The organism is Mesorhizobium sophorae (assembly GCF_002270415.1).
GTDB classification, from domain to species: domain Bacteria; phylum Pseudomonadota; class Alphaproteobacteria; order Rhizobiales; family Rhizobiaceae; genus Mesorhizobium; species Mesorhizobium sophorae.
In genome coordinates, this window is record NZ_NNRI01000001.1 from 230,686 (window position 1) to 461,371 (window position 230,686).

Below are 230,686 nucleotides of genomic sequence, written 5' to 3' on the forward strand. Positions count from 1 at the left end.
ACCCCGAATTGCGCGATCAGTTCTTGCTCGGTCGGCAGTTTCTCGCCACTGGTCAGATGACCGGCGCGTATTTCGCGCGCAAACCAGTCGGCCACCTGCGCGGTGCGGCTGATCTGAGGGGGAAGGCCAAAGGAACGTTTCATCGCCACCAAGCAATAAACGAACCGCTGTTCTTGGCAACCGATTATTTATATGGTGATATGACGACATTGTTGGGCGCTTGAAGCGCCCAACAGCCGTTCGCCTTGCCGAGCCGGCACGAACATCTCTCCGGATTTCCCTATCATGAAAGGACAGGGATTGGCTCTCTCCGACAAACCGGTGCTGCTGACCGGGGCATCCGGCACGATTGGACGCCTGCTTTCGGTCAGGCTGGCAGAACTGGGCTGGACCTTGCGGCTGACCGATGTCGCGCCCTTGCCATTCCCGCTGCCGCAAAACGCAAGTTTCGATCGTGTCGATCTCGAGGACCAGCAGGCGGTGAACGATCTTACCCAAGGCTGCGGGCTGATCCTGCATTTCGGCGGCATATCCACCGAGCAGTCCTTCGAGACGGTGCTCGGCCCCAATCTGCGCGGCAGCTACCACATCTACGAGGCGGCGCGCGGCCAGAAGGCACGCGTGGTGTTCCCGTCCTCCGTGCACGCGGTCGGCCTCTATGAGCGGACCGAGATTCTCGACCAGGACTGCCTGTTGCGCCCGGATGGCTATTACGGCCTGTCGAAGGCCTATGGCGAAATGCTGGCGCGGCTTTACTGGGACAAGCATGCGGTCGAAAGCGTGCTGATCCGCATCGGCTCGGTGCTGCCGGAAGTTCCCGACGAACGGATCCTGTCGACCTGGATATCCCACGGCGATTTCGTCAGCCTGATCGAGCGCTGCGCGGAGGCCCAGCATGTCGGCTGCTCGGTGATCTGGGGACAGTCCAACAACAGCCGCGGTTTCTGGCGGCATGATGCCAGGCAAAAGATTGGCTGGACCCCGCTGGACAGTTCCGACAGCCAGGCCGAGCGCGTGCGTGGCAAGGTGACGGACAACCCGGTCGTGGAGCGATACCAGGGCGGCAAGTTCATCGTCGTCGACTACAGCCGCGCCGACTTCCCGCCGCGTTCGATGTTCCCGGACGAGTGAGCTGCTTACGCCGGCAACCGGGCTCGCCCGGCGATCATGTCGGCGGCCTTTTCGGCGATCATGATCACTGCGGCGTTGGTGTTTGACGACACGATGCTTGGCATGACCGAGCTGTCGCAGACGCGCAGGCCCTGAAGCCCGCGCACGCGAAGCTCGGGATCGACGACGCTTTGCGCATCGCCGCCCATCCGGCAGGAGCCGACCGGATGGTAGGCGCTGCGGCCATGTTCGCGGGCGAAGGCTTCCAGTGCCGCGCGTCCCTTGGTTGCGGCACCCGGAAGGTGCTCCCGGCTGATGTATTTGGCGAAGGCCGGCTGGGACAGGATCTCGCGGCTGATCTCGATGCCGTCGACGGCGCGCTCCAGGTCGTAGCGTTCGGCAAAAGGGTTGGGATCGATGATTGGCGGATCGCGCGGATCCGCTGACCGCAGCGTGACGCTGCCGCGCGAGCGGGGGCGGACATGGTAGGAATTCAGTGTGCAGCCATTGCCGCCGGGAACCGAGCCGATGCCTTCCTCGACGCCGGCGCCGGGCAGGAAATGGAACTGGATGTCAGGCGTCTTCTCCGCACGGTCGCCCCACCAGAAGCCGCCGGCTTCGACGATGTTGGAGGCCACCGGTCCCTTGCCGAACAGCGCGTATTCGAGGCCGGCGACCGCCTGCCAGCGCTTCTTCTTGTAGCGGTCGATACCGTGCGGCCCGTTAAGTTCGGCGACGACATCGACATCCATGTGATCGTGAAGGTTCTGGCCGACACCGGCGAGGTCGTGGATCACCTCGATGCCATGCGTGCCGAGGTGCTTGACCGGGCCGATGCCGGACAGCATCAGAAGTTTGGGCGAGCCGATGGCGCCGGCGGTGACGATCACCTCGCGCCCGGCGCGCAACAGCTCGGTTCTGCCGTTGGCGACGATCTCGACGCCGATGGCGCGGCCGTTCTCGACAACGATGCGGCTGACCGTGGCGTCGGTGCGCAAAGTCAGGTTCCTGCGGCCAAGCGCCGGCCTGAGATAGGCGACTGCCGTGCTGCTGCGTTTCCCCCGACGCGTCGTCGTCTGGTAGAATCCGGTGCCTTCCTGCTGGCCGGCGTTGAAATCGGCCCTGAAGGGAAGACCCGCCTGCTGCGCCGCCTTGACGAAGACCCGGGTCAGCGGATGCGGCGCGCCGCTCGAAACGCCGAGCGGGCCATCGGTGCCGTGCTGCGGGCCGGCGAAGGTGTCGTTGCCCTCGGAGCGCCGGAAATAGGGCAGCACGTCGGCGTAGCTCCAGCCGGCGCAGCCATCGTCGACAGCCCATCCGTCGTAATCCTGCGGGCAACCGCGGGTGAACACCTGGGCGTTGATCGAAGAGCCGCCGCCGAGCACGCGCGCCTGCGGATAGACCATGGTGCGGCCCTCGATCGCCTTGCCGGGCGCCGTGTCATAGCCCCAGATCAGCGGCCCGGCCGTCATCTTGAAGAAGCCGACCGGCAGATGGATGTAGCGATCGGTGTCCGGCGGGCCGGCCTCCAGCAGGACGACGGACAGGCCGGGATCCTCGCTCAGCCTGGTTGCCAGAATGCAGCCGGCCGAGCCGCCGCCGACGATGATGTAATCCGGCATTCTCGCTCCCTCATGTGGGCACAATCGGCGCCCCCTCGTGTGCGCGACGATCTCAAGTCCCTTGTGCCGCGTCAAGAGAAAGGGTATGGTTGCCGTGTTGAAGGGTTGTCATACAAGTGAGGAGCTTGGCAACCCGTCGATCGGAGGCCCGGCCGCGCTCCCCGCGCATGCCGCCGGGCGGGAAACAGGATTCAATCGGGAGGTTCGATACATGAAGGACAGGACAGGTTTAACGCTTTCCGGCGCGGTCAGCCGCCGGACGCTGATGATGGGCGCCACCGCCGGCATGGCGGCGCTCGCCATGCCAAAGGTTTTGCGCGCGCAGGAAAAGCCGACATTGGTGACGTCGATCCGCTCGTTGTCCAACCCCTACCACGCGGTGTGGAAGACCGGCGCCGAGGCCTACGCCAAATGGGCCGGTCTCGAACACGTCACGCTGGTTTCGGAAGGCAACAGCGAGAAAGGCATTGCCGACATCAAGGCGATGCTGGCCAAGACCGGCGGCAACATGGTGCTCAATTCCGATCCCAACGACACCCCTGATGCGCGCCCAATCGTCGAGGCCTGTGCCAAGGCCGGCGCCTATGTCGTGACGCAATGGAACAAGCCGGCGGATTTGCACCCGAAGGACTTCAACCCGAACTATGTTTCCCACATCGAGTTCGACGGCATCGCAAGCGGCAAGACCATCGCCGAGATCCTGTTCAAGACCATCGGCGGCAAGGGCGGCATCGTCGCCCTCGGCGGCCTGATCTCGACCACGGCGGCGATCGAGCGCAAGAAGGGCCTCGACGCCGCGCTCGCCGCCAATCCCGACATCAAGCTGCTCGACTTCCAGGTCGCCAACTGGAAATCGACCGAAGCCTTCGACCTGATGGGCAATCTGCTCACCCGCTTCGGCGACGACATCAAGGGCATCTGGGCCGCCAATGACGACATGGGCTCCGGCGCACTCGAGGCGCTGCGCGCCGAAAACCTCGCCGGCAAGGTGCCGATCGTCGGTGTCGACGGCATCAAGACGGCGGTCGACGCGGTGCGCACCGGCGAGTTCGCCTGCACCGTCACCTCGGATCCGTTCTGGCAGGGCGGCATGGGTCTGGCCATCGGCTACAACGCCAAGATCGGCAAGTTCGACCCGGTCAAGGAACCGCCGGAGCACCGCGAATTCTACGGCAAGGCGGTGCTGATCTCGCACGACAATGTCGAGGAATATTACAAGACCAATGTCGACGCCAAGCCGGAGATCGACTGGAACGATCTTTGGGGTCGGGTGACCGGAGCCATCCGGACCTGACCACCGGGGCGGGCTGCTGCTCCCTGGCGGCCCGCTCCCCTTTACAGTTCGTCGTGCATCGTACCCGCCCGGCGACGGTCATCAGCAGACGGGAAGCGGTTTCTTGACAATCCATACAGAACCCCTGAAGTCCGTTTCGGACATCGAGCGGACGACGCTTATGACATTTCTCCCCGGCCGCATCGCCACCATGTTCGGCGGCAGGCGCTGGCGCAGCCTGGCGCCGCTGGCGGTGCTGGTCGTGCTCTGCCTGCTGATCGCCATCGCCAATCCCAATTTCATCGAGCTGCGCAACCTGGTGCGCCTCGCCAACTCCGCCGCCGTGCCGCTGACGCTGGCGATGGGGCTGACTTTCATCATCCTGATGGGCAGCATCGACCTCTCGGTCGAGGGCACGCTGTCGGTGTCGGCGATGGTGGTGGTGCTGCTCGCCGCCAATGACAGCAACGGCAACGACTATGGCTGGTGGGCGGTGCTGGCCGCCATCGTCGCCGGCACCGCCATGGGTTTCGTCAGCGGCCTCGTCCAGACCATGCTGCGCATCCCGTCCTTCATGGCGACGCTCGGCATGTGGTTCATCGGCCTTGGCCTGTCGGTCTATATGCTCGGCGGCTCGGCGATCCGGCTCAACGACGCCTCGATCCGCGAGCTGGCATTGGCCCGTTTCCTCGGCCTGCCGCTGGCGGTGTGGGTCGCCACCGGGGCGTTCCTGCTCGCCGCCGTTATCCAGTATCACACCAAGCTCGGACGCCACATCCTGGCCATCGGCGGTGACGAGGACGTCGCCAAGCTCTCCGGCGTCAACGTTGTCCGCGTGCGCGTCACCGCCTTCGCGCTCGCCGGTTTCTTCTTCGGCATTGCCGGCGTGCTTGCCGCGGCACAACTTGGCCAGTCGCATGCCGTCATCGGCGACGGCCGGCTGTTTGCCGCGGTCACCGCCGTCGTCGTCGGCGGCACGGCGCTGACCGGCGGCGAAGGCGGCGTCGTCAACACGCTGATCGGCGTGCTGATCGTCACCGTGCTTGCCAACGGCATGATCCTGCTCGGCATTTCGCCCTACATCCAGCAGACGGTGCAGGGCCTGATGATCATCGCCGCGGTGGCGCTGTCGCTCGACCGCGTCCGCCTCAGGATAGTCAAGTGACCGCCATGCTGAGCGCTTCCGGCATCATCAAGAATTTCCCTGGCGTCCAGGCTCTGCGCGACGTTTCGATCGAGGTCCGGCCGAACGAGGTGGTCGGGCTGATCGGCGAGAACGGCGCCGGCAAGTCGACGCTGATGCGGGTGCTGGCGGGAAGCTACCGGCCGGACGGCGGCAGCCTCACCCTCGACGGCGAGCAATTGCGCATGCGCAGTCCGCGCGACGCGGCACGGCATGGCATCGGCATGGTGTTCCAGGAACAGTCGCTGGTGCTCAATCTGACGGTCGCCGAAAACATATATCTCGGCGAGGAAGACCGCTTCACCCGCTTCGGCATCGTCAACTGGCGCGCCATGAACGCGGCGGCGCGCCGGCAACTGGCCAAGATCGGCATCGACATCGACGTCACGGCGCGCACCTCCGAGCTGACCTTCGCCGCGCGCCAGATGGTCGAGCTGGCCAAGGCGCTGACGCTTGAGGAAGTGGTCGAGCGGCAGCTGCTCATCCTGCTCGACGAGCCGACCTCGGTGCTCAACGCCGCCGATATCGAGGTGCTGTTCGCGCGCGTGCGCTCGCTCAAATCCCGCGCCAGCTTCGTCTTCGTCTCGCACCGTCTCGACGAGGTGCTTGCGACCTCAGACCGTGTCTACACGATGAAGGACGGTGCGGTCGTCGCCGAGCATCGCGCGGCCGATGTCACCGCGCCGGAGCTGCACGAAATCATGGTCGGGCGCGGGCTGCAGGCGGAATATTACCGCGAGGCCCGCCAGCAGGCGCCGCGCGGGACGGTGATGGTCGAGGCAAAGGGCTTGGGGGCAAACGGCGCCTATCACGGCGTCGATCTCAAGATCAGGGCCGGTGAGATCGTCGGCATCGCCGGCGTCGTCGGCTCCGGCCGCGAGGAGGTGACGCGCACCATCGGCGGCTTCCTCCAGCACGATGCCGGCGAAATGAAAATCGCCGGCGACGCGGTGCGTTTCGCCTCGCCGGAACCCGCGGTGCGCAGGGGTATCGGCTATGTGCCGCGCGAGCGCAGGCTCGAAGGGCTGGTGATGTTCCTGTCGATCGCGGAGAATATTTCGCTGGCCGACCTGTCGAGCGTCATGCGCCATGGTGCGATCGACTATGGCAAGGAGCGCCGGCTCGCCGCCGACTGGATCAAGCGGCTGCGCATCAAGGCGCCCGGGCCCGACGCCGCCTGCCGCAAGCTCAGCGGCGGCAACCAGCAAAAGGTGGTGCTGGCGCGCTGGATGACGGCGGGCTCGCGCATCCTCGTGCTCGACCATCCGACGCGCGGCCTCGATGTCGGCGCCAAGGAGGAGGTCTACGAACTGGTCCGCGACCTCTCCGCGCAAGGCGTGGCGATCCTTTTGATTTCCGACACGCTGGAGGAGACCATCGGCCTGTCGCACCAGGTGCTGGTGATGCGCGACGGCGAGATTACCGCGCGTTTCGACGCCAGCCCGGGCAACAAGCCGAACCAGGTCGAACTGTTGCGGGCGATGGTATGAGAGACCGTTTGGAAACTCTGCTCTGGCGGCCATCTGAAGGCGTTTTCTGCGCTTCCGGTGCTCACGGACCAACGTCCGCTGCGCTCCGGTTCTCGAAACCACCATCATATGACTCGCCAGAGCGAGTTTCGAAACAGTCTCTGAGGCAGGCCGATGAATGAAGCTTTTTCGCTGCGGCGCATCTTCGAAGGCAAGTGGACGCAAGGCGCCATTCCGCTGGTCCTGCTTGTCGCCCTGCTTTTGATCATCGAGATCGCCGCGCCCGGCTTTCTCACCGGCGAGACCGTGGCGCTTTTGTTCGCCAACACCGCCGTGCTGTTCATCCTGGCGACCGGCGTCACCTTCGCCATCCTGCTTGGCGGCATCGACCTGTCGATCCAGGCGGTCGCCTCGCTGGCCAGCGTCATCCTGGCGCAGCTGCTGCCTTCGCTCGGCCTTGCCGCCTTTCCGGTGGCGATCCTGTCCGGGTTCGCCTTCGGTACCTTGAGCGGCATCGTCCACGTCAAGCTGCGCGTTCCGTCCTTCGTGGCGACGCTCGCCACCGGCGGCGTGGTCACCGGCATCGCGTTGTGGGTGTCGGACGGCCGCGCCATCACCATCGAGGAAGGCGGCCGCGAAAACACCGCCTGGATCAACGCCACCGTCGCCGGCCTGCCGGTGGTGGTGCTGATTTCGGCGGTCATCGGCATCGCCAGTTTTCTCGCGCTGCGCTACACGCGCTTTGGCCGCCAGGCGATCGCCGTCGGCGCCGGCGAGCCGGCCGCCTGGGCGGCGGGCATCAATGTCGACCGCACCAAGATCATCGCCTTCGCCGCCTCCGGCATGCTGGCCGCAATCGCCGGCGTGGTCTTGGCGGCGCGACTGTCGAGCGGCTCGCCGGTCCTTGCCAACCAGCTGCTGCTGCCGGCGATTGCCGCCGTCATTGTCGGCGGCACCGCCATCACCGGCGGGCTGGGCGGCGTCGCGCGCACGGCGGTCGGCGCGCTGATCATCTCGATCGTGCGCATCGGCATGACCTTCGTCGGCGTCAACATCTTCCTGGAAAACATGGTGTTCGGCGCGGTGCTCATCGCTGCCGTCGCCATCACCATCGACCGCAGCAAGATCGCGGTCATCAAGTGACAGATCCATCCGCACCGCCTCCCAAGCAAACGCGGACCGGACGGGGTCGCATCAAAGGCGCGATGCGGCCCCGCCTGCTCAGGTCATTGCATGGTGTCGAGACCGATCAGCTCGATCTTGTAGCCGTCCGGATCCTCGACGAAAGCGATGTGGGTGGTGCCGTGCTGCATCGGCCCGGGCTTGCGCGGAATCTTGGCGCCGCGCTTTTCCAGTTCGGCGCAGACGGCGTAGATGTCGTTGACGCCGAGCGCCAGGTGGCCGAAGCCAGTGCCGATCTCGTAGGGCTCTTCGCGCCCCCAGTTCAGCGTCAGCTCGACCACGGCTTCCTTGTCCTCCGGCCCATAGCCGACAAAGGCGTTGGTGAACTTGCCGCCGGGATAGTCCTCCCGGCGCAGCAAGGTCATGCCGAGGACCTCGGTGTAGAAGGCGATCGACTTGTCGAGGTCGAGCACCCTGATCATGGTGTGCATATAGCGAAAGCCCGGGGCGTCGCTCATTGGGAAAGTCCTCCGTGTCGGGTGATTGGCTGGTCTGACCGTCCACATCAAACAGCTGGCGGGAGCATGGCCTCGCTTGATGTTCTAAATCAGGGTTGTATGATAACACGACAAGCAAGGTGGTTGTCCAGTCGTTTTCCCAGAGGGTCCAGAGCCAGGTCATGAATGTCGTGCCGCCCATTTCCGCATCGCTGCTATCGGCCCTGGCCGGCGTGCTGCCGGATGCCGGCTTGCTGACCAGCGACGAAGACCTGGCGCGCTACAGCCGCGACTGGTCCGGAGATCATTTCGGCCGCCCGCTGGCGGTCGCCCGTCCGGCCTCGGTCGAGGAGATGTCGGCGCTGATGCGGCACTGCCATGCGGAGCGCATCCCGGTCGTGCCGCAAGGCGGCCTGACCGGCCTCGTGGGTGCGGCGGTAGCCGCCGATGGCGGCGAGATCGTCATCTCGCTGGAGCGCATGAACCGGATTCGCTCGATCAGCCCGATCGACTTCGCCATGGTGGTCGAGGCCGGCTGCATCCTCGAGGACGCCAAGCGTGCCGCCGCGGAGTGCGACTGCCTGCTGCCGATCACCTTCGGGGCGCAGGGAAGCTGCCGCATCGGCGGCAACGTCGCCACCAATGCCGGCGGCTTCAACGTGCTGCGCTACGGCATGACGCGCGACCTGGTGCTCGGCCTCGAAGTGGTGCTGGCCGATGGCCGGATCTGGAACGGGCTGAAGGTGCTGCGCAAGGACAATCGCGGCTACGACCTCAAGCAGATATTCATCGGCTCGGAAGGCACGCTCGGCATCGTCACCGCAGCCGCGCTGAAACTCTTTCCCAAGCCGACGCAGATCGAGACGGCGCTGGTCGGCCTGCGCTCGGTCGAGGACGCCATGGCGCTCTATGCGCGGGCGCGGCGCGACTGCAGCGACCTGCTCACCGCCTTCGAACTGATCCTGCGCCAGGGCATCGAGATCACCATGCGCGAGGGCGCGGATTTTGCCGATCCGCTGGCAAAAGCTTACCCGGCCTATGTGTTGATCGAGGTTTCCTCCGGCGGGCTGATCGATCTGTCGGCCATGCTCCTGGGTTTTCTCGGCGGCGTCGCCGACATCGTCGAGGACGGCATCGTCGCATCGACACGGGCGCAGGCCGAGCGGCTGTGGCTCTATCGCGAGATCATGGTCGAGCGGCAGGGCAGGGGTGGCCGCTATCTGCGCACCGACGTCTCGGTGCCGATCTCCAAACTCGCCGATTTCGTCACCGATGCGCTCTTCGAATTGCAGCGCGCCCGGCCCGACGCGCTCGCCGTCACGTATGGCCATGTCGGCGACGGCAACATCCATTTGAACGTCGTGCCGCCGGAAGGCATGGACCCGCAAGCGGTGGAGCAACTGTTCGAGGAGGCGGAGGCCGAGATCTTTGCCGTCGTCGACCGCTATGGCGGCTCGATCAGCGCCGAGCACGGCATCGGCCGGGTCAAGCAGAAGGCATTCCTCGACCGCATCGATCCGGTGACACTTGATCTGGCGGCAGGCATCAAGCAAGCCTTCGATCCGCGCCATCTTCTGAGCAATGGCCGCATTCTGGCAAGCAAGGCCAATCATGGTCTATAGGTGAGCGATGACGCTGAAGCTCGACAAGGTCAATCGCGGTCCGCACCTCTCCACTTTGGTTGCGAGTTCGATCTCGCGCGAGATCGCGCAGGGGCGGCTGAAGCCCGGCGACCAGCTGCCGACCGAGCAGGCGCTGGCGACCACCTTCGGCGTCAGCCGCAACGTCGTGCGCGAGGCGATCGCCCGCCTGCGCTCGGAAGGCCGCATCTGGTCGCAGCAGGGGCGCGGCGCCTTCGTGGTGGAGAGCACCAACCCGACGGTGCTGACCATCGACTACGAGGCGCTGCAGCGCGCCGACTCCTTCCGCAACCTGTTCGAGCTGCGCGGCATCCTCGAAGTGCAGGCCGCCGCCCTTGCCGCAAGGCGGCGCACCGAAGCCGATCTCACCGCGATGGGCGATGCGCTGGCCGGCATGCGTGCCGCCCCCTATGGCAGCGTCGCCTGGCTGCGCAGCGACCTCGAGTTCCACCGCACCGTCGCCGAGGCGACGCGCAACGCCTATATGGGCCAGTTCCTGGTCTTCGTGTCCGAGCGGGTGCGCGAGAGCATCCTTGCCGCCGGCAACCAGCAGAAATCGGACGACATGGCCCGCATCACGCTCGGCGAGCACGAGCGCATCCTGGCCGCCATCCGTGCCTGCGACGCCGAGGCGGCGCAGACAGCCATGCGCGACCACCTGGCGGGCGCGGCGCTGCGGGTTGGGTTGGATGATGGTGAGGCGGAGGCAGCGCCAACACCTCCGGTGCGGCACTCGAGGCTGAGGAAGGCTATCCGCAAGCAGGCTGCGGGATGACAGCATCGCCCACGGCGACGCCCCACGATAGGAAGTCGCCGACAAACGAGAAAGCTGATTCAAAAACGAGGGATGTGAAGGCGAAGTCCATCAAGTCATTGACACCATAGCCACTGGCAACACAGGATGCGATCGCTTGTGGAGGGGAACGGCAATGTTCAACGCAATCCGAATTGCTGTCTTCGCTTCAATCATTCTTAGCTCTTCTGCCAACGCACAGGAAGATGGCCCGTCCATTATACCGGAGCGTCTTCAGAAGATTGCCTTGACTACCCCGTTGGCCGAAAGACTGCACATAAAGTGGGATTCCGTCGCCCCTGAGAATATTGGCCAATATATGGGGCTTTTGGCGGCCGTGAACCAAGTAGCGGTTGCGGTTGCTTCGAAGAATGGCCGCGACACTCCGTCGGATGAGGACTATTTAGCTGGGCTCGCTGCGTGGTGTCTGTTTCCAAATAAGCCGCCAATAGCAGAGCCCTATTGGCCAAAGGCAAGCGAAAAGATTAGGTCGGAAATTCGCGCAGCTGTTGGACCCTTGGCAGCACAGTTTCCGGCCTTCATTGCTAAAGGCGAGGCCCAACAGGAAATTGATGCGAATTGGCCAAAGGATTCCAAAATGTATTTAGTGGCGTCCTAGACCTTGGAAGTTTGAGCGATGTCAAATAGCAATCTGCCCGTGCCTGATATCGGGTTGCTCGCAGTATGGCTACTCTGTTTAAATTGGTATTGGATAGGTTATAGAAAAGACGAAACTAGAGAGAACGCCGAAGAGCGATCTCTCGGTGCAGCTGTTATTATGGGTCAACTGGGGTCAATTATCACATGATCTTCAGTTATCCTAGCTGGAATAGGTGCATTTGTTGCGTTGGCAAAGACACCTCTTGCAGAGTCGGCAAAATATCACGTGTTCTATGCCGCTTGCTGGGCAGTTCTTGCACTAGTCGTATCCATTTATACGATGGGCATCCTCCCAGCCCACGCACCAAAGACAAATTTCGTCAGACTCCGGGGCATCGCTTTGTTAAGCTCAATGTCACTATTTTGCTGTCTCGCAGCAGGCGTTCGATTTCTATTGGCAGTACAGGGAATTTTATTTTCCTGATCGCTTGCGGCAGCGTTTGAATGCCGCCGCCTTCTGCTTAGGCGAGACCGGCTTCACCAATCCGCCAAGCCTTATCGGTCGTGTCTCGCTGGCCAGCGAGACACCGCTCAGGCCCGCAATAATATCCGACAGCGCCTGCACGAACTTCCCGCCATTGCCGGTTGCGACCGCGGTGGCAAAGCCGTTGCGCACCGCCGCGCCGATTTCGACTAGTCGCAGGACAGCTCTCACGGCAGAGTGCGGCCATGTGCAACCTCTACAACATCACCACGTCGCAGGAAGCCGTCCGCCAGTGGACCCGGACTTTGCGGGACATCCTGGGCAACCTTGAGCCGTCCATCGACATCTATCCCAACCAACCCGGTCCGGTGGTGCGCAATGCACTGGACGGACAGCGCGAGCTTGCCAACCTTCTGTGGGGCATGCCGACACCCATTGAGCGGATGAAGGGCAAGGCCGACTACGGCACCACCAACATACGCAATCCCCAGTATGGCCATTGGCAGCAATATGTCGGCGTCGAGAACCGCTGTGTGGTGCCGGTGACGAGCTTTGCGGAGCCGAGCCCGACGCCCGGCGACAAGGACCCCGAGACGGGCATCCAGCGAAACTATTGGTTCGCACTCAATGAGGACCGCCCGCTGTTCTTCTTCGCCGGCCTCTGGACGCCATGGCAGGGGGTGCGCAAGGTCAAGGACGGTCCCGGCGACTTCGAGCTTTACGGTTTCATGACGACCGCGCCGAACGCCCTCATCAAGCCCATCCACGAAAAGGCCATGCCGGTCATCCTGAGGACGCAGGAGGAAACCGAAACCTGGATGACAGCGCCATGGTCGGAGGCCAAACGGCTACAGCGCACGGCCCCGGAGGATGCTTTGGTGATTGTCGAGAAGCCAGCCACACAGATCAAGTTTCCGGAGCAGGTACCGCAGGCACCGGCTCAGGGCTCACTGTTCTAGGGACTGAAAAATGCACGCAATTATTTGGTTTGGCGTCGGCTTTATCATTCTTGGATGTTTCCTTTTCGCCATCGCCGGCATGATTGACATGCGAACGAACTACCAGCGACACAATGACAGCGTCCTAAGAGCGTCTAGAGAAGGTGGTCGAACAGGGGTAGATCTCTCAAATCCAAAAGCTCGATGGTGGGCTATATCCGGCATTGCCGTGATCATTTTCGGTTTTATGATTATGGTGTTCGGCTAGAAAAAGCGTTTTTCTTAGCCCTCATCCTTCCATATCACCCGGCGCACCATGCGGATTTCGACAAGCCGCCTGACGCGTATCTTCATGCCCTCCAACGCACTTGGCAGCAGGATATCCACGTCGAGCTCGCGGCGTTTGCACCGCTCGCAACGCATGTACCGAGCCACGTCCCAAAACGGAATGTCCCCGACGAGCTTGGCGAGGTCCCCCGGCAGGTAGTGGCGGGTGATGTTGCAGTTGATGCACCGGACGCGGATCAGCTGCCCGACCTCATGCGCTCGGCACAAGGTCTGCACAAGGCGGCGCGGTCGTCTGCTCTGTTCCGGCATGGCCAAAAATAGGAACCTATTCCTCGCCGAGTCAATTCGCTCTTGACAATTTCGTTCCCTTTTTGTTCACTACGGCCATGCAGCGTTTGGAGGAATTGCCGTGGATCGCATTGTCACACTCAACTCTCGTCAAGAGGCCGCCCTCCATGCCCACGCCGAGGACTTCATCGCAGTCTACAAGGGCGATGTGATGAAGGCGCTCAAGGAAATGATCGTGCTCAACGGGCACCTTCAAGAGCGGCTCGACGCGCTCTCGGCCCCGCGCAGAGCAAGCCGCTAGGGGAGGGACCGCAAATGGCCACGGCGATGTTCGGCTCGTGGACTCGGCCAGCCGTCGCTCGTACAATCCCGGTTCTGCTGCGCTTGAAGGACAATCTCGCGAATGGCCGAGGGACGCGTCCAACGCCGTCTTGCCGCAATCCTGGCCGCTGACGTGGTGGGTTATACGCGCCTGATGGGCCGCGACGAGGCCGGCACACTTGGCGAACTGAAGACGATACGAGCCGACCTTATCGACCCCAAGATGGCCGAGCACCAAGGCCGCATCTTCAAGACGACTGGCGATGGCGTCCTTGCCGAGTTTCCGAGCGTCGTCAACGCCGTGGCGTGTGCGGTCGATATCCAGCGGGCCATGTCGGACCGAAACGGAGCCATCCCCGAGGCCCGGGCAATACAATACCGGATCGGGATCAACGTCGGAGACGTAATCATCGAGGGTGATGATGTGTTCGGTGATGGGGTGAATATTGCGGCCAGGCTTGAAGGCATAGCTCCGGCGGGCGGTGTCACCGTCTCGGGCGCGGTACGAGACCATCTTGGAAGTCGCCTCGATCTTCAGTTCGATGACATTGGCGACCAGACACTCAGGAACGTCGAGCGGCCTGTTCGAGCCTATGCAGTGCGCCTGGATGTGCCTGGTGAAGTCCCTATCGCGCAGCATTCGGACAAGCCCTCCATCGCGTTGCTGCCGTTCGTCAATATGAGCGACGACCGTCAGCAGGACTACTTTGCGGATGGGATCACAGAGAACGTCATCACCGGATTGTCCCGGTTTCGCGATCTTTTCGTCATCGCGAGCAATTCGACGTTCGCCTACAAGGGCAAAGCCACGAAGATACAGGATGCCAGCCGAGAGCTGGGTGCCCGCTATATCCTGGAGGGCAGCGTACAAAGGTCGAAGGACCGCGTCCGGATTACGGCCCAGCTCATCGACGGCAAGACCGGGCGGCACCTTTGGGCAGAGCGCTACGACCGGGGCGTCGACGATATCTTTGCCGTGCAGGACGATGTCACCGAAAGAATAATTGGTAGTTTAGCCACAGCGTACGGAGGCCGACTGTTAAAGGCGTGGCAAGAGCGCCCTGAAGTCGCGGGCACACGGAACTTTGAGGCCCTGGACTATTTCGTGCGCGGCATGGAGTCTCTCAACCGTTACACAAAAGAGGACAACTTGCATGCTCGCGAACTCTTTGAGAAGGCGGGTGAACTCGATCCGAAGTTCGGAAAAGCGTTTGCGAAGCTCGCTTGGACGCACATGATCGACGCAAACGACGGTTGGAGCGAGAATCCCGAGGCCTCACTGGCAAATGGCCTGAAATACGCCAATTTGGCGATCGAACGCGACGACGCCGAGGCATGGGGGCACTATGCGCTCGCAGGGCACTGCCTATTTTGCGGACAATACGAACGCGCTATCATTGAGTATCAACGCGCCCTTGAGCTCAATCCAAATGATGCCGACGTGCTGTTGGATTTTGGTTCCTGCCTAAGCTATTGCGGGAGGGCACAGGAAGGCCTTGAGACGGCGCAAAAAGCCATCCGTCTCAACCCTCACTACCCCGAGTGGTACATTCTACAGATTGGCCAGATTTACTACGACGTTCGCAGATATCATGAAGCGATCGCGGCATTGGAAGGTCTACGAACCCTCGACACCGTATACCAACACTTATACCTGGCAGCGAGCTACGCGGCTTTAGGGAGCGAAGACGAAGCGCAGCAGGTCATCGAGCACATTTTGCAGCTGGAGCCACGAGCCACAATCACGATGAGAACGACCTCGGACATGGCGCCATACAAGAATTCAAGTGACTTGGAACATTTTCGCGAGAACCTGCGCAAGGCAGGCCTGCGGGAATGAGACGAAACGCTGGCGCTTTGCCACCGGCGTACCCGGTGAGGGTAGGCTCCTATCCAGTGTCTTCGTCAGCCTTTCGCCGACCTATGTTCCGCCGTTCACGCAGAGCGGGCTTGCCCGTATGCGGTGCTGGCAGCCATGCCAAATCGCAAGATCGGTGGAGCGCGACATGTCCCGGAGGGCGTAGCTGGTGTCGCCACGGAGGAAGAGACGGTGAAGGCGGCACTTGAAAACTACCATGCCCGAATGCAGCGGGTGCTGGACCACATAGACCGGCATCTCGACGACGATCTCGGCCTGGATGCGTTGAGCGGCGTCGCGGCGTTCTCGAAATACCATTTCCACCGGCAGTTCATGTCCACCTTCGGGTTGTCCGTGCATCGCTATGTCCAGCTCGCCCGCATGAAGCGCGCTTCGTACCGGCTGGCCTACACCGATGCCCAAAGCGTCACGGACATAGCGATGGATGCCGGTTATGACGCACCCGATGCCTTCGCCCGCGCCTTTCGGCAACGGGTCGGGCAATCGCCGTCGTCGTTCCGGAAGTCTCCCGAATGGGAGCCGTGGCTTGCGGCCTTCGGGCCTCTCGACAACGCCAGGAGCAAGCTCATGCAGAAGATTTTTACCGCCGACGACGTAACGATCCGCGATGTGGCCCCGACGCCGGTGGCGATCATGGAGCATCGGGGCGACCCGGCGATGCTCGGCGCCACCATCCAGCGGTTCATCGCCTGGCGCAAGGCCGCCGGCCTGCACCCCAGGACAAGTCCGACCTTCAATGTCTGGCGTTCCGAGCGGCGTCCAGCGTCGCCTGCCGATTACAGCGTAGACCTTTGTGTCGGGACCGGCCAACCGATCGAGGCGAACGACCAACACATGAAGGCCGGCGTGATCCCCGGCGGACGCTGCGCGGTGCTGCGTGTCGTCGGCAACACCCACAACCTGGAGCCTGCCGCGCTCTACCTCTATCGCGACTGGCTGCCGGCCAGCGGCGAGGAAGCACGCGACTTCCCGATCTATTGCCAGCGCCTGAGCTTCGTCCCGGAAGTGCCGGAGCATGAGACCGTCGCGGAGCTGTTCCTGCCGCTGAAATAGAACCGCTCCCACCCCGTCACATCTCCGGCGGCTCCACCAGCGAAACCCCGTTCAGGCCGGCGATGATATCGGACAGCGCCGGCACGAACTTCTCGCCATGGCCGGTCGCGACCGCGGTGGCAAAGCCGTTGCGCACCGCCGCACCGATCGGGTTGGCGACATCGGCGGCTTGAGCGAAAGAGGCGAGATAGGTCATGTCCTTGAGCGCATTGACGATGGCGAAACGCTGGGCGTTCTCGTTGCGGGTCAGCACGAAATCGAAGAAGGCCTGGTAAAAGCCGCAATCCATGCGGCTGCCAGAGATGACGCTGTTGAACACCTGCGGCGTCAGCCCGGCCTTGACGCCGAGCGTCAGCGCCTCCGAATAGATCGCCGAATAGCCCATCGAGACGAAATTGTTGAGCAGCTTCATGGTGTGGCCGCTGCCGGTCGGGCCGGTGTGGATGACGCGCGCGGCAAACGCCTCGAGCACCGGCCGCGCGCGGGCGACGGCGTCGGCCGGGCCGCCGACCATGACGTCGAGCTTGCCCTCGGCCGCTTCCTTGGGCGTGCGCGCCAGCGGTGCATCGATCAGCGTCACGCCAAGTGCCGCGAGGTCAGCGGCAAGCGCTGTCGTCGAGGACGGGTTGGAGGTCGAGCAGTCGATGACCAGCAGCGGCTTGCCCGCCGCGCCCAGGCCATCCGGTCCCTTGACCAGCATTTCGACCTCGCGCGAACCGGTGACGCACAGGATGACGACATCGCAGGCGGCGGCGAGCGCGCGCGGGCTTGCCGCTTCGGTGGCGCCGGCTGCGATCAGCCGGTCGGCGGCGGTGCGGCTGCGATGCACACACACCGCCAGCGGCCAGCCCTTGCGCAGCAGATTGTCGGCCATGCCGGCGCCCATGCTGCCCAGACCGATGAAGCCTATGCGTTCTTTCATGCAATCCTCCAAATGGCCCACGTTGGCGGGCCGCATTTCGTCACCTTGCGGCGGGCACCTGTCGATGCAATCCTTTGAAGAAGAATCGGCCTTTGCCGAAGAATCGGACCGGAGGCCGTATCCCCCGATGGCGGAGCCCATGCTTTTCGATGCCATACCGCAAGCGCCCAATCTGCGGACCGGGCTCGTCAACACGCTGATCGCGCAAATCGAATCCGGCGATCTGGCGCCGGGCCAGCGGCTGCCGACCGAGCAGGAGATCGTCGCCGCCACCGGCGTCAGCCGCACCGTCGTGCGCGAGGCGCTCGCCGCACTGCGTGCCCGTGGCCTGATCACCACGCGCCAGGGCCTCGGCGCTTTCGTCGCCAAGGATCCGCTGCCGAGGACCTTTTCCATCCTGCCGGACGATCTTGAATCGATCGACGAGGTGCTGCGCGTGCTCGAACTGCGCATGGGCATCGAGGTCGAGGCGACCGGCCTTGCCGCCGAGCGGCGCAGCGACGCGGCGCTCGAGCAGATGGGTTCGCGGCTGGACGCGCTGGAGGCGGCGGTGCGCGCCGGCGGGTCGGGCTCGGAAGAGGATTTCGGCTTCCATCGCGCCATTCTCGCGGCGACGCAGAACGCCAATTTCACCCGGCTGTTCGACACCTTCGGCAGCGCCATGATCCCGCGCCAATGGATACGGCTCGACCGGATGACCCTGCCGGAGCGGGAGAAGTACCTGGCCCGCATGCAGCGCGAGCACCGCGCTATTCTCGCCGCAATCGAGGCCAGGGATGCCAACGCGGCACGGCGCGCCATGCGCAGCCATCTGACCAAGAGCTATTCCCGCTTCGAAGAGTTGCGCGACAGGGCAAGCCACGACTGAGCGCTTGCTCATGCCGTGGCTCCCGCCACGCCGCCGAGATAGAGTTCGCGCATCAGCGACATGTCGCGCAATTCGGCGATCGGCCCGGAGACGACGATGCGGCCGTTCTGCATGAGATAGCCGCGCGACGCGACGGAGAGCGCCAGGCCGGCATTCTGCTCGACCAGCAGCACCGAAGCGCCGAAGCGCTCGCCGATGCCGAGGATGATCGCCTTGATCTCCTTGACCAGCAGCGGCGACAGGCCGAGCGACGGCTCGTCGAGCAACAGCACGCGCGGCCGCGTCATCAGCCCGCGCGCAATGGCCAGCATCTGCTGCTGGCCGCCGCTCAGCGAGCCGCCCTTGTCGCGCCGCTTGGTGGCAAGGATCGGGAAGAAGGCCAGCATGGTTGCGAAATCGGCCTCCACGGCGGCATCGTCGCGGCGTGCATAGGCGCCGAGGCGCAAATTCTCCTCGACGCTCATCTCGACGAAGATCTTGCGCCCTTCCGGCACCAGCACGACGCCGCGCCTGGCCATGACATCGGCGGCAAGCCCGGTCACCTCGGCACCGTCGAACGAAATGCTGCCGGCGCGCGGCCGGATCAGCCCGGCGATCGCCTTGAGCAGCGTCGACTTGCCGGCGCCGTTGGGGCCGAGGATGGTGACGATCTCGCCCGCCCCGAGCGTCAGCGAGACGCCGCGGTTGACGATGGTCGGCCCGTAGCCGGTGACGACATCGGAAACGGCGAGCAGGTTCACAGATCGCCTCCCAGATAGACTTCCAGCACCTTGGGATCGGCAAGCACCGTCTCGGTCGGCCCATCGGCGATCTTGGAGCCGAAGTCGAGCACGGCAAGGCGCCGGCACAGCATCTGCATCAGCTTCATGTCATGGTCGATGACGCAGACGGATATGCCGTGGCCGGGAAGCTGACGGACGAGTCCAACCAGGGCAGTGGTCTCGCGGTCGTTGAGCCCGGCGGCGGGTTCGTCGAGCAGGAGCAGCGACGGCCGCGTGGCGAGCGCCAGCGCAAGGCCGAGCAGGCGCAGGGAGCCGAACGGCAGCACGCCGGCCTTCTCATTGGTAACCGCGCTCAGTCCGACGAAATCGAGCAGCGCCTGCGGCGTCGGCCACGGGTTGGCGGTGCCGCCCGTCCCGACATGCTCACCGGCGATCCGGACATTCTCCAGCACGCCAAGGCCTGCAAAGGCCATTGCCTGCTGGAAGGTGTAGCCGATGCCGGCCCGCGATATGGCATGCGGCTTGAGACCGGTGATGTCGTGCCCGCGAAACAGCACGGTGCCGCCGCTCGGCCTGTGCACGCCGGTGACGACATTGAACAGCGTCGTCTTGCCTGAACCGTTCGGACCGACGACGCCGAGGATTTCTCCCTCTTCGATGGTGAGGTCGACGCCGGCCAGAGCCGTGACGCCGCCGAACTGCTTGCTCAGGCCGCTGATCGCCAGGATCGGGCTCATCGCCGCGCCTCCGCCGCGTTGCGCTGTTCCGTCTCCTGTTTCGGCTTGCCCGACAACACTGCACGAAGCGCCCGCACGATGCCACCGATCAGGCCGTCGGGCAAAAGCATGATCACCGCGATCAGGCAGACGCCGTAGACGATGCGCGACTGGACCGGGTCGAGGTTGAGCACTTCCGGCAGGAAGGCGACAAGGATGCCGCCGGCGAGCGGTCCCTCGATCAGGCGGGCGCCGCCGATCATGACCATCAGCGCCAGGTAGATGCTGGGGAAGGAGGAAAACTGCGACGGCGAGATGTGGCCGAGGAAATAGGCCAGCAGCACGCCGGAGATGCCGGCAAAGACGCCGCTGACGACGAAGGCGCCGATCTTGTGCCGGCCGACATTGATGCCGAGCGAGGCGGCAAGCTTCTCGTTCTCCCGGATGGCGCGCAGCGTGCGGCCATAGGACGAGTTGATGATCGCCCAACTCGCAACCGCCGCGGCCGTCACGAAGGCCACCACCATCAGATAATAGCGCGTCAGATCGCTCATATCGGCGCCGAACAGAGTGACCGGGCCGGCCAGGTCGAGCCCTGTCGCCGCACCCGTATAATCGCCGCCATTGGTGAGGACGATGGCGAGCAACTGCCCGAAGGCAAAGGTCATGATGACAAAGTGATGGCCGCCGACGCGCAGCGACGGAATGCCGACGATCATCGCGAACGCAGCACTTGCCAGAGCCGCCGCCGGCAGTGCTGCCCAAAACCCCACGCCAAAGTCCCGCGCCAGGATCGCCGCCGCATAGGCGCCGACGCCGACCAGCGCCGCGTGCCCCATCGACAGGATGCCGGTCTGGCCGAACAGAACCGACAGCCCGTAGAGCGCGATCACGTTGATGCCGGCCGAGATCGCCAGCGACAGGAAGCGGTTGCTCGGCGAGAACAACGGCACCAGCGCGATCAATGCCAGGATGACCAGCACCGGCAGCAGCGATCGCAACGCCTTGAAGGTGGAACCGGCGCGATCCTGGTGGAGGCCATCCTTCATGACGCCATCCTGGGTCCGCTGGTGCCGCCGAACAGGCCGTGCGGGCGGACGATCAGCACCAGGATCATCAGGGCGAAGGAGTAGGCGTCGGTCCATTGCGAAAAGCCGTAGCCGGCGCTGAAGCCTTCGACGATGCCGAGGATGAGCCCGGCGGCGACGGCGCCGTAGATGTTGCCGAGCCCGCCGATCAGCGCCACGGCAAAACCCTTCATCACCATGGTGCCGCCGGTGAACGGGGTGATCGGAAACAGCGCGATCAGCAGCGCCCCGCCGAGCCCGGCCAACGCACTGCCGAGCACGAACACGCCGGTGATGTAGCGGCGCACCGGAATGCCCATCAGGGCCGCCGTATCGCGGTCCTCGACGCTCGCCCGCAAGGCCCGGCCGTAGCGGCTGGCCGTGATCATGCGGAAGCTGAGTGCCACCACGGCAATGGTGATCGCGATGACCATGACCCGCACCGAGGCGATGCGCACGCCGCCGACCTCCCAGACCGTGGTCAGCGGGCGCGGGATGCTCTTCTGGTTGGGGTTCCAGAACAGCACGACGACATGCTGCAAGACGACGATGAGGCCGAGCGAAACGATGAAGCCGTTGGTCGGCCGCTCCAGCGTGAAGCGGAAAAGGCCGCGCTCGAGGATGTAGCCCATCAGCCCGACCGCCAGGATCGCCAGCACCACCGCCAGCGGGAAGCCGAGGCCGGCGCTGACGGCAAGCCAGGTGACGATGCCGCCGATCATCAGGAATTCGCCATGGGCAAAGTTGATGATGCCGGTCAGGCCGAAGATCAGGGTGACGCCGATGGCGATCAGCGTGATGACGCTGGCGATCGAAAGCCCGTTGAGGATCTGCTGGATGAAGATGTCCACGGCTCGCATTCTCTGTCGAAGTGATGGCGCTTTTCACGTGGTGGCCGGCTTTCAAGCCCCTGCCTGCATTTCTGAGAAGGAGAGGTTGGCGGCGTGTGTGACGCCGCCAACTCAAGGGTGCGGTTCGCCAGATCAGCTCTTCGGCGCTTCAGCCGGCGGCTGTTGCATCGAGCAGGAGATGGCGCCGCCGGGTGCCGCGGCGCAGACCTCGGTGGCATGGGTGACCTGATGGGTTGGATTGAAGGTCAGGTCGTCCGAGACCACGCCCTGATGGTGCAGCGTCAATAGCGCCTCGACCGTCTTGTCCGGATCGAAGCTGCCGGCCTTCTCCCAGGCTTCGGCGAGGAAGTGGACATAGTCGTGGTAAAGCAGCGACACCGACGAGGTCACGCCGTGCGGCGCGCCGGCGGCGAAGTAGGCGTCGAAATAGGCCCTGGCCTTCGGGTTGGACGACTCGCCCCAGCACACCGGAACGCAGCTCATCGCCACCGGCACGTCGGCCGAAAGCTGTTTTTCCTTCCAGATGCCGGGGTCGACGCCGAACAGGAAGTAGCTCTTGGCGGCTCCCAGTTCGAGCGCCTGCGGCAGCGCTGTCAGCGTTGAATCGCCATTGTACCAGAAGTGGATGATATCCGGATTGAGGCTCTTGGCGCGGGTCAGGAACGGCGAGAAGTCGGTCGTGTCAGGCGGATAGAAGATGATGTCGGGAACGTCCTGCCCCTCGGCCTTCAGCGCCTTGAAATAGTAGGACGACAGGAACTGGCCTGTGGCGTCGTTGCCGACGATCATGACCGATTTCTTCGGCTTATAACCAAGCAGCGGCTCGAGCAGCGTCAGCACGCCGCGCGCGGTCGATCCGGACCGCTGGAACTCCTGCGGCTCGGACTGGAAAAGATAGTGATCCTCGCCGCCCGGCTTGACCGAGTCCGGTGTCAGGATTTTCGCCAGCGTCGAATTGCCGGCGAAATGGATGATCTTGGCCGGCTGCGTGATCTTGGCCATGGCCAGCGTGAAGTCATGCGTTTCGGATCCGAAGATCGCCTGCACCTTGACGTCGCGCACCAGTTCCTGGGTGGCGGCGATTGCGGTCGCGATATCCGTGCGGTCGTCGCGTTTGACCATTTCCAGTTTGTAGTTCTTGCCGCCGACATTGATACCGCCGGCATCGTTGATCTGTTTCACGGCAAGTCCGACGCCCGCCGGCAAGGTATGTCCGGCGGAAACGAATGAGCCCGACTCCGCCGCGACGACGCCGATCTTGACGATGTTGTCCTCGGCGAATGCCGGATGAGCAAGCACGCCAAGGCACAAGGCCGCCGACGCGCCCATTTTCAGAACCGTTTTCAACTTGAGATCCTCCCGACTCCAAAATCATTGCAGTCTTACCGGGTTGTCATACAACCCTGTTATCTGGTAAATCTAACGAACGGGGATGTCAATCGCGTTGCCATGCGATAAAAGGCGGCCCGCAGATCAGCAATCACCACCAAGCCGCAGTTAGGAACAGGACATGCAGTCACGGAAATTCGGCCGTACCGGCCGCGACGTCAGCGAGATCGGCTTTGGCTCATGGGCGATCGGCGCCGCCTGGGGCGAGGTCAATGACGACGATGCGGTGGCCGCCCTGCATGCCGCCCTCGACGCCGGCGTCACCTTCATCGACACCGCCGACGTCTATGGCGACGGCCGTTCCGAAAAACTCATTGCCAGGGTGATGAAGGAGCGCGGCGGCGAGCGTCCGTTCATCGCCACCAAGGCCGGAAAGCGCCTGCCGGAGCAAACGGTCGAGGGGTTCAGCCAGAAGAACCTGACCGACTGGATCGACCGCAGCCTGAGATATCTCGAGGCCGACACGCTCGATCTGGTGCAACTGCATTGCCCGCTGACCGACCTCTACTACCACCCGGAAGTGTTCGAGCGGCTCGACCGTCTCGTCGAGCAGGGCAAGATCCGCAACTACGGCGTCAGCGTCGAGCGCGTTGAGGAGGCGCTGAAGGCGATGCAGTATCCCGGCGTCGTCACCGTCCAGATCATTTTCAACGCCTTCCGCCAGCGGCCGGCGGAACTGTTCTTCGACCTGGCGAAAAAGAACGATGTGGCGATCATTGCTCGCGTCCCGCTGGCCAGCGGCTTGCTGTCGGGCAAGTTCAAGGCTGACACCAAATTCGAAGACAGCGACCACCGCAAATTCAACCGCCATGGCGAGGCCTTCGACGTCGGCGAGACCTTCTCGGGCGTGCCCTATGAGGTCGGGCTGGCAGCGGTCGAGCGCATCCGGCCGCTGGTTTCCGGCGACACGACGATGGCCAAATTCGCCCTGCGCTGGATCCTGATGTTCGACGCGGTCACGGTGGTCATCCCGGGCGCCCGCAATCCGGCGCAGGCGATATCCAATGCCGAAGCGGCGGACCTTCCCCCGCTGTCGGATCAACTCATGGGCAAGATCCGGGATATCTACGACCAGGACATCAAGCCCCATGTGCATCAGCGCTGGTGATCGAAGGCCCGCAAGCCCTCGTCAGTTCACGGCGCGGCGAACCTGATGGCTGGGGCAAGCGTGTCCGCCCTCCATCAGTTTCCCTGGCCCAGCCTACTTCGCTAGCTGAGCTACCCGGCGGCTTGCGAGATGAGCTGGGCGATCTCGTGCGGGTGAGAGATCAGCGACAAATGGCTTGCCTTCACCTCGATGGTCTTTGCGTTCATGCGCTTTGCCATGAAGCGCTCGAGATCCGGGTTGATCGTGCGATCCTCGGTCGAAACCGCATACCAGCTTGGCTTCGAGCGCCATGCCGCTTGCATCGTCTTTCCGGTGAAAAGCTTGTCCGAGATCGGCCCCTGGACGGCATAGAGGATGCGCGCCTTCTCGTGAGCAATGTCGCCGGCGAAATCCCGCAGGAAGGCCTCCTCGCTGAGCTTGCCATAGCCTTCGGACCAGACAAGGCCGGCGGAGGCAGGCGGCGCCGCAAAGGTCTTGGCGAGCGCCGTGTAGTCTTCGCCCGCGTCCGGAGCGCGCGCCGCGACATAGACGAGCGAGGAAACCTTGGGATCCATGCCTGCCTCGGTGATGATCATGCCGGCAAAGGAATGTGCGACAAGTATCGTCGGTCCATCCTGGAGCGCGATCGCTCGCCGCGTTGCATCGACGCCCGCCTCCAGCGTGGTCAGCGGGTGCTGGACGACGGTTGCCCTGAAGGCGGCCTGCTGCAGGATGCCAACCACTTCCGACCAGCACGAGCCATCCGCATAAGCGCCATGGACCAGCACGACATTGCGGGCCTTGGGGCCTGTCTGCGCTTGCGTCTTGTGGGAGCCGGCCAACAAGCCCGTCGCCACCCCGGTGACAAGTGCGGTGGAGAAAGTACGCCGATTTATCATGATCGTGAATTCCTTGGGCGGTTGGCAGATGGGGATCTGGTTTGTGCCGAAACCTCGGCCGAGACGAGTCGCAAGCGCTTTGTGCGGCGCTCACGTCCAATCTTCGCAGCCCACTGCGCCTTCATTACAGCCGTCACCGCTTCGTGATCGCCTGCCACGGGCTGCGTCCTTCAGCAATGCATTGTCCCCGCGACTATCCACAGGTTCGCCCGGCTATTTCGATGCGTGGGGCGGTGGCGTAGAATGACATGCAATTCGGCGGGTCTGTAGCCCGCCAATGGCTTGGGAACGAGGCGGAGAGCTTGAATGCGGAACACGATGCTGGGCTTCACGGCACTTATCCTGGCCGCGTGCCAATCGGCTCCTGAAGCGCCGCAATCGGCCGCTCCCGAACCTGCGGCCATTGCTCCCCTATCTACCTTGGATCCGGCCGCTGCTGCTCCTGGTTCGGCCACAATGGATCAATCCACAACGATCACCCCGCCAGCGAAGGGCGTTCCCGCAAAATACGCCGCGTTCTCGGGCATGTGGGCTGGACGGTTGGAGGGGACGTCCGAAGCCAAAGTCGCTGTGCAGACGATTTCTCCCAGAGGCGATGTGACGGCCACCGTTGCGTGGGGGAATCTGGGCGACAACAGTCCCGGAGAGGCAGCCGGCGCTGGAAGAATTTCGGGGAATACATTGAAGCTCAAGCGCCTCCCGAATGGCGCGGACGTCAGTCTTGTGATGCTGCCCGAAGGAACCTTGGCCGGGACCGTTGCGCTTGCCGGCCAGACCTACACGGGCCCGTTCATCAAGCAATGATCACAGAACCATCCAACTGGCCGCATTGATTGCGCATCGCCTTCCGGTTCCTCGCGAACGGTTCAAGCGTTCCGATGGCCACCGTTAGGGGCGCAACAGACGCCATCGTCGTGTCACATGCCTTCATCCCGCGGCTTGATTGGAGCGGCCCGGCATCCCTTCTGTTGGGATGAGCTAGGACACCGGGCCTAACCGACAGGATGCCTGTGAGGAACAATGCCGCCGGCTGGATAGTTTATGCGCCTCCGCTAATGTAAAGTGAAGCCATCCGAACGAGGGAACACAGCGGTCCGGTGACAACCGGCAAACCGGTGACGACCTGCATCGTGAGCGTGTTCGAGAAGCCTAGCTGGCCTACCGTTTGACGACGAAGGACAAGGCGAAAGGCCTTTGATCTCGCCAGGGAGATCGGAGACGAGGTGCGGACCGAAGAGATCACGCCAAGAAGCGAAAACTGAAAATGGCCGGCGCCTGTTGGGCGGGGGGCCTGGTTGGGGTGAAGGCGCCGGCCAAGCGGAACAGGTCCGCCACCCGAACAATCTAACAGACGGACCGCTGGCGCCTATGGTGTTATCGCGGAAGCAGGGCCGGACACCGGTGGACCCGCAATGGGATGCCGCCGACATACATGGCGGTTTGGTGCACGCTATCCCTGACACATGATTTCTCGACGGGAGGGGACCAGGCGTCGTATGCCGATACGACCTAGCTTTCGATATATTCGTGCTCGAATCCAGCAAACTTCGTCAGGCCCGGTTGATCGAGCACGCGCACCTGGCCTTGGCGGAATTCGAGAAACTTGCGCTCGCGCAGTTCCCGCAGCATTCGATTGACATGAATCGGAGTGAGGCCGAGAGCGTCCGCGAGATCGTACTGGGTGAGAGGGCATTCAAAGCTGTTCTGGGTAACAGAGCCGGTCCGTTCCAGGCGCGCCTTCAGTTCGAGGAAGAGATGCGCTGTCCGCGCCAATGCGCTGCGTCGTCCTACATTGGTGAGATGTTGAGCGATAACCGCCCCATTGTGCACGAGGGTTTCGAGAACAAGGGAGAAGAGATGGGGCGACTGCATGGCGGCAAGGGTAAATGTCTTGGTAGAAGCCACCAGCACCGTAAGTTCGGTTTGAGCCACGAACGTTTCAAGAGCGCTGCCCGAGTACGATTGAGGCAGGACGATATCGCCTCTCAGTGCAAAATCCAGGATCTGTCGCTGCCCGCCGGCGAGTTCATGGGATCTACAGCCCCAGCCCGACTCGACTATGAACATGCGATCGCTGTCCTCGCCCTGATTGACGATGACCGTCTCCGCCAGATAGCGCTTCGGCGTGAATCCCAACGTCTTGATAAGCGCCGCATCGTCGTCGTTAAGTCCGACATACGATGGACGATTTTCATTCCCGCGCGAAAAAGGATGTGAAGCGTACGTCATCTATAGCCCCGCCCAATGCCCCAAAGTACCTCCCTCTGATGGAATGTACATCAAATTTGATGTGATGAGTATCCGTTGATGGCAAACTATTGATCGGTGTAGCGACGGCGCTTTTCGATGAAAATGCGCAGGTTCCACCGGCTCGCCACCGGCACGCTTCGAAATTGGCACGTGGCGGCAGGATTAGGTTTTGTTTCTCTTGAAACTTTCCCGCATGGAGTCGACGATTTCGCTGGCAATGAGGCAGCTGCGATTGTCGACCTGATCGGCGGCATTTCGTAACGTCGTCGACGCGTCCTTCAGCAATCCTCTGATCTCGGCCGCTGACAATAGCTCGGATGCTTCGAGTTCCAGCAGCACGGATTCACTCACGTGCAGCGCGGCAAGCGCCACCGCTCTCGGCCTGGTAGCAAGCAGTTTTAGGAGGTCACCGCTGGCCCTGGCACGCGCTTTTTTTTTTGCCATAGTTGCGTCTCAACCGTTCGGACATGAAGGTTCATAGGCTCAAAATTACAACGCCTCGACGAGTTTGCCGCAACTCCAAGATCGGAAGAGGTCGCTCAATGCCTCTCTTTGAGGCATCCTGTAAGCATACTATCCCGGTTTGCAGCCACGACACAGAGGCACGGGATACCGAATTAGCCGTAGTTACTACCTCCCTACCACCTCTGGGCTACCGTGGTTACAAGCCGACGCAGGAGAAAGCATAGCTGCTCGTAGCCTCTTTGGATTGGCGTCGCTCAGGTTCGCCGTATACGACCACAGTGGCACGAACATCGTATCCCAGGATCGGCGCATTAGCGGCGGCTGAGGACCTGCTTCAGACCTGTCTTGCCCACATCCAAAGCTGGAAGCGGGAAAGGTTCGACCTGTCCACCGGTCTTGTCCAGATACTGCATCAACGCCGTCACCAGATGGTAGAAGATGCTTGCCGGGACTTCCGTCGCCACGGATCTTCCGCGCTCGTCGATCCTGTCGACCCATAAGCCAAGCGGTGCGGGATCGATATGCCACCTGAACAGGCGCGCGACGCGAGCTTCGATCTCGGGTTTCAGATCAGGCCCGCCAATGCCGTCCAGGGCGGCGGCTGCCTTGACGGCTTCGCATTGCGGCCAGCTGCGGGAGAACCGGTCGAGAGGCATTCCCTGCCGCGATACGGCTGCGTAAGCCAGACCTGTGGCTCGGTTCAATCCACTGGCGACCGCCGATGAATAGAGCTTTCTGGCGTAGGCGACCAGGTCTTTTTGCCCGCTCGCCCGCGCGAACTCGACAAGGAGCGAGGCCCATTCGAAATGATGCCCTGGTTCGGTCCATTGTCCTTTGTCTCCCGGCAAGGGCAGCCAATCGGCGTCGAAATATTCCCCAAGCGTCCAGCTTTCCTGGTCGAAGAAATGGCACCGGAAGAGATCGATGACGCGTGCCGCCCGTCGCAGATAGGCACGGTCGCCGGTGACGCCGTACCAGGCAAGAAAGGATTCCAGCATGTGCATGTGCGGGTTCGAAGACCGAGCCCCGTTGGAGCCGGGGCTCTCGAGGAACCCGGTCAGGCTTTCGTCCTCGAGATGGGTGTCGACGAAATGAAATGTCTGTTGTGCAAGCCTCAGGGCGTCCTGATGGCCGCATCGATGAGCATGAGCTAGCGCCAGGAGCACGCAGGAATGATCGTAGGCGTCCTCGGTCGGGTCAGCGACGCTGCCGTTGGCATTGAGCGTGCGCACCCAGCCGCCACGGTCGGTGCGGCCGTATTTTGCGATGAAGTCGATACCGTGGTCGATGAGTTTGTCGGCCGGTCCAGTCCAGCCGCGTTCCTTGGCCACCGCGAAAGCATAGATCTGGCGAGCCATCGTCCGCATGCGCTTGGGTTTGCCCAATGGCCTTGCATCGAAGCCGAGAGCCTCGTGGAAGCCGCCATATACATCGTCGACACCGGCAGTGGACCACAATGGCAGGGTTTCTTCGAAGAGCCAGTGTTCGACACGCTTGCGCCATGAGCCGCTGATGATGACCCGGTCTTCCGATGCGGTGAATTTCGTTTCGAGGCGTCCGCTCTTCTCCAGCTGTTCGACGACCTTCTTCACGTGCTGGCTGTGGCTGACGGGGGCGACGAACACCGCGTCCGGCGTCGCAACTATCGCTACATCCTTCATTCCGACTACGGTCAGCAGCCTGCCCTGGCTTCTGAGGTAGGAGTTGCCACAATCCATGGCGACGATGTCACCCATGACGACGTTGCCGTCGCCGTCGGTTGGGCTGGCTTCCAGCAGCGATTGCCAAGATCCAAGGTCGTTCCAGCGGAAGGAAGCCGTGACCATCGCGATGTCGCCCGCATGCTCCATGATCGCGTAGTCGATCGATGTCGAGGGGACAGCGAGGTAGAAGCCCTGTGGCAGGTACAGACCCGAGACCTCGGTCCGCGCTGTCTTGTAGGCCCGTTCCGCAGTCTCCCAGATGTCCGGCTGGAAATCGAGAAAGGCCTGCCGCATGGCGTCGGCACGGAAAAGGAAGATGCCGGCGTTCCAGTAGAATCGTCCCGAAGCCAGGTATTGGCGGGCCGTCTCGGCGTCTGGCTTTTCGACAAAGCGTGAAACCAAGGCTACTCGGTCACCATTTGCCGTGGCCTCGATGTAGCCATATCCGGTTTCGGGATGCGTCGGCTTGATGCCGAACACGATGATACTTCCTGCATCGGCGGCAGGCACGCCCGCCTCGACGGTTTCCCAGAATTGCGCTTCGGTCGATATCTGATGGTCGGACGGGACCACGAGCACCAGCGCGTCGGCGCCATGTTCGGAGATCGTTTGCAGGGTGGCAATGGCGACCGCGGCGGCGGTATTGCGGCCGACCGGCTCGAAGATCGGTCTGCCGCCGTTCAGGCCGAGCGGAGCAATGTCCGAGATGACGCGGTCGGCATGCCGTTCGGACGCTATCAAATAGATCGGCGTCTCACCGTCCGGCCGCGCCTTGAGGCGTCGAACAGTCTTCGCAAGCATGGAGCCGTCGCCCGAAAGGTCGTGGAATTGCTTGGGATTGTCTTCGCGCGAAAGCGGCCACAGCCGTGAGCCGACGCCCCCGCTCATGACGAAACTTACGATCCGGTCCGGCATGGTCCAATTCCTCTTCAGCCAATTCCCGTCAGAACGTCTGGTTGTAGGCTCCGACCTCTGGATTGCGGCGCAGCACGGCATCGAGAGCCTCGAACATCTCGCGGCGTCGTTCCGACGAGACGGGGCTTTCCACCACGACGACAATCTCCGGTTTGTTCGACGAAGCCCTGACCAGGCCCCATGTGCCGTCCTGGGCAACCACACGCACCCCATTCACGGTGACGAGATTGGCCAGCGGCTGGCCAGCGAACTCGATCCCGTCCCCCTTCATTTTCGTGAATTCCCCGACAACTTTCGCGACCACGCCGTATTTCACCTCGTCCGGGCAGTGGGGCGACATGGTCGGGGTGCCGAAGGTCAGCGGCAGATCGCGGTAAAGGTCGGCAAGTGTCTTACCCTGGTTGCGGTCGAGCATCTCGCAGACGGCGATCGCGGTCAGCAGCCCGTCGTCGTAGCCGCGTCCAATCGGCGGGTTGAAGAAGAAATGCCCCGACTTCTCGAAACCAGCGATGGCATTGAGTTCGGCAACGCGCCTCTTGATGTAGGAGTGCCCGGTCTTCCAGTAATCCGTCCTTGCACCGTTCCGCAGGAGGACGGGATCAGTCATGAAAAGGCCCGTCGACTTGACGTCCACGACGAAGGCGGATTTCGGGTACAGGCCGGAGATGTCTCGCGCCAGCATGACGCCGACCTTGTCCGCGAAAATCTCGTTGCCTTCGTTGTCGACCACGCCGCAGCGGTCGCCGTCGCCGTCGAAGCCGAGCCCGACATCGGCACCTGTCTCCAGAACCTTGTCCCGGATCGCGTGCAACATCTGCATGTCTTCGGGATTGGGATTGTAATGCGGAAACGTGTGGTCGAGCTCAACATCCAGCGGGATGACCTCGCAGCCGATGCATTCCAGCACCTGCGGGGCAAAAGCGCCGGCGGTTCCGTTGCCGCAGGCCGCCACCACCTTCAGCTTTCGGCCGAGGTTCCTTCCGGCAGTCAGGTCTTCGATGTATCTCTCGCGAAATCCGGACACGAATTCATAGCTTCCACCGCCTATGAGATCGAAATCGCCGTCCAGCACGAGCGCTTTCAAAGCGGTCATCTCATCAGGCCCGAATGTCAGAGGCCTTTGCGCTCCCATCTTCACGCCGGTCCAGCCGTTCTCGTTGTGGGAGGCCGTCACCATGGCCACCGACGGAGCGTCGAGCGCGAACTGGGCGAAATAGGCCGTGGGAGAAAGTGCCAGGCCGATGTCCTTGACGCGCGCGCCGGCCGCCATCAGGCCGGAGACCAGCGCCATCTTGATCGCCATGGAATAGCTGCGGAAATCATGGCCGGTGACGATGTCCGGGCCAACACCCATTCGGCGGATCAGGGTGCCGAGCCCCATGCCGATCGCCTGCACGCCCATCAGATTGAGTTCGGGTTCTTTGTCCGAGCCTGGCTGCCCGAACCACCAGCGCGCATCGTATTCCCGGAAGCCAGTGGCTTTGACCAGGGCACTGGTTTCGAAGGCGAACGTGTTTGGCCTGGCTTGGCCGACTATGGTCACGGTCACGGTTTCCGCTCAGCAGTTACAGGCGAATAGTCCTAGCACGCTGCCGGACGCAGCCCCCTTCATGAATTCGAGTAGCCCTAACGCGCTGGTTTGCACCCCCTCATCCAATAGGAGCATGACCGCCGATGGCCGAAAGGATGTCTCGTCCAGGCAATGGGGTCTTGTATTCTATAAGGTGCGTCCTGCTCGGGCGCCGACGAGAAAGGTGGGCTGCAAGATGCCGCTGACCGCATTCAAGTACCCGTTCCGCGAGGATGTCGACGAAAGGCGGTTCGGTCGCCTGGCTCGGCTTCTCGAGCTCATTCAAGTGGAAATCGAAAGGGAATCCGCGGCACTGCGTCCGTCCGTGGAAAGGATGACGGACTGCGCCGCGTTCGCTTTGGAGGCCATGGAAAATGGCGAGAGCCCCGAACGCATATCCGAGCGGATCGATTCCCTCGCGCGGAACCTGGCACTCAGCCGAGGACGGCAGGCCTTGCTGGAACAGCAGTTGTCTTTTGTCGACAGGACGAGAGCAGGGCTGCCGGCCATTCTCCCTTCCCATAGGGCGTAGGTCCCTACGCCAATTGGCGGCGTTTAACCTTCCCTGACGCGGGCGTAATCTTTTCGCGGCAGTCTGGGATCGAGGGGCCTCAGCTTTCAATGAAAACATCGGCTGAATGTCATCGACCGCCAGCATGGGGACCGCCTGCCTGCGTGGGGACGGCGTGCGCGCAGGATTTCCCGCACGCCTGCAGGAGAATTTGAATGAACCGTATGTTTCCCAATCAATGGCCTCCGGCAGCGGACCAGCAGGCTTCCGTCGGTCAGGAGTTTATTGGCCTGTCCGACATAACCGAATTTCTGCGGCACTACGTTGGAACCATCTTCGCCTGCCTTGTTGCGGCTCTGTTGGTGGCCGGGTTCTACAATTCGACCACCGACCCAACGTTCATCGCCAGCGCGCAGATTCTGATCGAGCCGAAATTGCCACAACACCTGCAGGAGGGTGGCGAAGTAGATCTGTCGTTGGACACCGCCCAGGTGGAAAGCCAGATAGCAGTGATGCAGTCGGAAAAGATCGCCGCGATGGTCCTCGAACAGTTGAAACTCGTCGACGACCCCCAATTCAACCGTCCGCAGGCTCCGACCTTGCGGGAGAGATTTAAGAAGATAGGAACAGTCCTGCTCGATGCTTCCGAGCTTAGGAAGAGCGCCTGGCTGACGTCGCTTGCGCAGCATTTCGGCCAAGGCGTGCCTGAAACACCCGTGACGCTGACCGATTACCAGAAGTCCCGGCGCAGCATGTTGATTTTCCGCAACGGCCTCGACGTCCGCAGAGTGGGCGTTTCCTACGCGATTGACATATCCTTCACCTCTCTCGATGCCGAAGGTGCAGCCAAGGTTGCGAACGCCACGGCCGATGCCTTCGTGCGTGAGCAGATCGAAACCAAGGCCGACGCGGCAAGGGAAGGCGGCGCGTGGCTCGAGATGCGCCTTAAACAACTGCGCACCCAGATGAACGAGGCCATGGCGAAGGCGCAAGAGTTCCGGTCACGGCACGACTACAGCGTCGGCGGTGAAGCCACCGACGAAGGTGGGGCGAACGCTGTGCCGACGCTCGAAGAACTCGAGGTGACTGCTGAAACCTACCAGAAGATGTACGAGAGCTTCCTGCAGGCCTACACCAACTCGGTAAGCCAGCAGTCGTACCCGGTCGCCGACGCAAGGGTGATCACAGCTGCGACGGCGCCGCTCTATCCGAGCACTCCAAGGCCGAAGCTGATGCTGGCCTTCGCGGCGGTTGCCGGGCTCATTTTCGGCATCGGACTTTCATTTGTGAGGCATACGTTCGACTGGACCATCAGGTCAGCACGACTCATCCGGGAGAATTTGGGTGTCGAATGCGTCGGAGAGCTGCCGCCCACCACCAGGAGAAGGGAATCCGGCCACCTCGACGAAGTCGCAAGATATCCGCACTCCAGATACAGCCACAGTCTCAGGAAAGTGCGAACCGAAATCAGCCTTGCGGAAACCAGCCGCCCGATCAAGTTGCTTGGGTTGACGGCTGTATCCAATGACAGTTCGAAGAGTTCGGTCGCCAGCAATCTTGCCACGCTGTATTCGATGTCCGGGCTGAAGACGCTGGTAATTGACGCCGACATCAGGCGACCGACACTGACCACGCGGCTGCTCGGCCCGTCGGGCGCCCTCGACAAACCGTGCCAGGACCCTGTCCGGCTTAATATCGTCCGCGCTCCTGGGCGGCCGTTCGACTTGCTTCCAAGTTCGGTGGTGGACGCCGGGCATCTGCTGTCACCAAGCAACATGGAGGCGTTCCTCCTGGATCTGACCGCTCGCGACCTTGCCGCCTACGAACTTGCCGCCTACGACATTGTCATCCTGGACCTGCCGACGCTTGCCTCGGGAGCCGACGAACTGATTGTCGGATCCGTACTGGATGGCGTCGTCGTCGTTGCCCAGTGGGGCAAGACACATGTCCAAACGCTGCGGGAACTCGTCAGGACGCTGCAGGCCAGCAGGACGCCCATCCTGGGCGTGCTCCTGACGAAGGCCCGCGCGATGAAGTCCAAGCCCCGCATGAAACTGGTGCCGAGACATTCCTCCCTCGGAGGTCGCAAAAGCGTGTAGGGGGATCATTCCTTGGGATTAGGGGGTAGCCCTGGAGCGTCACGCTACCTCCTTTGCCTTTCTTGCCGACAAGCCCCGACCTTGGAAGAGTGATCGGAACAATTCGAACAGCAACCGTCCCATGTCAACAAACACCTTCGAGTCGCATCAGGGAACCCCGATCTGGGTTCAGCCGCCTCTTCCCGTGGCGGCTGACAGCCGAACGGCAGTCCTGCACGTTGTTCCTGCGCCCGACCACAACAGTGCAGGGGCAGTATTGACAGACCTGTCGCCCGCCATCAGGACGGGAACGACGAACCCTCCCATCGGAGGTCTCCTGAAGCGGCTCATGGATCTGGTCATAGCGGGCACGGCGCTTGTCATGGCTGCGCCTGTGATGATCGTCGTTGCCCTGCTGATCAGGATCACGGCAGGAGGCCCGGCAGTGTTCTCGCACAGCCGTATCGGGTTCGGCGGAAAGCCATTCGATTGCTATAAGTTCCGCTCGATGGTTGCCAATTCGGAAGAAGTTCTGAAAGCATATCTCGAAGCCAACCCTCATGTCTGCAAGGAGTGGGAAGAGACCCACAAGATCAGGAACGACCCCCGCGTCACGCTGCTTGGGTGGATGCTGCGCAAGTCGAGCCTCGACGAACTCCCCCAGCTCTTCAACATCATCCGTGGCGACATGAGCTGCGTGGGCCCAAGGCCCATCGTAAAGGACGAACTCATACGCTACGGCGACCACCTGGGCGAATACCTTCGGACAAGGCCGGGACTCACCGGTCTCTGGCAGGTGAGCGGAAGGAGCAGCATGGACTACGCCAACCGCGTGGCGCTCGACAGCCAGTATGTGCGGAACTGGTCGATCTGGCTCGACATCGTGATCTTGTTCAGGACGGTTTTCGCAGTGATGCGCTTCGACAGGGCTGCCTGAAGTCCCGACCGCTCACCCTTCCGTCCGCTTCCAGTGGACGGACAGCGACAGGCCGACGATGTAGGCGCAAGCCAATACGAATGCCAGGATCAGGAATTTGGTGACGGTCACATGGCCGGGCAACCCAAGGCCATTCCAGGCAAAGCTTCCGATCACAAGCAGCGCGGTAGCCGCGATCAGGGCGGGAGCCTTGAACCGCAGTCCCAACAGAACGCCCCCCGCCGATACAGCCACGACACTCATGAGCACCGAAATCTCCAGTGATACCCGCAGCACAGATCGACTCACTGCGGCAGGGAAGGTTTCGTCAGCGTGTGCTCACTGATATGCGGCCTCAAAGTGCATGGCAAGTGCCAGGGTATTGCGCAGACGATCCGGTTAGGCATAGCCCCCAGTTTTCTTGCGCCCTTGTTCTTCGTGCTTCCAGGCGGCTTCCAGCCGCAATTTCAGCTTCCGAAGCCCACGCCAATGGGTGCGACGGGTGAGGACCTCACTGAACCATGCAAGTTTGATCAGTTGGTGCCCTGAATCGGGAGCGTCTCTGCCTGCACGCTGCCGCCTGCAGGTAGGGCAGCCAAGCCGGACGGGGGCGGGGGGATATCGATCTTCACGGTATCGCCTGGCTCGATCGGCGTGGTTTCCTCAGCCGTGAGCTCTTGCGAGCCGCTGTCCGTCATCCTCACGATCTTGAAGATCGGCTTGGCCCGTTCGCCGCGCTCTCTAAGGGCGAGCAGAGCAGGTGCCGTGACCTCGGTATCGTGCAGCAACTGCACTGCGGTGTTGGCCTTGCTGGTCACTTCGTTGAGCTGCAGCTGCGTCTCGCGCAAGGAAGCGGCGACTTCGCTGGCTTGGCTATTGGCGAGGTTGAGGATCTCGATGTCGGTCTTGCTTATCTCCTGCCTGACTCGCAAAAGCGAGGTCTCGGCAACCAACCTGTCGCTCTGCATCTGTGCGACCGTTCCCTGTAGAGAGAGTTCCCGCGGTGCAACCGCCAACCCCTTCTGGACAAGGGCCGAAACACCCGCGAGTTCCTTCTGGATGAGTTCGATCTGTTGGTCGTGGAAGGCCATCTGCTGGCCGAGCGAGGTCAGTTCCTTTTCGAGGAAATCCTTGAGTTCGCGGAGCGCACGGAGTTGCGTCGCCATGGCGTCCTTGCGGACAGCGAAGATCTTGCGCTCCTGCTCCATCGCAACCGCGACCGTCTCGTTCGAAGCCCTGTCCATCAGTTGCGCAGGGAAGGCGATGTCGTCGCTGCCAGCCAGTTCCGATTCCAGCCGCGCTTTGCGGGCGAGCAGACTGACGTTGCTCAGCGCCAGCAGACCCACGTCGCCCTGGCCCGCGATGACTTCACGCTCGAGCCTCGACATGTCCTCCTCGCGTGTTCGCAAGCCGCCGGCGATTCCCATCGCCTGCAAGACCGTCAGTCCGGGTCTGAAGGGAAACTCGCCGGGCTGCGTGACGTAGCCGACGATGTAGAACGGCCTGTACTGGACAATCTCGACGGCGACATCCGGCTGGCGGCCGAGTCCCATCTGCTGCATCAGGCGGTCGCCGATCGCACGGGCGAGGTCGCCGGGGGCGGTGCCTTGCGCTCGTATCTGGCCGACGAATGGAAGGAAGAGCGTGCCGTCGGCACCGACAACGAAGCTGTCGTTGAGAGCCGTCCATTCGAAGATCACGTCGCGTGATGCGCGCCATTCGTAAACCTTGAGCCTGACCTTGTCCTGGGGGCCGAGGAGATACTCGGCAGCCATCGTCGGCAATGGGCAGGCAGCTGCTGCCGCCAATGAAGCCGCCGCCACCGTCAAAAGCCATTTCCGCATTGTCTTTCCCGCCGTCAGATTTTCAGGATGTATTCGGGTTCGATTCGTCCCATGGCGATGTGCAGGATCGCCAGCATGTTGCCCCTGAGCCTGCCCCTGCGATCGATATACGGCTCGGGCCGCAGGCTCTTTGCGAGGTTGGCCGCAATATTCCTGAACATTAGGGGAAGCGCGAAAGAGGCCGGAACGGAGCCCTTCCTGATCAGGTAGATCGCATTCGCAACCTGGGAATAGCCGAACCGCTTTCCGCTGACCCGGCCTGACTTGATACCGAGGTGGACGCCCGTGATTGCAGTGACGCAGACCACGCGACCTTTGGATCTCATTTGGCTGGTGAAGTCGATGTCTTCCTGCCAGCCGTACAGGACCAGGCGCTCGTCGAAGCGCAAATCTCCGACAAAGGAGGACCGGAAAGACATGTTGCATCCATACGCACCGACATGATCGACCACCGGTGGCCCATCATGTTTTTTGCCCTGGGCTTCCCGCAAGGCGGCTTCGGCATCTTCCCAGGTGAGGCCGGCATTCGTGGCGCCGTCCCTGACGACCATGCCCATCACCACCGCCCATCCGTCATTTTCCACGAAAGCTTTCTCGACCTGCGCCAGGTATTCGGTGGACGGAACGAAATCGTCGTCGAAGAATGTGATGATGTCGAAGCGCGCCAGGGAAGGTACGAGAGCCGTGTTCCGCTGGGCAGACGATCCCATCGGTCCGAAAACGAGCGACAAGGGGAAAGGACAATCTTCCGGCAGTTCGACATGCGTGGCGTCGGGCGCCGATACGATGACCTCGTCAGGAAGTCTCGTCTGGTCACCCAAATACCGAAGCAGGCGCGCGACCTGTCCGCGGCGGCCAAGGGTCGGGATGATCACTGCCAGTCTCATGCTCGATCCAGTTTCGGTTCCCGCCGAAGCTAGACCGACGAGGGGACCGAAACAGCCTGCATAAAAGGTGACGGAAGCAGCTTGGCCTACCCCCGGACACAGGCTTTCGGAGTATCCCTGTAAACGACCCACAGCCATAAGTATTAGATAGGCATGCGTCCGGAACAGCCTGTAACCGATCGTACAACTTGCCGGGGCAACAAGATGGAATGGAGACTGCTGGCCTGACGAGGCTAGGGGGAACCATGCTCCACGAACGCTCTTCCGATTTGGCGGTCGCGGCCAAGGTCGATGTGCCCATCGAGGAGTTCCCGGCCGCGCCGGGGCTCGGCGTCGACAGGTATGCGAGGATAGCGGTCGTTCATGACTGGTGTCCGAATTTCCGGGGAGGGGAACGGGTTCTGGCGCAAATCTGCAAGCAGTTCCCCAATGCCGAAGTCTTCACGCTTTTCGATTTCCTGCCGCCGGAGGTGAAGGAGCAATATTTCCACGACGTGGAATTCCACACCTCCGCGGCCAACCGGATCCCGATGGTCCAGAAATTCTATCGATCGCTCTTCTTCGTTTGTCCCTTCCTGATCGAACAGTTCGACGTGACAGGCTACGATGCGGTGATCTCGTCTTCGGCCGCATTTTCGCGCGGCGTGATCACCAGGCCGGACCAGCCGCATCTATGCTATGTGCACAGCCCCGTCCGCTACGCCTGGGACGAGCAGTTTTCCTACCTTCAGCAAGGGCGGCTTGGCTTCGGGCCCAAGGGAATGCTCTATCGATACATGCTCCATCGCCTGAGGACGTGGGACACGAGAACAGCGCACGGTCCGGACCTGATGCTGGCGAATTCGAATTATGTCCGCTCCCGGATCCAGCATATTTACGGGCGCGAGGCGCGCGTCGTTTTCCCGCCGGTCTCATTGAAAGAACTGCCCTGTGTGGAGGACAAGGACGATTACTACGTTTCGGCGTCCTTCCTCGCCCCTTACAAGCGCACCGACCTCGTCATCCGGGCCTTCAACGAGATGCCATCGCGGCGACTGGTCATCGTTGGCGAAGGACAGCAATCAGCCAGCTTGCGGGCGCTTGCTGGTCCCAACATCACCTTCTCGGGTTACCTGCCCCGGAAAGACTATGTGGACACCCTGGCGCGGGCGAAGGCGATGGTCTTTGCGGGCTGCGAGGATTTCGGCATAGCGCTGGCCGAGGCGCAGGCCTGTGGGACGCCGTTGGTCGCCTTCGGCCGCGGCGGGGCCGTCGACATCGTACAGCGCCTGGGATCATCCCCGGAGCCGACAGGGGTGCTGTTCAAGGCTCAGACCGTCGAGCACCTCAAGGAGGCCGTCGAACGGTTCGAAGCGAACAGCTATGCCATCACGCCCCGCGCTTGCGCCAGGAATGCCGGACGCTTTTCCGAGGAGAACTTCGACCGCGCGATCCTGGAATCACTCGGGGCCGTCCAGGCACTTCACGAGATCATGTGAATTCGCGAGCCCTGACGATCTTCGCTTCTGCGTCGACGCCGTCCGCGGCCGCCATCGCCTTGAGATAACGCAAGGCCGTCGCCCTCCAGCTGTATGCCGAGGCTCTCGCCCTTCCCTTGCCTATCATCTGCAGTCGCAAGGCCTGGGAGCCGCGAAGCTGCGCGAAACTGTCGAACCATGCGTTCGGGTCGTCGGGAGGTGCAAACAGGGCTGCGCCGCCGCAGACTTCAGGCAGGCTGGCGCGGTCGGAAACCACCACGGGGCAGCCGACGGCCATCGCCTCGAGGGCCGGGAGACCGAAGCCCTCCGTGAGCGAGGGGAAAGCCAGGCATAGCGAGTCCCTGAGCAGGGCCGCCAATTCGCCATCGGAAACGCGGCCTAGCCAGTGGATGTTTCGAGCTTCGGTCCTGGCCGTCCCTGACCTGAAGACGCGCGAATCCGACATGCCGACGATCGCTATTCTGAGTCCGGCCTCGCCAAGACGATCAGACATGTTCAGCAGGAGATCCACATTCTTGTGGGGTGCGGCACTGCCGATCAGAACAATTGTTTCCCGCGAGGCCGCCAGCCGTGTCTGTGCCGAGTGTTCAGGCTTCCATCGCAAGGCATGCTCATGGCCGTTCGGCGCGACGAAAGCCCGTTCTGCCGGGAAGACGCCGCGGCGAACCAGTTCATCCAGGGAGTAGTTGGAAACGGTCGAAATTCCGCACGCCGTCTTGCCGAGGCCGGGCAACAGGTTCCTGTAGAGTAGCTTGAAGGCAGGGGAGTAGCTCTGCGGGGCGTTCCAGACATTTGCATCATGGATGCAGACGATATGCTTGCGGGAAAGCAGCGGCCCAGTGTTGCAGAGGCTGAGCAGTCCGCTGCCATCGAGGGACGAGGGGAGTTGCACCTGCTCCCAGACATGCCCGCTTGTGCGGCCGATCTCGCGACGTTCGATGAAAGCCAGCGGGATGTCCCCGGACCCGGGCGGACAGTGCAGACTGAGTTCGAGGCCGCGGGCGAGCGGCTCCTGTTCCGCGATCAAGGCGTCGAGAGAGTGAACGACCTCGCGCGCATAACGCTGGACACCTGTTGTCGGCTGGGAAAGAAAACGCCCATTGATGGTCCAACGCCGCGCCATGTCGTCCCCCTTTCGAACCATCAATGTGGAGCCGGAAAGACGCCAGGTCACCATGGCCATCGGGTCATCCGGCTAAGCGGCAATCATCCGGATAGGCGAGGTCGGACAGCGTGCCTACCTCAAACGTTTGAGGGCCTTGGTGCTCCCGGGGATGCTAGTCTGGCTCAAGGTGCGGGAAGGACCGGGGAAGGGGGACATGGGCAAACTCGAGTTCGACACGACGGAGTCGCCGCCACCAAGACGGGCCAGACGGGTGAATGGACACCGAGCCGACGCACCCCTGGCCAGATCTGCTGCTGACGGCGCCGAATTCCTGATCGGGCATTCGGCTGGGGTGTGCGTGGACCCTGAAGCGCCGAGACGACGCTGGACGATAAACGGAGACTTCACGACGCTTCGGCCGACCGGAGTGGCCCGCTACGCCCGCGAGGTCACCTTGGCTCTCGACGCCCTCATTTCGGAAGGGCATCCCCTCGGTCGCGACCTGGAAATCGATCTCGTGGTGCCGCGCCCGCTTTCCGAACCTCTCCGCCTCGATGCCATCTCCGTGCGTGTCGTTCCCGAATTCAACAGGCCGCGACTTCCCCAATTCTGGGTGCAGGCGCAGTTGCCCTGGCATGTGCCCGGAGGATTGCTGAGCTTCTGCAACCTGGCTCCGGTCGTGCTGAGGCGCCAGATCGCGTGCATCCACGACATGCACACCAGGCTCATGCCGTCGAGCTACGCGCGGGGGTTCCGGTGGGCGCACCGCCTGATCCTGCCGGCACTCGGCAGGCGGGCCGCCCGCATCACCACGGTCTCGCAACTCTCGCGCAGCCATCTGGTCGATTTCGGGATCGCGCCACAGCAAAACATCGTCGTCACCTACAACGGCAGCGACCATGCGAAGAGATGGGATGCAGCGAGATCGTCTCTGGTCGTCGACCGGGGCAGGCCGTATGTCCTTTGCCTTGGCAGGCGGGACCAGGAATACAAGAACATGGGGCTGCTCGCCAGGCTGGCCCCACTCCTCGACGGGATGGGTCTCGACCTCTGGATGCCAGGCGATGTCGACGAGACCACGGTCCTGAGGTACGTCCCGGAAATGCCCGGAAACATCGTCCTCCCTGGCCGCATAGGGGATGACGACTTCAAGAAGGCGCTCGAAGGCGCCCTGTGCTTCCTGTTCCCGTCACGGATCGAAGGCTTCGGGCTGCCCGCTGTCGAGGCGATGGCTTCGGGCTGCCCGGTCGTGGCCTCGACCTCGCCGTGTCTTCCCGAAATCTGCGGGGATTCGGCCCTCTATGCCGATCCCGACGACGTCCAGTCATGGGCCGAAGCCATCCGCCTGCTGATGCTTTCCCCGGACTTGCGGCAACGGCTGGTCACCAAGGGGCACGTGAGGGCGAGCAGTTATTCCTGGCGGTGGATAGCGTGGAAATACCTCGAACTCATGGTTCAGGTCGACGCCGATTTCGGGGAGTACGGCAGTTGACCGGCAGCCAGTGCAAGGATTGATCTCCAGGAGAGCACGATGAACGAGCGGCCCGACCCGCACGACCTACGCGTCGCAAGCAGACAGGCATCCGCCAGCTTGCTGCTTTTCGACAACTCCCTGTCGATCCTGAACAGGACTGGCGCCTACCACATTGCCAAGGACCTCACCGGGGAATTTGTCCCGAGCCAGGCCAGGGTCCGCTACTGGCGGCTCGGTTCCTTCGCGCCCGAGGGTCTTGCCCGCAAGATAGTCGCCCGGCTGATGATGCTGGAGATCAACTGGCTCCGCGACAGCGAGTTTCTCCTCATCCGTGACGGCATCGAAGAGCGTGGCTTCCGGCTGTTTCTGGATCCGCTCTACGTCCTGAGGTCACGCCTGACCGAGAATGATATCGTCCTGTGCCACGATGTCGGTCCGCTGACGCACAAAGAACTCTACAGCGAACGGACTTGCGCCAACTACCACCTCGCTTACGAGAAGATCCGGCGCATCAAGCCGGGGGTCGTCTTCGTCAGCAATTTCTCTTCGAAGCAATTCAAGTCTCTTTTTGGCTCAGGTTTCCGGTTCCTGACGACAATCCCGCTGTATCTGCGCACCGAACTGTTTGACGGCCCGGCGGAAGCAATCTCCGGCTTGAGCGGTCGGTATTTTCTTACCGTGGGCGCGTTCGAAACCCGCAAGAACCAGATCGCCGCCCTGAAGGCGTATCGGGACGGTGGATTCCATCGCGAGGGAATAGAATACGTCTTGTGTGGGTCGCGTGGCGATGGTCATGCAGAGACCGCGGAGCTTGCGGGATCCATCGCCGGAGTAAGGCTCATGGGCTACGTGCCCGATGCACAGTTGCGCTGGCTCTATGCAAACGCCGAGGCATTCGTGCTGCCGAGCCTTCTCGAGGGTTTCGGGATGCCTGCACTGGAGGCCGCTTACATGGGATTGCTGCCGATAGTGTCCGCGGACAGTGCGCTCGTGGAGGCGGTGGGAGGCCAATGCTTGCAGGTGCCGCCGAACGATCCCGCGGCCATCGCGGACGCGATGCGAAAAGCGCTTTCCCGAAGCCCCGCGGAGAAGGCGGAAACAAGCCGCTCGCTGCGCAACACGGCGTCAGCTGCAACCAAGGATCGGTTTCTCCAGCAATGGAGGGATTTGCTGATCGCAGACTCAGCCAGACGTGCAGGTTTGCGCAACCTGTAAGCAACAAAGCTCATTGCCGAAATGCGCGGCTAGCCCGTTACCTTGCACGGGCTCGCACTGTGCTGACGGATTTTGCGGCGATGGTATCGCGCAGCGGGAGGGTCAACCGGCTTTTCGGCGCAGATCAGCCTCATAAGATGCGCCGCCGGACAAAGCTTCGATTGCCGGACGCCCGGCCACCCGCGGGCGCTGACACACCCAAAAAGAGGTGTTCTTCAGCCCATAGGTTGAGGCGAAGAAACGGACAGGTGGTTCTATAGTGCACTGCACTCACTCACTCACTCACTCACTTGAAAGCTACGGGTTCTTATGCAGTCCCAAAAAACGCAAACTGAAACCGTGCTTGAGCCTCAGCTCCGATCGCATCGATGGATCAATGGCTACGACCACGCGCATGCTGTGCCAGGCACCAAGCGAATTCGGATTGGCTTGATCGGGCAGTTTGGCGTCGGCAACTTCGGCAATGACGGCTCACTCGAGGCAATGATCGACACGCTCAGGCGGATTTGCCCCGAGGCCGAACTTTCCGTGATTTGCACATGGCCCGAATCCGTCGAGAAAGCCTTCGGCGTGGAGACCATCAGATTGACGCGGCCGGCTATCAAGTCGCGTTGGCTCGACTTGGCGAACCGCATGCTTGGTCGAGTGCCCTACAAGATGTGGGGACCGATCCGCGCCTTCGTCAAACTTCGTGGCTTTGATGCTGTCATACTGCCTGGAACTGGTGCGTTCGATGATTTTGGCGATACTCCGTTTGGAATGCCCTACGTTTTCCTCAAGTGGTTTCTGATGGCGCGGCTAAGGGGCTGTGTCGTCGCATTTGCGAGCATCGGCGCCGGGCCTGCTTACCACCCCCTCAGTCGCGTGTTCTTCGCCTGGACTGCCCGCTGCGCGTCATATCGTTCGTTTCGCGACAGGATTTCACGCGAATTCGTCGGGAGCCTCGGGGTTGATGTTGCGAACGACCGGGTTTTTCCCGATCTTGCTTTCGGACTACCAATCCTGACCGCCGAGCGTGAGGTCTGTGAGACCACTGTTGTTGGTGTGGGCGTGATGAACTACCGCGGTCGCACGGGTGGAAATGACTCAATCTATCAGACGTACATTGCCAAGCTCGCGGAGTTTGTCGCACGCACTGTGACACGAGGCTTCGACATTCGACTTATCCTGGGCCAGGACAATGACGAGGTTGCGGTGGTCGATCTCATCGAGCGACTCCGCGGCCGGCTTTCCGACGCTGATTTGGCCCGGGTCATTTTCAGTCGGTCTGCATCGCTGCACGACGTCATGGCGCAAATGCAGACGACTGACGTCGTGGTCGCCACCCGATTTCACAATGTTGTTTGCGCCCTGCGGGTGGGGCTCCCTGTCATATCTCTCGGATACCTCGAAAAGCACGACGCACTTGCTGCCGACACCGGTCTATCGGCCTTTTGCACCAGCGTCGAAACCTTCAGCGTCGAATGGCTGGAGTCGCGGCTGGACGCACTCCTTGCCGAGCGGGAATTGCGAGCGCGGGAAGTTCGCGAAACGGTTTCGCGATACCGGCAACAACTTTTGGACCAGGAGGTTCTTCTTCGAACACAAGTTTTCGCCCATGCGGTGTCTCGTCCGATCTTGTCGTGAAGCTGAGAGCGGCGGGCATGGACGACGCAAGAATCCATGAAAGCGACACCGAAGGTCGGATCGCCGTCTTGGTGAAACAGATGAGCAGATGCTCCCACGTTCAACAAATTCGTGAAGGTTGATCAATGCCACTAATCGACGTTGTGATTCCAAATTACTGCTACGGGCGCTACTTGCCTCAGTCCGTCCAGAGCATCGTGCGCCAGCAAGTAGAAGACATCAGGATTCTGATCGTTGACAATGCGTCAACCGACGACAGTGTCGATGTTGCAAATGAACTGGCAAGCCATGACAGGCGGATCACGGTTATCGCCCGTAAAAAAAATCTCGGGTTGCACGCATCCTGCAATGAGGGCATCGATTGGGCCGTCTCGAAGTATTTTGTGATACTTTGTGCCGACGATCTACTCGTCGAGGGTTGTTTTAAACGTGCCCTGTCGGTTCTTGAGCGGGAACCCGATGTTTCCTTTGCGTGTGGAGGCGAACTGGTTTGGCATGAGGACCGGCCCTTCCCGGCCGTGGAGAATTCAGACGCACATGACTGGCGATTTCTGTCCATGGAATCGTTCGCCCTGGAACGGTCGCTTCCCAGCAAAGTGTTGTTTGGAGGCGGCGCAGCGGTGATGAGAACCGCCGACCTCAAACGGGTTGGCCATTTCAGGCCGGAGATATCGTTCAGCGAGGACTTGGAAATGTTCCTGCGGCTGTCACTGGGCCGCAGAGCGGCGCTGACAAAGGCGATTCACGGAATACGCCGCGTGCACGGCGCGAATCTATCCGCCATATTCTGGCAGGACTTCAAGCGGGACATGATCGAGAAGAAACTCACCTTCGATAGTTTTTTCTCGCACGAGGCAGCCTCCGTGCCCGGGGTGGAACGGTTGCGCAGGGGCGTTTACCGAAACCTCGGAAAGCGCGCATACTGGTCCGGCCTTTCACACATCGCGCGCGGTGAGCGAGCAGCCGGTCTTGATCTGCTTAAATTTGCGGCTCAGCTCTCGCCAAGCTTGGCCTACATTCCGCCTGTCGACTACCTAGCCCATATGCCCAATCCGCTAGGCCACATCCGCACGCGCCTGGCGGAGGCCTGGAGCCGGCATTGAGAAACGATGTTACCGGCCATGTGGCTGCCATTACGCTGGTTCAGCCTCGGATCGGATGCCGTCCGCGTAGAGGATAACGCATGACCGAAAAGCGCATCGGGGTCGTTTACCTGACCGACGGCAAGCGTGATGACCTGACCTATGCCAGCGCGGTGGCGTTGGGATTAAATCATGCACGGGGGATAGACATCCACATCGTCCAATCGGGGTTCAGCTCGGCCCCCCCGCCGACGGTGCTCAGGATCCTCCAGGCGAAGGGTCATCGGCTGGCGACCCACAGCCTTCCGACGGTCGACCGGGGTCTACCCGGTCATGGCCACATAACATCGACTGCCTATGAAAAAACCGCAGCGATCGCCGCCGTCTCGGGCGATCACGATGTCGTCTGTTACCTCGACAACGATACACTGGCCGTGCGGCCTCTCGATCTTGCAGCTGCCGCCCCGACGACGCGACCTCTCGCCGCCGTGCCCGACCTTTCCATCTGCACAGGTCTCGACAACCGCGCATTCTTTGAGAATTGCGACAAGCATGGTCTCGAACGGCGTTACTTCAATTCCGGCTTTATGGCTATCGACGTGTCTCGATGGATTGGGTCGGGAATTCCCGAACGGTTCTCTTCCGCTCTAAAGTCGCACGCGTACTTCTGTCCCTATTGGGACGGCTCATGCACCCATATCGACCAATGCGCCTTCAACATCGCCGCCCAAGGTGCATGGGAGACGCTTCCCGTGGAATTCAACGTGCAGAAGTCGGCATTCCAGACCAGCTATTGGGATCGGGCGTTGATCCGCCACTATACGGGGCCGGAGAAGTTCCTGCCGGCGGTGGCACATCGCATCGACAGCCAGGAACGGTCTGTACTCGGCCGCATATCTTGCAACTGCGGGGAACTCGGTCTGAATATTCCTCCTGCGTATCTGGGGTTAACCTACAAGGTCAACAGATTGCGCAGGAGAGCGTATCGGATCAGAATTTCGAGGCTCATTGGACAGCTTCCGGGCCCCTCCGTCTGAGCAGTCCTCCCGTCGACTTGCCGCGAGTTGGTGGCGCGGGATCTCGGATAAGTTTCGGTATCAACCTACCGAAACCCGTACCCGCCGGAGTCCCGGGAAAATCTTGATGATCTCATCGAGCAGGGGATGCCGGGTGATGATCAATCCAGCCGACCATCCCCCGAACGCCAACAGTCCCGCCGCAATGGCTTCCATATTGGAGAGGTTGAAACCGGAACCGGAAATCCCCACGGCTGCGAGGGGAGGCACCGCGCTCGCGAAGGCAACGACAGCACTTTTGCCAAGCGCCGCGGCGATCTCCATGCGTCCAAGTCCCAGGCTGCGCCGGACGAAGCTCAGGGCAATATATGCCTGGAAGGGAACAGTCACTAGCATGCACCAGGCGGCTGCCTGCAATCCGCCGAAGACAATGGCTGCGGCGAGGAGAATGCCCGAAATTGGGAAGGCGATCAGCGCGCGGATGTACAAGTCGCGGATCGCCCCCATCGCAACCATTACGGGGTAATTGAGTTCGAAACTGAAGGAGAACAGCAACGCGATTGCGACGATTTGCACGAGCGGTGCGACCTCGGTCCACTGGTGGCCGAGCACGATGTTCACGGTCGGGTACGCCAAAACCGACAGCACGAGGAGCGCCGGCCAGTGGAGCGCGGTGATGAGGGAAAGTGCGGATAGATAGGGACGTTTCAAATCCCTGCCTTGCCTGACCTCGGCCGAGAAGGCGGGCAGCACGACCGCCATGGCGCCTCCGATAACCAGCTTGTCAGGGATCTGGCCGATCCAGAGCGTCCTGCTGAACAAGGCTGCAGCATTCGGCGATATGAAGCGGCCGAGCAGGAGTAGGGGCAGCGCATCAAAGATGCGGAAAAGAATGGCGATGGCGCCGTTGTATCCGCCGAACAAAACCATTCCTCGCCAGTTGGCGAGGGACGGTTTGAACATCCAGAAATGGGGCCATAGGGCGAAGGCGAGGCCTGCGGCAAGACCGCTGCCGATCAACCACGCCCAGACGAAGCTCATGTAGCTGAAGCCCGCCAATGCCAGAATGATCGTGGCCGCGGAATTCGTGACCGCTGCCACTATGTCGATGGCCGCAACCTTGCCGAAGGACATTTCCCTCCGCAGCAGAGCGGTTATCAGCGTCAAAGAGGTGTCGAGAAAGAGACAGGCCGCGACAACCCTGAAGTAGGGGATGAGGGTCGGCTCGCTGTAGAACGAGGCCAGAAGAGGGGAAACGACGACGAGAGCGACGGCGATGACCCCGGTGAGGATGAACATTACCGTAGAGGCGCCGCGGATATCTTCACGGCTGAGTTCCTCGCGCTGGATGAGGAAGCTCGCACTGGAGAACTCCCTTAGGGACAGGGCCATCGCCATGATGGCCATGGCGATCACCGACACCCCGATCTCCTTGGGCGTCAATATCCGGGAAACCAAGGCTGCAGTGGCAAAGTTCGTCACGAGCAGCACGTAGCGTTCGCCCACGCTCATCAGCAATGCGCGTTTTACCGAAAGCATGCGTGTACCTTCCCGACCGAGGCGACCCGCCGCCTGCGTCGCGACGGATAGTCGGACAAACCCAGTCGAAAGTCATGGCGTCCAATAGGCGAGGAATACAGCCGCCTAAAGCGGTAGCGCAAACCCAAGTGCTCCGTCTGCGCCTCAGCCGGCCCGCCAGCGGCTGAAGTCGCCGGGGCGGTCGGTTGGCGGAATATTTGCCGAACGAGCAAGCAGGGATCATTCGTCGGACGTAGTAGGGCCACGTCGGAGGGATGCCTTGTATTAAGGCCGGTTAGACGTAGGGTCAGTGACCCCTCTTTCTCATAGGACCGGATGGGATGGACCAGCAGGATCGCGAACTGTATGGACTGCAAATGCTCCGTGCGATCGCAGCCTCGGGCGTCGTCATTCGCCACACCCTCGACATGTCCGATGGATCGGAAGCTGGGCGGTTCAGCCCGGTTTGGATGGCGACCTTCGGTGCGGCAGGCGTAGATCTTTTCTTCGTAATTAGCGGTTTCATCATGGTGTACGTGAGCTTTCCGCCTGGTCGGGCTGCGGATACACCTGGGCGTTTCATGATCAAACGGGCGAGAAGAATATTTCCGCTGTATTGGATCTGCAGCGCCGGAATACTGGCAATATCGTTGGTTGGGTTTTTGAAGCACAAAAACATAGGCGCGTTTTCAATATTTAATTCTATATTTTTGCTTCCAGGGGACAAATTGATATTTGTCGCATGGACGCTTTCATATGAGATGTATTTTTATGTTGCCTTCGCGATATGTCTCATTTTCGGCAAGCTTATTCAAACGTCCATCTCGACAGTTTTGCTTATGATCTGCGGAATTGTGTTGGGGCGTTGGATTCAGGATTCGAGTTTTTCTGATTTTATCTCTAGTCCTATCGTGCTTGAGTTTTGCTTCGGTATCGCCATAGCGCTATTGTTTATCTCAAGAAGTAAATGGGAATATCCGCCGGCGCTCGGCGCGCTCGGGTTTTTCTTGATAATTGTCGCTCCAATCTTCGTTAGCCATCCCGGCGATACAGCCATATTGCGGGTCATCGCATGGGGCCTTCCAGCAACTTTGATAGTGGGGGCCTTCCTCAAGACCAAGCGACCGCGATCGAAGGCCGGCCGGGCAGTGATCCTGCTTGGGGATGCATCTTATGCCATCTACCTGACCCACATCTTTGTCATGCTGGGGTATGGTTGGCTAATCAAGGCGACATTCGTTGGGGGAGTATCACAGGTTTCCTTCGCTCCTATGATCATATGCTTGTGCCTTGTTGTCGGTGTTCTGACGCATCTCTATGTGGAAAAGCCAATTCTGGAGCTGGTACGGAAGGTCACAATACTTCAGCGGAGGCCGCCGCCGCTGGAGGCTGGCAGTTTGCCAAGGTAGTCCAACCGGCGGCTGTCCATTGACGACGCGGGCCTAAGGAGCCGTCTCCGAAAGGGGTAGTGCAAGTACCCTGTTCACCCGTATGAGCAAATTGCTTCCCCCGATCACATGCCGGACAATCCGGGCTGAATTTGAAATCGGGCAGCGGAGGCTGTTGCCATGTCCTTTCGTTTCGCAACCGCTGCGGCCTGCCTGCTGGTGACCGTTGCGCCTGCTTCCGCAGATGTCCTCTGGGGCGTCAACGGCCATCCGATAACCGCCTATCCGGGCATCCCGGTTGAGTTGCAGCTCGACTTTGTCAAGAATCTCGGCCTGAAATCATACAGGGTCAACATAACCAGCGAAGACAACGCAGATACGCTTGCCGCCCTTGTCGACGCCGGAAAGACCAGGGGGATCGAGATCCTGCCTTTGATCACTCCCGCGGGCATCGACCTGGACAAGGATAGCCCGGAAGAGCTCTACGGGAAGACCCGGAAACTGGCGATCGCTCTTGGCACCAGGTTCAAGAGCGATATCCGCGTTTGGGAACTTGGCAACGAGATGGAGAACTACGCCATCATCAAGCCCTGCGAGAAACGCGACGACGGCTCGCAATATCCATGTGCATGGGGACCTGCAGGAGGAAACGGAGCACTCGATTACTACGGCCCGCGCTGGGCTAAGGTGAGCGCCGTCCTCAAAGGTCTGTCCGACGGCATGACAGAGGTCGATCCGAGCATCAGGAAGGCGATTGGCACCGCCGGATGGGGCCACACCGGCGCATTCGCGCGGATGAAGCACGACGGGATCGCCTGGGACATCTCGGTCTGGCACATGTACGGCGACGACCCGGAATGGGCTTTCCGCGAAATCTCGGCATACGGCAAGCCGATCTGGGTGACCGAATTCAACAGTCCCAATGGAAGTCAGCGCGGCGAGCGGCAGCAGGCCGATGGTATCAAGCAGACAATGACGCGGCTTCGCGAGCTCAACGAGAAGTACAAGGTCGAGGCCGCGCAAATCTACGAACTGTTCGATGAGACCTACTGGGCCCCCGGCTTCGAAGCCAATATGGGGCTGGTGAGGCTCACCCCTGCATCCGATGGCAAATGGAGGGTCGGCGAGCCGAAGCCCGCCTACAAGACGGTGCGTGACTTCACCCGCGGCCCGCAGCCGCTGCCCAAGCCGCATCGGGAGTGCGACCCAGAGGCGACGGCCGCGAACAAGTCCGTATATGTGAGGCAGGCGAGCCTCGCCTACTGCCTCGTGCTTGGGCATGAGGGCGACACCGAAAGCGTGGATCAGTGGTCGGCTGCTCTTGAAAGCGGGGACAGGACGATCGGTGGAATGGCCGTGGAACTCATGCGCTCGGACGAATTCCAGACCAGCTATGCTACGATCGGCCTTACGGACCGCGCCTACATCGGTTTCCTTTACATGCTGTTTCTCAACCGTCCCGCTGACGATTATGGGATAGAAACCTATTCCCGGCAGCTGCGAGCGGGGACCATGACACGCGAGGACCTGGCCTTCGGCATCATCGATTCATCGGAATTCAGATCCCAACACGCTGCCACCCGCGAAGTGTCCGCAGCGCCGCCCCCCGGGTGAGCAAGAGGAGCGTCAAGGCAGTGCGCCTCCAATCTGTTCTGATGGCCGGCGCCCTTTTGGCGGCTATGGCGACCGGAAGCTTGGCCTGTGAGCGTTCTGGCGGGACAAAGTTCCCTCTGCGGATCGAATCCGGAAAGAACTACCCCGTCGACAGGGAAGGTCATCCGTTCTTCATGCACGGAGACTCGCCCTGGTCGCTGATCGGCGACCTGACGGACGAGGACGCTTACCTCTACCTTGAAGACCGCAAGGCTCGCGGGTTCAACACCGTGCTGGTCAACCTCATCGAGCACCGATTTTCCCGCAACGCGCCTGCAAACGCGTATGGCGACAGACCATTCGCCGACAACCAAGATTTCGTTGTTCCCAACGAGGCATATTTCGCCCATGCCGATCGCATCCTGCAGAGGGCTTGCGATCTTGGTTTCCTGGTGCTGCTCGCTCCGGCATATCTCGGATATGGCGGTGGCGGTGACGGCTGGTATCAGGAAATGGCGGCTGCAGGGGCAGGGGACCTTGCCGCCTACGGCCATTTTGTTGGACGTCGCTACCGACGCTTCGATAACATCATGTGGGTCAACGGCGGCGACTACAATCCTGCGGACAAGGATCTGGTCAGGGCTCTCGCCAAAGGCATCATGGACGAGGACCCCGATGCTCTCAGCACTTTCCATGGCCATTCCGATACGGCGCCGCTCGATTTCTGGGGTCAGGAAACCTGGCTGAAGGTGAACAACGTCTTCACCTATGGCCCGGTCTATACGGCAGCGATCAGGGAGTACGATCTCGCCAGGGGTATGCCTTTCTTCCTGATCGAGACTGCCTACGAATTCGAATACGATGCCGACGAGTACCGGATCCGCGTCCAGGCTTACCAGGCGATCCTCTCGGGCGCATTCGGGCATCTCTATGGCAACAACCCGATCTGGCATTTCGACGGGCCCGGCCTCCATCGGCAGAACATGGAGTGGAAGGAGGCTCTCGACAGTCCCGGCGCAAAGAGCATGGAGGTGCTCATCGCCTTCATCTCGTCGATAAAATGGTGGCTGCTCGAACCCGACAGCAAGAACAGATTACTTGTCGATGGCATGGGCAAGGACATGGGGAGGGCGGTCGCCGCGATGGCCAACGACGGCTCCTACGCCGTCGTCTACATGCCCAGCAATGAGGCCGTCACCGTCGACCTCGCGCAGCTTTCGGAGACTATTGTCCACGCCCGCTGGCGCGATCCCACCAGCGGCGAATTGACGGATGTCGAAGGTTCCCCTTTCAAGGCGGAGCGCACAGCTTTCAAGCCGCCAGAACTCAACAGTCGCGGCTACCCGGACTGGATTCTGGAACTCACGCCTTAGGGTCCTAAGGAGCAAGGCCAACGCCGTGCACAAGCTGCGCGCAGTCAGCGAAGGCCAAGTGTGCGCCAAGACAGCAAGGCGAGGCAGCGGCGTTCGCCGACTGGGGTGTGGATCCGGCCCATGCCGATCCAAAAGGATTAGGCGCGCACCATCCGAAAGAGGTAGCGCGCGGCAAGGCTTCGTCCAACGGGCCATCCTGATCGCCTATTGGCGTTCTCCCTCACTGTTTTCAGCCCAAGTAGCCTCTGCGCGATCATATCCGTTGGGGAAAGGTGTGCGATGAAAGTCATGGTAACGGGCCATCAAGGCTATATCGGCTCGGTGATGGTGCCTATGCTGCTCCGCGCGGGGCATTCGGTGACGGGTTACGACAGCGATCTCTACCGGCGCTGCACCTTTGCTTCGGGCGGAGAGCAGGCTTCCGTTCCCTCCATCCAAAAGGACGTCAGGGACGTGCAAGCGCGCGACCTCGAAGGGGTCGATGCCGTCATCCACCTGGCGGCTCTTTCCAACGACCCGCTGTCCGACCTCGATCCGGACATCACCTACGAGATCAACCACAAGGGCAGCGTTCGTTTCGCGAAGGCGGCCAAGGAGGCCGGCGTGTCGCGCTTCCTCTTCGCCTCGTCGTGTAGCAATTACGGCCAGGCGGGCGAGGGGATGGTCGATGAAACGGGCGAGCTGAACCCGGTCACGCCCTACGGCTGGTCCAAGGTGCTTTCGGAGCGGGATATCTCGGAATTGGCCGACAGCAGCTTCTCTCCGACCTATTTCCGGCCCGCCACCGCCTACGGCGTGTCACCCCGGCTCCGCTTCGATATCGTGCTGAACAATCTGGTCGCCTGGGCCGTCACCAAAGGTGTGATCCTCCTGAAGTCGGACGGGACACCGTGGCGGCCGATCGTCCACATCGAGGACATTTCCAGGGCGTTCATCGCCGGCCTGGAAGCGCCGCGCGAGGTCGTCCATAACGAGGCCTTCAATGTGGGACAAACGGACCACAATTACAGGATCCGCGACATAGCCGAGATTGTAGCCAAAGTCGTGCCGGGCTGCCGGCTTGAATTCGCGTCGGATGCTGGACCCGATAAGCGGTCCTACCGCGTCGACTTCCGCAAGATCGCGCGCTCCCTTCCTGCCTTCAAGCCGCAGTGGGATGCGCGCAAGGGCGCCGAGCAACTTTACCAGGCCTACGGCAAGTCCAATGTCACTCTCGAGGAATTCGAAGGACCGCGCTTCCAGCGTATCGGCCACATCCGGTATCTTCTGGCCAACCGGCTTCTGGATGACCGGATGCGGGTCACTGAACCCTCGCGAAAGCTGGAGGCAGCGGCAAGCTAACCGGAATGGAACACTTAACCCCCGAGGGACTCGGCGCGCCGCCGTCTCCCACCGACCTCGGCCAGGAAATCTATGCCTTGGCGGAACGTCTGTTTCCGATTTGCAGGAGCATCACCGGGGACGGTGTGCGGGAGACGCTGGATATCCTGTCGGGGCACGTCGACCTGGAACGGCATGAGGTGCCGACCGGCACGCAGGTGTTCGACTGGACTGTTCCAAAGGAATGGAACGTCAGCTCGGCCAGCATCATTGGCCCGGACGGGCAAACGATCGTGGATTTTGCCGACTCCAACCTGCACGTCGTCAACTACAGCGTACCCTTCAAGGGGATCCTACCGCTCGACGCGTTGATGTCGCATATCCATACGCTGCCGGACCAGCCGGGAGTGATCCCCTACCGCACCAGCTACTACGCCCCGACATGGGGCTTCTGCGTGGCTTACGACCGTGTCGCCAAAATGCCCGACGGTCTCTACCGGGTGGAGATCGATGCCGAGCTCAAGGACGGCAGCCTCACTTACGGCGAATACCTGCATCGCGGGCAGACCGAACGGGAATTCCTTCTTTCGGCGCACATCTGCCATCCCTCATTGGCCAACGACAACTGTTCGGGCCTCGCCCTGCTGGCAACCCTTGCGAAAAACATGAAGGCAAGAAAAACACGATACAGCTACCGCTTCCTGTTCGCTCCGGGCACGATCGGGTCGATCACGTGGCTGTCTCGCAACGAGGGCCGGACACATCTCATCGACCACGGTCTGGTGCTGTCATGCGTGGGGGACGCGGGACGTCCTGCATACAAACGCAGCCGTCGTGGCAATGCCGTCATTGATCGCGCCATGGCTCACGTGCTGGGGCGTGAAGCCGGAGCAAAGTTGATGGATTTCTCCCCCTACGGCTATGACGAGAGGCAATATTGTTCGCCGGGCTTCAATCTTCCGGTCGGCATGTTCCAGCGCAGTGTCCACGGCACCTTCCCCGAATACCACACGTCGGCGGACAATCTCGACTTCATCAAGCCAGAGTACCTGGAGGATTCCTTCCGTATCCTGACGGACGTGATCGACATCGTCGAAGGGGATTGGACGCCGTTGAACCTCTGCCCCAAGGGCGAACCACAACTCGGCAGGCGCGGCCTCTACGCCGCCCTGGGCGGGCAGGCGTCTTCGGGAGCAACCTCGATGTCCCTGCTTTGGGTGCTCAATCTCGCCGACGGCCAGCATTCGCTTCTCGCGATGGCGGAGCGCTCGGGTCTGCCGTTCAGGGAACTGGCCGCCGCCGCCAGAATGCTGTCGGATCACGGTCTGCTGGCCGCTCCGTCATAAGGCTCCAGCCGCCGTTCTTTGCTTGAGCAACGGCCACGCCTTATCCCTTTCCGACATCGCCGTCGGCATCAAAGGCCAGGCTATCGAAAAGACAGGGTCGTTGTAGCGGACGCCCGTCGACGCATGGGGCGTATAGAATTGCGATATGAGATACGAGACCTCGGCATCGTCCGTAAGGGTCTGCAGCCCGTGGGCGAACCCGGCTGGTATGTAGACCTGCCTCATGTTCTGGGGCGTCAGCTCGAAGCCCAGCCAGTTGTAGCGTGTCGGCGAGTTCGGGCGCAGGTCCACCACGACATCGAAAATCGCGCCGTGGACACAGGAGACGAGTTTCACCTCGGCGTACGGGTCGTCCTGGAAATGCAGGCCCCGGAGTGTTCCCTTTTTGACCGAATGTGCGCGGCTGTGTTGGACAAAGCGCGTCGCCAGCCCGCAATCGGCCATCTCCTTTTCACAGAATGTGCGGGTGAAGGAACCGCGATCGTCAACCACCGGTGTCGGCTCGATCAGCCAGACACCCTTCAGCTCCGTTTCGGTAAACCGCATGTCTGCCTAAATCCCTAGTAGCCGGGCTCAGTTAGCCGGGCTAGCACCGCCGTCGGATTGTCGGCACCGCCTGCCTGGGCTGGAAGAGCTACCTAAGCCTTAGGTGGCTTCTCCGATCGCGGTATGCCGGGCCGACCGCATTACCCCGTTCGGAGGTCCTTGCGCAGTCATTGCCCCCGCCGTTTCCCTATAAGGATTAAGGCACCCAACGGATTGGCAAATCGAACTCGCGGGGCGCCCCGTCCTAACCTGCGTTGAAAAGATGCACTCCCTGCGGAGCGCGGCGGGCACAGGTTCATTGTCAGGCCACCGCGTCTCCGTTTTTTCAAACCAGGGCGACAGAGGGGTACGGAATGAATATTCAGGCTGTCGAAATTGCTCGCGACCAGAACACGGCACGCCGCAATGTCAGCTGCAGGCTGTGCGGATCGCGCCTGCGCCACAGTCTGGTCGACCTGGGCATGTCGCCACCTTGCGAGAGCTTCCTGCAGGCCGACCAGCTTGACCAGATGGAACTGTATTATCCACTCAATGTCCTGGTCTGTGAGCGCTGCTACCTGGTGCAGCTCAAGGAGTATGTGAGCCCCGAGACCATTTTCAACGAATATGCCTACTTCTCTTCCTTCTCGACAAGTTGGGTGGCCCACTCGAAAGCCTATTGCGAAGCGATCACGAAGCGACTTGGGCTTGGCGCCGACAGCTTCGCGGTAGAACTCGCAAGCAATGACGGCTACCTGCTGCAGCACTTCCTGCCGCTCGGCGTTCCCGTGCTTGGCATCGAGCCGGCGGCCAACGTTGCGCGCGCTGCGGTCGAGAAGGGCGTGCCCACCCGGGTGGACTTCTTCGGGGTGCGGCTGGCACTTCAGATGGTGGCCGAGGGACTCCGCGCCGATCTGATCATCGGCAACAACGTCCTGGCGCAAGTGCCAGACCTCAACGACTTCGTCGCGGGAATAAAGATCCTGCTCAAACCGGAGGGCGTGGTCACTCTCGAGTTCCCGCACATCGAGCGGCTGATGATGGAGAACCAGTTCGACACCATCTATCATGAGCATTTTTCATATTTCTCACTGCTGACGATCGACCTGATGGCGGCCCGCCACGGGCTGCGGTTGATCGACGTCGAGGAACTGCCCACCCATGGCGGATCGTTGCGTGTTTATCTCGCCAACGAGGGCAGCAGCCGGCCCACGGATGACAGTGTCGCCGAACTCCTCGAGCGCGAAAAAAGACATGGGCTTACGGAAATGACGACCTACGCCTCTTTCGGCTACAAGGCGCAGCGCGCGAAGCGCGATCTCCTGGCGTTCCTGGTTTCGGTCAAAAACGAGGGCAAGACGATTTGCGGTTACGGCGCGCCTGGCAAGGGCAACACGCTGCTCAACTACTGCGCCATAGGCACCGATTTCCTCGACTTCACGGTGGACCGCAATCCTTACAAGCACGGCCGCTTCACGCCGGGCATGCACATCCCGATCAAGCCCATCGACGCGATCGACGAGGCCAAGCCAGACTACATCCTGATCCTTCCCTGGAACCTGAAGGACGAGATCATTCAGCAGATGCACCACGTCGCCGCCTGGGGCGCGAAATTCGTCGTGCCAATTCCTTTTGTGACAGTGATCGATCTATCGGAGTTACGGAGATGAAAGTCGTCCTTTTCTGCGGCGGCCGCGGGACCCGGATCCGCGACTATTCCGAAAGCATACCAAAGCCGATGATTCCGCTCGGCCACCAGCCGATCCTGCGCCACGTCATGCAGTGGTACAGCGATTACGGGCATGACGAATTCGTGCTGTGCCTGGGCTACAAGGCCAACGTCATCAAGGATTTTTTCCTGAACACCCGGCCACAGACCTTTTCCGATTGCGTGGTTACGCACGGTGGCCAGGATGTGAAGCTGCTGGGCGACACGGTCAAGGACTGGAGCATCACCCTGCTCGATACGGGCATCTGGCGCAACATCGGAGAACGCCTCTGGGCTGCGAAGGATCACGTCAAGAACGAGAAGATGTTTCTGGCCAACTACTCCGATGGCCTGACCAATGTAGACCTCGACGATGTGATCGCGAAGTTCGAGGCCAGCGGCAAGATCGCCTGCTTCCTCGCCGTGCGCGCGCCGCTGACATACCATTTGGCCGACATCGCTGAAGACGGTCGCGTGCGCGAGTTCCGCACGACGGAGACGTCCGAGATCTGGATCAATGGCGGCTACTTCGTGTTCCGTCCCGAAATCTTCGACTACATGCGTGACGGCGAGGAACTCGTTATCGAACCTTTCAAGCGATTGATCGATGACAACATGCTGATGGCGTACAAGCACGACGGGTTCTGGCGTTCGATGGACACGCTGCGTGATTGGCAATCGCTCGAAGACATGGTCGAAAAGGGGGACATGCCCTGGAATAGGAGGGTCACCGCAGAGAAAATCAGGCGCAGCATGGTGATGGCCGCATCATGAGGGGACTTGGCCTCGCACGTCGCGGGGAGAAACTCTCGATCCTCTGCCTTGGTGCCCATTCCGACGACATAGAGATCGGTGCGGGAGGTACGATCCTCGGGCTGATCGCGTCGGGGGTCGAACTGGATGTCGATTGGTGCGTGCTGAGCGCCGGCGGCCAGCGGTCTGCCGAAGCCAGGGCTTCGGCCGAGGCCTTTCTCCAGGGATCGCACTCGTCCACAGTCCACGTCGCCGATTTCGAAGACAGCTACTTTCCGACCCATAGTCGATCCATCAAGCAGTGGCTGGTGGATCTAAGATCGCGGGTTCATCCCGACGTGGTGTTGACCCACGCCAGGTTCGACGCCCATCAGGACCACCGGGAGGTCAACCAACTGACCTGGAACGTCTTCCGCGACCACCTGGTGCTCGAATACGAGATTCCGAAATGGGACGGTGATCTTTGCCAACCCAATGCCTACGTGCCGCTTACGGCCGACGTGCTCGAACGCAAGATCGAACTCCTTCACGAGCACTTCGGGACGCAGCGCTCCAAGGACTGGTTCGACCGCGAAACATTCGCCGGCCTTGCCAGGTTGCGCGGGATGGAATGTCGGGCACCCGAGCATTTCGCCGAGGCGTTCACGCTTCGAAAGGTCAAGATTTTTTAGCGGCTTTTCACATATATTTTCGCCGAGAAGAGAATGGTGGATGACCGAATGAAACGGGTGAAAAGGGGGTTGAACTGACCGGACGATCTGTTACTTAAATCGCTACCACTGGGTTAAAAATACAACAGAAGCTGGCCATCGGTCCTATGGCTTACCTTCTGTCTTTTTCTGCCTTCCATTTTGAAATTGAAGGGATTTTTATCAAAATGGGCAATGCAATCATTGCGCCGGGATACTCTTTCAGCGAAGCTCGCATCGGAACGGTCGAGGGCGGAGAATCCGGGGTTCTGGTGTGGAAATCCGACCAACTGGTCGCCGTCCTTACCCAGATCGACGAGGAAGCCTACTGCACGAAAGGCAAGTGGTTCCTAGAGACAGGCTTCGGCCTGCTGAGCGGGCTGCACAAGAACTTCGATACGATCGAGGAAGCCGTTAAATGGGTGGGGGTATACACCTTCCCCGAGCCTGTTCCTGCAGTAGATTGATCGGCGGATTCCGCGGCAGCAAGGCGCCTGTGCAAGCCAGCGATGGCTTCGGCCCGTGTCCTGTGCCGACCTCGCCTGAAGGGCCCCGACAGCCCGCACCTTGCTGCTTCCGCAGCCGAAGTGAGATCCTGTCCCATCCCCTCATGCGGAAACAATGCGGGATTGCCGCATAAGGGTCCTTAGTCCAAGAGAACGAGAAAGCAACGCCTTCGTGGCGTCAAGATGTTACCGCGAGCCGGGCTTCAGATTGCCCCATGGTCGCATTGTTCGCGGCTGGAGTGCTCTCTGGAGTCGTCATTTCATCTCGGCTGTCACCATTGTTATAACGGCGGAAGACAACCTGCGTGGGGCGGCCTACCAAGAAACGGCTCGTTCCCGATTCCAGGGCCTGCGCATAGACCGCCAGGGCGCCGTCGACGGCCTCTATCGTCTTCATGACGGCCGCGTCGTCGTGGGTGTAGCTGACGACGAGAGACGGCATGAGCACGCCACGCCTGATCGTCTCCTGCAGGAACAGCGAGCGGTATGCCTGTGACGGCTTGCCGTTAGGGTCGAGCGTGGCATAGGCCAGGCAGCAGGGACGGCCGACAACCTTGAAGTGGCCATCCACCCCATGCCGTCTGGCGGCCTCTGCGATCCCGGCCCTCAGTTTCGTCCCCTGACGGTGCAGGTGTTCGATCACGGACTCGTTCTGGTAAGTCCGCATGGTCGCGATCGCCGCCGCAAGCGCATGGGTCTCGGCGCCATGCGTGGTCGACAGCAGAAACACCCTTGGGCGGTCCGTATGCTCGAGGCCGCCGAGCCGCATGTATTCGCGTTTGCCGGCCAGGGCCGAGACCGAAAACCCATTGCCAAGCGCCTTGCCGAATGTCGACAAGTCCGGTTCTATGCCATAGAGCTTCTGTGCCCCGGACGCATGCCATCTGAACCCAGTGATCATCTCGTCGAGAATGAGCAGTGCGCCCTTTTCCCTGCAGAGACGCTGGACTTCATGCAGGAATCCGTCCACCGGATCGTCGCCGCGGGAAGGCTCGAGGATCAGGGCGGCCAGCTTGCCGGGGTGCCTGTCGAACAAATCCCTTACGCTGGCAATGTCGTTGTACCGGAAAGTGACTGTGAGCTTTCGGACCGCCTCCGGAATTCCGGCATTCATCGGTGTGGTCCCGATGAACCAATCGTCTGTCGAAAAGAAGGGATGGTCGGCGCAGCAGGCAACGAGATCGCGACCCGTGTAGGCGCGGGCAAGGCGAACGGCTCCCGAAGTCGCATCCGATCCGTCCTTGCAGAACTTCACCATCTGCGCGCCGATGAGCTCCAGGAACGTCTCGGCGCAGTCGACCTCGATCCTGGCCGGCCGCGTGAAATTGGATCCACCTTGGAGGGCTGTCTCCACGGCTCTGACCACGGTCGGGTAGGCGTGTCCCAGCCCGACGGAACGGTTGCCCATGCCGTATTCGATGTACTCGTTCCCGTCGACGTCCCAGACATGGCATCCCAAACCACGCTCGATGAAGCCCGGCGCGAGGACGGGATACTGATCTTCGCCTTTTGCGTAGGTGTGGCTACCGCCCGGGATCAGTTCACGACCGCGTTCCTGCAGGCGGACGGATTTGCGAAAACGAAGGCTTTGCTCAGACATGCCGACCACTCCATTCCGGCAGCAAGTCTACATGCTGGGCTCAGGATTTCGCGTTCTCCATAAGGTCAGCGGTTAGCACTTATGGTGGATACACAACGCGGGCACCGACTGATACCGAGCAAATGGAACAGTTTTTCAGGGTGCTACGGAACCAGATCATCGCTAGGGATCCAGGCGTTTCGGAGCACTCCGCAAATGTCCACCTGCGGCACACTGTCGGGAGTTAGGGGCAACGATCCGCGTTGGAGCGCGACCGATCACACGGCTCCCGACGCCATTCAAGGCTACGGAAATCCATCGGCCGTCATTGAATGAATCTGTAGTGCGGTACAAATACGACCCGCCAAGGTTCACCCAAGGCGGGTCGTCTTATTAGTTTGCAATCACTCTTCGGCCAGAGCTCCCTCTGCGAAGAGATCATTGACCTTGTAGGCCACTTCCGTGCGGTTGCTGGCCTTCAATTTCTTCATGATGTTTCGGATGTGGACCTTCACGGTGCTTTCGCGCAGGTTCAGCTCGTAGGCGATGATCTTGTTCGCCTTGCCGCGCCGAAGCGCCTGGGCGACCTCTGCCTGCCTCAGCGTGAACATGCCCGTCAAAGGCTGCGTGTCGCGGCTACCTGTACCTATAAGGTGCCGCATGGAAAGGACACTGCTCGCCGGGACGAAGATGCCTCCCGCTGCCGCAAGGTTGATCGCCTCGACACAGACGTCGATCCCGACCGAGGTCGGAATGTAGCCGCGTGCGCCGCATTCGAGAGCCGTCAGTATCTGTCCAAGGTCTTCGGTGTCAGCCAGGATGACCACGGGGACCGACTTGAACTCGGACGAAATATGCCTGATCTCGTCGGCGATGCCATGATCGGTGACCTTCCGGCCGCCAAGGTTGAAGAGGATAGCTGCAAGTGGAGGGGCTGCCCCCTTCTTCATGCGCCATTCTTCGATCGAGCCCATGGCGACGACCGCCATGCCGAGTTCGTGATCCTCGAGGGCCGATGCAAGACACTCGCGGTCTAGTGCCCTTCCGTCCAGCATGAGAAGGTATTGCTTGCCTACCTGCTCGTGGACATTTTCTATTCCGCCAGACGGAACACCCGATTGATTTGTCGAAGTGTAGTTATGCAGTCCTACTGTGGAACCCATACTTATACCCACCCTTTCCCCAACGAAAGCCGCTTAGCGGCGCCCAACAAAGCCCCTCATCTCTTGAATTGAAAGTTTGATACCCAACCCATTTTAAAGCTTCAGGCCGTTACCCCAACCTGGAGCCTTGAGCAGTTCTTGGCTGCCGACATGTACAGCAGCTTGGGCAGTCTATGGGCTATCCATAAGCAGTCTCTAACTTAGGTTAATTTTCGGTAAAATTTTTAAGTCTGTGTATGAAACGTACACAGTGGGTCCCGAGCGCTGCGAGACCTTGGATGGGACGGCCCGGCCATTCCCAGTGCGCAACTCCGCGCGGCGAACCCGCCGTCAAGCCAGGTCCCAAGAGGTTGATTTGGAACGGCAGGCAGAATCCGCCTGCGGGCAGGCTGACATGGGAGAAATGAAGTCCTTCACTATATAGCTTCACAGACCCCAAGACGAGGCCTGGTCTCAGGCGTTTCCCTGGGGATTGGCCTCGCTGAGCCACTTCACATCCAGAACCGTCCCGTCAACGTGGATCACGGTTTCGAAGGCCTCTATAAGCCTTTTGGCGGCTTTGCTGGCAATGTGGGACTCGGGATAATTTGCCTCCACTACCCGCGCCCGCTCGTAAACTTCCTTGAGTTTCGTGACCTGCTTGGGACCGAATACGCTCTGTACAACCTGAGTGGTCATACCGCTTCTCCTCCTGGTGCTGGAACTCAAACAACCCGCCCTTTGCCCAGCGCTCCCACAATTTCATCATTAACACAGGATTTTGCAACTGAAAGCAAAAACAAGCCTGCAACCGTACTGTAAGATTACTATTTTCTTTGGTCGAGGCGTTCTTTAGTAGGCGTTCGCGGACCGAGGGTTAGCCGTTTGCAGGAGGCGTAGGCCGGACTGCCATCGCGAAACAAAGAAGCCCACCGACCTGCTGGTCACCCCTCGCTCGAAAACGAAAAGGCACTCTTTTCATATCCTCCGATCTGCCGCCGTGAATTTTACAACGCAGCAGCCGTGACCGGGACATTCAGCTATTCAACCTTTAAGCGTACGCCGGGCGGACGATCACGCTTCTGCACCCACCGCGGGGAGGAGCACCTGCACGTCCTGCGGATGCGGATGTCAGGCTACGTCCTTTGGCTCTCTTGCCCGCGATATCCATCTGCCGAAAGATGGGCGGTCGGACGGCTTCCTGCGTCCGCAGAGTCTAGGGCCAAACCAAGCGGGAGGCTCGATCAACAATGCAGGTCTCTTTGGTCGGGCTGCTGGTGTGCGCGGCGATTTTGGCCGTTGCCCGCTATTCCAGGGGAATGCTGATCATCGGGCTGATCGCGTCCCAGGCGTTCGGTGCGACCGCCATCGTGACGCTTACCTTTCTAGGAGGGTCGTCCCCACTGATCTACACCATGTTTGCGGCCCTGCTCGTCATGGCCGTCACAGTCAGGCGTCGCATCTGGTTCGATCTTGGAAGTGTGTTCGGGAGCATCCGCCCGGTCTGGGTTCTCACAAGCCTCATGGCTTACGCAATCATCGGGGCATGGCTGTTTCCAAGATTCTTCGCGGGACAGACCGCCGTCTTCGTGCAGTCGAAAACCCGAGGCGCTGTCGTAGAAGCGTCCTTGGCCCCGGTTTCGGCCAACACCTCACAGACGGGCTACTTCATTCTTGGCGGGCTCACCGCCATCGCGCTTTGTGTGCTGCTGCTCCACTCCCAAAGGATCGACCAAGTCCGCCGCGGCTTCTTCTTGTGGTGCGGTCTGCACACGGGCATGGGGCTGGTCGATTTTATCGGCAAGAATGCAGGATTGGGAGACTTGCTGGCCCCGATCAGAACCGCCAATTACGCACTCATAACGGAAGCGGTCGAGCAAGGATTCGTACGGATCACGGGACCTTTTGCGGAGGCCTCTTCGTTCGCCAGCGTTTCCCTCGCCTGCCTGGCATTCTGCTACACCTACTGGCGAAAGACCAAGTCACGCCTTGCCCAGTGGCTGGCGGGCATCCTGCTCTTCCTGACCATTCTGTCGACTTCATCGACCGCTTACGTCGGTCTTACTCTCCTGTGCCTTCCGGTCGCCTTCTCGATGTTGGTTTCAGTCCTCAGGGGGCGGGTTGAACGCGAGGACATAATGGTAACCGCTCTGATGGCGATTGGCGTGGTCGCCATCATGGGCATCAGCCTCTACCATGCCGGAGCCTTGGAGCCTTTCGTCAGGCTGATCAACAGCACCATCATCAACAAAGCGGATTCTGCCTCAGGCCATGAGCGCACCTATTGGAACATGAAGAGCCTGCAGTCCTTCCTGGACACCAGCGGCCTTGGTGTCGGTTTCGGCAGTTCCAGGGCATCGAGCTGGCCGATCGCAGTCCTTTCCCAACTTGGCCTGTTCGGATCGCTGATGATGGCGATCCTGCTCGGCGTCCTGGTCGGCGGATTGGGACGGATGCGGGAATGGGTGGACCCGGAAACCGAAGCGGTCGTGACGAGCGTCAGGAATGCTTCCCTCGCCGGCATAATTGCCAGCTCACTGTCGGGTGGCAGCGCCGATCCGGGCATCCTCTTCTTCATCGCACTTGCCGTGGTTTGCGCCACGAAGGTCCATGCTCGACGTACGTTGACTGCGTTTGAGCGAACCGCCTGGCATCAGACAGCGGCAGAGGCAGCATGAACGGTCTCGCCGTCTGGCACGCTGCAATCATGACGTAGCAACGGCGGCGGCTCCGCTCCACGGGATCGCCTCGTCGGCTGAGGAACGGACGGTCCCGCCAGCCTAGTTGGTCTTCAGCTTGCCGACCCGGTTTTCGGCGATCCAGCGGGCGGCCAACACCAACGCGCCCATACTGAAATCCTTGCCATGCCTGGCGACCATCTCTTCCGACAGCTTGGCCAGCCGTTCGAAAAATTCGTCCTTGCTCTCGTCCTCTGCGGTGAGTTCGGCCTGCATGTCATCCTCCTGTTTCATGTGGACTGTGTCCGCTATTTGAACATCTGCGCGGGAAAGGTGACGATCGCGGCGGTGCCGTCGACGGTGCCCATCGCCAGGTGTCGCCCGTCGCCGGACCAGGCGAGAGCGGTGACAGCGCTGCCCAGGGGCCTGACGAGAAGCTCGTCGCGTGACCCGATCTGGGCGACGATGATACGGCCGTTGGCGTAACCCGCGGCAATCAGCTTCTTCTCGGGGTGCGCCGCCACCGCTTCGACCAGAACCAGCCCGGCGCGACCCGTCTCCAATGCGCCCGAGGTTTCGCCGCCAAATGGTGGGGCGGTCATCGACCAGCCGGCGATCCGGAACGCGCCCGAGGCAAACAGCGCATTTGCCGGCGCGCTCCAGCACACCGTCCGAACGGGCGATGGAAATCCCGCGACGATATCGGCTCGGCCATCGGCCAGGCTGATCAGCGCAAAGCCGCCGGTCTCCAGCCCGCAGGCCAACCAACGCCCGTCGCCGCTCCAGCGGATCGATACCGGGCGCGATGAAAGAGAAACGTCTCGCATCAAGGCAGCGTCGCCTTCGACCGACCAGATCGACAGCCCCTCATCGAGGCCGCACGCGAGGCGTCTCCCGCCAGGTGAGAACGCAAGGGCGTCGATTGACGATGTCGTGACACGATTCAGCTTCACCGCATCGCCTTGGCCACTCGACAGGAAGACATCTTTTCCATTGCTGACGGCTGTCAGCGTCGCCCGGGCGCTGTAATCCATGGCCAAGATCGGCCCATCAACCTTGACGAAGGGGTCCGCGACTTCACAACCGGCGGTCAGATGCAACGCTTCGCCGCTGGCCGCGCCGACCAGAAAGCTTGAATGCGCATGGGCGCAGAGCGGCACGTCGCCATCTCCGAATGCCGCCGTGGCGATCAATGGCACTGGTGGCTTTTCCCTGGGGCGGATCGTCGTCTGGCCGAGATCGTTGCTCACCCTGATCCGCGACTCCGGCGGCTCGTGATCCGCGACCGCGGCGATGGCGACGGTTCCGTCGACGGAGGTAAAGGCGACAGCCGAACCGTCGGCACTGAAGCACAGATCGGCGATCGCCGACGGCCGCTGCCAGCTGCGGGCCAGAAGGTCGAACAAGGTCAGGTTCTGCATCGTCTGCTGGTTCATGCCATCTCTCCCGTCAGTTCTCGTTCGCTGTTGCGGCAAGCCGGCGATCAACGTCCTCGATGTCGCCTTCGGCCGCGACGATGCGGTCCTCGCAAGCCGTGCATGCCTGCATGATCGCCGCAGCACTTCGCTCTGCCTCATGCAAATCCTGCACCAGTTGCGCGTTGGCGCCGCTTCTGCCGATTTCCAGCTCCAGGCGCAGTACGTCCATTTCGATGCCGGCGCGTTTCTGATTGAGCCGCATCGCTTCGGCGGTGAGGGCGGAGACGCCGGCGACGAGATCAAGCCGGCGGGCAAGCAGCGCGTCACGCCTGGCAATATCGGGTCCGCCGGTCATTTCTCGCTCCCCAAAGGCCCGGGTGGCTTTTCGAAAGCCGACAGCAATTTCGGCAACGTGCCGGCCTGCGAATGGAACTGTTTTTCGGCCGTCTCGATGTGACTCTTGAGCTGGTCCCAGATATCGACGCGGATCATCGATGTCGTGTCGCCGGTCAGCCGCTCGATCTCGTCGACGCGGAACTGGCGTGTCAGCGAAACGCCGGAAAACACGAAGTCGCGCAGCAGGATCGCATGGTTTTCGATGAACAGATGGATCATCGGATGCGTCTCCGTGGTGACGCCGCCGGCGGCAAGCTCGGCCCGGATGAAGTCTTGGAAATGGCTTTGCAGGCGGTGCTGGCTCTCGCCCATGAAGCGCATGACAAAGACCAGATCGCGGGGCATCAGCTTGACAAGATCGCCGGTGACGCCGTCGGCATGGCTGGACATCGGTCGAGGCGGCCCGCTCCTGTCCTTATCGTTCGGCATGGTCTCTCTCCAGCGCCAGGCCCGCACATGGGCCGTTGGCATCAAATAGTAGAGAAGGACGAAGAATTAAATAGTGACCTGAGCTTTTTGGTATTTGTTGCAGCTGCTAACTAGATATATTGCAGTTGCGAATATATGATTAATATTACAGTCGTAAGTTACATCTGTAAAATAACGTTACAGTTTGCTGTCCGCTCATACGCCGAAAAGATGGCGATCTTGTTTTAGGCGCTGGCCGCCGACCTCGTTTTCAAACTGGCACGACGCTTGCTTTGATTATTTTCACAAGAAGCCCATCGCGCTTGGCGCGGTGCCAAAAGAACGAAGGAACGGAGGAAGCAGCGTTTCGATACGCCCATCGCAAATGCGGTTGGCGTCGCGGGTCTCTGCCAAAACGCCTCGAAACCTTTGCCGCGATCCACTTGAATGGCCGGACCATGAGTCGCGCCTGAATGCGCAACCCTTTGCCATGCCGTTCGCACTCTCACTGGCGGTGCTTTGTGCCGCTTCATGCCGGGGTCAAGGGACCCACGGCCCAAACCTGGTGGAGGCTTATGACCATGACGTCTCTGACGCTCAACAAGATTACCTCGCAACGCGGAATTTCCGTCGGCGAGGCGACCAAGAAGATTGCCGATCTCGGCTGGAATCCTTCCTACGTGCAGGAAGCGATGACATTTCCGACCGACTACAAGATCAACAAGACGCCGCGCGATCCGATGAAGCAGGTCCTGCGGTCCTACTTCCCGATGCAGGAAGAGAAGGACAACCGCGTCTATGGCGCGCTCGATGCGGCATTGCGCGGCGACATGTTCCGCAACGTCGAACCGCGCTGGGTCGAGTGGATGAAGCTCTTCCTGGCCATCATTCCGTTCCCGGAAATCTCCGCCGCCCGCTCGATGGCGATGGTCGCCCGTATCGCACCCGGCGAGGAACTCCGAACCGGCTTCACCATGCAGATGATCGACGAGTTCCGTCACTCGACGATCCAGATGAACCTGAAGAAATGGTACATGGAGAACTACATCGATCCGGCCGGCTTCGACATCACCGAAGAAGCTTTCGGAAAGTGCTACGCCACCACCATCGGCCGCCAGTTCGCCGAAGGCTTCATCACCGGCGACACGATGACCGCCGCCTGCATGTACCTGACCGTGGTGGCCGAAACCGCCTTCACCAACACGCTGTTCGTTGCCATGCCTTCGGAAGCCGCCCGCAACGGTGACTATGCGCTGCCGACCGTCTTCCTGTCGGTGCAATCGGACGAGAGCCGGCATATCGGCAACGGCCATTCGCTGCTGATGGCGGCGCTCAAGGAACCGGAAAACCACCTGCTGCTCGAGCGCGACCTGCGCTACGCCTTTTGGCAGAACCACGCGATCGTCGATGCCGCCATCGGCACCTTCATCGAATACGGCACCACCAACCGCGACAAGAACAAGGAGTCTTACGCGGAAATGTGGCACCGCTGGATCTATGAGGACTACTACCGCACCTACATGCTGCCGCTCGAGAAATACGGCATCAAGGTCCATCACGACGACGTCCAGGCGGCCTGGGAACGCATCACCAAGAAGAACTATGTCCACAAGGTCGGGCAGTTCTTCGCGGTCGGCTGGCCGGTCAATTTCTGGCGCATCGAAGCCCAGACCGACAAGGACTTCGAGTGGTTCGAGCACAAATATCCGGGCTGGTACGCCGAGTTCGGCGACTTCTGGAAATGGTACGCCAAGCTCAGCCACAAGGGCGAGAAGGTGCTGCTGTTCAACAGCGACGTCGGCTACGTCTATCCGCACCGCTGCTGGTCCTGCCTGGTTCCCTGCCTGATCCGCGAGGACATGGTGGTCGGCGAGATCAATGGCGAACTCTACACCTTCGCCCACGAACTCGATCGCTGGACCGCCACGGTCGCCTTCGCCGACGAGTATGAGGGCCGTCCGACGCCTGCGATGGGCCGCTTCAGCGGCAAGCGCGAGTGGGAGACGCTCTATGACGGCTGGGATCTGGCCGATGCCATCAAGGACCTGAACTTCGTCCGCTCCGACGGCAAGACGTTGGTTCCGCAGCCGCATCTGCGTTTCGACGACAAGGAGATGTGGACGCTCGACGATGTGCGCGGCAACACGCTCGGATCGCCGCTCAACGCGCTGCGTGCCATGTCGCCCGCTGACCGTGAGAAGCACCTGGCGGAATACCGGGCCGGCTTCACGATCAATCCCTGCAACTGATCAGGCCAAAGGGGGGCGGGTTCGTCCCGCCCCTACCTTTCACTGGAGGTCCGTATGTCGGAAACCCACACGGTCAGGCTCAGCCCAGTCGACGTCGAATTCGAGGTCGAGAATGGCGAAACGGTGCTCAACGCCGCATTCCGCCAGGGCATCGCCCTGCCGCACGGCTGCAAGGAAGGGCAATGCTCGGCCTGCAAAAGCGTGTTGCTCGAAGGCGAGGTCGACATGCTGAAATACTCGACCTTCGCACTGAACGACATGGAGAAGGAGAGCGGGCACGTCCTGTTGTGCCGCTGCATCGCCTACTCCGACCTGGAAGTCGAGCTTCTCAACTACGACGAGGAGATTCTGGCGAAAGCGATCGCCGTGAAAACGTACAAGGGCCGGATTGCTCGCATCGAGCAGCTGACCCACGACATTCGCGGCATCGAAATCGAACTCGGCTCCCCGATGAAGTTTTGGGCGGGGCAATATGTCGACATCACGGTTACCACGCAAAAAGGGGAGACGATTACGCGCTCGTTCTCCATGGCAAATACGCCGGACCAAACCCAAAAACTCTCCTTCATCATCAAAAAATACCCTGAGGGAAAGTTTTCGGGAGAACTCGATTCCGGAGGCATCAGGGCCGGAGCCGAAGTCACCGTCGTCGGACCCTACGGAACCTGTTTCCGCCGCGACGAACGGCAAGGACCCCTGATCCTGGTCGGCGCAGGATCGGGCATGTCGCCGATCTGGTCGATCCTCAACGACCACCTGAAGAGCGGCGAGAAACGTCCGGTCTATTTCTTCTACGGCGCCCGCACCCGCAACGACCTGTTCTATCTCGACAGGATCGCCGAGCTGGTCGGCAATCATTCCGACGTCACCTTCATTCCCGTGCTTTCGCACGCGAACGACGACGCCGAATGGCAGGGCGAACGCGGCTTCGTGCACCAGAGCGTCGACGCCAAGCTCAAGCAACTGGCGGTCGACGGGCAGGGCGATGTCCATGCCTGTGGCCCGCCGCCGATGATCGATGCGCTGCAGCCGGTCCTGTTCATGAACGGGTTCGAAACGGAGCGGATCTTCTTCGACAAGTTCACCACATCGGCAGGTGCAACGCCGGCCCATTGAGGGCGGCCGTGCCAAGCCAACCACAACTGCAACAAGGGAGAGAGACTATGCCTGCAACCTCGAGTTCAGTCGGATCCGGAGCCGCCGGCGCGGCGATCTTCGCCGATTCAGATAGCCGGAAATACCGGTATTTCGACCCGAAAGGCCAGCGCGCCACCCACTACGAGGACATGACGGTCGACGTTCAGCCCGATCCGGAGCGCTACCTGATCCAGGACTGGATCATCTCCTTCGCCGACGGCAAGGGCGCCTATGTCAAGCAGAACACTGCCGCGCAGAGTTCCAACTGGCATGCCTTCCGCGCCCCCGACCAGGAATGGGAGCGCACGCATTATCAGCGTCAGTCGAAGATCGAGACGATGGTGCAGAGCGTCATCAACAATGCCCGCAAATCGGGCGCCCCGAAGACCTTCGACAAGGCCTGGGTCAAGATCCTGCAGACGCAACTCGGCGCCTGGAAGCACGCCGAATTCGGGCTCGGCACCTCGCTGATGCAGGCGCAGCGCTACGGCTACACCCAGATGATCAACAACGCGACGCTGACCAACTCGTCCTACAAGCTCAGGCTTGCCCAGGACATCACGCTCTACCTTGCCGAGATCGGCATGGACCTTCCCGGCTGGGACGACGAACTCGGCAAGAAGGCCTGGCTCGAGGACAAGAACTGGCAAGGCACGCGCGAAGCGGTCGAGACCATCATGGGCGCGACCGACTATCTCGAACAGTATTTCGCCATCAACATCGTCTTCGAGCCGCTGGTGGGCGAAGTGTTCCGCTCCGGCTTCCTGATGCAGATCGCCGCCGCCAACCACGACTTCATCACGCCGGCGGTGATTTCGGCGGCCGAGGCCGACTACGAGCGCAACCTCGCCAACACAATCGACCTCATCCACATGCTCGCCAACGACGAGAAGCATGGCGCGGCGAACAAGAAACTCTTCCAGGGCTGGGTCAAGAAACACGGCGCGCTCGCCGACAAGGCAGCCACCGGCCTGCAGCCGATCTGGTCGATGCCGCATTCCAAGCCGGTTGCGTTCGCGGATGTCCGCGCCAAATCCGAGGAGCGGATTGGCCAGATCCTCGGCGAACTCGGCCTCAAGCGCTGAAACAGGAGAACTTGTCATGTCACTAGCAGCACGCGACGCAACCCATTCCAACATCTTCAAGTCGATGAAGGACATTACCTTCGAGCAGACGATTTCGCATCAGTGCGGCGTCACCATGAACGACTCGGTCGAGGCTCGCGCCATCGCCGAATTCATGGGCCAGAAGCCGGGGGTAACCATCACCTACCAACCGGCGCTGATCCGCATCGACGGCGACGGCAAGCTGATCTTCAAGATGGACGCGATCGGCGAATATCTCGGCCGCGAGATTTCGGCCGAGACCTTCGAGGTCAACACCTCCACCCACTACGGCCGCATGGTTCGCGTCGACGACAACACCGTGATCCTGTTCGGCAACATGGACGAGATGTTCGAATACATCGAATAGCCGCCACGAAAATCCGGCGCGCCGCCGGAGCGGCGCGCCGAACCGATCAACGCGATTGCTGCGGAGGCAACAATGTACAGGACACCGGAAGGCAAGGACATTTTCGTGGTCGACGGCCACACTCATTTCTGGGACGGCAGCCCGGAGAACCAGAAGAATATCCACGGCAAGCAGTTCATCGAGTGTTTCTATGCCTATCACACAGGCTTGAGCCCGAAGGACCAGCTGTGGGAGAAGAGCAAGTTCGAGAAGTACAGCGCCGACGATCTCTATCGCGACCTGTTCATCGACGGTCCCGACGATGTGGCGATCGTCCAGTCGACCTATCTCAAGGACTTCTACAAGAACGGCTTCAACACGATCGAGCGCAACGCCGAGGTGGCCAAGCGCTATCCCGAGCGTTTCATCGTCAACGGCGCCTTCGATCCGCGCGACGGCGAGAAGGCGCTTGAGTACATCCACTTCCTCAAGGAGACCTACGACGTCAAGGGCGTGAAGATGTACACGGCCGAATGGAACGGCGCGTCCAAGGGCTGGAAGCTCACCGATCCCGATGCCTACAAATGCTTCGAACTCTGCGACAAGCTCGGCATCAGGAACATCCACGTCCACAAGGGCCCGACGATCATCCCGCTCTCGAAGGACGCCTTCGACGTCCATGACGTCGACCATGCGGCGACGGATTTCCAGAACCTCAACTGGATTGTCGAGCACTGCGGCCTGCCGCGCCTCGACGATTTCTGCTGGATCGCGACGCAGGAGACCAACGTCTATGGCGGCTTGGCGGTTGCGTTGCCGTTCATCCATGCGCGCCCGCGCTATTTCGGCGAGGTCATTGCCGAGCTCTTGTTCTGGCTCGGGCCAGAGAAGATCCTGTTCGGTTCCGACTACGCGATCTGGACGCCGCGCTGGCTGGTCGACAAATTCTGGGCCTATCAGATCCCGCAGGACATCGCCGCCGAACGGGGTGTGCAGCTGACCGACGAGATCAAGGAGAAGATCCTCGGCCTCAACGCCGCGCGTCTTTACAACATCGACGTCGAAGCCAAGAAGAAGGCGCTGGCCAGCACGCCCTTCAGCATCGCTGCGGAGTAGGGGCCATGGCAACCGCCAGCGTTTCCGGCAGCCGCGAGAAGGAACTCTGGCGGCGCCTTGATGAGGTCAACGACCCGGAACTCGACGAAGCCATCACCGAGATGGGCTTCGTCGAGCGGGCAGAGGTGATGGGCGACGGCAGCGCCGAGGTCGACTTCCGCCTGCCGACCTACTGGTGTTCGCCCAACTTCGCGTTCCTGATGCTGGACGGCGTCCGCAAGGCGCTCGACCAGCTCTCCTGGGCGCCTTCCTATCGCGTCAAGCTGCACGACCACATGTTCGCGGAGGAGGTCAATCGCGGCATGGAAGCCGGCAAGACATTCGGCGACATCTTTGCCGTGCTTGCCGAGGACCAGGATCTCGGCGCCTTGCGCGAGACCTTCAGGATGAAGGCCTTCAAGCGACGCCAGGAGGCGGTTTTGCGCGGCCTGCGGCTGCACGGCCTGACTGATCTGGAAATCCTCGGCATGGACCTGCCGGCATACGACGTCGCGCGGTTCGAGCCGGGCGAGGCGATCAAGCAGAAGCCGAGATACAGGGCGGCCCTGCTCGAGCGGTTTCCCGATCGCCGGGCGGACGATCCCGTCTTCGTGACCTGGGAAGGGCAGCCCATACCGCCTGGCGCACTCGGTGCTCATCTCGCCGAGCTGCGCGGTGTGCGCATCAACATGGAGTTCAACGGCGCGCTGTGCCGGGGGCTCAAGCAGACGAGATACAAGGAACTGGATGTGGTCGACGGCGAACCGACGCTGGTCGATTTCATTCTGGATCGCGTGCCGGCCAGGACCGCACCGACCGCCTGAAGCAGAGCTGACAGCAACGGCCTCCCTCGCACGAGGCCCCTAACCAACAACCCGCCCGTAAGGCGGAAGGAGGAATCATGCCCAAGATAATGCTTCACAATTCCGAGGCCCGCCGTGCTCTCGCCCGTGGCGTCTTTCGGCTCGCCGCCGCCGTCGAGCCGACGCTCGGCCCCAAAGGCATGAACGCCATGATCGACCGGCCGATCGGCACGCCGATGGTGACCCGCGACGGTGTCAGCATCGCCTCCGAGATCGAACTGCACGACCGTTTCGAAAACATGGGTGCGCAGGTCGTCCGCGAAGTGTCGATGCAGACCAACGAGATCGCCGGCGATGGCACCACGACGGCCATCGTGCTCGCCAACGCGCTCATCCAGGGCGGTGTCGAGGCGAATGAGCGCGGCGTGAAATCCGTCGATTTGTGCAAGGGCATCGACCTTGCCGTGGCGTCGGTGGTGGCGGCGCTCAAGGCTTCCGCCAAGCCGGCAAAGGGCAACGGCATCCTGGCCTCGGTCGCCAACATCGCGGCGACCAACACCAAGCTTGGCGCGCTGGTGGCGGAAGCCCATCAGCGGGTGGGCGCCGAAGGCGTCATCACCACTGATTTCAGCGTTACCACCGAGACCACGCTTGATGTCGTCGAGGGCATGTCCTTCGAACGCGGCTACCTCTCGCATCACATGGTGACCGACCAGGAGAAGATGGAGGCCGTGCTCGAACGGCCCTACATCCTGATGACCGACCTCAAGATCAAGGAGCCCGGGCAGCTCGATGCGGTGCGCCGCATTGCCGACGCGGATGGCCGGCCGCTGCTGGTCGTGTCCGAGGAAATGTCGCCGGAAGTGGTGGTGACGCTGCTCGGCAAGCAGGGACCGGGACGGTACCTGGTCGTCCATCCGCCGGAATACGGCCATTGGCGCAAGGCGATGATGGAGGATCTGGCCATTATCACCGGCGGCAAGGTGATCGCACGCGATCTCGGCGGCCGGCTCGAGGACGTCACCGCCGAGGATCTCGGGACGGCCGACCGGGTGAAGACCAGTTCGTCCTACACCTCGATCATTCGCGGCGGCGGCGACCCCGGCGCAATCGCTTCGCGCCGTGCCCAGGTGCAGCGTCAGTATGAAGCCTCGCAGCCCAACATCGACCAGGACAAGCTGCGCGAACGCCTGGCCAAGCTCTCCGGCGGCACCGCGATCCTCTACGCCGGCGGTGTCACGCCGGTCGAGCAGAAGCGGACCATCCAGCTGATCGAGGATTCCTTGAATGCGGTGCGCGCCGCGTCCGAGGAGGGGGTGGTCGCCGGCGGTGGTTCGGCACTCGCGCAGATCGCGCCGCTGCTCGACAAGGTCGCGGCCGGCGTCGATGGCGATGTCGCCGAGGGCGTGCGCCTGGTGCGCTCGGTCCTGTCGCGGCCGCTGTGGCGCATCGCCGCCAATGCCGGCGCCGATCCCGAAGCGGTGGTGGTCGAGGTCACCCGCATCAATGGCGGCTATGGCTACAACGCCTCGACCGGCGCGTATCAGAATATGTTCGAGGCAGGCATCATCGATCCGGTCCGCGTCACCTACACCGCGCTCGCCAACGCTGCTTCCGTGGCGACGCTGATCCTGACCACCGAAACGCTGATTGGCGATCTCGCCGAGGATGAGGATCCGACGGCCGGTCCGGCGCGTGGCGGCGGCTCGGAAAAACTCGGCCGCGCCTGAAGCAACATTGCAACGCAACGATTTCGACGTTGAAAGGACACGACGATGAAAGCTGCCAGACTCTACGAATACGACCCGAAGATGAATGTTCGGCTCAAGATCGAGGAGGTCAAGGCGCCGACGATCACCGCGCCCGACGAGGTGATCGTGCGGGTCGGCGCCGCGGGCCTCTGCCGCACCGATTTGCACATCATCGAAGGGGTGTGGAAGCCAACGATGGACCCTGAAGGCACGCTGTTGCCCTATATCATGGGTCACGAAAATGCCGGCTGGGTCGAGGAGGTCGGCAGCGGCGTCCGATCGGTCAAGCGCGGCGATGCGGTGATCTGCCACCCCTTCCGTTCCTGCGGCATCTGCCTCAACTGCCGCCATGGCGAGGACATGTATTGCGACAACGGCCAGTTCCCCGGCCTTGGCATGAATGGCGGTTTCGCCGAATATTTCATTACCAGCGAACGCTCGCTGATCAAGCTGAATGCCAACATCACGCCGATCGAGGTGGCGCCGCTGGCCGATGCCGGTATCACCGCCTACCGCGCCGCCAAGCGCGCCGCCAAGCTCCTGCGGCCGGGGAGTTACTGCGTGCTCCTCGGCATTGGCGGGCTTGGCCATATCGCTCTGCAATCGCTGCACGCGATTTCGGGTTGCCGCATCATCGCCGTCGATCGCGAACCTGCAGCGCGGGTGCTGGCCAAGGACCTTGGCGCCGACTTCGTCCTCGATGGCGGCCCAAACATTGTCGAGGAAGTCAGCCAGATCACCGGCGGCGGCGCGCATGTGGTGATCGATTTCGTCGGTGAACTCGGTGTCGAGAACATCTGCTGGAAGATGGTGCGCAAAGGCGGGCAACTGTTCGTCGTCGGCTATGGCGGCAACATCAACGTACCGACCGCGCATCTCGTCATCGAGGAGATCAACATCGGCGGCAGCCTGGTCGGCAATTTCACCGAGCTTGTCGAACTGATGGAGCTCAACGCCGACGGCAAGGTGAAGATGCACTACACCGAATACAATCTCGCCAGCATCAACACCGCGCTCGACGATTTCAAGAACCGCCGGTTCACCGGCCGTGGTGTCATCGTTCCCTGAAGGCGATTTCGGTCGCCGAACTTTCCCCGACCCGCGGCGCGAATGCCGCGGGTTTTTTGCCGATGATTGGATCTAGTGCATGTCGCCCAGAAGTGACCCGCGACGCGCTTTAGAGGAAACCGCGCCGGATGCCGTATTGGCCGAGTTTGCGATAAAGCGTCGGCCGCGAAATGCCGAGCCTCAGCGCGACCTTGCTGAGATTGCCGCCCTCCGCGACAAGCGCATTCTTGATCGCCTGGCGTTCTCCATCCTCGAATGTACACACGGGTGCTTCAAGCATGGTCGTGGGATGGTCGCTGTGCATGGCCATTGCGTTGCGGTTGCCCGCACTGATTTCTTCGGGAAGGTCCCGGAGTCCGATCATGCCGTCGCGCGCCAGTATGTGCAGGCGCTCGACCAGGTTCTTCAATTCGCGCACATTTCCAGGCCAGCGATAGGCCAGCAGCGCGTCGAGTGCCTCGTTTGAGAACTCCAGGGGATCAGTGCCCGCCAGTTTTGCGATCTGACGATTGAAGTGCTCGACCAGCAAGAGCACGTCGTCGCCGCGCTCACGCAGGGCCGGCACATGAATCGAGACCGCGCCGATGCGGTAATAGAGATCGCTGCGGAAGCGTCCGGCCGCGACTTCCTGCTTGAGATCGCGATTGGTCGAGGCGACCAGTCGCACGTCCACCGGCCGGCCCCTCGAATCGCCGATGCGGTGAACCACGCGCTCCTCCAGGACACGCAACAGGAACGGCTGGATTTCGAGCGGCAACTCGCCGATTTCGTCAAGGCTGAGCACACCGCCATTGGCGAGTTCGAAGATGCCCGGCTTGCCGTCCCGCGAAGCTCCGGTAAAGGCTCCGCCCACGTGACCGAACAATTCGCTGCCGAACAGCTCCTTGGTGATTGCGCCACAGTTCATGGCGATGAACGGGTCGTTTTCGGTGCGCCGGCTGCCGGCATGGACAAGCCGCGCAAACAGCTCTTTGCCGACACCGGTTTCGCCTTCTATCAGCAGCGAGGTGACACCGTTCGATCCGGCCACCCGGGAAGCGACATCGACGGCGGCCAGCAATTTTTCGCTTTCGCCGATGATCATCGCCGCGGCTGCACGCAGGTGTTTGTCCCCCTCCCGACGCATCACCGTCATGCTCGAGACGGCCGGTACGGAGGGAAACACCAGAGCCGCGCCACGAAGGTCGCCATCCAGCTTCAGCGGCGTGACATGGCAGGATCGCAGGTGCGCCGGCAGCGCGTTGGCAAGATCGGTCTCCGAGCCGGAGGCCGGCAGGTTCATGAGCCAACGTCCGCGGCCCGGCTCCATCGGGCCGTCCATCATCTCCGTCGCGTCGCCGTTGGGCACGTTGTTGCAGAAGATCGCGCGGCCACGATGATCGACGATCACCAACCCGTCTTTCCGGCGGTAGCTGGGTGCCGAGGAAATAAAGGCTTCGAGCAGGCGTGTGCGCTGCTCCTGCTGCTGTTCGGCGAGAGCCTTTTCGATTTGCCTGGCGGTGGCGGCGACGAGCGCCGTGTTATGCGGCCGGAAGATCGGCGAATAGCCCGACAGGTCGACAACGCCGATGATCTTGCCATCCAGGGGATCGCGGATCGGCGCGCCGGCGCAGGTCCAGGATTTGATGCCGGCACAGAAATGTTCGGCCGCGTGAACAAAAATCGGTTCCCCGGTCCACAGCGCGGTCCCAATGCCGTTGGTTCCGACGGCATCTTCGTTCCATTTGCCGCCGACGGCCAGATGGATGTCCATGCCGTCATGCAGTGTCTTCTTGTCGCCGATGGCGTCGATCAGCACGCCATCGCTGTCGGCAAGCACCAGCATCGCTCCCGTTCCGTCCAGCAACTGGCCAAGCGACGCGAATGACCGCCGCGCCGCCGAGAGCAGTTCGGCATTGGCGCGGGTCAGATATTCGATCTCGTTCCGATCGCTGTTCAGCGGCGCTTCGATGCCCTGCGCATTGATGCCGCCGGTGGCGCTGCGGTACCAGGAATCGTGGATCAGCGAGCGGACGTGGACCGGATCGCGGGCGCATGTCGGCTCGTCGGAGAGAAAACTCTCCCAGGCGCGCATGGTGGCGCGCTCGTCATAGTCGATGTTGTCCAGGATCAATTGTCCGGTGGCCATTGAAGCGCGCGCCGGAAGAGCATCGGTCTTCATCTGATCGGGGCCGTTCGCGTGTCTCATTCAGCCATCACAGTACCTTTGAGGTATGCCATTTCTGTATGCTGTCGCGGATTGGACGTGCAGGGGACGCCCGAACGCCGGTCGTCAGTCGATGCCGAGTTTGGCACCGATGTCGGCGGCAAGCTGGTCTTCGGAATAGGTCGTGGTCACCCTGGATCCATCCAGATCGGCAAGGGCCTGCGCGATGGTTTCGTCGACCGGCGAGAAAAAGCCGTTCTGCTTCGTTGCCAGGACGAAGATCTGGTCTCCGTCCCGGTTGCGGATGTCGCCGATATGATGAAGCTGGCGACCGGTGTTCTGATCCTTGGAGATCACGCGGCCGTTCATGGTGACACGGATGGACGGGCTCGCTTCGGAGGCGGTTGCCGCACTGCCGCCGACATGGATGATCAGGCCTTCAGCCTTGGGTTGCTGGCGTGGCTGCCTGGAAGCCGAATAGCCGCCGCCGCTGATCTGGTCGGCAAGGCGAACGATGGTCGAGCGGTTCTGCTCGATCAGCCTTTTGACCTGGACGTCCTCGCGCCGCGGGCCATCCCGCTTGGAGATGATCTCAACCATGAATCCTCCCAGATTCGCTCGGGCTTGGCCGGGGGTACGGCTCACTTCTTGTTCTTTTGAGGTGAGCCTACACCGCCTCGGTGAGGTTCGCCATCGATAACATATAGCACCAGAGTTCCGGGCGCTGGTAGCAGGTGGCTGCTACACATTTGGAAGCGGACGACAAACGATAGATGACTTCAGGGTCGCCTGTGGGAGGTCCGTGCGGCCGCACTGATCGATGTTGGCTGCCGATCCCTCAGGTGGGTACGAGCCCGTAGGCAAGGCCCATCTTCGTCCTTGCCATGGTGGTTGATGAAGCGTCCACCAGGAGGCGTTTGCCCCAGCTTTCGTCCCGATCGATTTGAAAGCCGACGTCGCGCAACATGGCAAACAGGCATTCCCTGTTGGGGACCCAGAAATTGGTGATGTCGCCGGCAAGTGTCCCTGCTTCGTAGTACTGCGCGACCGCGACGCCGGGCATCAGCTCCGGTTCGAACTGCGTTTCAACAAGCAGGCGGCTCCGACAAAGCTGCGCAACGATGTTCAGCGCGCGCATCATGTCGGGCAGATGGTAAAGAACACCCAGAAACAGCACGATATCGAACTCACCAATATCGGAGCCGGGGATGTCGTACAGGTTCATCTGCCTGTAATCGAATTCCAAACCGGTAAGTTGCTCCATGGCTTCGAATCCATGGCCATTCTTGGCCCGATAATCGACCACCGTTACCTGTGCTCCGCGGCGAGCCATGTTCATCGAAAAAAAGCCGTCCGACGGGCCTATGTCCAACACCTGCAGGCCGGTCATATCTTTAGGCAATCGCAGTTTTTCGAGTAGGAACTGGGGATCGTAGGAGCCCGGCGTGACCACGCCGGGGTACACTTCAAATTTGTGGTGCCAATGCGGCACCTTTGAAACGATCGCCCGGGCTCTGTCTTGGTCACCGGAGGTCACTGGTGCTCTGGAGTGCATCTCTCTAATCTCCAATCCAAGTCCTGCTTCTATCAGGAGACAAAAATTTGCCCCGAACATCACATGCCGGTTATGTGCGCCAGGCGGCGACTATGCATGCGGGGTCCATCGTTGCCAACAGTTCAACTGATGTCCCCGACGGCAATCGGGAGCACATGGCGCCGTCCCTCCGTAGGGTTCGATCGCCTTTAGGTGCCGGACGCGTATCCTTGGAACTCTTATGACCAGCAGAACCGCCATAGTTGTCGTCGGGATGCACCGCAGCGGCACATCCGCGCTGGCGCGCATGCTCAGCCTTCTCGGTGCCTCCCTGCCGCGCAACCTCAATCCAGCGGGACTGGGCAACGAGATCGGCCATTGGGAGCCGGAAGCCGCCGTGCGCCTCAACGACCAGATCCTGGACCTGGCGGAATCGCCCGTAAACGATGTCCAGGGACCGTACGGCGAATGGCTGCAACGGCCCGCGGCACAAGCCTTCATCGACAGGTTGAAAGATCTGATCGTCGATGAATATGGCGACGACCCGCTCTTCGTGCTGAAGGATCCGCGGATCTCGCTGCTGTTTCCCTTGTGGCGCGCCGCCCTGGCCAAACTGGGAATACGGTGCGTCGCGGTCGTCATCTCGCGCAATCCAATGGAAGTCGCGCTTTCGCTGGCGAAGCGACAGTGCCTGGCGGGTGACTGGCAATCCTGGCCTCTGGATCGGGGGGGCCTGCTGTGGTTGCGGTACAATCTGGCCGCCGAAGAACACACGCGCGACCTCGACAGGGCGTTCTGCGACTATTCGACGTTGCTGGACGACTGGAGCTCGGTCGCCCGCCGCCTCGGCGATGAACTCGAGATCGCGTGGCCGAAATCCATCCCGGATGCCGCTGCCGAGATCGACGGCTTTCTGTCGCGGGAGCTGCGGCACCATCAAGAACCGGAGGATCTGGATTGCCGTCAGGGCGTGTGGTCTGCATGGATCGCGCCGATCTTTTCCGAACTGCGTGGCGCTGCCGAAGGCCGCGAGCCTGATCCGGCCGTTTTCGGCGCGGTGAAGCAGTCATTCGACGATGTCTATGCCGGCATTCAGCATCCGCCTGCGCCGCCGCGATCGTCAGGCCGCCTACGCGTCATGCGTCGGGGCGCGGGCCAGCGAAAAATATGCCTTGTCGGCGACCTGTTTTGGAAGCCTGTCCAGGGTGACGGAGCGGCGAGAGCCGCGGTTGACGCCGCCATAGCCGCCGGCATCGACGTTTCCATCGTCGACATCGGCGCGTTTACCGAGGCGGACGAGAATGCCTTCGCGGCCTTTGCCGAAAACCATTCCTTCGACATCGAACATCTCGACGCAGACGGCCCGCTGGACCAGCCGCCCTTTCTGGCTTCAACGATCCAGTTGTTGAAAAACCTCCGCGCCAAGCATTTCGACGCCATTCTTTTTCAGGACCGGGATGGCCTTGGCCATGCCAGCGCCGTGGCAAAGCAGACCGGACTGACTTTCGACGGTGTGTCTCTGGCAATTGTGGCCGTGGGAAGCGCCGAATGGATCAGGCGGCAGAACGGCGAATTTCCATCAAGCCTGGTGACGATTGGCATCGAGCACCTGGAAAAAATGGAACTCGAGCGAAGCACCGCCCAGGCGATCATCGCCGCCAACAGCAACGCTGTGAAGGGCGAGGTCGGTCGATATGTACACAGCTTGCAGGTCGTCCTGGAAGAGCGATCGAAAGATGCCAGGGAGGCTGCGCGTTACGCGAACTCCCTGGAAGACACATTGGCCCAGTTGCGGAAGGCGAACGAGGCCGCGGTCGAATACGCCAAAAGCCTCGAACAGTCCCGGGCCCAGGCCGAGGAGGCCGCCGGCGGCGATGCCCTGAAGGGCGAGGTTGGCCGATATGTGCACAGCTTGCAGGTCGCCTTGGAAGAGCGGTCGAAAAATGCCGAGGAGGCGGCGCGTTACGCGAGATCCCTGGAAGAGACGGTGGCTCAACTGCGGGAGGCGAATGACGCCACGACCGAATACGCCAGAAGCCTTGAACAGTCGCGGGCTCAGACCGAGGAGGCGGCGCGTTACACGAGCTCCTTGGAAGACACAGTGGCCCAGTTGCGGGAGGCGAACAAAGCCGCGACCGAATATGCGAGAAGCCTCGAACAGTCGCGGGCTGAGACCCAGGAATATGCCACGACGCTTGCGGCAGAACTGGAGAAAATCAACTCGGCTGCCGAAAGCGGACGGTAAAAAGCTCACCATTTGCGGCGCATGTTTTGGTTTGCGCCGCCGTCGGTGGTTCAGGAAAAGAGCCGGAAGCGGGCGAGATACCAGATTGCCTTGACGCCATCGCGCCATCCGATTTTCTTGCCTTCCTCGTAGGTGCGGCCGAAATAGCTGATGCCGATCTCGTAGATCCGCCAGCGGCCGGCAAGCGCGATCTGGGCGCTGAGCTGAATTTCACAACCAAAGTCGTTGCAGGTCAGACGAAGCCGGCTCATGACGTCTCGCGTGAACATCTTGTAGCAGCACTCGATGTCCGTCAGCGTCTGGTTGTAGAGAAGATTGAACACCAGGGAGATGAAGCGATTGGCCAGATAATGGTGGAAATAGAGCGAGCGATGAGGCCGGCCGTAGAAGCGTGAGCCGTAGACGACATCTGCAACTTTTCGCCTGACGATAAGGTCATACATAACGGTCCAATCCGCAGGATCGTATTCAAGGTCCGCGTCCTGGATGACGATGACGTCGCCCTCAACGGCCGCCAGCCCGGTCTGCAGCGCGGCACCTTTTCCGCTGTTTCTGTTGTGATGGAACACGCGCACGGTGACCCGGGCAATCTCCGGTTCCTCGGTGAAGACCAGACCTCCGTCGATGTCGACGGTCAGGGACGTGGCGCAGCGAGAACCGGTCGGAAAATTGGCCTTGAGCCACTCACGGGTGCCGTCGGAGGAGCCGTCATCCACGATGATGATTTCCTTCGTCACGGCGGGAAGTGCTGTACTCACCATCGCCAACACGTGCGGCAATGTGACTGCTTCGTTGAAGACCGGTACGATTACGGAAAGCATGGAACCTCGAGGCCGGAAAGTCGCCTGTTGTGTGGAACCCGACACTGCCGGCTAGGACAAAGCGACCATCGAGATCATAACGATGCCGATGGTGGCGAAGAGCGCACGGTAACACCGTTGCAGTCGATAGAGGCTCTCGGACGTCAGGCCGGCCAGCATGGCGCGGCGCGAAGCCCACAGATGTACCGGAATGAATGCGGCGGCAAAGACGAGGGCGAACGGAACCAATCCGAGCACGGCCAGCGCGACCATGAGCGCATATGCCGAGATAAAAAGCACGAGGCCTGCGACAAAACTCCTGGTCTTGCCAAACGCCACGGCGTTCGTCCGTATGCCGTTGAGCAAGTCGACGTCATAGTCGCGCGCCTCATGCGTGAAATGACCGGCGGTGAATACCAGCCCAAAGAAACAACTGACGACGAGGCCCTGTGCGTTGATCGCGCCAAAAGCCGCATAGCCGATCAGGAAATGCATGCAACCGCCGACAAAATGCAGAGCCGAGCTGAAGAGCGGCGCACCCTTCAGATGCAGGGTCGGGCTGGAATACAAGGCGCTTAGCCCTGCCACCGTTATTGCAACAACGAGTGCCCTCGTATTTATCAGCCCAAACAGGAGCAGACTGATCGCCAGCAATGAGCCGGCAAGATAGCCGACTTCCCTGCGTGTCAGACCTTTTGCCGCGAATGTTCGGCTGGCTCGGTCCGGATCTTTGAGATCTCCGTCGATTCCCGACCAGTCGTTGAGGACAAACACGTGAGCCATCAGGCACAGGTTGCCGGCTATCAAAATGGCTACGGTCAGCGCATGGCTCGCTGACAGCGCTCCGATCGAAAGGACCGCACCGATGATCGGAGTGGCCTGAAGCGCGGCGACTTCATCGAAACGGATGCAAGAAAGCCAACGGGACAGCTGTGTCGCCCGGGGGCGAGTTTGATCGACTGTGTCGCTCGCGATTTGCGTCACTTCTCACCACATTTTCGTTCCGGGCCGCCGGAACCACAAGGAAGCTTTGATAGCATACGTTCGTTCTCGAAATAGAGCCGCAACCACAGCGCATATCCGAAATCTTGCGACCAATAGAATCGTTTCACGGTCGCTGTAAGGTCATTGTGATACAGCAGCGGAGGCGTATCGCTCATCAAGGAAAAGTCATCCGCAGCAATATCGGTCAGCAGTTCGGCCGTGCGTTGATAGGCAGCATATGAGCCGGCATGGCTGTCCATTTGCCGAAGCTGGTCGGCGGCGCGCAGCCAGATCTCTTGGCCGGGAATGTCGGTCCGCAATTGCGCCTGTGGGAACTGCGGCAAGCAGCCAGCTTTTTCCAGGTCCGCCAACCGCAGATTTATCATGAGCGGCGCACCGGCATAGTAGACCCAGATATCGTCGTCGCCAGCTTTTTTCGAGAGCGCTTCGCACAGCGAACGCGCGGCCGGTTTGTCCACTTGTTCGAGAAACAGGAATATGTGCATCTGGATTCCGACATCCGCCGGATTGGCGTCGCGTCCGGGATCGAGGCATTGGTATTTGTCCCGTGGCGCAAGCCAGGTCTTGTAGAGCCCGTCAGGCCGTCTGAACTGCGTTATCGTGGCAAGCGCGGGTTGCAGCAGTTCGCTCTTTTCGCTCGGTGCGACACGCCATGCCAGGGCGGTGTCATCGGAGTCGGGCGTGATGGCGCAGCCAAGAGTGCCGATCGTCGGCGCATCTGGTCGACCGTGATATCGAACGAGACCGCTCGGCTCGATCTGAGCGGCGAGGAACTGGCGCGCCCTTGCAAGCATGTCGCTTGCGCCGGCGGTTTCGGCCACGGGGCCGGCGACATCAAGGATGACGGCGTTGAGATAGGTGTTCATTTCCTGGCGCGGCTGCTCAAATCGCGTCGCACTCGTAAAAGAGGTCAGCCAATAGCCGCCGGCCTGCTGGTGGCTTGCGAGCATCTGCCGGGCGCGCCGCGCCGCACTTGGCAGATCCGTCACATGCTCAAGCGCCTCGTTGTCCCGCGCCAGGACGAAAGAGGTCTGCTTCATGAGACGCGGCTCGCCGCCCTCCGTGGCGCGCACCAGCACCGCCAACAGATGCTCACCCGGGCCTACCTGGTCGATTGGAATGGTAACGCGCCAGCCAGCCGGGCTCGCCTGGCCCATCGCCATCTCGACATCGGTCCTGGCAAAGAATTCCCGCGTTGCGGCGCCCCATTGGCCATCGATCAGCACGGCGACGTCGCTGGGGGAGTGGTTGTTGGTGAGCGCCCATCCGAGGACCTCAAGCTGTCTACCTGCTTCGCCGCCGGTACTTTGATCGGCAGGCAGGACATTCACCGCATCGATGTTGCCATGCAGATCGACGATCAGGTCGGCCTGGACATGCGGGTGACGGAGTTCGGCGACAAACGCTGCGTTGTGGACGTCCCAGGCAGGTTGCATTCTGCCCGGTCCGTGAGCGGTGACGATGGGCGTGTCGGCGATGCCGGTATACCAGAAGGCGCCGATCGTCTGGATCGAGATCGCCACGAGCGATGCAAGTCCGAATGCCACACGCCCGTTCCGGGACAGGGCCTTCACGACAGGTGGCAGCATCCACATCAGCATGGGCAGCATGTCGGTGAGCCACCGGGGGCCCCAAGAGATGCCCTGCCGCCAATCGATCATGGCGTAGAACGACACTTGCACGATCATGGCGCAGCCGATGGCTATCGTCAGCCCTCGTCCTGAGCGCTCGAGCACGACGCGACGACAAAAAATGGGAACGAACAGCAGGAACGGGGAGAAGACGAAGAGCCCTCGGGTCGGACTGACAAGAAGGCCTGCGATGCCGCCCACTATGTCGTGGTTGAAATCGCCGGGCCGAACATGCAGCGCGTAGGCCCCCGCGATATTGCCGACGATCATGAGATTATAGGCCAGGGTCAAAGCGACCGGGACCATGCCCGACAAGACGAAAAACGGTCTCATCCGGCCAGCCCACCACAGGCCATAAATACCCAGACCTGCCGCCAATATGGCATCGGGCTGGCGGTTGGCCGCGATAAGCCCACAAAGCAGTCCTGCGAGAACGATCGGCAATGCCGTGGCTGGTCCGGTGAGCAAAAGCATGGTGGCCACGACCAGCAGCTGGGCGAGCCCATGCATCCAGAGGGCTTGGCTGCTGATGACCCATGTCGTCGTGCCAAATGCGTAAAGCAGGCTCAGAATGGCGGCCAACCCTTCATCGGTCCGCCGCCGCAGGAGCAAATAGAGCAAACCGACAGACACCGCCGCCAGCGAAGAAGCGCAGAGCTTTTCCATGATCCGGGCGACTTGGTCGAACAGCAGCGGATCGGCATCATGGTGGTCCAGATAAATGACTGCCGGCAGATAGAATGGGGAGAGGATGACAGGAACGACAATGGGAAATTTCGATACATATCGGTCTCCCCCAACCTTCAGGATCCAATGAGCAGTGCCATCCTTCTCTGGCGTTGCCGGAGGCTTTCGTCCTTGAGCCACCGTGGTTAGAATTGGATTCAAGGTCAGGCTGTGATTCTGCCAGATTGAAAAGGGCAGGTAGCGCGCCGCATAGCTGTCCGCCGCTGTGATCGACCGCATATTTGCGTTGTAGACCAACAGGGAGAGGAGCCCAAGCAGCAGCGCCATTGCGACATCGCGAGCGCGAATGCGCCGGAAAGCCGGCGTCGAAATTGCCTGGCTATGGACGTGGGCCGTAATTGCCGCGGTCACCAATAATTTTCCCCATCAGACTTTCCATCGAAGCTCATAGTGGCGCGCGCGGTGCTCGACAATGATCGCCATGGCGCGTCAACAGGAACATTAGGAATGTTGAAGCCAAGCCTGGTCGCCGGCGTTCCCGGGAGGCAAGATTGCCAGCGTTGAAGACGCCCACGTCGGGGCGGGCAAACCTGATTGGTATCGGCGCGCCGCGCACTGCCACCAGCAGCCTTGCAAGGATGCTCGGCGCCACGCGAGACGTCTTTGTCCCCGAGGAGAAGGAGATCAACGGCTTCGGTATCGACGATGACGTAACCGAGGCCCGATACGATACGCACTTCGCTGAGGCGGCGGTCGACCACCGCTATCTCGCCGACATTTCGCCCGTCTATCTCTCAAGCGCGCAGGTGGCGGAGCGCATAAGATCTTACAATCCGCAAGCAAAGATCATAGCGACTCTGAGAGAGCCGGTCAGCCGTGTGATCTCGCAGTACCGGCACATGAAGGGAAAGATCGACGCATCGCTGGGGCCGGAACTAAGCCTGGACATAAATTCGTATATCAGGAATGGCTTGATTGGGTTCGCCAGTCATAGAGCGCAGGATAATTCCTGGTATTCTGCGTCCATGAACATCGAACATTCTTTCTACGGCAGGCATCTGCGCCGCTATTATCAATCCTTTCCGCGCAACCAAATACTGGTCTTGATCTATGAGGACCTGATCCGCCCGCACCCGGTCCGCGAGAAGGGGGCATGGGAGCAGCAATTGCAGCAGTTTCTCGGCGTCAGGGTGAGCCAGAAGTACTGGGACAATCGCGCGGAAGGCTTCGAAACGGAAATCGCCGGCGACGTCGCAGGCGATCTGAAAAAGCTGTTCGCGACCGAAGTTTCCATGGCCAGCGACCTGACCGGTCGCGATCTGGTTGGGCTATGGGGGTACTAGAGCGTCCCCCGGTCTCCTAAAACCCGGAAACGTGGTTCGAGGAGACCCGATGCATATCGACCTCCACCATCTCGGCGACCAGATCCTCCAGTCCAACCGTGGGACTCCAGTCCAGAACTTCTTTCGCAAGAGAAGGGTCGCCGACAAGAAGGTCGACTTCCGAGGGTCTGTAGAAAGCCGGATCGACGGATACAACGACGTTCCCGGTGGCTCGGTCGATGGCCATCTCGTTGTGCCCCGTTCCTTGCCAGTCCAGGGAGATGCCGCAGGCGCTCGCGGCCATTTCGACAAAATCACGAACGGTGTGCGTTCTTCCGGTCGCCACCACGAAATCCATCACAGTCGTCGTTTGCAGCATCCTCCACATCGCGTCGACGTAGTCCCTGGCGTGGCCCCAATCTCTTTTCGCCTCCAGATTTCCGACCCGCAGCGGCCCTTCGCCCCTCAATGCGTATTTGGCCATGCCAAGCGTCACTTTCCGAGGGAGAAACTCCACGCCCCTTAAGGGCGACTCGTGATTGAAGAGGATGCCGCTGCAGCAATGCAGCCCGTATGCTTCCCGGTAGTTCACGACAGTCCAATGTGCGAACAGTTTGGCGATGCCGTAGGGACTGCGCGGATAGAAAGCGGTTTTTTCGGACTGCGGAACCTGTTGCACTTTTCCGAACATTTCGGACGTTGAAGCCTGATAGAATTTCGCCGTGGGGACAACGGTCCTGACGCCTTCAAGCAATCTCAATGCACCGATCCCGGTGACCTGGGTTGTGTAGATGGGCTGTGTAAAGGAATCGCCCACAAAGCTTTGAGCCGCGAGATTGTAAATTTCGTCGGGCTTGATCTTCTCCAGCACCGCACGCACGTTTGAATCTTCGGTCAGTTCCATCGATGCGAATTCGATATCGTCCAGAATCTGCAGATCTTGCAGGCGCCATGTGCCGATGCCGGACGTACGGCGCATGGAGCCGACCACACGGTATCCCTTGTCAAGCAGCAGCTTTGACAGGTAGGCGCCATCCTGCCCGGTGATGCCCGTTATCAACGCAGTCTTATTTGCCACAGCCTGTCCCTTGCGATTGTGGATTGCCCTTGACGTGCGCTATGGCAACGTTTTGACGCGAAGGCAAAGGAAGATTCGGGCTAAGCATGAGGAATGCGTTTTTTACGATTTCGTCCTGGAATTATCTCCACTATTCCCGGGCGCTTGCGTCTTCGTTTGCTCGCCACCATCCAGACTTTTCATGCATACTTGCCATCGCTGACACACGCCGGCAAGACTTGGAAAAGGACGCCTTTCCCGAGTTCGACGCTCATGTTTTCTTCGACGATCTCGATCTGCCCGATCGTCGCGCCTTCAGTTTTCGTTACGACGTCATGGAGCTCAACACGGCGATCAAGCCGACTGTATTCCGGCGGCTTTTCGCCGAGGGTTTTGACCGCGTCATTTACCTGGATCCGGACATCCTTGCCTATCGCCGTTTCGACGAGATCTTGCAGGCGTTCGATGAGGGGGCGACGTCCGTCCTGACGCCGCATGCGCTGGCTCCCAACCTCCATCCCGAAGGCCCAAACGACCTGACCTTCATGCAAGCCGGGATTTACAATCTGGGATTTCTGGCCCTGGCCAGGACGGACGAGACGTCAGCCTTGCTGGAATGGTGGGAGACGCGCCTGCGAAACGAGTGTGTCGCCAATCGCCTGAGCGACGGGATTTTCGTCGACCAGAAGTTCATGGACCTGTGGCCGGCCTATTGCTCGGGCACGCACATCTTGCGCGATCCAGCCTACAACGTGGCGTACTGGAACCTCGATACCCGCACGATCAAAAAGACGAGTGAACGATACGAGGTCAACGGCTCGCCACTCGCCTTCTTTCATTTCAGCGGGATCACTCCCGGCGATCAGAGTGTCCTGTCAAAGCACCAGCAGCGGTGGAAGCCAACGTCGACCAAGGAGTTGGAAAACCTGTTGGCCGATTATCATGACCAGTTGGAGGCCTATGGGGCAAGCAGGTTTTCGGCGGTGCCTTATGGCTTCGGGACGTTTTCCGACGGCACCGATATTCCGAGCCTGGCGCGAATTGTCTATCGCGAGAAGCTCGAACCTTTCGAGGGCGATCCCTTCGCCTTGATGCCCGACAATCTCGACCGTCCAGCTGACATCAGGCCCAACCCCGGTGGCGTGGTCACGCAGCTTGCGCACGCACTGTGGACGACGAGGCGCGATCTGCAATCTTACTTCCCCCTCCAGGAGGGGCGATCCCAGATAAACTATGCCGACTGGTATATGTCCGGCGGCGCATCGTCGGCCGGGATTCCTTCCAGGTTCACGAAAACGGTCGCCGAAAGAATGAGCCAACTTGGATCTGCGAAGACCGGCCCAAACGCAGTGGCGGACGTTTCCGCCAAACAGGCCTCGATGATCGCGGCGCGTGTCGCGCGTCGTGCTTATCGAACTCTCGTAAGAGCCCAACCTCACATTCGCTGGCTCTACAGAATGGTGCCGCCGGCCAGGCGAAAACAATTTCTCGATGCGATGTTCAGGCGTGCCTGGCCCACGAATTTCGATACGACAACCCAGGCTACGCTAGCGCCTGGTCTATCCCTCATCGGCTACCCTTTTTCAGAGACGGGCGTCGGTGAAGCCATGCGTTCGCTTGCCCGGTCGATTGAGAGCGCGGGCATCAATTACGATGTCACGAATTTTGACGAGCAGGTTCTTTCGTCGCACAGGGACCGAGCCCTGACGCACCGCATCGCTGCGCGCCCATCCAAAATGGTGAACGTCTTCTGCGTAAACGCCGACATGCTGGGGTCAACCATTCAGGGCGTCGGCGTCGGCGTTCTGCACAACAGATACAATATCGTCCGGCCTTTCTGGGAACTGCCTCTGATCCACCCGCAATGGCTGACCAGCTTGCAGCATGTGGACGAGATTTGGGCTCCGACGGCCTTCGTCCGCGACGCCTTCATAGCCGGCACGGACCGTCCCGTCGTGCACGTTCCAGTGGCCATATCCGTTCCGCCCAACATCGAGGCGAACCGGGAGCGCTTCCAGATTCCAAAAGATTCCACGGCATTCTTGTTTGCATTCGATTTTTCGTCCTACCCAGATCGAAAGAACCCGGATGCCGTTTTGCAGGCCCATCTTCGCGCGTTCGGACAGGACCGCGATCGGCGGGTTTCCTTGATCATCAAGACAATGGGCAATAGCCCGCACAAACGAGCAATTCTGAATTCAATTCGGGGCCTAGCGCAAACAGACAAGCGGGTTGTCTTGATTGACGAGGTTCTGACTAGAGCCGAAACCTATTGCCTGACGAAATCATGCGATGTCTTCATTTCGTTGCATCGCTCGGAGGGTTTTGGATTGGGAATTGCCGAAGCCATGGCCATGGGCAAAGCGGTCATCGCAACGGACTTTTCCGGAAGCAAGGACTTCGTCAGCACGCAGACTGGTTTTCCAATTCCATACCGTTTGATCGGCGTGGAGCCCGATCAATACCCGTATTTCATCGAGGGGCAGAAATGGGCCGATCCAGACATAGACGAGGCCGCTCGGGTCATGGCGCAACTTGCGGACAATATTGAGGCCGTCACCGCGGTCGGCGAGCGCGCCCGGACCTACATGGCTCAAGTGCACAGCCCGGAGGCGGTCGGCAAGGTGATCGCAAATCGCCTTCAAGACGTCCAAGGATACAGGAATTCCATCCTGAATACCTAGAGCAGGCGAGGGCGCCGTCCCGAGACGCGTGGGGTGACCCACGGACGCGGCAACTCGATCCGGCGGGCAGGATTTTTATGGGTTTGAGATGGTGATCGGGCGTTTGCGGAACAGCAGCGAGCTGGCGTTAAGCTTTCGGTAACCCTCCTAAGTCGAAGACCAAAAAAGACATTGGCTTCTCGTACCCTCCATAGATGCTGGGGCTGGCATCGAGTCGAGGAGCAAGACCACAATGACCACCGTCCTGAACGCCTACGGCGTTGCACTCCCCTACAGCGGATCCTCGACAAAATGGTACTCGGCGACGAATTCCGGCCCGGCGCTTTATGGCAGCATCTACAACGACTCGCTCTATGGCGACGGCAACGTCAGTGTCACGATGTATGGCGGCAAGGGCGATGATATCTACTATCTGTATTCTACGAAGAACAAGGCGGTCGAGCTGGCCAATGAGGGTGTCGACACCATCTCGACCTGGATGAACTACAGGCTCCCGGCGCATTTCGAAAACCTGACGGTCACGGGCGACAAGCAATATGCTTTCGGAAACGAGCTGAACAACATCATCACCGGCGGCTCCGGCCAACAGACGCTCGACGGCTTGAAGGGCGACGATGTTCTCAAGGGCGGCTCCGGGGCGGACATTTTCGTCGTCGCCCCCGGCAACGGCAGTGACCTGATCCTGGACTTCAGCGCCGACGATACGGTGCGCGTCGGGAGCTACGGCTTCACCTCCTTCGACCAGGTGCACGCCAATATGGTCCAGTCGGGAGCGAATGTCCGACTTGATCTATCCGGCAACGAGTTTCTTGTCTTCGCCAACAAGACGATCGACCAGTTCGCCGCAAGCCAGTTCGATCTGGCCTTGGACAGGTCGCATCTGCAACTCACCTTCGCGGACGAGTTCAACACACTGAACCTGCGGAATGGCTCGAGCGGCACCTGGAACACGAACTTCTGGTGGGGAGGCGCGAACGGCAGCTCGCTAACCGGCAACGGCGAGCTTCAATGGTATATCGATGCCAACTATGCCCCGACGAGTTCCGTCAAGCCGTTCAATATCCAGAACGGTGTTCTCACGATTACCGCCGCCAAGGCCCCAGACGCTATCAAACCCTACATAAACAACTACCAATACACGTCAGGTTTGCTCACGACGCACGACTCCTTCGCGCAGACCTACGGCTATTTCGAAATTCGGGCCGACATGCCCGAAAAACAGGGCGCATGGCCGGCCTTCTGGCTTCTGCCGGCAGACGGCTCCTGGCCACCGGAGCTGGACGCCATAGAGATGACCGGTCAGGATCCAAACAAGCTCCTTTTGACAAGCCACACGAACGAGACGGGAACGCATACAACAGTATCCTCCACGCCCTATGTCGCGGACACCGGAGGGTTCCACAAATACGGGGTGCTGTGGACGGAAAACGAACTCGTCTGGTATTTCGACAACGTCGAAGTGGCCCATGCCGCAACGCCTGCCGACATGCACGAGCCGATGTATATGCTGGTCGATCTCGCGGTTGGCGGCATCGCGGGAACGCCCGCCGACGGGCTTGCGACACCTGCGGAGATGCAGATCGACTACATCCATGCCTACTCGTTGCACGATTGGATTGTCTAGGCGCACCTGATGGTGGATGGTGGGTCGGTCAGGAAATCAAGGGCGGCAACGATGCGCGCCTGACCGCCAATATCCCTAGAACACGCCACCAATGCCTATGCCCGCACCAATGTCCGGCGGGGGCGCTGCTGGGCGTTGCGGGGCGGCCTGCGAGCGTTTCGCAGTCTTGCGGCCGGAGCTGGTTTGGGAGAGGCCGGCATCCGACGCAACTTTAGCCGGCTTGGCCTTTACGATGACCGGCTGCTTGCAGATTCTGCCGGAGCGCAGGAAGAGATCGCCGAGCAAGCCGACGGTCGGCTCGGTCGTCGATGCGACCTGTTTGGTGTTTCTGTAGTAGTCGGTAAGGGCGCGAATGGAGCCGGTGCCCCAATCGCCGTCAACCTGCATCCGGTAGCAGCCCAGGCGACGAAGTTCCGTCTGGATGCTGCGCGCAAGATCGCCAGCCTTGTCCTTTTCCGCTTCGCCCGGCGATGCGCCGACAATGAGGGTTTCGAGGCCGGAGACGACGTTTTGGCGAGCATCTTCAACGCTTTCAGTTGGCGACAGATTGGCGACCTGAGTGCCGACCGGCTCGGGTGCACCGGTTGACGGTGCCGGAATCTCGACCGATCGCAACGTCTGCCCGACGACGAGCACGGCAGTTTGCAGGTCGCTGGAGGCAAGCTCGACCTGCAATCTCTTCTTGGCGATGGGGTCGGCCAGAATTCGCGAAAGGCTTGCGCTCAACTGTGCCGGATCGAGTGCCTGCTGCTCCGTGAAATAGAACTGCTCGCGCAGGTTCGATTGATCCCACGGCACCTGACGGCCAACCGTCAATGCCTCGGTTTCGTTGCGGACGCGGATCATCATGTCGGAGACGCTCAGTCCGGGGATCTCGAGATTCTTCAGCAACGCGACGGTGAACGGGCTGTTCTCGCCGCCGCCATCGGCCGTGACATTGCCGGGCTGCGTCGCAAAGGCAACGAACGTGTTCTCACCGACGTCAACTTGCGCCAGACCATTGCCGGCACCGGCGCCGGGACCGAGCGGATTGTTGCGGCACGCGTCCAGGAATATGAATGTCTGGCGGTCCCGGCGCGCGTACCTGGCGATGACGTCATTCAGCTTGATGGCGCTGGCCACCAGTTTTTCCAGGCTTTCGGGGTCGGGCGTATCGACCGGGAGCAGGTAGTTTTCACCATTCAACTGCACGCCATGGCCGGCATAGAAAATCAAGACTGCGCTGGCGGTCGGCAACTTTGCATCGGCGTCTCGAAGCAGTTTGGTGAAACCCTCGGTCGAGAGATCGGTTCCCGTCAGGACTTCGAAATTCAGCCGTTTCAGGCTCTCCGAAAGTCGTGTGGCATCGTTTGCCGCATTGGGGAGATGCTCTAGCCGGGTGCTTTGATAGTTCGAATTGCCGATGACGATCGCCAGCCGGTTGCGCGGCTGCGGCGACGGGTTCTGCTCGACCGCGGCGCGAGCGCCAGCCGAGCCAAGAAGCACGAGAAGCAGAAGCAGCGGGATGCGAAGCAGGAGTTTGTGGCAATGGGTCATATCAGTATGCCCGTTCCGGTCTGCGTCAATCCTGGTCTTGCAACCTTCGAAGCGCACCCCACGCAAATACAGTCATGCCAGAGCGTATGGACCCCGTGCCGCCAAAGGCCTGCAAAAATTTATACCAAGAATCATGTCAAAGATAGGGAAAACGGGTTTGTATGCTCTCAGATGGACTGAGGAGGACGCGATGCCGATCAAGATCAACCTTGCGCTGCCGGTTTATGGAGCAGCCTACAAAAGCGTGTTCGTTCGTAGCCTCTTCGCGGCCCTGACCCACAAGAGCCTGTCCAGCTACGCCTTCGCGCTGTCGGAAATCGAGTACACGGATATCCCGTTTTCCCGGAACTATCTGCTGACGAATTTCTACCACAACAAGCCGGATTGCAGCCACATCCTGATGATCGACAGCGACATGGGCTTTGCGCCTGAACTCATCGCGGCGATGCTGGCGTTGGACAAGCCGGTGGTCGGCACTTTGTATCCCCGGCGCCTGGTCGATCTTCGCAAACTCCACTCACTGTCGAAACTGCCCTTCGACAAGGCCTTTGCGCGGAGTCTGGAGTTCCTCGGAACCATCATCGAACCCCGGGAAGAGATGGGCGGCTTTGTCCGGGTATCGCTATGTGGCACAGGCATCTTTTTGGTTTCCCGCGACTGCGTGACGACGATAATCGAGAAACTGCCCGAAACGGTGAACCGGTCGCGCTACAGAAACAACAAATACACCGCACAGTTCGAGAGCTTTCTGACGCCGTTTTCAAAGATCGTGACGCCGGACGTGGATTTGCCCACCGATTTTTCTTTCTGTCACCGCTGGGCGCAGCAGTGTGGCGGCGAAATATGGGCAAGCTACAATCGCAAGGTTGCTCATGCGGGAGACCTGACCGTTTCCGCGGCCTATTCTGATCTCTAAGATGTGCCCTTTGAACTGTGAACATGGGTGTAAACAGCTCGCTTCGAGCTTTTCTATAGTGACCTTCTCGCCACAGATGGCCTTATAGTGGTCCGAGGGCGAACGTCTAACCATTGCCGCAGAGCAGCCCGCCACGTACACTCAAGGTCAAGCAAGTCGACGAGCCCCATCAGATGGGTCGGGGACCTATCTTAATTGCCTTAATTTGTGACGGTATCGATTTCTCGTAAGGTGGAGTCGAATGAGAGTGCCGCGCGAGGCCTATCAGTTGGCAGGTGTTTCGCTGCTCGCGTTGGCGGCAGCATCTACTTTCCAAATATCTGGCGCGGCAGCCTGCTCCGCTGCCGCGAGCGGCACCGCGACAACGGTCGGCTCAGGCATCTCGGCCGTGACGACGTTCGAAACGACGTCGGTCACGGTCAAGTGCACAACAACCGGAAATGTCCAGGACATCAACGGCGCATTCACGACAGGGTTCAAGGGTTACCAAGGGCAAGACAACAGCTCGTCGACTGTCATCGTCAACAATTATGACGGCAATGGCGACGACATTGTAAACATCGTTGGCGGCATCCTGGACAACATTACGGCTACGCCCGACGTAAGTGGCCTGCCGCCGATAACGTCGGAGGTAACGACCACCTTGGAGCCGGGAGCGGGAACCGTCCAACTCCTTGGCGGCAACGACCAGTTTGAGATGTCATATGGGGATTTCGACGGCGAGCCATTCGGCCCCAACGTCATGGCCAATCTCAATACCGGGGCGGGCGATGACAAGGTCGTCATCCAGGCCGGCAGCATTCAGGACATCGACCTTGGCGAAGGCAATAATTCGCTGGAGATGACTGGCGGTGAAATCCACGGTTCGGTCTTCGGCGGAGGTGGCATCGACACCATCACCATTGGCAGCGATACAAGCGTCGTCGATGGCGCCGGCGGCGTTGTCACCGGATCTGTTTTCACCAATGGCGGCGCCGATATCGTCACCATCAAGAACGGCGCCATAGTTTACGGCGACTCGGAAGGAGGAGGTTCTATCGGGCTTGGCGACGGCGACGACCATTTCACCATAACCGGTGGCATCCTCGAAGGTAGTCTGAGCGGCGACGGTGGCAACGACACGCTGGCAATCAGCGGTGGCGCGATCCACAGCTACGTGACCGGAAACGCAGGCGACGACCAGATCACGATCAACGGCAATGCCGCGGTCGATCTCTACGTTGATGGAGATATCGGAAACGACACGATAACGGTCGGCGGCAGAGCCACCATCGGCGGCAGCATATTCGGCAACGAAGGCAACGACACCGTCAACATCAACGGCGGCACCATCGGGACGACCGCGGCTCCGGGCATCGTCGACCTCGGCGACGGCGCCGATATTTTCACCATGACCGCGGGCCGTGTGACCGGTTCGGTTTTCGGCGGCGGCGGCGGCAACACCTATGACGTGAGCGGTGGTAGGATTGACGGTTCGATTTTCGCCGGCAGCCAGAACGACAAGGTCACGATTTCGGGCAACGCCAGTATTGGGATCGATCTTGGTGAGGGTGGGGACGGCGTCGATTCTGTCGGCCTGGAAGATGGCAACGACCGCTTCCTGATGACCGGCGGCACGCTCGGCGGCGCCGTGAGCGGCGGCGCGGGCAATGATATGATCGATCTGCGCGGCGGCACGATAAACAGTTTCATCGAAGGCAATGATGGCAACGACCGGATTTTTGTATCCGGCGGCGCAGTAACCGGTGAAATCATCGGTGATCTCGGCAACGATACAATCACCATCAGCGGCGGAACCATCGCTGGGTCGGTTTCCGGGAATGACGGCGATGACCATATCAGCATCTCGGGCGGCACCATCGGCAGTTCGGTCAACGGCGGCACCGGCAACGATACGCTAAGCCTCTTCTCAGGTTCGATTGGCGGCAATTTCAACGGCGATGCAGGTAACGACGTCATGTCTGTTGCGGGCGGCGCCATCACCGGCAATGTTGTCGGCGGGGCGGGCGACGATACGATGACCGTCACCGGCGGCGTCATCTCTGGGAACGTAACGGGCGACGATGGCGATGATACCGTAGCCGTCTCCGGCGGAACCATCCACGGCAGTGTCAGCGGCGGTGCCGGATTCGACCAGGTTTCAGTTTCCGGCGGCACCATCGAGGGTGGCATCGACGCGGATCACGTCCATCTCTCCGGCGGCACGATCGGCGGCAACATCACCGGAATCGGCGCCAACACGCTGATCATCGATAATGTGGGCACGGTCGATCCGCTCAACCTTGCCGACGGGGTCCTGTTCAGCGGCACGGGCGCCAACGGCACCGTCACCGGCACCGACCTCGCTGCCGGCGGCAAGAGCCAGAACTTCACCGGCTTCGACAATTTCTCGGCCAACGCCTCAACGCTCCGCTTCAGCGGCGGCACGCAAGGCATCAACCAGCTCAATCTTGGCAACGGCTCGACGCTGTTCATCAACGGCAACGTCAACATGCCAGGTTCGATCGTCGCGACGAATTCGCTGATCAACATGACGGACGGTGCAGCCAACGACGTGTTGACGCTCGGCGGCCTCACCCTCAACGGCGCCAGTATCAGCCTCGACATCAACCAGCAGACGTTGCAGTCGGATCAACTCGTTGCCAGCGCGTTTTCGGCCACCGGCGCCAACACCATCATCGTCAATCTGCTGGGCACGCCGCAATTCGCCCAGGCGACCGATATCCCGCTCATCGTCTCGACCGGCGCGCCGATTGCCGGAACCTTCAGCGTCGTAGGCATTCCCGGCACGCCGGGTTCGCTTTTCACCTATGAGGTCGTAACTGGCCCGAATGGCGGCTTGTTCCTGCGTGCCACGCCGGCCAATTTCGGTATTGCCGCGGCGCCCACCAGCGCCACCAACGCCGGCGCGGTCACGGTGGCGATCGACGCCCTCTACGGCATAAACCGTGATGCGCTCGATGCTGACCTCAACCTCTCGCCCGCAACCGGGGGTGCAATGGTGCCGGTTTCGTCCAGCTTCGGCGTCTTCGCCTCCGGCCAGTTCGCCCATACCGAGCATGACGGCTACGACATCAGTGGCGGTGGTTTGAATGGCCCCGGCCCGAGCTTCGATGCCAATGATTTTTCGGCCGCAGTCAGCCTGGATTTCAACGCCGCCAAACACTTCCAGTTCGACAATGAGTATGGCCTGAACATCGGTATTTTCGCCGGCTATGCGTCGACCGATGTCAACCTCGGCGCGTTCCGGGGATTTGACGCCATCGGCGAAGGCACCAACAAGGCCGGCATGTTCGGCGGCTACGCGCTGTTTCGCAAGAACTACAACTACGCGCTGGTCTCCGCCTCCGGCTTCATCGGCGGAAGCGATGTGACGAGCGGCGTGCTCGGCACCACCGGCAGCTATGACACCGAGGGCTATGCGGTTACGGCATCGGTCGGCCACATCTTCAAGCTGGGCGAGCGCACCCGTTTCGATCTGCGCGGCGGCCTGCTTGGCGTTTCGTTCCGTGGCGATCCCTACACCGACAGCGGCGGCAACGAGTTCGGCAAGAGCCGGCTTTCTTTTGGCGCGATCAAGTTCGAGCCCGGCATCTATGGCGATTACACGCTGAGCAACGGCATGGTGATCAGCCCCTATGCGCGGGGCGAATTGCAGCAGCGTTTCGGCTACAAGAACACGACCGAAATCGACACCAGGGAGATCGACTTCGACGATGCCGATTTTTCCGCCGCGCTGTCGACCGGCTTCAACCTGAAGGTGTCGGAGTTGACCACCGTCAACGGCGAAGTCCGTGGCAAGGCTTCGTCCGACAGTTCCACCGTCGGCGCCAAACTCGGGATGAAAATCGCCTTCTAGCTAATGCATGTCGCCCAAAAGTGGCTCCGGTTTTGGGAGAACGACATGCGTAACAGACCTAAGAGCGTCGTCTGAATCATTCAGACGCGACGCGCTTTGGTGTGGCGGATCCGAAATTCGTGTCACCTGGAAATGGCGCACCGCGCAATCAGCAGATGCTCGCCAAGCGAGAGCAAGTGTTCTATGCTCTCCATCGACACCGCATGGTCGTGATGTCGATACGGAAGTCTGTTGTCATAGGCAGGGGGGTTCCATGTTCGAAGTCGTCGGATTCTGGTGGAAGTCACGGTCAAGAAGCTGGCTCGCCATAGAGACACTTGGCTTGATCGTTGCGCTTTCCGTGTTGCTTTTGCCCGGACTGGGAAGCGCGAACGCGCAGCCGAACTGGACGCTCGATCCGACCGCTTCGGTACTCACCTATCAGTCGGTCAAGAAGAACACGATCGTCGAAACCAACAAGATCAGGAATATTTCCGGCAGCCTCAGTTCGGCGGGTGATGCCAAAGTCAGCTTCGACCTCAATTCGGTCGATACGGGGGTCGACCTTCGCAATGTCCGCATGCGGTTCCTTTTCTTCGAGACATTCAAGTTTCCGACCGCTGAATTGACCGCAAAGGTGGATCCCGCGGCATTTGCCGACCTAGCGACCAAGCGGCGCGTGAAAGCGGTTCTTCCATTCCGTCTCAACATGCACGGCGTCGACAAGGATCTCGAGGCCAACATCGTGGTCACCATGATCAGCGACAACATGGTGTCGGTGGCGTCAGAGGCTCCTGTTGCCGTGCATGTCGAAGATTTCGGGCTGCTGCCGAACGTCGACAAGCTCCAGCAGGCCGCCAATGTGACCAATATTGTTCCGACGGCATCGGTGTCGTTCGATTTCGTGTTCACCGCAGACGGCAGCAAGCCGGCCGCTGTCCAAACCGTCGCGGCGAGCGCCGCCGATGTCGGCCCTGTCACCACCGATGCGGCGAAGACCAACTTCAGCGACGAGGAGTGCCTCAACAGGTTCGCGGTGCTGTCGCGCACCGGAGCTATCTATTTTCGAACGGCGAGCGCGCGGCTCGACAGCCAAAGCCGCCCGCTGCTTACCGAGGTCGTCGGTGTCGTTGGCAAGTGCCCGGGCCTGAAGGTCGAGGTTTCCGGACATACCGATTCCGATGGGTCGCCTGTCGAGAACAAGCTCTTGTCGGAGCGCAGGGCCCAAGCGGTTGCCAACGCCATTGTCGCCGCGGGCATTCCTCGCGCGCAGATCACGGCGACCGGCTACGGCGAGGATCATCCGGTTGCCGCCAACGACACGCCGAAGAACAAGGCGCTCAATCGGCGCATCGAGTTTTCCGCCACCAAACTCGTCAACTGAGGAAGGATCTGTTGTCCCGGTGAGTTTCGATCTGATTGCCCGTTGCGGTCGCCTTATGCGCGGCATCGGGCTTGTCGCGCTGGCACTGCTTTTCACGTTGTCGGCTGCCAGTGCCGAACGCCGTGTTGCGCTGGTCCTTGGCAATTCCCAGTATCAGCATGCCCCGGCGCTGACCAATCCGGTACGCGACGCCCAGGCCATGGCCGAACGCCTGAAGAGCCTGGACTTTGAAGTCGTTTCCGGCTTCGACCTGACCAAATTGCAGACCCAGACGACGATCGCACAGTTCGCAAAGCAGGTTCGCGGCGCCGACATCGCCCTTTTCTTCTATGCCGGCCACGGGTTGCAGGTTTCAGGCAGCAACTACCTTCTCCCGGTCGATGCAGCGCTTGAGGACGAGACCTCCCTCGACTTCGAGGCGGTGCCGGTGGATTTCGTTCTGCGGCAGATGTCGCGCGAGACCAGCATAAGGCTGATTTTTCTCGATGCCTGTCGTGACAACCCGCTTGCCGAGGTGTTGGCAAAGACCGCCGGCGTCAAGGGAGCAAAAAGCGGCCTTGCCGAAATCCCGATCGAGAACGGTGGCGCCGGCACGCTTGTCGCGTTCGCCACCAGTCCTAGCCAGGTGGCCTATGACGGGTCGGGCGAACATTCGCCGTTCGCTTCGGCGCTGCTCGCGCATATGGGCGAAGCCAATGTTTCCATCACCGAAGCGATGAACCGCGTCACCGCCGATGTCTTCAAGGCAACCGCCGGCAAGCAGCGTCCCTGGATCAATGTCTCGCTGACCACCGAGGTCGTCCTGCACAAGATCGATCTCAATGCGCCGCTGATCGTCGGCGAGGCGACCGCTCCGCAACCGGAAGGCGGCTCGGAGGTGCGCAACGCCACGGCAAATCCGTCGGGCTCCGCTGACGACGCCCAGCTGGCACTCAATGTGCTGCGTCAGAAAATCCCGAAGCTTGCCTCGGACGACCCCATTTTTTTCAACCACCCTATCGATTTCGGTGATCCGGTAATCGACGGCAAGAGCATTGCCGAGCTCATCAAGAGCAAACCGCGCTTCAGCCCGGTGGAGGGGCTCGATAAATCAGTGTGGGAAGGCAAGCACTGCGACGGCTGCCATCAATGGAACGAGGCGCGGCTGTGCGAACAGGCGAAGAATTTCGCCGCCAACGATGTCTCTGTCTTGCGCCTGCAGCATCCGCTTGGAACGCGCTTCAAGGTGGCGCTGGCCAAATGGGCTCAAGGTGGCTGCAAGTAAGGCAGGACGGTGCCGGACCCTCTAATATGCATCCGCTGATTGGCGCAGCGCCTCGATCTCGGCCATCTGGATGCCCATCTCGACAAATGCCGAAAGAACGGAAAGCCGGTCCGCGAGCGCGACACGTGCCAGTCCGGCCAGAATCCCGGCATTGACTGCATGGGCGGCAGGAAAGGGTGGCAAGGCCGATGCCATCGTCGCGGCCCTGGCCGAACCATTGTCGCGCCATCCCGCGGCCAGGGCAATCCAGCCGACCGGCGTTGTTGGCGATGTCGCCGCGGCCGTGCTGACGGCTGCCCGAAGGCGGGGACTGTCCGGTTCACCCACCCAGTCGCGGACAAGAGCGAGCAATTCGTGATCGCTCTCATCAAACAGGTCGGTCAGGTGGCTCAGGCATTCATGGGCCCACCAGACCGCGGCCCGCTCGGGAAGCAGGTAGGCACAGAATGTAATCGCTTCCTCGGGAACGCGTCCGGCGAGGAGGCCGCGGCAAAACTCGATCGGTTGCTGTTCGGTTGGAGGGGTTCTCATGTCCCGGGCAATAGCGGGACAAGCCGTGAAAAGATCCCGTGCCGTTTTGAATCGGAGCCCATTGGCCATGACCGCCGCGCTTTCATCGAGGAACTCCGGCCACTCAAGCCCCAGGCGCGGCGCGGGTCAAGTCTCAACCCGTGACACGGCAACAACTCTCGGCATTGTCGTGCCCGCAGCGTTTGTCGACAGACAATTGCCTGGGAATTTGGTATGATCGCAGCCGCTCGAAATCTGGTGCTCAAACAGGAGGAGCCGCTATGCAGTGGAGCAGTTCAGCCTTTGTGTTGGCGGTCGTGTTTTGCTCGACCCACGCTTTCGCCGACCCCGTTCAGAAATCAGAAGACATTGTGAAGTTTTTTGCCGGTGCGGCCGATCTCGGCAAGTCGAGAGGAATTTGTGTCGGCTCCGAGGAGGAGTGCAAAAGCAAGAGCAAGGCAGGTGACGCGCCGGGAGAAAAAACCGGCCTCGACATGATGATCAATTTCGGCCTGGATTCGGCCGAACTCAACCCGACTGCGCGCGCTGAACTCGACGAGTTCGCCAAGGCCCTGAAGGACAACCGGTTGAGCAAGTTCAACTTCGTCGTCGAAGGCTACACCGACGCCACTGGCACGGTGCACTACAATGAGGGCCTGTCACAACGACGAGCGCAATCGGTGGCAGCATTCCTGACGGCCAGCGGCATCGACACAGCACGCCTCAACGCGATCGGCATGGGCGAAAAGAATCCGCGCAGCCCCAATCCGTACGATCCGGTGAACCGCCGCGTGGAAATGCGGATAAAGACGCAATAGCCGCCCAAAACCACGGCGGTCCTTCGAATGTCGGCTGTCAGTTCTTGAGCACGCCGCCCACGACCACACCGGTGCCGAAGATCAGCGCCTTGGTGAGGAAGTCGTTGTTGTCCTGGCGCGGCGGAAGATAATGCTCTCGCGCTACGGTCTCACGGTTGCGCCGCTTCTGAACAACCTTCTGTTGTTTGCGAGGTTTCTGTGCCACCGGCCGCGACGTGCTGACCTTCTGCACCATCTGCTTTTTCGGCTGCGCCGCACGGTCTTGATCGGCGGCGTATCTGGCGCGCACGCCTTCCATCATCGGATCTGTCTGGATCACGAGGAACGCAAGTTGCTCGCGCGTCAGATAGCTGGTCTGCGGGAGACCGTTCTTCGCTTGCCAGATGCCGATCGCCTGACGGGTCTGAGGGCCCATGTTTCCGTCGATGCGCCCAAGCTCATTGCCCAACGCTTCGATACGCAATTGCAGGTCGATGCGCCCCTGGCGATCGAGGCCGAGCGCACTTTCCGTGAACTCGGTGCCCGGTGTCTGCTCCATCGCGTCCGGAACCCCGACCGAGGTGCGCACGGTCGAACCGGAACTGGCGTTCGCCTGGTCCGTATCGAGTGCCGCGACCTGCCGGTTTTGGGCCTTCGGGTCGTTCAATTCGTTGATGCTCAACCGCGCCACAGTGGCGAAGCGACCGTTCGGAAACTGGTCGAGATAGGCCTCGTAGAACGGAATGGAACTGCGCTTGGAAGCCTCGTCCCAAAGGCGTTGCTCGACTTCCCACGAAGGAGGATCACTGGCAGCAGGGACAGGAGCGGATGTCGCCGCGGCGCTCGATGCGCCGGCCACGGGATTTGCAGCAGGCGCCGCTGGCGCGACGGGTTTTCCCAGGAAGACCTCGCGTCCGAGCGATGCGTTGTGCCAGGGCCTCTGGCGACCTTGCGTGGTTTCGGTCACTTCGCCGCGCACGCGCGTCAGCGCGCCCTGGATTTCGACGCCGGGTTCTGTCAGATGCCTGGCGAGCGCCGTCGAGTAAGGACTGTCGGCCCCGTTGCCGTCGAAAGCGATGGCGCCGGGATCCGTTGCATAGGCAATCAGGAGGCCGCCGGTTCCGATGCCGTCCGATTTTGCTTCGACCGGCGCCAGACCGGTACCCAACGAAGTGGAACGGCTCTTCGGCATCGAGGCGGCCAGCGTTCTTGCCAGCGGATTGTCGCGGCATGCATCGAGGATGATGACGCCAACCGCCGGGTCGGGCGGCAACGCAGCCATGAAGTCGTCGATCTGAATGGTGCGGGTCTTGAGATAGGCCGGCGACGTCAATTCGGCGTCGACCGGTATCAGGTAGTTCTTGCCGTCGACCTGCATGCCGTGACCGGCATAGAAAATGACCGCGAGGTCCGCATCATAGGATTGTTCGGTAAACCGGCTGATCAGGCTGTGCATACCTTGATTGTCCTGGTCGACCCCTTCGATCACCTCGAACCCGGCATTGCGCAGCGTCGATGCGATGAGATGGGCATCGTTGGCGGGGTTGGGCAAGGTAACCGCATGGACATAATTGCTGTTGCCGATCACCAGCGCGACGCGCTTGGCGTTGGGCGCGGCAGCCTCGGCGCCGGCGGCAGCCTGGGCGCCGAATGCGGCAAGGAAAAGCAGGATAATCCCGCTCAGATTGACGGCGAACGCTTTCATGGATCAGCCCTCCGCCCACCGGGGCACGCTGTTGATGTCTGCACATGCTAGGTTTCGTCCGCGACAGAGTCGCCTGTGCCAAAAATGGCTCCTGGGCATATGTGATCTTGACCGCAGTCCTGGTTCACAAACGGCCCGAAAAAAATGTCCATGGTATCAATTGGCAGCACGAACACCTGAGAGGCTCGTGCCGCGCCGGCAGGTTCAAAGCGTATTCTGTGCCGAGCTTATGAGGGCCGTGATGGCCTGCTTGTATTTTTCGAACTCCGGCGATGTCTGGCGGATCTCCGTGGTCGTTGTCTGTGGGCCGGCGTCGGTGGCCACGCGGCTCAGCCTTTGGCCCATTTTCCTTTCGGCCCAGTCCACCACGTAACTGGCTGTCTTGCCGGTGAGGAACGGGTTGGCCTGGATGACGGCTGATCCGAGCACAGCGCTCAGCTGCGCCGAACCCGTCGCCGACAGCACCTGATGCGCGCCTTCCATGCCCAGGAAATGACAGAGATACAGCCGGCCGGCGGTGATCTGGTGACCGCGCGCCCGAAGATAGGCCTCGCCTTCGCGCGCCAGATTGCGCACCATCTCACGCGAGATCGTGGCGTCGTAGCGCAGAGCGAGCAGGTCGGCGGTCGACAGCGTGCGCGCCAGTTCCGGGCGGTAGGTATTCATCATCCTGATCCAGGTCTTGGTTATGAACTGGCCGGCGCCGGTCGCTGAAGAATTTGGATTCTTGGCGCGAGCGCTGCCACCACTTTCGACATGCACGATACGGTCGGTGAGCGTTTCGACGGCGGAATCGTCCGACGCGATCGCGGTAACCGTGCCCAGGGGGTCGATGGCCTCGCCGTTCTGATAAAGTTCGAAATGCAGGTGAGGCCCGGTCGAGAGGCCGGTGGTGCCGATGTAGCCAATGATGTCGCCGGCTTTCACCTTGGTGCCGACACCGGCCGCGACGGCAAATTTCTGCATGTGCGCATAGCGCGTCTCGCGCCCGTTTCCATGCGAGATCTTCACCAGATTGCCATAGCTGCCGCCATCGCCCTGGAAAGTGATCTCGCCATCGAAGGCCGCTTCGATCGGCGTGCCGACGGGCGCCGCCCAGTCGACGCCCTTGTGGATGCGAACGGTCCCGAGGATTGGGTGCTTGCGTGGCCCGAAGGTGGAGGTCATGACCCCGTTGACCGGCGTGACCATGCCGTTGGTGACTGTCAGCGAACGAACCAGATCGTCACCCGTGACGCACGCGAACTGGCCGTCGCTCTGCTGGAAGACGAAACAGTCCAGGCTCTTTTCGGTGCCCTGGACGCCCACATACAGCACTCGCCCGGCACCTTCCTCCTTGCCGCGCGGCGTCTGCGAATAGATCAGCACAAGACGCTGGTCCTCGCTTGCAAAGGCGTCCAGGTCCTGTCCTCTCGAGAGATACATGATCGCTTCGCCGATCACCCCGGTCGGAACACTGTTGCGGGCTGCTGTCGAGTAGATCGCGTCAAGCAGACGGTACTGCCTTTTGTGCGTGCCTTCCGCCTGTGCGCCCGAATAGTTGAACAGATCCTCGCGGACCCAGGGATCGACGCCAGACACGAACGCGCCCGCGGCATTGCGCGTCAGCGTGCCGACAAACACGTTCTTGGCATAGATCGAAACCTGCATGAGGGACATCGTGGTCGTCTCGCGCGTCGGCCTGAAACCGCGCATGGCAACGACATAACCCGGTTCCAGACCGTCCCGGTTGAAAAGCGCCTTTAAGGCCTCGCCTGCGAGCTTGGCATCGTCGACGGAGAAATGTGCATCGAGCGCTACGCTGTCCAGGCTGCGGTCGTTGAGGATCTTCACGAACGTGTCTTCGGTCGCCTCGAACCGTTGATACTCATTGGTGACGACTGCGACGCTGGTGTTGTTTTCGATCTGGGTCTTCTGGAATGCGGGAAGGGCGGCGTCGCCCGCATCGATCGTTTCACCCCAGCCGGCTTCGGGATCGTCGGCATCCGCCTTCTGGTCCGAAGAAGGCGCGGGTTCCCCCGCCGCGGGCGATGGCTCAAGATCGTTCTGCAGATCGCCGGTTGGCGCGGCAGTGGTCTTTCGCTGCGCCTGGAAGAAGGCAAAATCCTCCTGCGTCGACGGTATCGTCGTCATGAATTTTTCGCTGGCGCTAAGCATGACGTCGGACAGGATTTCGATCTGGGGCGAAACGTCGGCTTGATCGAGTTCCGCCGGGCGCGGGATCACGCGGCCCTTCGTTGCGGCGCCGGCATCGGGCGCCAAGGTGATCCACATCGGGTCCCCGGCCAGGTCGATAATGGCGGGCACATAGACGGACGCATCGGCCGGCACATCGTCCACGCCTTCGACCGCGTGCAACTCCTCGTCTTCGTCGCCGAACGACCAATAGTCCGCGGTGAGATAGAAACCGCCGGCGATCGAAAGCAGGACAACCACTGCGAGGCCGGCCAGGAGCCTGCGCCAAAGCGTGCGCCTGCGAAGGGCAGCGCGCGCCTGCTTTTTCTGCTTGAAGCTCGTGTCGATATTGTGCGTCACGGATTGCTTCCGGTCAGGAAGAAGGTCCACCGCACCTGTTCAAGCGTGTCGACTTCGAGAAATTGTGCCGCGATGTGGCCGCGCTGCCAGCATTCGTCGATCCCGCGTATCGAGAAACGCCGCCGCTCGATGCACATTTCGGTCGATCCGGTGAGGATCGCATGGCCGAACACGTCCGTTGCATAGATGTAGATGTAGCGGTTCGTCAGTTCCTCGCGGATGACGTTCACGCATTGATTTGCGCCGATGGTCCACCAGCCGTCGGTCTGGTCCGCATTGTCGACCTTCTGGCCGACGGCGAGATTGACGACGTCAAGCGTCTGGTTGCAGACCGTGAATTCGGCGCGCGCCTCGCCGGACGACAGCACGGCCAGCAGTGCGGCGCCTGACAAGACCGCAAGCCTCATGCGGCCCGTCAGGGCGAGCAGGGCGGCTCGAATCGGACCACGCTGCTTTATCGGCAGGTCGGCAGACGATTGCGGCAAACATGAGCGGGGTTCCATCGGGCGCCCATGCTATCCGCCGAGCCGGAAATACTTGGCGGTGGCTGAGAACTGAGATCCGTCGGTCTCGATTTCTTCGAGAATCTTGGGGAGCAGCACCGAGGCTGGTGTGGGCGTGGAGAACGCAGCCGCCCGAATATCCTTGGGGCCGGTGATCACCATTATGATCTGCGGCACCGCCTTTCCGGCGGCCTGGTCGGCGGCGCCGAGACCGATCGGGATTCTGAAGGTGACCTTGTCCGGCTTTACGACGACGCGCTCGTCGAGATTGAACACCATGCCTTTGTGATCGATCAGCAGCACGCTGGAAATGAGCCCGCCACGCGTCACCAGCGTGCCGCTGATCGGCGTACCGTTCGGCACCGATGTCCGATCGAGAACAAGCTGCGGCTTGTCGGCCGCGGTCTGCCCCAGAAAGCGCAGAAAGTTGGTGACTTCGCATTGGCTTGGTTCAATGAGGCGGACGCTGATATCCGGCTCGACATGGAATCTTGCCTGGAAATCGCCAAGCATCCGCTCGAATGGCTGAACCTCCGTTCCAAATCCTTCGATCGCGGCGGCCTTGTCGGTTGCCGACGTCATGGTGGCATAAAAACAGTCGCCGCCGCCGAAGTCGCGAACCCAGGAGACTCGTTGCGCGATGTCATCGACGATCGGAGGAACCTCCGGCTTGGGCACGTTCAACCCGACGACAGGCTGGTCAGGCTGTTTGGCTACCGGTGGCGCAGGTTTTTGGCTCTCGGTGTTCGCGACATCCGGCTGGCTTGCCGTGGGCTTGGGCGCCGGCACGGTCGCCTCGGGTGCCGGCACGGTCGCCTCTGGCGCCGGAACGGTCGCCTTGGGCGCTGCCGGCTGGCTGATCTGTGGCTCGGGCTTTTGGCTCTCGACAACCTCTGGCAGGGCCGGCGGCGGCGTCGAGACCTTCTCGGCTGCTGGCGGGGCTGGAGCGGTCGAGACCGGCGGCGGAGCCGACGTTTGACTGTCGCTGGCCATCGTATCGGGCTGGACTGCCGGCGACACCTTTTCAGGTGGCGGCTGCGCCGCCGTTGCGGATGGCTTCGGGGGTTCTTCGGTCTGCGAGGGGACTTCGGCGGGCTTGGCCGGCTGCGGCTTTTGGGCGGCCGCAGCATCTTGCTGGTTTTCAGCCGGTGGTGCGCTGGCCTCCGGCTGTACGGGCGGAACTGGCTTTGCCGGCTCAGGGGCGTTCGCGGCATTGTCCGTGGCAGCCGGCTTTGACGTTTCTGGTGCAGGCTTTGATGGCTCTGGTGCGGAAAGCGATGGCTTGCTGGCCGTCGGCATCGCAGGCGTCATGAAGCCGCTGAGATACAGGCCCGCGCCGGAGGCGACAGCCAGCGTCGCCAAGGCAGCGATCGCGATGGTTCGGGTCTTTGTGGATTTTCCAGGGACATTAGCCGTGACCGGACGTGGTGAGCCGGCGAGCACCGGAGACCGGGGTTGGGACAAATGCGCGGGCCGCACATGCGGGACGAAGGGCTGCCCACCTGAACCTGTTGCCGTTTCGGTGTCGTGCCTCTCGACGTGGGATGGCCGGCCCTGGGTCTTGGTGTCGGGCGAAAGGGTTTCCCCGGTTCGCGGCAAAGCCGGCCGATCGCGGGGTGTGATCGAAGTCGGCGGCGTTGTCTCCTCACTGTCGTCACGGGTCATCCTGGCGATTTCCGCCATGCTGATCGGCCGGTCTTGCGGATCCGGTTGCAGCATGGCTTCGACGATGTCGCGAAAATCATCGTCGATGTCCGAGAGATCAGGCACGGTCCGACGCTTTTCGATGACCTCGAACTGCGACCCGCTCATGTCGATCGGTTTGCCGCGCAAGGCGGCCACCAGCACCAACCCCAAGCTGTAGATGTCGGACTGCTCGCTGACGTCGCCGCTGTAGAGCCCGAGCTGTTCAGGTGAAACGTAGTTGTACTTTCCCGCGAATTTTCCGCCGATCAAGGTCTCGCCGCCCACGGTCGCCGATCGTGCGATACCGAAATCGATGATCTTTGCGCGGTCGACCCGGCCCCCCGGCAGGATGATGTTGTCAGGAGACAGGTCGCGGTGTATCGCGCCCGCCTGGTGCACCGCGCTCAGGCCGGACGCGAGGCGATGGCAGAGCTTGCGCACCTCTGCCGTCGGCATCGCGCCACGTCGCATGATGTCGAACAGCGACTCGCCGTCGACGAATTCCATGGCAAGGTAGGGACGGCCGATCCCGGGATCGATCGTGAAGACGTGATACCGCACGACCGCATCATGCGACAGGCGATTGAGGATCAATGCCTCCTTGCGGAACAGGGAAAGGATCGTCTGGTCACGGGCGAACTCGGGCAGGACGATCTTGATCGCGACGTGGTCGCCGGTCTGGATGTTATGACCGCGGTAGACCTCCCCCATGCCACCGAATGCGATCCGCTCATCAAGCTCGTAGATGCCGCTGAGTTGCGTGCCAACGGCGGTGTTCGCCATGCCCCCCGATATTCGCGTCTTGTCGTCGGCGCTCATCGGCCTCAACCCCCCGCTTTGTAGAGATCTGGACGTGGCGATTGCCCATCGCGCCCGTCGCCGATCTTCACAAGCACGATCGTCACATTGTCTGTGCCGCCACGCGCCAGCACCGTTTCCAACAGTTTTTCGCAGGCCGCCTGAGGTGTCGCGGACACGGTCGCCGCCTCGATCTCGGCGTCGGTGACATGCGCCGTCAGCCCATCGGTGTTCAGCACAAAAATGTCCCCCGGCATGATTTCGCCTTGCTGGAAATCGATGACGATCTCGTCGCTGACGCCGACCGCATGCGTGATGACATTGCGGCGCGGCCAGGTGCGCGCTTCGCTTTCGCTGATCATGCCTCTGTCCACGAGCTCCTGAACTTCGGTATGATCCTTCGAGATCTGCGAGATCGAGGCGTTGCGGATCAGATAGACGCGGCTGTCACCCGCCCACAGGCAGGCAAACCGCCCATCCATCGCCAGCAGGGCGGCAACAGTCGAGCCGATGGTTATGCCGCGAGATTCGGATATCCCGCGGATCTCGGCATTGGCCCTGCTCAGCCTGTCCTCGAAGCGCGCCCGAAGATCAGGTGCGGAGCTGGCAATGCCGATCGTTGCCAGATGATCGACGATACTGGCCGAAGCAACCTCTCCCGCGTCATGTCCACCCATTCCGTCGGCTACCACCCAGAGACCAGTTTGTGGCTCGACCAGATAGTTGTCTTCATTGAGCTCACGGACACAGCCTTTGTGGCTTACCCCGAAGCTCTCAAAGGGAAGGGCGACAGTGTTCACTTTGCCACCAAGCGCTTCTCAAGCGTCCTCTGCGGCGCGCTTTCAGGCGCTCGCTCGTGTTACTTTGCCACAGGCTCGAACATTAAAGTATCGAAAACTAAGGTCTCTGCGTGGTCTGCGGATCCCCATCTCAAAACGCTTTCGGACAGCTGAACCCGGAAAGCGCGGGGAGCAAGAAGGGGTTGGTGCCGGAGCCTGCCTGGATCGTATAGGTAACGTCGCGGCCGCCGATCACGAAGCGTGCCTGCATATTGCTGTCGCTGCCGATGACGGCAGCCTTGTCCAGAAGCCGCTTCAGCGCCCACGGCCCTTCGAACTTGATGGCGGATTCGCGGCCTGGCATTTCCGGCGTCAGGCTTAGACTGGCGGACGCGGACGATGTACCGATCGGCCAGGTCACGGTGCTTGGCGCGTTACCTGTCTGGTTGCTCTGGACGATCTGACCATCGACATCGAGTATCGCCGTATCGGCGTCGCCATGCAGCGAGAATGGGGTGAAGGTGACGCTGACCAAGGGCACTGAACCGCCCGATGGAAAGAAGGCGCTGCGGATGTCCGCCGCCAGCTGGAAGTCTTTCAGGGTCGATTTCGACAGGTCGCGTCCAAAGCGCGCATCCTGTTTCCAGCTCCAGTCCTGGCCGGTCATGTCGATGAGCGATGCGAGGTTTTGTGCGAAGAACCGGTCCATCAGCCCGCCCGGCGCGAACAGTTTCGCGAAATCCGCCATGGCAACATCCTCGGTGCCGTCGCCGGCGAAGGGATACCGGCCGTTGATCGCCGCCTCACAGGGAGCCGTCACCGTCTGGTCGAGCATCTGGTTCAAGTTTGCCACCGAGGTTTCGGCGACGTTGCCTTCAAACTCATCCGCCGTTGCGTTGACCATCCGGCCAAGTTGCTTGGGCAGACGCGAGACATTGGCGCGAAGGGTGGCTATCTGCAGCTGCAGGTTCGTATTGACGCGCTCCGTCTGCGAAGGAACTTCAGCCGCCAGTTGCAGGCTCTGATAGATATCGCTGAAGTTCTGGGTCAGGGCATCGATTGGGCGGTGTCCGGCAGGGCCGTTCACCAGGGCCTGGAAGGGTCTGAACTGCGCTTCAATGTTCGCACCTGGATTCGGGTTCTGTGTGTCGGCCGCCCTTGTGCCGGCGCGACTTTGCGATTTGCCGGTCGCGATTTGTATGCCGATGCGGGCCAGACCCTTGCCCAGATCTGCGGCGTGCCCCGGCTGGTTTTGGGCCGTACCTGCTTCTTCGGCGCCAGGACCGTTGCCGTCACCAGGGTCTCGCGTCAGCGCTGTTTCGTTGGCGATCGCCGCAAAGAGCTGGTTTATCGGCGAGGTCGGGGAGGCAGCGGCAGAAAGCGCGATGTAGTGCGGCTTGTCCGTCAGCATCGCTTTGAACTTCAACTGGTCGAGGACGCTGTTCCACGCGGCTGCGAACTCCTTCCCGTAGCGATCGAGAAGTTCGGGGCCGAGCTTGAGCAATTGCTGATCGATGTCGCCTTGCTCACCGCCTCCGCCGAGAACCCATTGCTCGTCGACAAGCATCTGGGCAATGCGCGAAAGTTGCGGGAGATAGAAGGTGTGGAAGGCGGCATAGGTGTAGATACCGGGAACACGAAGGCCTGACAGATCGCTGCCGTTGATGCGCTCGAACAGCACTTGCGCTTCCGGGCCACCTTTCAGGGAAACAGAAAAATCGTCCAGTGCTGCCGCGTATATCGCCGACCTGATCAATGCGGAAGCTCGATCGGCAAGGCTCATGCGCCCGAGAGAACGTTGAGCGGCTTCGACAAGCGGCTGGTTGAGTTCGAAAACCGGATCATAGGCGTCGTCCAATGCCAGCATGGCGCGCAGGTGCTTTTCGAGTTGCTCCCGTCCTTCTCGGTTGTTTTCGCCTGGATATCGGTTCTGCTCCCAATCCTGCTTCATCCAGGAAACGATCAACGCGTCATCGACCTTCGGCGCTTTGCCACCAAGCATCAGATAGATTTTCAACGGTTCGTAGAGCGCGACGGGATCAGCCATTTTGGCCTGGATCGTCCGCTCAGCCTGGATCAGCAGGCGCGATCGGAACATTCGTTCCAGCCCTTGCCGATAAGCCGTTTTGGATGCCGAAAGAAGTCTCTCCCGCTGACTGAGGCCGAACGTCTCCTCGATCGGAGTCGGCAAGTCACCGGTTTCGAACCCGGCCGGCAGATCGCGCAACTGGTCGAGCGGCCCGATGACGTTTTCGAGGTCGACATCGGTGACCGTCGTGCTTTCGAGCAAAGGTGCCGCCGTTTGGCGGTACTGGCCCATGGCCAGACTTGTGGAGGCGATCAGCGACCGGTTGGCCGCGACGCTCAGGCCGAGCGTACCCAGTGCAGCAGCAGCGACCAAAGCTATTGCGGCGAGGCCGCCAAATCTGGCGATCGCTGCGCGCCCTGCAGCCGCTTTGTCGTACGAAACCCATCCGGATTCGGCAAAAATGACGTTCGTCAGCAGATCATGCAGAAAGAAGCTTTTGCCGGTCCCGGAAAGGTGAGGGCGGGAGTTGCTGCCGAAATCGCGGCCGATTGCGCCCAGCACCTGATCGATCGGCGTTCCCTCTTGCGTGCCTGACGAAAAATAGAGTCCACGCAGGCTGACATTCACCTGGCTGCGCGCCGGATCGAACAGGCCGGCGACAAAACTGGTAATTCGCCCCCGCAGCGCGCCGAACTGCGCCGGAAAGCCAAAGATGGAGATGCGCGTGAGCGGATCGGCCTCGTCCTGGAGGCGGTCGGCCATCTCGTCTGCCAGTCGGTTTGCCAGCACGTCGAATTCGGCAGGAGCCTCGGCGGCCATGTTCCTGTCGCGCTCCGCCGTCTGGAACGTCGCGCCCCACACTTTTCGCCTGCGCGGTTCGTCGAAATCGCCGAAGTAATCCATGAACCCGGAAACAAGATCGGCCTTGGTGAAAAGCAGGTAGACTGGAAACTGGATTTTCAGCGTCTCGTGGATTTCCCTCAGGCGGCTGCGTATCTCGACGATGTGGGCGTCGAGCTGCTGATCGTCGAAGCTCATAAGATCGGCAAGGCTGATGGCCAGGATGACGCCGTTTATCGGTTGTCTGGTGCGATATCGCTTGAGCAGCGACAAGAAGGCGAGCCAGCTTTTCCTGTCGCTCTCGGCATGGGAGTCCTGCGTCGTGTAGCGTCCGGCGGTGTCGATCAGCACAGCCTGGTCGGTAAACCACCAGTCGCAGGAGCGTGTTCCGCCAACGCCAGCCACCGGCTGGGCCTCCCCCGAACCGGCAAGCGGAAAGTTCAGACCCGAATTGACCAGGGCCGTTGTCTTGCCGGCACCCGGCGGGCCTATGACGACGTACCAGGGGATCTCATAGAGGAAGTTGCGCTTGCCGCTTGACCGTTTGAGCGCTGCCACGGCCTCATTCATGCGAGCTTCGAGCACCCGCGAATCGTCATCGCGGTCATCATTGTGAGCGACGACGGTCTCGAGTGCCTTTTGCGCCTTTCTCGCTTGCCAGAAGCGCAGCCCGTAGAACAGCGCCAGCGCCGCCACGATCACGCCAATGATGGTTGCGCGCAGCCAGGCAGGTCCCAGCGGGCGGGTATCGGCGAAGCGGATCAATGGCCCGCCAAACCACACTGCCGCCGCAAAGCCGGCCAGCGCGATAACGCTGAACATCCGCAGCAGCCAACGCGTCATGGGCGCTTCCAACAGGCCGTGCTCACAATGTTTCCTCCCTGGGGATCATCACATCGACACGGCGGTTCTTGGCGCGGCCTTCCGGCGTCGCATTGTCGGCGATCGGTTCGTCCTCGCCTTTGCCATCAACCGTCAGTCGCGAGGGATCGCTGAATTTCGGTGCCATCATCGTTTCCACAGCTTTGGCCCGGGCGACCGAAAGGTCGAAGTTGGATTTGAACGGGCTCGACTTTCGCGGTTTCACATTGTCCGTATGGCCGACGATCCGGATTTGCCCGGGCTCGGGTTGCAGCGCCGCGGCGATGTCGGTGGCAATGGGCTGGAACTCCGGCTTCGCCTCGGCCCTGCCGGACTGGAACAGCAGGACATTGTTGATTTCCACCACGATGAAGTTGCCCTTCGTGCCGATGGTCAGCCCGCCGCCTTCGACTTCCTTGGCCAGTGCCGAACGAATGCGATCAATCTGCGCGGTGGCCGCAGGTGGGGTGGCTTTCACCGGCTCGGCCAACGGCGCCACGCTGGCGCGCTCGATGGCGACTGGTGTCGACGGGTTGAGTGCCAGCAATTCACCGGCGGCGGCGTCGCCCTCATTGGTGATGAAGACGCGCAATGCGAAGAACGCCGCTGTCAGCAGCGCCGTCGTCGCTGCCGCAACGACCCAGAGCGGCAGGCGGGACGACGGCTGCGCCATCGTCGCCGCCAGGCCCTGCCAGCGCGGCGAGATGTCCTCGCCTGCACGCGCCCTGAAATAGCGAAGCGTCTCGTAGACGTCGCGTCGAACGCGTTCGAGATTGTTGTCTTCGCGCCTGACGCCTCGGTACTGGCCTTCGAAACCCAGCGACAGGCAGGCATGCATCAGTTCGAGCAGATCGTAGTGCGTCTCGGGATTGGCCAGTATCGTGTTCAGGGCTTCGTAGAAGCCTGTGCCGGTGATCTCGGTGTGAAAGAACTGGCGCAGCATGCCGTTTTGCGCCCAGTCGTCGCTCTTGGGCCAAGGCAGGTTGCCTATGAGATCGTCGGCGGTTTCGCACAGAGCAAATTTCGCGATCCGAGCATCCTCTTCGGGAACGCCGGTCTTCTCCATCGTTCGGTCGAATTTTTCGATCGCGTCGGCGACATGTTGCGCCAGTGGCTCCGCTTGTCTTTCGACGGGCATGATCCTGAGCTGCCCGAACAGGATCAGCAAAGGTGCCGCCGCCGCGAGAATGGGGTTTGCTGCGGCGTATTTGACCGTGTCCGCGGCGTCGAACAGGATCGCCTGCTCGACCGCCCGGGCCGGCGCGGCGGCGGAAGAGGCAGCACCGGCCGCGGCGCCCAAAGCCGCACCTTGATAAATCACGGTTCCGGATGCCCAGCCCGGCGGTGTATGCCGCCCGACCCCAGGATCGAACACCGTTGAATCCTTGACCGGAGAGGGTTGGCCTCCGTCAGCGGCAGGTAGCTCAGGAACTGGTGGCGATTTTTTCTCGCGCCGTGGACTTGCGCGAATGACGGTCTTGCCCGCCAGGCCGAAGGGGTCGTCCTTCGAGCTCATCGCCGACCGTCCGTGCAGGCGGTGTGGCCGCGATCGGGCGAGATGGGCGCAAAACGGTTGCTGGTCGGGGAATGGAAATACGACCCCCGCCGGCCGTGGCAGTGTCCGGAGGACGATCGACTGGAAAACGCTATCCCGCCGTCACATGACATTTGCCGCAGACCCCCAGCTCAATGAGTCTTACCCGCTTGGCGAACTGTCGTACGTGATCGTAATCTCAGAAATCGTCGATTGGAACCGGATGCCGGGCGTCGAAGGGACTTTTCTTCGCCGACTGCTGTACCATGCGTTACTTGGTCATGCGTTTCCTGGCCACGCGTTTCTTGGGATCGCCTATTTTTGCTTGTCGGCTTTGGCGTAGGCCTCGCTGAAATAGGCCAGGAATATGTCCAGCATGCCGTTCTCGTGTGCTTCCTCCATGGTCCGCCATGTCGCGACATAGGCGTCCCAGGCCTGGCTCTTCTTCGACGTAAACGACGTAGGCGGGAGTTTCCTGCTGATCGCCTCGGGCGACAGGTCGTCAAGCAGCCGGGAGAGCGCGGTTTGCATGGCTGCATAGGTGGCAAATTCGTGCGTCTTGAGATCGCGGAATGCATCTTCGATGCTGCGCCTGGCATCAAGATAGCCGGCCCTGCGACGGGCGAACATGATTTCGAGGATGTCGTCGGTCCCCGGAACGAACTTCAGCGGATTGTTGTCTGCGGCGCTGATCATCGTCCGTTGTGTGCTCTTTGCCAACGTTTTCGCGGCCGCGCGGGCTTTCAGCAGCAAGGTCAGTTCTTCGACCACCGCCCGCAGGACCGCGCCGATTTCGGCGGCAACTTCATGCGGGTCGCGCAATTGAAGCAGTTCCGGCGAAATGCCGGCTCCGATTGCGATCTCCCGCAGCACCTCGTCCCTGGTCGAGGGCAGCGGTGTCGGGGTCGACGAGGACGCCGACGCTGGAATGCGCTGCCCGGACCGTTGCTGCGCAGGCTCGAAGAAAGCCCCGCCTCCGAATTCCAGCGGCCGGCCCGTCGCGACCGGCATTTCCCGCGGTGTCGAATTTTGGTTGGCTTGAGGATAGCCTGCTGTGTCGCGCTCCTCGTCGATCGACACGACGATGACATAACGGCCGATCAGCATCCTGTCGCCATGGCCCAGCCGATGCGGCCCGGTCATGCGCTGGCTCGATCCGTTGATGAAGGTCCCATTGCGCGAGACATCGTGCAGCCAGAACGCGCCTGCCTCGTATCGAACCTCGCAGTGCCGGCCCGAGATGAACTTGTCGGGATCTGGCAAGGTCCAGTCACAAGCATCGCGTCCGATTTCGAAGCCGCGATCGCGCGCTGCGTAGCCGGTCGGGATGCCGGCGGGCAGCGCGTCGACATTGCTGATTTGCAGACTGATGTACATCCAGGATCGCCGCGGATCGTTGATCGATACTGCACCATTCTAGCAGTTTGCGCGTAGAACAGCACAGCCGCGTTCCAAGCCGGTGCTTCGACAGGGCAAGTTTCAGGCGCCACCGGGCCTCTTTGGTCCGCAGGGCAACATGTGGTAGGCTCCAGATGGCCTGGTGCGGCGGGTCGAAAAAGTTCCTCAACAGAGTGCGGGAACTTCAATCCTTCGCGCCGGCGGCCGCGTCCAGGAGGGGCACGACCCATGCCGAACGAACGTGCCACGGTTGTGCAGACACCGGTTGGCGCCGACCTGTTGACCTTCACGCATCTCATCGGGCGCGATGAGATCAGCCGTTGTTTCGCCTATACGGCCGGGTTCGTAAGCACGGACCCCAACATCGATCCGCTCAAGATGCTGGGTGGTCCGGTTTCGGTCGAAGGTGAATCAGATCCGAAACGATGGTTCAGCGGCATCGTGTCCGAGTTCCGGCTCACCCGCATCGAGGACCGGCTGGCCTACTACGAAGCGGTCGTCAGGCCGTGGCTCTGGTTTCTCGGCAACACCACCGATTGCCGTATTTTCCAGAACAAGAGCGTCGTCGACATCGTCAAGGACATCTTCAAGAAATACAGCGTGGCGGAATTCGATCTGCGACTGCAGGGATCCTACCCGCCGCGCGAATACTGCGTGCAGTATGACGAGACCGATCTGGATTTCGTGCAGCGACTGCTCGAGCATGAAGGCATCCTGTATTTCTTCGAGCATGACGAGGGCAAGCACACGCTTGTCCTGGTCGATGCGATGAGCAAGCTGAAGCCTGCGCCGGGCTACGAGAAAGTGCCCTATCATTTTGAAGGTCAGGGTTCCCGGCGCGATGTCGAATACATCACCGAATGGATACCGGGCAGTTCGGTGCGCCCGGGCGCCTACGCTCATACCGATTATGATTTCAAGAAGCCGGGCGCCGACCTGATGGCCAAGTCGGCCCAGGCGTTCAGCCACAAGCTGGCGGCGGGCGAGAACTACCGCCAGCCCGGTGCGCATCTCGAAGTGGGCCGGGGCGACAGCCTGGCCGCGATCCGCCGCGAGGAAGTCCAGGCCGTGCACCAGCGCATCGCCGCTGTCGGCACCGTGCGCGGCCTCTATTCGGGCTGCACGTTCACGCTGAACGGTTTTCCACGCGAGGACCAGAACCAGGAGTATCTGGTGGTCAGCGCCGAATACAGGTTGTTCGACCCGGGCTACAGAGCCCTTGCCGACGTCGACAGCGAGAACTTCCAGGTGATCCTCGGCGTGGCGCCGACCGCCGTGCCCTATCGCCCGCCACGGATCACGCCACGGCCAATCATGCGCGGGCCGCAGACCGCGACGGTGGTCGGTCCATCCGGCGAGGAAATATTCACCGACAAATATGCCCGCGTGAAGGTCCAGTTCCATTGGGATCGTCTGGGCAAGAAGGATGAGAACAGTTCCTGCTTCGTGCGCGTGTCGCAGACCTGGGCCGGCAGCGGCTGGGGGTTCATCCAGATACCGCGCATCGGCCAGGAGGTGATCGTCGATTTCATCGAGGGTGACCCGGACCTGCCGATCATCACCGGCAGGGTCTACAACGCCTCCCAGATGCCGCCCTACGGTCTGCCGGGCAGCGCCACGCAATCCGGCTGGAAGTCGGACTCCTCCAAAGGCGGCGGCGGCTACAATGAGCTGATGTTCGAGGACAAGGCCGGCTCGGAACTAGTAAATTTCCAGGCGCAGAAGGACCACAACCTTCTGATCAAGCACGACCGCACCAAGCTGGTCCAGCACGACCAGTCCGACCGCATCGACCACGATGCCAAGCACTCCGTCGGCCACAACCTCGACGAGGACGTCGGCAATAACAAGACGGTCAAGGTCGGCGTCGACCAGACCACCAACATCGGCTCGAACGACACCGAGACGGTGGGCGCCAACCGTTCGCTGACGGTCATGGCCAACGAGACCATCCATGTCGTGTCGAACTCGACGGAGAACATCGACGCCAACCATTCCCAGACGGTGGGGATTGTCCAGACCATCACGGTGGGCGCAGCACGCATCGACACGGTCGGCGCCGCCGAGACGCGAACAGTCGGCGCGGCACAGATGAACACCATCGGTGCCATACGGTCGGTCACTGTCGGTGCAGCGCAGAGCCACGATATCGGCGCGTCGGACGATTGGAACATAGCGGCCGCGCAAAGCGTCAATATTGGCGCCGACCAGAGTTTCGTTGTCGGCGGGGCACAGTCGTCCGAGATCGGCAAGGCACGAACAGCCAAGATCGGCGCGGACGACGCCACTGACGTCGGTGGCGCGCATGCGCTCCAGGTCGGTAAAGGCAGCGGCATTCAGATCAAAGAGGATAGTTCGATCAATGTCGGCAAGAACCTGATGATCGAAGCTGGCGACTCGATCACGCTCAAATGCGGCGACGCGTCGATCACCATGAAAAAGGACGGCACCATTGTCGCCGACGGCAAGGATATTACGATCAAGGGCAGCGGCAAGATCAACATCAAGGCCGATGGCGACGTGGTCGTCAAGGGAAGCAACATCCACAACAATTGAGGGCGTCATCATGCAAGTGCTGGATCGTATTGACGGCGTCGTGATCGGTCTGCTCATCGGTTTCGAAGACGGAGCGCCGCTTGTGGTTTTCGTAGGCAACCCGCGCGAGACGGCGATTGCAGCGCGCAGTCTGACGGAACTCGACACTTCGTCGATTGGGTCGGAACTGGCGTTGCTTTTCGAAGGTGGCGACCCGATGCGGCCGCTGGTCGTCGGACGCATCGTCGATCCAGCTCACAAGGAGAGGAAACTGTCAGTTGTCCGCGAAGGCGACCGTGTTGTCATCAGCGGAGAAGAACGCATTGAACTGCGCTGCGGCCTGGCATCGATCATCCTGGAGAAGGATGGGCGCATCACAATTCGCGGCAACCAGCTGACGAGCCACGCCAGCGGCACCAACCGCATCCGTGGCGGAGCCATCCATCTCAACTGAGGCGTTCACGATGCAGCGGATCGCGTCTATCGCTGCCATGGTGGACCAGCACGCCAGCGAGGCGGCTTTCCTCTGGTTCCGTCGCCGACGTGAAATCGATGGCCCGATCCTGGGCGAAACCGATATCGGCCGTATCGACCAGCGCCTGAATGCAAATCTCGAAGGGCTGATGGCTTCCGGAAAGGCCGGCTGGGAGGCGGCTCAGGCGCATTTCGCCGACTACGCCGAGCCCGGCGAGCTTTTCGTGCTCGGCGTGCTGGCGCTGCACTGGGGCGAGGCCGAAACCGTTGCCTCGGCGGTCGACGCCGCGACAACGCTGGGCGAGGCTGGCGCGTCGGGCCTGTCCGGTGCGATAGCGCGCACGCCGCGCGAGTATCTGAGTCCGTTCGTTGCGGAATGGCTGGACGCGCGCGATGCGCGGCTGCGCGGCCTCGGCTTAGCGGCACTCTGGCATCATCGCGTCGATCCCGGTACCCGCCTCGGCGATTTGCTGAGCAATCCGGACTCGGATGTTCGCAGGCGTGCATTTCGGCTTGCCGGCGGGCTCAAACGGCGCGACCTCCTTCCGACGGTGCTGGACGGACTTGACGGCGACACGTCGAAGGAACGCCTGACAGCCGCACATGCGGCCTGCCTTCTTGGTGAAGCGCGCTCGGCTCACCCGGTGCTTGACCAGATCGTGCTGGCAGAGCCGGGCCTCGCGCCTGCAGCGATCGAGATGCGCCTTTTGACGACACCCCTGAAGGCCGGCAAGGGCTGGTTGCAGGACCGTCTGAAGCAGCCTGCCTTGCGCGCCACCGCGACAGCGGCAATCGGCCTCCTTGGCGACCGGTCGGTCATGCCGTGGCTGATCGCGAAGATGCGTGAGCCAGAGCTTGTCTTCGCCGCCGGGCTGGCGTTGCGCGATCTGTTCGAGGTGGATCTCAATGATACCGACCTGTTCACGACAGACCCGGCCGCGCTCGGCAAGGAATTTAAATCCCTGACCGCCAGCCCGCTTCCGGTCGCCGATCGCGTGACGGCATGGTGGGACGAGGGGCGCGGCGGGGGCAATCACGAGACCTTCCATTCGATGCGCAGGCTTCGGCTGGACGCAATACGCGCCGCACTCGCCAAACCGGATGCGCCGCTGACCGATTGGCGCAGGACGCGCCGGTTCCCCGCCTGGATGTGAGTTCAGCGCAGGGTCTAGCGGTGGGCCATGCCAGCCATTACCGCGGCAGCGCGCAGACCGCCTCCAGAAGCCACCTCGCAGATGGCGGTCGGCCTGTCAGCCGCCAGCATGAGGGCCATCGCCCCTCCCGCCTTGCCGACGGTCTTCTGGTTGATCCCGTGGCGCTTGCCAGTGCCCTCAGGCTCTCTTGACTATGCTGCATCGCTCGACGGCCCGCCTCTGTCGTTGTGGCGCTCCTATGCAGAATGTGGCCCATAGCAGCACATCCTTTGACTAAGGATGCCCATCACAGCCTGGGATCAAACATATAGCTGCTCATTCGGGCGCGTACCGGACGGTCCTCCTCAGGTATGCAGGGGGAGCAAGTGATGGCACCGATTCTGGAACAATAATTCACCCTTCGCGCCAAAATTTGTTATGATTGTTATGATAAAGGCCCTCTAGGCGGTGTTGAGGGACATGACCGGCTCTTTTCCATTGGTGCGCGCTGCGGAAGTCGAGGATGTGGCGGCGCTGGATCGCACGGTCTTTGCCGGCGGCTGTTCCGAGTATGCCGAGACTTCGGCCGCCGCGTTGTCGAAAAATGTACTGAAGCTCTATTACGAGGACTTCATCGCGCAGTGGGACAGTTTCCTGCGCGACGTCAAGCTGGCCCGGTTGACCGACCTTTCGGCTGCCAGCGAAAACTTTAAGTACCTGTTGAGCGCAGACTCCGCCGTCAGGTGGTCGGTGACGGCAATCGTGTGCAAAACCGAACTGACGCGCTCCGATGACAGCCTGCGGCTGGGGGCAGTAGGCTATTGCGCGGACTTGACGTTCAATGCGTCAAGCGTCGATAACCCCTACAATTTGCAAATGTTCAAGAAGTTCTCCTGTCCGGCGCAGATATGACGACAGGTTTTTTCGGCAAGATACCCTCGACAGGCGACTTTATCACCTGGAATCTGCCGCGCGTCCTCACCGACCGCTGGGACCGCTGGATGTCGATTGAACTGCGTGACAGGCCCGATACAGGCGAGCTCAATCCGCGCATATGGCGCTTCTCGGTGCGCGCGGGCATCTTCGGCGACCAGCCAAATGCGGGCGTCTGGCGCATGAGCGAAGACAGGGTCGGCCGGCGCTATCCGTTCGCTATAGTTCGACTCGGCCCTCCGCCGGAGGCTACCGACCCATGGTTCGATGAAATGGCGCGGCTGATCGCGGGATGCATCGACGATTTCTGGCCGCCGTCGCGGATACAGCAGCGCGTCGTGGAACTGCCGCCGCCGGGCAATGGCGCGTCGCCGGAACGCATAGCCTTCTGGACGGACGACTGGGAAGTGAGGGAACTGGCTTTTGCCGACATCTACGACCTCGCCGACAATGGTCTGATCGCCATGCGTCAGGCGTCCACGCCAGCCGAGGCCTAAGCCATGCCCTGCACGGTGTTCGCGGAAAACATGGGGTGGTTCCACAAGGGCAGCAACGGCCAGGCGATCGCGCCGGGTGACGTCTGCTTGACGCCGCCCCCGCCACCCGCGGGGCCGGTTCCGGTGCCTTATGTCAACATGGCGTTCGCCAAGGACCTGATCAAGGGAAGCAAGAGCGTCAAGGCGGATGGCGGCAATCCGACGGCGCTGGAAAACGTTTCAGAGTGCTCGATGTCCACCGGCAATGAACCGGCGACGCCAGGTCTCGGCGCGGGCGTGGTGACGCACAAGATCAAAGGCAAGGCCAGTTTCACACTGTGGTCGTTCACGGTGAAAGTAGAAGGCAAGGGCGTTTGCCGGCACGGCGATCCTGTGCTGCAGAACACCATGTGCACTCCGCCGAATTGCACGACCCTCGGCGCATTAACGACGCTCAGGGCCGAGTTGGGTGACCTGTACAACAAGCCTTGCCCGAAGAGCAAACCCTACAGTCAGGCCTGCCGGCCGGGCCGCTCGGCCGAGCAGCGCGACGCGGTTAATGGAAAGCCTTGCTGGGAATGCAAGGGCAAGAGGGCAACCGGCACCGCCCCATTCCATAGGGAAAAGAGGGGGAGGAGGAAGAGCAAGCAGCAATGGACCAAGAATGAGGACGGCTCATGGGAAAAGAAGGAGTATCGCACCCACGACCACCAGCCCCCGCTGAACGAGGCATGGGACAAGGGCGGCTGCCATCTCGGCGTTGAAAAATTCAAGGAGATGATGCGCAAGGCGAAGTTCGCCCGGCCGCATTGTGAAGAGCACTACATGAGCCAAGGCTCGAAGGTTAAGGCGAAGGTAGCCAGGGGCAGGAGATGAGAGGTACGATCGATGAACGCGCGATACGACGATCTCCAGGCTGAATATGTCGCCGATCTCCGCAAGGTTCTGCCGCCAGTGATGGCCTGGTGGAAGGAACACGCAGGGCGCGGTCCTGAAAAAATGCAGGACGCAAAATCCCTCAACTCGTTCGAACAACGATGGCCGATGGGTCCCGTTGCGCATCCCAGAGTGCTTGAGGTCGTCCGAATCTATTACCTGCGCATCCTCGAACTGAACCGCGAGAACGAAACGAACAAGCAGCCGGACGCTGCGCCGGAGGAAGGTGATTGGGGGTCCGACGACGACTCAGATGACGTCGACTTTGCGCTTCCGGTCGATTTGCTGGTCAACGACCTCAAGACCGCGGCTCCTGATCTCTTTGAGATCATGACCTTTCTCGTCTTCGTTCCGGTCGGCCTGTCTCCAGGCGGGGAGTATTGCTGACATGGCGTTCAAGGTCGTCCACAACATCGAAAACGGCGTAAGGCAGCTTTTGAACGCGCCCGACGATCTCGCGGGCCAGGTGCCGGGCCAGGGCAAAGCCAAACCGATTGCCGAAGCGACCGAGCAGCACAGGGAAATCTACGCAGAGTACATCGCCAACTTCGAGGTTGCGTACAAGGTCGCGGACAACTGGTGGCAGGGCAATGTGCAGGCTTTCGTTGAGGAAGGTTATGACCACGACGAGGCGGTCGACCTGGCATTCGACAGGCGTCTGGCCGGTCCAGCATCGGCGCCCGAAGTCGTCTGGTTCTTTCGCAACTACTGGCTCGAATTCGACGAGGTCAACCGCTCGTTGCCCGCGGCCGATCGCGTGCCCCCGCAGGTCGCGATGCTGCAATGGCTGGTCGACGAGAAGTACGAGGATTATGTGCAATTGATAACGTGCATGCCGTACTGGCCGATCGGTCTTGACGAGAACGGCAACTGGACCTGAACCATGTCGTTCGACGTCGAGGTCGAGAACCGGACACCATTCAGCGCCGTGACCCACGTCCAGCATGACGCGGACGGCCAGGAGGTGCTCGTCGCGATGTTTTCGGCGAGCTTCGAGGCGCCAGAACGGGACGGCAGGCTGGACATTGCGGCGGCTCAGTTGCCTGTGGTCCTCGGAGATGTGCCGCGTGGCGTGCCCGGCGTATCGTCAAACCGCTATGACGCCGACATCGCACCGCGAAAGCCGGCGTCCGAGATCGTCGTCAACGGCACCGCCTACACGCCGAAGGACAGGCCGGCGCGTGAGATGCAGGTCGGCTTTCGCGTCAACGGCCTGCAGAAGGTGCTACATGTGGTCGGGGACCGTATCTACGACGCGGGCGCTTACAGTGAGCCGCTCCCCTTCCGCACAATGCCGATCATTTATGAACGCGCCTTTGGCGGCATGACCGCCGCCGCAGCTGATGCCGAAAACCCAGTCGGCGTCGGCTTTCGCCATGCCGTCTCGGCCGACCCCTCCGTCAGAACACATGCGCCCAACATCACCTATCCGGACCAGATGTTCCGCGGCCCGCAGGACCGGCCGAGGGCCGCAGGCTTCGGCCCGATTGGCAGGAATTGGCGGCAGCGCCTCCAGTATGCGGGCACCTACGACCAGGCCTGGATCGACAACCAGTGGCCGTTGCCGCCCAAGGATTTCGATCCGCGGCACCATATGAGCACGCCCCCCGACCAGCACCTGCCGCGCATCGTCGGCGGCGAAGACGTGCGGCTCATCGGTCTGACGCCGTCCGGCTGCTGGGATTTCCGGATGCCGCGTGTCATCGCGCCGATCCGCCTGCTCTTCGCCGACAGGGTCGAGGAGCGCGATTTTGTGGCCGACACGGCCATCATCGAGCCGGACCTCTGGCGCGTCACCCTGAAATCGCGCATCGCGCTCGTCACCCGCCGCAACGCGCCCGCCCTGCGTGCAATCGTTTTCGGACAAGTCACGCCCGCGCTGCTCGTGGCGAAGCGCAAGCGCAAGCAGTATTTCAGCCACTATGGAGGCGACGGGACATTGCGTGACCGGCCGATGTGGCAACCGTGAAGGCCCCGGTCTACCTCGCGGGCGCGGGCGCGGTCACTGCCGCCGGGTTGGACGCGCGCCAGACGCTGGCGGCCATTCGCGCCGGCCTGTCGGCATTCAATGAAATCGTGGTCGAGCCGTTCCCCTCTACCCAGATCGCCGCGCGTGTACCGACGACCTGGAAACTGCGCAAAACCGATGGCGAGTGGCTGGTGAACATGGCCGTTCGGGCCATCATGGAAGCACTTCGCTCGGGGCCGTTCGCGGCGGCGGCGACGGCGCTAGTCATTTCGCCGCCCGAGAGCTTCCGCAGGCATCCGGCCTTTGCGACCGTACCATTTGTCGAGTTTCTGCCTGCCGTCATGCTCGGTTGCGGCGGCAGCTTCCATCCGGCGTCGATCGCGGTGGATGGCGGCGCGGCGGCCAATGTCGGTCTGCTTGAACGCGCGGCAGACTTGTTCAGCCGGCCAGGTGTCGAACAGATCATCCTGGGCGGGGTCGACAGTTTCCTCAACGACGTCGACCTGGACCGACTGCGGCAAAGCGGGCGCCTGAAGTCGTCGGACGGCGCTCAGGGTCTGGTCCCCGGCGAAGCGGCGGTCTTCGTCAGGCTGACGAGCGCGCCGGAGGGTAATGGCGCGGTCGCTCCCGCTGTCGTCAATATCGGCGTCGCGCGCGAGGAAGACAGTGTCCTCTCCGACCGTTTCAGTCAGGGCCGCGCCATGCTGAGCGCGTTGCGCGCGGCGGTTGCGAGCAACGGGCCGAAGGAACCTGACATTTCGTTTGTCGTCAGCAATTCCAACGGCGAGCGTCATCGCGCACTCGAGCAACTGGTTGTGCACCCGCGCTTCTATCGCACGCTGCGAGAATTGACCCCGACGGCGTATCCGGCGATGACCGTCGGCGAGATTGGTGCTGCGGCAGGTGCGCTGGCGTTGATGCTGGCGGCGGATGGCATGCGGCAAAACTATGCGCCGGGACCTGCAGCGATGCTTGAGATAGCGTCCGAAACAGGCCTGAGGACGGCGGCGGTGGTCACGGGAATGCGCCGGCGTTGAGTTGATCGGCTTCAGGCTGGAAAGGGGCGTGCGCGCCGTCGTTGGCAGAGGAGGGCTGAGACAGACTTCGCCTGGCGCAATGCCCTTGCCACCACTGCCCTTGTGAAAGAAGCCCATGCTCTGAAGACAGTAAGGCCCATCGTCAGATATCCTCGATTGCGGGCTTGGTGGCGCGCAGCTTCGGCAGGGCGTTGTCAGCGAGGTCGTGGATATCAGCGAAGCAAAACTCGGTGACGCCGAAGTCATCGCACCAGAACGTTAAGGCGGAAGCGTCGCCCGTGCTCGTCTCTCTCAGCAAGGCCACCGTCTCTGCTAGTTTGGTGGTTGACCAGTTACCTTCCACAGCGCCATTAAGGCATGCGGCGATTTCGTCAAACCATCTGGCGGTTGGCTCCGGCGGCGGTCCAAGCCTTACAATGGCAAAGGGGTATCGGCGCCCTACGCGGTCGTAGCTCATGCGCCATGCCCCGGCACAGGGCTGGTCGCCGAAGATGCCGGCCGGCACGGTGAAGCGCCATACGCGCGAGTCAAGTTCCCCCTCATCGGGTCGCGCCAGCAATTCCATCGACATCCAGCGGTCCCAGCGGTCGATGAAAGCCCGCGGCAGGTTCCAGGCGACGAAATCTCCGGTCGCCGGGATCTTTCCGAAGAAGCCGGTGCTTATATCTGCGGTGGACATGAGAATTTCTTGAACATTTCCAGATTGTACGGGTTTTCGACGCTGGCGGCCTTGAGCTCGAAATCGGCGTACATGCCTTTCGTGCCCAGGCGCAGGCTGTAGACATCGGACAGCGAAGTGCCGGCGAAGCGGCCGCTGCGCAGCATCCTCAGCCATGCCCAGCTGCCGGTCTCGTTGAGCAGGACTTCGGGCGATCCGTCGATCGGCTGGAAGGCGAGCGTAATGACCCCGGTGCCATCCTTGCCGGGCCAGGTCATCGGCTGCGGCCGCGTCGCGTTGTTGTAGTAGACGAGGCTCTGGCCATCGAGATTGAGCGTGACGCGCGTGACGTTGGGAGACAGATCCTTCGGCTCGAGCGTGAAGCTCATCACCGGTCCGGTACCACCGGGAAAGAGATCGTCGCGGATATGCCTGGCCTGCTCGAACGCCGGCAGCGCCGCAGGATCGAGGCCGAAATCGGCGCGCCACTTCCATGGCTGGCTGGTCGTGTCCACATAGTTGATCAGGTGGTCGTTGATGAAACCGTCGATCAGCCCGGCCGGTCCGAACAGGCGGGCGAAATCACGCACATTGACGTCCACAGCGCTCTCGGCGCTGAAGGGATAGCGGTCGTTCAGCGCGGCCTGGCAGAAAGGCAGTATGTCGGCCCGCCAGATGGCGTTGAGCTCCGAAGTGACCGCTTTCTGAGTCAAATTGCTGGTATCGCCGGCAATCCCGCCCAGCCAGGTGTTGATGGGGTCGGGCAGGATCTGTGCCTGCCTGGCGACCGCGCCCGTCAGTTCGGCAAGGCCGCCCTGCTTCTTGATGGCGTCCTGCGGATTGGGGTTCGCGGTGACCGTCTGCAGCACGTTCGAAAGCGCGGTCAGCGCGACAACCGCGGCATCCAGTGCCGGCGGCTGGCCGTCGACCTCGGCGATGGTGCTCTTGAGCGGTTTGAAATGTTCGGCCACCAGATTGCCGGTCAGGTCCACCTCGCTGGCCGATCCGGCGCGGGGAAGCAGTTTCGCGCCGCTTGTCGCCAGCTTGCCGAGCTTGCCAAGCTTGCCGAGCAGTTTCGAAGCGCCCTTGGCCGCCGCCTTGTTGTCGGCGGGCGCGTCATCCTCGGAGCGCGTCAACTCGGTCTCCTGAACGACCGCCGTAAGCAGCCGCTTCAGCGCCGAGTCTGCACTCGACAGGTCCTTCAGATTTTCGCCGGCGACATTGAGATCGGTCAATGGCGCCAGCCTCATGTCGCGCAGGAAGCTATCCCATTGCGCGATATAGTCGTCATAGTAGAGCTTCAGAATATCCTCCGACAGCGCCGAGACCGAAGTTTCTGAGTTTTCCGAGCAGCCGCCGGCGAAAACGGCGCGATCGAGCGCCGCTTGGGCGGCGACATCGTCGATGCGGTCGAGAATGACATCGTGGAAGCCGGTATAGGTGAAGGCTCCCGAAATCCCGACGCGAAGTGTCTTGGCGGATCGCCGTGCAAACACCTTGCCACCGTTGGGGCCGGCGAAATTGGCCGGGATCCACTCCTTGAGCCCGGCCACTGCCGGATCGGCCAGCAACTGCTTGTAGGCACGCGCCGGCAGTGAAATCGTGCACACCGTCTTCAACGCTTCGGCAACCAGGGCCTGGTCGGGCGCAATATAGCTTTCGTCGACCGTCATGCGGCGGATGGCGGCAAGCTGGTGTTCTTCGGCATCGGCTGTCGGAAATGGTGCCGCGGCGGCGAATTCGGGCAGGCTGTTGACCCACCAGTTCTGGGCGAAATCGGGATCCATCTGCGACAGCCCGGTCATCATCCGATAGGTCTTCAGCGCCCCGAGCATGAAATCCGGATCGCGGATCTGCCGCCACATGGTCGCCTCGAGCAGTGCGACCATGCGTGGCTCGAGGACGTTGCGCAGGGCGTGGTCGTAGGTGTCTGTCTGTGCCCGCACCAGTTCCGCCGAGGCCGATGGCCCCAGCAGGTCCTGGGCGGCGCCCGGCGGTTCTATCCGGGCACTTGCGACCGCGTCCATCGCACCGAGCGCGCCGTCCATGGCAGGCTGTTCCACCGATGCAGGGGTTGCGGCAACAGAGGTCAGCGGAGATTGCAGCGCTTCGAACTGGCCTGCCTGGGCCGAGATGGCATTGCGGTTGTCGTAGTAGGACCAGGTGAACACCGCACTGGCCAACAAACCCGCCACGGCACATGCAGCCGCGGCACCGCGCCAGATCCAGGCGCGGCGGCGTTGCGCCAGCGGGTCGAACGTACCGAGGCCGGCTTCCTTGAAGATGACTTCGGTGAGCAGGTTCTTGAGGAAGAAGCTGCGTTTCTCGACCCGTGGTGCGGGGAGGGCCCGGCGTGGCGGTAGGCCGAAGGAAGAAGACAGCGCCGCGGTCAGCCGGTCGATGGGCGCCCCTTCCTGCGTCGCCGATGTCAGGTAGAGCCCGCGCAGCCAGGCGACCTCTTCATACCGGCTTTCGCCGAACATCGCCTCGACCAGCACCTGGATCGGTTCGGACAGGCTTGCGAGTTGGGCGGGAAACCGGAAGATCTCGGCACGGGCGGCGAGTTTGTCCTCATCCTCCAGGCGCGGCACCAGCCGCCGCTCGAGTTCCGTCGCCAACGTCGAAATCTCTCGTTCGATGGTCTTGGCATCCACACGCGCATCCAGCGCGAAGGTCGTTCCCCATACCTGCTCGCGCGAGGCAGTGGACAAGCCGCCGAAGAAAGCCTCGAAACCCTTGATCAGATCGGCCTTGGTCAGCATCAGATAGACCGGAAGGCGGATTTCGAGGCGGTTGTTGAGCTCGGCCAACCGGCGGCGGATCTTGCGGCCGTGCGCCTTGATGGCGTCGTCGCCTTCCGAAAGCACGTCGATCGAAAGCGCGACGATCACGCCGTTGAGCGCGCGGCGGCCCCGGTGCTTCTTCAACAGGTCGAGGAAGCCCAGCCATTCCGCCGCGTCCACATCGGGCTGGCTCTCCTGCTGGACATAGCGGCCGGCGGTGTCGATCAGAACCGCGTTTTCGGAAAAGAACCAGTCGCAGTTGCGCGTGCCGCCGACCCCCTGCAGGTCGTCTGTGAGGTCGATCGGAAAATTCAGTCCGGACTGCCGCAAGGCAGTGGTCTTGCCGGTGGCCGGCGGCCCGACGATCACATACCATGGCATTTCGCGCAGAAACTTGCGTCCGCCCAGCTTGCGGCGCTTCAGTTCGGCCATCACCTCGGCGAACTTGGCGCCCACGGCTGCGACATTCTCTTCGCCGGGGCTGAGCGGCTTTTCCACTGCTGGTGCGGCAATCTCGGCGACGAACATGCGGTTGGCGCGGATCGCCCGGCGCTGGGCGACGATCAGCCAGATCAGCCAGAAGATGACCAGCAGCGCGATGATGACGATGCGCACATTTTCAGAGGCGAACGGTTCGTAGGGACCGACCCTGACGATCGGACCGAACACCCAGATGACCAGGGAAAGCAGCGTGATGCCGATCAGCGTCCACAGCCAGCGTGATGTCAGAACTGCCCACAGGAAGCGCAGGATGAACATCTCACAGCCTCTTTTCGACGAGCACCTCGACGCGGCGGTTCAAGGCCCGCCCCTCGCGCGTGCTGTCGGTGGCCACTGGATCGGTGGCTGCGCGGCCCTCGGAACGGACGCGATCCTGCGGCACTCCGTTCTGGACCAGCATGTCGGCAATCGTCTGGGCGCGAGCCTCGGACAGTCGCTGGTTGGTCGACAGCGGATTGGTCTTCTGCAGCGGAACGCTGTCCGTATGACCGATCACCGTGATCTTTCCGATGAGCTCCTGATTGGCGAGGATCACCTTGGCGATCGACCCGATCAGGGGCTCGAAGCCCTCGGTCAGTTGTGGCCGCGACGACTGGAACAGTTCGGGGTTGGAGGCCTGGATGATCAGCTTGGCCACCGAAACGCTTTCGGTACCGCTGAGGGCGGATTTCAACTCGGCCGGCGCCCCGGCCTGAAATTCCGGCAACAGCGCAAAATCCACTTTCTCCGGCGGCGGTGCATCGACCTTGGGCGATGCCCGGGTGATGTCGCCACGTGCAGGCGGCGGCAACGCGCGAACAAGCGCGGAAAGCTCGACCGCCTGGCTGCTCAGTCCCGTCGAGAGCCCGACATGGACTGCCGTGGCGATGACCGCCGCACCGAGCGCCATGACCCAGATCGGAACGATGAAGCGCTGCGGCTCGTCGGATGCGATCACGCCCTTCCAGTTTGGCGACAAGGGCGCGCCTTCGGCATCGACATCGCGCAAGAAGCGTGCCGCCGCCACGCGAACGGCATTGATCGAGCGGTCGCCTGACCGGTTTGCCACACGATATTTGCCACGGAAGCCAAGCGCCAGGCAGTGATACTGCAGCTCCAGCAATTCGCGATCCCGGTTCGGATGGCGCTCGAGCTCGTCGAGACGTGTGAAGAACTGCGTTCCGGCATCGACATCGCCGCGCAGCATGACCACGAGCGGCTGCCGCGGCCAGGCGCTGGCCCCGCCCCATGGCGTGTTCAGGGCCAGGTCGTCGAGCAGCGCCGCCACGACCCATGCTGCCTGGTCGGCCCGCTCCATTGAGGATCCCGCCGTCATTGCCGTGTCGCGGGCCCGCACCAGTTCTTCGAGCAACCGGGTACGCAGTGCTTCCGGATTGTCCGGCGCCAGCGCGCTTTCAAGTTCGGGAGCGAACTCGAGCAAAGGCGCGAATGCGTTGACGAGCGCGTTCGGGTGGGTGCGGGATCGCTTGACCACCGCGCCCGGCAAGAGTGGCGCCATGGGCCGCGGCATCGGCGCGCCGGTCAATCGAATACGAGTGCGTTCGCGATCCTCCGACAGTCCGAAAGGATCATCGCGGCTCATCATCTCACCTGTTCACCGAATAGCAGTCCACCTGCGGCTCGCTTGGCAACACGCCCGAAACGCCGATGACGAAGCCGGGAGCATCGAGCAGCGACGCCCAGTACTCGCTCTTCTGGTCCAGCTCGAGGCATAGCCGATCGCCATCGTAAGGGATTTCGCGCGGCTGCGAATGAAGCGGTTTAAGCGGAATGCCGGGCAAGCGCGATTTCCACAGGCCCTCGAACTGGTCGGCCGAGCCGACGGTCGCCTGGTTGACGAATATCTTGCGCAGCGCGTCCTCCGACAGCTCCGAACCGACCCGGATGACGATCCGGCTGGCCACCAGCAGCTTCGGGTTGTCGATGCGGATTTTCCAGACATTGGTCGAATGCCTCATGACCGGCAGCGCACGCGATTTCGGCTCGATGTAACGCAGGCTGAGGATGAGCGAGCGCAGCGCATCCGCCAGCGCCGAATAGGCGGGGCCAGGGGCCATGTGATCGTAGGCCGGCAACTCGCCCAGCCGCCGCGCGCTCGATCCGTAGGTGGCCATCGAACCGGCAAGCCCGGCTAGCTCCAGGTAAAGCTCGGCCGGATGGAAGACATCTTGGGCCAGTATGTGGGCCAGCCGCGGGCGCGCCGCATTGGCGAGATTGAGCATCAGCAGATCTTCGACGCTGCGCCCAGGCCCACCCATGACCATCTTGCCATGCGCCTCGGCGATCTGGTCGAGACCGGTGACAACTTCCAGCAGCAATTGCCGATACCAGGCCACCGCGCCGGTAATCAGTGTCGGTGGCAGGAAGGTCTCGTCCAGGGAGACGCCGCCATCGGCTCGAACGCCCTTGAGGTCGGCTATCGGCAAGGCCGTGTAGCCACCGACCGACTTGCCGGGTGCAAGCAGCAGCGCCTGCGGGCGGGCGATTTCGATTTCTTCAGGGTCTGAACCGCCCTGGACGGCGTCACGCACCGAAACGATCCGTCCATGATATCGGGCTCCCGAGGCTGCGGCGTGCGCCGGATCGAAGCCGACACCGCCGGCAGGCTCCAGCGGCAAGGCGACCAGCACCGGTCCGGCGCCCGTGTCCGGGGTCACCGGCAGCGGTCTCGGCGCGTCCATCATGTCTGGGATGGAAAAAGGCGTTCCATCCGGGAAGATGCCCCGTGCGGACAGGATCGAAATCTGGCCGGCGTCCAGCAATGCCTGGTCCAGCGTCAGCTGTTGAAAGCCGAAGGTATGCAGTTGCCCGGCCTGCAACGCGCCGCGCACCGTCGCCTCGAAGAAGCGATCCTGCTGCTGGAAATGCTGGGTCCGCAGGAAAAGCCCCTCGGACCATAGCACCCTGTTTGCATCGCTCATGCCGCTGCTCTCTGCATTGAGCTCCCCTTGCCTTGGCTGCTAGGCGGAAATGCCGCCGCTGCCAAGCGTGACGTTGATCGTGAATTTCGATCCCGGCGATACCGACTTGGTTGTCCGCCAGTTCCTGCCGCCAGGCTCGCGGATCAGTGCTACGAAGCCCAGCGCCGTCGCGTCCGGCTCGACGGTGATGGTTTTGGATGCGGATTTCCCCGGCCCGACAGCGATCTGGTCGGACCCGATAAGATCGCCTGCCAGCGCCGTGCCGGCATCCCCCTGTAGTGCAAAATAGTCGGCGGAATTGAATTTGCCGGCGCTTTTCAGCCGCATCACGAGAACCGTCACCGGCCGATCGCCGCCACCTGGTCCTGCGTTCATGCCGGCCCCGCCGGTCACGTTGACGGTGATCACCGATGGCTTTGGCGGACCACTCTGGCAGGCCGCAAGCAACCCCGTCGCGCCCAGGGCAACGACAAATTCACGTCGATCGATCATCTCTCACTCCTCCTCGTAAGCATCCCGAAAATCAGCGCCGATTTCGCCAAGGAAGCTTTTTTCCGCGCTCTCGGCGATTTCACGATGGCGTTTCTGATAAAGCTCCCACAGCTTGGCGCCGCGCCCGCCCGAAAGCAGGGTGCCGATTGCCGAATTCGATTTCAGCTCTTCCTCGATCTCGGCCGGGTCAAAACGGTCGATCATCCGCCGCAAGGCGGCCTGTATGCCGCGCCAGGCGCGCACGTGATGTTGCGCGAGATCGCGGACCGCGTCGGCGATTGCCGCTTCGCCGGCGAGAAATCCCGGGCTGCGCTCGGCGATAAGCGTGACGATGGCATCATCGACCGTTGGCAGAAACTTGAGCGGATTGACCTCGGAGGCTCCGACCATGGTTTGCGCGACGCGGGCGTTTCCCTTTTCCTCGGCCCGTTTGCGCAGAAGCTGCATCAGGCCTTCCATCATCAGCCGATACTCGCGGCCAAACTTCTCCATTTCCGCGATGCTGTCGCGTCCGGGGAAATCGGCTTCCTCGACGCCCATCCCGTGCAGGAATGCCGAGCGAAGCGCCGACTCCCCCGGCTGCGGCGCGGCGGGCGGGCGGGCGGGTTTGGCAGCAGCGACCGCACGTGGTGGGGGAGGGGTATCCGCCGCTTGCACGGGCAAATCCCAGGGATTGGCGGATTGGGGTCGTTGGGCGGCGCGCTCGCGCTGTCCGGTCGAGCCGGCGCCGTTTGCCGAACTGGGCACTGCCGCCGGTCCGAAACCAAAATCATCATTGAAATCGGGTGGCTTTCCGGCAGTTGGTTCGGCTCCACGGCTTGGGGATGGCGCCGGCTCGAGGCTGAATGGGTCCGCCAGGTTCGCAGCACCGCTCGGCTCGAGAAAAGGGGCGGCGTTTCTCGACACAGGCGTTGCAACCGGATCGAGGCTGAACGGGTCATCGAAAGCAGGTGAGTTGCGCTGGGATGCGGCACGCTCGAACGCGCCCGGAGCCGGCTGCTCGAACGGGTTCGGCAGGTCGGCCGGACGTGGCCGTCGCGGCTCTTCTTCGACCTTGGCGGAAAAGAAGTCATCGCGGCCGATACTCACCGGTGCCCGAGATGGCTGCGGTACGCGTTCGGGAACCGGCTGGCCGGCTGCGGGTGCTTGAGCGACCGGCGTTTGCAGGTCGACATAGACGATGTAGTCGCCCAGCCTCAGCCGCATGCCGCTTTGCAGGCGCGCCGACTTGCCGGCGCCGAGCGGGCTGTCAGAGCCGTTTATGAACAATCCGCTGCTCGACGTGTCGGTGACGAAATATCCGTCTCGCCCGCCAGAAATCTTGCAGTGAGCCCGCGAAACGAACATGTCGGGATCGTCGATCTGCCAGCCCGCATCGGCGCTGCGGCCGATCACCAGCTCACCCTCGTCCAGCCGGGTCTGCCGTACCGCCTGGGTGCGTGGCCCTTGCTCCAGCGTCAGCAGCAGACTCATGCCGCGACCCCCGCGATTTCCGGCCGCCATCCGACGATTGTCCGCAGCCGCATGTCGTCAGCATCGCCCCTTTCGGCGGGCCGCGCAAGCCAGGTGGTTCGGCCGAGCTGTGCCGATCCGATACGCGGCGGCGGCACTGCTTCGCACGCAAGCACGATGCGCAGGTCGACGTCGAGCGATTCCCCGATCATGTCGCGAACGGCCTGTTTGAACAGTTTGAGTCGCTGGCCGCCAGGCAGGAAGGCCTTGAAGTCCTCGTACCCCAGCGGGCCGACGCGCAGTTCGATCCTGCTCTGGCGGTTGAAAACCCGCGGGCCGATCGTCGCCCCCCGGCCGAGCCCCGCATAGGCCTTTGCAAGGCGGGTCTGGAGGCCGGTCGGCACGGTTATCCAGGCAGCGATGAACTCCCTGATCTGCACGGGCACCTTGAATGCTTCCGCCAGGAACAGTGTCAGCCGTTCCGGGCCGTCGACCTGGCTGGCGAGCGAAGCCGCCTGGCGAAGCTTTACCGTATCGAGATCGGCGTCCTGGGTGCCGGGAAGTCCGATCCCAGCCATCGCTTCCAGCATAGCGCGAACACGTCCGCCGACCGCGCGTTCGACCTGTACGGCCGGATGCGCGTCCGCCCACGCCCGGTAGTAGAGGGCAATCATGCGGTGCTGCAGAATGTTGACGAAGTCCACGAACGTCGTGTCGCTGGTCAGCTGTGCGTCGGTGCCGGCGAACCAGCGCTGCGACAGGCGGTCGAGCACCCAGCGCGTCAGATGCAGCGGCATGGGACCCTCGGGTCCCAGCAGGCCAAGATTTGCAACCGTGACCCGGGCTGGCGTCTCGCCATCGGCTTCGCGGAACTGAACCAGGTCCCGCGCCGAAAAGGCGAGGCGCACATGCTGGCCGAGCCGTGCCGGCTCACGGTCGGGGCGGCCGGAATGGCCGAACAGACCGCTCCGCTGTTCGAGACGGCGCAGCAGTTCGAAGAAGTCGAACGTCTCGGACAGACCTTCGACCCGGTTCGGGCTGGGCTGGTCTAGATCAGGTAGCGATTGCCGGGCGTCATCGGCCATGGCACATCCTCCTGCTTCTGCAGCAGCCGCGTGCGGGTTCGCACGAAGCCGTTTATTCCGGCGTGGCGGGCAAACAGCCGCGCCAGCAAGGCCGAAAGCAGCAAGGTGCTTTGGCCGGCCAGGACCGATTGATCAACGTGCAACGTCACTTCGGTGCCGCGTCCGAAGCACATCGGCCCATCGATCTGCAGCCGTTCGATGACCGGCTGCGAGTCGATACGCACGATCGAATGCACATTGCGCGCAAGGCTCGGATCGCCGCGATCGGCATAGAGGTCGAGCAGAGCATGCAGAGGGTCGATGCCGCGGCCTTCCTTGGCAAGGCTGAGGAAGTTGAGCGCGAGCTGCGCCACCAGCCTCCAGGCAAGATCGTCGGCCCGCGATTCACCGTCGGCCCCAGCCGGCAGTGCCGCGGGGATGGCCGGCTGTGGTGGACGCAGCGCGCCAAGCAGCCTGACAGTTTCGACCGGGTCGCCGGCCTCCAACGTCAATGTCGGATTGTCATCGAGGATCGGCAGGTCACGATTGGTGCAAAGCGCCATGACGTCGAGACGCTTGAGCGGCCGGTTCGCCGGGCTTGCGAGCGGCCGGGATATGGCCAGGAAAACGTCATCCCCGGTGTATGACGTTCGGGTCAGTCCGTCGCGCCGCTCCTCCTCCGTCGCCCGGCGTGGGCGCCGCTCAGTTGAATAGACCCAGCCACTGCCGCGGTTCTGCCCCAGGCTGAAGAGTTCGGGGATTTCGGCGTCGTTGCCTTCTGTGTCGGCATCCTCCACGCGGATGACCCGGTAGATTTCGAAGTCGCGCGCCCGCGTTCGGTCTGCATGCAACACCTGCCGCGTCCGGCGCGCATCGACCTCGATGACGTTGCACTCACGCTCGAACAGATTGATGATCGGCGTTGCGAAAAGTTCGAAGTCCGCCGGTGTCAGGTCGGCAAGTTCGGGCACCGCACGTCTGAACAAGAAGATGATCTCGAGCCCGGCGGCGCATCGGCGCACGACGGGCTGAAGCCCGGAAACCCGCGCATAGTGAAAGCGCTCGGGCATCATGAAATATTCGCGCAGCAGACGGTACCCCTCGAATGTCGGACGGGTACGAGGCATCAGGGCCTCGTCGTCGCTGATGCCGACCATTTCGGGTGCCGGCAGGGGCGACAACGGGTTGGTCTTGCCTTCCGGGCGTGCGCCAACGGCCGAGCAGGCGCCGAAAATCGCATCGAACAGGAGCGGCGCCTTGGTGCGTCCAGCAAAATAGAGGTCGAGCCGGTCGAGCGCCAGTTCGTCGAGCCTGCCTTTTCCGGTTCGGGCCAGTACGATGCGGAGCGCCGCCGCGCCGCCGCCGCCGCCGATCGGCCCTATGCCGGCCATGGCCAGCGCGCTGCGATCCTGGAAATAGCTGACCGAAGTGACCGCTATCGGCCATAGGGTCATTTCTTGCGCGGTGGAGAACGTGCAGCGCGTCGACAGGCCTGGCTGCAGGCTGGAAACCAGCCGCGTGTTACGCTTGACGACGTGGCCGGCGAGCATGGTCTGGACCTGCTGGCCGGGTTTCAGCACCGCCATCGCCGTTGCCGGCGCCGGCGTGACCAGATCGGGATAGAGAACCTCGAGCACGCTGCGTGAAAATCGCGAGCGCTCGGCATCGACCTTCAGCCGGGTGCGCGCGGCAAGGAAGGCGACGCCGTCCAGCAGTCGCTCGACATACGGGTCCGGACATGGGACCGTATCGAGGGAGAGGTTGCGCGCCACCGCCGGATGCATATCGGCAAATTCCGCCGCGAGGCCACGGATATGGGTCAGTTCCTCCTCGTAATATTCGACGAAGACCCGATCCATCTCAGGCGTCCCTAATTTCGGTCCGCGCCAAGCCGTTATCGAGATTGATCGTGGTGCGCAGGCGCATGCGTTCCGGCGTCGGCGTCATGATCAGCACGGCGTCTATCTCGATCTTCAGGCCAACGGTCTTGTCGCCAAGGGTGACCGTAACCGTTGTTGCTCTCTCCCTGAGGCGAGGCTCGAAGGTGGCGAGCACCGCGCGGATCTCACGCGCCAGCACGTCGCGATCAAAGTCGCGGGACGACCGGCCCGAGAAGGAAGGCACGCCGTAATTGACCACGCTTCGACGCACCTCTGGAAAATCGGCGAGCGAAGGTGGATTGTCCGACACCTGTTCGTTTTCCAGATCGGAAAGCAACGGTGTGGCCTCGAAGCGCTCGGTGTTGAAGAGCGCCTCGATGTCACGCCGCACCGCTTCCCTGAGCACGCGAGCCGAAACCACCACGCCGCGGCTTTCGATCTCGACGCGGTGCTGGGTCTGAAAGGCCAATCGATGCAGTCGCCGTTTTTGATCGGGTGTCAGCTCCGCATCGGCGTCTATGGTGCGCGCACTGCCGGCGACGAGTGTGTCGAGACGGTCCGCGCCAAGCTCGTCGAGCAAGACATGGCGCAGCCCGTCTATCTCCGAAGTCAGGCCCGGCAGGTCATTGACGAGGCGATCCCAAAGTGAAGGCTGGACGGCCTCGCTTTTTGCCCGCAAGCTGCCGGTAGTCTGCTGCTTGCCCGCGCCGGGTCGCCGAACCTCACTTGCCGACATAGACATCCATTTCGGCTTCATCATTGCCGTCATAGACGAACTTGATCTTCTTGTAGGCGAAGCTGACCTCTTCCTGGATCAGGTCTTCCTCGTCCGGCGCCTGCGACATGTCGTATTCCATGATCGAGGCGTCGGTGAGGGTGACGACCAGGTAATCCTTGGTCTCGCCATCGATGGTCCGCCGTGCCGAGAACACCACCTCGTCCAGGGCCTTGTTCTCGAACAAAGCCTTCTTCAGGTAGGGCGAGGATTTGTCGTAATGTTTGATGAACTTGATCATGCCCATGGACACGCGGCCACGGCGTGAGAGCGAATTCGGATCATAAGGTGCGACCATCTTGTAGTCGACGCCATGGATTTCGATCTCGTCATCGTGGCCGTCGCGGGTGCTCGGGCCTTTGATATCCGGAACCTTCAGAAAACCATCAATCTTCACTGGCATTGTCTTTCTCCACCGCTTTCAAACAAAAACAAGGTCTGGTTGCTGCAAATCAAGTCTTCACGGACGGTAGTTCCGACACCAGTCGGAGCGAGGCATTGATGCCCTCCAGCTGGTAATGTGGGCGCAGATAGAAGCGGGCAGCGTAATAGCCAGGACGCCCCTCCACACTGTCCACCTGAACCTCGGCGGCGGCAAGCGGGCGCTTGGCGCGCGCCTTGTCGTCGGCAAAGGCCGGGTTGGCCAGCACGTACCGGTTGATCCACTCGGTCAACCAGATCTGCATGTCGGAGCGCTCCTTGAACGAGCCGACCTTGTCGCGCGCAATGGCCTTGAGGTAGTGCGCAAAGCGCGAAACCGGGAAGAGATAGGGCAGGTTGGCGCTCAGCCGCTCGTTCGACTGTGCGTCAGGGTCGACCAGCCGTCCCGCCCGCGTCTCGTCGTCCTGCAGCGAGTGCGCGCCGATGAAGGCCGCGAGATCGGTGTTCTTCCGGTGCAGGATCGGCATCAGGCCGAGTTTGGCCAGTTCGGCCTCGCGTCGGTCGTCGATGGCGACTTCGGTCGGGCATTTCATCGCGATCGACCCATCATCGGTCGGGAAGCTGTGCACCGGCAGGTTCAGCACCGTGCCGCCGTTCTCGACGCCGCGGATCTGCGTGCCCCAGCCAAACAGCTTGTGGCTGCGGTTGATGTTGACGCCCATCGGGAAGGCGGCATTCATCCAGACATATTTGTTGTGGTCGCCCTGCACCTCTTCCTCGAAGGTGAAGCCCTTCACCGGAACGGTATCGGTGCCGTAGGGCAGCCGGGCCAGGACGCGGGGCATGGTCAGGCCGATGTAGCGAGCGTCCTCGCTCTCGCGCAACGACTGCCACGATGCATAGGCCGGGTTGGAGACGATCTGCTGCAGGTCTTGCGGGTTTGGCAATTCCTGCCAGCTGTCCATGCGGAACAGGCGCGGCGAGGCGGCTGCGATGAACGGCGTATGCGCCGAGGCGCAGATGCCGGAGATGTTGCGCAGCAGACCGACGTCGCGCGGGTGGTTGGAGAATTCGTAGGCGCCGACTACGCAGCCGATCGGCTCGCCGCCAAGCATCGAATACTCGTCTGTATAAACTTTCTTGAAGATCGGGCTCTGGTCCCACATCTGGCCTTCAAAGTCTTCGAGCGTGTCTGCCAGCTGTTCCTTGGAAATGTTCATCACCCGGATCTTCAGCTTCTGATCCGTCTCGGTGTTGTTGACGAGATACCAGAGGCCGCGCCATGTGCCTTCCATCTCGCGCACTTCCGGCGCATGCAGGATCTCGTTGACCTGCGTGGTCAGCATCTTGTCGATGCCCGCGATCAGCGACTTGATCGACTTGATCGCATTGGACGAGATGGTCGTGGTGTCGGAACGGGACTGCGCCGCCAGCGCCAGATTGCGCACGAGCTGCTGCAGCTTCTCGCTGTCGTCCTTCTTGACCTTGAAATCCTTCTCGAGGAGCCCGCTGAATTCTCCAAGGTCTATGGCTTCGGCCTCGGCGGCGACGGCGGCGGTCTTTTGCTGTTCGGCCATGATCTACTCCCCTGCTTTGTCGTCGTCGGTCAGCGCCTGACTGGCGATCTTGCCAAGAAGCGGCTCGTTGTTCAGAAGCTGCGCGATGCGCTTTTCGGCGTCGACGCGGCCATCCATGAAGCCCAGCAATTCCTCGAGCTGACGACGCATCTTGAGGATCTCGGCCAGTTGCGGAACTTGCGCGGCGATCTTGTCCGGGGCGAAATCGCCCATTTTGGTGAAGGTGAGATCGAGCGCCAGTTCCTCGTCACGCTCCTGGCCTTCGGCCTGCGGCAGCGTGTTCTTCACCCGGGCTTTGACGCGGGGACCGAGCGCCTCCATGAACTTGGGGAAGCGGTTCGCGTCGGTCTCGACAAAGGAGCGGTCCAGCACCGACTTTGACGCTTCCTTGGTTTGCGAAGCTCCGGAAAGATCGGCCATCACGCCCATGACGAACGGCAGTTCGATCGTCGTCGGGCTGCCATAGGTTTCTACATCGTAGGCGATCTGCACCCGCGGCGCGCGATTTCGTTCGATGACCTTCGCTTTGCTTTCGGCTGGCATGTGTTGTTACCTTTCATCCTTCTGAGCCGCCTTCTTGGCATCGGGAACGCCGGCAAGGAGCCGGAATTCCTTCAGCCCCGACGGGGCGAGATCTTCCATAAGTTCAACGAAATCCATGTGCACCATCCGGCGCACACGCCGAGCCAAGTGCGGGATCGGGCTCGACGGCTCGGTGCGGTCATAGAAGGCGACGACGAGGTCGAGGCATTTCACCACGTCGTCACGCGAGGAAATCCGGTCGGGAAGCCCCGTGCTCGGGTCCGCGTAGCTTGCCATACTTGCCATCGCATCGGCTCCATGACCGTTTCGGGCAGGCGTTGCCGGTTCTGCCGGCGGGGGTGGCTTGGCCGCGCCATTGGCCACGGCGCCGGCTGCCGAATTCCGTTCGAGGGTCGTCAGCAAACGCTGCAGAAACCGCTTTAATTCCGGAACCGGAGCGCCGCCCCCATCGAGACGAGCGTTGAGGGCGGTCTCGACGGCATCGAGGGCCGCCATCGCCGCCCGGGTGTCGGCGATGAGCAAGACCATCTCTGCGTTGGCTTGATCCATCTGTGCCGCGCATCCGGCACGCACCCGGTTCAAGAGTTGTCCGTGCGCACTGACCAGTGCCGCCTTTTCTGCCACGTTCAACCCCGAGGCAGCTTCCTGGAGCATGACGCGGTCGTCGAGCGCACCCTTTTCCAGGTCTACGCCCTGAATCGGGCCGATTGCGCGCGGCGCAAAGAACGTCATTTGCCGCAGGTTCGCCAACAACCCGTCCTGACCATTCTGCAGGTCGAGCAGCGCGTTGATGCGGCGCAAGGCGGCATCGCGTGGCGAAGCGCCGGGCCGCAATGCCGGATGCATGGTTTCCCAATACTGATCGAAAGTCTGCGCAATGAGGGTCAGGCCCTGCGCGAGGCCGGCCAGCCCCTCTTCATTGGCCAGTGCGCGCGTGACGATGACGAGCAGGCGCAGGTCCCGGCCATGCGCGCGCAATTCATCTGCCTTGGCGAGCACCGCCGCCCAGTCGGCCGGAATGGTGCTTTGCGAAGTGGCCTTGTTGTTGCCGTCGTGGAGGACCTTGATCTGGGCTTCCGTCAGGCGCTCCAGCTCATGAAAAGCCGGGTCGTTGCGCAAATCCTCCCCGGACGGATTTTCACCGTCGAGCGGAGCAAGCCAGAGTGCGAGATCAATCACACCAACCCCCAGCGACCGGCCGTCAAACCGTACGTGACACGACGTTATCACACCGTTGTACTTTACCACAATTCAACGACTGCTCAAAAATTAACAGAAGCTAAATGCGACCTTCTTGAGTACCGGCTGACTGCGCATCTAGCCTCGTCCATCACGCACTTTGTCAATCGGCGGCTTATGTGGCAGGTTATCGACTGGCAGATTGCAGGAGCACGTTCGATGGAACAGCGCCGGTCGTCGCAGAGCTTCAAACGCAAGGAACTGGTCGGCAAGCTCAATCCTGTCGGGGTGCGCGCCTTCAAGGCCGCGGCCGATACCGCCAAGCTGCGCGGCAATCCTTACGTCGAACTCGTCCACTTCATCGAGCAACTGGTGCTTTCGGACCGCTCCGATGTGCAAATGATAGTCGCCGATGCGGGACTGGATGCGAGCCGGCTCACGGCCGATATGACCCGCGCCGTCGACAAGCTGCCTTACGGCGCGACGTCGATAGAGGAATTTTCCGACCATATCTTCCACGCCATCCAGGAAGCCTGGAACCTGGCGACGCTGGAATTCGGCGTCGAGGAAGTCCGCAGCGCACATATTCTCCTTGCCTGCCTGAAGACGCCGGTGCTGGAAGGCCTGCTGTCGAAGATCAGTTCCGAGTTCGACAAGATCGATGCCGACGCGGTCATCGCGCGGTTCGCCGATGTCGTGGAAGGTTCGCTCGAAGCCGGTGCGGCCATAGCGGTTCCCACGGCCGAAACGCCGAAGCGGGCTCCGGGCGGGGATTCGGCGCTGGCGAAATACGCCACCGACCTGACCCAGCGCGCCCGCGACGGCAAGATCGATCCGGTCGTCGGCCGCGATCCGGAGATTAGGCAGATCGTCGATATCCTGATGCGACGCCGGCAAAACAACCCGATCCTGACCGGTGAGGCCGGGGTCGGCAAGACGGCGGTCGTCGAGGGTTTTGCCTTGCGTATCGCCCAGGGCGACGTGCCACCAACGCTGCAGGATGTCAGTGTCCGCATGCTCGATGTCGGATTGATGCAGGCGGGCGCAAGCGTGAAGGGCGAGTTCGAAAAACGGCTCAAGGCTGTCATCGACGAGGTTCAATCGTCCGAAACGCCGGTCATCCTGTTCATCGACGAAGCCCACACCTTGATCGGCGCCGGCGGCGCGGCAGGAACGGGTGATGCCGCCAATCTCCTGAAACCGGCGCTGGCGCGTGGCGAACTTCGCACCATCGCGGCAACGACCTGGGCCGAATACAAGCAGCACATCGAGAAAGACCCGGCGCTGACCCGCCGTTTCCAGGTGGTGAAAATCGACGAGCCGTCGGAGGCGGTGGCGGTTCTCATGTTGCGCGGCGTGGCCGGGGTTCTGGAGCAACACCACAAGGTGCAGATACTGGATGAGGCGATCGAGGCGGCGGTCGGCCTGTCGCATCGCTATATCCCGGCGCGGCAATTGCCCGACAAGGCGGTGAGCCTTCTCGACACCGCTTGCGCCCGTGTCGCCATATCGCAGCATGCCACGCCGGCCGAGGTCGAAGACATCATGCGTCGCCGCCAGGCGCTGGAGGTCGAACGCGGTATCATCGGCCGCGAGGCCGCGATCGGCATCGAAGTGGCCGAGCGGCAGGCGCGGGTCGACACCGGCCTTGCCGAAACCGAGGTCTCGCTGGCCGCAGCGCAACAACGTTGGGATCGGGAAAAGGCCCTGGTTGCCGAGATACTCGAATTGCGTGCCCGGCTGCGCGGCGAAGGTGTGCCGCTCGATGCGGTGGAGACGCCTGAGGCCAAAGCCGAGACGGCAGGTGCGGACGCCGCGGAGACTCCCTCGCCCAAGGCCGAAACGCCCCAAACCGAAACGCCCAAAACCAAAAAAGCCAAGGCCAAGACTGCCAAGGCCGATGTGGAGACACCGGCGGCGGCCAATGCCCCTCCACCCGAACCGGACGCCGATCTCGCCCGGCTGCGCGAACTGACGGCCGAACTCGCCGAGGCGCAAGGCGAGACGCCGCTGATCCTGCCTTCGGTCGACCGCAACGCCATAGCGGCGGTCGTTCAGGACTGGACGGGAATCCCGACCGGGCGGATGCTGTCGAGCCAGACCGAAAAGGCGCTGCGGCTCGCCGCGACCCTGTCCGAACGCGTGGTCGGCCAGGATCACGCCATGGAGATGATCGCCAAGCGTGTGCAGACCAGCCGCGCCGGGCTCGGCGCGCCGGAAAAACCGGTGGGCGTGTTCCTGCTCTGCGGCCCCTCGGGCGTCGGCAAGACCGAAACCGCATTGGCGCTGGCCGAAACGCTCTATGGGGGTGAGCAGAACCTGATCTCGATCAACATGTCCGAATTCCAGGAGGCACATACGGTCTCCACCTTGAAGGGCGCTCCGCCCGGATATGTCGGCTATGGCAAGGGCGGCATCCTGACCGAGGCGGTCCGCCGCAAGCCCTATTCTGTGATCCTGCTCGACGAGGTCGAGAAGGCGCATCCGGACGTGCACGAAATCTTCTTCCAGGTTTTCGACAAGGGCATGATGGACGACAGCGAGGGCCGGCGCATCGATTTCAAGAACACGCTGATCCTGCTCACCTCGAATGTCGGCTCGGAGGTCATCATGGACCGGACCAGGAACGGCACGCTGCGCGCCGGGCTCGACGATCTGGACACCGCCTTGCGCAGCCCGTTGCTGAAGGTCTTCCCCGCAGCCTTTCTCGGCCGCGTGGTGACCATTCCTTACTATCCGCTTTCGGATTCGATGATTGAAGCGATCACCCGCCACCAGTTCGCCAAGATTGCCCGCCGGCTGCGCGCAACCAACGACGCGGAATTGGTGATCGGCGACGGCGTCATGGACTTGGTCAAGGCCCGCTGCACTGAGATCGAATCCGGCGGGCGGATGATCGATGCCATCCTGACCAACACGCTTCTGCCGGAATTGAGCCGCGGCGTGCTGAACCGTTCGCTCGGGGGTGAAAAGATGACGAAGGTGACAGTCGGCGCCTCCAAGGAGGGCTTCACCTATTCCTTCGAGTAGCGGAGGCTGGGCTCCCCGTCACCGAAAGGTTGGCACATGAAGTCTTCAGCCTGCCGATGCACCCCTACCTGGAAGAAGCCACGCAGGACTTCATTGTCGAAGCAATCCATGAGGTCCTGAATCCGTCGGCTTGATTCCACGGCGTCCGCGGAGATTTCGAGTTCGAAAGGCCTGGCCGTTCCGACCGAATGAACGATCTCGGTGGGATATTTTTGTAGAGAAAAATTTCAACAAAATCAGAAAGTTAGTAAGTCTCTGATTTTCGATAACGCTCATTTTCAGCGATGCCAGTGGCATTGTCTCACATATTGACGTTAAATTCACATCGCTATATGGTCCATTCAATCCGCAAGGTGTCAGCCGCATTGTATCGCCGTTGCCCATTGATTGTCGCCATATCTGTAGCCCTTGCCCCAGCCTGCAGGATTGTCGCGCAGTGCGCATCGCCAGTTGCCGAAAGAGGCGGTGATCATGCCCAGTTTGCTCGGAATCGATAACGGTCTCACGGTCACCAAGGCGGTGATCTTCGACGCCGATGGCACGCAGTTGTCGGTGGCGCGCCGGCGGGTGCCGCAGTCGATGCCCCATGCGCGCTGGGTGGAGCGCGACATGGCAGGCCTCTGGCAAGCGACCGCCGACGCCATCAAGGAAGCGATCGCGCTCTGTGGCCGGCCGGCGGACGATATTAGGGCGGTGGCAGCGACCGCGCATGGCGACGGTCTCTATCTGCTAGACAAGGATCGTCGGCCGCTAGGGCCCGGAATCCTGTCGCTCGACAGCCGCGCCGGCGAGATTATCGAAAGATGGTTGGCGGACCTGGTCTTCGACGAAGCGCTTGCGTGCACCGGCCAGGCGCCGCATGTTTCGGCGCCTTCGGCGCTGCTTGCATGGCTCAAGCAGAACGATCCGGATTGCTATGCTCGCATCGGTCACATACTGGCCTGCAAGGACTGGCTTCGCTTTTGCCTGACCGGCACGATCGGTACCGACCGAACGGAGGCCAGCACGTCGTTCACGGATTTCCGTACGCAGGCCTACGCGCCGGAAGCGATGCAGATCTTTGGATTGGGTGACCTTTTCGACGCGCTGCCGCCGGTGGCGCATTCGTCCGACATCGTCGGCCAGGTCACTGCCGATGCCGCCGAAATGACTGGCCTTCGCAAGGGAACGCCGGTCGCGTGCGGTCTGCACGACGTGACCGCTTCGGCGCTTGGCATGGGCGGCCATGAGGAGGACGTGCTCAGCATCGTTGCCGGCACCTATTCCATCAACGAAGTCGTCTCTTCGAAACCGCTCGTCGACCGGCGCTGGTTCTGTCGCAACGCCATCGATGCAGGCCGTTGGAACAACATGGCGATCTCGCCGGCCTCGACCGCAAACTACGACTGGTTTCTCGACACCTTCTGCCGCTCGGAGCAGGACAGGACAAACGCCGATGGCGGCTCCATCCACGAACTGCTGGCAGCAGAGATCGACGCGGCGCTGAAGAAGCCTTCGACCATCCTGTTTCATCCCTATCTGTTCGGCTCCCCCTATGGCGACGTTGCCAGCGGAAGTTTTGTCGGCCTGCATGGCTGGCACGATCGCGGCGACATGCTGAAGGCGGTTCTGGAAGGCATTGTTTTCAATCATCGCACCCATGTCGAAGCCTTGCACGAGGGCTTCGCGGTCCGCGAGATACGCCTGACCGGCGGCGGTTCGCGCAATCCGGCTTTCGTCCAGATGTTTGCCGACGTGCTGAACGCCCCGGTCACCATCACCTCGACCGACGAGGCCGCCGCCTTGGGTGCCGCCCTTTGCGCCGGCGCCGCAGTCGGTATCTTCGCGACGCCGCAACAGGGTGCCAGGCAGGTCGGCATGACGGCGCGCCAGTATCAGCCCGTGCCTGCCTCCAGTGCTGTGTTCAGCGAGCGGTTTTCCCTCTATTGCCGCATCGCCGAGCAACTGAAGTCGCAATGGCCTGAGATCGAAAGGCTGGCGCGGCCAGACACCTGGGGGACTGCATGATCAAGGCCGACGAACGACGCGAAGAGATCGCCGAGTATGTGATCAAGCTCGGCCAGGTGCGCATCGACGATCTGGTCGAGCATTTCGGCGTATCGCGCATGACCATCCACCGGCACATCGACCGGCTGGCGCAGCAGGGCGTGCTTCGCAAACTGCACGGCGCGGTGACGGTTCAGCCTTCCGGCCTCTACGAAAGCGCCTTTCGTTACCGGGTAACGGTCAACAGAGCCGAGAAAGATACGCTGGCGCGGGCGGCACTGGATTATGTCGAAGCCGGACAGGTGGTCATGCTGGACGATTCATCGACGGCAAACGCCGTCGCCACGCTGCTGCTCGACGTCAAGCCGCTGACCGTCATCACCAACAGCGTGGCGACGGCTTCGCTGCTGACCAATGTCGACGACATCGACTTCATCTGTCTTGGTGGCAAGTACCACGGCACCTACAATGCCTATATCGGCATCGTCTGCGAGAACGCCGTGGCGCAGCTTCGCGCCAATGTCCTGATCTGTTCGGCTTCGGCCATCACCGGAACCACGGCCTTCATCCAGGATCCCAATGTCGTGCGGGTCAAGCAGGCGATGATGGCCGCATCGGTGAAGCGCATCCTGCTGGTCGACCATGCGAAGTTCGACCGGATCGCACTGCATGTCTTTGACGATCTGACCAGCTTCGATGCCGTGCTGACGACCGAGGGGCTGGGCGATGCACAGGCGCAGCACCTCGAACGGGCTGGAGTGAAGCTGCGCATCGTCAAGACGACGGCACAATGAACCCAGCCGACACAGCAGGTGAGGAAAATGCGGCCGGGCGTCTCGCCGCCATGGCCGCGGCCGGCGAGGTCGACGTCGTCGTTCTTGGCGCCGGCATCAACGGGGCCGGGCTGTTTCGCGACCTGTGCGCGCAAGGCGTTAGCTGCCTGATCGTCGACAAGGCGGATTTCGGCTCAGGCACCAGTGCCGCGCCGTCGCGGCTCATCCATGGCGGGTTGAAATATCTCGAAACCGGCGAGTTCGGGCTGGTGGCGCAGTCGACGCTCGAACGCAACCTGCTTTTGCAGAACGCGCCGCACTATGTCAGCCCGCTGCCGACCGTCATTCCGATCTTTTCGTGGAGCAAGGGCATGCTGGCGGCGCTGCGAACGCTGTTCGGCTCGACCAGCGCGCCGCGCAGCCGCGGCGCTATCCTGATCAAGATCGGCCTGATGATCTACGATTTCTACGGCTCGCGAAACCAGGTCATGCCGCGCCACCGCATGGTCGGACGGCGGCAGGCGCTCAGTGAGATGCCGGCGCTCAACCCTTCGATCGTCGCCACCGGCACCTATTACGATGCCAAGATAAGCCATCCCGAAAGGCTGGTGCTCGAGTTGATCCTCGACGGGTTGCGGTCCAATGCAGCCTCCGCCAGCACGAACTACACGGCGCTGGTGGCTTCGGCCGATGGCGTACTGACCTTCCAGCCGGAAGATGGCGACACATTTTCGGTACGGCCAAAGCTGGTGGTCAATGCCGCCGGTCCCTGGATCGACGATGTCAACGCCTTGCTCGGTGCACCGTCGAAGATGATCGGCGGCACCAAGGGCTCGCACATCCTGCTGAAGCATGACGAACTGGTAAAAAGCTTGGCCGGGCGGATGCTTTATTTCGAGGCCGATGACGGCCGCATCTGCCTTGTCTACGACTATCTCGGTCTGGCGCTGGTCGGCTCGACCGACATCAAGGCCGACAACCCCGACGAGGTCCGCTGCGAACCCGACGAAGTCGACTATCTGCTCGAGAGCGTGCGGACGCTGTTGCCGGGCATGATTTTCGAACACGCCCAGATCGTCTACGCCTATAGCGGCATCAGACCGCTCCCGGCCTCTGATGCATCGCTGCCAGGCCTGATCAGTCGCGATCATTCCGCTCCGGTCGCCGAGCCGGACCGGGACAGGCCCTTCGCGGTCATTTCGCTGGTCGGCGGCAAATGGACGACATTCCGGGGCTTTGCCGAGGAAGTCGCCGACGCGATACTCGACCGTCTGCGGCGCAGCCGTAAGGTAACGACGCAATCCATGCCGATCGGCGGCGGCAAGGACTTCCCCGCCAATGCGGCGGCGCGCGCAAGCTGGCTAGCCCAGGCCCGGACGGAGACGGACGTCGACGAACGACGTCTCGACCAATTGCTGTCGCGCTACGGGACCAAGGCCCTGGAGATTGCCACTCATGGGCTAGATGGTCAGGGCGATTTGCCGGACTCCCACAGCTACGGCAGATCGGAGATCGACTACATCGTTCGCAACGAGTTCGTCGAACACCTGGCCGACATCGTCATGCGTCGCAGCACGCTCGCCATAGGCGGCTCACTGACAAGCCGCGATCTGCAGGAGATTGCCATGATCGCCGGGCGGGCGCTGGGCTGGAACGCCAAGCGCATTGCGCAGGAAGTCGAGGCTGCTGTCGTGGAGCTCGAAGGCAGGAACCTGATGCGGCTGGACTGAGCGCGTCATCGACAATGCCGATACCCTTTTTCTGGGCAATCCGATCGGTTTGCTCCTGGTTGCGCCGCGCACCCGAAATGTCCCAACTCACAGATGGATTGGGATTTTTATACCGACGAAAATATCTCATTAAAAACAGACATTTAATTGGCATGTTGGCGGAATGCGCCTCCATGATGCCGCCAACGAAGACATTTGATAACATCAATTGACGTTAATTTAACATCGCCATATGATCAACCCAACATGCCGACCTCCTAATGGACCGACGCCGACCGAGAGGGCGACGTATCGGCGAGGGGCGAGGCCTGTGGATCCCCGCAATGGCCTGGGAGCCAGGCGGAGGGATTGACAGCGATGCAAAGGTATGAAAATTTTTGCACACAAAGATAATAATATCATCTCGGGGAGGAGATGGCTTGAAATCTGGCGGAACCGCTAGCCGCGACCACGAGTCCAGCCTCGCCACACGCGCGGCGTGGCTTCACTTTGCCGGGGGTCTCACGCAGGCCCAGGTCGCCAAGCGGCTTGGCCTGACCAGCCTCAAGGCGCATCGGCTCATCACCAAGGCCAACCAGGAAGGTCTGGTCAGGGTCTTTATCGACGGCGACGTCGCCGAGTGTGTGGAGTTGGAGCAGCGCCTGACCGCCGCATACGGGCTCGATTATTGCGAGGTGGTCCCGGATCTGGATCAGGAAGACCTGCCGCTCAGGGGACTGGGCATCGCCGGAGCGCAGTTCCTGAAGCGCGAGATCGATCGTGGCGAAGACATGCTGATCGGCGTCGGCCATGGCCGAACCCTCGCGGCCAGCGTCGAATATCTGACGCGCACCCCTGCCGCCCATATCCGTTTCGTTTCGCTGCTTGGCGGCGTGACGCGCAAATTCGCGGCCAACCCGCACGACGTCATGCATCGGCTGGCCGAACGGACCGGCGCGCAGGCCTATGTCATGCCGGTGCCTTTCGTCGCCAACACCGCCGAGGACCGCGAGGTGCTGCTCGGCCAGCGCGGCATCAGCGATGTCTTCGCTCTGGCAGGTCGGTCCGACCTGATGTTCGTCGGCATAGGGACCGCCGAGCGGGAAGCTTCGCTGGTCGCAACCGGCATGATCGAGCATTCCGAAATCGATGAGGTCAAGCGCGATGGCGGCGTCGGCGAGCTGCTCGCCCACTTCTTCGACGACCAAGGGCGCCCTGTGGAAACGGCGCTGTCGGAAAGAATCCTGGCGCTGCCGCGGGAGCAATTGAAAGGCCGCAGGATTGTCGCCGTCGCCGGCGGCAAGGTGAAAGTGCGGGCGATCAAAGCAGTGCTCGAAAGCCGTTACCTGAGCGGCCTGATCACCGATGAATGCACCGCCCGTGCCCTTGTGGAACTGAACCAATCCAATGGAGCGGCCGGCGCGGCGAAGCGCCATGTGAACGGAGGATCGTCGAATGCGTGACAACGGAAAACCCGCATCGCCGGTGTTTGCATCATGAGCGCGAAGGCCACCACCGCATCGGCCCGGCAGGTCTCGCCCGGCCTGCGCCGCATCCTTGCCGGCGCCGCGGTTGTCGTCCTGCTCGGCGCCATGGCGCTCGACACCAAGGTGGTCAGGATTGGATCCGCAGGCGACGTTCGCAGCGCCGTCTTTTCGGCGGCCGACTATGGCAAGTCGGAATTTCCCAAGGTGCAGGCCGATGTCGAAGCGCGAGCGGCCGACGCGGTGACGGTGGCAACGGCGATCGCCAAGGACAGGGCGACGGCCGAGAAGGAATACGGCGTGCCGGCGGGCGTCGGACCGGTCATCTCGGTCAAGTTCACCGGCGTCGTCGGCGAGGGAAAATCGGGCATCTACAAGGTCGCCGTCGAGGGCGTGCCGGACACGCTGCAGGTTCGCGTGCAGACGGGGCCGGCGATCAACGGCACCGAGCTGCGTGACGCCACCGGCAAGATCACATTTGGCCAGTTCACCAATCAGATCGAATACCAGGACGCCGGCTCGGCGCTGAACAACGAGATGAAGAAGGAAGTCCTGGCAAAGGTCGATACGAGCGCCCTGGCCGGCAAGACCATATCGGTGGTCGGCGCGTTCAAGCTGGTCAATCCAAAGAGCTGGCTGGTCACTCCGGTGAGGCTGGAGGTGCAATGATACCGGCTGCCGACACCGCGCCCGCGAATGGCGACGCCGTGCTTTCTGCGCGCAACATCGTCATGTCGTATGGCGGCGTTCACGCGCTCAAGGGCGTCAATTTCGACATCCATCGCGGCAAGGTCACCACGCTGTTCGGCGAGAATGGCGCCGGCAAGTCGACGCTGATGAAGATCCTGTCCGGCGTCGTCACGCCGACATCGGGCGACATCGTGCTCGACGGCAATCTCGTCAGTTTTTCCTCGTCCTCGGACGCGCGCGATCGCGGCATCTCCATCATCCACCAGGAACTCAGCCTGGCGCCGAACCTCAGTGTTCGCGACAACATCTTCATGGGCCGCGAACTGCGCACCAGGACCGGCCTCGACTTCGCCGAGGAATCGCGCCAGGCGCGCGCGCTGATGGCCGATCTCGAAGAGGACATCGACCCGATGACCCTGGTCGAGGATTTGCGCCTCGGCCAGCAGCAGATCGTCGAGATCGCGCGGGCGCTGTCGGTCGACTCGCGCATCCTCATCATGGACGAACCGACCTCGGCGCTCAGCGCGACCGAGGTGGAGGTGCTGTTCAAGGTGATCCGTGACCTGACCAGCCGCGGCGTTTCCATCGTCTACATTTCACATCACCTCGAAGAGGCTCTGCAGATCACCGACTACGCCGTTGTCTTGCGCGACGGCGCGATAACGGCAACGGCCGAAGCCCGGGACATCGATCTCGAGTGGATCGTCCGCAACATGGTCGGCGAGAACTTCGATCTCGGCTCGCCGCCGACCGGCCATGCGTTCGGCGAGGTCGCCCTGTCGATCGAGGATGTCAGCGTCATAGACGCTTCGGGCTCGGGCTATTCCGTCGTCGATCATCTGTCGCTGGACGTCAGGGCGGGCGAGATCGTCTGCATCTATGGGCTGATGGGCGCCGGACGTACGGAATTGCTGGAAGCCGTCGCCGGGCGGATGCCGATGGCGGGCGGCCGGGCGCTGCTGGAAGGCGAGGATGTCTCGAGACTGAGCATAGCCCAGCGCATCGCCAAAGGTCTTGTGCTTGTCCCCGAGGACCGCCAGCGCGACGGGCTGGTGCAGACGATGACCGTCGGCCGCAATCTCTCGCTTGCCAGCATCGAGGCGTTCGCAAAAGGCCTGTTTCTGTCCCGCTCCCGGGAGCGGGAGCTGGTCGAAGACTCAATCCGCAAGGTGACCGTCAAGACCGCGGGCGGCAATGCCATGATTGGATCGCTGTCGGGCGGCAATCAGCAGAAGGTCGTCATCGGCAAGATGCTGACGACCAACCCCAAGGTCATCCTCCTCGACGAGCCGAGCCGCGGCATCGATGTCGGCGCCAAGGCAGAGGTCTTCCGTTTGCTGAGCGAACGCGCCGCGCAGGGCCTGGCGGTTGTCTTCTCGACCTCCGAGGTCAACGAGTGCCTCAGCATCGCGCACCGGATCGTGGTGATGCGCCGGGGCAGGATTTCAGCGGAATTCGGCGCCAGCGCCACCAAAGAGCAGATCATGGCCGCCTCCGGCGAAGCCGTGGTCGCCTGATCACCATGAATATCGGAGCCCCGATCATGACCGACGTCAGCCAGGCCAGAAAACAGTCCAGTGCAAGCGCGCGCGGCGAAGGCTTCGATCTCGCCAAGCTGTTGCTCGAGGGCCGGGCCTTCTTTGCCCTGATCGTCATCATCGTCGTCTTCTCGATCCTGTCGCCCTACTACCTCTCGGTGGCGAATTTCCTGACCATGGCCTCGCATGTCGCCATCTTCGGAATTCTCGCGGTCGGCATGCTGCTCGTCATCCTCAATGGCGGCATCGATCTGTCGGTGGGGTCGACGCTGGGCTTGGCCGGCGTCGTTGCCGGATTTTTGATGCAAGGCGTGACACTGACCTGGCTGGGCGTCGTTCTCTACCCGCCGGTCTGGGTGGTCGCGGTGATTGCCTGCATGCTGGGCGCCGGTGTCGGGCTGATCAACGGCGTGCTCATCGCGCGCTTCAAGGTTCCGGCCTTCGTCGCCACGCTGGGCGTCATGTACATGGCCCGCGGCCTGGCGCTGCTGATGACCAGCGGCCTGACCTACAACAACCTCGGCGGCAAGCCGGAACTAGGAAACACCGGCTTCGACGCGCTCGGCTTCAACCGCCTGTTCGGCGTGCCGACCGGCGTGGTGGTTCTGGTGGTCATCGCACTCATCGGCAGCATCGTCTTGAACCGCACCGCCTTCGGGCGTTGGCTTTACGCATCAGGCGGCAACGAGCGAGCGGCTGAACTGTCCGGTGTTCCGGTCAAGACGGTGCAGGTTTCTGTCTATGTGCTGTCAGGCATCTGTGCCGCCATTGCCGGCCTGATCCTGTCCTCGCAGCTGACGTCGGCGGGTCCGACCGCCGGCACCACCTACGAATTGACGGCCATTGCGGCCGTCGTCATCGGCGGCGCGGCGCTGACCGGAGGGCGCGGTAACATCCGCGGAACCCTGCTCGGCGCCTTCGTCATCGGCTTCCTTTCCGACGGTCTGGTGATCATCGGTATCTCGTCCTACTGGCAGACAGTGTTCACCGGCGCCGTCATCGTGCTCGCCGTGCTGCTCAATGCCGTTCAGTATCGCCGCCGTAGCAAGCTCCCGGCTTCGACGGGCGGCCAACCGACTTCTCAGCAACGGGGGAAGGCCGAGCCGGCCAATCCTGCCCAAGGGAAGACTGCCAGGTGACTGGCAGCAACACCGCGTAAATCATTTGGAGGAATGTATATGAAAACCATGCTGAAAAGTCTGCTTGCCGCTGCGATGGTTGTCGGGTTTACGGCCGCCGCGTCGGCCGCAGGCCTGATCTCGATCATCGTCAATGATCCGGCCAACCCCTACTGGCTGACGGAAGGCAATGTCGCCAAGGCCGAAGCCGAGAAGCTCGGCTATACGGCCAACGTCGCCGCCCACAAGGGCGACACCAACACGGAAAGCAACCTGATCGACACCGCCATCACCAACAAGTCCGTGGCGATCATCCTTGATCCGGCCAATGCCGACGGCTCGGTCGGTGCGGTGAAGAAGGCGATTGCCGCCAACATCCCGGTTTTCCTTGTCAACGCCGAGATCAATCAGGAAGGTCTCGCCAAGGGGCAGCTCGTTTCCAACAATGCCCAGGGTGCTGCTCTGGGCGCCCAGCAATGGGTGCAGGCAGTCGGCGAAAAGGGCAAATATGTCGAACTGCTCGGCGCCCCGTCGGACAATAATGCCGCCACGCGCTCGAACGGTTACGCGACCGTGCTGAGCCAATATCCGGACCTCGAAAAGGCTGCCTCGCAGGTCGCCGACTGGGATCGTACCAAGGGCCACGACAAGATGCAGAGCATGCTGCAGGCCAATCCCGACATCATCGCCGTGATCAGCGGCAATGACGAAATGGCGCTCGGCGCGGTTGCCGCGCTGAAGGAAGCCGGTAAGCTCTCCGGCATCAAGGTCGGCGGCTTCGACGGCTCTCCGGACGCGGTTGCAGCAATCAAGTCCGGCGAATTGCAGTACACCGTGCTGCAGCCAGTCGCCATCTTCTCGGCCAAGGCCGTGCAGCAGGCGGACTCGTTCATCAAGTCGGGCGCCACCGGTGCGGCGACCGAGAAGCAGCTGTTCGATTGCCTTCTCATCACCAAGGACAATGTCGACAAGTACACCGCACCCTTCGTGCTGTCGGAATGAAACCTGCACAGGGGGTGTCCTTGCGGACACTCCCTGCCTCTTCTACGGCTTCAGACAACAAAGATAGCCTTGTGAACTGCCTTCATAACCAAGCGGAATTTGCGGCATGAAAGACCTGCTGATCGGGATCGACGCGGGAACGTCGGTGATCAAATCGGTCGCGTTCGATCTGTCCGGTCGGCAGCTCGCCATGACGTCGGTGAACAACAGCTTCGTCACGCTGGAGGGCGGCGGCGCCGAGCAGGACCTCGATCAGACCTGGCGCGACATGGCGCGGACCGTTCGTGACCTGGCCACCAAAATTCCCGACCTCGCGCAACGAACCGCGGCGGTTGCCATCACCGGGCAGGGCGACGGAACCTGGCTGATCGATGGCGACGGCTTGCCGGTCGGGCGCGCGTGGCTGTGGCTCGACGCCCGCGCCGGACACCTGGTGGACGAGATGCGCGCCGATCCCCGCGATCGCACGCGGTTTGAACTGACCGGTACTGGGCTCAACTCCTGCCAGCAGGGCGCCCAGCTTGCCTTTATGAAAAAGAACGATCCGGACATGCTGAAGCAGGCGGCGACCGCACTGCATTGCAAGGATTGGCTCTACTTCAAGATGACGGGTGAACGCGCCACCGACCCGTCCGAAGGAACCTTCACCTTCGGCGATTTTCGCTCGCGCAGCTATTCCGACGAAGTCTTCGACATTCTGGATCTGGCGACGCATCGCTGCCTGTTGCCTCCCATGCTTGAGGGCACCACCGACCATCACCCGCTATCGCGATCGGCGGCAAGAGAGACCGGCCTGCTCGAAGGTACGCCGGTTGTGCTGGGTTATGTGGATATGGTCATGACAGCGCTGGGAGCCGGCCTCTATGATCGGAGCGGCAATGTCGGCTGCACGGTCATCGGCTCGACCGGCATACATACCCGCTTCGCCCGCACACCTGGCGATGTCGTGCTCAACGGCGATGGGTCCGGCTACACGATCGCCATGCCTATTCCGGGTGCCTTCGCGCAATTGCAGTCCAACATGGCGGCGACGCTCAACATCGACTGGCTGCTTGGCCTCGCGCGCGACGTGCTCGCCGCCGGCGGCGCCGAACTCTCGCGCGACGATTTACTGAAAGCGCTCGACGTCTGGGTGGAAGGATCGGAGCCGGGATCGCTGGTCTACCAGCCCTATATTTCGCTCGCCGGCGAACGCGGACCGTTCGTCGACCCTGATGCGCGCGCAGGCTTCATCGGCCTTTCGGTCAAGCACGGCTTCGGCGATCTGGCACGCGCCGTCCTCGAGGGATTGGCCTTCGCCGCCCGCGATTGCTACCAGGCGATGGGCACGATGCCGGGCGAGATCCGGCTGTCGGGCGGCGCCGCGCGCAGCCCGTCCCTGCGTCGCATCATCTCGGCGGCGACTCGGGCGCAAGTCCGAACGAGCAGCCGCCAGGAAGCAGGTGCTGCAGGTGCGGCGATGATGGCCGCGGTCGGCCTTGGCGTCTATCGATCGATGGACGACTGCGCCGCCGAGTGGGTGACGCCGCTTCTCGGCGACTGCGATGCCTATGACGAGGCGCTTTCGCAAAGCTACGATGCGCTCTTCCCTTCCTTCGTTGCGGCGCGCCAGGCGCTTCGGCCGGTGTGGAAAACCATGGCGCACCGGCCGCTCACCCGCATCCCGGGTGCACAGGAGTAAGGTCTTGAGTGATATAGTTGATCTCTTTGTGATTGGCGGCGGCGTCAACGGGGCCGGCATCGCGCGTGATGCGGCAGGTCGCGGGCTGTCCGTCATCCTGTGCGAAAAGGACGATCTGGCGCAAGGCACCAGCTCTCGCTCCGGCAAGCTGGTGCATGGCGGCCTGCGCTATCTGGAATATTATGAATTCCGGCTGGTTCGCGAGGCGCTGATCGAACGCGAAGTGCTGCTCGAGGCGGCGCCGCACATCATCTGGCCCATGCGCTTCGTTCTTCCGCATAGCCCCGAAGACAGGCCGGCGTGGTTGGTCCGGCTCGGACTGTTTCTTTACGATCACCTTGGCGGCCGCAAGCGGCTGCCGGGAACCAGGACGCTCGATCTCAGAACAGCGCCGGAAGGGGCGCCGATCAAGGACGAATTCAAGCGCGGTTTCGAATATTCCGACTGCTGGGTCGACGATGCGCGCCTTGTGCTGCTCAACGCCCTGGACGCCAGCCAGCGTGGCGCCAGCGTGTTTACGCGGACCGCTTGTGTCGCCGCCCGCCGCGAAGACGGACTGTGGTCGATCGACATGCAGGATGGCCGCACGGGCGCGGTGACGAAAATCCGCGCGCGGGCGCTGGTCAATGCGGCAGGGCCGTGGGTCAACGACATTGTCAGCCGCGTCGCCGGGCAGAATTCCACCCGCAATGTTCGGCTTGTAAAGGGCAGCCATATCGTCGTGCCCAAATTCTGGGAGGGACGGCAGGCCTATCTCATCCAGAACAGCGACAAGCGGGTGATCTTCGTCAACCCCTACGAGAACGATCTGGCGCTGATCGGCACGACCGACATTCCCTACGAAGGCAGGCCGGAGGAAGTGGCCGCCGAGCCAAGCGAAGTCGACTATCTGATCAAGGTGGTCAATCGCTATTTCAAACGACAGCTGACACCACGGGACGTGGTCTACAGCTTCTCCGGCGTGCGCCCGCTCTATGATGACAATGCCGATAATCCGAGCGCGGTGACGCGCGACTATATTTTCGAACTCGACGCCCCGAGCGGCAGCGCACCGCTGCTGTCGGTGTTTGGCGGCAAAATCACCACCTTCCGCAAGCTGTCCGAACATGCGCTGGAAAAAATCCAGCCGTTCTTTCCGGCGATGAAGAAAGCCTGGACTGCCAAAATTCCCTTGCCGGGGGGCGACCTGCCGAACGCAGACTTCGAACAGTTCCTGGGCGACCTGCACACCGAGTTTCCGTGGCTCGGCCCGTCGCTGGTGAAGCACTACGCTCGAAGCTATGGCACCCGTGCCAGGCAATTGCTCGCCGGCACGCAAAGCGAGGCGGATCTCGGCCGCCGCTTCGGATCCGACTTTTATGAACGGGAGGCAAAGTTCCTGGTCGACACCGAATGGGCCGGCACATCAGCCGACATACTGGAGCGCCGCACCAAACATGGCCTGCATATCGATGCAGCCGAGCGGAAGACGTTCGAAGACTGGTTCGGCAACATCATGGCGGTGGCGGACTGATGGCTTTCACGCTTTCCCTCAACACCAATCCGCTGGTCAACCGCTTTGCCGATCCCGATGACCTGATCGATGCCATTGCCTATGGCATCGGCATCCGCGACGTGCAGCTGACGCATGAATTCGTCAATCCGGGCTGGCCGGCGGCGACGATTGCCAAATTCCTGCGCTTGTTCAACCGGGCGCTTTCGCGGACCGGCGTCAGGATCACCTCCGGCATGACCGGACCCTACGGCCGGCTCAATCATTTCGGCCATCCGGATCCCGATGTCCGGCGCTACTATGTCGACTGGTTCAAGACCTTCGCCGACATTTCCGCCGAACTCGGTGCTCCAGGCATGGGCACGCAATTCGCAATATTCACCTACAGGGACTTTGACGATCCGCAGCGGCGCGCTGCACTTTTCGACATCGCGCTTGAATGCTGGCGCGAGGTGGCCGAACACGCCAAGGCGGCGGGGCTGACATACCTGTTCTGGGAGCCGATGTCGGTGGGCCGGGAATTTGGTCACACCATCGAAAGCTGTGTCACGCTGCAGAGTGCCATCGATGCGGCCAAGCTGCCGATTCCGATGAAGATGATGGTGGATATCGACCATGGCGACGTCACCTCGCCAAAACCTGACGACACCGATCCTTATGCTTGGGCGAAGGCATTTCCACTGCAGTCGCCGATCATCCACATCAAGCAGTCTTCGATGAACAAGGGTGGACATTGGCCGTTCACCGCTGCCTACAACAAAGACGGCCGCATAGTTCCGCAGAAGCTGCTCGACACCGTGCGGCAGGGTGGCGGAACCGACAACGAAATTTGCCTTGAACTTTCCTTCCGGGAGAGGGAACCGGTCGATCATCAGGTTATCGAGATGATCCGCCAGTCGGTGGATTTCTGGGCACCTTACATCGACAGCGGGCGCGACAGTCTCAAGCCTCGGGCCTGAACGGATACGTCGCCTGAAGCCGTCGCCGATGGCGGCCGCAAAAGGATCGAAGGAGAAAAAGAATGGCCCCATATTGGGTCGGCACGAGCTGGAAGATGAACAAGACGCTGGCGGAGGCGCTCCAGTTCGCCGATGTGCTGGCGGCGTTCGTGCCTGGTTTCGATCAGGCGATACAACCGTTCGTCATTCCGCCGTTCACCGCCGTGCGCGAGGTCAAGGCGGCGCTGGCCAAGACCCGCGTGAAGGTCGGCGCCCAGAACATGCATTGGGCCGACGCCGGCGCCTGGACGGGAGAGGTTTCGCCGGTGATGCTCAGGGATTGTGGGCTCGATCTGATCGAACTCGGCCATAGCGAGCGTCGCGAGCATTTCGGTGAAACTGATGTGACTGTCGGATTGAAGACGGCGGCGGCGGTCAGGCACGGCTTCGTGCCGCTGATCTGCGTCGGCGAGACGCTGACCGAGCGCGAAGACGGTAGCGCCGATGACGTTTTGACCGCGCAGGTTCTCGGTGCGCTGCAAGGTCTGAAGGACGCTGAACTGTCGGCCGAAATCCTCTTTGCCTACGAGCCTGTCTGGGCGATCGGCGAGAAGGGCATCCCGGCCAGCGCCGACTATGCCGACAAGCAGCAGGCGCTGATCAAACAGGTCGCCGCAAGCCGGTTGCCGAACGCGCCGCCCGTGCTTTACGGCGGCAGCGTCAATCCCGGCAACGCGGCCGAACTGATCGGCCAGCCGCATGTCGATGGCCTGTTCATAGGCCGCTCGGCGTGGCAAGCGGAAGGCTACATTGACATCCTGAAAAAGGCGTGGGCCGCCATCGAGCGCTGACCGTTACAGTAAGAAGCAAAGGAGTTCATTCCATGAAAATCGCACTCGGAGCCGACAGCGCCGGCAAGCCGCTGCTCGACGTCATCGCCAAGCATCTCGCCACGAAGCCGGAGCTGCAGGTGATTGATCTTAGCCAGGCCGGATATTACGCCGACATCGCCGCCAAGGTCGGGCACGAAATTCTGGACGGCAACTACGACCGGGCCATCCTGTTCTGCGGCACCGGCATTGGCGTCAGCATATCCGCCAACAAAGTCCCGGGGATTCGCGCCGCATTGACCCACGATACCTATTCCGCCGAGCGCGCCGCCAAGTCCAACAACGCACAGATCATCACCATGGGCGCCCGCGTCATCGGTCCCGAACTGGCGAAATCGATCGCCGACGCATGGCTGGCCTCGGAGTTCGATCCGAACGGCCCCTCCGCCGCAAACGTGCAGGCCATCGACAAGCTCGACAGCAAGCGCTGAAGGCGGGACTCGCTCCTGATCAGCCGGTCAGGGCGATCCGCATCGCCTCGATCACGGATACGGCGGACGCGGCGCCTGGGTCCATATGGCCAAGCGAGCGTTCGCCGAGGCGCGACGCCCGGCCCTTGGCGGCGATCATCGCCTTGGTCGCTTCCGCACCTGACTTAGCCGCCTGGGCAGCAGCCTCGAGACTGCCCGCCAGACCCTTGCCGGAGGCCAGCGCCTCGCCCGCCGCCTGCGCTGCCGGACCCCATGCATCCATCATCGTCTTTTCGCCCGGCTCGGCCTTGCCGCGATCCTGAATGCCCTTGGCCATGGCCTGGAACATTGCGACGGCGTCGGCGTCATCGAGCGACGTCTTGCCCTTCACGGCTGCCGCGCCGCGCATGAACGCAGTGGCATAGAGCGGACCCGAGGAGGCGCCGACGGCATTCAGAAACGACTTTGCCGCGGTGTTCAGCAAGGTGGTGGGATCGGTGGCTCCGGTGTCCAGTGCCGCTACCGCATCACGTGCCGCGGAAAATCCGAGCTCCATCGCAATGCCATGGTCGGCGTCGCCGATAATACCGTCAAGTGCGCACAGCCGGTCCCTGTCTGCTGACATCGCGTCCGCGATGGCCGCGAACATGCCGGCAAGGCGGGCGGTGTCGATTGTCGTCATGTCTTTGTCCCTTGCCGCTGAAGGTCTATTGTTTGACCATGAACTTTTCCGAAAACCGGAACCCCACTTTTCGGGATCATGGTCTAGCCGGCGCGAAACATGGCGCAGTCGCAGGGGTGGTCCAGCATCGCCTGCAACTCGCCGTCGAGCCGATGTAACGTGATTGAGGCCCCGGCCATTTCGAGTGAGGTGCAGTAATTGCCGACCCAGGTTGCGTGAATGGACACACCGATGTCATCAAGCCGGCGCTTCACCCGCCGGTTCATGATGTAGAGTTCCATCAGCGGCGTCGAACCGAGCGAATTGACGAGCACGGCGACCTTGTCGCCGCGTGCCGGCGCCATCTCGTCGAGGATCTTGTCCAGCATTTCGTCGGTGATCTCGTCGGCCGTTTTCAGTTTTCCGCGCGCGATGCCGGGCTCGCCGTGGATGCCCATCCCGATCTCCATCTCGTCAGGCCCGATCTCGAAATTCGGCCGGCGGGTCTGCGGCAGCGAACAGGGCGACAGCGCGACGCCCATGGTGAAGGTGTGGTCGTTGGCTTTCCCGGCGATGCGCTCGCATTCGTCGAAGGACAGCATCCGGTCGCAGGCAGCACCGGCCGCCTTGAAGATGAAGAAATTGCCGGCAACGCCGCGCCTCTTGTGCCGCTGGTCGCGCGGTGCCGAGGCGACGTCGTCGGTGCTCAGCACCGTGCGCACCTTGATGTCGTCCATATCAGCCATCTCGGCCGCCATGTCGAAATTCATCACGTCGCCGGCATAGTTGCCGTACATGAACAGGACGCCGGCGCCGCCACTGACCGCCCTGGCGCATTCGAGGATCGGGTCTGGCGGCGGCGAGGCGAAGACGTTGCCGATGGCCGCCGCATCGGCCAGCCCCTTGCCGACGAAGCCAAGAAAGCTCGGCTCGTGCCCCGAGCCGCCGCCGATGACGAGGCCCACCTTGCCTTGGCGCGGTCCGTCGCGGGCGATGATCGAGCGTGAACTGCCGTCGACGCTCTTGAGATGGCGGGGATGCGCGGCCAGGATGCCTTCCAGCATCTCGTCGACGGCGCGGTTGCCGTCATTGATGATCTTCTTGGTCTGCACCCGCAGCCTCCCGATTTCGATATTTTTGCAGATAGTACCGGGTGTTATCGGGATTTCCACCCGGCAAAAAAGCATTTCACGCGTTGCGGTGTTCGCGCGCCGCCGTTGTTGACAAGCATGCCTGGACGGTTGCGATCCAGCGGCTAGCCAGCGGCGCGCCCCGCCGACCTGCCTGTCCGCGAAAACGACGTGCGAAGGCGATAGCGGTCGCCGGCATATCGGATTGTCGACGACAGTAGCGGCCGGCCGGTCGCATCGACGATGAGCTGACGCATCACCAGGGTGGATTTGCCGACGTCGATGTCGAGGTGGCGCGCAAGGGTAGGATCGGCGCCACGCGCCTCGATCGTGGTTTCGGCGCGCGCCAGATCAACGCCGGCATCGATCAGCAAGCCGAACAGCGACGCGGTGCGGAAGTCGACGCGGCCGAGATCGGGGACGAGGGCGAGGGCGAAGAACGAGGTGTCGACGGCGACCGGTACCTGGTCGAGGCGGCGGATCCTTTCCAGGTGGAACAGCGTCGCGCCGGGTGCGATCGACAGCTCCTCGGCCTCGTCCAGCGAGGCAGGTGCTTCCTCGGCGCGCAACACGTCGGAGGAGGGCGCCAGACCGAGACGCCTGGCGGTCTCGCTGAAGGATTCCAGCGTGTTGGGAAACTCCTTCGGCACCTTGGCCGAAACATACCAGCCGCGCCCGTGCGAAGGCGTCAGCACGCCTTCTTCGACAAGACTTTGCAGGGCCCGGCGCAAGGTCACCCTGCTGATCGACATGCGCGTGAACAGATCGCGCTCGGGCGGCAGCCGCGCGCCCGAAGCAAGCCTGCCGGCGGCGATCTCCTGCAGGATCGCATCGGCCGCTTGTCGCCAGAGCGGTTCGGGTCCGTCCGACTGCAGTGGCGAGCCCTCCATTTCAGTTACCATCTGCCCTGATCTTTTCCCAGACGCCCGTTCGCATCGAACGGTAGCAGGCGTCAATTACGTGGTTGACGATGACGCCATCCTCGAAGGTTTCCAGTGGCGTCGTCCCAGCCGCGAAGTGTTCCACAAAATGCCGCATCTGTTGTGAAAAACCGTAGGCCCGGGTCTCCTCGGGCACCGGATAGACCCAGCCGGTCTCGGAATCCGCCTTCTCGACGAGGTAGCCCACCGGCTTTTCGATAAAACCCCAGACCGGGCCGACGGATGTGTCGGTGACGATACGGCCGGCCGAGCCAACCAGTTCATGGCGAAGCTGCATGCCGCCTTTTTCGATCCACGACGATTCGATCGTCGCGAGCTGGCCGCCGGCGAATTTCAGCAGCGCGATCGCCGTGTCTTCCCCGGTTGTCTTATCACCGTGGACCAGCGTTGCGCCCCACGCCATCACCTCGGTGATCTCGTTGTCCTTGCCGAAGAAGTGGCGGGCGCTTTCGACGGTGTGGCAGCCCATGTCGAGCAGGGCGCCGCCACCGGCCAACTCGGCGTTCCAGAAATGCGGCGCATGCGGCCCCGAATGTGCTTCCCGGGCGCGCATGGTGAGGAGATTGCCGATGCCGCCCGCCTGTATCATCTGGTGGGCCTTGGCGATGTTGGGTGAAAACACGGCGCATTCGGCATAGCCGTGCCAGATGCCGGCCCGCTGGACGATATCGAGGATTTCCTGCGCGTCCTTGCCCGTGCGCGCCAATGGCTTGGTGCAGATGACGGCCTTGCCGTGCCTTGCAGCGGTCCTGACGGCTTCGAGGTGGATCTCGTTGGGCAGCGCGATCACCACGAGCGCGACCGCCGGATCGGCACACAGGGCGTCGATATCCTTGTGGGCGGTGACCTTTGGACCCCACTTTTTCGCGAAGGCTTCGGCGCGCTCGAAGCTGCGCGAGGAGCAGGCCACGAGTTCGGCATTGCGTACGTCGAGCAACGAGTCCGCATAGGTCTCGGCGATGAAACCCGACCCCAGAATTCCAACTCCAATCATCAAGTCCTCCCAAATTTCTTGCCGTCGGTTTGGTGGCGCCCAGTCCGGACAACGACCATACAACAGGAAAAGACAACACAATACCACTTGTCACAACATGTATCAGTAGGTATGGTCCCAGGCAACAGTGCAAAATCGTGAATCCACACGGGGCACCATCTTGAGGGAGAGCAGGAAAATGCGTTCCATGCGTGTATCGATCCCGCTGGCGGCGACGCTTGGCGTGATGTTTTCAGGCGGCGTAGGCGCCGCTTTTGCCGACCCGGTCACCATCACCTTGAACAGCTGGCGGACCGAGGACATCGCGGTCTGGCAGGACACCATCCTGCCCGCCTTCGAAGCCAAGCATCCCGACATCAAGGTCGAGTTCGCGCCGATCAACACCAATGAGTACAATGCCGCCATCCAGTCGCAGATCGAAGGCGGCGCCGGCGGCGACCTGATCACCTGCCGCCCCTTCGACGTGAATCGCGAATGGATCAAGCGCGGCTATTTCGAATCCCTGGAAGGGCTGCCGGGCCTGGAGAACTTCGACAAGACGTCCCGTGCCGCATGGTCAGGCGCCGATGACAAGGCCTACTGCCTGCCGGTCGCCGCCGTGCTCGCCGGATTCTACTACAACGCCGACATCTTCAAGGAACTGGGTTTGAAGGTGCCGACCACCAGCGCCGAGTTCATCGATGTCCTGCAGGCGATCAAGAAGGACGGCCGCTATACGCCGCTGGCTTACGGCTCGGCCGAATCCTGGCAACTCGCCTACAACGGCCTCTACAGCATCGGCCCCGCCTATTGGAAAGGCGAGGAGGGCCGGCTCGGCCTGATCGACGGCAAGAAGAAACTGACCGATCCCGAATTCGTCGATGCCATCGCCGCCTTCGAGGCCTGGAAGCCGTTTCTGCCGGCCGGACAGGAGAGCCTGAACTATGCCGACATGACGCAGCTCTTCACGCTCGGCAAGGCGGCCATCCTGCCGGACGGCTCATGGGACATCAACCAGGCGACCTCGACCGGCCTCAATATCGGCGTGTTCGGTCCGCCGGTGCCGAAGGCGGGCGACCAGCGCTACCTGCAGGAAATGCCGGACATGGGCATCGGCATCAATGCCAAGAGCGCGCACAAGGAAGCGGCCAAGACCTTCCTCGACTGGGTCGCCGGCCCCGAATTCCAGGAGCTCTATGTCAACGCCGCCCCCGGCTTCTTTGCCATGAGCAGCAAGCCGGTCACCTACAAGAACAAGCTGGCGCAGGATTTCGCCGACCTCAAGAAAGGCGCTGAGCTGACGCCGCGGCTGGCGCTGGATCGCCTGAGCGCCGGCACGCCGCCGCTCGACGACGAGACCTGGCGTCTGCTGCAGGTGATGTTCACCAAGTCGGACGTCACGCCTCAGCAGGTCGCCACCGAGCTTCAGACCGGGCTCGCCTCCTGGTACGGACCGCAGAAGAAGTAATCCGGGAACGCCTTGCGCATGTCTTGCCAGCCGGCGAGGCATGCGCGAAGCCTTCGGGCACGCCGGCGCATCCAGCCGGCGTGAACAAGAGGTCATGAATTGATATCTCCCGCTGCCGCCTACAGAAACCTGTTGCTGTTCGTGCTGCCGGCCCTGGCCGTCTACCTGGTCTTTGCCGTGCTGCCGCTGGCGACCTCGATCGTAATGAGCTTCTTCCAGACCAGTGGCGCCTCTGGCGACACCTTTGTCGGCCTCGCCAATTACGAGCGCCTGTTCACGCATCCGACCATCAGCGCCCGCTTCTGGAACGCGCTTTTGAACAACATGCAGTATTTCGCCATCCATCTCATTGTCGAAGTGCCGATGGGCCTGCTGCTGGCGGCGTTGCTGACGTCGGGAAAACTGGCACGGTCGGAAGGCATCTACCGCACCTTGCTGTTCATACCGGCGACGCTGTCGGTGGTCATTGTCGGCTTCGTCTGGCGCCTGATCATCAACCCGCTCTGGGGCCTGGTCGGTTTTCCGCTGCTGGGCACGGAATCGACCGCACTCACCACGATTTCGCTGATGTCGGTCTGGCAGTATTTCGGCATCCCGATGGTCTTCCTTTACAGCGCCCTGCTGGCGGTGCCCAACGAGCTCGTCGAAGCCGCCAACATCGATGGCGCCGGCGGCTGGACGACGTTCTGGAAGATCAAGTTCCCGCTGATCGCGCCGCAATTCGGCCTGATCGCGATCCTCACCTACATCTGGACGTTCAACGGCTTCGACCTGGTGTTCGCGCTCAACGGATCGGCGCCCGGACCCAACTACAGCACCGACATCCTCGGCACCTATTTCTACCGGACCTTCTTCGGTTCGAGCGGGCAGCTTGCCGATCTCGACCTGGGTGCCGCGGTCGCGACGATCATCTTCCTCACGGTTCTGTTGGTGACATCGGTCTATTTCTGGCTGATCCAGCGCCGCCTGAAATCCTATTCGGTCTAGGAGCTGACATGAGCGCCCCGGACCTCACCATGCGAGTTGCCCGCCGCCGCCAGGACCGCGAGCCCTGGACGCTGGAGCGCATCATCGTCCACGCACTGCTGATCCTCTTTGTCCTGCTCGCCATAGGACCGGTGCTGATCGTCATCATCAATTCGCTGAAGACGACGCCGGCGATCTTCGGTGGTCCGTTCGACCTGCCGACGGCCAAGACCTTCAGCCTCGAAGGCTACAAGCGGGTCTTCACGCGCGGCAATTTCATCGTCAACTACCGCAACAGCCTGATCGTCACGGTGACGACGATCGTGCTGACGGTGGTCCTGTCAACGCTCGCCGCCTTCGCCCTGGTCGAATACCGTGTGCGGGTCGCCTCGCTGCTCGCTGGCCTGTTCGTGCTCGGCATCATGTTGCCGATCCGGCTCGGCACGATCCCGCTCATCCAGATGATGCTCGCCTGGAAGCTGATGGATACGCTGGCCGCCCTCATCCTCGTCTACACCGCCATGAGCATCCCGATCGCGGTAACGCTGATGGTCACCTATTTCCGCACCGTTCCGACAGATATCAAGGAAGCAGCGCGCATGGATGGCGCGAGCGAGCTGCGCACCTTCTGGATCGTGCTGCCTTTGGTCAGGCCCGGCCTCGCCGCGGTGGCCGCGCTGACCATGCTGCCGGTCTGGAACGACCTCTGGTTCCCGCTGATCCTGGCTCCAAGCCGGCAGAACCAGACGGTGACGCTCGGCGTGCAGCAATTCGTCGGCCAGTTCATGAACGACTATCCCGCACTTCTCGCCGCGCTGACGCTTGGCGCGGTGCCACTCGTCCTGCTGTTCACCCTGTTCTCGCGGCAATTCATCAGCGGCCTGAGCAAGGGCTACAGCAAATAGCCCGGCGTCATGGCCGACAGATTTTCGCAAGACTTCTACAATTTCGAACTGATGGAACATCAAGATGCAGATAGGCAAATACATCCGCCGGCAGCCTTCGACCCTGACCGGGCTGCCCGCCGCCATCGGCGCGGATCTGGATCGGTTCGCCAGCCTGCGCCAGAAGCCGCAGCGCATCGTGCTGCTTGGCACCGGCTCCTCGATGAATGCACTGCTGGCTGGCGCTGAAGCGCTGGAGGAGGGGACGGGCGCCTCGGTGATCGCCAAGGAGCCGGAGGCTTTCCTGCGCTTGCCGCCCAAGGCATCGGACCAGCGTACGCTGGTTCTGGCTGCCTCGCAGTCCGGCATGAGCATCACCACGATCGAAGCGGTGCGCCTGGCGGTGGCGCGCGGGTTTCCCACCCTTGTCATTACCGGTGAGGAGGGCAGCCTGATTACCGAGACCGGCGCCGAAGTGATCGTCATGCCGATCGGCCCGGAGACAGTCGGCCCGAAGACCATGGGCTATACCGCCACCGTCATCTCGGTGCTGGCGGTTGCCGCCAAGCTAGCCAACAAGACGGTCGATCTGTCGAAGCTTCTCGGACAACTGGAGCAGACAGCGGAAACCGGTCTCGCCGCAGCGAAGGATCTGGTCGCCCGCTTCGGCGTCCCGGATTACATACTGGTCGCCGGACAGGCGACGCATCTCGGCACCGCGCTCGAGGCATCGCTCAAGATCGCCGAGATCAGCGGCGTGCCGACAGCCGCCTTCGACACCGAGGAGGCGTTGCATGGGCATGTCTATGGAACAACGGACAAAAGCCTGGTGATCGCCATCGCGCAGACCGAAGCCGAGGCGAAGGTCGCGGCCAATCTCGGCGAGGCTCTGGCCGAACTCGGGCCACGTGCGGTCGTCCTCAACCTCTCCGGCCATCCGACTCGCTTCGACCTCGATGTCAGTTGGCCGACGGCGGCGGAGCAGCAATGGCTCGCCGGTTGCTGGGCGCCGATCCCGCTGCAATGGTATGGCTGCGAACTGGCGATCGCGCGTGGCATCGATCCGGACAAGATGATCTATCCCAATCTCGGACGCAGGCTCAACGTGCGCATCCGCAAGGAGGCCTGATGGTAACCGCGATCGGAATCGACATTGGCGGCAGCCTGGTCAAGCTCGGCGCCGTCGACGGTTCGGGCAAGGTGCTGGCGCGCGGCGCTGTCCCGGTGCATCGGGATATCGAGTTCGCGGATTTCGTCCATCTGGTCACCAAGGCCACCGACGAGCTGACGCGGCAGTATCCGGACATCACGGCCATTGGCATTGGTGTGCCGGGCACGCCAAATCCCGAGACCGGTATGCTGAATGGCCGATGCCCGGCGATCCCGGCGCTGTTGAAGGGTTCGCTGTCAAGACTGTTCGGCATTCGCTTCGGCGTCCCGGCCATCGTCCGCAACGATGCCGTCTGCGCCACCCATGGCGAGATGCGGCACGGCGCCGGCCGTCCCTTCTCCCGCTTTGCGCTGCTGACGCTCGGCACCGGCATTGGCGGCGCCATGGTAATCGACCGCAAGGTGATCGACGGCCCGGACGGGTTGCCGCCACAGCTTGGCTGCATCTCGCTCGATCCGGCCCGCACCGACATTGCCGATCCGGTGCCTGGCATGGTCGAGAACCTCGCCAGCGCCCGCGCGCTGGTCAACCGCTATCGCCAGCTCAAGCCGGACACCGACGCCACCAACGCCGAGGCGGTCTGCGATCTTGCCAAGGAAGGCGACCCCATCGCGCTGCAGGTCGTCGACGAGGTGGCGCGCTGGCTCGGTCAGATGATCGGCATCATGTCGAACATGCTCAACATCGAGGCGGCGATCATCGGCGGCGGTCTGGCGCTGGCCGGCCCTTTCTTCACCGATCGCATCGCCCGCAATGTCAGGGATTTCGTGCTGCTGAAGCCCGGCCGCCCGCCTTTGATCGTGGCGGTGGAACACGGCAATGACGCCGGCGTGATCGGTGCCGCGGCACTGGCGCTCGACATGTTCGCGCCCACGGCAAGGGAGTAGCGCCATGGCAGACGTCGAACTGAAGAAGGTTTCGAAGAGCTTCCAGAATCTGAAGGTGGTGCACGATATCGATCTCGACATCGCCGAGGGCGAATTCGTCGTCCTCGTCGGGCCGTCCGGCTGCGGCAAGTCGACGACACTGCGCATGGTGGCGGGACTGGACAGGCCGAGCGGCGGCGAGATCCATATCGGCGGCAAGCTGGTCAACAACGTCCAGGCCAGGGATCGCGACATCGCGATGGTCTTCCAGAGCTACGCGCTCTATCCGCAGATGACGGTCGCGCAGAACATGGCTTTCGGCCTGCGCATCCGCAAGGTGCCGGACGGCGAGGTGACGCAGCGCATCGCCCGTGTCGCCGACATTCTCGACCTCAGCGAACTGCTGCAGCGTAAGCCGCACCAGTTGTCTGGCGGCCAACGCCAGCGCGTCGCGATGGGCCGCGCCATGGTGCGGCAGCCGAAGGTGTTCCTGTTCGACGAACCGCTCTCCAACCTCGACGCCAAGCTCAGGGTGAAGATGCGCGCCGAGATCAAGAAGCTGCACCAGATGGTCGCCACCACGACGGTCTATGTCACCCATGATCAGGTCGAGGCGATGACGCTGGCCGATCGCGTCGTGGTGATGAACAAGGGGCGCATCGAGCAGATCGGGCCGCCCAACGATCTCTACCATGAACCGGCCAGCCGCTTCGTCGCCGGCTTCATCGGCAGCCCCGGCATGAACTTCTTCAAGTGCCGCCTGGAAGCGCGCGGCGACCGGCTCGCGGTCGTGCTCGGTGATGGCACCGCTCTCGCCGTCCCGGCTGCCCGTACCGCACGCTATGCCGGCCATGTCGGGCGCGAACTCGAATTCGGCCTGCGTCCCGAGCACATCACCGAGCAGCGCGAGCGGCCCGACGTCGTCGACATCAAGGCGCCGGTCGAGGTGGTCGAGCCGATGGGCATGGAGACGCTGCTGCATGTGCTGATCGCCGGCGCGGAGGCGACGGCGCGCATCGATCCCGCTTCGACGCCGAAGCCGGGCGAGGTGGCGACACTCTCGCTCGGCATGGCCCATATGCACCTGCTCGATCCCGACAGTGGCAGGGTGATCTGAACCTGCCGGCGTACCGTCACGACACGCAAAGGGGTGGGCGCGGAGGATAGCCGGTTCCCTGCCACATTTTCACGTGTCAGAGAGCAAAAACAATATATTATTTGTTGACAAATATAATTTTGGAGCGAATTTTTAGGCACGGTTTCGAATGACCGTGATGGTTCCCAGCAGGCACGGCCATCTCACCGCAGTCCCAGGAATTTGCCGGTCATGATCGACATCCAAAGCGTGTCAAAATCCTTCGTGACCAGGGACGCCGATCCTGTCCGTGCGCTGAACGAAGTCAGCCTCGAAATCTTCGACAATGAGTTCTTCACCCTGCTTGGCCCGTCCGGTTGCGGCAAGACGACCCTCTTGCGGCTGATAGCCGGCTTCGAGGCGCCAAGCTCGGGCGCCATCCGCATCGCCGGCAGCGATGTCGCCGCCTTGCCGCCGCAGAAACGGCCGGTCAACACGGTGTTCCAGAGCTACGCGCTGTTCCCGCATATGAGCGTCGCCGAGAATGTTGCGTTCGGGCTGGAAATGCAGAACGCGCCGAAATCGCTGATCGACGAGCGCGTCAGGGAAGCACTGGAAATGGTGCGGCTCGAAGGCTTCGCCACGCGCCGCCCGGCGCAACTGTCGGGCGGCCAGCAGCAGCGCGTCGCGGTGGCGCGTGCCCTTGCTCCGAAGCCGAGCGTGCTTTTGCTCGACGAGCCGCTGTCGGCCCTCGACCTCAAGCTGCGCAAGGGCATGCAGAGCGAATTGAAGCGGCTGCAGCGCGAAACCGGCATCACCTTCGTGCTGGTCACCCACGACCAGGAGGAGGCGCTCGCCATGTCCGATGGGATCGCGGTAATGCGCAGTGGCGACGTGCTGCAGGTCGGCACGCCGCGCGACATCTACGACAATCCGCAGGACCGCTTCGTTGCCGATTTCATCGGTGAGTCCAACCTGCTGCCGGGGGCATTGCTTGGTCGCGACCCGGCGAAGACGATCGTCGTGCGGCCCGAACACATCGTCGTCTCGCCGGCATCCGATGACGCCACAGGCCACGCCAGGGGGGCGGTGTCAGCCATCACCTTCCTCGGCTCCGACACCCTCTACGAAATTGTCCTGGAAGAGGGAGCGAGACTGCAGTCGCGCTCGCGCGGTCGTGCGGCATTGGCGACAGGCGACAGGGTCGTCGTCGACTGGGCCCGCGACGTCGAACGCGAACTGGCGAACTGAGGCGGCGATGGGTCCGAACCGCACCTACCTGCTGATCGCACCCGCAATGCTGGTCATCGGCATTTTCATGGTGCTGCCGCTGTTCCTGGCGGTCGCCTATTCCTTCATGACCGCCAACCCCTATGGCGGCGTCACGGCGCCGGAGACGTTCGACGCCTATCTCCAGTTCCTGTACCAGCGCGACTTCGACGACAGCCTGGTGTTTTCGCCGAGCTATGCGCTGATCATCCTGCGTTCGATCTACCTCGCCATTGCCACGACCCTCATCTGCCTGGTGCTTGGCCTGCCGGTTGCCTGGTACATCGTCTGCCAGACACCGGAGCGCCGGCGGGTCCTGCTGTTTGCCGTCACGCTGCCGTTCTGGATCAACACACTGATCCGCACCTATTGCTGGATCCTCATCCTGCGCGACGAAGGCCTGGCGAATGGTGCGCTGCGCCATGCCGGCATCATCTCCAATCCGCTGCCGCTGCTCTACAATGACGGGTCGATCCTGCTCGGCCTCGTCTACACCTTCCTGCCCTTCATGGTGCTGCCGATCTATTCGACGCTGGAGCGCATCGACCCGCGTCTGATCGAGGCCGCGCACGATCTCTACGCCAGCCGCGCCGCGGTCTTCCGCCGTATCGTCTGGCCGCTGGCGAGACCCGGCGCGCTGGCCGGCGCCACGCTTGTCTTCGCGCCGGCGCTCGGCTCGTTCCTGGCGCCCGACCTGCTTGGCGGCGGCAAGAAGCTTTTGATCGGCAGCCTGATCCAGATGCAGTTCACGTCGTCGCGCAACTGGCCGTTTGGGGCAGCACTCTCGACCGTCGTGACGGTCGTCGTGCTGACCGTCTTCGTCATCCGTTCGCGCAAGGCACAGGAGGAGCGGCGATGAATGGCGCAAAACCCTTCGACTGGCGGCATACGCCCGGCCTGTCGGCCTACACCGCTCTCATATTCCTCTTCTTCTACGCGCCGCTGCTGATCCTGGTGATCTATGCCTTCAACTCGAGCCGGCTGGTCACCGTGTGGGCCGGCTTCAGTTTCAAATGGTTCGTCGCGGTCGCCAACAACGGCTCGATCCGCGACGCTGCCTTCAACAGCGTCATCATCGCGATCGTCGCCACCATCGCCGCGACGGCCATCGCCACGGCCGGCGCGCTGGCACTGGAACGCGGCCGGCTGCGGTTCGGGCGCAGCGCGGCAACGGCGCTGATCGCGATGCCACTGGTGGTGCCGGAGATCGTCGTGGCGATCACCACGCTGATCTTCTTTTCCGGGCTCGGCATGCATCACGGGCTCATCAACCTGATGATCGCCCACACTGTCTTTTGCATTCCGTTCGCGCTGCTGCCGATCCAGGCGCGGCTGCGCGACATGGGCGGCACGCTGGAGGAGGCTGGCCGCGACCTCTATGCCGACGAATGGCGGCTGTTTCGCCGCGTCACGCTGCCCTTGCTGATCCCGGCGATCTCGGCCGGCGCCATCATGGCCTTCGTCGTCTCGCTCGATGATTTCCTGATCTCGATGATGGTGTCGAGCGCCGGCTCGACCACCTTGCCGGTCTACATCTACGGCATGATGCGGCTTGGCGTGACGCCGGAGGTCAACGCCATCTCCACCATCCTTCTTGCCGTTTCCATCGTCTTCGTCGCAGCGGCGCTGCTCGTCGGACGACGCAAATAGACTTGCCTAGAAATAAGAAAACCAGAGGAGAACGACCGTGACCAAATGGAAAGAAGGACTTTCAGGAATAGCTTTGGCCACCGCCATCATGGGGGCCATCACCACCACGGCGCTCGCCGATTCCGGCGAACTGCACATCTACAACTGGACCGACTACACATCGGACGAAATGATCAAGAAGTTCGAGACGGAGACCGGGATCAAGGTCACCATCGACACCTACGATTCGAACGAGACCGCGCTCGCCAAGTTGAGCTCGGGCGCCGCCGGCTACGACGTGATGATCATCAGCAACGACTTCGTGCCGATCTTCGTCAAGCAGAAGCTGTTCCAGGAAGTCGATGCGGGGGCGATGCCGAACTTCAAGAACGTCGATCCGAAATGGCAGCATCGGTCCTGGGATCCGGATGCGAAATACACCGTGCCATGGGTGTGGGGGACCACGTCCTATTCGGTGGACACCGCCGTCTACAAAGGGCCGACCGACAGCCTGAAGCCGCTCTTCGATCCGCCGGCGGAACTCAAGGGCAAGGTCGGCATGTTCGGGTCGCCGACCGAGGTGATGTCGCTGGCATTGGTCTATCTCGGCAAGGATCAGTGCAACAGCAATCCGGCGGACCTGAAGGAACTCGATGCCTTGCTCGAGGCGCAAAAGCCCTTCGTCAAGGTTTACAATTCCGATGGCATCGTCGAGCGCCAGGTCGCCGGCGAGACGGTCATGCACGAGCAGTGGTCGGGCAAGGCGCTGGCGACACGCCAGCAGAAGTCGACGGTCAAATATGTCTATCCCAAGGAAGGTGTTGTCGGCTGGATGGACAATGTCGCCGTTCCCTCGACCGCGCCCAATGTCGACAACGCCAAGAAGTTCCTCAACTTCCTGATGGATCCCGAAAACATCGCGCTGCAGCAGAAATACACCGGCTACCAGAGCGCGATCGCTGGTTCCAACAAATACCTGGCGGCGGATATTGGCGGCTCGCCGGAGTTCAACCCGCCGGCCGATCTGAAAATCTCGTTTGCGCCGTCATGCGACGAGAAGGCGATCCGCGCCTACGATCGTATCTGGACCAATCTGCGCCAATAGGCTCATGACGCAAAACGCCGCCCGTTCGTACGGGCGGCGTTTTCTACCTTCTGTCCGAGGACCTCGAAAATGAAGCGCTACGCCCGCACAATTTTCTCGCGCGCCGGCAGGTCATCGGCTTCGGCCGCCAGCAGGATGTCGGTGGTCACCGCCAGATGCGCCGCCAGCAATTCGGCTGCCTTCTCGGCATTGCGGTCGAGCACGGCATTGGCGAGGTCCTGATGTTCCTTGCTGATGTTGCGGGCATTGGGTGCCAGCGAGACCGAACGGCGGCGGTAGCGCTCGCTCTGGTCGTAAAGCTGGTCACGCAGGCGCAGCAGCCAGCGGCTGTCGCAGCCGCCAACCAGCGCCTTGTGGAAGGCCGCATGCGCGGTCGCCCATTCGTCGCTCGAATGCACCGGATGGTCCGGTGTGTGCTCTGGCGTTCGCGACAGCCGGTGCAGGGCCGCGACCAGCTGCGATTCCCAGGCGACGTCGCCCACCTCGATGGCGCGGCGGATGCACAGCGTCTCGATCTGGATGCGCGTCTTGGTGAGGTCGACCAGATCCTCGGCCGAGATCGGCGCGGCGCGGAAGCCGCGTTGCGGTTCGGCCACGACAAGGCCCTCGGACGTCAGCCGCGACAGCGCCTCGCGGATGGCGCCGAGGCTGACGGACAGCCTATCGCACAGTTCCTGCACCTTGAGCCGGCTGCCCGGTGCGATGCGGCACGACAAAAGGTCGGCGCGCAAATCCTCATACGCGCCTTGGGTGAGATTGATCGAGCCTTCCCTAGCCATTGGTTCGCCCGCGGCCGAATCTGTCCATCGAATGCCTCTCATACATTATCGCAGGGAGGAATCAGAATGCAAAATAATATATTCTATGTTGACAGATATATAATTTCTGAACAAAGTCCAGCCTTCACAAGCGAGGATGTGGCCAGTGCGATTTGCAGTCTATAAATCGCCGCGGGGACCCGGACTGGCAATCGCATTGCCGGCAGGTGAGTTCCGCGGCATCGACGAAAGCGATGCGATGTTTCCCGGACGACTGGAGGAACTCATCGCCGAGGGCACGCAAGCGCTGCAGGCGGCAGGCGAGCGGCTGGCCAGCGGACGGCGGATCGATCCTCAAGCGGTCGAGTGGCTGCCGCCGCTATCGGCACCGGGCAAGATCATCTGCGTCGGCCTCAACTATGTCGACCATTCCATCGAGAGCGGCTTCGTGCCGCCGAATTATCCGACCTTGTTCGCCCGCTTCTCGACCAGCCTGATCGGGCATGGCGCAGCCATCCGCCGTCCGGAGGCATCGATCCAGCTCGATTACGAGGGCGAGATGGTGGCGATCATCGGCAAGGCCGGCCGCCACATTGCCCCTGGCAAGGCACTGAGCCATGTCGCCGGCTACTCCATCTTCAACGATGCCTCGATCCGCGACTTCCAGACCAAGTCGCCGCAGTGGACCGTCGGCAAGAATTTCGACGGCACCGGATCCTTCGGGCCGATCTTCGTGACATCAGACGAATTGCCGCCGGGCGGCAAGGGGCTGCGCATTCAGACGCGCCTCAACGGCCAGGTCGTCCAGAACGCCTCGACCAGCGACATGATCTTCGATGTCGCCTCGCTAATCTCGATCATCAGCGAAGCGATCACGCTCGAGCCGGGCGATATCCTCGTCACCGGCACGCCGTCCGGCGTCGGCATGGCGCGCAAGCCGCAGCTGTTCATGAAACATGGCGACGTCTGCGAAGTGGAATTGGAAGACGTCGGCATCCTGTCCAATGTCGTTGCCGACGACGTCATTACTGCGCAAGCCGTCAACCAATAACCCCGCCAACTCCGAAAGGACGATGTCATGACAAGAGTGATGTTTCGAAATGCCATGATTTGGGATGGCACCGGCGCCGATGCCTTTCCAGCCGATCTGCTGGTCGAGAATGGCCGCATCGTCACCATTGCGCGCACGCCCGGCCAATTGTCCGGTGACGGCGCGACGACGATCGAATGCCGCGGCATGACGCTGATGCCGGGCCTTGTCGAAGGCCACGCCCACATCTCCTTCGGCGGCGCGATCAAGGATTCCGACCTTGGCCTGATTCCGCCCGAGGAGCATCTTCTGCTGACCATGCGCAATGCCAAGACATTGCTCGACCATGGCTTCACCAGCGCCTACAGCGCCGCGACCTCGAAGCTCAGGCTGGACATCGTCATCCGCAACGAAATCAATGCCGGCCGCTTGCCGGGACCGCGCATGCGCGCCGGCAGTCCGGAAATCACGGTGACCGGCGGCCTCGGCGACGAGCGCCAGCAACATATGTATCACGAGAGCTTCGGCATGATCGCCGACGGCGTCGAGGAGATCACCAAGGCGGTGCGCCTGTGCTGCCGCGAAGGCGCCGACAACATCAAGATCAACATTTCCGGCGACGATCTGAGCCCCGCGGCGCATGGCGGCCTGACCGTGATGAGCGAGGCCGAAGTGATGACGGCGGTGTCCGTTGCCCGCGACTTCGGCAAGAAGATCAACTGCCATGCCCGCGCAGCCGGCTCTGTGAAGCGCGCGGTAAAGTGCGGCGTCGACGTCATCTACCACTGCGAATCCGCCGACGAGGAAGCGCTCGATGCGCTGGAATCGGCCAAGGACCGCATCTTCGTCGGCCCGGCCATCGGCATCATCTACGGCACGCTCTACGAGGGCGAGCCCTTCGGCTTTACCCACGAGATGGCGGTCAAGTTCGGCATGCAGCGCATCCTCGACGACAGCCGCAAGGTCTACACCGAATTGCGGAAGCGCGGCGTGCGCGCACTGATCGGGGGCGACTATGGTTTCGCGCAGACGCCGCAAGGCACCAACGCGCGCGACCTCAAGCATTTCGTCGACCTGCTCGGCTATTCGCCGAGCGAGGCGCTGCAATGCGGCACGCGCCTCGGCGGCCAGGTGATGGGCCTCGGCGACGAGCTCGGCATGGTCAAGGAAGGCTTCATCGCCGACCTGCTGCTGGTCAATGGCGACCCGCTGAAGGACCTCGACATGATGGTGCATGAGAAGAACCTCGTCGTCATCATGAAGGACGGCGAGCTCTACAAGGACCAGTCGGTCTCGGTCGCCGCGCAACGCCAAGCAGCCTAGGCATCATGCGGCCCGCGGTTCCGATCGATGTCGACGAGACGAGCGGCATCTGGCGGACCGACGGGCTGCCGATGGTCTACCTGCCCAGGCACTTCCTGGTGAACAATCATCTCGCTGTCGAGGCAGCTCTCGGCCGCGATGCCTATCGCGCCATCCTGCGCACAGCGACGGCAAAGTCCGCCATCGAATGGTGCGAGGCGCAGGTGCAGGGCAAGGGCCTCGATCCCGAGGCGACGTTCCGCCATTATTTCCAGCGCCTGTCGCAGCGCGGCTGGGGCCAGTTCTCGATCGACACGCTGGATGTGGGCGGGCGCTTCGGCAGCATCAGCCTGAGGAATTCGATCTTCGCGCTGGAGGCCGGGCAGGGGCCAGGCCAGCGCGTCTGCTACATGTTCGAGGGTTTTGTCACCGGCGCCTTCTCGTTCCTGCTCGGTCTTGCGGCACCGACGCAAGTCGAATGCGAGGAGACATACTGCGCCTGTGATGGCCGGCACGACCATTGCCGGTTCGACTTCGCGGAAAGGCCATAGGCCATCCGGTGCAGCCGTCCTGCCTGAGGCGCGCTACGGCCGGATGAGGGTCAGGGACCGTGGGGGCCGCATAGGTCGAGCGTCCATTGGATGGTTCCGCAATAGTCGCCGGCGTAGCCGTCGTAACTGCCGTAGCCATTGTAGTAGCCGTCTATCCAGCCACCATCGCCGGCCCAATCGTCGCCGGTCCAACCGCTGCTGACCCAACCGCCGTGGTGCCCATGTCCACCGCGCACAGCGTGTCGATGCGCGCCACCGTGATGGGCAGCAGTGTGGTGGACACTATGGTGCCTGACGACCGCGGCATTGGCGACGGTGATCAACGGGATCGCGCTCGTGGCCAACGCCAGCACGATGGAACTGATGAAGACGATCTGCCTTTTCATGAGGATGCCTCCTGTTCATGCGAGACATACATGGGAAGGAAAACGGCCTCTCACTCGACACGTTCCTTCACGAAATCGGGACGGCATTCGCTGAAACGCAAATGAGCCGGAAAACTCCACGCAACAGCCGTTTGCCGATGTCCTCGCAAGGATAGCCGCGGTCAAGATTTGTTGACTTCCATCAAGGCCAAATTGACTACCGCTTGCCTTTTTGTCGGACCATAAGACAGGCCATGCGGTCAGGTCTCGGCTGGCTGGCGCATACAGGCAATCTTGCCTTTGAACGCGGATGCGCCAGCTTGAGCTGGAGCATCCAAGCCGCCTGCATGACGGAATTGGTCACAGCATTGGAACAGCCTCAATTTGCCACCGAGCGCGACCCGAGGCTGAGGCTGATCATTCCGATCATCGTCGCCATCGCCTTTCTGATGGAGCAGCTCGATTCCACCATCATCACCACCGCAATCCCGGCCATCGCACGCAGCCTCGACACGACGCCGGTCAGGCTGAACCTGGCGATCACAACCTATATCCTGACCTTGGCCGTGTTCATCCCCGTCAGCGGCTGGTTCGCGGACAGGTTCGGCGCACGAAGAGTATTCGCGCTGGCGCTTTTCACCTTCACCCTTGGTTCGGCGCTGTGCGGCATCGCCAGCAGTTTCGGCATGCTGCTGGCGATGCGTGCCCTGCAGGGGCTGGGCGGCGCCATGATGACGCCCGTCGGGCGGCTGATCCTGCTGCGCAGCTTTCCGCGCAGCGGCTTGATCACCGCCATGACCTACATGACCTTGCCCGCCATCATGGGACCTGTCATCGGGCCGCTGCTCGGCGGCCTGTTGACCACCTATGCCTCGTGGCGCTGGATATTCTATGTCAACGTGCCGTTCGGCTGCCTCGGCATTGCGGCTGCGCTGCGCTTCGTCGACGATTTCCATGAGGAAGCGGTGCAACGTTTCGACTTCGCCGGATTCCTGATGGTGGGATGCGGCGTCGCATTGCTGCAATTCGGGCTCGAAAGCATCGGCCGGCCGATCATCCCTGTCTCGGCGACAGTGCTGGTGCTGGCAGCTGCAGTCCTGCTGCTGCTCGCCTTCGGGCGCTATGCGCGTCGGGTCGTCGCGCCGGCGGTCGACCTGACGCTGTTTCGATTTCGCTCGTTCTGGGTCGGTACGCTCGCCGGTGGCCTGTGCCGCGTCGGCCTCAACGGCGTGCCGTTCCTGTTGCCGCTGATGCTGCAGGTCGGCTTTGGCATGAGCCCGGTTACCTCCGGCTCGCTGACGTTCGTCAGCAGCTTCGGCGCCTTGCTCATTCGGCCGCTGCTGTCGCCGCTGTTGCGGCGCTTCGGTTTCAATGTCGTGCTGATCGGCAGCGCGCTTGTCGGCTCCGCCGCTGTGGCGGGCTTCGCCCTGATCGGCGCCGACACGCCACACTGGATGATCGGCCTCTACGTCTTCGTGTTCGGCATCATCCGGTCGGCGCAGTTCATGACCTCCAACACGCTGTCCTATGCCGACCTGCCGGCGGACAAGTTAAGCCGCGCCACCAGCCTCGGCGGCGTCCTGCAGCAGCTCAGCGTTTCGCTCGGCGTTTCAATCGCCGCCATGGTGCTGGGTCTGGTTGCCGGGGAAACCCACATCGTCACACCGGAGCGCTTTCATCAGGTGTTCCTGCTGACCGCGATCATCCCGCTGCTGTCCATTCCCGGCTTCCTGTATCTGCGCGCCGAGGACGGCGTGCAGGTCAGCGGCCACGTCCGGAAGGACAATTCTCGCAAATAGGGCGACGAAAGTTATGACGTAGCATCAGGTGCGTATACGGGCATACTTGCATCCACACAGGGAACCATCGGTTAGGGTGCCCTGAGCTTCAGCTCTCCGCCGGCTTGCGTTCGACGATGTAGATGTGGTCGGCCGCCAGCACCACTTCGCCGCGCTGGTTGATCACTTCGCAGCGCTCGATGACCCGTCCCGAAGCCGGCCGCTTGGGATCGTCTTCCTTGGCCGCGATGGTGGTGCGCGTCCGGATCGTGTCGCCGATGAACACCGGCTTGATGAAGCGCAGCCGGTCGTAGCCATAGGAAAAGGCAACGGGATTGACGACAGTCGCCGTCAGCCCGATGCCGATCGAGAACACCAGCGTGCCATGTGCGATGCGCTGGCCGAACGGCGTCGTCTTCATGAACTCGGCGTCCATGTGATGCGGGAAGAAATCGCCGGTGTGGCCGGCATGGACGACAAAGTCGGTTTCGGTGATGGTGCGGCCGCTGGTGAGGCGCGACGCACCGATCTCGTAGTCCTCGAAGTACTGGATCTGTTCCATCAGGGTCTTTCCGCGATCGGTGTCGCCGGTGCCGCACTCGACTGATAGGCCGCCTCGACCAGCGCCATCGTGCTCCAGGCATCCTCGACCGGACTGATCAGCGTCGCGTCTTCGCCGGCTGCAAAACGCTGGACGTTGGCCATGCGGCCGACGAAGGCATCGGGAAACCACTCGCCGGCCAAGGGCACCGCGACCCAGTCCGTCCCGCCTTTGGGGTAGATTTCCAGCACATCCGGTTCACCGCGCGGATAGTCGAGGTTGAGGCCAAGCTTGAGATAGGCAGCGCCCTCGGTGCCGCAGATGCGGAACTCGCAGGCCTGGTGCCGGCGGCCGAACTTGTGGTCATGGTTGATCGACAGCGCGCAGCGCACGGTGTTGCCATAGCAGAGAATGGCGCTGGTGCGCGTCTGCGCCACCGCATGGTTGGGATGGCCGAGCGTCTTGGCGTGCACGCCTTGGGGGTCACCGAGAAATTGCCGGATCAGGTCGAGATAGTGGATCGAATGCATGGCGATCTCGACGCGTGGCGCCTTGAGCAGGAATTCCCACAGTTCCCACGGCGTCGCCAGCGCCAGCCAGGCGTCGAAGTCGACGATCTCGCCGAGCCAGCCCTTGGCGATGGCGTCCTTGAGCGCCAGCATCATCGGCGCGAAGCGCAGCTGGAAGTTCACCGCTGCCTGAAGCTTTTTGGCGCGGCAGATTTCGAGGATCGTGGTTGCTTCGGTGAGGTTGCTGCCCATTGGCTTCTGGATCAGCGCCACCGCGCCGTCAGGCAAGGATTTCAGCACATCGGCATGGCGCGACGGCGGTGTCGCGAGGTCGAAGATCGCGCCCTTGACCGCTGCAGCCTCCTCGGCGGAACGAAAGGCTGTCACACCCCATTGGGTGGCCAGTTTTTCAGCTCGAGCATGATCGGGATCGTAAAGCCCGGCGATCGGAAAGCCGGCCTTCCTGTAGGCCGGGAAATGCGCGTCGCCGACGATCGACCCGGCGCCGAAGGTGACAATCGGCCGGGGCGTCGAAGGTTTGGGCCAGGACTGGGCGAGTGAGGCAGGGTCGAAACCGCCTTCAATCATGATGGAAGACCTCGTCCATCGCTGCCCACCATTCGCCTTCCCCGCGCGTCGCCAGCGGTTCCTGGCAAGGCATGCAGACCGCCCACCATTCCTGCGTCCTCGGGTCGGCCGCCATCTTGGCCATGTCAGCCGTGTAGTCGACGCCGTGGTATTCGAGCGTGCTGAACAGCAGGTTCTCCGGCCGCTTGAGGTAGATCGAGTAGTTCTTGATGTTGCAGGCCGAGATCATGGTCAGCACGTCCGGCCAGACGGCAGCGTGAAGGCGGACATACTCCTCGACCTTTTCCGGCTTCAGGCCCAGAACCATCCCCATCCGCTGCATATCAGTCTCCTATCCGGTGATCGCCGTGGTGAATTCGGCGATGCTCATGGCCTTGACCGCGTCCCAGTCCCAATCGATGCCGATGCCCGGTTCGTCGGGCGCCAGCGCCTGGCCATCCTCGATGCGCATATGCTTGCCGGTCAACTGGTCGAGCTGCGGAATGTACTCGACATAGCGGCCGTTCTGAACTGCGCAGGCCAGGCTGACATGCAGTTCCATCAGGAAATGCGGGCAGACCGGAATGTCGAAGGCCTCCGCCGCATGGGCGATCTTGAGCCAGGGCGTGATGCCGCCGATGCGGCCGACATCGACCTGGACGATCGAGCAGGCGCCTTTTTGCATGTATTCGCGGAAATGGCGGATGGAATAGAGCGACTCGCCGACAGCGATCGGCGTCGGCGTTGAATTCGACAACCGCACGTGCCCGTCGATATCGTCGGCCGGAAGCGGCTCCTCGATCCAGGCGAGATCGAGCTCGCGCAGCCTGGCCGCGCGCCGGATCGCCTCATCGACAGAGAACCCCTGATTGGCGTCGGTCATGATCTCGTAGCCGTCGCCCACCGCCCTGCGCACCGCAGACAGGCGGGTAAGATCCTCCGAGCCGTGCGGCCTGCCGATCTTCACTTTCGAACCGCGAAAGCCCTTGGCCTTGGCGGCCAGCGCATCGTCGACCAGCGCCTGAGTCTCGATGTGCAGCCAGCCGCCTTCGGTCGTGTAGAGCGGGCAGCGGTCCTTGGCGCCGCCGGCCAGCTTCCACAGCGGCAGGTTTTGCTTTTTCGCCCGCAGGTCCCACAGTGCCGTATCGATCGCGGCGATCGCGATGGCCGTGATCGCGCCGATCGTGGTGGCGTGGGTGGCAAATTCGAGATCGTGCCAGATCGCCTCGATCATGTCGGGGTCGCGGCCGATCAGGCGCGGCACCAGATGGTCGGACAGGAGCCGCATCACCGACGAGCCGCCGGTGCCGATCGTGTAGCTGTAACCGGTGCCGACCGCGCCGTCGGAATCGGTGATCGTCACGATCGGCGTTTCCTGGCTGACGAAGCTCTGGATGGCGTCGGTGCGCTTGACCTTGGGCACAAGGTCCACCATCCGCAGTTCGACTTTCTCGATCCTGGCCATGTCGTCAGCTCCGCAATGTCTTCCCGGTGTCGGCGGCAAACAGATGTGCCTGCGACATGTCGAAACTCATGGCGATCCGCTCGCCCGATTTCAGCGGCCTCGGGTTCAGCATGCGCGACACCCAGTCAGTGCGGTTGAATTCGACGAACACCAGCGTCTCGTTGCCGAGCGGTTCGGTGACGGTGATCGGCAGCTCGATCTGGTGGACGTCGGCGGCGCCGCCGGAACTGATGCCATGGCCGGTCGGATAGATATCGTCAGGCCGCAGCCCGAACACCACCTTGTCGCCAGTGGCGACATTGGACTTGAACTGGCCGGGCAGCGGCAGGTTTTCGCCGCTGGCGAAAACCATCTGGCTGCCATCGATCGTGGCCTCGTGCAGGTTCATCGGTGGTGAGCCGATGAAGCCGGCAACGAAGCGCGTCGCCGGCCGCCGGAAAACCTCGTCGGGCGTGCCGACCTGTTCGATATGGCCGTCGCGCATGATGACGATGCGGTCGGCAAGCGTCATCGCCTCGACCTGGTCATGGGTGACATAGATCACTGTCGACTGCACCTTGGCATGCAGCTTCTTGATCTCGGTGCGCATCTGCGTGCGCAGCTTGGCGTCGAGGTTGGAGAGCGGCTCGTCGAACAGGAAGACGTCGGGATCGCGCACGATGGCGCGGCCCATGGCAACGCGCTGGCGCTGGCCACCGGACAGTTGCGACGGGCGGCGGTCGAGCAGCGTGTCGAGGCCGAGGATGGCCGAGGCCTCGGCGACGCGTCGGTCCATGTCGTCCTTGGCCGCACCGGCGATCTTCAGGGAGAAGCCAAGATTCTCGCGCACCGTCATATGCGGATAGAGCGCATAGGACTGGAACACCATCGAGATGTTGCGCGAGCGCGGCGGCAGGTCGTTGACGATGCGGCCGCCGATCTCGATCGAACCGGCGCTGATCTCCTCCAGCCCGGCGATCATGCGCAGCGTCGTCGACTTGCCGCAGCCGGAGGGGCCGACCAGCGCGATGAATTCGCGGTCGGCGATGTCGAGATCGATACCGTGCACGATCCCGACATTGCCATAGCGCTTGGTCAGCTTGGTGAGGGAAACGGTTGCCATGGGTCAGCCTTTCACCGCGCCGGAGGTCAGGCCGCCGACAAGGTGTTTCTGGACAATGTAGGTGAGGGTGAGCGCCGGAATGATCATCACCACGGCGAGCGCGCACATGCCGCGCCAGTCGATGGTGAACTCGGCCGTGTAGTCGAGCAGGCCGACCGGCAGCGTCTTGGCGCTCACCGAGCGGGTCAGCTGTGAAGCCAGCGCGAATTCATTCCAGCAGGTCAGGAAGGCGAAGATGGCGGCCGACGCAATGCCCGGCCCGGCGAGCGGGAACTCGACCTGCCAGAACGCCTGCCAGCGCGTGCAGCCGTCGATCTGCGCGGCTTCAGCGAGGTCCTTCGGCACCTGGCGGAAGAAGCCGTCGATCAGCCAGATCGTGAACGGCACGTTGAGCGCGACATAGGCAAGGATCAGTCCGAAATGCGTGTCGATGATGCCAAGCCGCACATAGAGGAAGAACAGCGGCAGCGACAGCGCGATGCCTGGCACCGTGCGCGTCAGCATCAGGCCAAGGAAGACGCTCGACTTGCCGCGGAAGCGGTAGCGCGCAAACGCATAGCCGCCGGCCATGCCGATGGCCACCGCAATGATCGTCGACGTCACCGAGATGATCAGCGAGTTGCGGAAATACTCGATCACCGGGATGCCGCCCTTGCCGATGCCGCTGAACATGGCGACATAGGCGTCGAACGAAATCTCCTGCGGGATCCACACTGGCGGCTTGGCCATGATCTCGACGGTCGGCCGCAGCGACGACAACACGATCCACAGACCGGGCAGGCAGATGGTCAGCATCGCCAGGAACAGGCCGATGCGATAGACAATGCCTGTGAGCCGACGCTTCAAGCGGGCGGAAGAATTCTCGTCCATCTTCACCACTCAGCACCGATCTGCGTGCGCGCCGCGGCGAGCTTGTTGAAGAAGTAGACGGTGAAGGCGATCGACAGAAGGATCGAGAAATAGGCCATGGCGTTGGCCATGCCCATGCGTCCGTCGCTGTAGGCGGTGCGCGCCACCAGCGTCCACAACAGCTCGGTGCGGCCTGCCGGTCCGCCATCGGTCATGATCTTGACGATGTCGTAGGCGCGCGCCACGTCGAGCGAGCGGATGGTCATGGCGATATAGGCGAAGGGCATGACGAACGGCCACGTCACATAACGGAATGTCTGCCACGGCGTGCAGCCGTCGACGCGCGCCGCCTCGATCGGCTCCTTGGGCATGGCGAGCAGGCCGGCCAGGATCAGGATGGCGAAGATCGCGGTCGACGACCAGATTTCGGCGATCGAGATGGCGATGAAGGCGAGATGGCTCTCGATCAGCCACGGTATCGCGTCCTGCGTGAGCCCAAGCGACTGCAAGGCATTGTTCACCAGGCCGATATTGTCGTTGAACATGAATTTGAATTGGAAGCCGACCAGGATCGGCGAGAACATCATCGGAAACATCATCAGCGTGCGCAGGATGCGCTGGCCCCGCGTCGCCTTCTCGACCAGCATCGCCAGGCCGAGGCCAAGCAGCATTTCGAGATTGAGCGCGATCGTCAGCAGCAGCACCGTGCGGCCGAACGCCCACCAGAAATCGGTGTTGGACAGGATCGAAAGATAATTCCGGAAGCCGATGAAGACGAAGAAAGTCTCGGGCCGCGTCAGGCGGAAAGGCGTGAAGCTGGAATAGAGCGACAAAAGCAGCGGCACCACGACAACCGCCGCCAGCACGATGACAGCCGGAAGCAGCAGCAGGAATGGCGGGGATGGCTTGAAGCCCTTCATCAGGATCCTGTGGGGTGTTGCATTCAACTATCGGTGCCTCTTCTTCGTCGAGGCCCGGACCGGGGAACGGAAGGCTATCATGGATCGGTCAGCACACTCGCCCTGGCAAGGCGCGATCGCCTCCCCCATCGCTGATGGGGGAGGCCGTGTTGGGAGCAGTCGCTAAAGCTTGCCGGCGTCCTGGAGGATCTGCGTCGCCTTGGCGGCGGCCTCATCAAGTGCCTGCTTGGAGGTCTTGTCGCCGAGGATCGCCGCCTGCAGTTCGGGATAGACGGCGTTCGAGATCTCGATCCACTCAGGCGTCTGCGGCACGGCAAAGGCGTGCGTGGCTTCTTCCTGGAAGGCGGCAAGGACCTCCTTCTTGTACGGGTCGTTTGCTGCTTGCTGCAGGTCCCAGTCCCACACCGCGGTGCGGGTCGGCAGCGGTCCAGCGGCGGCCTCGAGCTTCTGGCTGTCCTCGTTGGTCAGCCACCACACCAGGGAAGCCGCGGCCTCCTTGTTGGGGCAGTTCTCGGTCACCGAGAAGCCGTGGAAACCGGACCAGCCGGTGCGCTTGCCCGAGGACCCCTTCGGCGCAACCTTGACGCCGACATTGCCGGCGACCTTCGACGACTTCGGATCGTTGAAGAAACCGGCCCAGCCCGGCCAGTCGAGGTTGATGGCGACTGTGCCGGAGGCAAAGCCCTGGCCGAGGTCGTCCCACAGATAGTTGGTGGTTCCGGCCGGCACCGCCTTGACCTTGTAGAGGTTGACGAACCAGTCGAGCGCCCTGATGCCGGCTTCGGAGTTGAAGACCGGCTTGCCGTCCTTGTCGAGATACTCGCCGCCTTCGGCGACCACCATCTCGTAGAAACGGCCGTTGATCGCCTCTTCCTTGCCGGCGAACTGGGTGCCGTAGAAATTGGGCGGCTTGGCGAAGAACTCAGCCTGGTCGGTGACTTCCTTCCAGGTGTCCGGCGGCACCAGATCATAGCCGTATTTCGCCTTGAACTTGGTCTTGTTGTCGGCGTTCTCGTACAGGTTCTTCTGGTAGTAGAGCGCTGAAACGTCGAACTGCGCGCGGGGCAGCATCTCCAGCTTGCCGTCGATGGTTGCCGACTTGATCGTCGAAGGCACGAAGGCGTCGATCTCTGCCTTGGGCAAGAGCTTGCTGAGATCGGTATAGAGGCTCGTATACTGCGGCGCGAAGGACGAATGGTTCCAGCCGACGCACCAGTTGGTGCTGCCCGAGGCGATGTCGGACTTGAGCTCCTTGTCGATGTCGAAGCCGTTCTTCTTGGTCAGGATGTTGACCTTGGCGCCGGTCAGCTTCTCCCACTCGGGGATGCGCTCATAGAGCTTTTCATATTGCTGGCCGCCGATCAGCTTGGCGTCGATGGTGACGCCTTCGAACTTGCCGGGCAGGTCGCCGGCAAGGGCCGTGCCTGCACCGGATGCAAGCAACAATGCGCCGGCGGACACGCCGGAAAGCAGTCTGTTCATTGGTATCCTCCCTTGGTGCGCCTCAGCGGCGACCGCAACTCGTCTGATGACAAGAAGTGCTACATTCATATACAAACAAAACATTCACGGGTACGTCAAGGCGAAATTTGTTTCCGTCGGCCGCGTTCCTGCGTATATGAAGAATCGAATTCACTGGAGAGATGCGCCATGGATGACAGCGAAGACGAGCGCTATCGCGCGCCTGCGCTCGACAAGGGGCTCGACATCCTCGAACTGCTGGCCGGCGTGGACGGCGGCCTGACGCAAGCTGAAATCGCCAAGAAACTCGACCGCAGCCCGAACGAATTCTACCGCATGCTCGACCGGCTGGTGCGGCGCGGCTATGTCACCCGGCTGGATGGCGACCGCTATTCGCTGACGCTGAAGTTGTTTGGCCTGGCGCAACTGCATGCGCCGGTGCGGCGGCTGGTTTCCTACGCCACGCCGCTGATGCGCGAGCTGGCCGAAACGTCGCAGCAGGCCAACCAACTCGTTGTTTTTGATCGTGGTTCCGCCGTTGTGATCGCCCAGCAGGAGGCACCGAACTACTGGGGCATCTCGATCCGCGTCGGCTCGCACATCAGCCTTTTCGACACCGGTTCAGGACATGTGTTGCTGGCCTTCCGCTCCCAGGAAGAGCGGCAGATGATGATTTCGGAACACGTCCGCAGCACCGACAAGACGGCGCAATCGGCCGAGTTCTTCGCCAAGCTCGACCAGATCCGCGACCGTGGTTACGAGATGATGGCCTCGATGCAGACCGCCGGTGTCTTCAACCTGTCGGCCCCGGTGCGCAGTTCCGACGGCAAGGCGATCGCGGCACTGTCGATTCCCTACATCACCGTCGTCAACGCGCCCTCCGCGCCTGACATCACCAGGACCATCGAACTGTTACTGGTCACGGCCGAAAAGCTGTCGCACCTGGCCGGCTCGGCGGTCGGTTCATCCACGTAAATTCTTATTTGAATGAAGAATTCCTCCGTGAGATGATCTAACGACCCAAGAGGAGGAGCTACAGTGATCGTCGACACCCATCTGCATCTCATCGATCGTTCGGTGCTGCGCTATCCCTGGCTTGCCGGCGTGCCGGCGCTCGACCGCGATTTTTCCTATGAGGAATACGCCGTGGAGGCCCACCGCGTCGGCGTCGGGTGCGTGCTGCATATGGAGGTCGACGTCGATCCGGCGGACATCGAAGCCGAGACCATTCGTGTCGAAGGGCTGTCGCGGCAGCCCGGCAGCATGCTGGCTGGGGCGATCGCGTCCTGCCGGCCGGAACAAGCAGACTTTGCCGCCTATCTCGAGCGGCAGCGGGCAGATCCCTTCGTCAAGGGTTTCCGCCGCGTCCTCCATGTCGTGCCCGACGATCTCTCGGAAGGCGCGCTGTTTCGGGACAACATCAAGCGGCTTGGCGGCAGCGGGCTGACCTTCGATCTGGTCGTGCTGCCGCACCAGATTCCCAAGGCGATCGCGCTTGCCGACCTGGCGCCAGATGTCCAGTTCGTGCTCGACCATTGCGGCGTCCCCGATATCAAGGGCAATGGCGAACATCCATGGCGCGAACACATGAGCGAGATCGCGCGCCGCCCGAATGTCATGGCCAAGATTTCCGGCGTCGTCGCCTATGCCGATCCCGGCAGTTGGACGGCCGGGACGCTGCGGCCTTATGTCGAACACACCATCGATGCGTTCGGCTGGGACCGCGTCGTCTGGGGCAGCGATTGGCCGGTCTGCACGCTTGGCGGCGGCCTCTCGACCTGGGTGGCCGCGACCCATGCGCTGCTTTCAGGCTGCAGCGTCGATGAACTCGAAAAGCTCTTGTTCGCGAATGCCCGCAAGCTGTGGCGGCTCGACTAGCTGGGTTCGTTCGTTCTCGCCTCAGCGCGGGACACCTGCACCGGAACACTTTCCCGGAACAGGCGATTGAGATCGGCAACGACCTGGCCGGCCCGGTGCCTGGAAGTCAGGCCGACGACAATGCAGTCGGACGCCGCCTGCTGGAATGCCATGTAACCGTCATGGCGCGGCCGCACCCATGCGCCTTCCAGCGTCACGCGCGTATCGCGATAAAAGTTGCCGGTGGCGGCGTTGACCTTCTGATCTTCCCACGCCGCGGCATGGCCGGGCTGGCCGCCCGCGGCGGCATAGGCACCGCGCTGGACATCGCCGCTGGCGACCCAGTAGGCGAAGTCGATCGCTGCATCTTTTGCCTTGGAGAAGGCTGAAACCGCTATGCCGGTGCCGCCAAGCGCCGAACCGATGGGGCCGCCGGCGCCGATGACCGGGATATCGGCGAAGGCAAGGCGGTGCGCGCGGAACCCAGCCATCGCATAGGAGACGTAACCATAGATCAGCGGCGCGCAGACGATTCTGGAATCCGTCTCTGCCATGCGCTCCGAGACGGCGATCGGATCCATGTCAAAGCAGGCCGGGTCGACCAGTGCCGCGATCTCGCGCATAGCCTCGAAGACGTCGCTGCCGGCCTCGAGGTCGATGAGATCGCGAGAGGGATCGGTCGTGCAGGGATGACCCAGATTGCCGGCAAGCGTGTAGAAGACCATCAGCGCGTGGGGCGGCCGCAACGGCAACAGCACGCGGCCTTGCCCGGCGAGATCGAGTACCTCGCTCCAACGCGATGGCGGCGCATCGAGTGCATCCGGTCGCCAGGCCTGGACCTGGCTGGCCGCATCGATTGGGAACGCCCACTGCCGCCCCTGCCAGTTGTAGCTCGGATAGGATTTTCCGACGCTGCCCGAGGCAAGGGCCGCGCGCTCCGCCTCGCGGCCGGTGACGTCGAGCGGCTCGAGGCAGCGCTCCGCCGTGATCTGGCCGACATGCGGATGATCGATGACGATGAGGTCATAGGCCCGCGCCAGTTCCTCGACCGGGAAGGACTCGAAATCCTGCAGCGAACGCTTGTCCCATTCAATGGCAACGCCGGTCGTCTGCTTCCACAGCGACGAGCAGGCGACCATCGGATCGTAGCCGCGCGGATGGCTCCAGGTCATGCCCCTGAGGACGGGCACGGGCGTGGGCTCGCTCACAGCCCGAACTCATCGCGGATTGCAGCACTGTGCTCGCCGATGCGCGGTGCCGCCCGTTCGACCTTGGCTCTGACACCGTCGACCCTCAGCGGCGAACTGGTGGTGAGGATCGAGACGTCGTCCTCGCGCGTCACCGTCTGCAGCATGTCCAGCGACTCGAACCCTTCGCTTGCCAGCATCTCCGGCCAGGTCAGTACCTTGGCGCACCAGATGTCGGCCGGCTCCAGGATATCAAGCCACTCGTCGATGGCCTTGGTGGCGATCCTTTGCGCGATGATCGCCTTGATGTCGTCGCGCGCAGTGAACCACGATGCCGGCTTGTCACGATAGGGCGCCAGTTCGCCAAGAGACAGCAGATCGGCCAGCTTGGGGATCGGCGTCATGGCGATGGCGAGGTAACCGTCCTTGGCGGGGTAAACGCCGTAAGGCGCCGAAAGATAGGCATGCGCGCTGCGGAAGCTGGAGCGCCGGGGCAAGCGACGGCCGTCATTGAGATGCGTGGTCAGCACCTCGAACTGGAAATCGACCAGCGCTTCCAGCAGGCTGGTTTCGATATGGCTTCCCTGGCCGGTGATGCCGCGCCGCACAAGTGCTGCCAGGATACCCTGTGCGCAGGCAGCGCCCGCCAGCATGTCACCGATGGCGAGGCCGAACGGCACCGGGCCCTGGTCTTCGTCGCCGTTCAGCCACATCACACCGGAGCGCGACTGCGCCAGCAGATCCTGGCCCGGCCGCTTGACCCATGGGCCGTCCTCGCCATAGCCGCTGATCGAGGCATAGACTAGGCGCGGATTGATCTTGCGGACCGCCTCGTAGTCGAGGCCGAGCCGCTCGATGACGCCCGGTCGGAAATTCTGGATCAGCACATCGGCCTTGGCCAGCAGGCCGCGCAGCGTCTTGAGGTCGGCCTCGTTCTTGAGGTCGATAGCAAAACTTTCCTTGGCCCGGTTGATGGCATGGAAGATTGTCGAGTCGCCACCGATCTCGGTGTCGCTGAGATAGAGCCGGCGCGACAGGTCGCCGCCATCCGGACGCTCGATCTTGATGACGCGGGCGCCGAGGTCAAGCAGCCTGAGCGAGCAATAAGGCCCGGACAGGAACTGGCTCATGTCGACGACGACGAGACCGGCAAGCGGCAATTCGGCTGCTGCCGGCATCGCTATTTCTCCGTCTTGCCGACAAAGTCGGCCGGGTTTCGGTACTTCACAGTCTGCAGATGCTCGCAGTAGAGAACGAGTTCCCCTTCGCCCTTGAACACCTCGTAGCTGGCGCGGATCAGCCCCATCTCCTTGTAGCGCGGCTTCTTGTCGAGGTTGGAGCGGATCGAATAAATCGTGTCGCCAATGAAGACAGGCTTTATGAAGCGGAGCTTGTCGTAGCCATAGGAAAAGGCATTGATGCAATTGGTGGCGACCAGCCCGAGGCCAGCCGAAAATACGAAGGCCCCGGCGATCAGCCGCTTGCCGAAAATGCCTTCCGTCTCGGCAAACATCTGGTCCTGCACATAGGGGTGGATGTCGAGCACCAGGGTGTTGAACAGGTGGCTGTCGCCTTCCGCCATGGTGCGCCGCAACGAGCGGATTTTCTGGCCCACCGGCCAGTCCTCATAGAACCAGTTTTCGGCGTTCCAAACCGGCAGGGCGGCGTGCTCCTCAGGCATGTTGGCGGGGTGCGTCGAGGCGACGCCGACGGTGGGCGCGAAGTCGTTCATGGCTGGCTCCGCCAGGCCAGTGGCGAGCACCGCACAGGGACCGCAACACGCATCAAAGCGCCAGAAAACACGACGTCTCCTCCGTCAATCTTCTTTTGTAAATAGTATTTTCACATATGGGATTCCGTTGCAAGCATGAACAGGCGAAATCTAGGCCGTAACCGCGCGCCGAAGCGCTGGCGGGCAGGGGAGCAAACAATGCGCAATGCCTGTCTGGTATTTATCGGCCGCTTGAATCGCGAGGCGCCCGTATTTTCAGGGCGCGACAACCGACAGCGGCATGCTGACCGAAACCGGACAGGCCGTCGAGATCGGCACGCCGATGTGCGTCAAGAACGTGGGCTGAACGCCGCAACTTCCCTCGAAGCCTCGGAACAAAGCTGGCCGGGGCTCAAGCCTGTTGGATTGCCGAGAGCTTCCAGCTCGAGCCATTCTCGCGCATGAATGTCCACAGCTCCGTCGTCTCTGTCGGATGCTCATCGTCGCCTTCGACGACCTTGCCGCTGGCCCGTTCGCGCATCACGTCACGAGACTCGTAGCGTAGTGCGGCGGTGGCGTAGTCGCGGTCATCCTCGCGCCAGCTTTCCGCGATGTCGGCCTGCAGCAAAGTGATGTCCGATACGTCGTTCCTGAGACCTTTCTGGGCATTGTCGGCCAGCTCCTCGGACAGATAGGACACCATCTCGGGGGTCGTCGCCCGGCGCAGGGCGGCATGGTCTTCGCGCCCGAATGCTTCTTGGACGTCGGTCAGCAGCCGCTGGAACGCGTCGAGGTCGGTCTGAGCCAGCGTAATCTCCTCCGAACCGGTGGCTGGAGAGCCTCCGCCCGAACCGCCGCCAAAGCCGGGAATTGTAAAGGAGCGTGCCGTGTCTGCCTGTTGCTGTGCCGTTGCGCGGTTCTCAAATCTCGAAACTTGAGCATTGGAAGATTGGGCATCGGAAGTTTGGCCATTGCCGGCACCCGCGAGCACAGGGCCACGCGCGGATTGCGACCGGAAAAAGCGAATGGCCAGCATGATTGCGCCACCTATCAGCAGGGCCTGAAGCAAGAAGCCGAACATGCCGGCCAGGCCGCCGAAGCCTTGGCCGACGAGCAGGCCGATCAGGCCGCCGAGCAGCAGGCCGCGCATCATCGTTCCGCCGAAGCCGCTCATAAAACCGGGCCTCTGCAGGCCGGCCTGCGGTTGCCGCACCGGAGTGTTCACGCCGGTGTTGGGCGTCATCGAACGCTCGACCGGAGCGATCGGCGCTGGTGCCGTTCTGGTCGGCGGTGCCGATTGGAACGTACGCGTGCCACGACTGCCGAAACTGCCGCCGCGACGAGCCTCGGCGTGATCCATCGCGACCATGGAGAATGCAAGGACCAGCCCTGCAATCAGGGCGGCAAATCGGCTTGAGCGAGGCATCATCGGGGGTGGCCTTTTCGATGTGGTTTCGGAAATATTCAGCAAACGCCGGCCCGGACGCCGGACATCATGCGGTCAATCGAACAATTCTTCGAAGAATGATTTCTTCCGCTTGGGATAGCGGTGGCCCTGCGAGCGGGAGTAATCGTCATCGCGCCCTTGGCCATGTTGCGGCTGGGAGAATGCTGCCGGCTGTGGCTGTTGCACAGGCGCGGCGTCCCTGCCGGAACGCTCGATGATCTTGTCGAGTTCGCCGCGATCAAGCCAGACGCCTCGGCACTGCGGACAATAATCGATCTCGATCCCCTGGCGTTCGCTCATCACGAGCGCAACGCGGCAGGAGGGGCAAACCAAACCAAGGAGGGAAGATGTCATGAGGGGCTCCAAACCAAAAAAGAATGAGCCCGCTTGACCGAAAAGAATGGAAACGGGCCCGTTATAGCGGTCCGACATCACAATCGCCAAAGAAGCGACAGTCAGAGGGGCCCGGCCCGCACAAGGCAATTAGGAATGCAGAGGCGCGCCTTCAAGGGATTGTTGCTCAAACCGTCACCACAATCTTTCCGAACTGCCGGTTCGATTCCAGGAAGCGATGCGCCTCGACGATTTGCTCGAACGGGAAAGTTCTGTCGATGATCGGCCTCAGCGCGCCGGTCTCCAGACCTTCGAGGATGAACGCTTTGGCCGCTTCCAGCTTCGCCGGGTTGCCGGTGATCTCGTGGACGAGATAACCGCGCAGCGTCAGCGTCTTGGCCAGTACGGCGAACAACGGGAACGGCGTCGGCTCCAGGCTGAGGCCACCATACTCGATGAGAATGCCACCCCGCGCCATCGCCGCCGTCAGCGGCTCGAAGATCGGGCCGCCGATCGCATCGAACACGACGCGCACGCCTTGCGGCCCGGCGATTTCATCGAGCCGTGCGGCCAAATCCTCCTCCGTAGACGCCACCACATAGGCCGCGCCGGCGTCGAGCAGGGCCTGCCTCTTGGCCGTTGTCCGCGTCACCGCAATCACGGTGGCGCCAAGCCTGTTGGCGATCTGGATCGCGGCAAGCCCGACACTGCTCGATGCCGCGGTGATGACAACGAAATCTCCGCTGTGCAGCCTGGCGATATCGACCAGCGCGCCATAGGCGGTGAGGTATTGCATCCAGACCGCCGCCGCCATTGGCCAGTCGAGCGAGGGCGGGTGCTTGACGACGAGCCCGGCAGGATAGGTGGCAAGCTCGCCATAGGCGGGCCAGCGGATCATCGATTGCGGCGGGATGATGCTGACGCTGTCGCCTGGCGCAAAATCCGTCACACCTTCGCCCACCGCCTCGATGATGCCCGCCGCTTCGAGGCCAAGCCCCGAGGGCAGCGTCGGCGTTTCGATATAGGCACCAGCCCGCAGCAACGCCTCGGCGCGGTTGAGGCTGAGCGCCTTGACGCGGATTTGAACTTCGCCCGGCCCCGGTCCGGGACGATCGACATCCTCGATGCGCAGGACCTCGGGGCCACCATGCTGGTGGAAGCGAACAAGACGTGCCATTCGGGTTACTCCAAATTATCTGAACCGAATGAGCTATGCAGGCGAGATCCTCTCGAGGAACGGCTGGGCGTGCGGCTGCTCAACCGGACCACGCGCCGGCAGAGCCTGACCGACTTCGGACGCGCCTATTACGAACGCTGCCGGGTCGTGCTGGCCGAGGCCGAAGCCGCCGATGCGCTCGCCGCCGACGAGTTTTCCGAACCGCGAGGCAAACTGCGCGTCACCATGCCGGCGCATTTCGGCCGCCACTGCGTGACACCCATACTGCTGCGGCTGGCGCGGCAATATCCGATGCTGGAACTCGACCTGTCGCTCAGCGACCGCTTCGCCGACCTTTCCGAGGACGGCTATGATCTTGCCATCCGGACCGGCGCCTTGGACGACAAGGCAGGGGTGATCGCGCGTCGTGTCGCGCGCCAGGGCATGGTCGTCTGCGCGGCACCCGCCTATCTCCAACGCCACGCCGAACCGCGGCGGATCGAGGATCTCGCCGACCATCAGGCCATTGTCTACCGCCGGCTCGGCCAGGTCGTTCAGCCGTGGCTGTTCGTGCGCGAGGGGCAAGCCGCGCAGGAGATCATGCCGACCGGCCGTCTGCGGCTTGACGATCTCGATGCCATCGCCGATGCCGCTGCTGAAGGCATGGGCCTTGCCTGGTTGCCCTATTGGCTGGTGCGCGAGCGCATTCAGGCCGGCGCGCTGGAGGCGCTGCTGCCGGATCAGCCGCGATATCTCTACGACTGTCACGCGCTTTGGCTGCAGACGCCGCATCTGCCGTTGAAGGTACGGCTGGCCGTCGATGCACTGGCGGCCGCTTTACCGAAATTGATGGCCTGAGCGCAAGCGTCGCCATCGGAAGTTCTGCGCGGCTCAGGCCACCTTGCAGTGCCTGAGCCGCGCAGCTAGTTCGCTACAGTTTGCAGTAAGGCGTCACAGGTGCGATGACGCCGAAATCCCTAGCGATCTCGTAGCCGATGCCATCTGCCGCCGCCTTGCCGACATAGGAATGGCAGAGCGTGTGGTTGTTGGTGGCGTCGACGCGGATCTTGCCTTGCGGCGCGTCGAACTCGATCGATGGCAACGCCGCCAGCACATCGTCGTCCTTCAGCGATCCGGCCTTCTCGGCGGCCAGCGCGTAGAGATGCAGCCCATTGTAGCCGGCCTCGCCGATGCCGTTGACCATCTTCTCCTGGCCGAACTTTTCGCGGAAGCTCGAGATGAACTTCTTGTTGACCGGATTGTCGAGCGCCATCCAGTAGGGCTGCGGCGCGTAGGTTCCGGCCGCCACGCCGGGGGGCAGCGCATCCTTGTTGAAGACCTCGTCGAGCGGCGCGATCAGCGGCTGCTTGATGTCGAAGCTGCGATACTGCTTGAGCTGGGTGACGGCGTCGTTGCCGACCACCATCGACCAGACGACATCGGGCTTCAGCGACTTGATCTTCTGGAAGGCCGGGCCGAAGTCGGTGGTGCCGAACGGATAGTAATCGGCGCCGATGATCTTGCCGCCGGCCTTCTCGTAGGCCGCGGTGATCGCCTCGGTCATCTTCTGCGGCCAGGCATAGTCGGAGGCCATGACATAGATCGTCTTGCCGAGGTTCTCGGCCACCCAGGGCATCATCGGGTCGACTTGCTGCATCGGGATAGGGCCGGTGGCGACGAAGTAGCGGTTGCATTCGCCGCCTTCGAAGTTGGTCGGGTAGAAGAACAGCTTCTTGGCTTTCGAGGTGACGGACAGCGTCGCACTGCGCTCGGGCGAGATGATGGTGCCCATGATCACGTCGACCTTGTCTTCGTTGATGAGCTTGCGTGCCTTGTCGATCGCGCCCTTGGTCGTGGTCTGGTTGTCCTCGATGAACAATTCGACCTGGCGGCCGCCAATGCCATTGGCGGCGTTGAGTTCGGCAGCCGCCAGCTTGTAGCAATTGAGCAGCGTCTCGCCGAGGATCGCCTGCAATCCGGTGATCGGGATCGATAGGCCGACCTTGACGGTGTCGGCGGCGCGCAGGATCGACGGCGCGCCGACCATGGCAAAGGCGGCCGCTGCGCCGCCCGATTTCAGAACAGTTCTTCTGCTTATCATTTTTGTGTTCCCTTCCAGTCCAGGCGCGCCCCATGCACGCCTTACAAAGCCAACAAATCCCGGGCGCGCTTTAAGCGCGCCTAGAGAGCCAACAGATCCTTGAGCAGCGTCTCGTCGGCGAACGCCTCCGGCGCGCCTTCATGCACGATCCTGCCTTTTTCCATCACCAGGCAGCGGTCCGCCGCCTTGAGAACGAGATCGAGATTCTGCTCGACGAGAACGATCGCGATGCCGCGCTCGCGCGCGATGCGCGGCACCAGCTCGGCAATCGACTGCACGATGTTCGGCTGGATGCCTTCCGAGGGTTCGTCGAGCAGCAGCACCGACGGCAGGCCGCACAGCGCGCGGCCGATCGCCAGCATCTGCTGCTGGCCACCCGAGAGCGTGCCGGCAACCTGCGTTTCGCGTTCACGCAGGATCGGGAAATAGCCGAAGATGTCGGCCGGAATGCCGCCGTCGCCACGCCCCTTGGCGGCGCGTGTGCCGACGTCCAGATTTTGCCGCACGGTCAGCTGGTTGAAGATGCCGCGTCCCTGCGGGACATGCGCGATGCCGGCCCGCGCGCGGCGGAAGGCCGGCGCATTGGTGAGGTCCTGGTCGCCGAGAAGCATGGCGCCGCCGCTCGCCCGCAAGGCTCCGGCGATGACGCGCAGCAGCGTCGTCTTGCCGGCGCCGTTGCGGCCGAGCAGGCCGACGACCTCGCCCGGCGCGACGCTGAGGTCGATGCCGTTCAGCACCGGGAGCAAGCCGTAGCCAGCCGAGATCGCCATTGTCCGCAGCATCGTCAGCGCCTCCCCAGATAGACGTCGCGGACCATCTCGTCGGTCTCGATGTCATGGAAAGGACCGCTGCGCAGCCGGCGCCCCTGATGCAGCACCAGCGTTTCGCAGTTCAGCGCCCGCACGAAGCGGATGTCATGTTCGACCGCGACGATCGAGAATTCGCCCTTGAGCCGCAGCAGCATTTCCGCCGTCGCCAGCGTCTCCTGCGGCGTCATGCCGGCGGTTGGCTCGTCGAGCAGCAGCAGCCTTGGCTCGATCGCCAGCGCCATGCCGATCTCCAGCCATTGCTTCTGGCCGTGCGCGAGTTCGCCGGCCAGCGTGGCGGCACGATTGCCGAGCGCGACCAGTTCCAGCAATTCAGCGACCGGGCGGACAGGTGAGGGCGCCCCCCACCGCGCGACCTTCAGATTGTCCTCAACCGACAGGCTGGGGAAGACCGACGGGATCTGGAACTTGCGGGCGATGCCGAGCCGGGCGATGCGGTGCAGCGGCAGGCCGGCGATATCGCGGCCGAGGAAGCGCACGCTGCCGCTGGTCGGGCGCAGCGTACCGGTCAGCACGTTGAGGAAGGTGCTCTTGCCGGCGCCATTCGGCCCGATGATGCAGCAAAGCTCCTTGTCGCGCACGGTGAGATCAAGCGCTTCCAGCGCCTGCAGGCCGCCAAAGCGGATGCCGACATTTTCGGCCTGGAGGAGGACATCGCTCATTGCGCGCGCCTCCGGCCTTTGAACAGGACCTTCAGCCGCGCGTAGATCGACAGGATGCCGTCCGGCAAGATGAAGACGATGACGACGAAGACGAAGACACAGCCAAGCAGCAGCGGCCACAGGCTTGGGTTGAAGCTGCTGATCGTCTGTTGCGCCCGCTGGATGAAGATGGCGCCGAGCACCGGACCAAGCAGAGTGCCGCGCCCGCCGACCGCCACCCAGACGATGACTTCCGTCGACAAAAGCAGTCCCGAAAGGTCCGGCGCCACCAGCCCGGCCATGCAGACATAAAGGGCGCCGGCAAGTCCGGCGATGGCCGCCGACAGGACGAAGGTGACGAGCAGCCGCAAGGGCGCGTTGTGGCCAAGCGCGGCCGCCCTGACTTCATTGTCCTGGATGGCGGTGAGCACCGTGCCCCAGCGCCCGCGGCTGATCGACCACAGGGTGAGCACGGCCACCGCGACGATGGCTGCGACGAAAATGTAGCTGGGCAGGTCTTGGCTGAGATCGACATGCAGCCCGCCAACATCGAACTCGATCGGCGGGATGCCGATCAAACCGCTGTCGCCGCCGGTGACCGAACTCCAGGAGACCGCAGCCTGCTGGCAGATGACGCCCATGGCCAGCGTGACGATGGTGAAATAGCTGCCACGGATGCCGCCGAAGAACAGGAAATAGCCGATGATGGCGGCGACGACGGCCGCGCCGGCCACCGCGCCCATGATGCCAAGCAGGCTGGCGAAGGGGATCGCGTCGTTGAGCGTGACCAGCGCCATGATGTAGCCGCCAATGCCGAAAAAGGCGGCGTGGCCGAAACACAGAATGCCGGTGCGACCCCAGAAGAAGTCGAGGCTCGCCGCGAACAGGCCGAAGATCAGTGCGTCGCGGATCACCGTCAACTGATAGCCATCGGCAATGAGCGGATAGATGGTGGCGAGCGCCACGCACGCGGCGAAGATCAGCAGCCAGTTGCGATCCCCAGCGATCATCGCGATGCCCCGTTGAACAGGCCGTTGGGCCGCAGCCGCACGGCGACGATGGCCGCGAGCAGCACGATCGCTTGCGCCAGCGATGGCGATATCTGGTAGTTCAGGACACTCGTCAGGCCGCCGACGAAGACGCTTCCGGCGACAAGGCCGCCGATCGAACCGACGCCGCCGACGATGACGACGAAGAAGGCGTTGGCGAGATAGTTCACTCCCATCTGCGGCAGCACGATCGCCAGCGGCGCGACCAGTCCTCCTGCCAGTCCGGCAATGGCGGCACCGAAGGTGAAGGCGATGGCATAGGTGCGCCGCGTGTTGATGCCGACGCCCTCGGCCATCTCGCGGTTCTGGATGACAGTGCGGATGTCGAGGCCGAACGATGTCCGGCTGATCAGCAGGACGACTCCAAGCAGCGTCAGCGCGGCAATAGTGATCAGGATCAGCCGGTAGGCCGGATAGACGGTGAAGAAGAGATCGAGCGTGCCTTCGATCGGCGGCGTCACCGGCTTGGCGCCGAGACCGAAGGTCAGTTCCAGCCCTTGTTGCAGGATCAGGCTGACGCCCCAGGTGGCGAGCACGGTCGAGACCGGCCGCGAATAGAGATGGCGGATGATGGCGAACTCGAGGATGCAGCCGACCACCGCGCCGGCGATCGGGGCGGCGGCCAGCCCCAGCCAGAACGAGCCGTCGATGCTCTGGACGAAATAGACCGCGAAGGCACCGACGGTGACGAACTCGCCATGCGCGAGGTTGGTCACGTTCATCAGGCCGAAGCTGATCGCCAGGCCGAGCCCGACAAGCATCAGGATGCTGATCAGCGTCAGCGCGTTGAGAAGCGTGGTGACGACAAAATCCATCGCGTCAGGCCGCACTGGCGAGGCGTTGGCGCAGGCCGGCAAGCAGGCCTTCGGCGGCATCGATCACACCAGCCTGATGCGGCTGCAATTCCTGCCCTGCCCATTCGTCGATATGGTCCGACAGCGGGTCGACCACTTCGGTGCGATGATTGGCCAGCGTCTCGATGACGGCATGGCCGCAGAACGGTACATAGCCTTCCGAATAGCCGCCTTCATGGCTCATCATCAGGCGTCCGTTCGATGTCTCGGCAGCCAGCGCCACCATGCGCGCGGCCAGGCGGCGGAAGCATTCGCTGTTGAGCATCATGCGACCGAGCGGGTCGAAGCCCGATGCGTCGAAGCCGGAAGCGACGATGACGAGGTCCGGCTTGTAGGCGCGCAGGGCAGGGGCGATGACGCGATCGAAGGTCGATTCATAGGCGCCGGTGCCGCTGCCCGCCGGCAGCGGGATGTTGATGTTGTAGCCTTCGCCGGCATCCTTGCCGTTGTCGGCCAGTGCACCGCGCCCGGTCGGATAGAGATTGTCCTGGTGCACGGAAATGGTCAGCACCGACGGGTCGGAATAAAACACCGTCTCTGTGCCGTTGCCGTGATGCACATCCCAGTCGACCACCGCTGCGCGGCCAAGCAGCCCTTCATGCTGCAGCCGGCGCACGGACACGCCGATGTTGGAGAACAGGCAGTTGCCCAACGCCTGGTCGGGCTCGGCATGGTGCCCCGGCGGCCGCGCCAGCGCATAGGCGTTGTCGACCCGGCCGGTCAGCACTGCGCGCATGGCGGCATAGGTGGTGCCGGCCGACAGCAAGGCGATGTCGAAACTGTTGAGGCCGATCGGCGCCTGCGGTCCGGCGAAGCCGGAACCTCGTTCGCTGAGCATGCGGATATCGTCGACGTGGCGTTGGGTATGCACGCGCAGCAGATCCTCGACCGAAACCGGCTCGGGAATGATCGGCACGAGGTGGCGCGACAGGCCGCTGACCTGGATCAAATTGTTCAGCCGACGCTTTGAGCCGGGCGATTCCAGATGCCGGCCTGGTTCCACGAAACGGCCGGGAGGCATCATGTCGGCGCTGGAGCCGGTGTCATGCCACATCAGCTGTTCGTGAAAAACGTAACCTGTCGCCATCCGCAGCGTCCTCTAAAAACCGGGGTGACGCTAACAGGCTTGCATCAGTGTGGCCCGACCCGAAAGAGGGGTTGTGCCCGTTATCTATGCCCCTCCTTTCGGAGGGGTTTGGAGGCTTGCCGACCCTTGCGCGGCGCGCACGGCCTGGACCCGGTTGCTCACCGCCAGCTTGCCGAAAATGTTCTTCAGATGCCACTTCACCGTGGTTTCGCTGACCGACAGCGCGACCGCGATATCGCGGTTGGACATGCCCTCCGTCAGGCAGCGCAGCAACTCGGCCTCGCGCTGGGTGAGGTGTTCCTTCTCTGCGGCTGGCGGGGCTGGCCTGCGCGTCGCCACAGGCATCGTCTGCGCGGCATCGATGATGCGCGTGGCATAGGCTGAGAGTGCCGGATCGGTCTTTGCCTGGGCCGCACGCAGCCGCATTAACCCTTCGACAACGGGCCTTCCCTCATCGATGAAGGAGCGGATGAAGCCAGAGGGGTGGGCAAGGCGCAGCGCTTCGAGCAGATAGCGATCGGCCTCGCGTTGGTCCTGGCCGGCGCTTTTGGCGCGCTGGATCAGCGCCAGGATATGGCGGCGCATCCGCCCGCCGCTTTTCGTGCGCTCCAGAAGCGCGTCGAAGACCCGCGCCGCATCGACATAGGATTTCTCCGCGGTCAGCAAGCGGCCCTCGGCGAAGAACTCGAATTCGTTGGCGACGGTGGGAGTGGTTTCGGCCTGTCCACGGCGATGCTCGTTCAGCAGGGCGCGCGCCTCGGCGCCGCGGTTCTGGTCGAGCAGCAGCCTGACGCGATCATGCACGAGCACCGAAGCGAGACGACGATACACGGAGCCACGCACGCGCTGGTAGACCCGCTCCAGCATATCGAGGGCGGCCTCCGCGCGGCCGGTCAGCTGCAGCACGCGGGCATAGGTCGGAACGCTGGCGAGCGGATAGACGATGACCGCCGCTCCCTCGATCAGCGGCCCGAGATTCTCCACCAAGGTCAGCGCTTCGCTCGACGCATTGGTCTCATAGGCTAGTTCGGCAAGCAGCGTGCCCGCCAGTGCTTCGGCATAGGAATTCGGACCGATCCGCGCCCTGGCTTCGGCGATTGCATCGCGCAGCAGCCGTTCGGCTGCGGGCAGGCGGCCGGCCGAGCGTTCGATGACGGCCATGTAGCAATTGGCGATGGTGACGCCGAGCAGGCTGCCGCTTCGCTCATGCGCCTTGCGCGCCGCGTCCACCGCCGCGCGCGCACCGTCGAGGTCGCCCAGCGCATAGAGATTGTAGCCGATGACATTGGCGGTAGCGCCCTCCATGAACCAGGCGTCGGGCGCAATGACGCGCAGAGCCGCCAGTGCGGTGTCGCGCGCCTGCTCGAACTGCTCCAGCGTGCTGTGGACGGCGGCGGCGAGCACCACCAGTTCCGTATCGATCGTGGTGCCGGTCAACGTGCCGGGATCCTTGCCGTCGGCCGGCCCGGTTTCGACCAGCTTGCGCGCATTGCTCAGCGTCTGTTGGGCAAGCTCGGGTTGGCTGCTGTGCACCGCCAGCCACAGCACCACAAGCTGCAGCCGGATGCGCTGGTCGATCAGCTTTTTGGGCAACAGCGCAAGCAATTGGCGCACATAGAGAAGCTGGCACTGGGCGATGAGGTCGAGCGCGTTGTTCTCGACGAACACCGCCGCGCGGGCCTGGTCGCCGGCGGCGAGCGCGTGGCCGATCGCCTCGGTCAGCATCTTGCGTTCGCCAAACCATTCGGCGGCCGCCAAATGCAGCGGCGCGATCATCTCCGGTTCGCGCCGTTCCATCTCGCGGCTGAGGAAGTCGCGGAACAGATGATGATAGCGGAACCAGCGCCGCTCCTCGTCGAGCGGCACCAGGAACAGGTTGCGCGTCTCGATCTCGGTGATCGCCGCCTCGGCATCCGCCGCCCGCATTACCGCCCGGCAGGCCTCGGCGCTGAAGCGTTCGAAGATAGAGCTGTAGAGCAGGAACTTCGCGATCGCCGGCGGCAGTTCGAGAAACACTTCCCCCATCAGGAAGTCGGCGACGTTGCGGTTGGCGCCGGTGAAATTGCCGATGACGGTTTCGGGCGCATGCGCGGCACTGAGCGACAGCGAGGCGAGCTGCAGGCCGGCGGCCCATCCTTCGGTGCGCGAACACAAGGTCTCCACAGTGCCGCTGCTGACGCTCAAACCGAGCTTCTCGTTGAAGAAGGCCTCGGCTTCGGAGGAGGCGAAGCGCAAATCGTCGGGGCCGATTTCGCAGACATCGCCCAGCACCCTGAGCTTGCCGAGTTGCAGGTCGGGCAGGCTGCGCGATCCGATGACGAAGGCGACATTGGCCGGCGCCTGTCGGGTCAAGCGCTCCATGAACCGCTTGACCGCGGGCGCCTCGATGGCGTGATAGTCGTCGAAGAACAAGGTGATGTCGGCCTCGCGCGCCGCCAATCCCGCCACCAGCGCGGCGAGCACGACGTCAAGCTGCGGGATCGGGCTCGACTGGAAGGCAAGGTCGAGCTCCGCCGGGCTCTGTACGAGGTGGCGCAGCCCGCCCACCAGATGCGACAGGAAGGCGCCCTCATCATTGTCTGATGCCTCGCAGGACAGCCACGCAGTCAGCCGGCCGAGGCGCGCGGCTTCCGCAGCCCATTGCGCCATCGTCGTGGACTTGCCGAAGCCGGCCGGCGCGGCGAACAGCACGATGCGCGTATCGATGTGGCGCTTCAGCGTCGACAGGATGGTCTCGCGACGGACCCATCGGCGGTGATGCGGCGACGCGTGCGGGGTGGGTTGCGGAGCTGTTCTCATCTAGGCTCGCGCAATCTGCCGGTTCTCCGGACTGCAACTGCTCCACTCCGCTTCGATCAGCGGAATCTGCGGCGCGGCATTGCGCGGCAAGGTGCCCTTTATCCGGGGATCGTCGACGATCTCAAAACCGGACGCGAACGGCACAAATCCACAGGCGCCGTAGAAGCCTATGACGCTGTGATGATCGAAGCTGCTTGTATGCAGCCAGACACGGCTTGGTTTCAGGCGCCATGCCTGCTCGAGCGCGCCGGCCATAAGGCGCTTGCCGAAACCACGGCCGGTCAGGGACGGGAACAGGCCGAAATAGGTGATCTCGATCTCGTTGCTGTCGGCGACGAAGAATTCGAACATGCCGAGATGCACGCCGCTTTCATCATGGCCGTAGTAGAGATGCTGGCGCGGATCGGCGAAGTGCTCCGTTATCTCGGCGTCGGACATTTCAGACACGCGGTCCCACAGCCAGGGGGCGCCGATTTCGAGGAAGATCGCTCGATAGGGCGCGCAGTCGGGCGTGGTGATCCGGATCATGGCCAGGGGTTGCGCGAGGTCGGGTTGCGGAGCGCGCGCCTCCATCCATGTCACCGCATTGGCGAGCTTGCCCGCCGGCAGGCGCCGGTAGCCAATGGCGAGATCGGTGATTTCGGCCGGCATCGTGTCTTCGGGGATCAACGCATTCCTCTTCATCTCTGCCGATAGCAGTATCGGCTTACGACCGCTGATGCCAACACCCGCGAATGGTCTGACAAGAGCGGCTGGCCTGGATCGGATTTTTGGCGCCACTGCCTCTTGCATTTAATGAGAATGGCATATGAGATATGATACACCATCGAAATGAAAGTGAAATACAATGCCTGAGCGGATTGCGGACGACGCCATTCTCAGCGCGGTCGATGACGGCTTCGCGCGACAGGTCGCGTTCCTGGCCGATCTCGTACGCTTTCCCTCCCAACGCGGCGAGGAGCATGCCGCGCAGTCGTTCATGGCGGCTGCCTATGAGGCCGACGGCTATGCGGTTGACATGTGGCGCGTCGATGTCGACGCGATTCGCGACCTGCCGGGTTTTTCACCCGTGGCGGTTTCTTATGACGATGCCTTCAATGTCGTTGCCACCCATACGCCGAGAAACGCGACCGGTCGCTCGCTGATCCTCAACGGCCATATCGATGTCGTGCCGACGGGACCACTCGACCGCTGGGCGCGCGATCCCTACGATCCGGCGATCGAGGACGGCTGGATGCATGGCCGCGGCGCCGGTGATATGAAGGCTGGCCTGTCCGCCTGTCTTTACGCGCTGACCGCATTGCGCAGCCTCGGCTATCAACCGGCCGCGAAATTGTTCCTGCAGTCGGTCGTCGAGGAAGAGTGCACCGGCAATGGCGCGCTCGCCTGCCTGCAGCGCGGATACCGGGCCGATGCCGCCTTCATCCCCGAGCCGTTGGAGCCGAGGCTGATGCGGGCGCAGGTCGGGCCGATCTGGTTCAGGGTCGAGGTCGACGGCGATCCGCAGCACGCGTCGGGCGCTTTTTCGGCCGGCGCCAATGCCATCGAAAAGGCATTCGTGATCATCCAGGCGCTGAAGCAGCTCGAAATTGTCTGGAACGCCCGCAAGGTCGATGACCCGCATTTTTGCGACCATCCACACCCGATCCGCTTCAATCTCGGCAAGATCGAAGGCGGCGAATGGACGTCGAGCGTTCCGGCGCGCTGTGTTTTCGAGATGCGGGTCGCGACCTATCCCGGCCAGAAGCTCGAGGATACCAGAGCAGAGCTTGAGGCGTGCATCGCCGATGCGGCCCGCGCCGATCCGTTCCTGGCCAACCGCCCGCCCAAGATGAGCTACAACGGCTTCATGGCCGAGGGCTATGTGCTGCAAGGGGCCGATGAGATGGAAGCCGTGCTGCGCCGCAGCCATACCGCTGTCTGGGGCGAGCCGCTTACGGAACATGTCACCTCGGCGACCACCGATGCGCGCTTCTTTGGCCTATATGCCGACACGCCGGCGATCGTCTACGGCCCGATCTGCCGCATGCCGCACGGCTATGACGAGGCCGTCGACCTGGACTCGGTGCGCAAGGTCACCCAGACCATCGCGCTGTTCATCGCCGACTGGTGCGGCCTTGAGCCCGTCGATCCAGAGGCCGGGCCATGAACGCGGCAGTGCCTGATGCTTTCGGGGACACACTGGCCGAGGACGCGCCTGACGTCTCGGCGGCCGACGCGCTCGTCATCCTGCGCCAGCACTACGGCCTTGCCGGCACCGCGCGTCCGTTGCCTGGCGAACGCGACCACAATTTCCACATCCAAACGGACGTCGAGGGCGAGTTCGTCCTGAAAATCTCCCATCCGGCGGAAGAAGCGGGCTTCACCGACTTCCAGAACAAGGCACTCGATCGCATCCTTGCGGTCGATCCGACCTTACCGGTTCCCTCTGTGTGCAAAAGCCTGCAAGGAGAGGCGCAATTCACGGTCAGCGTCGGTGGATCGGCGCCACGCATCGTCCGGCTGGTCACCTATCTGCCCGGCCAGTTGCTGTCGCGGTCGCCTGCATCACCGGCGCAAGATCGCAATCTCGGCATCTTCCTCGCCCGCCTTGGCCGCGCGCTGCGCGGCTTCTTCCATCCGGCCGCCGGCAGCGACCTGCTTTGGGATATCCGCAAGGTGGCCAAGACGCGGCCGATGCTGTCGCATATCGCCGACGCGGGTCGGCGGGCCATGGTCGAGCGTGCGATCGATGCCTTCGAGGAGCATGCGGCGCCGGTTATCCCGAAACTGCGCGCCCAGATCGTCCACAACGACATGAACTCCTACAATGTGGTGATGGACGCGTCGCGGCCGGAGGTCGTGAGCGGCATTCTCGACTTTGGCGACATGATCCACTCGCCGCTGATCTGCGATCTCGCCATCGGCGCCGTCTATCGCTGGCCGGCGGAAGGTCATCCGCTGGTGCCGGCCGCGCGCTTTGTCGCCGGCTACCAGTCGGTGCAACCGCTCGAGGCCGAAGAGCTGGGCATCCTCTTCGATCTGATTCGGGCCCGGCTTGCGCTCATCGTCAACATCGCCAGCTGGCAGGCCGAGCGCTTCCCGGCCAAGCGCGACTATGTCTTGCGCCTCGCCACCGAGGTCTGGGCTTCGCTCGAACGGCTGGACGGCCTGTCGCCCGCTGATGCCCGCTGCTATTTTCTCGACCATTCCAATCCGGAGTAGATGCCCGTGTCCCAGTCCTTGCCTGCCAATGCCTCTGCCGATGCCGGCGCTTCGGCACAAGAGCGCGCCCTGCTCGAGCGACGCGCCAGGCTGCTTGGCCCGACCTACCGCGCCTTCTACCGCAACCCGATCCATCTCGTGCGCGGCAGCGGCGTCTGGCTCTACGATGCCCAGGGTCGAAAATTCCTCGATGCCTACAACAATGTCGCTTCGGTCGGCCACTGCCACCCGCGTGTCGTCGAGGCCCTGTCGGGGCAGGCCGCGACGCTCAACACGCACACACGCTATCTCAGCGAGATCATCCTTGATTACGCCGAGAAATTGCTCGGCACCTGTCCGCCCCATCTCGGCCATGCCATGTTCACCTGCACCGGCAGCGAGGCCAACGACCTTGCCATCCGCATCGCCCAGCATTCCAGCGGCGGCACCGGGGTGATCATCACCGACTTCGCCTATCACGGCGCCACGATCGCGACCGCACAATTGTCGCCGGCCGCGGTCGGGGTGAAAGCGGTGCCCCCGCAGCACCGCACTGTCGCAGCGCCGGACACGTTCCGCGATCATGGCCGCGCCGCGCGCGATTTCGCGAAAAACGTCGCCGCCGCCATCGAGGACATGCGCGCGCGCAACGTCCGTCCCGCGGCAATGCTTCTGGACTCGGCGTTTTCCAGCGACGGCATCTTCTTTCCCGATGCGGCCGTGATGCGCGAGGCGGCAAGCCTCGTCAAAAAAGCCGGCGGCATCGTCATTGCCGATGAGGTCCAGTCCGGCTTCGGCCGGCTCGGTCAGGGCATGTGGGGCTTCGCCAATTATGGCATCGAGCCTGACATCGTCACGATGGGCAAGCCGATCGGCGACGGGCATCCGATGGGCGCGGTGATGGTACGGCCGCAGCTTGTTGCCTCCTTCGGCTCGAACACCGGTTACTTCAACACCTTCGGCGGCAACCCGGTCGCGGCCGCCGTCGGCATAGCCGTTCTCGAGGTGATTGAGAGCGAGGGGCTGATCGAGAATGCACGCATGGTCGGCGCCTATACGGCTGATCTGCTGGGCTCACTGAAGGGCCGGCACGGCATGGTCGCCGACGTCAGGCACAACGGCCTTTATTTCGGTGTCGAGTTGACGGCGGAGGGCGACGAGGCCTTGGCCGCCAGCAAGACATCGGCAGTCGTCGAGGCCATGCGCGAGGACGGCGTGCTGATTTCCTCCTGCGGTCCGCGCGGCAATGTGCTCAAGATCAGACCGCCGCTGCCCTTTGCCAGGGACAATGCCGAGCAACTGGCCGGGACGCTCGACCGCGCACTGTCGAACTGGTGACCGGAGCGGGCCGCGCATGCTGAAGCTTGAACATCAAACCCTGAACGACCGTGCCTATGGCGCGCTCAAGCAGGAATTGATTTCCGGCGGCTTCAGCCCGGGCCAGACACTGGTCATCCGCAAGCTCGCCGAGACGTTCGGCATATCAACCACGCCGATCCGCGAGGCGCTGCAAAGGCTGGTCGCCGAACGGCTGCTCGAGATGCAGAACAACCGCTCGGTTATCGTGCCCTTGCTGTCCGCACCCGCCTTCGAGGAACTGACGCGCATCCGCATCGCCGTCGAGGGTCTGGCGGGCGAGATGGCGGCGTCGCGGATGACCGAAAGCGGTCTGGTCGACATCCACGCTACGCTCGCCGGCATGCAGCACGCCATCGAGGCGGGCGACGCCAGGGCCTATCTAACGCTGAACGAGGCCTTTCACTTCGCCATCTACCAGCATGCCGGCGCGCCGATCCTTCTGAATATGATCCGCGATCTCTGGGGGCGGGTAGGGCCGTATCTCAAGCTGCTGATGCAGGCTGATCGCTACGTTCCGCAGTCGAACGATGCGCATCGCAAGATCGTCGCCGCCCTGGAGCAGCGCAGCGGGCCCGCCGTCCGGACCTTTATCGAACAAGACATCGCCATGGCAGCCGCTGTTCTGTCGGCAAACCTTGACGCGGCCAGGTGACGGTCCGCCTATCTCGTTTCGTCCAACCGGTCGCGCAGCATGCTCCAGCCGAGCAGCATGTTGGGTGCGTGCCGCAACAAGCCATGGAACGGGATCGGCGCCGGCAGCGCAAACGGCAGCGGCAGATCACGGGCATCGGTTCCAGTCGCCCAGTCGGCCAGCACCTTGCCCATCGCCGTCGTCATGGCAATGCCCCGCCCGTTGCAGGCGCGACCGGCAATGAGCCCCGGCCCGAGGTCCATGAGGTGCGGCAGGAAGTCCGGTTCGACCGCGGCCGTTCCCGACCAGGTATAGGCAAGGGGCGGCAGGTCAGGCAATTCAAGATGCCTGGCGAGCCGTCGCCAGATCGTCTGCGGCACGCGCGCATCGGCTCCGGCGCCCAGGATATGCATGCCGCCGCTGATCAGCCGGTTCACGGCGTCGAAGCGGAAGGTGAAGAGATTGCGCCTGGTGTCGCCGACGCCTTGCCCGTCGGGCAGGAGACGCGTCCGAATTTCGCGGGGCAGCGGCACGGTGGCGATCTGGAAAACCTTGAGCGGAAAATAGGTTCGTTGCAGCAGCGGATTGAGCGCCCCACCATAAGCGTTGGTGGCGATCAGCACCTTGCCGGTGCGTACCGAGCCCTCTGGCGTTTTCAACACCCAGCAATCCGTCGTGCGATCGAGCGCGGTGACGCGCGTATGCTCGAAGATGCGCGCACCGGCCTTCTCGGCCGCATCGGCCAGCCCACGCGCGTAGTCCACCGGATTGAGCACGCCGCCAGAACGATCCATCCAGCCGCCGACATAGCCGCGCGCGCCGGTCAGTGCCTCGACGCTCTGCCGGTCCAAGGCAACGGCAGGCCGGCCGCGCTGCGCCCATTGCCCGACGCGTGATTTGACCTTCTCGAACGCGGCGGGGGAATGCGCCGGCTGGATCCATCCGCTCTGCACGGCGTCGCAGTCGATGCCGTGCCGGCGGATCAGGCCGAAGACCAGGTCGGCGCTGCCGGCGGCAAAATCGATCAGCCGTTCACCACGCTCGGGGCCGAGGTGGCCGATGATGTTGTCCGGGTCCATCTTGGCGAAGTTCGGCACGACGAAACCGGCATTCCTGCCGGTCGCGCCCCAGGCGATGATTTCGGCTTCGAGAACGGCGACCGACAGACCTTTCCCGGCGGCGTGTAGCGCGGTCGAGAGGCCGGAAAAGCCGCCGCCGACGATGGCGAGATCGACATCGAGCCCGCCTTGCAGCGCCGGCCGGTCACGACGATTGCGGCTGACGGCATGCCAGAGCGAAGCGCCATGCGCTTCCTGCCGGACCACGGCATTCATGGCCCGGAACTGCTCTTGCCTGCAACCATCTTCGCTCGCTTGCCGAACCATGGCCGCCGCGGCCGGTCGCCGAACAGGCCGTTCGGCCGGATCAGCAGGATGACGCAGAGCATGACGCCGATGGCGGCGATCTGCAGCGCGGCGGCGCGGGCCTGCTGCTCCGGCGGGAACAGCACGCTGGTCAACGTGCCCGATCCGGCCCATATCGCCCAGACCAGAATGCTGCCGACGACGGCGCCGACATTGCTGCCCGAGCCGCCGACGATCAGCATCACCCAGACCTGGAAGGTCAGGATCGGCAGGTAGTTGTCCGGTGCGATGAAGCCGGTGAAATGTGCCTGCAGCGCGCCGGCCAGCGCCATGATGGCGCCGCCAACGGCAAAGGCCTGGACGCGATAGAAGCGCGCGCTCTTGCCCAGAGAGATCGCCGCCCGTTCGTCCTCGCGCAGCGCCTTCAAGACACGACCCCAAGGGCTGCGCGACAGGTGCTCCAGAGCGAGATAGGCGACCAGCGTCACTGCCGAGACGACGGCAAGGTTGGACAGGTTGAATAGCAGCGGTGTCTCGGCGAGGCTGCCGAAGGGACGCGGGATGAAGCCGATGCCGAACGGGCCGCCGGTCAATCCCTGCGCGTTGAGCGCGACCAACTGCACGACGACGGCGACGCCGAATGTGGTGATCGCCAGATAGTCAGATCTCAGCCGCAGCGTGGCCATGCCGGTCAGTGCCGCGGCGATGCCGCCGACGGCCATGGCGCCGAGCCAACCGACAAGGATCGGCAGGCCGAAGCCGCCGAGCCGCGCGGCATCGTCAGGTGTGGTCAGCAGCGCCGAGGTGTAGGCACCGATGGCGACGAAGCCGGCGAGGCCGACATTGAACAGCCCGGTCAGCCCCCATTGCAGGTTGAGCCCCAGCGTGACCAGCGAAAAGATCAGCGCGGTGGTCAGGAAGAAGGCGCCGTAGCCGAGCAGATCCATCAGCGTTCCCTCACACCGAACAGGCCGATTGGTCGCACGAACAGCACCGCCATCAGGATGATGAAGGAGACGGCGGCACGCCATTCGGCGCCGATCAGCTGCACCGCGCCGGCTTCGGCGAGCCCAATGATCAGGCCGCCGAGCACGGCGCCGGGAATGCTGCCGATGCCACCGAGAATGGCGGCGGCGAACATGGGCAGCAGCATGTCGAAGCCCATGAACGGGCGGATCTGTACCAGAATGCCGATCATCACGCCGGCGACACAGGCCAGCGCGCCGCCGATGATCCAAGTCACACGCACCACGCTGGCGACGTCAATGCCGACGATGCGGGCCAGTGCCGCATTCTGGCTGAGCGCCTGCATTGAGCGGCCGGTCTGCGTGCGCGTCATCAGCAGATGCACGCCGAGCACCAGCACGGCGGTCAGCAGCAAGAGAGCAATCTGGTCGGGCGTGATGCGAATGCCGAAGCCGACCGGCATGGCGATCTGGATCGCCCGGCTGAAATAGGTCGGCCGCGAGGTGAAGGTGAATTCGAGCAGGCTTCTGAGCGCCATCGAGGCGCCGAAGCTCGCCATCACCACGATGATCGCCTGGCCCTGCGATCGCAGCCGCGCAAACAAAACCTTGTCGAGCAGCAGCGCCAGCAAAGCGGTGAAGGCCATGCCGATGATCAGTGCGACGATCAGCGGCCAGCCGAAGGACAACGGTCCGATCGGCGCCACCTTGCCGAATGTCGCGCCGATGGCGCTGACGACGGCCAGCGTCGCATAGGTGCCCCAGGCCATGAAGTCGCCATGGGCGAAGTTCGAAAAGCGCAGGATCGAATAGGTGAGCGTCACGCCAATGGCGCCAAGGCCGATCATCGAGCCGGTCAAAAGCCCGTCGACGATGAATTGCAGGCTCATGCCGCGTCTCCTTTCCCGGCGTGCGGCGTTTTTTCTGCCTTGAGGGGGCGCTGGCCAAGATAGAGTTCGGCGACGACCGGGTCGTTCCACAGTTCGGAAGCAATGCCTTCGTGGCGGTCTTTGCCTTCGACCAGCACATAGGCGCGGTCGCCGATGGCCAGTGCTGCCTTGGCGTTCTGTTCGACCAAAAGGATGGTGACACCGGATTTGCGGATGCCGGCCAGCATCTCGAACACCATCGACACGAATTTCGGCGACAGGCCGGCCGACGGCTCATCGAGCACCAGCACCTTGGGGTGGACGATCAGCGCCCGCGCGACGGCGAGCATCTGCCGCTGTCCGCCCGAGAGGTTGCCGGCGGCGGTTCGCCGCTGGCGGACGAGGTCGGGGAAGGCTGCATACATCTCGTCGATGCGGGCAGGGATTTCGCGCCGCTCGAGAATGCCGCAGGCGACCTTCAGATTGTCCTCGACCGACATCAACGGGAAGATGTTTTCGGTCTGCGGCACGAAGGCCAGGCCGAGCCGCACCATGGTGTGCGCCGGCGCGGCGGTGATGTCCTTGCCGTCCAGAAACACTTTGCCGCCGGTGATCGGGACAAGGCCGGCGATGGCTTTGATGAAGCTCGACTTGCCGGCGCCATTGGGGCCGAGCACGACGACGATCTCGCCTTTCCGGACCGTGATCGAGGCGCCGCGCACGATCGGCACGCCGGGCTCATAGCCAGCCTCGAGATTGCGGACATCGAGGACTGTCTCGCTCACGCCGCGCCTCCGAGATAAGCCTCGACGACGCGCGGGTCGCGCGCGACCTCTTCCGCCGTGCCTTCGCTCAGCAACTGGCCGCTCGCCATGACGAGGACGCGATGGCAGAGCCGCGTCACCATGTCGATGTTGTGCTCGATCAGCAGGAAGGTGATGCCACGCGCGTTGATATCGCGGATGCGGTCGATGATGACTTCGAGCAGCGTTGCGTTGACACCCGCCGCCGGCTCGTCGAGCAGGATGATCGCCGGATCGGCCATCATGACGCGGGCGAGTTCGAGCAGCTTGCGCTGGCCGCCGGAAAGCACGCGCGCCGGTTCATGTGCGAGGTGGGTGAGGGTGACCAGCTCCAGCAGTTCGAGCGCCTTGGTCCTTGCGGCTTTCTCCTGCGCCGCCACCCGCCATGGCGTGACGAAGTTGGCAAGCAGCTTTTCGCCGGCCTGACCCTGCGTCGCCAGCATGATGTTTTCGATCAGCGTCAGATTGGGCAATGGACGCGGGATCTGAAAGGTGCGGCCAAGGCCGCGACCGATGCGCAGATGCGCGGCTTCGCCCGAAACGCGCGCACCGTTAAGCAGGATATCGCCGCTGGTCGGCAGGATGCTGCCGGCAAGCAGGTCGAACATCGTCGTCTTGCCGGCGCCGTTTGGCCCGATGAGGCCGAGGATTTCTCCCGCCCTGACGTCAAACGAGACATCGTTGACGGCGAAGAGGCCGCCGAACCGCCTGACGACGTTCCTTGCCGTCAGAACCGGCGCACGGGTCTCTTGCCCCCGCTGTTCCGCTGCCTCGCTCATCAAACCCTCTGGCTGAAGACGATCGTTGCCGTCTCCTGATTTTTGATTTGTGATCACACTTGCTTTGATCACGCTATTCGGCTTTAATTTCGTCTGCAAGCCGAAAACCGGCCGAGAACGGAATTCCATGCAAAAGGCTGCCATCGAAAAGAACAACGAGGCCATCGCGGCCCAGCTGGCGCCGGTCGGCCGCGAGACCGTGCAGGATCGCGTCTATTCGGAATTGCGCCGTGCCCTGATCGGCGGCCTGTTCGAGCCAAGCCAGGTGCTGACCATACGTGGTCTGGCCGACGCGCTGGTCACCTCGACCATGCCGGTGCGCGAGGCGCTCGGCCGGCTGATCACCGAAAAGGCGCTGGAGGCGCTGCCCAACCGTTCGGTGAGGGTGCCGCCGATCACGCTGGAACGCCTCGACGATCTCTTGCGTGCCCGCATCCTGATCGAGGGCGAGGCCATCGCGCTGGCCGCCGCCCGCATGGGGCCGCGCCAGATCGCCACCATCGAGACCATTCTCGGCGAATGGGACGAGATGCGGGCTCTGAAACACAAGAAGGATGTCGATCGCGAAGTGACGCTCAACCAGAGCTTTCATTTCGAGATCTATCGCTCCTGCGGCTCGGCCGTGCTGATCCCGATGATCGAAAGCCTGTGGCTGCAATCGGGCCCCTGCATTCGTGTCGCCATCTACGCCTTCTCGGAAGCCGGCGAGGTCGACACCGCCCAATATCACCGCCGCATCGTCACGGCACTGGCCACCCAGGATGCCCAGGCCGCGCGCGAGTCGCTGGCCGCCGACATCAGCCGGCCCTTCACCTTCCTGCGCAGCAAGCTGCAATCCGCCGCCGCGAAAGACCAGACATGACCGCCATCAGGATCACCGAGCCACGCTCGCAGCTTTCCGTGACGGCGCTGTTGCTGCCGCAGAAAGCGCCGGAAAACGCTGCCTTCCTCAAGGCATATCTTGGCACGCCACGCGTCGTCCCGGGCATCCATGCGATGTGGACGGGGCCCGAAATCTCATGCCCGGTTCCCGCTGCCGACCTCGAGGGCCAGCCCTATGCCAGGCCTCTGCCGGCCGAGAACGCGACGCTTACACCGCAGCCGGGCGACATCGTGCTGTCCTATGTGCCGCCGCGCATGTGGGGCGGCAATCCCGATGCGATCTTCGACATCGGGCTCTACTACGGGCAGGGCGCGCGCCTGCTGTTCCCGATCGGCTGGCTCGCCGGCAGCGTGGTGGCGCAAGTGCGCGCCGAAGAGCGCGATCGGGTCGCCGCCGCTTGCGGCGTCATCCGCCGCAACGGCGCCTGCGACATCACCTTCAGCCTGGTGGAGGACTGAATGGCCGACGACAGTTTCGAGCTCTTCGATCTTCGCGTCGAAGCGGTCATCCCGGAGGGCAAGCCGATCTATTGCGGCGCCAAGGACGGCGACTATTTCGAGCTCAAGGGCGAGATGCTGTCGATGCCGGCTGGCCAGGGCTTTTCGATCTATTCGATATCGGCCGTGTTGCCGTTGCTGGCAGCCAAGCAGCGCCCGACTCACCCGAACGACTGGATGACCTCGGACGCCGAGATCGCCTGTCCCGATCCCAATTGCGCCAGTCGGCTGAGGATCGTCAGAGTGGCCAAGCGGCGGTTCAGCCATGCCGAGACCACGGCCGTGCCGCTGCCGAAGCGGGGAGACGACAAATGAGTACCCAGACCTTCGAACTCGGCTCCGGCTACACCATCTCGCGCGTCATCCGCGGCGGCTGGCAACTGGCCGGTGGCCACGGCGCCATCGACCGCCAGCAGGCGGTGACCGATCTGATCGCCACCTTCGATGCCGGCATCTGGACCTATGATTGCGCCGACATCTACACCGGCGTCGAGGAGCTGATCGGCGCGGCGCGCCTGCGGCTGGCCAGCGAGCGCGGCCTCGACGTCGCCGCCAGGATGAAGGTGCACACCAAGCTGGTGCCCGACCTCGAACGGCTGGCCGGCATCAGCCGCGACTACATCAGGCGTATCGTCGACCAGTCGCTGCGGCGGCTGAAGACCGAGCGGCTCGATCTCGTGCAGTTCCACTGGTGGGACTATGCGCAGCCGCGTTATGTCGAGGCGATGGGCTGGCTCAACGAGCTTCGGCTTGAGGGCAAGGTGCGCAATCTCGGCACCACCAATTTCGACACGCCGCGGCTGGACGAAATCCTCGCCGCCGGCATCCCGCTGGTCAGCCAGCAGCTGCAATATTCCGTGCTCGACCAGCGGCCGGGCAACAGCCTTGCCGCACTCGCCGCGAAAAACGGCGTCAGCTTCCTCTGCTATGGCTCCGTCGCCGGCGGCTTCCTCAGTAACAAATGGCTAGGCGTGGCCGAGCCGGCCACCCCGCTCGAAAACCGCTCGCTGGTCAAATACAAGCTGATCATCGATGACTTTGGCGGCTGGGACCTGTTCCAGCAGTTGCTTCAGGCGCTGAAGGCAGTCGGCGACCGCCACGGCGTCGACATCGCCACCATCGCCAGCGCCTGGGTGCTGGAGCAGCCGCACGTGGCGGCCGTCATCGTCGGTGCTCGCAACCAGGCACATGCGCTTGCCAACGCCAGCATCATGGACGTCACGCTCGATGCCGAGGACCGGGCGCGGATTGCCGCCATCATCGCGCAAGGCACCGGCCTCGAGGGTGATGTCTACACGCTGGAGCGCGACCGCCACGGCCGCCACGGTTCGATCATGCATTACAACCTCAATGCGGGGAAACAATGAGCGGCGAGCCCTCCCTGTTTTCACGCGCCAGCGCCGAGATCGTCGACCTGCATCGCTTTTTCGTCGACTGGTTCGTTGCGGCGCGCGCCAATAAAGCGGACTTCAGCCGCTTCGAGCGCGTCATGGGCGACGGCTTCGCCATGGTTGCACCGGACGGCCAGATTCTCGATCGCGACGCAGTCGTCGGCCATGTCCGCACCAGCCGCGCCACGTGTGACGACGGGTTCGCCATTTCGATCGAGGACATCCGGCCGGGCTGGCAGGATGCCGAGACGATCGTCGTTTTCTACGTCGAGGCGCAACTGCGCGGTGGCAAGCACAGCCGCCGCCAGTCGAGCGCCGTCTTCACCACCAGTTCATCGGCGCCCAACGGCGTCCTATGGCGACATCTGCATGAAACCTGGCTGCAGGTGCCGGAACGCTGAACAGGAGCATCGGACAAAAAAAGTGCGAAGCGGTTTTTGGGTTAGTTCGATGCGCAGACAAAGAGACATGTAATCCAGTTCGTGTAGCTCAAAGGGGAACAACAATGGGAAAGACGATACTTCAACTCACCACCGCGCTCGCCCTCGTAACGATGGCCGGTGCGGCGCAAGCGGCCGATTGCAAGATTACCGTCGGCCTCGTCATGGAACTGACCGGCCCGGCCGGCGAATACGGCCAGGCCGGCGCCAAATCGGTCGAGATGGCCTTCCGCGACATCAATGCCGCCGGCGGCGTGCGTGGCTGCGACCTGGCGACCGACACGCGCGACAGCCAGAGCCAGGGCAACATCGCGGTCGACGCCGCCACCCAACTGGTTCAGGTCAAGAAGGTGCCGGTCATCATCGGCGGCATCATCTCGTCGGTGTCGATCCCGATCCTGACCTCGGTCACGGCACCGGCCAAGATCGTCCAGGTGTCGCCGGCTTCGTCGTCGCCGACGCTGACGGCGCTCGGCCGCGACGGCAAGACCAATGGCATCTTCTTCCGCACCATCACCTCGGATGCGCTGCAGGGCGTCGCTGCCGCCAAATACGCCGTCGACAAGGGCTTCAAGAAGCTGTCGATCATCCATGTCAACAATGACTTCGGCGTCAACATGGTGGCCGAGTTCTCGCGCGCCTACAAAGCGCTCGGCGGGACCATCGTTTCCGACACGCCCTACAACGAAAAGCAGTCGAGCTACGCTTCCGAAGTGACGGCGGCGATGGCCGGCGAGCCGGACGGGCTCTATCTCGTCAGCACGCCGGTCGACGGCGCGACGGTTGCCCGCACCTGGATTTCGCAGGGTGGCGTGCAGAAGTTCCTGCTCAATGACGGCATGAACAGCCCTGACTTCATCGAGTCCGTCGGCGCCGACTATCTGAAGGACGCCTATGGTACGTCGTCCGGCACCAGCCCGACGGCCTCCACCGACTATTTCACGAAGAACTACAAGGAATTCTCCGGCATCGAGCCGTCCAATCCGGCGGCCGACCGTTCCTATGATGCGGGCGCCATTGTCGGCCTCGCTATCGCGATTGCCGGCTCCGAGGATCCGGCCAAGATCAAGGACGCGATGTACAAGGCGGTCGACCCGGCCGGCACGCCGATCTTTGCCGGCAAGGACGAATTCGCCAAGGCGCTCGGCCTGATCAAGGACGGCAAGCCGATCCGCTACGAAGGCGTCATCGGTCCCGTCGCCTTCGACAAATATGGCGACATCACCGGCCCCTTCCGGCTCTGGAAGATCGTCGACGGCAAGGTGACGACCGACGGCGAAATGACCACCGACGACGTCAACGCGCTGCAGGCCAAACTTCAGTAAGACAACTTGTCGCCCGGCGTCGATCCGATCTCATCGCGATCGACGCCGGACGGTCAGTTTGTGTCGCCCATGGATGGCCGTGAGAACCATATCGATTACACGGACAAGGGTTTGACCGGCAGGCGATCACGAATAGGATTGGCCCATCAACAGGATTGGCCAATGTCGCCTGAAACTGAAAAACTTCTATCTGCTCTCGGCGACAGGCTGGGTGCGGGCGGTGTGCTCGCCGGCTCGGCCGTGGATCAGCGCTATCGCGACGATCCCGATGGCAAGCTCGGCGCTTTGCCCGAAGCAGTGCTGCGCCCGCGCGACACCGAGGGTGTCGCGGCTGCGTTAGCCGCATGCAACGATCTCGGCCAGCCAGTTGTCGTGCAGGGCGGACGCACCGGGCTGACCGGCGCCGCGCGCGTGCAGCCGGGCGAAATCGTGCTGTCGCTGGAACGCATGACAGGTCTCGATGCACCGGATCGTCAGGCTGCCAGCATCGTCGCCGAGGCCGGCGCAACGCTGCAGGCGGTGCAGGAGGCAGCCGACGGCGCCGGTCTGATGTTCGGGGTCGATATCGGCGCACGCGGTTCGGCCACTATCGGCGGCAATGTCGCCACCAATGCCGGTGGCATCCGCGTGCTGCGCTACGGAATGTACCGGGCGCAGGTTCTGGGGCTGGAGGCGGTGCTTGCCGATGGCAGCGTGCTGACCTCGATGAAGGGCCTGCCCAAGGACAATTCCGGCTACGACCTCGGCCAGCTCTTCATCGGCACGGAAGGGACGCTCGGCGTCGTCACACGCGCGGCGCTCAGGCTGCATCCGAAGCCGGTGTCCGAGGTAAACGCCTTCTGCGCACTCCCATCGCTCGATGCGGCGATCGCCCTGCTTGGGCTGCTGCGGCAAAGGCTCGGCCCGCTGTTGTCTGCCTATGAAGTCAACTTCGCGCCGCTCTATGACGCGATGGTCGCCAGCATGGACATGCCGGCGCCGCTGCCGGCGGGTTCGCCCGTCTACGTGCTGGCCGAGATCCAGGGCAGCGAGCCCGAACGCGACGGCGAGCGCTTCGCCGAGGTCTTGATGCAGGCGGTCGAGGACGGCGTGGTCGACGATGTGGTCGTCTCGCAGTCGCCGCGCGAAGTCCGGGCGCTGTGGGCGGTGCGCGAGGACGCCAATCGCGTCCTGTTTTCGATCAAAGGCCTTGTCGGCGTCGACATCAGCATCCCGCTGGCGCGGATGGGTATTTTCCTGCGAGAAGCGGACGCTGCCATCCATGCCATGGATCCCGGCGCCGACATCTATGTCTTCGGCCATCTCGGTGACGGCAATCTTCACTATCAGGTCCGCACGGTGGATCCGGTGGCGGCATACGATATCGTCTATCGCGGCGTGGCGGCGGCTGGAGGCGGCGTTTCAGCCGAACATGGTATCGGCCTCGACAAGAAGAAATGGCTGCATCTGGTCCGCAGCGATGCCGAGATCGCCACGATGCGGCGGCTGAAGGCAGCCCTTGACCCCAGAAACATCCTCAATCCGGGCCGGGTCTTCGACCTCGCCCCGTCTGCCTTAGCGGCCAGCCTGTAATCAACATGGCACTGCGACATCCGTCGGCCGTGGTTGCAGCGCACTCAGGTCCGTTCCGTCGCGACTTGCCTGGGGATGAGAAAACGCGCGGCGAGCACGCAAAGCAGTACGGTGAACATCAGGATCAGCGCCACCAGCGCATTGATGTCGGGGGAAAAGCCAAGCCGCATCATCGCCCACAGCCTCACCGGCAGCGTGCTTTGGGTGCCGGTGACCAGGATGGTGATCATGGTCTCGTCGAACGACAGCGCGAAAGCCAGGATGGCGCCGCCGACCATGGCGCTCGACAGGTTCGGCAGGACGATGCGCCAGAACGTTTGCCAGCCCGTGGCGCCGAGATCGTAGGATGCTTCGACCAGGGTGCGGCTCATCGACTGCAGCCGCATCAGCACTGTGCGATAGACGATTGCCAGCACGAAAACCGTATGCCCGATGACCACCGTCAACAGCGAGCGTTCAAGGCCGATCTCGCGGAAGAAGATCAGCAACGCCAGACCGCTGATGATCGGCGGCATCAGGAACGGCAGGAAGATGATGAACTGCAGCAGCGTGCGCCCGGAACGGCGGCTGTGATAGTAGAGCGCCAGCAGCGTTCCGCTGACCACCGACAGGATGACGGTGCAGACACCGACGATCAGCGTGGTGCGCAGGGCGGCCAGAATGTCGTGGTTTTCGGCCAGAGCGACATAGGTCGCAAGCGTCGGCGAAGACCAGTCGACATTGCCATGCGCGATGGTGAAAAACGACGACACGATCGGCACGGCCAGCGGGCTGTAGAGCAGCACCGCGACCAATGTCGTGATCGCAGCCAGAAAGACAGTGGATAGCCGGGGCAGGGCGGTCATATCGCTGTCCCCCGGTTGCGGCCGAAGCGCTCGCCGACAAGAATTGCCGCGATCACCACGACAGCCAGCGCGACTGACAGCGCCGCTCCGAACGGCCAATTGTAGGCCGTGCCGAACTGGCTGTAGAGGATGCGGCCGAAGGTGAAGCCGCTGATCCCGCCTACCATTTGCGGCGTCAGGAAATCGCCGATCGCCAATACGAACACGAAGCTCGCCGCGGAGGCGACGCCGGGCAGGCTGAGCGGCAAGGTGATGCGCAGGAACGTCTGTAGGCCGCTTGCGCCCAGATCGTCGGAGGCACGCAGTAGCACCTGCGGAATCCGTTCCAGCGACAGGAAGATCGGCAGGATGGCGAACGGGATCAGCAGCAGCGTCAGCGTCAGCAGGATGGCGTTCATGTTGAACACGAAAAGCGTCGACGGCTCCTGCAGGATGCCGAGCCCGACCAGTGCCTTGTTGAGAAAGCCGTTAAGGCCGAGGATGCTGCGGATCGCATAGATCTTGATGACGTAGCTCATCAGCAGTGGCACCAGCAGCAGCATCAGCAAGGCATAGCGCCAGCGCCCCTTGAGGGTCGTCAGGAAATAGGCGGCGGGATAGGCGAGCAGAATGCAGATTGCCGCCACCGAGAGACACAGCACGATGGTGTTCCAGAATACCGGAAGAAAGATCGGATCGGTGAAGAAGCGGACATAGTTGCCCAGTGACAGCGTATGAACGATCGTGCCCTGGTCGACGCTGAAGAAGCTATAGCCGAGGAAGATCGCCAGCGGCACGAGGACGAAGACCACCGGCAAGGCGAAAGCCAGCACCGTCACCAGCAGCGACCATCGCCGTTCCGCGAGCGGTATCGTGCCGGTTCCGCTCATGCCAGCACCAGGTGGCCTTCATGCGGCGCAAACGCAAGGGAGATCGTCGCGCCGGATTTCAGCGTGCTGCCGTCGACCCGGCTCGGCATGCGCAGCCGCAAGCGTTGCCCAGCATGGTCGGCGCCGGCCGTGATGGTGGCAACGGTCGATGAGCCGGCGAAGGCCATGTCGGCGATCGTGCCGGAGAAGCGGTTCTCTGTGTCCTTTGCATCGGCAAGGTGCAAGGCCTCGGGACGGAAGGCAGCGAAGGCACTGGCGCCATCCGTCGCGGTCTTTAAATGCGGCTGGTCACGGATCGAACAGACCAGGCGTCCGAGCGCCGTCTCGATCGATCGCAGTTCGCCCTGGACGGATCCAAGCTTTCCGGCCACCAGATTGTTCTCGCCGAAGAAGCGCGCCACGAACTCGCAATTCGGCTTGTAGTAAAGCTCGTGCGGCGTGCCGAGCTGGCGGATATGGCCGGCCTGCATGACACAGATCCGATCGGCCATGCCAATCGCTTCTTCCTGGTCGTGGGTGACGAACAGGAAGGTGGTTTTGATTTCGCGCTGGATGGATTTCAGGAACTCCTGCATTTGCCGGCGCAGCTCGAGGTCGAGCGCCGCCAGCGGCTCGTCGAGCAGGATCAGGCGCGGCTGGCAGATCAGCGCGCGGGCCAAGGCGACGCGCTGGCGCTGGCCACCGGAGAGCTGGGCTGGAAAGCGGTCGGTGAAACGCCCGAGCTGGACAAGCTCCAGCGCTTCCGCGACGCGGCGCGCAATCTCCTTGCGCGGCACGTGCCGAACCGAAAGCCCGTAGCCGACATTGCCGGAAACGGTCAGATGCGGGAACAGTGCATAGTCCTGGAACACGGTGTTGAATGGCCGCCTGTTGATCGGCATGCGGCTGATGTCCTGGCCGTCGAGCCGGATCTCGCCCGACGTCAGTGGTTCCAGCCCGCCGATCAGCCGCAGCACCGTGGTCTTGCCGGAGCCTGACGGTCCAAGAACGGTCAGGAACTCACCGTCCTTGATCGACAGGTCGATGTCGTGCAGCACCGGAACGGTGCCGTAGGATTTCGAGACGGACCGCAGCGTCAAGAGGTCGGTGTTCTGGTTCATAGAATACTCTCGCATACGCTTCGGCGGTCCGGAATGTCCGGACCGCCGGGTCCTTCGAAGTCTTCGTGCGGAAAGATCAGGGCGTGGCCTTGATCTCGTTCCACATGTCCGACCGCTTCAGCGGGTCCTCGACATTGTTGAGCCAGACCAGCTTGTCGTTGCCGCCGCGCTGCCGGTTTCCGTCATCGTGTTGCCGAAACCGGTGCGCTCGGAAAGCTCGCCGCTGACCTTCTTGCTCAGCATGAAGTCGATCCATTTCTCGGCCGCCGCATTGTCGCGGACGCCCTTGGAGATGACCCAGTTGTCGAGCCAGGCAAGCGCGCCCTCGCTCGGATTGACGTAGGCGACATGGGCGCCGATCTTCTGCAGTGCCTTGACCTGCTGCTGGCCATAATTGGCCCAGATCAGTGCCACGTCATTGTTCTGATAGATCTGCTGCGCCTCGTCGGCGGTGGTGTAGAAGCTCAGCACATTGCGCTTGAGTTCGACCAACTTGGCCTTGACCGCCGCAATCTGTTCTTCATTCAGATTGAACGGATCCTTGTAGCCGAGCGTCAGCGCGGTGAACGAGAAATTGTGCTCGCCATTGTCATAGGCCAGAACCTTGCCCTTGTAGGCCGGATCCCACAGCACCGACATCGATGTCGGTGCCGGCTTGACCTTGTCGGTGTCGTAGATCAGGCCGATCGAGTCGAAGCAGAACGGAATGCCATAGACCTTGCCGTCCTTGGTGACGCCGCTCACCGCGGTCAGATCACGGAAGCGCGGCAGCACCTCTTTCTGGTTGGCCAGCTTCGTCACGTCGATCGGCGACACCAGATCGGCCTTGATGTAGCGCTGCAACTGGGCGGTATTGACGGCGAAGACGTCGAAGTCCTGGCCTTCGCTGCCCTTGATCTTGGCCCAGATCTCGTCATCGCTGCCGATGAAGACGACATCGACGCCGACGCCGGTTGCCGCGGTGAAATCCTTGACCCAGTCCGGGTCGGCGTAGCCGTCCCAGGCCAGAACCCGCAGGTTCGCGGCCAAAGCTGCCGAAGTCATCAGGCCGATGCCGAGCCCGATCGCCGCCATTCTTAGAAACAGTTTCTTCAGTCCCATTTTTAATCTCCCATTGTCGTTCTGATGGACCGCAGTTTCCGGACCTTTGCCGTCACAGCTGGGTGACGGCGACCAGTCCCTCGTCCGGCACCGACTCCATCCGGTTGCGCAGTGGCTTTCCGAATGTCTGTGCCTGGATTTCATACTCGTCGCCGGAAGCCGTCTTGATGCCGGAGGCGTAGCTCATCACCGCCGCGCCGAAGAAGTAGGCATGCAGGTCGCCTGCTCTGCGGTGCATCGGGTAGCGGAAATGGAAATGTTCGAGATTGGCGATCGAGTGCGACATGTGCGCCTCGCCCGACAGGAACTCCTGCTCCCAGATGACGGCGCCGTCGCGCAGGATGCGGGAATGGCCGCGCACTTCATCGGGCAGGTCGCCGATCAAAAGCTCCGGGCCGATCGAGCAGGAGCGGAGTTTTGAATGGGCGAGATAAAGGTAGTTCTCGGCTTCCGTCACATGGTCGGAGTATTCGTTGCCGAGCGAATAGCCGATGCGATAGGGGTGGCCATCCGGCCCATTGAGATAGAGCCCGACGATCTCGGCCTCTTCCGCGCCGGCGCGCGCGAAGGCCGGCATCGGCAGCGCAGCGCCGGGCGGCACGACGCAGGTGCCGACGCCCTTGAAGAACCATTCGGGCTGGATTCCGATCTGCCCGGCGGCGGGTTTGCCGCCCTCGAGACCCATGCGGAAGATCTTCAGTGAATCGGATTCCTCGGCGTCCTCGCCATGCGTAAGCACATGCATCTTGTCGCGTGCCGCGGCGCTGCCGGTATGGGTCAGGCCGGTGCCAGTGACCAGGAAGCGCGCCGGTTCTGGATGGTCGACCGGGGCCAGCACGCGGCCATCGCGCAACAGCTCGTCATAGTCGACCGTTGCAGTGCCCGTCCGCCTCTCGACAAGTACGGCGATGGAAACGCCCTCGGCAATTGCCGCTTCGGCCAGCTCCAGCACGGTGCTGGTCTTTTCGAGCGGGTGCAGGTGATTGCCGTCATCGGAGACACGGCCAACCCCCCTGTTGCCATCGGGCATTCCGAACTGAACAAGACGCATGAGGTACCCTTCTTTCCTTGAAAGCCGTGCGGGTCACACCCAGCCCGCATCGACGATGAATTGCTGGCTTGTGCACATGCGGCTGTCGTCGGCGGCGAGGAACAGCGCCATGCGCGCTATATCGGAGGGCTGCAGCCGGTCGGGCAGGCACTGCCTCTCCTCGATCTGCCGCTCTCCGGCCGGATTCAGCCACAGGCGCATCTGGCGCTCGGTCATCACCCAGCCAGGCACCATGCAGTTGACGCGGATGCGCTCGGGACCAAGCTCGCGAGCCAGCGCCCGCGTCATGCCGTAAACCGCCGCCTTGGCCGTCACATAGGCGGGGCAATCGGGATCGCCGACCATCCAGGTGATGGAACCGAAATTGATGATCGAGCCGCCGCCCAGCGAGCCCATCTGCGGGCGCACCGCTTGCGCCGCAAAGAACTGGTGGCGCAGATTGACCGCCATGCGGTCGTCCCAATAGGCGACCGTCACGTCACTGGTTTGGTGGCGATCGTCGTTGCCGGCATTGTTGCACAGAACCTGGATCGGGCCGTTGTGCTGCATCGCTTGCACCGTTGCCGCCTGAAGTTGCTCGACGTTGCGCAGGTCGCAGGCAATGAACAGCGGCGCACGATGTCCATCCGCCGCGATCGCGTCGACCAGGCGCCGGGACGGCTCCTCGGCTAGATCGACAAAGGCAACGCGGCTGCCTTGCGCGCAGAAATGGCGCACCAGGCTTTCGCCGATGCCGCTGCCACCGCCGGTTATGAAGACGCTGCGATCCTTGAGGCTGGGGTAGGTGGCGTAGCCGCTGATTTCATCCGTCATCGCGCGCGCCTCTCTAGTGGGAATGCCGGGGGATGCCGGCATCGCGCCGACCGACGAGAAAGTCGAAATCGCAGCCCTTGTCGGCCTGCAGAACGCGCTCGACATAGAGGCTCTGGTAGCCGCCTTCGGGTGGCGTCGGCGGCTGCCACTCATGCCGGCGGGTGGCCAGTTCCTCGTCCGACACCAAAAGCTCCAGGCGCCGGCCGGCCACATCCAGCTCGATGAGATCGCCATCGCGCACCAGCGCCAGCGCCCCGCCGGCCGCTGCTTCCGGCGCCACATGCAGCACCACGGTGCCGTAGGCGGTGCCGCTCATGCGCGCGTCCGAGATGCGCACCATGTCGGAGATGCCTTGCTTCAGCAGCTTGGCCGGCAGCGGCATGTTGCCGACCTCGGCCATCCCGGGGTAGCCACGCGGTCCGCAATTCTTCAGCACCATCACTGAAGAGGCGTCGATATCCAGCTCCGGATCGTCGATGCGGGCGTAGTAGTGCTCGATGTTTTCGAAGACAATCGCCTTGCCGCGATGCTGCATCAGCTCGGGCGTTGCCGCCGACGGTTTGATGACCGCCCCGTTGGGCGCCAGATTACCGCGCAGGATAGAGATGCCGCCTTCCCTTGTCAGCGGGTCGCTCAGCGGGCGGATGACCTCGGTGTTGTAGTTGGGCGCGCCGTCGATCAACTCGCCAATGGTCTTGTTGCTGACGGTCATGGCGTCGCGATGAAGAAGCCCCACTTCATCAAGCGACGCCATGACCGCAGCCAGCCCCCCGGCATAGTAGAAATCTTCCATCAGGAACCGGCCCGATGGCATTAAATCGACAATGGTCGGAACGTCGCGGCCAAGGCGGTCCCAGTCATCGAGGCTGAGATCGACGCCGACACGGTTGGCGATAGCGATCAGGTGCAGCACTGCATTGGTCGAGCCGCCGATCGCGCCATTGACGCGAATGGCGTTCTCGAACGCTTGCCTGGTGAGGATCCGCGCAATCGTCACATCCTTGCGGACCAGCTCGACGATCTGGCGTCCGGCCATCTGGGCGAGCACACCACGGCGCGAGTCCACCGCCGGGATCGCGGCATTGTCCGGCATCCCGATGCCGAGCGCCTCCACCATGCTGGCCATGGTCGAAGCCGTGCCCATTGTCATGCAGCTGCCCGCCGACCGGCTCTGGCCCTGTTCGGCGGCCAGGAAATCGGCGACCGGCATGCGGCCGGCCTTCACCTCTTCGGCGAATTTCCAGACATGCGTGCCCGAGCCG

Annotated in this window: 201 protein-coding genes and 3 pseudogenes (2 of these 204 running past the window's edge); 104 read left to right on the forward strand and 100 right to left on the reverse strand. The window is 62.3% G+C overall.

The annotated features are described in order from the left end of the window. Positions 1 to 143 carry the start of a FadR/GntR family transcriptional regulator gene (locus CGZ66_RS00925; protein WP_095080558.1) on the reverse strand. It extends 589 nt beyond the left edge of the window, so 143 of the gene's 732 nt are visible here — the first part of the coding sequence; its start codon is at positions 141 to 143; its stop codon lies off the left edge, out of view. 142 nt (positions 144 to 285) lie between these two features. Between CGZ66_RS00925 and CGZ66_RS00930 the strand changes: the two genes are divergently transcribed. Beyond that, positions 286 to 1,131, forward strand: a complete 846-nt coding sequence (locus CGZ66_RS00930) for an NAD-dependent epimerase/dehydratase family protein (protein ID WP_095080559.1) — start codon at positions 286 to 288, stop codon at positions 1,129 to 1,131. Between the two features lie 5 nt (positions 1,132 to 1,136). On the opposite strand, the gene CGZ66_RS00935 is transcribed toward CGZ66_RS00930, so the two are convergent. Continuing rightward, positions 1,137 to 2,732 carry a GMC family oxidoreductase gene (locus tag CGZ66_RS00935; protein ID WP_095080561.1) on the reverse strand — a complete coding sequence of 532 codons (1,596 nt, stop codon included), beginning with the start codon at positions 2,730 to 2,732 and terminating at the stop codon, positions 1,137 to 1,139. 211 nt (positions 2,733 to 2,943) lie between these two features. Between CGZ66_RS00935 and CGZ66_RS00940 the strand changes: the two genes are divergently transcribed. The 4 genes from CGZ66_RS00940 to CGZ66_RS00955 all read left to right on the forward strand — a co-directional run bounded on the left by CGZ66_RS00940 (position 2,944) and on the right by CGZ66_RS00955 (position 7,800). Further along, a complete protein-coding gene (locus CGZ66_RS00940) occupies positions 2,944 to 4,026 on the forward strand; it encodes a sugar ABC transporter substrate-binding protein (RefSeq protein WP_095080563.1) in 1,083 nt (360 codons plus the stop codon). A 103-nt stretch (positions 4,027 to 4,129) separates the two neighbouring features. Beyond that, complete coding sequence (locus tag CGZ66_RS00945) at positions 4,130 to 5,170, forward strand: ABC transporter permease (protein WP_245330954.1); 1,041 nt, start codon at positions 4,130 to 4,132, stop codon at positions 5,168 to 5,170. Positions 5,171 to 5,175: 5 nt separating this feature from the next. Then, the gene (locus CGZ66_RS00950) at positions 5,176 to 6,678 is read left to right on the forward strand and encodes a sugar ABC transporter ATP-binding protein (protein ID WP_095081056.1); all 1,503 of its coding nucleotides are present in this window, start codon (positions 5,176 to 5,178) and stop codon (positions 6,676 to 6,678) included. 153 nt (positions 6,679 to 6,831) lie between these two features. Then, entirely contained in the window at positions 6,832 to 7,800 is a 969-nt protein-coding gene (locus CGZ66_RS00955; RefSeq protein WP_095080568.1) for an ABC transporter permease, read from the forward strand. A gap of 83 nt (positions 7,801 to 7,883) precedes the next feature. On the opposite strand, the gene gloA is transcribed toward CGZ66_RS00955, so the two are convergent. Then, positions 7,884 to 8,297 (reverse strand): lactoylglutathione lyase, encoded by a 414-nt coding sequence (gene gloA / locus CGZ66_RS00960; protein WP_095080570.1) that lies wholly within the window; start codon positions 8,295 to 8,297, stop codon positions 7,884 to 7,886. A gap of 161 nt (positions 8,298 to 8,458) precedes the next feature. On the opposite strand from gloA, the gene CGZ66_RS00965 reads away from it, so the two are divergent. From CGZ66_RS00965 to CGZ66_RS00975, 3 genes are all read left to right on the forward strand, one after another. After that, on the forward strand, positions 8,459 to 9,898 hold the full coding sequence (locus CGZ66_RS00965; RefSeq protein WP_095080572.1) for an FAD-binding oxidoreductase: 1,440 nt from the start codon (positions 8,459 to 8,461) through the stop codon (positions 9,896 to 9,898). A 7-nt stretch (positions 9,899 to 9,905) separates the two neighbouring features. Beyond that, positions 9,906 to 10,691, forward strand: coding sequence for a FadR/GntR family transcriptional regulator (locus tag CGZ66_RS00970; protein ID WP_095080574.1), 786 nt, complete (start codon positions 9,906 to 9,908; stop codon positions 10,689 to 10,691). A gap of 154 nt (positions 10,692 to 10,845) precedes the next feature. After that, complete coding sequence (locus CGZ66_RS00975; RefSeq protein WP_095080576.1) at positions 10,846 to 11,328, forward strand: hypothetical protein; 483 nt, start codon at positions 10,846 to 10,848, stop codon at positions 11,326 to 11,328. Between the two features lie 453 nt (positions 11,329 to 11,781). Here CGZ66_RS00975 and CGZ66_RS40540 read toward each other — a convergent pair whose 3' ends face one another. Then, positions 11,782 to 12,024, reverse strand: a complete 243-nt coding sequence (locus CGZ66_RS40540; RefSeq protein WP_095080578.1) for a hypothetical protein — start codon at positions 12,022 to 12,024, stop codon at positions 11,782 to 11,784. Positions 12,025 to 12,038: 14 nt separating this feature from the next. Between CGZ66_RS40540 and CGZ66_RS00985 the strand changes: the two genes are divergently transcribed. From CGZ66_RS00985 to CGZ66_RS01005, 5 genes are all read left to right on the forward strand, one after another. After that, on the forward strand, positions 12,039 to 12,752 hold the full coding sequence (locus tag CGZ66_RS00985; RefSeq protein ID WP_095080580.1) for an SOS response-associated peptidase: 714 nt from the start codon (positions 12,039 to 12,041) through the stop codon (positions 12,750 to 12,752). A gap of 183 nt (positions 12,753 to 12,935) precedes the next feature. Beyond that, complete coding sequence (locus CGZ66_RS39720) at positions 12,936 to 13,340, forward strand: hypothetical protein (protein WP_167391937.1); 405 nt, start codon at positions 12,936 to 12,938, stop codon at positions 13,338 to 13,340. 88 nt (positions 13,341 to 13,428) lie between these two features. Continuing rightward, on the forward strand, positions 13,429 to 13,608 hold the full coding sequence (locus CGZ66_RS00995) for a hypothetical protein (protein ID WP_095080584.1): 180 nt from the start codon (positions 13,429 to 13,431) through the stop codon (positions 13,606 to 13,608). A gap of 102 nt (positions 13,609 to 13,710) precedes the next feature. Further along, positions 13,711 to 15,468, forward strand: a complete 1,758-nt coding sequence (locus CGZ66_RS01000; RefSeq protein ID WP_095080586.1) for an adenylate/guanylate cyclase domain-containing protein — start codon at positions 13,711 to 13,713, stop codon at positions 15,466 to 15,468. Positions 15,469 to 15,678: 210 nt separating this feature from the next. Further along, positions 15,679 to 16,560, forward strand: coding sequence for an AraC family transcriptional regulator (locus CGZ66_RS01005; RefSeq protein ID WP_095081058.1), 882 nt, complete (start codon positions 15,679 to 15,681; stop codon positions 16,558 to 16,560). A 16-nt stretch (positions 16,561 to 16,576) separates the two neighbouring features. Here CGZ66_RS01005 and CGZ66_RS01010 read toward each other — a convergent pair whose 3' ends face one another. Next, on the reverse strand, positions 16,577 to 17,482 hold the full coding sequence (locus CGZ66_RS01010; RefSeq protein ID WP_095081059.1) for an NAD(P)-dependent oxidoreductase: 906 nt from the start codon (positions 17,480 to 17,482) through the stop codon (positions 16,577 to 16,579). 127 nt (positions 17,483 to 17,609) lie between these two features. Here CGZ66_RS01010 and CGZ66_RS01015 point away from each other — a divergent pair, with 127 nt between their 5' ends. Further along, on the forward strand, positions 17,610 to 18,350 hold the full coding sequence (locus CGZ66_RS01015) for a FadR/GntR family transcriptional regulator (protein WP_095081061.1): 741 nt from the start codon (positions 17,610 to 17,612) through the stop codon (positions 18,348 to 18,350). 8 nt (positions 18,351 to 18,358) lie between these two features. Here the strand turns inward: CGZ66_RS01015 and CGZ66_RS01020 are convergent, their stop codons facing one another. The 5 genes from CGZ66_RS01020 to CGZ66_RS01040 all read right to left on the reverse strand — a co-directional run bounded on the left by CGZ66_RS01020 (position 18,359) and on the right by CGZ66_RS01040 (position 23,053). Continuing rightward, positions 18,359 to 19,090 (reverse strand): ABC transporter ATP-binding protein, encoded by a 732-nt coding sequence (locus tag CGZ66_RS01020; protein ID WP_095080588.1) that lies wholly within the window; start codon positions 19,088 to 19,090, stop codon positions 18,359 to 18,361. Then, on the reverse strand, positions 19,087 to 19,809 hold the full coding sequence (locus CGZ66_RS01025) for an ABC transporter ATP-binding protein (RefSeq protein ID WP_095080590.1): 723 nt from the start codon (positions 19,807 to 19,809) through the stop codon (positions 19,087 to 19,089). The genes CGZ66_RS01020 and CGZ66_RS01025 overlap by 4 nt, the downstream gene beginning before the upstream one ends. Continuing rightward, complete coding sequence (locus CGZ66_RS01030) at positions 19,806 to 20,837, reverse strand: branched-chain amino acid ABC transporter permease (RefSeq protein ID WP_095080592.1); 1,032 nt, start codon at positions 20,835 to 20,837, stop codon at positions 19,806 to 19,808. The genes CGZ66_RS01025 and CGZ66_RS01030 overlap by 4 nt, the downstream gene beginning before the upstream one ends. Continuing rightward, complete coding sequence (locus tag CGZ66_RS01035; RefSeq protein ID WP_095080594.1) at positions 20,834 to 21,715, reverse strand: branched-chain amino acid ABC transporter permease; 882 nt, start codon at positions 21,713 to 21,715, stop codon at positions 20,834 to 20,836. The genes CGZ66_RS01030 and CGZ66_RS01035 overlap by 4 nt, the downstream gene beginning before the upstream one ends. Before the next feature lie 123 nt (positions 21,716 to 21,838). Continuing rightward, positions 21,839 to 23,053 (reverse strand): ABC transporter substrate-binding protein, encoded by a 1,215-nt coding sequence (locus tag CGZ66_RS01040; RefSeq protein ID WP_095080595.1) that lies wholly within the window; start codon positions 23,051 to 23,053, stop codon positions 21,839 to 21,841. Positions 23,054 to 23,216: 163 nt separating this feature from the next. Between CGZ66_RS01040 and CGZ66_RS01045 the strand changes: the two genes are divergently transcribed. After that, entirely contained in the window at positions 23,217 to 24,203 is a 987-nt protein-coding gene (locus tag CGZ66_RS01045) for an aldo/keto reductase (protein ID WP_095080597.1), read from the forward strand. A gap of 110 nt (positions 24,204 to 24,313) precedes the next feature. On the opposite strand, the gene CGZ66_RS01050 is transcribed toward CGZ66_RS01045, so the two are convergent. After that, positions 24,314 to 25,084 (reverse strand): alpha/beta fold hydrolase, encoded by a 771-nt coding sequence (locus CGZ66_RS01050; RefSeq protein WP_095080599.1) that lies wholly within the window; start codon positions 25,082 to 25,084, stop codon positions 24,314 to 24,316. Positions 25,085 to 25,387: 303 nt separating this feature from the next. On the opposite strand from CGZ66_RS01050, the gene CGZ66_RS40545 reads away from it, so the two are divergent. Then, complete coding sequence (locus CGZ66_RS40545) at positions 25,388 to 25,885, forward strand: hypothetical protein (RefSeq protein ID WP_245330955.1); 498 nt, start codon at positions 25,388 to 25,390, stop codon at positions 25,883 to 25,885. Positions 25,886 to 26,590: 705 nt separating this feature from the next. On the opposite strand, the gene CGZ66_RS01060 is transcribed toward CGZ66_RS40545, so the two are convergent. The 4 genes from CGZ66_RS01060 to CGZ66_RS01075 form a co-directional block, all read right to left on the reverse strand. Beyond that, entirely contained in the window at positions 26,591 to 27,310 is a 720-nt protein-coding gene (locus CGZ66_RS01060) for a Crp/Fnr family transcriptional regulator (protein WP_095080601.1), read from the reverse strand. Between the two features lie 183 nt (positions 27,311 to 27,493). Beyond that, entirely contained in the window at positions 27,494 to 27,775 is a 282-nt protein-coding gene (locus CGZ66_RS01065; RefSeq protein ID WP_143748636.1) for a hypothetical protein, read from the reverse strand. Positions 27,776 to 28,107: 332 nt separating this feature from the next. After that, a complete protein-coding gene (locus tag CGZ66_RS01070) occupies positions 28,108 to 30,414 on the reverse strand; it encodes an AGE family epimerase/isomerase (protein ID WP_095080605.1) in 2,307 nt (768 codons plus the stop codon). A gap of 28 nt (positions 30,415 to 30,442) precedes the next feature. Further along, positions 30,443 to 31,963 carry a phosphomannomutase/phosphoglucomutase gene (locus tag CGZ66_RS01075; protein ID WP_095080607.1) on the reverse strand — a complete coding sequence of 507 codons (1,521 nt, stop codon included), beginning with the start codon at positions 31,961 to 31,963 and terminating at the stop codon, positions 30,443 to 30,445. A 217-nt stretch (positions 31,964 to 32,180) separates the two neighbouring features. On the opposite strand from CGZ66_RS01075, the gene CGZ66_RS01080 reads away from it, so the two are divergent. The 3 genes from CGZ66_RS01080 to CGZ66_RS01090 all read left to right on the forward strand — a co-directional run bounded on the left by CGZ66_RS01080 (position 32,181) and on the right by CGZ66_RS01090 (position 35,510). After that, the gene (locus CGZ66_RS01080) at positions 32,181 to 32,516 is read left to right on the forward strand and encodes a hypothetical protein (protein ID WP_143748637.1); all 336 of its coding nucleotides are present in this window, start codon (positions 32,181 to 32,183) and stop codon (positions 32,514 to 32,516) included. Between the two features lie 194 nt (positions 32,517 to 32,710). Further along, positions 32,711 to 34,594: a GumC family protein gene (locus tag CGZ66_RS01085; RefSeq protein WP_245330956.1), complete on the forward strand. Its 1,884-nt coding sequence runs from the start codon at positions 32,711 to 32,713 to the stop codon at positions 34,592 to 34,594. Positions 34,595 to 34,922: 328 nt separating this feature from the next. Further along, a complete protein-coding gene (locus CGZ66_RS01090; protein WP_245330957.1) occupies positions 34,923 to 35,510 on the forward strand; it encodes a sugar transferase in 588 nt (195 codons plus the stop codon). Between the two features lie 12 nt (positions 35,511 to 35,522). Here the strand turns inward: CGZ66_RS01090 and CGZ66_RS01095 are convergent, their stop codons facing one another. From CGZ66_RS01095 to CGZ66_RS01110, 3 genes are all read right to left on the reverse strand, one after another. After that, positions 35,523 to 35,753 carry a hypothetical protein gene (locus tag CGZ66_RS01095; RefSeq protein ID WP_095080619.1) on the reverse strand — a complete coding sequence of 77 codons (231 nt, stop codon included), beginning with the start codon at positions 35,751 to 35,753 and terminating at the stop codon, positions 35,523 to 35,525. Between the two features lie 269 nt (positions 35,754 to 36,022). Then, positions 36,023 to 37,333 carry a polysaccharide biosynthesis/export family protein gene (locus CGZ66_RS01105; RefSeq protein WP_095080625.1) on the reverse strand — a complete coding sequence of 437 codons (1,311 nt, stop codon included), beginning with the start codon at positions 37,331 to 37,333 and terminating at the stop codon, positions 36,023 to 36,025. A gap of 14 nt (positions 37,334 to 37,347) precedes the next feature. Further along, positions 37,348 to 38,220: a glycosyltransferase family 2 protein gene (locus tag CGZ66_RS01110; protein WP_095080629.1), complete on the reverse strand. Its 873-nt coding sequence runs from the start codon at positions 38,218 to 38,220 to the stop codon at positions 37,348 to 37,350. A 245-nt stretch (positions 38,221 to 38,465) separates the two neighbouring features. Here CGZ66_RS01110 and CGZ66_RS01115 point away from each other — a divergent pair, with 245 nt between their 5' ends. Next, complete coding sequence (locus CGZ66_RS01115) at positions 38,466 to 39,698, forward strand: glycosyltransferase (RefSeq protein ID WP_095080631.1); 1,233 nt, start codon at positions 38,466 to 38,468, stop codon at positions 39,696 to 39,698. Here CGZ66_RS01115 and CGZ66_RS01120 read toward each other — a convergent pair. Next, the gene (locus CGZ66_RS01120) at positions 39,691 to 40,881 is read right to left on the reverse strand and encodes a glycosyltransferase family 4 protein (protein ID WP_342586830.1); all 1,191 of its coding nucleotides are present in this window, start codon (positions 40,879 to 40,881) and stop codon (positions 39,691 to 39,693) included. The two genes, CGZ66_RS01115 and CGZ66_RS01120, sit on opposite strands and share 8 nt — an antisense overlap. Positions 40,882 to 41,017: 136 nt before the next feature. Between CGZ66_RS01120 and CGZ66_RS01125 the strand changes: the two genes are divergently transcribed. From CGZ66_RS01125 to CGZ66_RS01145, 5 genes are all read left to right on the forward strand, one after another. Further along, positions 41,018 to 42,295 carry a glycosyltransferase family 4 protein gene (locus tag CGZ66_RS01125; protein ID WP_095081067.1) on the forward strand — a complete coding sequence of 426 codons (1,278 nt, stop codon included), beginning with the start codon at positions 41,018 to 41,020 and terminating at the stop codon, positions 42,293 to 42,295. Between the two features lie 39 nt (positions 42,296 to 42,334). After that, entirely contained in the window at positions 42,335 to 43,492 is a 1,158-nt protein-coding gene (locus CGZ66_RS01130) for a glycosyltransferase (protein ID WP_095080633.1), read from the forward strand. A gap of 309 nt (positions 43,493 to 43,801) precedes the next feature. Continuing rightward, entirely contained in the window at positions 43,802 to 45,118 is a 1,317-nt protein-coding gene (locus CGZ66_RS01135; protein ID WP_095080635.1) for a polysaccharide pyruvyl transferase family protein, read from the forward strand. Positions 45,119 to 45,243: 125 nt separating this feature from the next. After that, the gene (locus tag CGZ66_RS01140; RefSeq protein WP_095080636.1) at positions 45,244 to 46,221 is read left to right on the forward strand and encodes a glycosyltransferase family 2 protein; all 978 of its coding nucleotides are present in this window, start codon (positions 45,244 to 45,246) and stop codon (positions 46,219 to 46,221) included. 80 nt (positions 46,222 to 46,301) lie between these two features. Next, positions 46,302 to 47,237: a glycosyltransferase family 8 protein gene (locus CGZ66_RS01145; RefSeq protein WP_095080638.1), complete on the forward strand. Its 936-nt coding sequence runs from the start codon at positions 46,302 to 46,304 to the stop codon at positions 47,235 to 47,237. 60 nt (positions 47,238 to 47,297) lie between these two features. On the opposite strand, the gene CGZ66_RS01150 is transcribed toward CGZ66_RS01145, so the two are convergent. Continuing rightward, complete coding sequence (locus tag CGZ66_RS01150; RefSeq protein WP_095080640.1) at positions 47,298 to 48,755, reverse strand: oligosaccharide flippase family protein; 1,458 nt, start codon at positions 48,753 to 48,755, stop codon at positions 47,298 to 47,300. A gap of 320 nt (positions 48,756 to 49,075) precedes the next feature. Between CGZ66_RS01150 and CGZ66_RS01155 the strand changes: the two genes are divergently transcribed. From CGZ66_RS01155 to CGZ66_RS01175, 5 genes are all read left to right on the forward strand, one after another. Continuing rightward, positions 49,076 to 50,143, forward strand: coding sequence for an acyltransferase family protein (locus tag CGZ66_RS01155; RefSeq protein WP_095080642.1), 1,068 nt, complete (start codon positions 49,076 to 49,078; stop codon positions 50,141 to 50,143). Positions 50,144 to 50,302: 159 nt separating this feature from the next. Further along, positions 50,303 to 51,736, forward strand: a complete 1,434-nt coding sequence (locus tag CGZ66_RS01160; RefSeq protein ID WP_095080643.1) for a DUF4214 domain-containing protein — start codon at positions 50,303 to 50,305, stop codon at positions 51,734 to 51,736. 65 nt (positions 51,737 to 51,801) lie between these two features. After that, positions 51,802 to 53,088: a glycoside hydrolase family 140 protein gene (locus tag CGZ66_RS01165; RefSeq protein WP_280952781.1), complete on the forward strand. Its 1,287-nt coding sequence runs from the start codon at positions 51,802 to 51,804 to the stop codon at positions 53,086 to 53,088. Positions 53,089 to 53,367: 279 nt separating this feature from the next. Then, positions 53,368 to 54,429, forward strand: a complete 1,062-nt coding sequence (locus tag CGZ66_RS01170) for an NAD-dependent epimerase/dehydratase family protein (protein ID WP_095080646.1) — start codon at positions 53,368 to 53,370, stop codon at positions 54,427 to 54,429. 5 nt (positions 54,430 to 54,434) lie between these two features. Next, positions 54,435 to 55,754 carry a DUF4910 domain-containing protein gene (locus tag CGZ66_RS01175; protein WP_095080648.1) on the forward strand — a complete coding sequence of 440 codons (1,320 nt, stop codon included), beginning with the start codon at positions 54,435 to 54,437 and terminating at the stop codon, positions 55,752 to 55,754. Here CGZ66_RS01175 and rfbC read toward each other — a convergent pair. Further along, complete coding sequence (rfbC, locus tag CGZ66_RS01180) at positions 55,749 to 56,300, reverse strand: dTDP-4-dehydrorhamnose 3,5-epimerase (protein ID WP_095080649.1); 552 nt, start codon at positions 56,298 to 56,300, stop codon at positions 55,749 to 55,751. The two genes, CGZ66_RS01175 and rfbC, sit on opposite strands and share 6 nt — an antisense overlap. A gap of 353 nt (positions 56,301 to 56,653) precedes the next feature. On the opposite strand from rfbC, the gene CGZ66_RS01185 reads away from it, so the two are divergent. The 4 genes from CGZ66_RS01185 (at position 56,654) to CGZ66_RS01200 (ending at position 59,896) form a co-directional block, all read left to right on the forward strand. Continuing rightward, positions 56,654 to 57,949 (forward strand): class I SAM-dependent methyltransferase, encoded by a 1,296-nt coding sequence (locus tag CGZ66_RS01185; protein ID WP_095080654.1) that lies wholly within the window; start codon positions 56,654 to 56,656, stop codon positions 57,947 to 57,949. Beyond that, entirely contained in the window at positions 57,946 to 58,761 is an 816-nt protein-coding gene (locus CGZ66_RS01190; protein ID WP_095080663.1) for a sugar phosphate nucleotidyltransferase, read from the forward strand. The genes CGZ66_RS01185 and CGZ66_RS01190 overlap by 4 nt, the downstream gene beginning before the upstream one ends. Beyond that, a complete protein-coding gene (locus CGZ66_RS01195) occupies positions 58,758 to 59,411 on the forward strand; it encodes a PIG-L deacetylase family protein (protein ID WP_095080666.1) in 654 nt (217 codons plus the stop codon). Before CGZ66_RS01190 ends, CGZ66_RS01195 begins: the two co-directional genes overlap by 4 nt. A 146-nt stretch (positions 59,412 to 59,557) precedes the next feature. Further along, entirely contained in the window at positions 59,558 to 59,896 is a 339-nt protein-coding gene (locus tag CGZ66_RS01200) for a hypothetical protein (protein ID WP_245330958.1), read from the forward strand. 217 nt (positions 59,897 to 60,113) lie between these two features. On the opposite strand, the gene CGZ66_RS01205 is transcribed toward CGZ66_RS01200, so the two are convergent. The 3 genes from CGZ66_RS01205 to CGZ66_RS01215 all read right to left on the reverse strand — a co-directional run bounded on the left by CGZ66_RS01205 (position 60,114) and on the right by CGZ66_RS01215 (position 63,355). After that, a complete protein-coding gene (locus CGZ66_RS01205; protein WP_095081069.1) occupies positions 60,114 to 61,535 on the reverse strand; it encodes a glutamate-1-semialdehyde 2,1-aminomutase in 1,422 nt (473 codons plus the stop codon). A gap of 383 nt (positions 61,536 to 61,918) precedes the next feature. Then, positions 61,919 to 62,677 carry a LuxR C-terminal-related transcriptional regulator gene (locus CGZ66_RS01210; RefSeq protein ID WP_095080669.1) on the reverse strand — a complete coding sequence of 253 codons (759 nt, stop codon included), beginning with the start codon at positions 62,675 to 62,677 and terminating at the stop codon, positions 61,919 to 61,921. A gap of 453 nt (positions 62,678 to 63,130) precedes the next feature. After that, positions 63,131 to 63,355 (reverse strand): hypothetical protein, encoded by a 225-nt coding sequence (locus tag CGZ66_RS01215; RefSeq protein WP_095080680.1) that lies wholly within the window; start codon positions 63,353 to 63,355, stop codon positions 63,131 to 63,133. Positions 63,356 to 63,906: 551 nt separating this feature from the next. On the opposite strand from CGZ66_RS01215, the gene CGZ66_RS01220 reads away from it, so the two are divergent. Continuing rightward, positions 63,907 to 65,334: a hypothetical protein gene (locus tag CGZ66_RS01220; RefSeq protein WP_095080685.1), complete on the forward strand. Its 1,428-nt coding sequence runs from the start codon at positions 63,907 to 63,909 to the stop codon at positions 65,332 to 65,334. A gap of 102 nt (positions 65,335 to 65,436) precedes the next feature. Here the strand turns inward: CGZ66_RS01220 and CGZ66_RS01225 are convergent, their stop codons facing one another. The 4 genes from CGZ66_RS01225 to CGZ66_RS01240 are packed head-to-tail and all read right to left on the reverse strand — an operon-like array spanning position 65,437 to position 67,577. Further along, positions 65,437 to 65,628 (reverse strand): hypothetical protein, encoded by a 192-nt coding sequence (locus CGZ66_RS01225; RefSeq protein ID WP_095080686.1) that lies wholly within the window; start codon positions 65,626 to 65,628, stop codon positions 65,437 to 65,439. Positions 65,629 to 65,642: 14 nt separating this feature from the next. Next, positions 65,643 to 66,770, reverse strand: a complete 1,128-nt coding sequence (locus CGZ66_RS01230) for a WD40 repeat domain-containing protein (RefSeq protein ID WP_095080687.1) — start codon at positions 66,768 to 66,770, stop codon at positions 65,643 to 65,645. 13 nt (positions 66,771 to 66,783) lie between these two features. Further along, a complete protein-coding gene (locus CGZ66_RS01235) occupies positions 66,784 to 67,107 on the reverse strand; it encodes a hypothetical protein (RefSeq protein ID WP_095080688.1) in 324 nt (107 codons plus the stop codon). After that, the gene (locus CGZ66_RS01240; RefSeq protein ID WP_095081070.1) at positions 67,104 to 67,577 is read right to left on the reverse strand and encodes a hypothetical protein; all 474 of its coding nucleotides are present in this window, start codon (positions 67,575 to 67,577) and stop codon (positions 67,104 to 67,106) included. Before CGZ66_RS01240 ends, CGZ66_RS01235 begins: the two co-directional genes overlap by 4 nt. A gap of 554 nt (positions 67,578 to 68,131) precedes the next feature. On the opposite strand from CGZ66_RS01240, the gene CGZ66_RS01245 reads away from it, so the two are divergent. From CGZ66_RS01245 to CGZ66_RS01280, 8 genes are all read left to right on the forward strand, one after another. Beyond that, positions 68,132 to 69,805 (forward strand): aromatic/alkene/methane monooxygenase hydroxylase/oxygenase subunit alpha, encoded by a 1,674-nt coding sequence (locus CGZ66_RS01245; protein WP_206073645.1) that lies wholly within the window; start codon positions 68,132 to 68,134, stop codon positions 69,803 to 69,805. 54 nt (positions 69,806 to 69,859) lie between these two features. Further along, complete coding sequence (locus CGZ66_RS01250; protein ID WP_095080695.1) at positions 69,860 to 70,921, forward strand: NADH:ubiquinone reductase (Na(+)-transporting) subunit F; 1,062 nt, start codon at positions 69,860 to 69,862, stop codon at positions 70,919 to 70,921. Between the two features lie 47 nt (positions 70,922 to 70,968). Then, the gene (locus CGZ66_RS01255) at positions 70,969 to 72,027 is read left to right on the forward strand and encodes an aromatic/alkene monooxygenase hydroxylase subunit beta (protein WP_095080697.1); all 1,059 of its coding nucleotides are present in this window, start codon (positions 70,969 to 70,971) and stop codon (positions 72,025 to 72,027) included. 16 nt (positions 72,028 to 72,043) lie between these two features. Further along, positions 72,044 to 72,415, forward strand: a complete 372-nt coding sequence (locus CGZ66_RS01260) for an MmoB/DmpM family protein (protein ID WP_095080699.1) — start codon at positions 72,044 to 72,046, stop codon at positions 72,413 to 72,415. Between the two features lie 72 nt (positions 72,416 to 72,487). Beyond that, positions 72,488 to 73,510, forward strand: coding sequence for an amidohydrolase family protein (locus CGZ66_RS01265; protein ID WP_095080701.1), 1,023 nt, complete (start codon positions 72,488 to 72,490; stop codon positions 73,508 to 73,510). Positions 73,511 to 73,515: 5 nt separating this feature from the next. Further along, positions 73,516 to 74,313, forward strand: coding sequence for an iron-sulfur cluster assembly protein (locus tag CGZ66_RS01270; protein ID WP_095080703.1), 798 nt, complete (start codon positions 73,516 to 73,518; stop codon positions 74,311 to 74,313). Positions 74,314 to 74,390: 77 nt separating this feature from the next. Continuing rightward, complete coding sequence (gene groEL / locus CGZ66_RS01275) at positions 74,391 to 76,022, forward strand: molecular chaperone GroEL (protein WP_095080705.1); 1,632 nt, start codon at positions 74,391 to 74,393, stop codon at positions 76,020 to 76,022. Positions 76,023 to 76,067: 45 nt separating this feature from the next. Next, positions 76,068 to 77,111: an NAD(P)-dependent alcohol dehydrogenase gene (locus tag CGZ66_RS01280; RefSeq protein ID WP_095080707.1), complete on the forward strand. Its 1,044-nt coding sequence runs from the start codon at positions 76,068 to 76,070 to the stop codon at positions 77,109 to 77,111. A 109-nt stretch (positions 77,112 to 77,220) separates the two neighbouring features. Here CGZ66_RS01280 and CGZ66_RS01285 read toward each other — a convergent pair whose 3' ends face one another. The 4 genes and pseudogenes from CGZ66_RS01285 to CGZ66_RS01295 form a co-directional block, all read right to left on the reverse strand. Beyond that, positions 77,221 to 79,299, reverse strand: a complete 2,079-nt coding sequence (locus CGZ66_RS01285) for a sigma-54-dependent Fis family transcriptional regulator (RefSeq protein WP_095080709.1) — start codon at positions 79,297 to 79,299, stop codon at positions 77,221 to 77,223. An 84-nt stretch (positions 79,300 to 79,383) separates the two neighbouring features. Further along, positions 79,384 to 79,857 carry a hypothetical protein gene (locus CGZ66_RS01290; protein ID WP_095080710.1) on the reverse strand — a complete coding sequence of 158 codons (474 nt, stop codon included), beginning with the start codon at positions 79,855 to 79,857 and terminating at the stop codon, positions 79,384 to 79,386. Positions 79,858 to 79,998: 141 nt separating this feature from the next. Further along, the gene (locus CGZ66_RS41615) at positions 79,999 to 80,277 is read right to left on the reverse strand and encodes an AgrD family cyclic lactone autoinducer peptide (protein ID WP_425352249.1); all 279 of its coding nucleotides are present in this window, start codon (positions 80,275 to 80,277) and stop codon (positions 79,999 to 80,001) included. Continuing rightward, positions 80,210 to 80,872 (reverse strand): annotated as a pseudogene (locus CGZ66_RS01295) (class I SAM-dependent methyltransferase); the annotation flags it as partial. The pseudogene CGZ66_RS01295 and the gene CGZ66_RS41615, both read right to left, overlap by 68 nt. A gap of 316 nt (positions 80,873 to 81,188) precedes the next feature. Between CGZ66_RS01295 and CGZ66_RS01300 the strand changes: the two are divergent. Continuing rightward, complete coding sequence (locus CGZ66_RS01300) at positions 81,189 to 83,036, forward strand: sulfotransferase family protein (RefSeq protein ID WP_143748639.1); 1,848 nt, start codon at positions 81,189 to 81,191, stop codon at positions 83,034 to 83,036. Positions 83,037 to 83,086: 50 nt separating this feature from the next. Here CGZ66_RS01300 and CGZ66_RS01305 read toward each other — a convergent pair whose 3' ends face one another. The 3 genes from CGZ66_RS01305 to CGZ66_RS01315 are packed head-to-tail and all read right to left on the reverse strand — an operon-like array spanning position 83,087 to position 87,570. Next, complete coding sequence (locus tag CGZ66_RS01305) at positions 83,087 to 83,857, reverse strand: glycosyltransferase family 2 protein (protein WP_095080719.1); 771 nt, start codon at positions 83,855 to 83,857, stop codon at positions 83,087 to 83,089. A 51-nt stretch (positions 83,858 to 83,908) separates the two neighbouring features. Then, positions 83,909 to 84,820, reverse strand: coding sequence for a UbiA family prenyltransferase (locus tag CGZ66_RS01310; protein ID WP_095080722.1), 912 nt, complete (start codon positions 84,818 to 84,820; stop codon positions 83,909 to 83,911). Further along, on the reverse strand, positions 84,817 to 87,570 hold the full coding sequence (locus tag CGZ66_RS01315) for a hypothetical protein (protein WP_143748640.1): 2,754 nt from the start codon (positions 87,568 to 87,570) through the stop codon (positions 84,817 to 84,819). The genes CGZ66_RS01310 and CGZ66_RS01315 overlap by 4 nt, the downstream gene beginning before the upstream one ends. Positions 87,571 to 87,710: 140 nt before the next feature. Between CGZ66_RS01315 and CGZ66_RS01320 the strand changes: the two genes are divergently transcribed. Beyond that, entirely contained in the window at positions 87,711 to 88,502 is a 792-nt protein-coding gene (locus tag CGZ66_RS01320; protein ID WP_143748641.1) for a sulfotransferase family protein, read from the forward strand. Positions 88,503 to 88,518: 16 nt separating this feature from the next. Here CGZ66_RS01320 and gmd read toward each other — a convergent pair whose 3' ends face one another. Next, positions 88,519 to 89,559, reverse strand: a complete 1,041-nt coding sequence (gmd, locus tag CGZ66_RS01325) for a GDP-mannose 4,6-dehydratase (protein WP_095080727.1) — start codon at positions 89,557 to 89,559, stop codon at positions 88,519 to 88,521. 218 nt (positions 89,560 to 89,777) lie between these two features. Between gmd and CGZ66_RS01330 the strand changes: the two genes are divergently transcribed. Both CGZ66_RS01330 and eglC read left to right on the forward strand, forming a co-directional pair. Further along, entirely contained in the window at positions 89,778 to 92,222 is a 2,445-nt protein-coding gene (locus CGZ66_RS01330; protein ID WP_167391940.1) for a glycosyltransferase family 4 protein, read from the forward strand. 232 nt (positions 92,223 to 92,454) lie between these two features. Then, a complete protein-coding gene (gene eglC / locus CGZ66_RS01335) occupies positions 92,455 to 93,846 on the forward strand; it encodes an endo-1,3-1,4-beta-glycanase EglC (protein ID WP_095080731.1) in 1,392 nt (463 codons plus the stop codon). 75 nt (positions 93,847 to 93,921) lie between these two features. Here eglC and CGZ66_RS01340 read toward each other — a convergent pair whose 3' ends face one another. Then, positions 93,922 to 95,382, reverse strand: coding sequence for a caspase family protein (locus CGZ66_RS01340; protein ID WP_095080733.1), 1,461 nt, complete (start codon positions 95,380 to 95,382; stop codon positions 93,922 to 93,924). A 190-nt stretch (positions 95,383 to 95,572) separates the two neighbouring features. Here CGZ66_RS01340 and CGZ66_RS01345 point away from each other — a divergent pair, with 190 nt between their 5' ends. The 4 genes from CGZ66_RS01345 to CGZ66_RS01360 all read left to right on the forward strand — a co-directional run bounded on the left by CGZ66_RS01345 (position 95,573) and on the right by CGZ66_RS01360 (position 102,784). Then, positions 95,573 to 96,298 carry a hypothetical protein gene (locus CGZ66_RS01345; protein ID WP_095080735.1) on the forward strand — a complete coding sequence of 242 codons (726 nt, stop codon included), beginning with the start codon at positions 95,573 to 95,575 and terminating at the stop codon, positions 96,296 to 96,298. A gap of 241 nt (positions 96,299 to 96,539) precedes the next feature. Beyond that, positions 96,540 to 100,157 carry an autotransporter gene (locus tag CGZ66_RS01350; RefSeq protein ID WP_206073646.1) on the forward strand — a complete coding sequence of 1,206 codons (3,618 nt, stop codon included), beginning with the start codon at positions 96,540 to 96,542 and terminating at the stop codon, positions 100,155 to 100,157. Positions 100,158 to 100,410: 253 nt separating this feature from the next. Beyond that, a complete protein-coding gene (locus tag CGZ66_RS01355) occupies positions 100,411 to 101,520 on the forward strand; it encodes an OmpA family protein (RefSeq protein WP_095080737.1) in 1,110 nt (369 codons plus the stop codon). A gap of 19 nt (positions 101,521 to 101,539) precedes the next feature. Continuing rightward, the gene (locus CGZ66_RS01360) at positions 101,540 to 102,784 is read left to right on the forward strand and encodes a caspase family protein (RefSeq protein WP_245330960.1); all 1,245 of its coding nucleotides are present in this window, start codon (positions 101,540 to 101,542) and stop codon (positions 102,782 to 102,784) included. Between the two features lie 21 nt (positions 102,785 to 102,805). On the opposite strand, the gene CGZ66_RS01365 is transcribed toward CGZ66_RS01360, so the two are convergent. Then, complete coding sequence (locus CGZ66_RS01365) at positions 102,806 to 103,384, reverse strand: DUF6931 family protein (protein ID WP_095080741.1); 579 nt, start codon at positions 103,382 to 103,384, stop codon at positions 102,806 to 102,808. Positions 103,385 to 103,575: 191 nt separating this feature from the next. Here CGZ66_RS01365 and CGZ66_RS01370 point away from each other — a divergent pair, with 191 nt between their 5' ends. Next, on the forward strand, positions 103,576 to 104,112 hold the full coding sequence (locus tag CGZ66_RS01370; RefSeq protein ID WP_095080743.1) for an OmpA family protein: 537 nt from the start codon (positions 103,576 to 103,578) through the stop codon (positions 104,110 to 104,112). Positions 104,113 to 104,149: 37 nt separating this feature from the next. On the opposite strand, the gene CGZ66_RS01375 is transcribed toward CGZ66_RS01370, so the two are convergent. The 8 genes from CGZ66_RS01375 to tagH (CGZ66_RS01410) form a co-directional block, all read right to left on the reverse strand. Then, positions 104,150 to 105,796, reverse strand: coding sequence for a caspase family protein (locus CGZ66_RS01375; RefSeq protein WP_095080745.1), 1,647 nt, complete (start codon positions 105,794 to 105,796; stop codon positions 104,150 to 104,152). Positions 105,797 to 106,000: 204 nt separating this feature from the next. Next, on the reverse strand, positions 106,001 to 108,331 hold the full coding sequence (locus tag CGZ66_RS01380; RefSeq protein ID WP_095080746.1) for a M23 family metallopeptidase: 2,331 nt from the start codon (positions 108,329 to 108,331) through the stop codon (positions 106,001 to 106,003). Next, on the reverse strand, positions 108,328 to 108,738 hold the full coding sequence (locus CGZ66_RS01385; RefSeq protein WP_167391941.1) for a DUF1036 domain-containing protein: 411 nt from the start codon (positions 108,736 to 108,738) through the stop codon (positions 108,328 to 108,330). Before CGZ66_RS01385 ends, CGZ66_RS01380 begins: the two co-directional genes overlap by 4 nt. Before the next feature lie 108 nt (positions 108,739 to 108,846). Further along, complete coding sequence (locus tag CGZ66_RS01390; protein WP_095080747.1) at positions 108,847 to 111,339, reverse strand: serine/threonine-protein kinase; 2,493 nt, start codon at positions 111,337 to 111,339, stop codon at positions 108,847 to 108,849. Positions 111,340 to 111,344: 5 nt separating this feature from the next. Next, the gene (locus CGZ66_RS01395; RefSeq protein WP_095080748.1) at positions 111,345 to 112,118 is read right to left on the reverse strand and encodes a PP2C family protein-serine/threonine phosphatase; all 774 of its coding nucleotides are present in this window, start codon (positions 112,116 to 112,118) and stop codon (positions 111,345 to 111,347) included. A gap of 130 nt (positions 112,119 to 112,248) precedes the next feature. Continuing rightward, on the reverse strand, positions 112,249 to 115,809 hold the full coding sequence (gene tssM / locus CGZ66_RS01400; protein ID WP_095080749.1) for a type VI secretion system membrane subunit TssM: 3,561 nt from the start codon (positions 115,807 to 115,809) through the stop codon (positions 112,249 to 112,251). Positions 115,810 to 115,831: 22 nt separating this feature from the next. Then, positions 115,832 to 117,343 (reverse strand): type VI secretion system protein TssL, long form, encoded by a 1,512-nt coding sequence (tssL, locus tag CGZ66_RS01405; protein WP_095080750.1) that lies wholly within the window; start codon positions 117,341 to 117,343, stop codon positions 115,832 to 115,834. Positions 117,344 to 117,676: 333 nt separating this feature from the next. Next, entirely contained in the window at positions 117,677 to 118,738 is a 1,062-nt protein-coding gene (tagH, locus tag CGZ66_RS01410) for a type VI secretion system-associated FHA domain protein TagH (RefSeq protein WP_095080751.1), read from the reverse strand. Between the two features lie 249 nt (positions 118,739 to 118,987). On the opposite strand from tagH (CGZ66_RS01410), the gene CGZ66_RS01415 reads away from it, so the two are divergent. The 3 genes from CGZ66_RS01415 to CGZ66_RS01425 are packed head-to-tail and all read left to right on the forward strand — an operon-like array spanning position 118,988 to position 122,922. Next, positions 118,988 to 121,315 carry a type VI secretion system tip protein TssI/VgrG gene (locus tag CGZ66_RS01415; protein ID WP_095080753.1) on the forward strand — a complete coding sequence of 776 codons (2,328 nt, stop codon included), beginning with the start codon at positions 118,988 to 118,990 and terminating at the stop codon, positions 121,313 to 121,315. Between the two features lie 10 nt (positions 121,316 to 121,325). Further along, on the forward strand, positions 121,326 to 121,748 hold the full coding sequence (locus tag CGZ66_RS01420; RefSeq protein ID WP_425352250.1) for a DUF6484 domain-containing protein: 423 nt from the start codon (positions 121,326 to 121,328) through the stop codon (positions 121,746 to 121,748). 10 nt (positions 121,749 to 121,758) lie between these two features. Then, complete coding sequence (locus CGZ66_RS01425; RefSeq protein WP_095080754.1) at positions 121,759 to 122,922, forward strand: hypothetical protein; 1,164 nt, start codon at positions 121,759 to 121,761, stop codon at positions 122,920 to 122,922. 131 nt (positions 122,923 to 123,053) lie between these two features. On the opposite strand, the pseudogene CGZ66_RS41620 reads toward CGZ66_RS01425, so the two are convergent. Continuing rightward, positions 123,054 to 123,178: pseudogene (locus tag CGZ66_RS41620) on the reverse strand (IS481 family transposase); the annotation flags it as partial. 221 nt (positions 123,179 to 123,399) lie between these two features. Between CGZ66_RS41620 and CGZ66_RS40550 the strand changes: the two are divergent. From CGZ66_RS40550 to CGZ66_RS01465, 7 genes and pseudogenes are all read left to right on the forward strand, one after another. Next, positions 123,400 to 123,699, forward strand: a pseudogene (locus CGZ66_RS40550) (ImcF-related family protein); the annotation flags it as partial. Positions 123,700 to 123,809: 110 nt separating this feature from the next. Beyond that, positions 123,810 to 124,331 (forward strand): type VI secretion system-associated protein TagF, encoded by a 522-nt coding sequence (tagF, locus tag CGZ66_RS01440; RefSeq protein ID WP_095080756.1) that lies wholly within the window; start codon positions 123,810 to 123,812, stop codon positions 124,329 to 124,331. A gap of 15 nt (positions 124,332 to 124,346) precedes the next feature. After that, positions 124,347 to 125,186 carry a DUF4150 domain-containing protein gene (locus CGZ66_RS01445; protein ID WP_206073647.1) on the forward strand — a complete coding sequence of 280 codons (840 nt, stop codon included), beginning with the start codon at positions 124,347 to 124,349 and terminating at the stop codon, positions 125,184 to 125,186. Positions 125,187 to 125,198: 12 nt separating this feature from the next. After that, complete coding sequence (locus tag CGZ66_RS01450; RefSeq protein WP_095080759.1) at positions 125,199 to 125,633, forward strand: hypothetical protein; 435 nt, start codon at positions 125,199 to 125,201, stop codon at positions 125,631 to 125,633. Position 125,634: 1 nt separating this feature from the next. Beyond that, a complete protein-coding gene (locus CGZ66_RS01455; RefSeq protein ID WP_095080760.1) occupies positions 125,635 to 126,126 on the forward strand; it encodes a hypothetical protein in 492 nt (163 codons plus the stop codon). A 3-nt stretch (positions 126,127 to 126,129) separates the two neighbouring features. After that, a complete protein-coding gene (locus CGZ66_RS01460; protein ID WP_095080761.1) occupies positions 126,130 to 127,215 on the forward strand; it encodes a DUF2169 family type VI secretion system accessory protein in 1,086 nt (361 codons plus the stop codon). Continuing rightward, positions 127,203 to 128,252, forward strand: coding sequence for a hypothetical protein (locus tag CGZ66_RS01465; protein ID WP_095080762.1), 1,050 nt, complete (start codon positions 127,203 to 127,205; stop codon positions 128,250 to 128,252). Before CGZ66_RS01460 ends, CGZ66_RS01465 begins: the two co-directional genes overlap by 13 nt. A 142-nt stretch (positions 128,253 to 128,394) precedes the next feature. Here CGZ66_RS01465 and tagF (CGZ66_RS01470) read toward each other — a convergent pair whose 3' ends face one another. Genes tagF (CGZ66_RS01470) through tssA form a run of 13 tightly spaced genes read right to left on the reverse strand, consistent with a single transcriptional unit; the run spans position 128,395 to position 144,458 of the window. Next, positions 128,395 to 128,931 carry a type VI secretion system-associated protein TagF gene (gene tagF / locus CGZ66_RS01470; RefSeq protein ID WP_095080763.1) on the reverse strand — a complete coding sequence of 179 codons (537 nt, stop codon included), beginning with the start codon at positions 128,929 to 128,931 and terminating at the stop codon, positions 128,395 to 128,397. Further along, entirely contained in the window at positions 128,913 to 132,452 is a 3,540-nt protein-coding gene (gene tssM, locus CGZ66_RS01475) for a type VI secretion system membrane subunit TssM (protein WP_095080764.1), read from the reverse strand. Before tssM (CGZ66_RS01475) ends, tagF (CGZ66_RS01470) begins: the two co-directional genes overlap by 19 nt. 1 nt (position 132,453) lies before the next feature. Continuing rightward, positions 132,454 to 133,776: a type IVB secretion system protein IcmH/DotU gene (icmH, locus tag CGZ66_RS01480; protein ID WP_095081084.1), complete on the reverse strand. Its 1,323-nt coding sequence runs from the start codon at positions 133,774 to 133,776 to the stop codon at positions 132,454 to 132,456. A gap of 4 nt (positions 133,777 to 133,780) precedes the next feature. Beyond that, the gene (gene tssK / locus CGZ66_RS01485) at positions 133,781 to 135,115 is read right to left on the reverse strand and encodes a type VI secretion system baseplate subunit TssK (protein ID WP_095080766.1); all 1,335 of its coding nucleotides are present in this window, start codon (positions 135,113 to 135,115) and stop codon (positions 133,781 to 133,783) included. A gap of 39 nt (positions 135,116 to 135,154) precedes the next feature. Further along, positions 135,155 to 135,607, reverse strand: coding sequence for a type VI secretion system lipoprotein TssJ (gene tssJ / locus CGZ66_RS01490; protein ID WP_095080767.1), 453 nt, complete (start codon positions 135,605 to 135,607; stop codon positions 135,155 to 135,157). Between the two features lie 3 nt (positions 135,608 to 135,610). Continuing rightward, positions 135,611 to 137,080: a type VI secretion system-associated FHA domain protein TagH gene (gene tagH / locus CGZ66_RS01495; protein ID WP_095081086.1), complete on the reverse strand. Its 1,470-nt coding sequence runs from the start codon at positions 137,078 to 137,080 to the stop codon at positions 135,611 to 135,613. Continuing rightward, complete coding sequence (gene tssG, locus CGZ66_RS01500; RefSeq protein WP_095080769.1) at positions 137,077 to 138,144, reverse strand: type VI secretion system baseplate subunit TssG; 1,068 nt, start codon at positions 138,142 to 138,144, stop codon at positions 137,077 to 137,079. Before tssG ends, tagH (CGZ66_RS01495) begins: the two co-directional genes overlap by 4 nt. After that, positions 138,108 to 139,982: a type VI secretion system baseplate subunit TssF gene (gene tssF / locus CGZ66_RS01505; RefSeq protein WP_095080770.1), complete on the reverse strand. Its 1,875-nt coding sequence runs from the start codon at positions 139,980 to 139,982 to the stop codon at positions 138,108 to 138,110. The genes tssG and tssF overlap by 37 nt, the downstream gene beginning before the upstream one ends. 1 nt (position 139,983) lies before the next feature. Then, on the reverse strand, positions 139,984 to 140,739 hold the full coding sequence (gene tssE, locus CGZ66_RS01510; RefSeq protein WP_095080771.1) for a type VI secretion system baseplate subunit TssE: 756 nt from the start codon (positions 140,737 to 140,739) through the stop codon (positions 139,984 to 139,986). Further along, positions 140,726 to 141,181 carry an Hcp family type VI secretion system effector gene (locus tag CGZ66_RS01515; RefSeq protein ID WP_095080773.1) on the reverse strand — a complete coding sequence of 152 codons (456 nt, stop codon included), beginning with the start codon at positions 141,179 to 141,181 and terminating at the stop codon, positions 140,726 to 140,728. The genes tssE and CGZ66_RS01515 overlap by 14 nt, the downstream gene beginning before the upstream one ends. Positions 141,182 to 141,230: 49 nt before the next feature. Then, positions 141,231 to 142,736 carry a type VI secretion system contractile sheath large subunit gene (gene tssC / locus CGZ66_RS01520; RefSeq protein ID WP_095080774.1) on the reverse strand — a complete coding sequence of 502 codons (1,506 nt, stop codon included), beginning with the start codon at positions 142,734 to 142,736 and terminating at the stop codon, positions 141,231 to 141,233. A gap of 3 nt (positions 142,737 to 142,739) precedes the next feature. Continuing rightward, positions 142,740 to 143,279 carry a type VI secretion system contractile sheath small subunit gene (gene tssB / locus CGZ66_RS01525; RefSeq protein ID WP_095080775.1) on the reverse strand — a complete coding sequence of 180 codons (540 nt, stop codon included), beginning with the start codon at positions 143,277 to 143,279 and terminating at the stop codon, positions 142,740 to 142,742. Positions 143,280 to 143,285: 6 nt separating this feature from the next. Next, positions 143,286 to 144,458 carry a type VI secretion system protein TssA gene (gene tssA / locus CGZ66_RS01530; protein WP_095080776.1) on the reverse strand — a complete coding sequence of 391 codons (1,173 nt, stop codon included), beginning with the start codon at positions 144,456 to 144,458 and terminating at the stop codon, positions 143,286 to 143,288. A 219-nt stretch (positions 144,459 to 144,677) separates the two neighbouring features. On the opposite strand from tssA, the gene tssH reads away from it, so the two are divergent. From tssH to derI, 14 genes are all read left to right on the forward strand, one after another. After that, entirely contained in the window at positions 144,678 to 147,488 is a 2,811-nt protein-coding gene (gene tssH, locus CGZ66_RS01535; protein ID WP_095081088.1) for a type VI secretion system ATPase TssH, read from the forward strand. 471 nt (positions 147,489 to 147,959) lie between these two features. Next, positions 147,960 to 149,495: an FGGY-family carbohydrate kinase gene (locus CGZ66_RS01540; protein WP_095080778.1), complete on the forward strand. Its 1,536-nt coding sequence runs from the start codon at positions 147,960 to 147,962 to the stop codon at positions 149,493 to 149,495. Further along, entirely contained in the window at positions 149,492 to 150,268 is a 777-nt protein-coding gene (locus CGZ66_RS01545; RefSeq protein ID WP_095080779.1) for a DeoR/GlpR family DNA-binding transcription regulator, read from the forward strand. Before CGZ66_RS01540 ends, CGZ66_RS01545 begins: the two co-directional genes overlap by 4 nt. Then, positions 150,265 to 151,977 carry a glycerol-3-phosphate dehydrogenase/oxidase gene (locus CGZ66_RS01550; RefSeq protein WP_095080781.1) on the forward strand — a complete coding sequence of 571 codons (1,713 nt, stop codon included), beginning with the start codon at positions 150,265 to 150,267 and terminating at the stop codon, positions 151,975 to 151,977. Before CGZ66_RS01545 ends, CGZ66_RS01550 begins: the two co-directional genes overlap by 4 nt. Positions 151,978 to 152,396: 419 nt before the next feature. Further along, a complete protein-coding gene (locus CGZ66_RS01555) occupies positions 152,397 to 153,419 on the forward strand; it encodes a sugar-binding transcriptional regulator (RefSeq protein WP_095080782.1) in 1,023 nt (340 codons plus the stop codon). 33 nt (positions 153,420 to 153,452) lie between these two features. Then, positions 153,453 to 154,109 (forward strand): DUF2291 family protein, encoded by a 657-nt coding sequence (locus tag CGZ66_RS01560; protein WP_095080784.1) that lies wholly within the window; start codon positions 153,453 to 153,455, stop codon positions 154,107 to 154,109. Next, positions 154,106 to 155,647, forward strand: a complete 1,542-nt coding sequence (locus CGZ66_RS01565; RefSeq protein ID WP_095080785.1) for a sugar ABC transporter ATP-binding protein — start codon at positions 154,106 to 154,108, stop codon at positions 155,645 to 155,647. The genes CGZ66_RS01560 and CGZ66_RS01565 overlap by 4 nt, the downstream gene beginning before the upstream one ends. Before the next feature lie 26 nt (positions 155,648 to 155,673). Beyond that, a complete protein-coding gene (locus CGZ66_RS01570; protein ID WP_095081090.1) occupies positions 155,674 to 156,807 on the forward strand; it encodes an ABC transporter permease in 1,134 nt (377 codons plus the stop codon). A gap of 39 nt (positions 156,808 to 156,846) precedes the next feature. Continuing rightward, on the forward strand, positions 156,847 to 157,788 hold the full coding sequence (locus CGZ66_RS01575) for a D-ribose ABC transporter substrate-binding protein (RefSeq protein WP_095081092.1): 942 nt from the start codon (positions 156,847 to 156,849) through the stop codon (positions 157,786 to 157,788). A gap of 106 nt (positions 157,789 to 157,894) precedes the next feature. Beyond that, on the forward strand, positions 157,895 to 159,469 hold the full coding sequence (locus CGZ66_RS01580) for an FGGY-family carbohydrate kinase (RefSeq protein WP_095080789.1): 1,575 nt from the start codon (positions 157,895 to 157,897) through the stop codon (positions 159,467 to 159,469). A gap of 4 nt (positions 159,470 to 159,473) precedes the next feature. After that, on the forward strand, positions 159,474 to 160,982 hold the full coding sequence (locus tag CGZ66_RS01585; protein ID WP_095080794.1) for a glycerol-3-phosphate dehydrogenase: 1,509 nt from the start codon (positions 159,474 to 159,476) through the stop codon (positions 160,980 to 160,982). Further along, positions 160,982 to 161,920 (forward strand): sugar phosphate isomerase/epimerase family protein, encoded by a 939-nt coding sequence (locus tag CGZ66_RS01590; RefSeq protein ID WP_095080797.1) that lies wholly within the window; start codon positions 160,982 to 160,984, stop codon positions 161,918 to 161,920. The genes CGZ66_RS01585 and CGZ66_RS01590 overlap by 1 nt, the downstream gene beginning before the upstream one ends. A gap of 62 nt (positions 161,921 to 161,982) precedes the next feature. Continuing rightward, positions 161,983 to 162,750, forward strand: a complete 768-nt coding sequence (locus CGZ66_RS01595; RefSeq protein WP_095080800.1) for a triose-phosphate isomerase — start codon at positions 161,983 to 161,985, stop codon at positions 162,748 to 162,750. A gap of 32 nt (positions 162,751 to 162,782) precedes the next feature. Beyond that, positions 162,783 to 163,220: a D-erythrulose-4-phosphate isomerase gene (derI, locus tag CGZ66_RS01600; protein ID WP_095080806.1), complete on the forward strand. Its 438-nt coding sequence runs from the start codon at positions 162,783 to 162,785 to the stop codon at positions 163,218 to 163,220. A gap of 19 nt (positions 163,221 to 163,239) precedes the next feature. Here derI and dhaL read toward each other — a convergent pair whose 3' ends face one another. The 4 genes from dhaL to CGZ66_RS01620 all read right to left on the reverse strand — a co-directional run bounded on the left by dhaL (position 163,240) and on the right by CGZ66_RS01620 (position 166,925). Further along, positions 163,240 to 163,881 (reverse strand): dihydroxyacetone kinase subunit DhaL, encoded by a 642-nt coding sequence (dhaL, locus tag CGZ66_RS01605; protein ID WP_095080810.1) that lies wholly within the window; start codon positions 163,879 to 163,881, stop codon positions 163,240 to 163,242. An 83-nt stretch (positions 163,882 to 163,964) separates the two neighbouring features. After that, positions 163,965 to 164,972: a dihydroxyacetone kinase subunit DhaK gene (locus tag CGZ66_RS01610; RefSeq protein ID WP_095081093.1), complete on the reverse strand. Its 1,008-nt coding sequence runs from the start codon at positions 164,970 to 164,972 to the stop codon at positions 163,965 to 163,967. 143 nt (positions 164,973 to 165,115) lie between these two features. Continuing rightward, on the reverse strand, positions 165,116 to 165,892 hold the full coding sequence (locus tag CGZ66_RS01615) for a GntR family transcriptional regulator (RefSeq protein WP_095080812.1): 777 nt from the start codon (positions 165,890 to 165,892) through the stop codon (positions 165,116 to 165,118). Further along, positions 165,882 to 166,925: a Gfo/Idh/MocA family protein gene (locus CGZ66_RS01620; protein ID WP_095080818.1), complete on the reverse strand. Its 1,044-nt coding sequence runs from the start codon at positions 166,923 to 166,925 to the stop codon at positions 165,882 to 165,884. The genes CGZ66_RS01615 and CGZ66_RS01620 overlap by 11 nt, the downstream gene beginning before the upstream one ends. A gap of 187 nt (positions 166,926 to 167,112) precedes the next feature. Here CGZ66_RS01620 and CGZ66_RS01625 point away from each other — a divergent pair, with 187 nt between their 5' ends. The 10 genes from CGZ66_RS01625 to CGZ66_RS01670 all read left to right on the forward strand — a co-directional run bounded on the left by CGZ66_RS01625 (position 167,113) and on the right by CGZ66_RS01670 (position 177,337). Further along, on the forward strand, positions 167,113 to 168,372 hold the full coding sequence (locus CGZ66_RS01625; RefSeq protein WP_167391943.1) for an ABC transporter substrate-binding protein: 1,260 nt from the start codon (positions 167,113 to 167,115) through the stop codon (positions 168,370 to 168,372). Between the two features lie 99 nt (positions 168,373 to 168,471). After that, complete coding sequence (locus CGZ66_RS01630) at positions 168,472 to 169,359, forward strand: carbohydrate ABC transporter permease (protein WP_095080821.1); 888 nt, start codon at positions 168,472 to 168,474, stop codon at positions 169,357 to 169,359. 29 nt (positions 169,360 to 169,388) lie between these two features. Further along, complete coding sequence (locus CGZ66_RS01635) at positions 169,389 to 170,243, forward strand: ABC transporter permease subunit (protein ID WP_095081095.1); 855 nt, start codon at positions 169,389 to 169,391, stop codon at positions 170,241 to 170,243. 64 nt (positions 170,244 to 170,307) lie between these two features. Next, a complete protein-coding gene (locus CGZ66_RS01640) occupies positions 170,308 to 171,351 on the forward strand; it encodes an SIS domain-containing protein (protein ID WP_095080822.1) in 1,044 nt (347 codons plus the stop codon). After that, positions 171,351 to 172,280: an ROK family protein gene (locus CGZ66_RS01645; protein WP_167391944.1), complete on the forward strand. Its 930-nt coding sequence runs from the start codon at positions 171,351 to 171,353 to the stop codon at positions 172,278 to 172,280. The genes CGZ66_RS01640 and CGZ66_RS01645 overlap by 1 nt, the downstream gene beginning before the upstream one ends. A gap of 4 nt (positions 172,281 to 172,284) precedes the next feature. Continuing rightward, complete coding sequence (locus CGZ66_RS01650; protein ID WP_095080823.1) at positions 172,285 to 173,376, forward strand: ABC transporter ATP-binding protein; 1,092 nt, start codon at positions 172,285 to 172,287, stop codon at positions 173,374 to 173,376. A gap of 210 nt (positions 173,377 to 173,586) precedes the next feature. After that, positions 173,587 to 174,585 (forward strand): ABC transporter ATP-binding protein, encoded by a 999-nt coding sequence (locus tag CGZ66_RS01655; RefSeq protein WP_095080824.1) that lies wholly within the window; start codon positions 173,587 to 173,589, stop codon positions 174,583 to 174,585. A 7-nt stretch (positions 174,586 to 174,592) separates the two neighbouring features. Then, on the forward strand, positions 174,593 to 175,462 hold the full coding sequence (locus tag CGZ66_RS01660; protein ID WP_095080826.1) for an ABC transporter permease: 870 nt from the start codon (positions 174,593 to 174,595) through the stop codon (positions 175,460 to 175,462). Beyond that, the gene (locus tag CGZ66_RS01665) at positions 175,459 to 176,253 is read left to right on the forward strand and encodes an ABC transporter permease (protein WP_095080827.1); all 795 of its coding nucleotides are present in this window, start codon (positions 175,459 to 175,461) and stop codon (positions 176,251 to 176,253) included. Before CGZ66_RS01660 ends, CGZ66_RS01665 begins: the two co-directional genes overlap by 4 nt. Positions 176,254 to 176,290: 37 nt before the next feature. Then, a complete protein-coding gene (locus tag CGZ66_RS01670) occupies positions 176,291 to 177,337 on the forward strand; it encodes an extracellular solute-binding protein (RefSeq protein ID WP_206073648.1) in 1,047 nt (348 codons plus the stop codon). A 77-nt stretch (positions 177,338 to 177,414) separates the two neighbouring features. On the opposite strand, the gene CGZ66_RS01675 is transcribed toward CGZ66_RS01670, so the two are convergent. Next, positions 177,415 to 178,116 carry a GntR family transcriptional regulator gene (locus tag CGZ66_RS01675; protein WP_095080829.1) on the reverse strand — a complete coding sequence of 234 codons (702 nt, stop codon included), beginning with the start codon at positions 178,114 to 178,116 and terminating at the stop codon, positions 177,415 to 177,417. Positions 178,117 to 178,261: 145 nt separating this feature from the next. Between CGZ66_RS01675 and CGZ66_RS01680 the strand changes: the two genes are divergently transcribed. Genes CGZ66_RS01680 through CGZ66_RS01690 form a run of 3 tightly spaced genes read left to right on the forward strand, consistent with a single transcriptional unit; the run spans position 178,262 to position 180,978 of the window. After that, positions 178,262 to 179,146, forward strand: a complete 885-nt coding sequence (locus CGZ66_RS01680) for a fumarylacetoacetate hydrolase family protein (protein ID WP_095081100.1) — start codon at positions 178,262 to 178,264, stop codon at positions 179,144 to 179,146. A gap of 27 nt (positions 179,147 to 179,173) precedes the next feature. Next, positions 179,174 to 180,448, forward strand: a complete 1,275-nt coding sequence (locus CGZ66_RS01685; RefSeq protein WP_095080830.1) for a metal-dependent hydrolase family protein — start codon at positions 179,174 to 179,176, stop codon at positions 180,446 to 180,448. Positions 180,449 to 180,453: 5 nt separating this feature from the next. Next, positions 180,454 to 180,978, forward strand: coding sequence for a 4-vinyl reductase (locus CGZ66_RS01690; protein WP_095080832.1), 525 nt, complete (start codon positions 180,454 to 180,456; stop codon positions 180,976 to 180,978). Positions 180,979 to 181,028: 50 nt separating this feature from the next. Here CGZ66_RS01690 and CGZ66_RS01695 read toward each other — a convergent pair whose 3' ends face one another. Further along, complete coding sequence (locus CGZ66_RS01695) at positions 181,029 to 181,364, reverse strand: hypothetical protein (RefSeq protein ID WP_095080834.1); 336 nt, start codon at positions 181,362 to 181,364, stop codon at positions 181,029 to 181,031. Between the two features lie 299 nt (positions 181,365 to 181,663). Here CGZ66_RS01695 and CGZ66_RS01700 point away from each other — a divergent pair, with 299 nt between their 5' ends. Next, entirely contained in the window at positions 181,664 to 183,142 is a 1,479-nt protein-coding gene (locus tag CGZ66_RS01700) for a DHA2 family efflux MFS transporter permease subunit (RefSeq protein ID WP_245330962.1), read from the forward strand. An 88-nt stretch (positions 183,143 to 183,230) separates the two neighbouring features. Here the strand turns inward: CGZ66_RS01700 and CGZ66_RS01705 are convergent, their stop codons facing one another. The 8 genes from CGZ66_RS01705 to CGZ66_RS01740 form a co-directional block, all read right to left on the reverse strand. Then, the gene (locus tag CGZ66_RS01705) at positions 183,231 to 183,686 is read right to left on the reverse strand and encodes a MaoC/PaaZ C-terminal domain-containing protein (protein WP_167391954.1); all 456 of its coding nucleotides are present in this window, start codon (positions 183,684 to 183,686) and stop codon (positions 183,231 to 183,233) included. Continuing rightward, positions 183,683 to 184,756 (reverse strand): Gfo/Idh/MocA family protein, encoded by a 1,074-nt coding sequence (locus CGZ66_RS01710; RefSeq protein ID WP_206073651.1) that lies wholly within the window; start codon positions 184,754 to 184,756, stop codon positions 183,683 to 183,685. The genes CGZ66_RS01705 and CGZ66_RS01710 overlap by 4 nt, the downstream gene beginning before the upstream one ends. Beyond that, complete coding sequence (locus CGZ66_RS01715) at positions 184,752 to 185,081, reverse strand: L-rhamnose mutarotase (protein WP_095080839.1); 330 nt, start codon at positions 185,079 to 185,081, stop codon at positions 184,752 to 184,754. Before CGZ66_RS01715 ends, CGZ66_RS01710 begins: the two co-directional genes overlap by 5 nt. Before the next feature lie 9 nt (positions 185,082 to 185,090). Beyond that, positions 185,091 to 186,203, reverse strand: coding sequence for a mandelate racemase/muconate lactonizing enzyme family protein (locus CGZ66_RS01720; RefSeq protein ID WP_095080842.1), 1,113 nt, complete (start codon positions 186,201 to 186,203; stop codon positions 185,091 to 185,093). A gap of 4 nt (positions 186,204 to 186,207) precedes the next feature. After that, positions 186,208 to 187,305 carry an ABC transporter ATP-binding protein gene (locus tag CGZ66_RS01725; protein WP_095080844.1) on the reverse strand — a complete coding sequence of 366 codons (1,098 nt, stop codon included), beginning with the start codon at positions 187,303 to 187,305 and terminating at the stop codon, positions 186,208 to 186,210. A 3-nt stretch (positions 187,306 to 187,308) separates the two neighbouring features. Beyond that, positions 187,309 to 188,175: a carbohydrate ABC transporter permease gene (locus CGZ66_RS01730; RefSeq protein ID WP_095080845.1), complete on the reverse strand. Its 867-nt coding sequence runs from the start codon at positions 188,173 to 188,175 to the stop codon at positions 187,309 to 187,311. 2 nt (positions 188,176 to 188,177) lie between these two features. Beyond that, positions 188,178 to 189,074: a carbohydrate ABC transporter permease gene (locus CGZ66_RS01735; protein WP_095080847.1), complete on the reverse strand. Its 897-nt coding sequence runs from the start codon at positions 189,072 to 189,074 to the stop codon at positions 188,178 to 188,180. Between the two features lie 162 nt (positions 189,075 to 189,236). Further along, positions 189,237 to 190,556, reverse strand: a complete 1,320-nt coding sequence (locus CGZ66_RS01740) for an ABC transporter substrate-binding protein (protein WP_095080849.1) — start codon at positions 190,554 to 190,556, stop codon at positions 189,237 to 189,239. Positions 190,557 to 190,724: 168 nt separating this feature from the next. Between CGZ66_RS01740 and CGZ66_RS01745 the strand changes: the two genes are divergently transcribed. Both CGZ66_RS01745 and CGZ66_RS01750 read left to right on the forward strand, forming a co-directional pair. Next, positions 190,725 to 191,510: an IclR family transcriptional regulator gene (locus tag CGZ66_RS01745; protein WP_095080850.1), complete on the forward strand. Its 786-nt coding sequence runs from the start codon at positions 190,725 to 190,727 to the stop codon at positions 191,508 to 191,510. 63 nt (positions 191,511 to 191,573) lie between these two features. Next, positions 191,574 to 192,413 (forward strand): amidohydrolase family protein, encoded by an 840-nt coding sequence (locus CGZ66_RS01750; RefSeq protein ID WP_095080852.1) that lies wholly within the window; start codon positions 191,574 to 191,576, stop codon positions 192,411 to 192,413. Here the strand turns inward: CGZ66_RS01750 and CGZ66_RS01755 are convergent. The 6 genes from CGZ66_RS01755 to CGZ66_RS01780 all read right to left on the reverse strand — a co-directional run bounded on the left by CGZ66_RS01755 (position 192,410) and on the right by CGZ66_RS01780 (position 198,247). Then, complete coding sequence (locus tag CGZ66_RS01755) at positions 192,410 to 193,564, reverse strand: extracellular solute-binding protein (protein ID WP_095080854.1); 1,155 nt, start codon at positions 193,562 to 193,564, stop codon at positions 192,410 to 192,412. The genes CGZ66_RS01750 and CGZ66_RS01755 overlap by 4 nt on opposite strands. A 32-nt stretch (positions 193,565 to 193,596) precedes the next feature. Next, complete coding sequence (locus CGZ66_RS01760) at positions 193,597 to 194,757, reverse strand: CaiB/BaiF CoA transferase family protein (protein ID WP_095080856.1); 1,161 nt, start codon at positions 194,755 to 194,757, stop codon at positions 193,597 to 193,599. Between the two features lie 2 nt (positions 194,758 to 194,759). Further along, positions 194,760 to 195,311 (reverse strand): MaoC family dehydratase, encoded by a 552-nt coding sequence (locus CGZ66_RS01765; RefSeq protein WP_095081106.1) that lies wholly within the window; start codon positions 195,309 to 195,311, stop codon positions 194,760 to 194,762. A gap of 391 nt (positions 195,312 to 195,702) precedes the next feature. Beyond that, a complete protein-coding gene (locus tag CGZ66_RS01770; protein WP_095080859.1) occupies positions 195,703 to 196,719 on the reverse strand; it encodes a Tim44 domain-containing protein in 1,017 nt (338 codons plus the stop codon). Between the two features lie 72 nt (positions 196,720 to 196,791). After that, positions 196,792 to 197,091, reverse strand: coding sequence for a TFIIB-type zinc ribbon-containing protein (locus CGZ66_RS01775; RefSeq protein WP_095081108.1), 300 nt, complete (start codon positions 197,089 to 197,091; stop codon positions 196,792 to 196,794). A 166-nt stretch (positions 197,092 to 197,257) separates the two neighbouring features. Beyond that, positions 197,258 to 198,247, reverse strand: a complete 990-nt coding sequence (locus tag CGZ66_RS01780; RefSeq protein WP_095080864.1) for a zinc-dependent alcohol dehydrogenase family protein — start codon at positions 198,245 to 198,247, stop codon at positions 197,258 to 197,260. Here CGZ66_RS01780 and CGZ66_RS01785 point away from each other — a divergent pair. Then, positions 198,218 to 199,084 (forward strand): LysR family transcriptional regulator, encoded by an 867-nt coding sequence (locus tag CGZ66_RS01785; RefSeq protein WP_095081110.1) that lies wholly within the window; start codon positions 198,218 to 198,220, stop codon positions 199,082 to 199,084. The two genes, CGZ66_RS01780 and CGZ66_RS01785, sit on opposite strands and share 30 nt — an antisense overlap. A gap of 73 nt (positions 199,085 to 199,157) precedes the next feature. On the opposite strand, the gene CGZ66_RS01790 is transcribed toward CGZ66_RS01785, so the two are convergent. The 8 genes from CGZ66_RS01790 to CGZ66_RS01825 all read right to left on the reverse strand — a co-directional run bounded on the left by CGZ66_RS01790 (position 199,158) and on the right by CGZ66_RS01825 (position 208,253). Next, positions 199,158 to 200,327: a substrate-binding protein gene (locus CGZ66_RS01790; RefSeq protein ID WP_095080866.1), complete on the reverse strand. Its 1,170-nt coding sequence runs from the start codon at positions 200,325 to 200,327 to the stop codon at positions 199,158 to 199,160. An 80-nt stretch (positions 200,328 to 200,407) separates the two neighbouring features. Then, on the reverse strand, positions 200,408 to 201,109 hold the full coding sequence (locus CGZ66_RS01795) for an ABC transporter ATP-binding protein (protein ID WP_095080868.1): 702 nt from the start codon (positions 201,107 to 201,109) through the stop codon (positions 200,408 to 200,410). A 2-nt stretch (positions 201,110 to 201,111) separates the two neighbouring features. Then, positions 201,112 to 201,816 carry an ATP-binding cassette domain-containing protein gene (locus CGZ66_RS01800; protein WP_095080870.1) on the reverse strand — a complete coding sequence of 235 codons (705 nt, stop codon included), beginning with the start codon at positions 201,814 to 201,816 and terminating at the stop codon, positions 201,112 to 201,114. Beyond that, positions 201,813 to 202,805, reverse strand: a complete 993-nt coding sequence (locus tag CGZ66_RS01805) for a branched-chain amino acid ABC transporter permease (RefSeq protein ID WP_095080872.1) — start codon at positions 202,803 to 202,805, stop codon at positions 201,813 to 201,815. The genes CGZ66_RS01800 and CGZ66_RS01805 overlap by 4 nt, the downstream gene beginning before the upstream one ends. Then, positions 202,802 to 203,719, reverse strand: coding sequence for an urea ABC transporter permease subunit UrtB (gene urtB / locus CGZ66_RS01810; RefSeq protein ID WP_245330963.1), 918 nt, complete (start codon positions 203,717 to 203,719; stop codon positions 202,802 to 202,804). Before urtB ends, CGZ66_RS01805 begins: the two co-directional genes overlap by 4 nt. After that, on the reverse strand, positions 203,664 to 204,785 hold the full coding sequence (locus tag CGZ66_RS01815; protein WP_095080876.1) for a class II histone deacetylase: 1,122 nt from the start codon (positions 204,783 to 204,785) through the stop codon (positions 203,664 to 203,666). Before CGZ66_RS01815 ends, urtB begins: the two co-directional genes overlap by 56 nt. Positions 204,786 to 204,869: 84 nt before the next feature. After that, positions 204,870 to 207,584: a winged helix-turn-helix domain-containing protein gene (locus tag CGZ66_RS01820; protein WP_095080879.1), complete on the reverse strand. Its 2,715-nt coding sequence runs from the start codon at positions 207,582 to 207,584 to the stop codon at positions 204,870 to 204,872. Beyond that, complete coding sequence (locus CGZ66_RS01825) at positions 207,585 to 208,253, reverse strand: GNAT family N-acetyltransferase (RefSeq protein ID WP_095080882.1); 669 nt, start codon at positions 208,251 to 208,253, stop codon at positions 207,585 to 207,587. It abuts the gene before it with no gap. A 178-nt stretch (positions 208,254 to 208,431) separates the two neighbouring features. Here CGZ66_RS01825 and CGZ66_RS01830 point away from each other — a divergent pair, with 178 nt between their 5' ends. The 4 genes from CGZ66_RS01830 to CGZ66_RS01845 are packed head-to-tail and all read left to right on the forward strand — an operon-like array spanning position 208,432 to position 212,778. Beyond that, on the forward strand, positions 208,432 to 209,733 hold the full coding sequence (locus tag CGZ66_RS01830; RefSeq protein ID WP_095080884.1) for an ArgE/DapE family deacylase: 1,302 nt from the start codon (positions 208,432 to 208,434) through the stop codon (positions 209,731 to 209,733). Beyond that, positions 209,730 to 210,788: a phosphotransferase gene (locus tag CGZ66_RS01835; RefSeq protein ID WP_095080888.1), complete on the forward strand. Its 1,059-nt coding sequence runs from the start codon at positions 209,730 to 209,732 to the stop codon at positions 210,786 to 210,788. The genes CGZ66_RS01830 and CGZ66_RS01835 overlap by 4 nt, the downstream gene beginning before the upstream one ends. Next, complete coding sequence (locus CGZ66_RS01840; protein ID WP_167391947.1) at positions 210,789 to 212,105, forward strand: aspartate aminotransferase family protein; 1,317 nt, start codon at positions 210,789 to 210,791, stop codon at positions 212,103 to 212,105. It abuts the gene before it with no gap. A gap of 16 nt (positions 212,106 to 212,121) precedes the next feature. Then, complete coding sequence (locus CGZ66_RS01845) at positions 212,122 to 212,778, forward strand: GntR family transcriptional regulator (protein ID WP_095080893.1); 657 nt, start codon at positions 212,122 to 212,124, stop codon at positions 212,776 to 212,778. 8 nt (positions 212,779 to 212,786) lie between these two features. Here CGZ66_RS01845 and CGZ66_RS01850 read toward each other — a convergent pair whose 3' ends face one another. From CGZ66_RS01850 to CGZ66_RS01870, 5 genes are read right to left on the reverse strand one after another with little or no spacing between them, the layout of a single operon-like run. Continuing rightward, the gene (locus tag CGZ66_RS01850; RefSeq protein ID WP_095080897.1) at positions 212,787 to 214,091 is read right to left on the reverse strand and encodes an NAD(P)/FAD-dependent oxidoreductase; all 1,305 of its coding nucleotides are present in this window, start codon (positions 214,089 to 214,091) and stop codon (positions 212,787 to 212,789) included. Beyond that, positions 214,088 to 215,071 (reverse strand): branched-chain amino acid ABC transporter permease, encoded by a 984-nt coding sequence (locus CGZ66_RS01855; RefSeq protein ID WP_167391956.1) that lies wholly within the window; start codon positions 215,069 to 215,071, stop codon positions 214,088 to 214,090. The genes CGZ66_RS01850 and CGZ66_RS01855 overlap by 4 nt, the downstream gene beginning before the upstream one ends. Beyond that, on the reverse strand, positions 215,068 to 215,976 hold the full coding sequence (locus CGZ66_RS01860; protein WP_095080901.1) for a branched-chain amino acid ABC transporter permease: 909 nt from the start codon (positions 215,974 to 215,976) through the stop codon (positions 215,068 to 215,070). The genes CGZ66_RS01855 and CGZ66_RS01860 overlap by 4 nt, the downstream gene beginning before the upstream one ends. Further along, the gene (locus tag CGZ66_RS01865) at positions 215,973 to 216,740 is read right to left on the reverse strand and encodes a branched-chain amino acid ABC transporter ATP-binding protein (protein ID WP_095080902.1); all 768 of its coding nucleotides are present in this window, start codon (positions 216,738 to 216,740) and stop codon (positions 215,973 to 215,975) included. The genes CGZ66_RS01860 and CGZ66_RS01865 overlap by 4 nt, the downstream gene beginning before the upstream one ends. Further along, positions 216,737 to 217,537 (reverse strand): ABC transporter ATP-binding protein, encoded by an 801-nt coding sequence (locus CGZ66_RS01870; RefSeq protein WP_095080904.1) that lies wholly within the window; start codon positions 217,535 to 217,537, stop codon positions 216,737 to 216,739. The genes CGZ66_RS01865 and CGZ66_RS01870 overlap by 4 nt, the downstream gene beginning before the upstream one ends. 127 nt (positions 217,538 to 217,664) lie before the next feature. Between CGZ66_RS01870 and CGZ66_RS01875 the strand changes: the two genes are divergently transcribed. From CGZ66_RS01875 to CGZ66_RS01905, 7 genes are all read left to right on the forward strand, one after another. Then, entirely contained in the window at positions 217,665 to 218,399 is a 735-nt protein-coding gene (locus CGZ66_RS01875; protein ID WP_095081116.1) for a GntR family transcriptional regulator, read from the forward strand. Continuing rightward, positions 218,396 to 218,878 (forward strand): DUF3830 family protein, encoded by a 483-nt coding sequence (locus tag CGZ66_RS01880; protein ID WP_095080905.1) that lies wholly within the window; start codon positions 218,396 to 218,398, stop codon positions 218,876 to 218,878. The genes CGZ66_RS01875 and CGZ66_RS01880 overlap by 4 nt, the downstream gene beginning before the upstream one ends. Continuing rightward, complete coding sequence (locus tag CGZ66_RS01885; RefSeq protein WP_095080906.1) at positions 218,879 to 219,232, forward strand: TIGR04076 family protein; 354 nt, start codon at positions 218,879 to 218,881, stop codon at positions 219,230 to 219,232. Further along, the gene (locus CGZ66_RS01890; protein WP_095080908.1) at positions 219,229 to 220,284 is read left to right on the forward strand and encodes an aldo/keto reductase; all 1,056 of its coding nucleotides are present in this window, start codon (positions 219,229 to 219,231) and stop codon (positions 220,282 to 220,284) included. The genes CGZ66_RS01885 and CGZ66_RS01890 overlap by 4 nt, the downstream gene beginning before the upstream one ends. Next, positions 220,281 to 220,709 (forward strand): DUF4440 domain-containing protein, encoded by a 429-nt coding sequence (locus CGZ66_RS01895; RefSeq protein WP_095080910.1) that lies wholly within the window; start codon positions 220,281 to 220,283, stop codon positions 220,707 to 220,709. The genes CGZ66_RS01890 and CGZ66_RS01895 overlap by 4 nt, the downstream gene beginning before the upstream one ends. Positions 220,710 to 220,813: 104 nt before the next feature. After that, positions 220,814 to 222,073 carry an ABC transporter substrate-binding protein gene (locus tag CGZ66_RS01900; RefSeq protein ID WP_095080911.1) on the forward strand — a complete coding sequence of 420 codons (1,260 nt, stop codon included), beginning with the start codon at positions 220,814 to 220,816 and terminating at the stop codon, positions 222,071 to 222,073. A 162-nt stretch (positions 222,074 to 222,235) separates the two neighbouring features. Beyond that, positions 222,236 to 223,645, forward strand: coding sequence for an FAD-binding oxidoreductase (locus tag CGZ66_RS01905; protein WP_095080913.1), 1,410 nt, complete (start codon positions 222,236 to 222,238; stop codon positions 223,643 to 223,645). 44 nt (positions 223,646 to 223,689) lie between these two features. On the opposite strand, the gene CGZ66_RS01910 is transcribed toward CGZ66_RS01905, so the two are convergent. From CGZ66_RS01910 to CGZ66_RS01940, 7 genes are all read right to left on the reverse strand, one after another. Continuing rightward, a complete protein-coding gene (locus tag CGZ66_RS01910; protein WP_095080914.1) occupies positions 223,690 to 224,490 on the reverse strand; it encodes an ABC transporter permease in 801 nt (266 codons plus the stop codon). Beyond that, entirely contained in the window at positions 224,487 to 225,359 is an 873-nt protein-coding gene (locus CGZ66_RS01915; protein ID WP_095080915.1) for an ABC transporter permease, read from the reverse strand. Before CGZ66_RS01915 ends, CGZ66_RS01910 begins: the two co-directional genes overlap by 4 nt. Beyond that, entirely contained in the window at positions 225,356 to 226,459 is a 1,104-nt protein-coding gene (locus CGZ66_RS01920) for an ABC transporter ATP-binding protein (RefSeq protein ID WP_095080916.1), read from the reverse strand. The genes CGZ66_RS01915 and CGZ66_RS01920 overlap by 4 nt, the downstream gene beginning before the upstream one ends. Before the next feature lie 117 nt (positions 226,460 to 226,576). Further along, positions 226,577 to 227,560 carry an ABC transporter substrate-binding protein gene (locus tag CGZ66_RS01925; RefSeq protein ID WP_245330964.1) on the reverse strand — a complete coding sequence of 328 codons (984 nt, stop codon included), beginning with the start codon at positions 227,558 to 227,560 and terminating at the stop codon, positions 226,577 to 226,579. Positions 227,561 to 227,612: 52 nt separating this feature from the next. Beyond that, positions 227,613 to 228,611: an AraD1 family protein gene (gene araD1 / locus CGZ66_RS01930; protein WP_095080918.1), complete on the reverse strand. Its 999-nt coding sequence runs from the start codon at positions 228,609 to 228,611 to the stop codon at positions 227,613 to 227,615. Between the two features lie 33 nt (positions 228,612 to 228,644). Continuing rightward, positions 228,645 to 229,424 carry an SDR family NAD(P)-dependent oxidoreductase gene (locus CGZ66_RS01935; protein ID WP_095080919.1) on the reverse strand — a complete coding sequence of 260 codons (780 nt, stop codon included), beginning with the start codon at positions 229,422 to 229,424 and terminating at the stop codon, positions 228,645 to 228,647. A 13-nt stretch (positions 229,425 to 229,437) separates the two neighbouring features. After that, a protein-coding gene (locus CGZ66_RS01940; protein WP_095080920.1) for an IlvD/Edd family dehydratase crosses the window boundary here: on the reverse strand, positions 229,438 to 230,686 show its 3' portion. It continues 479 nt past the right edge of the window; 1,249 of the gene's 1,728 nt are visible here — the last part of the coding sequence; its start codon lies off the right edge, out of view; its stop codon occupies positions 229,438 to 229,440.

Coding starts and splice junctions, on each gene's coding strand:
- CGZ66_RS01660 (WP_095080826.1), top strand. CDS start 174,593: ATGGGTCCGAACCGCACCTACCTGCTGATCGCACCCGCAATGCTGGTC.
- CGZ66_RS01175 (WP_095080648.1), top strand. CDS start 54,435: ATGGAACACTTAACCCCCGAGGGACTCGGCGCGCCGCCGTCTCCCACC.
- CGZ66_RS00940 (WP_095080563.1), top strand. CDS start 2,944: ATGAAGGACAGGACAGGTTTAACGCTTTCCGGCGCGGTCAGCCGCCGG.
- CGZ66_RS01390 (WP_095080747.1), bottom strand. CDS start 111,339: ATGAGCGCCGACGACAAGACGCGAATATCGGGGGGCATGGCGAACACC.
- CGZ66_RS01625 (WP_167391943.1), top strand. CDS start 167,113: ATGCGTGTATCGATCCCGCTGGCGGCGACGCTTGGCGTGATGTTTTCA.
- tssH (WP_095081088.1), top strand. CDS start 144,678: ATGGAACAGCGCCGGTCGTCGCAGAGCTTCAAACGCAAGGAACTGGTC.
- CGZ66_RS01455 (WP_095080760.1), top strand. CDS start 125,635: ATGGCGTTCAAGGTCGTCCACAACATCGAAAACGGCGTAAGGCAGCTT.
- CGZ66_RS01830 (WP_095080884.1), top strand. CDS start 208,432: ATGCCTGAGCGGATTGCGGACGACGCCATTCTCAGCGCGGTCGATGAC.
- CGZ66_RS01775 (WP_095081108.1), bottom strand. CDS start 197,091: ATGACATCTTCCCTCCTTGGTTTGGTTTGCCCCTCCTGCCGCGTTGCG.
- CGZ66_RS01835 (WP_095080888.1), top strand. CDS start 209,730: ATGAACGCGGCAGTGCCTGATGCTTTCGGGGACACACTGGCCGAGGAC.
- CGZ66_RS01615 (WP_095080812.1), bottom strand. CDS start 165,892: ATGGTAACTGAAATGGAGGGCTCGCCACTGCAGTCGGACGGACCCGAA.
- CGZ66_RS01725 (WP_095080844.1), bottom strand. CDS start 187,305: ATGGCAACCGTTTCCCTCACCAAGCTGACCAAGCGCTATGGCAATGTC.
- tssJ (WP_095080767.1), bottom strand. CDS start 135,607: ATGATCGATCGACGTGAATTTGTCGTTGCCCTGGGCGCGACGGGGTTG.
- CGZ66_RS01120 (WP_342586830.1), bottom strand. CDS start 40,881: ATGGCCATGGTGACCTGGCGTCTTTCCGGCTCCACATTGATGGTTCGA.
- CGZ66_RS01140 (WP_095080636.1), top strand. CDS start 45,244: ATGCCACTAATCGACGTTGTGATTCCAAATTACTGCTACGGGCGCTAC.
- CGZ66_RS01230 (WP_095080687.1), bottom strand. CDS start 66,770: ATGAACCAGCAGACGATGCAGAACCTGACCTTGTTCGACCTTCTGGCC.
- tssB (WP_095080775.1), bottom strand. CDS start 143,279: ATGCCAGCCGAAAGCAAAGCGAAGGTCATCGAACGAAATCGCGCGCCG.
- araD1 (WP_095080918.1), bottom strand. CDS start 228,611: ATGCGTCTTGTTCAGTTCGGAATGCCCGATGGCAACAGGGGGGTTGGC.
- CGZ66_RS01210 (WP_095080669.1), bottom strand. CDS start 62,677: ATGGGTTCCACAGTAGGACTGCATAACTACACTTCGACAAATCAATCG.
- CGZ66_RS01345 (WP_095080735.1), top strand. CDS start 95,573: ATGCCGATCAAGATCAACCTTGCGCTGCCGGTTTATGGAGCAGCCTAC.
- CGZ66_RS01235 (WP_095080688.1), bottom strand. CDS start 67,107: ATGACCGGCGGACCCGATATTGCCAGGCGTGACGCGCTGCTTGCCCGC.
- CGZ66_RS01145 (WP_095080638.1), top strand. CDS start 46,302: ATGACCGAAAAGCGCATCGGGGTCGTTTACCTGACCGACGGCAAGCGT.
- CGZ66_RS01560 (WP_095080784.1), top strand. CDS start 153,453: ATGAGCGCGAAGGCCACCACCGCATCGGCCCGGCAGGTCTCGCCCGGC.
- tssM (WP_095080764.1), bottom strand. CDS start 132,452: ATGTTCATCCTGCGCTTCCTGTGGGCAGTTCTGACATCACGCTGGCTG.
- CGZ66_RS01730 (WP_095080845.1), bottom strand. CDS start 188,175: ATGGACGAGAATTCTTCCGCCCGCTTGAAGCGTCGGCTCACAGGCATT.
- CGZ66_RS01080 (WP_143748637.1), top strand. CDS start 32,181: ATGCCGCTGACCGCATTCAAGTACCCGTTCCGCGAGGATGTCGACGAA.
- CGZ66_RS01675 (WP_095080829.1), bottom strand. CDS start 178,116: ATGGCTAGGGAAGGCTCGATCAATCTCACCCAAGGCGCGTATGAGGAT.
- CGZ66_RS01255 (WP_095080697.1), top strand. CDS start 70,969: ATGCCTGCAACCTCGAGTTCAGTCGGATCCGGAGCCGCCGGCGCGGCG.
- CGZ66_RS01260 (WP_095080699.1), top strand. CDS start 72,044: ATGTCACTAGCAGCACGCGACGCAACCCATTCCAACATCTTCAAGTCG.
- CGZ66_RS01760 (WP_095080856.1), bottom strand. CDS start 194,757: ATGCCGGCAGCAGCCGAATTGCCGCTTGCCGGTCTCGTCGTCGTCGAC.
- eglC (WP_095080731.1), top strand. CDS start 92,455: ATGACCACCGTCCTGAACGCCTACGGCGTTGCACTCCCCTACAGCGGA.
- CGZ66_RS01460 (WP_095080761.1), top strand. CDS start 126,130: ATGTCGTTCGACGTCGAGGTCGAGAACCGGACACCATTCAGCGCCGTG.
- CGZ66_RS01015 (WP_095081061.1), top strand. CDS start 17,610: ATGGCGGAGCCCATGCTTTTCGATGCCATACCGCAAGCGCCCAATCTG.
- CGZ66_RS01695 (WP_095080834.1), bottom strand. CDS start 181,364: ATGAAAAGGCAGATCGTCTTCATCAGTTCCATCGTGCTGGCGTTGGCC.
- CGZ66_RS00955 (WP_095080568.1), top strand. CDS start 6,832: ATGAATGAAGCTTTTTCGCTGCGGCGCATCTTCGAAGGCAAGTGGACG.
- CGZ66_RS01900 (WP_095080911.1), top strand. CDS start 220,814: ATGGGAAAGACGATACTTCAACTCACCACCGCGCTCGCCCTCGTAACG.
- CGZ66_RS01820 (WP_095080879.1), bottom strand. CDS start 207,584: ATGAGAACAGCTCCGCAACCCACCCCGCACGCGTCGCCGCATCACCGC.
- CGZ66_RS01815 (WP_095080876.1), bottom strand. CDS start 204,785: ATGGCGACAGGTTACGTTTTTCACGAACAGCTGATGTGGCATGACACC.
- CGZ66_RS01085 (WP_245330956.1), top strand. CDS start 32,711: ATGAACCGTATGTTTCCCAATCAATGGCCTCCGGCAGCGGACCAGCAG.
- CGZ66_RS01285 (WP_095080709.1), bottom strand. CDS start 79,299: ATGAGACACGCGAACGGCCCCGATCAGATGAAGACCGATGCTCTTCCG.
- CGZ66_RS01915 (WP_095080915.1), bottom strand. CDS start 225,359: ATGAGCGGAACCGGCACGATACCGCTCGCGGAACGGCGATGGTCGCTG.
- tssF (WP_095080770.1), bottom strand. CDS start 139,982: ATGGATCGGGTCTTCGTCGAATATTACGAGGAGGAACTGACCCATATC.
- gloA (WP_095080570.1), bottom strand. CDS start 8,297: ATGAGCGACGCCCCGGGCTTTCGCTATATGCACACCATGATCAGGGTG.
- CGZ66_RS01540 (WP_095080778.1), top strand. CDS start 147,960: ATGCCCAGTTTGCTCGGAATCGATAACGGTCTCACGGTCACCAAGGCG.
- CGZ66_RS01125 (WP_095081067.1), top strand. CDS start 41,018: ATGGGCAAACTCGAGTTCGACACGACGGAGTCGCCGCCACCAAGACGG.
- CGZ66_RS01290 (WP_095080710.1), bottom strand. CDS start 79,857: ATGGTTGAGATCATCTCCAAGCGGGATGGCCCGCGGCGCGAGGACGTC.
- CGZ66_RS01935 (WP_095080919.1), bottom strand. CDS start 229,424: ATGACGGATGAAATCAGCGGCTACGCCACCTACCCCAGCCTCAAGGAT.
- CGZ66_RS01240 (WP_095081070.1), bottom strand. CDS start 67,577: ATGCCGAACGATAAGGACAGGAGCGGGCCGCCTCGACCGATGTCCAGC.
- CGZ66_RS01220 (WP_095080685.1), top strand. CDS start 63,907: ATGCAGGTCTCTTTGGTCGGGCTGCTGGTGTGCGCGGCGATTTTGGCC.
- CGZ66_RS00965 (WP_095080572.1), top strand. CDS start 8,459: ATGAATGTCGTGCCGCCCATTTCCGCATCGCTGCTATCGGCCCTGGCC.
- CGZ66_RS01225 (WP_095080686.1), bottom strand. CDS start 65,628: ATGAAACAGGAGGATGACATGCAGGCCGAACTCACCGCAGAGGACGAG.
- CGZ66_RS01115 (WP_095080631.1), top strand. CDS start 38,466: ATGCTCCACGAACGCTCTTCCGATTTGGCGGTCGCGGCCAAGGTCGAT.
- CGZ66_RS01205 (WP_095081069.1), bottom strand. CDS start 61,535: ATGTCTGAGCAAAGCCTTCGTTTTCGCAAATCCGTCCGCCTGCAGGAA.
- CGZ66_RS01135 (WP_095080635.1), top strand. CDS start 43,802: ATGCAGTCCCAAAAAACGCAAACTGAAACCGTGCTTGAGCCTCAGCTC.
- CGZ66_RS00970 (WP_095080574.1), top strand. CDS start 9,906: ATGACGCTGAAGCTCGACAAGGTCAATCGCGGTCCGCACCTCTCCACT.
- CGZ66_RS01790 (WP_095080866.1), bottom strand. CDS start 200,327: ATGATAAGCAGAAGAACTGTTCTGAAATCGGGCGGCGCAGCGGCCGCC.
- CGZ66_RS01795 (WP_095080868.1), bottom strand. CDS start 201,109: ATGCTGCGGACAATGGCGATCTCGGCTGGCTACGGCTTGCTCCCGGTG.
- CGZ66_RS40545 (WP_245330955.1), top strand. CDS start 25,388: ATGCGGAACACGATGCTGGGCTTCACGGCACTTATCCTGGCCGCGTGC.
- CGZ66_RS01035 (WP_095080594.1), bottom strand. CDS start 21,715: ATGCGAGCCGTGGACATCTTCATCCAGCAGATCCTCAACGGGCTTTCG.
- CGZ66_RS01305 (WP_095080719.1), bottom strand. CDS start 83,857: ATGCTTTCCGTAATCGTACCGGTCTTCAACGAAGCAGTCACATTGCCG.
- CGZ66_RS01195 (WP_095080666.1), top strand. CDS start 58,758: ATGAGGGGACTTGGCCTCGCACGTCGCGGGGAGAAACTCTCGATCCTC.
- CGZ66_RS01620 (WP_095080818.1), bottom strand. CDS start 166,925: ATGATTGGAGTTGGAATTCTGGGGTCGGGTTTCATCGCCGAGACCTAT.
- CGZ66_RS01735 (WP_095080847.1), bottom strand. CDS start 189,074: ATGAAGGGCTTCAAGCCATCCCCGCCATTCCTGCTGCTGCTTCCGGCT.
- CGZ66_RS01720 (WP_095080842.1), bottom strand. CDS start 186,203: ATGGCCAGGATCGAGAAAGTCGAACTGCGGATGGTGGACCTTGTGCCC.
- CGZ66_RS01890 (WP_095080908.1), top strand. CDS start 219,229: ATGAGTACCCAGACCTTCGAACTCGGCTCCGGCTACACCATCTCGCGC.
- CGZ66_RS01685 (WP_095080830.1), top strand. CDS start 179,174: ATGACAAGAGTGATGTTTCGAAATGCCATGATTTGGGATGGCACCGGC.
- CGZ66_RS00975 (WP_095080576.1), top strand. CDS start 10,846: ATGTTCAACGCAATCCGAATTGCTGTCTTCGCTTCAATCATTCTTAGC.
- CGZ66_RS01110 (WP_095080629.1), bottom strand. CDS start 38,220: ATGAGACTGGCAGTGATCATCCCGACCCTTGGCCGCCGCGGACAGGTC.
- CGZ66_RS01745 (WP_095080850.1), top strand. CDS start 190,725: ATGGATGACAGCGAAGACGAGCGCTATCGCGCGCCTGCGCTCGACAAG.
- CGZ66_RS01350 (WP_206073646.1), top strand. CDS start 96,540: ATGAGAGTGCCGCGCGAGGCCTATCAGTTGGCAGGTGTTTCGCTGCTC.
- tssC (WP_095080774.1), bottom strand. CDS start 142,736: ATGGCCGAACAGCAAAAGACCGCCGCCGTCGCCGCCGAGGCCGAAGCC.
- CGZ66_RS01270 (WP_095080703.1), top strand. CDS start 73,516: ATGGCAACCGCCAGCGTTTCCGGCAGCCGCGAGAAGGAACTCTGGCGG.
- CGZ66_RS01635 (WP_095081095.1), top strand. CDS start 169,389: ATGCGAGTTGCCCGCCGCCGCCAGGACCGCGAGCCCTGGACGCTGGAG.
- CGZ66_RS01850 (WP_095080897.1), bottom strand. CDS start 214,091: ATGAATGCCGTGGTCCGGCAGGAAGCGCATGGCGCTTCGCTCTGGCAT.
- CGZ66_RS01170 (WP_095080646.1), top strand. CDS start 53,368: ATGAAAGTCATGGTAACGGGCCATCAAGGCTATATCGGCTCGGTGATG.
- CGZ66_RS01185 (WP_095080654.1), top strand. CDS start 56,654: ATGAATATTCAGGCTGTCGAAATTGCTCGCGACCAGAACACGGCACGC.
- tagH (WP_095081086.1), bottom strand. CDS start 137,080: ATGAGTCTGCTGCTGACGCTGGAGCAAGGGCCACGCACCCAGGCGGTA.
- CGZ66_RS01105 (WP_095080625.1), bottom strand. CDS start 37,333: ATGCGGAAATGGCTTTTGACGGTGGCGGCGGCTTCATTGGCGGCAGCA.
- dhaL (WP_095080810.1), bottom strand. CDS start 163,881: ATGACGACAATCGACACCGCCCGCCTTGCCGGCATGTTCGCGGCCATC.
- tssK (WP_095080766.1), bottom strand. CDS start 135,115: ATGAGCGATGCAAACAGGGTGCTATGGTCCGAGGGGCTTTTCCTGCGG.
- groEL (WP_095080705.1), top strand. CDS start 74,391: ATGCCCAAGATAATGCTTCACAATTCCGAGGCCCGCCGTGCTCTCGCC.
- CGZ66_RS00985 (WP_095080580.1), top strand. CDS start 12,039: ATGTGCAACCTCTACAACATCACCACGTCGCAGGAAGCCGTCCGCCAG.
- CGZ66_RS01025 (WP_095080590.1), bottom strand. CDS start 19,809: ATGAGCCCGATCCTGGCGATCAGCGGCCTGAGCAAGCAGTTCGGCGGC.
- tagF (WP_095080763.1), bottom strand. CDS start 128,931: ATGTCCACCGCAGATATAAGCACCGGCTTCTTCGGAAAGATCCCGGCG.
- CGZ66_RS01920 (WP_095080916.1), bottom strand. CDS start 226,459: ATGAACCAGAACACCGACCTCTTGACGCTGCGGTCCGTCTCGAAATCC.
- CGZ66_RS01375 (WP_095080745.1), bottom strand. CDS start 105,796: ATGAAAGCGTTCGCCGTCAATCTGAGCGGGATTATCCTGCTTTTCCTT.
- CGZ66_RS01515 (WP_095080773.1), bottom strand. CDS start 141,181: ATGCCAGTGAAGATTGATGGTTTTCTGAAGGTTCCGGATATCAAAGGC.
- CGZ66_RS01805 (WP_095080872.1), bottom strand. CDS start 202,805: ATGATCGCTGGGGATCGCAACTGGCTGCTGATCTTCGCCGCGTGCGTG.
- CGZ66_RS01780 (WP_095080864.1), bottom strand. CDS start 198,247: ATGGCACGTCTTGTTCGCTTCCACCAGCATGGTGGCCCCGAGGTCCTG.
- CGZ66_RS00935 (WP_095080561.1), bottom strand. CDS start 2,732: ATGCCGGATTACATCATCGTCGGCGGCGGCTCGGCCGGCTGCATTCTG.
- CGZ66_RS01870 (WP_095080904.1), bottom strand. CDS start 217,537: ATGAGCGAGGCAGCGGAACAGCGGGGGCAAGAGACCCGTGCGCCGGTT.
- CGZ66_RS01420 (WP_425352250.1), top strand. CDS start 121,326: ATGCAAGTGCTGGATCGTATTGACGGCGTCGTGATCGGTCTGCTCATC.
- tssE (WP_095080771.1), bottom strand. CDS start 140,739: ATGTCGGCAAGTGAGGTTCGGCGACCCGGCGCGGGCAAGCAGCAGACT.
- icmH (WP_095081084.1), bottom strand. CDS start 133,776: ATGAGCCGCGATGATCCTTTCGGACTGTCGGAGGATCGCGAACGCACT.
- CGZ66_RS01845 (WP_095080893.1), top strand. CDS start 212,122: ATGCTGAAGCTTGAACATCAAACCCTGAACGACCGTGCCTATGGCGCG.
- CGZ66_RS01090 (WP_245330957.1), top strand. CDS start 34,923: ATGGATCTGGTCATAGCGGGCACGGCGCTTGTCATGGCTGCGCCTGTG.
- CGZ66_RS01160 (WP_095080643.1), top strand. CDS start 50,303: ATGTCCTTTCGTTTCGCAACCGCTGCGGCCTGCCTGCTGGTGACCGTT.
- CGZ66_RS01000 (WP_095080586.1), top strand. CDS start 13,711: ATGGCCGAGGGACGCGTCCAACGCCGTCTTGCCGCAATCCTGGCCGCT.
- CGZ66_RS01190 (WP_095080663.1), top strand. CDS start 57,946: ATGAAAGTCGTCCTTTTCTGCGGCGGCCGCGGGACCCGGATCCGCGAC.
- CGZ66_RS01250 (WP_095080695.1), top strand. CDS start 69,860: ATGTCGGAAACCCACACGGTCAGGCTCAGCCCAGTCGACGTCGAATTC.
- CGZ66_RS01340 (WP_095080733.1), bottom strand. CDS start 95,382: ATGACCCATTGCCACAAACTCCTGCTTCGCATCCCGCTGCTTCTGCTT.
- CGZ66_RS01590 (WP_095080797.1), top strand. CDS start 160,982: ATGGCTTTCACGCTTTCCCTCAACACCAATCCGCTGGTCAACCGCTTT.
- tssG (WP_095080769.1), bottom strand. CDS start 138,144: ATGGCCGATGACGCCCGGCAATCGCTACCTGATCTAGACCAGCCCAGC.
- CGZ66_RS01130 (WP_095080633.1), top strand. CDS start 42,335: ATGAACGAGCGGCCCGACCCGCACGACCTACGCGTCGCAAGCAGACAG.
- CGZ66_RS01570 (WP_095081090.1), top strand. CDS start 155,674: ATGACCGACGTCAGCCAGGCCAGAAAACAGTCCAGTGCAAGCGCGCGC.
- CGZ66_RS01765 (WP_095081106.1), bottom strand. CDS start 195,311: ATGAACGACTTCGCGCCCACCGTCGGCGTCGCCTCGACGCACCCCGCC.
- CGZ66_RS01895 (WP_095080910.1), top strand. CDS start 220,281: ATGAGCGGCGAGCCCTCCCTGTTTTCACGCGCCAGCGCCGAGATCGTC.
- CGZ66_RS01565 (WP_095080785.1), top strand. CDS start 154,106: ATGATACCGGCTGCCGACACCGCGCCCGCGAATGGCGACGCCGTGCTT.
- CGZ66_RS01910 (WP_095080914.1), bottom strand. CDS start 224,490: ATGACCGCCCTGCCCCGGCTATCCACTGTCTTTCTGGCTGCGATCACG.
- CGZ66_RS01450 (WP_095080759.1), top strand. CDS start 125,199: ATGAACGCGCGATACGACGATCTCCAGGCTGAATATGTCGCCGATCTC.
- CGZ66_RS01045 (WP_095080597.1), top strand. CDS start 23,217: ATGCAGTCACGGAAATTCGGCCGTACCGGCCGCGACGTCAGCGAGATC.
- tagF (WP_095080756.1), top strand. CDS start 123,810: ATGACGACAGGTTTTTTCGGCAAGATACCCTCGACAGGCGACTTTATC.
- CGZ66_RS01575 (WP_095081092.1), top strand. CDS start 156,847: ATGAAAACCATGCTGAAAAGTCTGCTTGCCGCTGCGATGGTTGTCGGG.
- CGZ66_RS01385 (WP_167391941.1), bottom strand. CDS start 108,738: ATGAGGCTTGCGGTCTTGTCAGGCGCCGCACTGCTGGCCGTGCTGTCG.
- CGZ66_RS01060 (WP_095080601.1), bottom strand. CDS start 27,310: ATGACGTACGCTTCACATCCTTTTTCGCGCGGGAATGAAAATCGTCCA.
- rfbC (WP_095080649.1), bottom strand. CDS start 56,300: ATGCGGTTTACCGAAACGGAGCTGAAGGGTGTCTGGCTGATCGAGCCG.
- CGZ66_RS01665 (WP_095080827.1), top strand. CDS start 175,459: ATGAATGGCGCAAAACCCTTCGACTGGCGGCATACGCCCGGCCTGTCG.
- CGZ66_RS01425 (WP_095080754.1), top strand. CDS start 121,759: ATGCAGCGGATCGCGTCTATCGCTGCCATGGTGGACCAGCACGCCAGC.
- CGZ66_RS01065 (WP_143748636.1), bottom strand. CDS start 27,775: ATGGCAAAAAAAAAAGCGCGTGCCAGGGCCAGCGGTGACCTCCTAAAA.
- CGZ66_RS00930 (WP_095080559.1), top strand. CDS start 286: ATGAAAGGACAGGGATTGGCTCTCTCCGACAAACCGGTGCTGCTGACC.
- CGZ66_RS01785 (WP_095081110.1), top strand. CDS start 198,218: ATGCTGGTGGAAGCGAACAAGACGTGCCATTCGGGTTACTCCAAATTA.
- CGZ66_RS01245 (WP_206073645.1), top strand. CDS start 68,132: ATGACCATGACGTCTCTGACGCTCAACAAGATTACCTCGCAACGCGGA.
- CGZ66_RS01885 (WP_095080906.1), top strand. CDS start 218,879: ATGGCCGACGACAGTTTCGAGCTCTTCGATCTTCGCGTCGAAGCGGTC.
- CGZ66_RS01355 (WP_095080737.1), top strand. CDS start 100,411: ATGTTCGAAGTCGTCGGATTCTGGTGGAAGTCACGGTCAAGAAGCTGG.
- derI (WP_095080806.1), top strand. CDS start 162,783: ATGAAAATCGCACTCGGAGCCGACAGCGCCGGCAAGCCGCTGCTCGAC.
- CGZ66_RS01030 (WP_095080592.1), bottom strand. CDS start 20,837: ATGAAGGATGGCCTCCACCAGGATCGCGCCGGTTCCACCTTCAAGGCG.
- CGZ66_RS01655 (WP_095080824.1), top strand. CDS start 173,587: ATGATCGACATCCAAAGCGTGTCAAAATCCTTCGTGACCAGGGACGCC.
- CGZ66_RS01800 (WP_095080870.1), bottom strand. CDS start 201,816: ATGAGCGATGTCCTCCTCCAGGCCGAAAATGTCGGCATCCGCTTTGGC.
- CGZ66_RS01740 (WP_095080849.1), bottom strand. CDS start 190,556: ATGAACAGACTGCTTTCCGGCGTGTCCGCCGGCGCATTGTTGCTTGCA.
- CGZ66_RS01875 (WP_095081116.1), top strand. CDS start 217,665: ATGCAAAAGGCTGCCATCGAAAAGAACAACGAGGCCATCGCGGCCCAG.
- CGZ66_RS01645 (WP_167391944.1), top strand. CDS start 171,351: ATGGTAACCGCGATCGGAATCGACATTGGCGGCAGCCTGGTCAAGCTC.
- tssM (WP_095080749.1), bottom strand. CDS start 115,809: ATGACGCGTTGGCTGCTGCGGATGTTCAGCGTTATCGCGCTGGCCGGC.
- CGZ66_RS01415 (WP_095080753.1), top strand. CDS start 118,988: ATGCCGAACGAACGTGCCACGGTTGTGCAGACACCGGTTGGCGCCGAC.
- CGZ66_RS01150 (WP_095080640.1), bottom strand. CDS start 48,755: ATGCTTTCGGTAAAACGCGCATTGCTGATGAGCGTGGGCGAACGCTAC.
- tagH (WP_095080751.1), bottom strand. CDS start 118,738: ATGTACATCAGTCTGCAAATCAGCAATGTCGACGCGCTGCCCGCCGGC.
- CGZ66_RS01715 (WP_095080839.1), bottom strand. CDS start 185,081: ATGCAGCGGATGGGGATGGTTCTGGGCCTGAAGCCGGAAAAGGTCGAG.
- CGZ66_RS01365 (WP_095080741.1), bottom strand. CDS start 103,384: ATGGCCAATGGGCTCCGATTCAAAACGGCACGGGATCTTTTCACGGCT.
- CGZ66_RS01265 (WP_095080701.1), top strand. CDS start 72,488: ATGTACAGGACACCGGAAGGCAAGGACATTTTCGTGGTCGACGGCCAC.
- CGZ66_RS01550 (WP_095080781.1), top strand. CDS start 150,265: ATGAACCCAGCCGACACAGCAGGTGAGGAAAATGCGGCCGGGCGTCTC.
- tssL (WP_095080750.1), bottom strand. CDS start 117,343: ATGAGCTCGAAGGACGACCCCTTCGGCCTGGCGGGCAAGACCGTCATT.
- CGZ66_RS01905 (WP_095080913.1), top strand. CDS start 222,236: ATGTCGCCTGAAACTGAAAAACTTCTATCTGCTCTCGGCGACAGGCTG.
- CGZ66_RS01925 (WP_245330964.1), bottom strand. CDS start 227,560: ATGGGACTGAAGAAACTGTTTCTAAGAATGGCGGCGATCGGGCTCGGC.
- CGZ66_RS01095 (WP_095080619.1), bottom strand. CDS start 35,753: ATGAGTGTCGTGGCTGTATCGGCGGGGGGCGTTCTGTTGGGACTGCGG.
- CGZ66_RS01165 (WP_280952781.1), top strand. CDS start 51,802: ATGGCGACCGGAAGCTTGGCCTGTGAGCGTTCTGGCGGGACAAAGTTC.
- CGZ66_RS01215 (WP_095080680.1), bottom strand. CDS start 63,355: ATGACCACTCAGGTTGTACAGAGCGTATTCGGTCCCAAGCAGGTCACG.
- CGZ66_RS01840 (WP_167391947.1), top strand. CDS start 210,789: ATGCCCGTGTCCCAGTCCTTGCCTGCCAATGCCTCTGCCGATGCCGGC.
- CGZ66_RS01580 (WP_095080789.1), top strand. CDS start 157,895: ATGAAAGACCTGCTGATCGGGATCGACGCGGGAACGTCGGTGATCAAA.
- CGZ66_RS01370 (WP_095080743.1), top strand. CDS start 103,576: ATGCAGTGGAGCAGTTCAGCCTTTGTGTTGGCGGTCGTGTTTTGCTCG.
- CGZ66_RS01280 (WP_095080707.1), top strand. CDS start 76,068: ATGAAAGCTGCCAGACTCTACGAATACGACCCGAAGATGAATGTTCGG.
- CGZ66_RS01755 (WP_095080854.1), bottom strand. CDS start 193,564: ATGACCTGGAGCCATCCGCGCGGCTACGATCCGATGGTCGCCTGCTCG.
- urtB (WP_245330963.1), bottom strand. CDS start 203,719: ATGCCGCCGAAGGCCTGCTTGCCGGCCTGCGCCAACGCCTCGCCAGTG.
- CGZ66_RS01595 (WP_095080800.1), top strand. CDS start 161,983: ATGGCCCCATATTGGGTCGGCACGAGCTGGAAGATGAACAAGACGCTG.
- CGZ66_RS01640 (WP_095080822.1), top strand. CDS start 170,308: ATGCAGATAGGCAAATACATCCGCCGGCAGCCTTCGACCCTGACCGGG.
- CGZ66_RS01650 (WP_095080823.1), top strand. CDS start 172,285: ATGGCAGACGTCGAACTGAAGAAGGTTTCGAAGAGCTTCCAGAATCTG.
- CGZ66_RS01200 (WP_245330958.1), top strand. CDS start 59,558: ATGGCTTACCTTCTGTCTTTTTCTGCCTTCCATTTTGAAATTGAAGGG.
- CGZ66_RS01690 (WP_095080832.1), top strand. CDS start 180,454: ATGCGGCCCGCGGTTCCGATCGATGTCGACGAGACGAGCGGCATCTGG.
- CGZ66_RS01070 (WP_095080605.1), bottom strand. CDS start 30,414: ATGCCGGACCGGATCGTAAGTTTCGTCATGAGCGGGGGCGTCGGCTCA.
- CGZ66_RS01860 (WP_095080901.1), bottom strand. CDS start 215,976: ATGAGCCTGCAATTCATCGTCGACGGGCTTTTGACCGGCTCGATGATC.
- CGZ66_RS01010 (WP_095081059.1), bottom strand. CDS start 17,482: ATGAAAGAACGCATAGGCTTCATCGGTCTGGGCAGCATGGGCGCCGGC.
- CGZ66_RS01545 (WP_095080779.1), top strand. CDS start 149,492: ATGATCAAGGCCGACGAACGACGCGAAGAGATCGCCGAGTATGTGATC.
- CGZ66_RS00950 (WP_095081056.1), top strand. CDS start 5,176: ATGCTGAGCGCTTCCGGCATCATCAAGAATTTCCCTGGCGTCCAGGCT.
- CGZ66_RS01770 (WP_095080859.1), bottom strand. CDS start 196,719: ATGATGCCTCGCTCAAGCCGATTTGCCGCCCTGATTGCAGGGCTGGTC.
- CGZ66_RS01880 (WP_095080905.1), top strand. CDS start 218,396: ATGACCGCCATCAGGATCACCGAGCCACGCTCGCAGCTTTCCGTGACG.
- CGZ66_RS01155 (WP_095080642.1), top strand. CDS start 49,076: ATGGACCAGCAGGATCGCGAACTGTATGGACTGCAAATGCTCCGTGCG.
- CGZ66_RS39720 (WP_167391937.1), top strand. CDS start 12,936: ATGGTGGGCTATATCCGGCATTGCCGTGATCATTTTCGGTTTTATGAT.